We start from the raw sequence: 230,686 nt of genomic DNA on the forward strand, positions 1-230,686 counted from the left end.
ATGGATGCTTGGCCCCGCTGTCTGGAACGTCTCGAAGCCGAATTCCCGCCCGAGGACGTCCACACCTGGTTGAAACCCCTGCAAGCCGAAGACCGCGGCGACAGCATCGTGCTGTATGCGCCGAACGCCTTCATCGTCGACCAGGTCCGCGAGCGCTACCTGCCGCGTATCCGCGAACTGGTGGCGTATTTCGTCGGCAACGGCGAAGTGGCGCTGGCAGTCGGCTCCCGCCCGCGTGCGCCGGAACCGCAGCCGGCACCGATGGCCACGCCCAGCGCACCGGTTGCCGCGCCGATCGTGCCGTTCGCCGGCAATCTGGATTCGCACTACACCTTCGCCAACTTCGTCGAGGGCCGCAGCAACCAGCTCGGTCTGGCCGCCGCGATCCAGGCCGCGCAGAAGCCGGGCGACCGCGCCCACAACCCGCTGCTGCTGTACGGCAGCACCGGCCTGGGCAAGACCCACCTGATGTTTGCCGCCGGCAACGCGCTGCGCCAGGCCAATCCGGCCGCCAAGGTGATGTATCTGCGCTCGGAACAGTTCTTCAGCGCGATGATCCGGGCGCTGCAGGACAAGGCGATGGACCAGTTCAAGCGCCAGTTCCAGCAGATCGATGCGCTGCTGATCGACGACATCCAGTTCTTCGCCGGCAAGGACCGCACGCAGGAGGAGTTCTTCCACACCTTCAACGCGCTGTTCGATGGCCGCCAGCAGATCATCCTGACCTGCGACCGCTATCCGCGTGAGGTCGAAGGCCTGGAGCCGCGGCTGAAGTCGCGCCTGGCCTGGGGCCTGTCGGTGGCGATCGACCCGCCCGATTTCGAGACCCGCGCGGCGATCGTGCTGGCCAAGGCGCGCGAGCGCGGCGCCGAGATTCCGGACGACGTGGCGTTTTTGATCGCCAAGAAGATGCGCTCCAACGTGCGCGACCTGGAAGGTGCGCTCAACACGCTGGTGGCACGCGCCAACTTCACTGGCCGCTCGATCACGGTGGAATTTGCCCAGGAGACGCTGCGCGACCTGTTGCGCGCCCAGCAGCAGGCGATCGGCATCCCCAACATCCAGAAGACCGTGGCGGACTACTACGGCCTGCAGATGAAGGACCTGCTCTCCAAGCGACGCACCCGCTCGCTGGCGCGTCCGCGCCAGGTGGCGATGGCGCTGGCCAAGGAACTCACAGAACACAGCCTGCCCGAGATCGGCGACGCCTTCGCCGGCCGCGACCACACTACCGTGCTGCATGCCTGCCGGCAGATCCGCACGCTGATGGAGGCCGACGGCAAGCTGCGCGAGGACTGGGAAAAGCTGATTCGCAAGCTCAGCGAGTAAGCCGGCAACGGTCTTGACCGCCCGCTTGGAGAAAAGCGTGGAAACGTTGGGGTCAAATGCGGGAGAATCTGTGGATAACGTTGCCTCGCAGGTCGGGCGGAAAACTATCCACAGGTTTTACCGCCAGACCAGGGGCACTAGTCCAACGACTTTCAGGCGCTAATTTGTCTTTGGAAACAAACAGTTATGGTGGTTATCCGCTGAAAACGGCCCTACCATCACCACCAAGCTTTTGATTTATTCCATTATCTTTTAAAGCATAGGGGCACGGAACCACATGCGTTTTACACTGCAGCGCGAAGCCTTCCTCAAACCATTGGCCCAAGTGGTCAATGTGGTCGAACGCCGTCAAACCCTGCCGGTTCTGGCCAATCTGCTGGTGCAGGTCAAGGACGGGCAGGTCTCCTTGACCGGTACCGATCTGGAAGTGGAAATGATCTCGCGCACGATGGTGGAAGACGCGCAGGACGGCGAAACCACGATTCCGGCGCGCAAGTTGTTCGACATCCTGCGTGCCCTGCCCGACGGCAGCCGCGTCACCATCTCGCAAACCAGCGACAAGGTCACGGTGCAGGCCGGGCGTAGCCGCTTCACCCTGGCAACGCTGCCTGCCAACGATTTCCCGTCGGTGGACGAAGTCGAAGCCACCGAGCGCGTTGCTGTACCAGAGGCGGCGTTGAAGGAGTTGATCGAGCGCACTGCGTTCGCCATGGCCCAGCAGGACGTGCGTTATTACCTCAACGGCTTGCTGTTCGACCTGCGCGAGGGCTTGCTGCGGTGCGTGGCCACTGACGGCCACCGTCTGGCGCTGTGCGAGACCGAGCTGGAAAAATCCGGCGGTGCCAAGCGCCAGATCATCGTGCCGCGCAAGGGCGTAACCGAGTTGCTGCGTTTGCTGGAAGCCGCGGACCGCGAAGTGGAGCTGGAAGTCGGTCGTAGCCATATCCGCGTCAAGCGTGGCGATGTGACCTTCACCTCCAAGCTGATCGACGGCCGCTTCCCGGATTACGAGGCGGTGATTCCGATCGGCGCCGATCGCGAGGTCAAGGTGGACCGAGAGGCACTGCGTGCATCGCTGCAGCGTGCGGCAATCCTGTCGAACGAGAAATACCGTGGCGTGCGTGTGGAAGTGTCGCCGGGTCAGCTGAAGATCAGCGCACACAACCCCGAGCAGGAAGAAGCGCAGGAAGAAATCGAGGCGGACACCAAGGTCGACGATCTGGCCATCGGCTTCAACGTCAACTATCTGCTCGACGCGCTGTCTGCATTGCGCGATGAGCACGTGGTTATCCAGCTGCGCGATGCAAATTCGTCGGCACTGGTGCGCGAGGCCAGCAGCGAGAAGTCCCGCCATGTGGTGATGCCGCTGCGTCTCTGACGTCGCGTTCCACGTGGAACACGAAGAGCCCGGCGAAAAAGCCGGGCTTTTTCGTCTTGGAGGTCAAGATCGCTACGTTCGTTGCGGTGCAAGGCTTTGGGAGGCTTGAGCGTCCGTGGGCATCCGCTCTGCGCTGGTATTGGGTGCCCAGATGCGTCGGTGCCTTACCCGGAGCTACTTTGCCTTCTGGCATGAGCCTCAGAGCATCAATGCCGCACGTTTACCAAGCCAAGAACGGTTCGATAGACGCCACTCACGGATAGTCAAACTTCGAGGGCCGCACAAGGGCACTGGTTCGTTTGCTTGGATTGACGGGTGTGAGTTGGAACACGAGCGATATCAAAAAACTGGCATCAGCCCGGTGCGCTGCTGTCGTCAGCACGGATACTTTGCCCATCTGTGTTTCAGACATGCCCAAGGATCAGTGAGCTGTCTTGCCTAGGGAACGCGCCGCGTGAGATCGCTGTGCTCTGAGCAAGCAGGCAAACCCAACCGCGACCTGTCGAGTTACGAAGGCGTTGTTGGCAGGTCCACGGGATACACGTGGAACAACGTGCTTTCTCCTCGTGCCGCTCACCGCATTGGGGGAAGCTGGATTTGTCGCAGCTCCCGTGAGATTAGTTGGTCATGCACGTTGCGGTTTGTCGTCCAGCGAAGTCGCACTGACTGGAGCCAGCCTGAATCAGTTCATAAAAGACAACGTGGTCCGCTCCGACCGAGTACGTACAGCTGCGTCTGGCGTGAGCGTCCTTGAGCCGGTTTTTAAGTTATGCACATCGCGCTTTGCTTTTAAATCTATAAATAATTTAAGAGCTTGGTGGTGATGGTAGGGCCAGATTTCGCCGGAAACTACCCTATGTGTTTGTTTTTAAATAACTTTTAGACCTCGAAACCCTGTGTCTAGACCCGTGTAGAGAGGTCGGCAACCTGTGGATAAGCGGGAGCAGCTGCTCGGGCCTGGTTTTTATCCACAGGTTGTCCCCTGCCTGTCCCTCGGGTCGCCTCACGTCTGCACGGGCAGGATCCGCATCGATCACGTATCCTCCGCTCCGACCGGGATGCCGGATCACAGCGCAGAGCAGATCGATCGATGCACGTAGTGCGGTTGTCCATCCATCGACTTCGTCGTTTCGAGACCGTCGACCTTCACCCCGCCAGTTCCTTGAACCTGCTCACCGGCGATAACGGCGCGGGCAAGACCAGCGTGCTGGAAGCGTTGCATCTGATGGCCTACGGCCGCAGCTTTCGTGGCCGTGTACGCGACGGGCTGATCCAGCAAGGCGCCAGCGATCTGGAAGTCTTCGTGGAGTGGCGCGAGGGAACCGCCGCGGCCGGGGAACGCACGCGGCGGGCGGGGCTGCGCCATAGCGGCCAGGAATGGACGGGGCGGCTGGATGGCGAAGATGTCGCCCAGCTGGGCGCGTTATGTGCCGCGCTGGCTGTCGTGACCTTCGAGCCCGGCAGCCACGTGTTGATCAGTGGCGGCGGCGAGCCGCGGCGGCGCTTCCTGGACTGGGGGCTGTTCCACGTGGAACCTGACTTCCTGGCGCTGTGGCGGCGCTATGCGCGAGCGCTCAAACAGCGCAATGCCTTGCTCAAGCAGGGCGCGCAGCCGCGCATGCTCGATGCCTGGGACCACGAGCTCGCCGAATCTGGCGAAACGCTGACATCGCGTCGCCTTCGCTATCTGGAGCGCCTGCAGGAGCGATTGATTCCGGTCGCAACCGCGATCGCCCCGTCGCTCGGGCTGTCCGTGCTGAAGTTCGCACCGGGCTGGAAGCGCCATGAGGTGTCGTTGGCCGACGCGCTGCTATTGGCACGCGAGCGTGATCGCCAGAACGGCTACACCTCGCAAGGGCCGCACCGGGCCGATTGGGCGCCTGCCTTCGATGCATTGCCGGGCAAGGATGCGCTCTCCCGCGGCCAGGCAAAGCTCACCGCCCTCGCCTGCCTGCTGGCACAGGCCGAAGATTTCGCCCACGAGCGCGGCGAATGGCCGGTGATCGCCCTGGACGACCTGGGCTCGGAACTGGACCGCCACCACCAGGCGCGCGTGTTGCAGCGCCTGGCGTCCGCACCGGCGCAGGTACTGATCACCGCAACCGAAATGCCGCCCGGCCTGGCCGAATCCGGCAAGCTGCTGCATCGGTTCCACGTGGAACACGGCGAAGTGGCCGTGCTGACGCCCTCCGCGTAACCGTCGGCGGCGCAGGTGGGCCGACTGGTATAATTTCCGGGCTATCCCCCTTTTCCCACGGTGCGATGCGGCTCCTGCCGCCTGCGCCCGTGTTGTGGAGCTAACGGCACACGCATGACCGACGAACAAAACACCTCGCCCACCCCCAACGGCACCTACGACTCCAGCAAGATCACCGTGCTGCGTGGCCTGGAAGCCGTCCGCAAGCGCCCCGGCATGTACATCGGCGATGTCCATGACGGCACCGGCCTGCATCACATGGTGTTCGAGGTGGTCGACAACTCGGTCGACGAAGCCCTGGCCGGGCATGCCGACGACATCGTGGTCAAGATCCTGGTCGATGGATCGGTTGCGGTGTCCGACAACGGCCGTGGCGTGCCGGTCGACATTCACAAGGAAGAAGGCGTCTCCGCGGCGGAGGTGATCCTCACCGTGCTGCATGCCGGCGGCAAGTTCGACGACAACAGCTACAAGGTATCCGGCGGCCTTCACGGCGTGGGCGTGTCGGTGGTCAATGCGCTGTCCGAGCACCTGTGGCTGGACATCTGGCGCGACGGCTTCCACTACCAGCAGGAATACGCGCTGGGCGAGCCGCAGTACCCGCTCAAGCAGCTGGAAGCCTCGACCAAGCGCGGTACCACGCTGCGCTTCAAGCCGTCCGTGGCGATCTTCAGCGACGTGGAGTTCCATTACGACATCCTGGCGCGCCGCCTGCGCGAGCTGTCGTTCCTCAATTCGGGCGTCAAGATCACCCTGATCGACGAGCGCGGCGACGGCCGCCGCGACGATTTCCACTACGAGGGCGGCATCCGCAGCTTCGTCGAGCATCTGGCGCAGCTCAAGTCGCCGCTGCACCCGAACGTGATCTCGGTGACCGGCGAGCACAATGGCATCGTGGTGGACGTGGCCCTGCAATGGACCGACGCCTACCAGGAAACCATGTACTGCTTCACCAACAACATCCCGCAGAAGGATGGCGGCACCCACCTGGCCGGCTTCCGCGCCGCGCTGACGCGTGTGCTGAGCACCTACATCGAGCAGAACGGCATCGCCAAGCAGGCCAAGGTCGCGCTGACCGGCGACGACATGCGCGAAGGCATGATCGCGGTGCTCTCGGTCAAGGTGCCCGACCCCAGCTTCTCCTCGCAGACCAAGGAAAAGCTGGTCAGCTCGGATGTGCGTCCGGCGGTGGAAAACGCCTTCGGTGCGCGCCTGCAGGAGTTCCTGCAGGAGAATCCGAACGAAGCCAAGGCCATCACCGGCAAGATCGTCGACGCCGCCCGTGCGCGCGAAGCCGCCCGCAAGGCGCGCGACCTGACCCGCCGCAAGGGCGCGCTGGACATCGCCGGCCTGCCCGGCAAGCTGGCCGACTGCCAGGAAAAAGACCCGGCGCTGTCCGAGCTGTTCATCGTCGAGGGTGACTCGGCAGGCGGCTCGGCAAAGCAAGGCCGCAACCGCAAGAATCAGGCGGTGCTGCCGCTGCGCGGCAAGATCCTCAACGTCGAACGCGCGCGTTTCGACCGCATGCTGGCCTCCGACCAGGTCGGCACTCTGATCACCGCGCTGGGCACCGGTATCGGCCGCGACGAGTACAACCCGGACAAGTTGCGTTACCACCGCATCATCCTGATGACCGACGCCGACGTCGACGGCTCGCACATCCGGACCCTGCTGCTGACCTTCTTCTACCGGCAGATGCCGGAGCTGATCGAGCGCGGCTACATCTACATTGGCCTGCCGCCGCTGTACAAGCTCAAGCAGGGCAAGAGCGAGCTGTATCTGAAGGACGACGCGGCGCTCAATGCCTACCTGGCCAGCAACGCGGTCGAAGGCGCGGCGCTGATCCCCGCCACCGACGAGCCGCCGATCACCGGTGAGGCGCTGGAAAAGCTGTTGATGCTGTTCACCAGCGCCAACGAGGCGATCGCGCGCAACGCACACCGCTACGACCCGGCGCTGCTCACCGCGCTGATCGACCTGCCGCCGCTGGATGTGGACAAGCTGCAGGCCGAAGGCGAGGTGCATCCCACCCTGGATGCGCTGCAGGCGGTGCTCAACCGCGGCACCCTCGGCACGGCGCGCTACCAGCTGCGTTTCGACCCGGCTACCGATGGCGCCTCGGCGTCGCTGGTGGCGGTGCGCAGGCACATGGGCGAGGAATTCACCCAGGTGCTGCCGATGGGCGCGTTCGAAAGCGGCGAGCTGCGTCCGCTGCGCGAGGTCTCGCTTGCCCTGCACGACCTGGTGCGCGAAGGCGCGCAGATCGTGCGCGGCAACAAGACCCACCCGATCACCAGCTTCGCCCAGGCGCATGCCTGGCTGCTGGAAGAGGCCAAGCGCGGCCGCCAGGTACAGCGCTTCAAGGGCCTGGGCGAAATGAACGCCGAACAGCTGTGGGAAACCACGGTCAATCCGGACACGCGTCGCCTGTTGCAGGTGCGTATCGAAGATGCCGTGGCCGCCGATCAGATCTTCAGCACCTTGATGGGCGATGTGGTCGAGCCACGCCGCGACTTCATCGAGGACAACGCGCTGAAGGTGTCCAACCTGGACATCTGAGCCACCGTTGCCCGTCGGCGCACCGCTCAGGCGCTGCGCCGACGCCTGCGGTTTTTTCAGGACGACGATGAGCGCAGATCCTTCTTCGCGGCCGGTAACGACGCCGGCCGCCGGCACCGCCCCGCTGCTGCCGCCATTGCTCGGCTTCGGTATCGATGTGCTGATCGCCACCGGCCTGCTGCTGTCGCTGAGCGTGGCCGGGTTTGCGCTCTGGGGCGTGTTCCGCGGCGTCAGTGCCGTGCAGGCCGCCAAGGCGCAGGGCCTGACGCTGTCCTCGAGCGAGATCATGGCCACCATCGGCCAACCCGGCGTGCTGGTGCAATTGCTCACCGCGTTGGTCAGCACCGCCTCGCCGGCGCTGCTGCTGTATTACTGGCGCCGCCGTGCGACGGCAGACGAACACCGGGCCTCGCGCGCCGCTGCAAGGCGTGCCTCCACCTGGGGCTGGACCGCGCTGATCGCGGTCGGCGTGTTCCTGCTCAGCAATCTGGTCAGCGTCGCGGCATCCGCGTTGGGCATCAAACCGGTGCCGACCAACCTGCCGCTGATGGAAGAAGCCATCAGGCAATGGCCGCTGGCGCTGGTGGTGTTTGCCGTGGCGATCGCCCCGGCGTATGAAGAATTGCTGTTCCGACGCGTCTTGTTCGGCCGCCTGCTCGCCGCTGGCCGGCCCTGGCTGGGCATCGCGCTGAGCAGCGCGATCTTTGCGCTGGTGCACGAAGTGCCCGGCGTCAGCGGCAACGGACCGGCTGCCATCGTGCAGCTGTGGCTGGTGTACGGCGGCATGGGGGCGGCGTTCGCATGGCTGTACTGGCGCACCGGCACGCTATGGGCACCGATCGTGGCGCATGGCGTCAACAACGCCACCGCCCTGGCGGCACTGTACTTTTTTGGCATCGGCTGAGCCGTTTGACGAAAAGTTAAGACGAGCCTGCCAAAATGCCCCCAGGGTTCAAGGGGGATTGAATGAAAGCCAGGCTGTTGATCGTTGTCGCCGTCTTTGCACTGACGGCATGTGCCACCACAACCTCGCCGACCGGCCGCCGACAGGTGGTGGGAGGCGTCACGCAGGACCAGCTCGACAAGCTTGGCGCCGAATCGTTCGCGCAGACCAAGGCCAAGGAAAAAGTCAGCACCGACGGCAAGCAGAACGCCTACGTGCAGTGCGTGGTCAATGCGCTGGTGGCGCAGCTGCCGCCGCAGTGGCGCGAAACCCGCTGGGAAACCGCGCTGTTCGTGGATAACGAAGCCAACGCCTTTGCGCTGCCCGGTGGCAAGGTCGGCGTGAATACCGGCATATTCACTGTCGCCAAGACGCAGGATCAGCTGGCTGCCGTGCTCGGGCACGAAATCGGGCATGTGATCTCCCGCCATCACGAAGAGCGCATCACCCGCCAGCTCGGCGCGCAGACCGGCCTGGGCATCATTGGCGCGCTAGCCGGCGCGGCCTACGGCGACGGCGCCGCCAGTGCCGTCAACCAGGTCGGCGGGATGACTGCCCAGACCGTATTCCTGCTGCCCGGCTCGCGTACCCAGGAGAGCGAGGCCGATGTGGTGGGCCAGCGGCTGATGGCCCAGGCCGGCTTCGACCCTGCCCAGGCCGTGACGCTATGGCAGAACATGATGGCCGCCAGCGGCAATCGCCAGCCGCAGTGGCTGTCCACCCACCCCGACCCCGCCAATCGCATCCGCGAACTGCAGGCAGACGTCAATCAACTCGAACCGGTTTACCAGCAGGCGCGACAGGACGGGCGCGTGCCGCGTTGCGGCTGATTTCGCAGCGCTCACGTACCGAATGTCGCAACACAGCATGGAAACCGTTTTCGGGAACTGAGACTTTCTGCTAAGTTTGCCGGCTCAGATTTTTCGTACAGCGTTTATTCCGCTTTTCGTACCGCCCGACGGCGGCTCGTCCGAGGTGAAACATGAAACTGCTCAACCGCAAGCAAGCCCTGTTGTCCCTGTTCATCGCCGCGTCTCTGGGCGGGGCTGTCGTCACCGACGCGGTTGCGCAGTCGGATCGGTCGTCCGAGCGCGCCAGTCGCAAGTCCAAGAACAGCGGCAAGGCCGAAGAGTTGTATCCGCAGTCCACCCGCGCCGCGCCGACGATCAAGCCCTCCTCCAAGATGGGCAGCAAGCTGCAGAAGCTGATCGAAACCTTCAACAAGGGCGAAGACTTCCCGGCCGTGCGCACCCAGGCCGACGAGATCCTCGCCAATGGCTCGGCCAATGAAGCTGACAAGGCGCTGGCCTCGCAGCTGGCCGCCCAGGCGGCGTACAACATGGACGACACTGCCGCTGCCAAGAAGTACCTGCAGCAGGCGATCGGCCTGAATGCGCTGGACAACAACGGCCAGTTCCAGTCGATGCTGATGCTGGCGCAGTTGCAGATGCAGGACGACCAGCAGGCCGAAGGCCTGGCCACGCTGGACAAGTATCTGGAAGAGAGCAAGTCGCAGCGCCCGGAAGACCTGATCCTCAAGGGCCAGGCGCTGTACCAGGCCGAGCGCTACAAGGAAGCCATTCCGGTGCTGAAGCAGGCCATCGCCGCCTCGCCCGAGCCGAAGGACACCTGGAACCAGTTGCTGATGGCGTCCTACGCCGAAGCCGGCCAGACCGGTGAAGCGGTGGCCGCTGCCGAAGCGCTCGCCGCCAAGACCCCGAACGACAAGAAGGCCCAGCTCAACCTGGCCAGCATGTATATGCAGGCCGACCAGATGGACAAGGCCGCCGCAGTGATGGACAAGCTGCGCGCTGCCGGGCAGTTGACCGAAGAAAAGGAGTACAAGCAGTTGTATTCCATCTACGCCAACACCGAGAACAAGGAAAAGGACGTCATCGCGGTCATCAATGAAGGTATGCAAAAAGGCATCCTTAAACCCGATTATCAGACATACCTTGCGCTGGCACAGTCGTATTACTACAGCGACGACGTGCCCAAGGCGATCGAGAATTGGCAAAAGGCCGCACCGCTTTCCAAGGACGGCGAGACCTATCTGAATCTGGCCAAGGTGCTGCATTCGGAAGGTCGCATCCCGGAGGCCAAGCAGGCCGCGCAGCAGGCAATCGCCAAGGGTGTCAAAAAACCTGATGACGCCAAGAAGATCATCAATCTGAAGTAAAAAAGAAAATAAACCCCCGAAATCCCTGTGTTTTTAGTGGTTACAGGACTCGGGATTGGTATAAGCTTGGGGGTTCCTGCGGTGTCAAAGCCGTCCGAAAACCTGGGGATCATCACAGTGATCCGGGGCCCCCACTGAAAGAGCCATTGGCGCATGACGGAACAACTCGTTATCCACAGGCATGACTATGATGCCGGGAACCAGGGTCTGAGCTGGGCCCGCATTATCGGCATTGCTTTCGTAATTGCCTTGCACCTCACTGCACTGATGATGTTGCTGATCCCTGCAGTGGCGCCGAAGGCTCCGGCAGAGAAGGAGCGCACCACCATGGTTACCTTGGTGGATGCACCGCCTCCTCCCCCGCCGCCGCCGCCGCCGCCGCCGCCGGAAGACAAGCCGCCACCGCCGGTCAAGAATCTGTCGCCGCCGAAGCCGTCACCGGTTCCGCCGCCGCCGGAAGCTCCGGTTGTCGATGTTCCCGAACCGCGTCCCAGCGATATCGTCACGCCGCCGAGCCCGCCGGCTCCGCCGCAACCGCCGAGTGACATCGGCGCCAGTGTCGATATCTCGTCCAAGAACATGAACCCGCCGAAGTACCCGCCGGCTGCATTCCGTGCCGGTGTCCAAGGTGAGGTCATCCTGATCGTGGATGTGGATGCCAACGGCAACGTGACCAATGTGTCGGTCGAAAAGTCCAGCCGCAACCGCGACCTTGACCGTGCCGCGATGGACGCAGCACGCAAGTGGAAGTTCAACGCCTCCACTGTCAACGGGCAGAAAGCCGCCGGACGTGTCCGCGTCCCGGTCAACTTTGCTCTGAACTGATCCCACGGGCCGGCCACGGTCGGCCCAGGATCCTGTCTTCCTTTCGCTCCACCCTTCATCACCACACACAACAAAGGTAAGCGTCATGCTGCAGGAATTCTTTATCGCCGCCGCTGCAGGGGGCTCCAATCCGTCGGCCGCCCTGTCGCAGATGGGCTTCGAGCACTTGATCACTGAAATGACGTCCAGCCCCGGCGATTTCGCCGTGTCCTGGGTCGTTCTGATCACCCTGATCGCCATGTCCGCTGCCTCCTGGTACTGGACTGTCATCAACATCTTCCGTGCCACCCGTCTGAAGAGCGCGGCTGACCGCGTCACCACCGCGTTCTGGGATGCCCCGAATGCACAGGACGCCATCCGCGCCATGGAAGAGCAGCCGGCTTCCGAGCCGTTCTCCAAGATCGCACTGGACGCAGCGCAGGCTGCTGCTCACCACCAGCGCGCCGAAGGCAGCACCGGTGGCCTGGGCGAGAGCCTGAGCCGTTCGGAATTCGTCGATCGCGCCCTGCGTCAGGCCGTGACCCGCGAAAGCACCAAGCTGCAGTCGGGCATGACCCTGCTGGCCACCGTTGGTGCGACCGCGCCGTTCGTCGGTCTGCTCGGTACGGTGTGGGGCATCTACGGCGCGCTGATCAAGATCGGTGCAACCGGTTCGGCCTCCATCGACGCCGTTGCCGGCCCGGTGGGTGAAGCGCTGATCATGACCGCGATCGGTCTGTTCGTCGCCATCCCGGCCGTGTTCGCGTTCAACTTCTTCTCCAAGGTCAACAGCTCGGTGATCGCCAAGTTCGACACCTTTGCCCACGACCTGCACGACTTCTTCGCCACTGGTTCGCGCGTTCGCTAATCCGTAGTAAAGAACGACTTCGCAACGATTTAGACGGAGCCCGTTATGGCCTTCAGTAGTGGAAACAGCGGTGGCCCGATGGCCGACATCAACGTGACGCCCCTCGTGGACGTGATGTTGGTGCTGCTGATCATCTTCATCATTACGGCACCGCTGATGTCCCATAAGGTCAAGGTGGAGCTGCCAGAGGCCAACCTGATCCAGAAGGAAGATGCGGAGAAACGCGCCGCGCCGATCACCCTGGCCGTCAAGGAAGACGGGTCGCTGTACTGGAACGACGAGCCGATTTCCAAGGAAGCCTTGGAATCGCGCCTGTCCACCGCCGCACAGCAGACACCGCAGCCGCCGCTCAATTTGCGTGGCGACCGCACGACCAAGATGCGTACGATCAACGAGATCACCAAGATCGCGCAGGGTCAGGGCATGTTGGACGTCGGCTTCGTCGCAACCAAAGAGAAGGGGCAGTAAGCCATGGCATTCAGTACCGGTGGAAACCGCGGCCCAATGGCCGACATCAATGTCACGCCCCTGGTGGACGTGATGTTGGTGCTGCTGATCATCTTCATCGTGACCGCGCCGATCATGACTTACCCGATCGCCGTGGATCTGCCGCAGCGGGTGCTCAACCCGCCACCGCAGACGACCGAACCGCCGCCGCCGATCGAGTTGCGGATCGACGCCAGCAACCAGGTGTTCTGGAACAACAGCCCGACCCCGGTCGCGCAGTTGCAGCAGAAGATGGAAGAAGTGGTGCAGGCCGATCCGACCAATCAGCCGGAACTGCGCATCGACGCCAATGAAGATGCGGAGTACGAAGTGATGGCCAAGGTCCTCGCTGCGGCGAAGAACTCGCAGATGAAGAAAATCGGCTTTATGCAGTAAGACATCGCAAGACCGCAACACAACAGTCATGACGCGACTGCAACGCCACCGGAAACGGTGGCGTTTTTTTATGCTCGATCAATCGGGTGGTTGCTGCCGCTATGTTCGACGCGCATGCATGCGGCCGGCTGTTTGCCAGGACGTGATATCCGTTTCCCGGGCACCGGGCGAGTGATGCATGCAGTGATCCTCAGGTCGTCCGCGCAAGCAAACCGCCGGAGCTGCAGCGGCAAGTCGCAACGGCACGCTTCGGGGCTCGGCCCGCCAGAGGCGTCTGCCCTGCCCTTCCCTGACTGCCGACCAGGTGTATGCTCGAGCGCGCAGCACCCACGCTCATAGCACAGGAGGCAGTCATGGCTTTCAGTACGGCAGGCAATCGGGGACCGCTGGCGGAGATCAATGTCACGCCGCTGGTGGATGTCATGTTGGTGTTGTTGATCATCTTCATCGTCACCGCTCCGATGCTGGCGCGGCCAATCACGGTGGACCTGCCACAGCGCAGCGAGCAGGCCCAGTCACGCATGGACCCGCCTGCACCGATCGGGTTGCGTGTGGACGCCAGCGGGCAAGTGTTCTGGAATGCCAGCCCGATAACGCTGCAGCAATTGCAGCCCAGGTTGATCGAACAAATGCGCCAGGCAGCCGGCAATCAGCCAGAGCTGCGCATCGCCGCCAGTGCGGATGCCGAATACGCGGTGATGGCCAAGGTGCTGGCTGCAGCCAAGAATGCGCAGGTGGATCGCATCAGTTTTGTGCAATAAATGGGTGATTAACCAGCATGGTAAATCAGCCGTAAGTCATCGATAACGATTGCATCGGGGCAGAAACCCTGCCCCGATTCAATATTGGGTAACCAAGCAACGCATCCATATAATCGACTTGATTATCTCAAGCGCTGATCGATGCGCCGCGCAGTATCTCCAGATACGCGCGCACGGTCGCATCCAGGCCTTGATACAAGGCTTCGCTGATCAATGCATGGCCGATCGAGACTTCGAGTACGCCCGGGACAGCGCTCAGAAAGTCGCCGAGATTGGCCTGCGACAAATCGTGGCCGGCATTGATGCCCAGACCTGCGGCCGCGGCGCGCTGCGCTGCGTGGGAAAACAGCTTGAATGCAGCATCCGGCTGGCCGCTCAGATGCGCGTGCGCATATGGGCCGGTGTACAACTCGATGCGGTCTGCACCGAGTGCTGCCGCCTGCGCGATAGCGGGATTTTCGGCATCGACAAACAGACTGACGCGAGCACCGATGGCCTTGAACGAGGCGATCAGCGTGGCCAGTTGTGCGGTGTCCTGGGCAAAATCGAAACCGTGGTCGGACGTCAGTTGTCCATCGCCATCCGGCACCAGGGTGACCTGTTCGGGGCGCGTGGCACGACATAAGTCCAGCAGGCCCGGATAACCGTCGCGCGGCGGTGCGAACGGGTTGCCTTCGATATTGAACTCGACGCCGTGCTCGCGTGTCAGCGCGCTCAGCGCCAGCACATCGTCGGCGCGGATATGCCGCTGGTCCGGGCGCGGGTGCACGGTGATGCCGTGCGCACCGGCGGCAATGCAGGTGCGTGCGGCCTGCACCACATCCGGATCGTGGCCGCCGCGCGAATTGCGCAACACCGCGATCTTGTTGACGTTGACGCTGAGCTGGGTGGTCACTGCGTCGGTCTCAGGCCTGCGGCTCGCCGTCGCGCGTGGCGTTGAGGGCGGCCGCCTTGCGGGCTTCGGCGATCTCGCGCAGGCGGCGCAGCTCGGCCGGGTCGATCAGGCTACTGGTGTCGCGCTGGGTATCGCCCATGCGCGAGGCGAACCAGCCGCGCGTCCACAGCAACAGCAACAGCAGTGCCACCAGCAGCGAGGCCACCAGCAACCACACGTGCGGCGTGCTGAAAGCCAGCACCAGCGCACCCAATGCCATAAGCAGAAACAGCCAGTGCATGACGAGCTCCCCGATCAGTGGCGGCAGTGTAGCGCCGCGCCCGGCATGGTTCCACGTGGGCGCGGCGATGCGGCTCAGAGCAGCGGTGACAGCAGCCGTGCGCAGGCTTCGGGCAGCCGCGAGCGCCACAACGGCCGGTGGCGGGCGAAGCGCACTTCCTGCGCCTGCTGCAGGTCGGCGTCGATCAAACCGGCCAGCTCGGCGGCCACCGCCTGGTCGCGGAACAGCATCGACAGCTCGAAATTCAGGCGAAAGCTGCGGCTGTCGAAATTGGCGCTGCCGACGATGCAGACCTCGTCGTCGGCCAGCAACGCCTTGGTGTGCAGCATGCGCGGGCCGTATTCGTAGATGCGCACGCCGGCCTCGAGCAGCTCGTCGAAATACGAACGCGCCGCGTAGGTGACCAGGCGCGAGTCGCTGACGCGCGGCACCAGCAGGCGCACGTCCAGTCCGCCCAGTGCGGCCGAGGTCAGCGCCATGCGCGCGGCCTCGCCGGGCACGAAATACGGCGTGACCAGCCAGACCCGATGCCGGGCTTCGTGAATCGCAGCGACCATCAGCCGGTGGATGGACTCCCAGGACGAATCCGGGCCGGAGACCAGCACCTGCGCGTCGACATCGCCCTGCGCACGGCTCGGCACGTCCTCGGGCCATAGCTGCTGGCCGTGGAAGGCAGCGCGGCCCTGCCCGGTGGCGTACAGCCAGTCTTCCAGGAACACCAGCTGCAGGCTGCGCACCACGTGGCCCTGCAGGCGCATGTGCAGGTCGCGGTAGGCATCGCTGCGGACCTGCTCGTTCTCTTCGTCGGTGACGTTGATGCCGCCAGTGAAGCCGATCCTGCCGTCGACCACGACCACTTTGCGGTGGGTGCGCAGGTTCAACCACGGCCGCTTGAACGGCTTGAGCAGCTGGGATGGATGGAACCAGGCGGTCTCCACCCCGGCCGCGCGCAGCGTGCGCAAGCTGCGCCGGGTCATCGCCGACGAACCCACTGCGTCCATCAGCAGACGCACCTTGACCCCGGCGCGTGCGCGCTCCATCAGCGCATCGCAGATCGCGGTGCCGCTGTGGTCGGGCTGGAAGATGTAGTACTGCAGATGGATATGGTCGCGCGCACCGCGGATGGCCTCGATGATGGCCGCATAGGTGGCCGCGCCATCGACCAGCCAGTGCACCTCGGTGGCGCTGCTGGGGGCCAGCCCGGTGGTGGACTGGGCGATCTTGGCCAGCTCGGTGCAGTCCGCATCCGGCGGGCAGACGCTGCTATAGCTCTCCATGCCCGAGCGCGAACGGCCGCGCCGTAGCCGTTGGCGTTTGACCTTCTGCGGGCCGAGCCAGTAATAGATCAACAGGCCCAGATACGGCAGCGCCGCCAGCGACAGCACCCAGCTGAGCGTGGCCACCGGCTCGCGCTTCTGCAGCACGATCCAGCTGGCGATCCACAGCAGGTACAGCACGTAGGCGGCGAGGAGAAGCGCTTCGAGGTGGGGAATGGTGGCCAGCCACTCCCACGCGCCCTGTACGGATGCGAGCATGCGCGGATTCTACGGGGCGCACGCTCCGCTGCGGTGAGCGTGGGGACGATGCGATCGCCGCGCCGGGTCTGAAAGCTTCATCGTGGCGCGCCCCTGGTCGCATCGATTGAGACCCGCCGGCCGTACGATGTGGCGATGGCAACAGCGATCAAGGGCCGTGGTGCGACCGGCCATCTGCCCGGACGCTTCGAAACCACCACCCAACAACCGGTGGACGATGGCTGGTACGCCGACGACGGCGAGGAGTTCGCCGCGCCGGCATTGCGCACCCAGGTCACCGAGGAAACCGCGCGCAGCATCATCAGCCGCAATCAATCGCCGGACATCGGCTTTTCGCAATCGGTCAATCCGTATCGTGGGTGCGAGCATGGTATGGTGTTTTGGTAGATTGTTCACAACGTAGGGCTGCGTTGAACGTTGGTTAGCAGCGCTTTCGTTGAGATGGAACACTGAACGAACTAAGCTAGGTCCCGAAGCCTTGGTCGACAGTGTTCAACTTGGCCCGATGTTGGCCGCTCGCTAGATTGCATGATCCCCAAGGCCGTGATTTCTTCGTTCCGGCCCCCGGGAGAAGCAGTCTTGGATATCTACCAGCCTCAGATCGCCCAAACGGTTGCCTTGACTGCCCGTGGGCAGGCGCGTCACTTGCTGGGGTCTACCGCCGCGCTTCCCGCGGGCTTCTACTTCGTTGTCGATAGACGTACGTCGGTCCCTATCCCCGACGTCTATGACTTCTTGATTTCGGAGAACGTTAGCCTGCTGGGTAGGCCAAAACTTCGCCACCAGTCCAATACAAGTAAGGCTAACGCTGAAGACTTGGTGGACCTCCTTCTCTTCGCCAACGAAATCAGCACAACTCTTGCAGAGTTTTCGGAAGAACTGCTCCAGCAGTATGCAGATAGCATGTTGTACGTAGTGAGTCCGCAGACATCTCTGAATTACGCAGATCGGACGGTCATCAAGCGGGTCTCGACTGCAAAGCGGCTCTTCCATTATCTGCAGAATAACGGGCGTTTGAAGAATCGCTTCAAGATCGCAAAGATCCTGCAAAGAGGAATCGAAAAGCGTGTCATAGCGCCGGACGTTCAAGTGCCAAAGACGCCTGCAACGGATGCGCTGGTGAAACATATTGCTACGGACCTTGTAGAGGCAATTAGCAAAAACCTTGGCCAGATGCCCAGTGAAAAAACGCAAGTCCTGACTCGGGATCGCCTCTTGCTTGCCTTCTTGCTGAATACCGGTGCCCGGATCTCAGAGGCGCTATCAATCAAGATTAGCGATCTGCCATTTCAAAAAGTCGGTAAGGAGAATTCCCTTGCAGCTTGCCACATACAAGTAATGGGAAAAGGAGGAGCGCATCGAAAACTCATTGTACCTATTTGGCTATTGGCAGAACTAAGCATCTATGTTTCTACCGAGCGTGCCGACGCCGTACACGCTTCGAAAGGAAAGGCACAGCATAACCAAGTCTTCGTCAATCATGCGGTTGCTCGTTATTCTCGTGGTCAACCGCTAACAGCAAATAACTTCAGGAAGATAATGAGGCGCGCCGCAATACGTGCAGTTGGAGAAACCGTAAACAACAGTATCCCGTCCCCGCACGCTTGTAGACATTCTTTTGCTTTGTGGCACTTCATCCTGGAAGCGCGTGCGGGAAATCCCGACCCGGCAAAGAAAGTTCAGGCGCTTCTTGGACATGCAAACAGATCTACCACAGAACAAATATACCTAAACGCGAGCCTGCTACTAGAAGAAGAGCTGTCCGAGAAGGATCAACGCCATCTAATGAATGCACTGGATGGGTACGCAACATGAAACGTACGCGATTTCGCACGGAGTCCGGCCAAAATTCATTCGGTCCTACTCAAGTGCGCTTCTCTCGATTTGAGAAAAAAGGACTACTGCACTTTCAGTGCGAAGGGCCACTCGATGAAGATATCAAACTTTACGATTTTTCCGGATGGGCAGGTCTCTCTCAAATCGCCGAAGATCTCATTGATGCAACACTTGCCATCCTTGCATCAGAAAGAGCAACAACTCGAAACGGAACGCACCGATCGCTTCGCTACGGCATTATTCAATACTTGAACGAAACCTCTCCTAACGCCGAGCTGCGTAGCCTTAATCGAGCAACTTTTCAAGACTTTACACAATGGCTGAGCAGAGGAAGAGATGGAAAAAAAAGCGTTTGGGGCTATTCCGATAGAATGCACAAGCTGAGTGCGCTTCGCAAGATGATTGCACGGCTTTCTCCGAAGCTGTCAAAGCTGGGCGTCCAGCATGATGTTCCGATAAATCCGTGGCCTGGAGACAATCCGCGCAGAAACGAAGGCAACGACAAGGAGGCGATATCACAAGACCATTTTTTGGGATTGATGAGAGCCGCGATCAAGGCACATGAGCAAATTCTCAGAGAATTGGATGTCTCGCTTACACAGATAGATCACAATATTTCTCTCATCAAAATTAATTCAGGACTCCAAAACACTCTTGAGGGACTATGCGCTCAAGCGATAGTCAAGTATGGAGGCATACTTCCGGAGCGCAAATGGCTAAAGCAACACGAACCTGATTTTTTTAATCGCGTGGAAGAGGTGGGTTACCTGCGTGTCGCAAAGCTGATCAGCCCAAGCATCAATGACCTGTTGCCTGCCTTCATCATTCTTCAGTGCTTTACTCATTGGAACGAACAACCACTGTGCTGCTTGCGTATCTCAAACATCGACAGGTGTTCCGGATTATTCTCAAACAAGTATAAGCTATCGAGTATAAAGATTCGTGGAAAAGGCATGGTCCATCGCTCGTTCTTTAAAGGCGACGAGTTGTTCAATCCCTGCAACGTTATAGACTTCGTTGAGCGATGGACCAAACACCTTCGAGCGCACGCCCCCCAACGAATACGTGACGACCTATTTCTGTACGCGTGCAAGTTCAAGACCAGAAAGATCGGAGCAATCCGCTCGCTGGGACAACCGCTCCGTGGGACCTACAATCTTTCAGCCGAAAGGAAGTCCAGGTTCTTCAAAGAGCGAGGCCTCAGAGCCGCAGGCTCAAGTGCCATTCGGTTAGCGGGGGCTGAATACCTCAATGAGATACTTGGAGATACGGAGAAGGTCCGTGTTCTCCTTGGACACAGCACGGTCTCGGTCACACACAACAACTACCGTTCTAAAGTAACTCGCAGAAATGACGAGGAAGCGTTAGCTGGAGCCATGGCTTTACAGTTTCGCTACCATGATAGCAATGCGAAAGTCGACTCACGCAGTCACTTCGGCGATCGATCTGCGGCGTCACCCGGCTACCAGTGTCTGGATCCATTTCAAAGCCCAATGCCGGGTCAAATTAACGGGCGCATGTGCACTGGCTATGGATTATGTCCGGCGTGTCCTCTTGCCGTCGAAATGAATGACGATGTTTCCATCGGGCGCAGAATTCAGATTTTCGAGAGGTACGGTGAAGCGCTCCGCACTCTTGGCACGCAGCGTTTCAGAGAGCGGTATGGAAATGCATACGACCGCCTTGGCTCAGTTCTCGCATCCACGCTTAAGAAGTCAAATGTGAAGCGACTGGAACAATTAGTTCTCAACCCCATACCGCCGTTGGAATAGAATATGCCAACACGTGAAAGAAAAAAGCTGAGCCGACTTACTTTCGCAGGTGCAGATTTTAACGCTCGCGTCTGGATGCTTCCCAATGAAACCCCTGGTCAAGTAAAAAAGAACGCGGTGATGAGATGGGACAGGCTTCTTATAAATGGGGAGTCGCTTTTCGCGCCTGAACATCAGGATCTTCTCTTCTCTCTTAAATGCTTCGTATGGACGCTGGTTTACATGCCGCAAGGATCTGCAGCTACAACTGCGGGCGGCCTACAAAGGGTCCTTATTGGAGTAAGAGACCTCGCGAGCTTCATGATTGATGAGGGCATAAAGGATCTCGACGAGTTGGACACAGGAGACTCATGGGCCTTTGCTGAGTACGCAGTTATAGTGCACGAAGCAGGAACAAGGGATGCAGAACATTGGGGCGCCTCACGAAGGCCTACCCACGCTGGCGTTATCCCATCTGTCAATGTTCTAACTCTGATCTATAGGCAGCGCTTAGCAATGTCCAGCCTAGGTGCCAGGACTCTCAAAATTGCGCCTTACGATGACAAGTCGCCCTACGAAGTAGTGAACAAAGAATTAGGACTCAAACGAGGAAGTAAAACCATACCTGCGATTCCTGATGAGGTTGCGATACCGATACTAAATGCGGCGTCACGCGTTATGGACCGCTCAGTGGAAGCACTACGCGTTGCAGTAGGAAAGATTCTTACCATCAGGGGTTTTAAAAAGGATTGGGACGAGATTAGCGCTGCTGATCGTCTAGAGTTGTACGCTCAGGTCAACGCGTTCGCAAAGGAGATGCAGATACCGATGCCTAATGGCGAGGAATCACTGTTACTTGGTGAAAAGGCTACCAGGCGGAACTCCGAAGGCGATCATTTTGTTCTTGACAAGCCGCTTCTCGTACTTCGTTATTTAATTGTCACGTGTGTTGCAGCCTGCTCAATCGTGCTGCAAGCGGGAACAGGTATGAGAGCCCATGAGCTACTCAGCTTACGCGCAAAAGCCAGTCGAACTAATGGTTGGCCGGCGTGTTTGCATAGCTCGGTTACTCCCGATGGATTGTTAGAGATGTTTTATGTGGAAGCCACGACTGCCAAGCGTGGTAGGCCTAGACAGGCAGATTGGCTAATTGGCGCAAGACCGGTTGGTGCTGACTACATGCCTCCTACAGTGCGCGCTGTTTTGGCGCTCAACGAGCTTCTTAAAGAGTTTCGCGACCTCGGTGGTCAATCCGAGCTCCTTATCACTCTAAGAGCGAAAGGTGGGCTTCCCACGACCGCCGCTTCAGTCACGTCCATGAATGGTGGTTACCTCGCAAGATTGCAGCGGGAGTTTCTTCTGAACTGGGTAGACTTTAGCATGCTCGCTGGGCAGGAGCATGCGGCCTACAAGAAAGGGCGAATTAGGCCGCATCAATGGCGACCAACTTTTGCGACATTCGTTTTTCGGACTAATCCCAATATGCTCAAACCGCTCAGCGAGCATTATAAACATGTAAACGATGCGATCACGTGCCGATATTACATAGGAAATGACCCAACGCTCGTTTCAGCGTGTTCGGATGCTCAGGCGATGTCAGCGGTACACGTTCTTCGCTCAATAACCTTCTCATCTGCCCCAATGGCCGGCGGGTTCTCTAAGGTTGTAAGTGCGGTACGTAAGGCACTGAGCCTGGAGCTGACTAGCGAAAGCTTGTCGGACGACGAAACCGCTGCCCGCTACGTCAACGAGAATGAGGTGTCATTGTGGAACACACCTTATGGCCGCTGCTGGGCGTCGCAGCTTCCGTCAAAGAGTTTGTGCAATCAGCGTGCGGGCACGTCTACATTCGCAGCGACCAAGCCCAATCTCAAAGTTGCCCATCTGGAGTTATGTCTAGGTTGTAGTTGTCTTGCCATTAGTCCTGAACACGAGGACTTCTGGCGTAATCGACGCGACGAGAACCAAGTGCTGATCAAGCGGGCACATGCGTCTGGAGACAAGGCGAGCCTGGCAATCGCCACACGGCGTAGGAAGCAATGCGATGCGATCCTTGCTGCCCTCACTGTTTAGTGCGCTTGTTTCTGAAGTTCCTTTGCATGCTGCGCACAGTGGGATCGGCGCCGAGCTCGATCAGCGCTTTCTGAGCTCGATCTAGCTCAGCACGCTGGGAGGCGATCACCGTAACCAATTCCGCTTTAAGTTTCTTTAGCTCTGCGATTTCCTGACGCAACGCCTTGATGGTGGATGAACTTGGAGCTGCCTTTTTCGCCTTCAGAACTGCCATTCGGATCGCAGGGTACTGACAGCCGTCGTAACCAATAAGGGTGCGACTCACTCCCGCTTCTAGGGCGACATTGGCGATAGAGACTAAGTTGTAGGTTTTACCGGCACCAAGCTTCGAATCGAGACTTGCTCGAAGCTTTGGGTGAGCCGGTTCACCATCGCGTAGTCTCTTCAGAGCATCTTCCAACTGCTGTTGAGTTGAATCTTTCATTGACCACTCCGTTTTCCAGAGACGCGCTCCCAAGGTGATCTTAGTCGCAGTTTTTCAGATGTCAGAGATTCCCTAAACACAGTTACACTGTGACGTTTTGACTAGCGCAAGCTCAGCCTGCAGCCTACGAAAAATCCAAGCAGTAGAACCGTAGTCAGTATGGATGCCACAAGTGCTCGCCGGGGGCTGCCGTAGAGCGTTCGGCGGTAGCGCTCCCTGTTTCTCTGATGAAGGCGTCGCCCAATTACCCAGACGCAGGCTGGAATCACCATCAGCGGAGAACTCGCGATCACCTGGATCCAGGGCTCGGCGAAGCTTCGATGATTCATAGTCCAGGCAACCGCTTGCGTTGGGAGGCCAAGGTAGAGAGCCATTGAGGCCACCTGGGTAAGGTGGAATCGAAAGCCGACCCTTGGCTTGGCGCGCCAATCCAAGTGTGTAATGACTACCTGAAGCCGGTACACCAAAGCGCAGATCAGCGATATCGCGACGATTCCCAGGTAGGCCACCGCTGGGAACACATACGTGCTGATCTCCAGCCATGTCGACATATTCTCAAAGGCTATCTGACCGAGCTCGGCTACGATCCTGTCCTCCGTCGTGTCGAAGAACATGGAGCGGTACTGGTCATAGGCGATCGCCCAAGGCGCAACCGCCATGGTTACCAATGGCCAGCTTCCTTTGAAGGCGTCCCGGATCGCATCTCTCAGGCGAGCCTTTGGCGGTATCGGAAACGACTTGGGATCGCCCCAGATGGGGAAGGCAGCCAACAGTGCATACGGATGGGCCTGAGACCAGCGCTTTGCCCGACGCTCCCATCTGTATCCGACAGCCTTCATCGTTCGAGCCGCTTGAAGTACAAGGAGCTCAAGATGCGTCAAGAGCACCAGGCATCGGTAGGCTCCTAGGTGTAGCAGCCCACGTTTAGCTGCCAGCCTCCGTGCTCGTTTTGTGGCGTGTGCGGGCGGGCTTGGGATTCTATTCACGTGAACCACTTTATGCGGGCATTGCCTCTTCAACTACGGAGTCTCCGAGCTGCAGGGTTCCATTGGCAGGCCTAAAGATTGGAGCTTTCTTGCCGAGTCCAGGCGTTCTGATGCGATGCCGCAACGCATAGCCATCCATGCAGGCGATACGCACGGGTCTATCGGAACGAAAAAAGGGCCCGCAGCAATGCGGGCCCTTTTTTATTCTTACTTTTTCTTGGTGGGAGGCGGCGACGGACGGTTGTGTTCTTTCTGAGTGGTCCGCGGGTGGATCTCCGCGAAGCGCTCGGTCACAAACCGACCAGTCTCCGAGCTGCGGAAGTCCGCAGGGCCCTTCTTACTGGACATATTTGATCCTTCTTGCGAGATCTCTCTAGAAGACGCTCTGCTCCAAGTCCAGGCCCCGGACCCAGTGGGCCGGGGCCTTCCTATTAGCCCTTAGCGGCGCGGATAGGAGCGGTAATGACGGATGACGTGTTCCACACGGCCGAAACGACGGCGGGTGTAGGCACGTACCGGCACATTCTTGGTATGCATAGCTACTCTCCTTCGGAGAAGGTGAGAGGAGCACGGTCTCGCCAAGAGAGCTCCAGGGTTGCCCGTGCGTGTTGTTGACACGCTTCGGTGAACCATGGAACCATTGTCTGGTCGAACGCAAACGACAAGACGGCACTTGGCAGTCTGACAGGTGAGTCCCCTCCGGCACTCGCTCCTGTCCCCGGCCTTGTTACCCAGGAATCGCGCGCCAACGCGACCCTCGGTGACGTCTACATTGTTAAAGAACTGACCCTCGCCCTAAACGGCGGGGGTTTTTTCGTGGCCTTCACGACCAAGTAACTGTACGGTAACCTGCCTGCGCCATTCAGTCAAGCCATTTCAGGAAAGTCTTACTCAAGCATCGACGCTAGCGGCCCTGCCCGGGCCCTGGGGCCGTTTGCAGGGTGTCCAGCTTACCCACGTAGCATTTGCCTGTGAATGGCCCCCAGTGCGTTGCAGGGGGCTTTTAGAGGCCTATTACTTTCGATCTAGTCCGTAGCAAATATCGTTTAAGTTCGCCAAAAATCGGCAAAAATCGTTCAAAAGTATTTAAAAAGTCGCATCTTGACGGAATCGTCAGCGAAAATGTGCAGATGCGGTAAACATGAGGGTTCATTAGTGCCAGCACGCCTGAGGCAGGCCCCCCCAAGGGGCGTTGGGGAACCGAGTGACGGGTGCCGCTGTTGCTTCTGTGGCCCAAGAGACGGAACCAATCTGTCTATGACCGGTGATATGTCGGCAGCAGTCGTATGGACACACCTTATATATGTGTTCTAGCTGCGGGCCGGATGCCTGTCGCCGGTTCGCTTGGGGAGCTGAGGTTTTTGGCGGACGACCGCGTCGGAATAGGCTTTCAAAGCCAGAGCCAGTGCGGGGGGAAGGAGTGGATGGGTGACCACGCGACTGGCAAGATGGTCATGGGGCTGTAGGCGAACTGCTCGTCTGAGCCCTCTGCTTCAGTACGGCGTTCAAGCTGCTGCGCCAGTCAAGGACCTGGGAATGACCTGATGGCCGTGAAGGCGGAAGCGTTCCGGGGACTGTCCTGCTAGGGCCAACCACGTCATGAGCCTGAGCCAGCAGATGGGTGAAGAAAAGGCCACGACGGTCGCTTTAGTGCGCGCATGACCGATGATGGGTCCTTCGCACAGCTGCTGCAGACGCGTTTTTGTGTGGTAGCTGAGGCCAACTGTGGTCGCAGCCATTGCTGCCCGCAGGCCCTGGTACGGTCATGCCGTTGTTGGCCTCCACTACTTCTCCAAGTCTAAGAAGAAATGCGATTGCCGGCCACATGCTGGAAGGATATCAAGAGCTATCGCCTGTAGGGTTCATCCCGACATACTGCGGTACTTGCGGTGTTCTACCCTAGGGAAAACTCACGGACGGGCTTTGCATGAAAGCGTTCCAGACTGCCATTCTAGAATTGCTACAAGAGCTAAGAGTATTTGCGAAGCAAAATTTTCCAGAGGAAGTCAGGGATCTTCTCGCGCAACTGATCGAACGACTTGAGCTCGTTCTCGAATCTACCCCCGACGATCCAGACCCTGAGATCGACGAGCTGAAAGAGGAGCTACTTGCTGCAGCTAAGGCCCTGATCGAAGCTATCGCTACCTATTTAGCTTCACTGACAGCGTCTCCTGAGCAACGGGGAAGTGCCCTTGGCCATCTGATCAGTTGCTTGTGGCGCCTTGATCGCGCCCTGACCGCAATCGAAAACGCATTGCGGCCCAGACGCAGATTTGGACCGTAATGACGGCGGCCGTACCCTGCTAGTTATCTACTGTTGATGGCGAGCCCGACTGGAATCTCAGTACAAGTAGCGCTTTGCACCTAAATCAGCGGTTGAGCTTTGCCTCAAAGGAATGCTGCAGAATGACCAAGAAGGTCTTCCTCGCCCACAACGCATGCTTGAACGCAGGCTATGACCTCAATGTGCTTCGCTCTGGCATTCAAGGTTCCGGAAGCAGCATTGTAGGCACGCCAGAGGAGGCAGACGAGATTGTCTTCTCCGGGTGCTCGGTGCGCGAACACTGGGTAGATGATGCAATCAGCCAGTTAACCGAGGCCAGTAGCCGAGCACCCAACGCTCGTATCGTCGTGACAGGTTGCATCGCCAACACCAGAGCAGACAAAGTTCGCGCGAGCGTCAATAGTGACCAATTAGACATTCTTCCCTTGGACGAAGTTCTCCGGGAGAGCACTAACACTCCGTTTGAGGAGGTCGATCGCATGTTCTCGCAGAGCGCCGAGAACAGCTTTGAATCGACCTCAGCCGGCGGACTCCACAATCTTCGTACACGCGTCGGCTCAGCAAAGTCGAGGGTGCTGGCCGAGTTGGAAGAGGAAGACCGAAGACACGGCACGAGCCTGGTTCGGGCCTATCGGCAGACGACAAAGGGCTTTGTCTTCTACGATGAGAATGATCCGTGCGAGATGATCACAGTCACTCGAAGCTGTCTCTATCAGTGTAGCTTTTGCAATATCCCCCAAGGCAGGGGCGAGTACACGTCCGTACCGCTCTCAGACATCCTTGGAAAAGCCCGTGCGGCCATTGCGATGGGAAAGAATCACCTGGTGTTGATTGGCGATGAAGTTGGTAACTACGGCAAGGGCGGCAGCGGCCCGGGCTTCAAGGAATTGGTTCAGGCACTTCTGGACCTGTCGACGGCTGTACGGCTGTCCATCCGGTATATCGAGCCAAAACCATTCCTGCGCAACTTCCCGGACATCCTGGCTTGGGCGAAGGCCGGCAGGCTTCAGTTGTTATACCTATCGTTGCAAAGTGGATCTCCTCGGATTTTAAAGCTTATGCGGAGAGGCTATGACATCGACAAGGTTGCGCAATTGCTCAGTGAGTTCCGTGGCAGCACCACTACCGTTCTATACGGCAACTGGCTGATCGGGTTCCCAGGCGAGTCAGATGAGGACTTCGCGAGAACTCAGGAGGTCGTACGCTCTTTGAATTTCCACATCAACGTCGCCATTCCCTTCTCGGCACGTCCTGATACACCCGCATATAGCATGGAACAACTGGACAGTTCAGTCGTCAGTACACGCATCCAGGCGTTGACGGAAACGGCAGCCGATCTCAAGTGCGAGCTGATGCGCCCGATGATGGAAGACCTAGACGACGAACGCCGGACCTCGCTTCTTGAGCTGATCCGCAAGGGCGAGCAGGACCAGTACGCTACCCCGACAATTACCCCGCGACGCTCCATCCCTCTGATCGTGCAAACCTTATGAACAACCTCCATTGGAGCGAGTGCCCCCTAGTTATTGTCGACGTAGAGGGCAATGGACAAGAACCGCACGATTTGATCGAGATCGCTACAGTCCAGATCGTAAATAGACAAGCCCAGGCACCAAGATCCTGGGGCGTGCGACCCCCACGCCCCATCACGGATCGGGTCACTCAGATCCACGGGATCACAAATGCCATGGCTGAGAGGTTTGAGCCATGGGCTGCCAATGCGACAGAGATTTTGGGCCAACTGGAAGGCCGCGTAGTGGTCGGCCACAACGTCAGTGTTGATGCGCGCGTAATCACTCACACTCAACCGGACTGGAAGCCGCTGTCACTTATCGACACCAGGGCGTTAGCCAAGCACGTGCTACCCGGCAGAGGTGACTACTCTCTCAGGTCCTTGGTGGCGGATGTTCTTCCCGACGCGGAAGCGTGGACGCATCATAGGGCTGCAGACGATGCCCTTGTAACCGCCAAGCTATTCCTTCACCTGGCTTCTGTCCTGGAGAAGACGATTGATCTCAACTTCCTGGCACTCGCTCAGATAGCGTGCGCCAGTGAAGACAGCTACGTTAAATCACAGCAAGGAAGCCTGTTCTAATGGCCAAGCACATCGCAATTACTGGAACCCATTCCACCGGCAAGTCCACGTTCGTTGAGTTCATCTCAGAGATAGCACGTGCCAGGGGCCTGCGCGTCGGAACGGTAAAGGACAACGCATCCGAGTGCGCCCGGTTGGGCTTCGGCATTCTCAAGAATCACACCTTCGAAAGCACACTGTGGATTATGGCGACTGTGATCCGCGAAGAGCAGTTTGAGAGCTTAGGTGCGGACTTGGTGATTGTGGACAGACCGGTCTCAGACGCCATTGGGTATCTGGAGGCGGCCTTGTCGGCTAACGAAAGGAGCATTCCGACTGACGAGATGGAGTACCTATACGCACTTGCCAAGCTCCACTCACCGCGCTACGACTTGATTTTCAAGAGTGTTTTGAATGAACAGATTGAATTAGGGGAAGGCCGTGACCCAGACCTACTGTTCCGCAAGGACGTGGACCAGCGGATCAGCGAAGTGCTTGCCACACTTGGCATCACCCCACTTGATCCGTCTGACGACAACGCACTGGCTGAGGTACTGAAGCTGGTCGACGAACTGGCCATAAAGCTGGAAGCTGCATCGTATTCATGAAGAACCTCGGCGAGGTTCATTTAATCTTCAGATGCCAAGTGAGCTCGAACCAAACGCAGCGCGAATACACTGGGAAGCGAAAAAACCCTAGCCCTGTGTACTGACGGAGAGAGGGGGGCATCGCCTGGGTAACACCGCTAAAACGGCAAACCACAAAGTGTTCGAGCACCGCCAACGTAGCCGGTATGGCTTGTCGCATCCTCCTACCGCATTGATCAGATCATCTCTAGCCTCCGATATGTGGACCATGCTTATACCCACGAGTCCAGTCAGGATCGACCGCGGTGCTCAGATAGTTTCGTACAAGCCTCGACCCCGTAAGTTGCAGCAGATGCGCTTCATTCGCCGCAATTGCTTCAACGTCCGATACTGAAGGAAAGTGACGCAGAAGTCGGTATGCCTCCGTTCGGACCGCTTTGGGCACGGCCGTATTAGCGGAAAGTTCTTTAAGAAACGCCCCAGCCTGGATAAGGTTGCGCGTGCGCTCGACTGGCATCGTCATTTTTTTCTCTCTCAGGTACGCTGCTGCCATCTCGCGGGTGTGCGCGCCTACGGTAAATTTTTGACTCCACATCCGAACCTCGATCAGGGCAGTGTCTGGTTTGCGGTGGACGGAGGCCCATTGTTGGGCTGTGGCACATCTGACCAGTACGACGTTCCTTCTGGCAGCAACATGCTCAGGAAGACATCCAGAAGGACAGGCCGCTTCCAATTCGGATCCGGTACAAAGCGGTACTCATCGCGTGCCAGTGTATTGCTGGTCGATCGCGAAGTTAGCCAACGCGCTCGCCGGCGCATCTCATCTAACATCGCGTTACGTGCAGCTTCTTGATTCATGCCCGTTCGCAAGAACGCAGCGGCCGCCCCCCTGGCCCCGTACCATGCCAAGTAGCGCTTGCGCGCCAAGCTGAGCTTGGCCCACTCATTTGTCATCAAATGCATGATCATGGATGCGCCGGCCGGCTCGAGCGTTTGGCGACGTAACAAATGGGTGAGATAGGTTTCAATCTCGGCATCGGCCAACGCGCCCCATAGCTCTACCTTGGCGTCCCTTGTATCGGGGCGCGCCGCCAGCTCCACCAGAATGGCGTGAAGTCTGGCATGGAGATCCTGCGGACTGCCCCAAGCGGTGGGATAGAACCACGCCAGCGGCTCGTACAGTGCGCGCCGAATGCCGGGTTCCTGGCTCTGGGAGACCCGTATCACTCCTGCATTCTCCAAGCGCTCTAGCAACGAGTGGCTCAGCGCCGTCCCGGTGCTGAAGGGCGCATGGGTCGAGGTAGACAGTTCAAGCGCATACCAAGACGCAAGACGTATCAAGCCCAGCGACTGTGCATAGGGCACCAAGTCGCAGGCGGCGGGCGGCAGAGTCGGTTGAGTGGTTGCACATACCATCGCACCTCTCGCGAGTAAGCCGAGGATGCTACCAGTGACTGCCCGCTTTATCTACACGTTTTTCATGTAACCGGTAGGTGGGTCATAGATTGCTCAGTCGTCCAAGCCCGGTGACGACTGTGGCGTCAAAAACCATTTATCGTGATGACTATCGAAATCTGGTCGAACGGCTACGTGACCGCCGTGAGACGCTAGGGCTGTCGCAGAGTGACGTGGCCCGCGCACTGGGCTGGCCACAGCAGCGCGTCTCTGCGGTTGAGGCCGGCGCTCGTCGGCTGGATGTCATCGAGTTCTTTCAGCTGACCTCGACCCTGGGCCTCACCGCGTCGCAAGCCGTCAAACTTGTTTTTCCGCCCGCCTGAGGCTATTGCCGGCAGGCCCTTGGCTTATCGAGAGTAGGGCAGCACTCCACAACCTAGGGACCTTTTGAACAACAACGCGATCCAATGTTGCGTCGAGAATAATACTGCCGCATCGAATCAGAAAAACCAATTCATATTCGTCTCATGAATTTAGGGTAGTGACATATGGTTAATTTCAAGAAGCACCTCGCTGGCAAGGTAGCAACCAAGCCGATTGATCCTGTGGCGCTTTACGCAACGCTCGATCGTACGCATGATAAGGGTCCTTTGAGACCAGCTCAGGAAGCGATTCTCGCGGCTTGGCATCAGAAGCAGGCCACGATTCGCGATGTCATCGTCAAGCTCCACACCGGACAGGGTAAGACTCTGGTCGGCCTGCTCATGCTCCAGTCCCGTCTGAACGCAGGAAAATCTCCGGTTATCTATCTCTGTCCGGATAATTTTCTAATCAACCAAACCTGTGAGCAGGCCGAACAGTTCGGCATACGGACCTGTATAAGTGACGGCGATCTGCCCGAAGAATTTATCAATGGTGACCGAATCCTAGTCACCTCCGCCAGCAAGCTTTTCAATGGCATGACAAAATTCGGTTTGAATCGTCAGTCAATCGCACTTGACACCGTACTCATGGATGATGCGCATGCTTGCGCCGACCGAATTCGAGAACAATGTCGCGTTCGCATCCCAAGAGAGGAGCCTGCCTATGCGGCGCTTCTGGCACTATTTGGTAGAGAGCTTGAGCAACAGGGAAGCGGTACATTTGCCGAGATCGAAAATGAAAAGAGGGATGCTTTCCTTCCGGTACCCTATTGGAGCTGGCTATCGCACGAAAGCGAAATCGCCGGGATCCTTGCCAAAAATGCTGACCGTAAATCTATCAAGTTCGCTTGGCCCTTACTGAAGGACATGCTTAAGCATTGCCAATGCGTAGTCTCAGGCGCAGCGATCGAAATTGAGCCCTATGTTGCGCCACTCGAAGCCTTCGGCTCCTACGCCAATGCTGCACACCGCATCTTTATGTCAGCAACAGTGACAGATGATGCTTTCTTAGTGAAGGGTCTCCAACTTTCACCGACGACCATTTCGAGTCCCCTCACCTACGCTAAGGAAACATGGTCCGGCGAGAAGATGATTCTTCTGCCGTCAGTTATTGATGAAGTTCTGGATCGCGAGAGTTTGGTTAAGTTGATTGCAACTCCGAACGAGAAAAGAAAATTTGGTCGGGTCGGCTTGGTCCCAAGTACAGCGCGCTCGAAAGACTGGAAAGCTTATGGTGCGATCATCACTGACAAAGAAAATGTCGACAAAGTCATTGATGGACTAAGGAAGGGAAATTACGAGAAAACTGTGGCACTGGTTAACCGTTATGACGGAATTGACTTGCCCGACGCGAGCTGCCGTATTTTGACATTCGACTCTAAGCCGTTTTCGGAAAGCCTGATCGATCTCTATGCTGAACGGGTAAGGCCCAACTCCAAGGCTACACTTACAAAGACGATGCGCACGATCGAACAGGGCATGGGGCGCAGCGTCCGCGGCGAGAAAGACTACTCCGTCATCATTGTCGTAGGATCGGAGCTTGTGCGCACACTTCGCGATGCAACCTCGCGCCGGTATCTCTCGCCTCAGTTCGCTAAGCAGATTGAGATAGGGATCGAGCTTGGAAAAATGGCGAAGCAAGAAATTGCCGACGGCGAGGCCCCGTTCGACGCATTCCAAGGACTAATCAACCAGTGCCTAAAACGCGACGATGAGTGGAAAGCCTACTACGTAGAGCAGATGGATGGTGTGGCGCCAGCTGGTGCCAACAAGGCCATCCTCGATATCTACGCTGCTGAACTTAAGGCCGAGAACGCCTATATAGCGGGCGACTATGTCCAGGCTGCTACAACCCTGCAGGACCTTCTCGACAGTGGCGACATAGATGCCGATGACAAAGGTTGGTATCTGCAGGAGAGAGCGCGATACTTCTACGTCTCGGCGCGAAATGATTCAAATGAACAGCAGAAGGCAGCCCATAAATCCAACAAGCTGCTCCTTAAGCCGGCAACCGGCGTGACGGTCACCAAGCTGACGGTGCGTAGCCAAGGGCGAGTTAAGTCTGTCCAGAATTGGATCCGAAAATTCGACAATTATGGGGATCTTGATGTCGCGGTCTCAGACATTTTGAGTCGGCTAGTTTTCGGCATGAACGCCGACAAATTTGAGCACGCGCTCAACGAACTAAGCTCCGCGCTGGGATTCAGGGGCGAGCGTCCTGATGCGGAATGGAAGGAGGGCCCTGACAATCTATGGGCTCTCGATGATAGGAATTATCTCCTCATCGAATGCAAAAGCGAAGTCGACATCATGCGTGCCGAAGTCAACAAGCGCGAAACCGAGCAGATGAATCGGTCTAGTGCTTGGTTTGAGAAGCACTATCCAGGGTTTGAAGCCAAGCGGATCATCATCCATCCGGCGGGCAAGATTCAGAGTGCTGCGGCGTTTACTCATGACGTTGAGGGAATGCGTGAGCGAGATTTGAAAAAATTTGTTCAATCGTGCCGCGCTTTCTTTAAGGCCTTTGAGGTTTTGAATTTCAAGGATCTTTTAGATGAACATACCCAGAAGTTGATAGACCTGCACAACTTATCCGTTTCTAAGATATTGTCCTCTTACTCGCAAAAGCTCAAAGATCTGAAATAGGATTTCTAAACGGCATCCTATCGACTGCGGCGATTGCCGCAATCGATAGGATGTTGCGGCGATTTTGATGCCGCAACGCGTGATCGTCTTACAGAACGGGCGTATGTAATGGCTCCTCTCAATCAGCCTGATTGGCGGCTCTTTACCATGAAAGGCCGTTTGGTAAACTTTTTCCCTGCGGGCTCGGGTTGGGCTTATGTGATTACGGACGAGGTGAACCCGGGACCCTGCTCGGGCTATTGATGCATGTCACCTCCCGCGCTGCTTCAACTATTAGCCGCTTCTGCCGTCTTTGTCCGCTTGTGCCGACCAGTTTTCTGGAGCGAGACATGTGGGATTGTGGCAATTGGTCGCCAAGAACCGCGCTATCGCCCTCACTGCCAAGCTACGATAGCTCATGTATGGACACTGCCGCCACCGGAAGCTCAAGGTAAAAGACATGCATATTTCCAAACTCACCCTGGTCAATTACCGAAACTTCAAGAACACCATTTTGAAGTTCCAGCGTGGTGTCAACACCATCATTGGAGAGAACGGCGCGGGCAAGTCCAACATCCTCCGTGCTATTCGTCTGCTCTTGGACGACAACATGGTCCGCGCAGCTTATCGATTGGATGAGTCCGATTTCAGCCGCACGCTGGATCAGTGGAAGGGGCATTGGATAATTATTAGCATAGAGTTCGAGGACCTCAGCCCTGACGAGGCAGTCCAGGCGCTGTTCTTACACGGCGTAGCTGGGATCCACGCCGGACCGATTTCCAAGGCAACGTACAGCCTAATTTTTCGACCCAAGAAGGAAATTCGGCTCAAGCTGGCGTCCCTCGAAGAACTAGACTTTGCGGCGTTGAAGGCGATCCGGGGTGAGATCACCATCGACGATTACGAGACCATCTTCACCGGCCGAAGCAGCGCTGATTTTAGCGATCCGGCAACTTACCAAAGGATCGTCGGAAACTTCGATGTATGTTGCTTCGACGAAGAAACCGAGTTCCCCGAACTTGGGGCGAAGGTGCCCGGCTTCCTTTCGGTCACCAAGGAAGTGTCACTCACGTTCATCCAAGCGCTTCGAGACGTCGTGGCTGAGTTCCACAACAACCGCACTAATCCACTGCTCAATCTTTTAAAGAGCAGGAGCGGTGAGATCAACGCGGAGGCTCTCGTTCCCATCGTGGGCCAAGTGCGCAATCTCAATGGCGCCATCGAAGGGCTTGAGGACGTGCAGTACGTGCGCAAGCACATCCGCGAGACCATCAAGGACACGGCCGGCGAAACCTACTCCCCGACGTCGCTGTCGATCCGATCGGACCTGCCCGAGGATGCGGAGCAGCTGTTTCAGTCACTACGTCTATTCGTCGGAGAGTCTGAAGACGGGTACGAAGGGACTATCAACGAGCTAAGCCTCGGCGGCGCCAACCTGATCTACCTGACGCTCAAGCTGCTGGAGTTCAAATATCAGCGCGAGAAGATGGCTATCGCAAATTTCCTGCTCATCGAAGAGCCCGAAGCGCATATCCATACCCATATCCAGAAGACGCTGTTTGACCGCATTGCCTACGAGGATGCCCAGGTCATCTACACGACCCACTCCACGCAGATCTCAGAAGTGAGCAATGTAAGCAACGTCAACATTCTTGGCCGATGCGGCGCGTTCTGTGAAGCCTACCAGCCAACTACCGGGCTTGATCCTACCCAGGTGACCAGCATCCAGCGATACCTGGACGCGGTTCGGAGTAACTTGCTGTTCGCCAAGAGCGTGATCTTGGTAGAGGGAGACGCGGAAGAGATCCTAATACCTGCGCTTGTCAAGCAGGCCCTGGGCCTAAGCGTGGACGAATTGGGGCTCAGCATCATCAACATCCGCAGCACTGGGTTTAAGAACGTCGCGATCCTGTTCAACGATATCCGGATTCGTAAGCGATGCGCCATCGTCACGGACCTGGACGCGATTTTCTTCGACACCACGCTGAATTCTGCGGACGATCAGGCCTGGGCTGCCAGGAAGCGCAAGGCGATTGGCTCGCACACGGCCGGAATTCGGCGAAAGGCTGATCTGGACGCGTTTGGGGCTGGGAACGTTTGGCTGCGAAGCTTCTACGCTACGCATACCTTTGAGGTGGATTTTGTCGCGGCAGGCAACCATGAAGCGATCGTGCGTAGCGTCGATAAGGTCTACAAGGCACCAGCGATGATCGCGCAAGCAACGACCGACCTTCGTTCGGGCTTCCTTCACCAGAGTGGCTTCCGCACCTTGACGATGGCCGAGCAGGAAGGGAAGGGATGGTTCGCGGTCTTGCTTGCCCAAACTCTGGATCACCAAGTCGTGGTGCCACCCTACATCCGAGAAGCGGTGCTGTTCGCGCATGGAGCATTCTCGCGCCCGCTTATCATTCGAATCCTCCAGTACCGACTGAACTGCCTGTCGCGCATTGATGTCGCCTCACACATGCGTCTCAAAGCGTTTGCCTCGGAACTTGAACGGTTTCATGATCAGAAAATCGATTTGCCCGCACTTCGCGCTGCGGCTGCAACAGCATTGCCGGGCGACGTGGTCCATGCGTTTTTGTCCGGTATGTCCTGATGTTTGTCTGGGATGCTACCGAACTCAACCCCGAGCAAGCGACTGCCGTCGAAGAACCGTCGAGCGTCTTTTTGGTCGCCTGCCCGGGCAGCGGAAAAACGCGCACGCTGACCTACAAGATTGCTTATGAGTTATCCCGGCGCACGGACAAACGCATCATCGTGGCCATTACCTATACCCACCGCGCCGCTGACGAGATTCAGGAGCGAATCGAAGCCCTTGGCGTCGATACCACCGCCCTGTGGATCGGGACCATCCATTCGTTCTGTCTCGAATGGATCATCAAGCCCTATGGGATCTATGTTCCGGAGCTGGCGCGTGGGTACACGATTTTGGATCGACACGACCGGGAGAAGATGCTTGAGCGGCTCTGCGCACCGTATACGGGCGTGACTTTGTGGGACTGCGACTATTATTTCGAAGGGGATGAGTGCCGGCTAGGGTGCGCTGACACATGGAAGCATGACGCGATCCGTCAGGTGCTATCGGCTTACTTTGAAGAGCTGGCGGCCACAAGACGAATCGATTTTGAGTTGATCCTCTGGTACTCCCAGGTGCTGATCCGAAATCAACCACATATCGCGGCGCTTCTATCCAAGGTCTTTTCTTATGTCCTCGTCGATGAGTACCAGGATACGAAGCGGATCCAATATAACTTGATAGGGGCCATCCTGCGGGCAGGAGCCGGCGGCACCCGGACGTTCATCGTGGGAGATCCCAATCAAGCGATTTACGGCTCGCTTGGTGGTTATGCCATCTCGGTTGCGGACTTTCGCGCGATCACCGGGATCCCCATCCGAGAGATGGCGCTGCGATTGAACTACCGGTCAAGCGCCAGGATCATCGGACACTTTTCCAAATTCAATGTGCATGCCACCGAAATAGAGGGTGCAGGGAAGATGATTGGCTATCCTAGCCAGATCTCTTACAACCAAATTATCGCGCACGAAGACCTTAGCAATGAGTTGGGAAGGCTCATTCAAAAAAGCTTGGCAGAAGGGCATGCCCCCGAAGAGATTTGCGTGCTGGCGCCGTGGTGGGCCTTGCTGGCGTCGACCACTCGAAAACTTGTGGCGCTGCTGCCCGAGCAGCAGTTCGACGGCCCGGGATTAGTGCCTTTCAGCAATGATCCCGACAACTTTTGGTTCAAGCTCTCTAAGATATTGCTGACGGAGTCGTCGCCACAGATGCTGGTAAGACGCATGCGATGGGCCAGGGACGTTATCGCCGACCTGAGAGATCTCGGTGTCGACACGTCGGGCATCACCCGAAGGTCGCTGCTGCGAGAGTCCAACTCTCTGAATATCACAGAAGCAGAGGGCCTCGCATATTTGAACAAGGCGTTCGACTCTTTGCTTAATCGCCTGAAAATCGACCTGAACTCGTTTCCCGGGCTGGTTGAGCACCGCGAGGCATTTTTTGCGAGTTCACAGGCGCGGCTAGAGCGGCTAGGAAAATCAGGTGCGGCCTACATTACTGACTTGTCTTTTTTTAAGAAAGTGTTCCGCGAGCGAAGCGGGATTACTGTGTCGACGATCCACGGAGTCAAGGGTGGAGAGTTCGACGTCGTAATTGCATTTGGGCTTCTTCAGGGTATGGTGCCTCACTTCAGCGATGCCGACGGTGATGTCGCGGCGAGCAAGCTGCTATATGTCTTGGCTTCACGCGCTCGCAAAAACTTGCACCTGATCTCGGAGACGGGTCGATCACGTGGTAGACGCGGAGATTACGAGCCCACCGAGGCCTTACTCCGCTGTCGGTTCGATTACAGCGAATACTAAAAGCGGCGCACCACGGTGTATCTGGTCCCGGCGAGTCCCGCTTTAGTTCAGAGTCCGGCTTCGCTGGGCGGCTCTCCTCGAGGTCACCCATAGCAGGGAAGGCGGCTCAGTGAACCCGAGACGCAGTTTTTAGCGCGGCCTTGGAAACCAGCTAGTAGAGGGCATACACTAGCCTTGGCACCCGCCTTGCTTGCACACGAGCAAAAACAGGCTGTTTCCCTGATCGACTCTTCTTTCTGGCCCGCTGCCGGGGAGTTAAACGTGTGCGCCTGACCCGGATCTGCGTGGCCGTCGAGGACGAGTCATGACCATCAAGCAATATGCTTTTCGTGCCCACGCGTACCTTAGGACGCAGGGCTTCGCGTCGCTTACCCGCAGCCAAGTCCATGAGCTGCTGGCTGCTGCCGCCGGGTTTGCCACCCATGCCGCGTTCCATCACCAAGCTGCATGGTGCGATGTAGCCTGGCGCGATACTGGCCTCACTCCGGTTAGTGATAGGGTCGTCCACCGGTGTCTGCACTTTGGGATGCCACCCGCGGTGGCTGAGCGCGTAGCCCAAGCCTTGGTCAGCTTCCTCGACTCATCCGGCTACGCGCCGGTGCGCTTTGAGGAGCTGATTGCCGCACTCGCAAGCGATGAAGACGCGTGGGCGGACACAGATGAAGCGGGGTCGGATGTCGGTGCCGAGTGGGTTTCGGCCGAACTGATCAGCCGCATTCAGCAGGGGGTTGATGCGCTGCTCGGCGAGCTCCCCTTGCTGCTCGAAGGATTAGAGGCGGCTGCGGCGCGCGGCATATCCGCTGCACACCTTGCTACTGCCTACATGCTTGAGCCATATGTGGATCTGCCAGACGAGGATGACCGCCGCTTCGGTCGGGAACTACGCCGGCGTGGTCAGTGGTCAACTGAGCCAGTGGGCTTCGCGACGATTGCCGCAGACACACTCAGTTCGTTCGCTCAGTTGGTTGCCAAACATCGGTATCACCTCCTTGCTGCGGCACGGAGCGGGGATAGGCGCGCGATGCTGCTCACCGCGAAACGCTACGGTGATCCTGGGGCGCTTGAGCTTGAGCCGTCGGACGAAATGGATCCGTACGACATGGCTGACTTGGCCGATATGCATGGTCGACCCGAGCTGACCTACCGATGGCTGACAGTGCTCGCACGCGAGGGGGATGTATCCGCCATGCGGGAGCTCATCGAAGGCCGGGGCGAGACCCCGTTCCGCGCTTGGGTCTGGATGTACCTCTCGCGGATGCTGGGTGGGGACCTGAGCCAAGACCGGCATGAAGCGGTCAGCGAGAATGGGGCTCCGTATGACGACGATGTCGGCGGGCCAGCGTATGTCGGGGGAGACGACGGAATCGAATTGGCACCACTCGCGGCCGAGGAAAACAGCCGCGCCCAAGAAGACGCCGCTCAACTATTCGCGGCAATCAATGAGCGCTACAAACTGACCTGATCGAGTGTGGTCACGGGCGGGACGCTGCTAGGAGCACCCGCCCGCATTTCTGCGTAGACCTGGCAATGCGCGCCGTCGGAGATATCCTCCCCGCCTTAGGCTCTCCCAGAACTGAAAAATTCGACCTTGGATGAGAAGCAAATTTGACGGCGAACTCCATCGGTATGACATCGCTTACTGAGAAGTGCGTTCGCGACGTTCAATCACTTAACCGGCAAGTGACGGCGTAGGCGCTGCTACATCGTGCGCTGTTGCGGGAGCTGCATGTGCTGCTTTTCAGCAGGCAAGAGAGAGCGTAGGAAATCGTGCCATTGGATGTGCTCGGCCTCACAGCGCGCCTCAACCTGCTCAACAATCCAATGCGAGTAGACCAGCACTGGGGCATTGCCGTCTGCAATGTCATCGACTGCTACGCCGACGAGCCAGCCAAGTGCAGCTATTTCGTCATCAGTGCCGGCGACAGGATCACCGCCCACTAAGACTGTCCAAGAATCTGTATCGTCACCTTCAACGTAGGCAAGAACAGCTCCATCTTCCCCAATGAGTTCAACAATGACGTTGCGCTCCGCATCAGAGATGGCCATCCAACCTTCAACCTTACTTATGCCTATGAGTGGTCGCGCCTGCGCTGCTTCAGCTCTCTTGCGACGCTCCTTGAGCTTCGCTTTTCGTGCCGCATCCGATTTCTTTGCCATTGTTGCTCCTAGCGTAAGGCGTGGTACAGATGCCTGCCCATTAGATGCGGTCTGTTGTTGTCAAAGTCTAACTTTCGATCCAATCAACTACCTATCCCAGTCACGACATTCTCGGCCCCATCCTGCTCGGGTCATTCTGGGTCTGGTCACGTGCTTGAGCTAGCTCCTGCAATCGAGTCTGTTCCTGCGTATCGCGGGTCTGACTCGCAGCTAGGTATTGCTGTTCCGGAGCTGCCGCTAGCGCCTCGCTAGTCGGCATATGTGCCCGGTTGGCGAAAGGATCCGGGGAGGCGCCTGGGCCTGAGCGCATCACGAACATCGTCACGCCGCCTGGAAGCTTGTCGGTCTGTACGTTCAGTGCAACGTCGACCTTGTCGCCGGGCTTGAATCCTGCCTCCACAGCCATTTTGTAGGCACTCGCAACCATGCGATCGCTGCGCTCATCCCAAGGTTTGTTGGCGCTCTCATCGAGTCTTGCGATGGAAGAGCGTAGTTGCTCCACCAGCGCAGCGTCTTGCGGTCTTGGGCCAACGGCGCTTTGACGATTCACAGATGGCTGCTCGTCTTCACGAGGATCGTGCGATGGATTAGAGCGCGCACCCATCTGCATTGCCGGTGCGGCGACCTGTGCCGTGGTCCTGCTCGTGGCCGCTGCACGCTGTTGCACGTGATCGTCATTCAGCGCCGACGAATGTGCCGGCGTTGTCTGCGACGACGGCGCGCTGGGTAATGGGGTTTGCGTGGGCGGCGCTGCAGGCTGCTGTGTTTGCGGCGACTGCGTGGAGGGATCGGGTTGGGGGACATTGGCGGGCATAGCCTGCTGCCGTTCTGCCTGCAATATCTCTGCTGCCGTCGTGGTAGCCCTGATTTCCATGCGGTCGTCGTTCTGGCCAACCACCGTGGCGATTGAGCCATCTTTCTGCAGCTGCAGGAAGAAGGGCATCTGCTTGCCCGTATCGCGTGCATGGTCTTGTGCAACTGCCGCCGTGGCGGCATCAATCTGCGCGTCAGTGCGTGTAATACCAGCGCGGGCGTACAGCCCGGTCACCTGGCTGTGCAAGTCGCTCTGCGTCGGCGTGGGATGGGTGCGCGCTATTTCCGCCATCGAAGCCATGTCTTGAAGGCCGGCCTGCTGGCTCTGCCACGTGCGGTTCAATTCCTCGCGTGTGTTGCCGGTGGCCGCATTGGTGCCATAGAACGTGCCGGGCGTGGTCCATTCGCCGCCGGCGTCGCGGGTGTAGGAGTTACCGTCAGAAGCCTGTAAGGGCTGCGGTTGCGTGCGCGCATTCGTGATGGCCTGGGGCACCGGTTCGCGATTGGCGAACTCATTCCAGCCGAATTGGTTGTAGGCAATCTGGTAGCGGGCCGCTGTTGCTTCCGGCGTGTTGGCGGCGTTCTGCGCAATGATCGTCTGCGACTGGCTCTCCAGCGCTGTCGCACGCTCGGCACTGATCGGGGCGTTGCGTGTGACTGGTATCTTGCCGTCGATATTCTCTCTGATTTCGAGCTGCCACTGCCCGGTCTGCGCATCGCGCACATAGTCACGGCCCGTTTCAAACGGTTCGCGCGGCGGGTGCGTTTCGGCCTTGGCATCTAAGCGATATGGATCCTGCGGCTTTGGTGGATTTGCCAGACCGAGCGAATACGAGTCGTTCGCCGCGCGGTAATTCAGTTCATCGGCAAGGCGGCCAGCGGCAACCAGGCGGGTCTCCTGATAGCCGCCGCTTGGCAACGGAGCGCTGACCGTACGCGTCCAGGTGCCTTGTGGATCTTCTGGGCTGCGTGTCCACTCGTTGCCACTGCGATCTGGCTGTGTGTAGATCCGGTTGATGTCTTGCTTCTCGGCCCAACGTTCGCCAAGGTAGGCGCCCGCCACGCCGCCTACCAGGCCAGTCGCCAGAGCGCCAGGCCCCGTCCACGACCCTGTGACGGCTCCGTAACCTGCACCAAGCAGGAAGCCGCCGGCGATGCCGCCCGCATTGCGCCCAACGAAATGCGTGGCTGCCGACTCGGCGCCAGTGTCGTTGCCCTGCGTGCTTAGCTGGACAACGCGATGGCCGGTCACAGCGAAGTCGTAGGCCATGAGCGCTACGCCGGCCGCACCCGCGACACGAGCACCAGAAAGCCCGCGCGCTCCGGCAGCTTCCGCTGCAAGCCCTTCGCCCGCCACGACGCTGCCTTCGCCTGGGGTGCCCGGGAGCCGGGGCCCAGCCGGTGGCCGTGCGAGAACTGGGGGCATCTCCTGTGCAAAGGAGAGGCGAAGACGGGCTTCAATCGGTTCGGTGATTGATAGGCGCCCGGCCTGGTTCGCTTCAGCAACTGCGGTGCCCAGCGACTTGTGGCCACCCCACTTGTCGCTGAGGGTAGATGATCCCGGCTGATTGATCGCATCCAATGCTAGCCTGACGTTACGCTCTGACTGAGTGACGCCAGCCCATTTCGCCTCTGCATCTGCCATCTTTCCCAATTCGGAAATCTGGGCTGCGTGGCCCTGTTTGTACGCAGCGAGATCCCCATGAAACGCTCGGATCTTCGCGTTCGCTTGCTCCTGCGTCATGCCCTGAGGCGTGTTAGTGACAAGATCTCCATTTACTAAGCCCACCTTAAGAGTGTCGGTTAAGGCGTTGACCCTAGCTGCGATTCGCTGAGCTGCTCCCGGATCCGTTGCTTTATCCCCGAGCAGGGTTTGTTGGCCGTCGGGAGATATCTCTAGCCGATCAAGAGCAGTCTTAAGCTCGTCGGTGTATGCGCCGAGGGGACCACCTGGATGAGGCGACAATCCCATCTCTGCCGCCAATGCCTGGTCTGCGGGCAGATTGAGAATATTGCGTGGGCCATGTAGTTCAAACAAACCGCGTTCCGATAGCGCCTGTAGTAATTCACTGCGGGCATACGCAACTTGCTCAATTACGTGATGTCCCTGGAAAACAGGTGTGTCGGCCATGCTGGTGCTCCTGCGCAAAAATCCATGAATGCGTCGGCGGAATCAAATTTCCGCAGCGTCTCGTATCCGAACACCGTCGAGGTTCGCAGCCATCAGTGCATCCGCTAGAACACGGTCGCAGATAGCATCTATCGCTAGTCGCGGTTGCCGGAAAACGTGCGCGTCACCAACGATCTCTTCCTTGAAACCGAGACTTGCACCGCCGGCCACGCTGTAGAACTTGAGATCTTCTCCGGTCTGGTGATCGCGCTCATACTCGATCTTCACCCGTGAATTTTCCTCATCGAGCGCATCGAGCGAACGCACCACACCACACAAGTAGTACTGGGGACCTGCAGAACCATCGGCGAGGGTAAAATCACACGCACAAAAAGCGAACCCGTGCGGATCAATAGACTCGAAGATGTGTTTCAGAGATTCGGAAACAATCCACTTACCTGCCAACTTTTCAAAATCTCTCGGCATCCCGCCTTGGTCGGGTACATGGATCAGGTGGGGTTTTTCTGGGTACTGATTTGGATCGCCATTTGGATTTTCAATCATGAAAGTCCCAGGGAGCCGTAGCTGCTTCTTGTTAGCAATCTCTAAGCCCGGCTGTCTGCCATTTCCCCAGAAGCTGGGCTCAAGAACAAAGAACTTCCCCTTCTGAGATGCGCTCATAACAGTGACCGGAATCGCACTTTCTTCGTTCATTTGGGCTTCCATCGGGGATGCGAGTGCGCTGCACATTGAAGTTGAATCCTCCTGCCGTCGCTATTGCTAGAGTAGCAGATGAGGTTGCCATCTATTGATGAGGTCTTACATGATTGTTGTAGAAAAAATTTCTAGCGTGGCTAAGTTATTGTCTGAGGCTGCCCAGTCGAGAAGCACTGTTGGATTTAAGAAGCTTCACGAAATTTTCGATGAGGGTACTCGAAGTAATGACGTGTACGATACTTTGGAAGCCGCTAGCCGAGCGCTTTCCGACACACGCACAGCTATCTACAGTGCAGTGCTGGCAAAAAATTCCGATGGTTGCCCTGGAAGTGGTTTTTACGACATATTTAATAATATTCGAAGGAAGGATTTTTTCGGAATCGCTGGACATAATGATATCCATAAATTAACGGATGGAGATCGGGTGTCAATGGCAGGAGTCGAGCGTGAACGGGTCTACCAGCACGCTGAGGAAGCTTGAGCACCTTGTTCTACTTCGAGAACTGAGAGTAAATAACTGACCCTATTGCCTGTAGGGCGTCTTCGATGTATCCACTGGCACAGACCACTCAACATCCCCGCCATCGCTGCGATAGGCACTCTCAACTGAGCCGAGAAACATTTTCATGGATAGCGAAGCCAGGTGCTGATCCCGAATGGGGCCAACACGAACACTAACTATCGCTTCTGCGGGGATCTCGATCTCAACGTAAGGAATCAGCATCCCATTCCTGGGTCTGTACTTGATGTCGTGCTGATCTGGGCGCGCGATCATGCGGACTTCGCTTTCCTCCTCGAAACCCGCATCTTTGAAGGTAGCTGCCAACTCGATCAGTTCGATCTGCTTGTCGATCGAATCAACGCTAATACAGCCGTTAATCTTAGCCATGGACCGCGAAATGCTGGTGCCAGCATTGGTCAACTGCTGTGAAGCTTGGTCCGCCTTTGACTTACTATCGTAGATGCAGTCCCTCAGCTTTAGTCCGAATTCTTTTAGGCGCTCGCTATCAAAGACGACGACGTAGTTGCCGTATCCACGCCATTGACTGAGCAGATCATCCTTTCGGCTGAAAGACATGGCAAACACAGGATCCTCAGTCCACGAAGCGTCTTCATATTCGTTCAATGAATTAGACAAATATGACATGGCTTTCTCAGCATAATCCCAGTTGTAGAACAGCCCATGCGGCTGGTGCTCCATCGCCTTCTTCAGGATCTCGACGCCATGCGAAAGTTCGGTCGAGTCATTCATAAAACGTAAGTCAGTCAACCAAAGCTTCCGGTTGACCAGTATTGATTGCACAGCTTGCGCATCGGTGTAGTGGTACAGGTTCATAGCTTTCTCGGATTGCACTGGTGGATGCGCGGCAATAGCGCGTAGGTAGAGATGGGCCAGGGAGGGGAAGCGACTGGGATCAAACGGTGTATCGAAAGATAAGTTTGCGGAAGTGATGATAGTCCGCCGGGCTAAGACTTAGCTCATAGGAAAACGGGCGATCAACGGCCTAGTCGCTCATCTTGCCGCACTGCCAAAAACTGGTTTCAGGTCGTCTACCACTCATGGTCAAGGCGGTCAGCTCAAGCGGGGCGTGAAAGCTACCCCAACCCCCCTTACGGGTGGCGCTGGCGGCCAGTAGCCTTGGATGCAACCAAGCCGATCTTGCGCACTTTGCCCAAATGCTCCCCCCAAATATCGTCGTTGAGCCTCCAAAGCAACTGAACAGAAAAGCGAAGTCTCCATACAATGCTGCTGCAGCTACTGCTTTGCGCGGCCTTCGCATGCCTATCTCAATCTGTCGCCCGGGCTGGATTTCGAGACCAAGCTGTTCGCCAAGACCAACGCGCCGGAGCTGTTGCGCCGAGAATTGTCGCGCCCGGGCTATGTGCCCAGCCCGATCGCACTGGGCATCAACACCGATGCCTACCAGCCGATCGAGCGCAAACGCGCACTGACGCGGCGCCTGATCGAGGTGCTGTGGGAGACCCGGCACCCGTTCACGCTGATCACCAAGAATGCGTTGGTCACGCGCGATCTGGACCTGCTCGCACCGCTGGCACGCGAGGGCCTGGTCAACGTGCATTTTTCGGTGACCACGCTGGACCCGCATCTGTCGGCCAGGCTGGAACCGCGCGCGTCCGCACCGCATGCCCGCCTGCGCGCGATGCGGGCACTGCACGAGGCCGGCGTGCCGGTCGGGGTGATGGCCGCCCCGGTGATCCCGTGGATCAACGACCATGAGCTGGAAGCGATCCTGCAGGCCGCGTCCGCCGCCGGCGCGCACAGTGCCGGCTATGTGTTGTTGCGGCTGCCGCACGAAGTGGCGCCGCTGTTCCGCGACTGGTTGCAGACCCATCACCCGCAACGCGCCGGGCACGTAATGAGCACGATCCAGCAACTGCGCGGCGGCAAGGATTACGACAGCGCCTTCGGCACACGCCTGCGCGGCCAGGGCGTCTACGCGGAGTTGCTGGCACGCCGCTTCGCCCTGGCCCACCGCCGCAGCGGTTTCGACGCACGCGACATGCCGGCATTGGACACGACCAAGTTCCGCCGCCCCGCTCCGCCGGCCAAGCCGGTGCCGCAGTCGCCGCAAGGCAGTCTGTTCTAGGGGCGGGGAATCGGGATTGGGGAATCGAGAATCGTAACGGCGACAGCGATTCGCAACAGCGCCGCTCTGCTGTTGCGATTCTCCATTCCCGATTCCCTATTCCCCGCCGTACAAGGCACTCGCCGACTGGAACAGGATCCAGCTGGTGGCGATGAACTTGTCGCCGCCGACCGGGCGGTTGCCGCGGTGGGTGTGGGTGAAGGCGGTGGGGGCGATCAGCAGGCTGCCGGTGCGCGGGCGGGCCTTGCGCTGCTGGAACAGGAATTCGGTCTCGCCCTGTTCGAACTCGTCGTTGAGGTACAGCGTCCACAGCAGATGCCGGTGCAATGTGTCGGCGCTGGCATCGCGTGGATACAGCTCGCAATGCCAGTAGGGATAGCCGCCCTGGTCGGCGGTGTACCACTGCAGGTTGATCGCGCCCGGACGCAGGCAGGTACGGGCCAGGTCGCCCAGCGCCTGGTCGCTCATCTGCGCGATGTCCTCGGCCACCAGCCGGTGCGGGCTACCGTCGGCGGTGGTGACCTGCAGCATCAGCGGTGAGATCAGGGCTTGTGGATAATGCCGCAGATAGGTCAGCACGCCTTCGAACACCGCTTGCTGCAGGCGGTTCTCCACCGCCGCCCACTCGGCTACGCCGCTGATGCGCAGGTCGCGGCTGTGTTTGAGTTCGGGAAACACGCCGCCACCGATACGGCCGGGATGCAGCTGCTGGCTGTCGCGCATGCGTTGCACGATGGCGGCGCAATCCTCGCGCGAGACGGCGTTGTCGGTGATCTGGATGAAGTCGGGTTGGCTCATGCGCACGACCATAGCAACCTGCGCTACCGCCTGCACAGCGCGCCCGGCGGCGCGCGCAAGGCAGCAAAGAAAAACCCCGCCGAAGCGGGGTTTTTCGTTACACGCGTGGTGCTTCGACGATCAGAACTTGTAGTTGACCGAAGCGGCCAGCACGTCGCCCTTCACCTTGTAGCTGCCCGCCAGGCGGTCGCCGGTGGCACTGCGGGTGTCGCTGGTCGGGTCGCTGGTGAACAGGTGGGTGTAACCGAAGTTGTATTCGGCCTGCTGCGACGGACGCCAGCTCAGACCCAGCGAGACCCACTTGCGGCTCGCATCCGGCACGCGCACGTCGCGGTGCTCGGCGGTGGTCGGGGTCTGGTCGTACGCCAGGCCGCCACGCAGGGTCAGCGTCTCGCTCATGCGGTAGTCGGCACCGATCGAGGCGAAGGTGGTGTCGCGGTAGGAGAAGTCCAGCACGCTGTCGGGCTGGTTGGAGGCGAAGTCCACGGTCACCTGGTCGAACTTGCTCCAGGCGGTGCGGGTGACGTCGGCCATGATCGACCACTGCTCGTTCACGTTGTGGGTGAAGCTGGCGGTGGCGCTGGCCGGCAGCTTGACGGTGGCGCGGCCCTTGGTGTCGACGAAGGTGCCCGGCGCGGCAACGCCCAGGACTGCCGCAGCCGGACCCGGCACGGTGAAGTCGGCATCGCCGTCGGTGATCTTGTGCTCCACTTCCGAGCGGTAGCTGAAGCCGATGTGGGTGTTTTCGTCGATGCTGAACAAGCCGCCGAGGGTGAAGCCCACTTCGGTGCTGTCGCCCTTGATGCGCGAGTAGCCATCGGCATTGCCCGGCGCGAAGCCCGGCACGCGGCGCGCGGCCAGCACGCTGCCGAAGTCGACCGCATTGGCCAGGTCGATATCCAGACGCTCGGCGAACACCGAGGCACCGAAGGACACGTACGGGTTCACGTCGTAGGAGAACGCGACATTGAAGTCGATCGCCTGCAGCTCGGTCTTGGTGCCGTGGTAGCGGCCGACCCAGTCGCGGTCGTATTCGGTCTTGAAGCCGAACGGCACGGTCAGCGAGGTACCCAGGTGCATGTTGTCGTTCTCGCCGAACGGCACGTGGAAGTACATCGCCGGGACCGGCGCGATCATGCCGGCGTCGCCGCCATTGCCGCCGGAGACCGGGGCGCCGTTGGCGTAGGTGGCGGTGTCGGGCTGGAACTTGGCCGAGAAGCTGATGGCGCTGACGTCGGCCTGGAACAGGCGACCGTCCAGCTGGCGCATGCCGGCCGGGTTGTTGGCGATGATCGAGGCATCGTCCGGGGCGCTGCCCGAACCGGCGAAGGCACGGCCAAGACCCTTGGCGCTGTTTTCCTTCAGCTGGAAGGCGGCGCCGTGGGCCTGGCCAACGGCGAGTACGCCGGCAATACCGACGGCCAACAGGGTGGCGCGGCTGAGAGTGGAAGCGGTAGACATAAGGTGGTGCTCTCCGGATAAAGACTGCAGTGGTCGGTACAGCGCCCGCGCCCAGCGCCAAGTGGCTGCTGGAGCGCGCCGGAGACCCCCCCCCGACATACGACGCCGTACGCAGTATACCCACCACAATTAACCGAACAATAACGAAGTACGTTTTGATCGTCTGGACAGGTTAGGGATGGGTTCAGGAGCGTGAACCCGCTAGAGTGCCACTCCGATGTTCGTCTCTCTCCCTTCCCGCAAGAAACCCACCCCGCGCTGGGCAGTGCCGTTGCTGTTCGCAGCCGTCTGGCTGGCCTACCTGTGGTCGATCAGCCGGCCCGGCGAGGCACGCAATACGCTGTGGCTGGACTGGGGCGCGCTGTCCAGCGGCGTGTCCAACCTGGGCGACTGGTGGGCGACGCTGCGCGACGGCAGCGTGCTGCGGCTGTTCACCGCGTTGTTCCTGCATGCCGATTGGTCGCACCTGCTCGGCAACCTGGTGTTCCTGCTGATCTTCGGGCTGCCGGCCGAGCGCATCCTCGGGCCGTGGCGCCTGCTGTTGCTGTTCCTGGTCGGCGGCGCGGCCTCCAATCTGGCGGCGATCTTCGCGATCGGCACGCCGGACCGGGTGATCATCGGCGCCTCGGGCGCGGTGTCGGCGTTGATCGGCACCTATCTGGCACTGTTTCCCGGCGCCAAGCTGGGCGTGGTGCTGCCGCTGGGGCTGTTTCTGGAATTCATCCGGGTACCGGCGCCGTTGCTGATCGGCGCCTGGGCGCTGCTGCAGGTGGTGTTCGCCTATATCGGCCCGGCCTTCGGCATGGTGGCGTGGTCGGCGCATATCGCCGGGTTCGTGTTCGGCATCGTGTACGGGCTGTATGTGCGCGCGGCGATCGCGCGGCGGCTGCGCAAGCGCCACGGGTTCTAGCGCGGCGGCAATCGTGCAGGGGGCACCGGGGCGCCGTGTTGCGCCGGCTGCGCGCTGCGTCGCTGCGCGGTGGCGCGCCTATAATCGCCGCATGTCCAAGCCTCTGTACAAAGTCACCTTCCTCAATCACGGCAAGGTCTACGAGCTTTACGCCCGCCAGGTCACCGGCAGCCATCTGTGGGGCTTCAACCAGATCGGCGAGCTGGTGTTCGACGTGCACGACGGGCTGGTGGTCGACCCCACCGAAGAGCGCCTGCGCGAAGAGTTCGGCAACACCAAGACGCTGCATCTGCCGATGCAGAGCATCGTGCGCATCGAGGAAGTCGAGAAGAAGGGCCAGTCGGTGATCCGCGATGCCACCACCGGCGACAAGGTGGTCACGCCGTTCCCGTTGCCGACCAAGCCGCGCTGATGCGCATCCTGGTGCCCGACGACTACCAGGGCGCCGTGCGTCACCTGCCCTGCCTGCAGCGCCTGCACGGCCACGATGTGCAGGTGCTGGGCGCGCTGGCCACCGACCCCAACGAATGGGCCGAGCGGCTGGTCGAAGCCGATGCGCTGGTACTGATCCGCGAACGCACCCGCGTGGACGCCACGCTGTTGCGGCGACTGCCGCGACTCAAGTTGATTAGCCAGACCGGCCGGATCGGCGCGCATGTGGATGTGGCCGCGTGCACCGAGTTCGGGGTGGCGGTGGCCGAAGGCGTCGGCTCGCCGGTGGCGCCGGCCGAACTGACCTGGGCCTTGATCCTGTCGGCCAGCCGGCGCCTGGGCGAGTACCAGCGCGCGCTGCACCAGGGCCGCTGGCAGGCGCTGGGCGATCCCGGTCTGGGGCGCGCGTTGCATGGGCGCACGTTGGGCATCTGGAGTTACGGGCGGATTGGCCAGCGCGTGGCCGGCTTCGGGCGTGCATTCGGCATGCAGGTGCTGGTGTGGGGCGGCGAGGCCTCGTGCGCACAGGCCGCGCGCGATGGCTTCGACATCGCCGCCAGCCGGCAGGACCTGTTCGAACGCAGCGACGTGCTGTCGCTGCATCGGCGCCTGACCGCGCAGACCCGCCACCAGATCAACACGCAGGATCTGGCCTGGATGCGTCCGGATGCGTTGCTGGTCAACACCAGCCGCGCCGAGCTGATCGCGCCCGGCGCCTTGCTGGCCGCGCTGGATGCGGGCCGGCCGGCACAGGCGGCGGTGGATGTGTTCGAGCGCGAGCCGGTGCTGGATCCGCGCGACCCGCTGCTGCAGCATCCGCGCGTGCTGGCGACGCCGCATCTGGGCTACGTGGAAAGCGACAGCTATGCGCTGTACTTCGAAGCAGCGTTCGACAATGTGCTGGCATTTGCCGCCGGTGCGCCGCGCAACCTGGTCAACCCCGAGGCATTGGCGATTACGCGATAGCGCGTGGTTGACGCGGTGATCGTGCGCTTGGGGAGGCTTGTCGCGACCGGGGTCGCTCCTACAAGCGCCTTGGGATCCAAACCCGCCGGCGCTGTGGCGGCCGGGTGATCCAGGGATGCGTGCAGGTGGCGTGGCAGTGCCGATGCGTAGCGATCGGGCCTGGCGCGCAGCGGGTGATTCACCCGCTGCGCTGTGGCCGGATTACTTGACCGGTTCGGCCGGCGCAGGCGCAGGCGCGGCAGGTTCCACCGGCGGCGCGGGCTTGGCCTTGTCGGCCGGTTCGCTTGGCTTGTCGGCAGGCTTGGGCTTGTCGGCTGCTGCCGGGCGCGCGGCGGCCGGCCTGGGCTCGGCCGCGGTCTTGGCGGCCTTGGCCTTCTGCGCTGCCTGTGCCTTGGCCTTGAGCGCGGCTTGCGCCTTGGCCGCCGAGCCGGGCTGCTTAAGCTCGGCCAGCGCGGAAGCGATCGGGCCATCGCCCGGCAGCACGTCGCCGGCTGTGTAGCCCTCCTCGCCTTCGGCATCGCCACGCAGATGGCCCGGCAGCGTGGCTTCGCTGAAGTCGGCCAGGCTGGCCGGCACGTCGGCATCGCCGGGCTGCGGTTCGGGGGTGAGCAGCACTTCCGGCACGATGCCGCTGGCCTGGATCGACTTGCCACTGGGGGTGTAATAGCGCGCGGTGGTCAGCTTGACCGAGTCGCCGTTGTCCAGCGGCAGCACGGTCTGTACCGAGCCCTTGCCGAAGGTGCGGCTGCCGATGATGCGCGCGCGCTGGTTGTCGCGCAGCGCGCCGGCCAGCACTTCCGAGGCACTGGCCGAGCCGGCGTCCACCAGCACCACCACCGGCGCGCCGCCGAGCAGATCGCCCGGGGTGGCGTCGAACTTGGCATCGCTGATGGAGATGCGCCCGCGCGTGCTGACGATGTTGCCCTTATCGAGCAGGTCGTCGGCCACCTGCACCGCCGAGGTCAGCAGACCGCCCGGGTTGCTGCGCAGGTCCAGCACCAGGCCGCGCAACTTGCCGCCGGCCTGCAGCTGCTTGAGGTTCTTCTGGAAGTCGGCACCGGTGTCGGCCTGGAAGGTGCTGATGCGGATATAGCCATAGCCCGGCTCCAGCAGCTTGCTGCGCACGCTGGCCACGCGGATGGTCTGCCGCTGCAGGGTCACGTCGAACGGCTTGGGCGCCTTGTCGCGCACGATGGTCAGCACGACCTTGCTGCCGGATTCGCCGCGCAGCGGCTCCATCGCCTTGCTGGCGTCGATCGGCTTGCCGTCGATGGCCACGATGACGTCGCCGGCGCGGATGCCGGCACGTGCGGCCGGGGTGTCGTCGATCGGCGCGATCACCTTGAGCGTGTTGTCCTGCTGCTGCAGCAATTCCACGCCGATGCCGTCGTAGGCGCCGGTGGCCTGCTCGTCGAAGGCTTCGGCATCTTCCTTGTCGAAATAGGTGCTGTGCGGGTCCAGGTCCGAGAGCAGGCCGCGCACCGCGGCGTGCATCAGCTTCTTGTCCTCGACCGGGTCGACGTAGGCCTGTTTGACCGCGTTGTACACCGCCACGAAGCGGCGGATCTCGTCCAGCGGCACCTTGGAGACGGCGGCTTCGTTGGCTTCCGGATCGTCCGCAGTGGCCTGGGCGGCGGCGGGACTGGCTTTCTGCGCCCAACCGGGTGAGGCGAACAACGCCAGCGACAGGGCAACGGACAGGACGGCTACGCGCATGAAGCACTCCGACAAAGAGATAAGACGCCCCGCAACGGAGCAGCCTGGATTATGCGCGAAGCCGCGGTAAATCCGCGTTGACTTGGCGGGGCCAGGTATGGCGGCGGTCATGCACCGGCACGCGCGCGGCGTGCGCGCCACTCAGCGGCGCTGCAACCAGCTCGACGGATCCACCGGCTGCCCGTTGCGACGCAGTTCGAAGTACAGCGCCGGCACGCCCTGCCCGCCCGAGCTGCCGACCTTGGCCACCGCTTCGCCGCGCTTGATCGACGCGCCGGCATCGCGCAACAGCGTGTCGTTGTGCGCGTACAGGCTCATGTAGCCGTTGCCGTGGTCCACGATCAGGATCATGCCGTAGCCGGTCATCCAGTCGGAGAAAACCACCGTGCCATCGGCCACCGCGGTGACGGTGCTGCCCTTGGGCGCGCCGATCAGCACGCCCTTGCTGGTATGGCCATCGGGCAAGGTGGCATTGAAGCGCGCCAGCAGGTTGCCCGACACCGGCCAGCTCAGGCCGCCGACCTTGGGTGCCGGCGCACTGGCGATGACCTTGGGCGGGGTCTTGCCGGGACGCTCGGGGCGCTCGGTCTTGCTGCGTTTGGCCTGCGCGGCGGCTTCGGCGGCAGCGCGTCTGGCGGCGGCACGCCGTTCGGCCTCGGCCTTGGCAGCGGCCGCGCGCAGGTTGGCGAGCAGCTGCTCCAGCGACCTGGCGTCTTGGCCCAGGGCTTTTTCGCGTTCGGCGCGCTGTTTGTAGCGGTCGTCCAGCTGCGCGACCGTCGCCGCCTGCTGCGAGCGATCCTTCTGCAGCAATGCGGCCTGCGCCTTTTGCTGCGCACGCGCCGTATCCAGTGCCTGGCGACGGTTGGCGATGTCCTGCTCCACCTTGGTCAGCGCATCCAGCTGCGTGGTCAGTGCCTGGATGCGCTGTGCACGCGCGTTCTGCACGTAGCGATGATCGGCCAGCATGCGCGTGGCATCGCCCACGGTGTCCTGCGACAACAACACCTTCAACGGCGCGTTGCGGCCGACCTGGTCGGCGGCGCGCAATAGCGCAGCCAGCTGCACGCGCTGGTTCTGCAGGCCGCGCTGCAGCTGCGCACGCTCCTGCTGCAGCTTGCCCAGATGCTGTTCCTGCTCGCGCATCGCCGTTTCGGTCTCGCTCAACGCGCGCGAGGTCCTGGCCACCTTCTCATCGGCCTGGCGCAGTTGCTGGGCGGCAGTGCCGCGCTTGCCTTCCAGCTCGCGGCGGTCGGCGCTGATGGTCTTGAGTTCGTCGCGCAGCTGCTGCAGTTTGCGCTCGGTCTCGCGCTGGCTTTGCGCACCGGCCGCGGTGCTGCCCAACAGCGTGCAGGCCAGTACGGTCGCCGTCAGCCACGCGCAGGGGCGGCCGGTGGCGGGGGCGGACGGCAGGCGCGAGCGCGGGGCGGGCGACAGGGGCAACGAAAGGTCCAGTGACTTCAGGCAGGTGCGCGATTGTAGCCAAGCATGGTGTGATCACCGCCACGCCCAAGACAGCCGCCGCCGCGCAAGGTTCAGCATGAAGCCCCAGCATCTTCTTCTGGCATTGTCCCTGGTCTGCGCAAGCGCCTGGGCCGACGAGGACATCAGCAAGGTCAACGGCCGCATCAGCGCCGAGGCCGGCAAGGTCTATGGCGGGCTGGACACCGTCAATGGCTCCATCGAGGTCGGCGCCGGCGCGCAGACCCGGAGCGTGGAAACGGTCAACGGCAGTATCCAGATCGGCGACAACGCCCGCACCGGCGATGTCTCCACGGTCAATGGCGCGATCACGCTGGGGCAGAAGGTGGTGGTGTCCGGCGGGCTGGAGACGGTCAACGGCAGCGTGCTGGTGGAGCGCGGCAGCCGCATCAGCGGCGGTGTGGAAACCGTCAACGGCAGTATCGGCCTGGTGGAAACCGAGCTCGGCAAGGGCATCGAGACCGTCAACGGCGACATTACCGTCGGGGTGCGCTCGCATGTGCATGGCGGGATCGAGGTCACCAAGCCGAACTTCAGCTTCTCGTTCAAGCCTGCGCGCAAGCCGCGCGTGGTGATCGGCCCGGATGCGGTGGTCGATGGCCCGCTGGAGTTCGAGCGCGAGGTCAGCCTGTACGTGCACCGCACTGCGAAGATCGGTGCCGTCACCGGCGCCACCGCGCGCAGCTTCGACAGCGACGTGGCACCCAAGGACTGACGCGCTCACCACGGGGCCAGCGCCTAGAATCGGGGGACCTTCGCCGCACGAGGAGTCCCGATGCCCCGCAAGATCCTGTTGTGCCTGGCCGCGACGCTGGCCCTGGCCGGCTGCAAGCGCGAATCCGCCGACGCACCAAGCGCGCCCGCCGCACAGGCGCCGGTGGACACGGCGGCCAGCGCACCGGTCAGCCGCCACACCTTTTCGCCGGAGCTGACCGGCGACGACTTTGCCGAGCTGGTCAAGACGCTGGCCTCGGACGAATTCGAAGGACGCGGCCCCGGCACGCCGGGCGAAGAGAAGACCGTCACCTATATCCGCGATCAGATGCAGCGCATCGGCCTGCAGCCGGGCAACGGCGACAGCTGGTTCCAGGACGTGCCGATGGTGGAAACCACCGCCGATGCGGCCACCGCACCCAGCCTGCGCAGCGGCGAGCAGACCCGCACCCTGGCCTTCGGCACCGACATCGTGGTCGGCACCCGCACCGGCCAGGCCGAGGTCAAGCTGGACAACAGCGAGCTTGTGTTCGTCGGCTACGGCGTGGATGCGCCCGAACAGCAGTGGAACGATTACGCCGGACAGGACTGGAAGGGCAAGACGGTGGTGATGTTCGTCAACGATCCCGGCTTCCATACCGGCGATGCCAAGCTGTTCGACGGCAAGCGCATGACTTACTACGGCCGCTGGACCTACAAATTCGAGGAAGCCGCCCGCAAGGGCGCGGCCGCCGCGCTGATCGTGCACGACACCCCGGGCGCCAGCTATGGCTGGGACGTGGTCAAAAATTCCTGGGCCGGCCCGCAATACGACCTGCCGGCCAAGGACGATCCCGATCCGCGCCTGCCGGTACAGGGCTGGATCAGCGCCGAGACCGCCAAGCAGCTGTTCGCCAATGCCGGGCTGGATCTGGCGCAGGCCTACAAGGACGCCAGCAAGCGTGGCTTCAAGCCGGTGCCGTTGAAGGCGAGCTGGTCGGTGGACCTGAAGAGCACGATCGCGGAGAAATCCTCGCGCAACGTGGTCGGCGTGCTGCCCGGGACCACGCATGCCGACGAAGCGGTGCTGTACATGGCGCACTGGGATCACCTGGGCAAACACCCGGGCGAGAGCGGCGACAACATCTACAACGGCGCGGTGGACAACGCCACCGGCGTGGCCGGCATTCTCGAGATTGCCGACGCGTTTGCGCATCAGGATCCCAAGCCGGCGCGGTCGGTGGTGTTCGTTGCGGTGACGCTGGAAGAATCCGGCCTGCTCGGTTCCAAGTACTACGTGGCCAACCCGAGCTTTCCGCTGGACAAGATCGCGGCGGTGATCAACCTGGATGCGATGTCGGTGGCCGGGCGCGCACGCGATGTCACCGTGGTGGGCATGGGCAGTTCGGAGCTGGAAGACATCCTCAAGCCGATCGCCGCGATGCAGGGCCGCACCCTGCATGCCGAAGCCACGCCGCAAAGCGGCTCGTATTTCCGCTCGGATCATTTCAACTTCGCCAAGGCCGGTGTGCCGGCGCTGTATGCCGATGGCGGCGAAGACCTGCGCGAGGGCGGTACTGCGGCCGGGCGCGCGGCCGCCGAAGACTATGGGCGCAATCGCTATCACGCCCCGGGCGACGAATACGATGCGGCCAGCTGGAAGCTCGATGGCACCATCGAAGACCTGCAGGCGGTGTATGGCGTGGGCAAGGAGGTGGCCGCCGGCCAGCGCTGGCCCAACTGGTATGCCGGCAACCCGTTCAAGGCTGCGCGCGATCGCATGATGGCCGGCAAGCCCGCTGCGGGCGCCGCGGTAGCCGCGCCTGACGCCGAAAGTGACGCAGCTGCCGAGGGCAAGAAGGCAGCGCCGGCGCGTTGACCGACGCCAGCACCGCATGCGATGTCATGCAGCTACTGCATGGCGTCGTGATGCGGCCTGCAAGGTGCGCGGCAGCGGCGAGCCCGCGTATCGCGATCAACGTAAAGGGCCTCCTGTTGGAGGCCCTTTGTGTTGGTTCGTCCTGGTCGTGACGGTTGCGGACGAGCTCACGATCCGTGTCGATGCATCGATGCGTCAGATCACGTGCCGCCTCCCACTGAAGTATGTCTGTTCGTCGGTGCTCTTCTGAGAGAGGATGCCACTGGCCTGGGAGAGGCCTTCAATCGTGCTGCCGACAACGCGTTGCCATCAACACGGCCGTACTGTCGGCACGCCGGCGCCCCCGAGATGCGATGGTCAATCGTTATCCACGCTCACCACGTGCCCGTCTTCCGGGTCGACATGCAGATCTACCTTCTGCCCACCGCGTTGCTCGGCATCGGCCTTCCACAAGCCGTCTTCGAACTTGAGATCGTGCACATTGGAATAGCCGCCGGTCGACAGCGCGGCGCGGATATCGGCCTCGCTCAGTTTGGAGGTGGTCTGGTCGCCGTACACGCGGCCGGTCACCGGATCGATACGCACATCCACATCCTTGCCGTCGCCGCTGCGTGCGTCGGCGGTCCACACGCCATGTTCGAACTTGACGTCGTGTACCTTGGTATAGCCCTTGTCGGTCAGCATGCTGGTGACCTCGCGGGCGGTCAGCGCCTTGGCCGGCTTGTCGGCGGCGGCCTGCGCAAACGCGCCCTGCGCTGCCAATGCGAGTGCGCCGATCAGCGCGGTCTTCATCAGTCGATGTGCCATGTGATGCTCCTGCAGTGAAGTGCGCCCATGCTGGACGCGGTCTTATCGCTGTCAGGTGAATGGCCGTTAGAAGCCGCAGCAAGAGTTCAGTGAGCTCAAGCTTCGGTGATGATGCGCCCGGGGTACGTCCGATGACGCACGCACGTTCGCACGTTCATCAGCCAGTGGTTTGCGGCATTGCGGCGCAATGGGCGCGTAATGTGCTGGGAGCGACGTAAACGGTGTCACATCGAAACCGTCCTGCCCGGCCTGTCATCCAATAGATAGCCAGTACGAAGATGCAAAAGAAGCGAGCCGCCTTGCGGCGGCTCGCGTGACTCAACCCATCTGCCTCAGATTACGGAATGGCACGTGTGGCGCGCACCGCCTGCGGCGAGAGGATGGACATCTGCGGCTTGTCGGTGCCGTCCTTGTTGGGATGCACGCTGTACTGATAACTGACGTTCCACCACGAACCGGCGGCCCACCAGGTCCAGCCCGACCAGACATCTGCATTGGCATCGATATAGCGGAGCATGCCGCGTAGTGCTTCATTGCAGACGGGGTCGTTGGCGGTGCCGAATTCGCCAAGAAACCCGCGCCTGTGGTTGGTGCGCAGCCACTCGGTGAAACTACGCAGGCGCTCGACACCGACGGTGGCACTGACGCAGACATTGGTGGTGCCGCTGGAATCGGCATCCAGGTATTGATGCACTTCGAACGCGTAGCGATCGAGCGGATCGTAGATGGAAACCAATGCGGTTGCGTTGGAATAGCCGTCGTTGGTGGGCGAATACCAGCTGTGTGCACCGGTCCATAATGCGCCCGGCACCAGGATCAGGTTGTTCGCACCGGTGGCACGAATCGCATTGATGCCTGCCTGTGCAGTGGCAGCCCAGGCGCTGGCCGAGACGCCATTGGGCTCATTCATCAGCCCGAAGATCACCGCGTTGTCGCTAGGAAATGCCAGCGCAAGGCGGCGCCACAAATCGGCGAATGTGGCGATCGGCACCTCGTCGCCACCGATCTTGTAACCGTAGTATTTGCCGTAATTGTGGATGTCCAGCACCAGATACATGCCCGATGCCTTGGCGCGTGCCACGGCTTGCTGCACCAGGGCCAGTTGGGTCGGATCCAGTTCACCGCGTGCACTGGGCTGCAGACGTTCCCACAGCACCGGCAGGCGGATCGTGTTCATGCCGACGCCGGCGAAATAGGTGTAATCGCTGGCCGAGGCATACATATAGTCCTTATTGAGGACGCCGGGTTTTTTGGACGATGCGAATTCGGCACCGGATAAATTGACGCCGGCATACGTCAGTGCGCGTGTTTGTGCGTAGACGGGTGCGAATGTGCCGAACAGAATGCAGAGCAGGGCGCAGCGGAAAACGGTGCGCAGCGTTTGAGAGACAGCAGACATGAAACAACTCCTTCGACGACGGGGATGGTGTGTCGCAGCGGTTTGCGTGCGATCTGCGCGAGGTGCGCCACACCTGTCGTAACCAATGCATCTGCCGTGCCTAAACGCCCACCACATCGAATGTGAATTAAATGTGTAGGCTGGGTCGCAGTCACTTACCGCAAGGGTCACGTTCTGGAACAGCACGCTGTGACGCGCCGCTCTGAAAAGCGGTCGCGCACGCTTGTCGACACCGCCATCGCATGCATGGCGCTGTCGAAAAATCGGCGGATGGATGCGCTCGCCGTCAACGGTGCGACGTCGGATCACCGACGCTGCACTGCTGTAGCGCACGCACACGCAGCGAGCGCTAGAGCGCGTGCTGAGTGCTGGCGTTTTGCTGCGTGACGACTGTGCTCACCGCGGCTGGGCACGGCTGCTGCCTGGCATCGGCATGTACCGGGCGTACATGCGTGAGCTGGGTGTTTGCTGCGCAGCGTGCGACGGTTACCCATCGCACGCTGCTTGCTCCGACTACTGGGTGATGCGTTTTGCGCGCGCGCTCAGGATCGACATCTGCGGCTTGTCGCGGCCCTGCGCATCGGGCTGCACGTTGAAGGGGTAGCTGCGGTTCCACCACGCGCCGGCGGCCCACCAGGTCCAGCCCACCCATACGTCGCGGTTGGTTTCCAGATAGCCCAGCATGCCGTTGAGTGCGCTATTGCAGGTGGCGTTGTTGCCGGTGCCGAACTCGCCGAGAAAGCCCTGCTTGTGATTCAGACGCAGCCATTGGGTGAAACTGCGCAGGCGTTCGGCACCGGCGGTGCTGCTGACGCAGCCGGCACTGGTGCCGCTGGAGTCCGTGTCCAGGTACTGATGCACTTCGATCGCGTAGCGATTGAGCGGGTCGCGAATGGAGGCCAGCGCCACTGCGTTGGACTGGCCGGCAACGGTGGAATACCAGCTGTGCGCGCCACTCCATAGCGCGCCGGGCACCAGGATCAGATTGTTGGCACCGGTCTTGCGGATGGTGTCGATCGATGCCTGCGCGGCGTTGGCCCAGGATTGCGGATTGATGTCGTAAGGCTCGTTCATCAGCCCGAAGATCACGCTGTTGTCGTTCTTGAAGGCGATCGCCAGGCGTCGCCACAGATCGTTGAAGGTGCTGATCGGCACGCGCGCGCTGCCGATCTTGTTGCCGTAATACCGGGCGTAGTTGTGGATATCCAGGATCAGGTACACCTTGGCCGCCTTCGCGTTGGCCACGGCCTGGCGGATCAGTGCCAGCTGCGCCGCATCCAGCTCGCCACCGGCCTTGGGTTGCAGGCGCTCCCACAGGATGGGCAGCCGGACGATGTTCATGTGTTTGCCGGCGAAGTAGCGGTAATCGCTGGCAGCCGGATACAGATAGTCGACGTTGAGCACCCCGGGCTTTTGCGAGGATTTGATTTCGGCACCGGAAAGATTGACGCCTGCGTACTTCAGGCGGTTCTGTGCCTGTGCGAACGGCACACCTGCAAGCAGCACGATGACAAGCAGCAGCAATGACAACGCACGGCTGGACAGCCGGCGCGTCGGCGTGGGGGAGGGCAACATGGGTGACTCCTGAAACATTCGCGGGGGAGATGCATTGCCCTGGCGTGGACCTGCCACGTGCATGACGACACTGCATCGCGTTTCACCCTAAGCGCATCGAGACATTCAAACTACGAATGCGAGCTATCACTTAATTGGAGCTGTGAGCGACTTCGCGTTTATTGCCAAACATGCGCACGCTTTGTTGTGGTAAGGCGACACCGGGCGGTCCCACGCATTGCATGCCGATTGCAATCTGCGCCGAATGGCTGCGGAAATACGCCGCCTCCCGCATCGCTGGACGGCCATGGTGCGATCGCAACGCTGCAGGTCGATGGCGCCGTGCGCCTGGCAGTGGTGCGCATCGCAATTGCGACGTACGCCGCATTGCGCGGGGAATTATCAGAACGCAACGCGCAACGCGCGGCGCAGCACCTGCAATCGCCACCGCGCTGCTGTGCGATCAATGCGCACGCACATGCAAAAGTCACCTGGTGCGGTCGCGCAACCTCGGCACTTGCCATGTGCAACGCGCAATTGGTGTGGGCGGCGTCATGCTTTCGGCAGCGGGCAACCAGTGCACCTGGTGCAATAAGAAGATCGGATTGCGGCTGCGATGGATGCAGCGCGCGGTCTGCAATCGTTAGTGGATGTCATCGGACATGGCGGATGGCAAAAAAAAACGGTGGCCGCAGCAATAGCTGCGACCACCGCGATCGACCTTCCCGCGCGGCTTACTTGGTCGCGCGGCGGGCGTACTTGCTCAGAATCGACATCTGCGGCTTGTCGCTGCCGTCCTTGCCCGGCTGCACGGTGAAGAAATACTCCGGCTTCCACCAGGCGCCAGCGGCCCACCAGGTCCAGCCCAGCCACACGTCGCTGTTCTTTTCCATGTAGGTCAGCATGCCTTCCAGCGCCTGGTCGCAGACCGGATTGTTGGCGGTGCCGAACTCGCCCAGAAAGCCCTTCTGCTTGTTCTCGCGCAGCCATGCGGTAAAGCCGCGCAGCTTTTCCTCGCCGACCGTGGCGCTGGTGCACACCGGCTTGGTGCCGCTGTAGTCGTTGTCCAGATATTGGTGCGCTTCGAAGGCCAGGTTATTGCCCGGGTCCTTGAGGATTTCCAGCGCCTTGGCATTGGAGACGCCATAGTTGGAGCTGCGCCAGCTGTGCGCGCCGCTGTAGGCGGTACCCGGCACCAGGATCAGGTTCCTGGCGCCGGTCTTGCGGATCGCGTTGATCGCACCTTGCGCCGCACTCGCCCAATCGGTGGCGGAAATGCCGTTGGGCTCATTCATCAGCCCGAAGATCACCGACTTGTCGTCCTTGAATTCGAGCGCCAGCCGGCGCCACAGATCCGCCACCGCGGCGGTGGGCACCTCGCTGCTGCCGATGCGCTTGCCGTTGTACTTGGCGTAGTTGTGCACATCCAGGATCAGGTACTGCTTGTTGGCCTTGGCCGCATCCACCGATTTCTTCAGCAGCGCCAGTTGCGCCGGATCCAGATCGCCGTTGAGCTGTGGTTGCAGGCGTTCCCACAGGAACGGCAGGCGAATCGTGTTCATGCCCTTGCCTGCGAAATAACTGAAATCCGACGCGGCCGGGTAGGTGTAGTCCTTGAACAACGTGCCGGGTTTCTTGCGTGAGTTGAACTCGGCGCCGGACAGATTGACGCCGACATACTTCAGGCCGCTGGATTCCTTTCCGGGGCGCGCAGGCTCCTTGGCGTGCGCCAGCGGCAGTGCGGCCAGCAAGGTAAGTGCGAGTGCGGCACTGCGCAAGGATGGGAGGTTGGGGGGAGAGCGGAACATGGAAGCCTCCTTCGGCATCGACGTAGGCGGCCGCAGGGGGAGGGCACGGCCAGCAGGGATGGTGCAGCGCAGGATGGTGGTTGGTCAGCGTAGAAGCTCCGGCGTTAGCGCGCCATTCACGCCGGCGAACGCCGATTTGATCGCGCGCAAACACCTGCAGGGCGCACCATGCCGCTGCGGTCGCGTCCGCAACCCGGCAGGCAAGACGCACTGTCGCAGGAGTGCGACAGGCGCCTGTCTTAAGCTAGCGCCACCCTTTTTTAGTCTCCCGCACTGTCGCGGGGGACGTCACATCTGGAGTCTCCCCCATGAGCCAAGCTCACGCGTACGCCGCCCACACTGCCGATCAGCCGCTCGCACCGTTCGTGTTCGAACGGCGCGCGCCAGGCCCCAACGATGTGCAGATCGATATCGCCTACTGCGGCGTGTGTCACTCGGACCTGCACACCGCACGCAACGAATGGCACAACACGCGCTACCCGTCGGTGCCCGGCCACGAGATTGTCGGCCGCGTCACCGCAGTCGGCGATGCGGTCACCGGCTTCAAGGTTGGCGATCTGGCCGGCGTCGGCTGCATGGTCGACAGCTGCCGCAGCTGTGCGTCCTGTCAGGAAGGCGAAGAACAGTATTGCGAGCAGGGCTTCACCGGCACCTATAACGGCCCGATGTTTGGTGGCGGCGAGAACACCTACGGTGGTTACTCGGACCACATCGTGGTCGACCAGAAATACGTGCTGCGCATCTCGCACAGCGACAACCTGGCCGCAGTAGCCCCGCTGCTGTGCGCCGGCATCACCACGTATTCGCCGCTGGCGCACTGGAAGGTCGGTCCCGGTCAGAAGGTGGGCGTGGTCGGTCTGGGCGGCCTGGGCCACATGGCGGTGAAGATCGCCAAGGCGATGGGCGCCACCGTGGTGCTGTTCACCACCTCCGAGAGCAAGCGCGCCGATGCGCTGCGCCTGGGCGCCAGCGAAGTTGTGGTGTCCAAGGACGAGGCGCAGATGGCCGCGCAGGCCAACACGCTGGATTTCATCCTCAACACCGTGGCCGCGCCGCACAACCTGGACCCGTTCCTCAATGCGCTCAAGCGCGACGGCGCGATGGTGCTGGTGGGCGTGCCCGAGGAATCGCATCCTTCGCCGAGCGTGTTCAATCTGGTGATGAAGCGCCGCACCCTGGCCGGTTCGTTGATCGGCGGCATCCGCCAGACCCAGGAAATGCTGGATTTCTGCGCCAAGCACAACATCGTTTCGGACATCGAAACCATCCGCGCCGACCAGATCAACGAGGCCTACGAGCGCATGCTCAAGAGCGACGTCAAGTACCGCTTCGTGATCGACATGGCCACGCTGGACAAGGCGGCCTGATCGCCTGGCCTGCAGCCCTGCCACAGGGCTGCAGGTCGGTTGCCTGCGCTACGGTCGGCCCAGGTGATGCGGCATGGAATGCATCACCTGGGGCTTTGAACGGCATTGCGCGGTCGTATGACCGCACGACATCAGCCGTATCAGCCGGATCGGCAGCGCCGCTGGGCGGCACTGCCGGCAAGGACTGCGGCTATGCGGACACCGGCGAGGCGTGCAGCTTGCCGGCGACAGGCAAGCTGCGTGGGCGACGCACCGGCAGCGGCGCGGAGAACAGCAGGTTCAGCGCGGGCAGGCGGCCCGGTGCGCGCAGCAGGCACAGTACCGCCGGCCCCAGCACGCCGACACTCAACAAGGCGAAAAACAGCACCGTCCCCTCGTCGATCCAGCGCGGCAGCAGGTAGGCCAGCACGATGAACGGCGGAAAGTGGCTCAGGTAGAACACCACCGAGTTGCGGCCCACATAACGGATTGCCTGCGCGGCCGGTTGCCGGTTCGCCCACATCGCCGCGGTGATCAGCAGCGGCAGCGCGACCAGCACCAGCGGCAGGTAGCCGATCCAGATGCTGTGCAGCGCGGTGAGATTGGCGATCAGCACGATGGCGCACAGGCTCAGGCACGACAGCGGCCAGATCCAGCGCGGTGCCTGCCGCAGCAGTGCCGGCACCCGGCCGGCCAGCAGCGTGCCGATGTAGAAGAACGCAAAGTAATAGAACGGATCGGCACCCTGACGCAGCAGCGGACCCAGGCAAACCGAGCCCAGCACGGTCGCGGCCAGGACCAACGGCGCCGGCAGCCGGCGCAGCAAGGGCATGAGCACCAGAAACACGAACAGGTAGAACAGGAACCAGGTCAGTGCCACGTTGCCGACCGCGATCTTGCCCAGGTCCACCCAGGCGATGGGTTCGGCCTTGGCCAGCACCGAGCCGGCCTCGCGCAGGGCGAAGATCAGCACCGACCAGAGCAGGTAGGGATACAGCACGTGCCGCAGCTTGCCGCCGAGGTAGGGCGCGATGCCCTTGTCCAGCCCACGCGCCACGAACAGGCCCGAGAGCAGGAACATCAGCTGCATACGCAGCGGCGCCAGCGAGCGGTTGAGGCGCTCGATCGACAGCATCAGTGCGCTGCTTTCTTCAGCAGCGCCGCCGCGCAGTTCCGGGTAGGCATCGAAGGCAAAGCCGTAGGCGTGCAGCACGATCACCATCAACACGCTGGCACCGCGGAGCCAGTCCACCCAGTCGTCGCGTCCGTGTTGGCCGGTAGTGAGTTGCTGTGTCATGAGGTTGCTTCCTTGGTGGGGCCCACGGCTTCGCCGCCGCGGGGCGCGGCGACAGATGAATGAGGTCTGGAGTCCGCGGCGGCGGTATCGCGCACCGGGATGGGACCGACTGCCGTCATCGCCGAGGACATCCGGCTCAACGCAGGGCGTGCTGCGCGTCGCTGGTGAGTCGGCAGCATCGCGTTGGACGGCGACAGCAGATATGTGACTTAAATCACACTTCTATAGTGGGTGCAATCGTCGAGGCTGCAGATCGATGCGGGCCCGGGCGCATGTCGATGGCAGGCTCAAGCGTGTGTGCGAAAGGCTGCATGGCGGCTGGGCGCTTGCGTTTGCTGGCACTCCCGTCCGGTGCGCCGTGTGTCAGCTAGATGCCGATCGCGGAGGAGGCGTGCGTGTGGCCTCGCGCGCTGCGGGTCGGACAAGCCACGACCTTGCGGATGCGATATCGGCGTTGCGCCACGAGGCGTGTGGCCTGCGTGGCAAGCAGGTGGAACCCTGGGGCATGAGTCAGGCGAGAGTCTGGTCGCCTACAGGAGCGTCTTCCGCACGGTGGGTCGCGGTGGATGCGCTGCATCGAGCAGCGTCATGCGGCCTGGCCGCCAACGCAGCGTGCGGGCTGCCCGCACGCGAGCCGGTAACCAGCGGTGGGCGCCGAGCCCACGCACTGGTCGGCACTCAGGCGGCGGCCGGTTCCTTGACCTGCGCCTTGACGCCCAGCAGCTGCACGATGCTGCCGGCCGCATCGCGGCCTTCGGCCACCGCGGTGACCACCAGGTCGGCGCCGCGCACGCAGTCGCCGCCGGCGAACAGGCGCGGGTTGCTGGTCTGGTAGGGCAGGCGGCCGTTGTCGTCGGCCGGTGCGACGATGCGGCCGTTGCTGCCGGCTTCCACGCCCTGCGCTGCCAGCCAGTCGGGCAGGGTCGGCGAGAAGCCGAAGGCGATGATCACCACGTCCGCTTCCAGCAGCGATTCGCTGCCTTCCACCGGCACCGCGTTGCGCCGCCCGCTGGCATCGGGTTCGCCGAGGCGGGTTTCCACCACGGTCACGCCGATCGCCTCGTCGTCGGCGCCGGATTCGATCGACAGCGGCTGACGGTTGAACAAAAAGCGCACGCCTTCCTCGCGCGCGTTGGCGACCTCGCGTGCGGAGCCGGGCATGCTGGCCTCGTCGCGGCGGTAGGCGCAGGTGACCTTGGCCGCACCCAGGCGGATGGCGCTGCGCACGCAGTCCATGCCGGTGTCGCCGCCGCCCAGCACCACCACGCGCTTGCCGTTGAGATCGGGCAGCGCCATCTGGTCTTCCCAGCCGGCGATCGGCCGGCCGTGCGGGTCGTTGCCGCTGACGATGCGGCTGTTCTGCACCAGGAACGGCAATGCCGGCAGCACGTTCTTCAGGTCCTGCCCGGGCAGCCCACCATCGGTGTAGCGGTAGGCACCGGTACCCAGGAACACCGCATCGAACTCGCCCAGCAACTGCTCGATGCTGACGTCGCGGCCCACTTCCACGCCCAGGCGGAACTGCACCCCCATGCCTTCGAGGATCTCGCGGCGCTTGCCGATCACCGACTTGTCCAGCTTGAAGCTGGGAATGCCGAACTGCAGCAGGCCGCCGATCTGCTCGTAGCGGTCGTAGACCACCGCCTCGATGCCGGCACGCACCAGACGGTCCGCGCAGGACAGGCCGGCCGGGCCGGCGCCGATCACCGCCACCCGCCAGCCGCTCGGCTGCACGTTGCCCAGGTCCGGGCGCCAGCCCATCTTGAAGGCGGTATCGACAATGTATTTTTCCACCGCGCCGATGGTGACCGCGCCGAACTCCTCCAGCGTGCAGCTGCCTTCGCACAGGCGGTCCTGCGGGCACACCCGCCCGCACACTTCCGGCAGCGGATTGGTGGAGTGGCACAGCGCGGCGGCTTCTTCGATGCGGTTTTCCTGCACCAGCTGCAGCCACTGCGGGATCGCGTTGTGCACCGGGCATTTCCAGCTGCAGTACGGGTTGCCGCAGTCCAGGCAACGGCCGGACTGGTACTGCGCGTCGGCCTTGTCGAACTTGCCGTACAGCTCGCCCCAGTCACCGGACGTACGCAGCTCCACCGGAATGCGCGTGGGCATGGTCCGGGGCAGGTCGAGGAATTGGAAGGCTTGCTTGCGGCTCATAGGGCTGGAATCGGGAATGGGGAATGGGGAATCGCAAAGGCGGTTCTGCGAGACGGGAGTGGAGCCGACGAACCGGGCTTTTCACCATTCCCGATTCCCGACTCACCATTCCCGTCACTCAGGCGGCACGCCTGAGCGACTCTGTCAGCGACTCGATGCTGGCGGCCTTGGGTTTGACCAGCCAGAACTTGCCGATGTAGTCGCGGAACTCGTCCAGGATCTGCTGCGCCCAGATGCTGCCGGTCAGCTCGCGGTGGCGGCTGATCAGGGTGTGCAGGTGCTGGCGATGGTTCTCGAAGCCCTCGGCGGAGACGCGGTGGATGTCGATCAGCTCGTGGTTGTAGCGGTCCACGAAGTCGCGTTCGATATCCAGCACGTAGGCCAGCCCGCCGGTGAAGCCGGCGCCGAAGTTCAGGCCCACCTTGCCCAGCACCAGTACCACGCCATCGGTCATGTACTCGCAGCAGTGGTCGCCGGCGCCTTCCACCACCGCCAGCGCGCCGGAGTTGCGCACCGCAAAGCGCTCGCCCGCGCGGCCGGCTGCGAACAGCTCGCCGCCGGTGGCGCCGTACAGGCAGGTGTTGCCCACGATCGGCGTGCTGCGCGCCTCGAAGCGCGCCCCGCGCGGCGGGCGCACCACCAGCCGGCCGCCGGCCATGCCCTTGCCGACGTAGTCGTTGGCCTCGCCTTCCAGCTCCAGCTGCAGGCCACCGGCGTTGAACGCGCCGAAGCTCTGCCCGGCGGTGCCGCGGAAGCGCAGATTCAACGGCGCATCGCTCATGCCGTGGTTGCCGTGTACGCGCGCGATGGCGCCGGACAGGCGCGCGCCGATCGAGCGGTCGGTGTTGTGGATCAGGAAACGGTGGTCGCCGCCACGCTTGTTGGCGATCGCATCGGCGAGCAGGCCGTCCATCTGCGTGGCCAGGCTGTCGGGCGATTCGTACAGGCGCTGGGCGGCGCAATGGCTGCCGTCGTAGCGGGCATGCGTCAGCAGGCGCGACAGGTCGACCTTGACCCCGGCACGCGGCGAGACCTCCAGCTGTTCGAGCAGGTCGGTGCGGCCGACGATGTCGTCCAGCGAGCGCACGCCCAGGTAGGACAGCCACTGGCGCACCTCTTCGGCCAGCAGGCGGAAGAAATGCTCCACGCGCTCCGGCAGCCCGGTGAAGTAGTTCGCGCGCAGGCGCTCGTCCTGGGTGGCTACGCCGGTGGCGCAGTTGTTGAGGTGGCAGATGCGCAGGTATTTGCAGCCCAGCACGATCATCGGCGCGGTGCCGAAGCCGAAGCTGTCAGCGCCCAGCAACGCGGCCTTGACCACGTCCAGGCCGGTCTTCAGGCCGCCGTCGGTCTGCAGGATGGTGCGCTCGCGCAGGTCGTTGGCCACCAGCGCCTGGTGCGACTCGGCCACGCCCAGTTCCCACGGCACGCCGGCATAGCGGATCGAGCTGACTGGGCTGGCGCCGGTGCCGCCGTCGTGGCCGGACACGGTGATCAGGTCGGCGCCCGCCTTGACCACGCCGGCGGCAATGGTGCCGACGCCGGCATGGGCCACCAGCTTCACCGACACCAGCGCAGTTGGATTGACCTGCTTGAGGTCATAGATCAGCTGGGCCAGGTCTTCGATCGAATAGATGTCGTGGTGCGGCGGCGGGCTGATCAGGCCGATGCCGGGCTTGGCGTAGCGCAGCCGCGCGATCAGCTCGTTGACCTTGTGGCCGGGCAGCTGGCCGCCTTCGCCGGGCTTGGCGCCCTGGGCAACCTTGATCTGCAGCACCTCGGCGTTGACCAGGTATTCCGGGGTCACGCCGAAGCGGCCGGAGGCCACCTGCTTGATCTTGGAGCGCTTCTCGGTGCCATAGCGCGCCGGGTCTTCGCCGCCTTCGCCCGAATTGCTGCGCCCGCCCAGGCGGTTCATCGCGATGGCCAGCGCCTCATGCGCTTCGGGCGACAACGCGCCCAGGCTGATCGCGGCGGTGTCGAAGCGACGCAACACATCTTCGGCCGGGGCCACCTCGTCCAGCGGGGTCGGGGTGTCGGCGCGCTTGAGCTGGACCAGATCGCGCAGCGTGGAGGCCGGGCGCGCATGCACCGCATCGACGTACTTCTGCCAGTCGCCGGCATCGCCGGTGCGGGTGGCGCGCTGCAGCGTCATGACCACGTCGGGGTTGTACATGTGGTACTCGCCGCCGTGCACGTACTTGAGCAGGCCGCCCACTTCCGGCTTGAGCTGGTCGTTCCAGGCGCGTGCGGTGAGCTCGCGCGCCTCGGTATCCAGCCGTGACAGACCCACGCCGCCGATGCGCGCGGGCGTCTCGGCAAAGCACAGCTCCACCACGTCCGGGTCCAGCCCGACGATCTCGAACAACTGCGCGCCGCGGTAGCTGGCGATGGTGCAGATGCCCATCTTGGAGATGATCTTGGACAGGCCTTTGTAGATGCCCTTGCGGTAGCGGCGGCCGATCTGCGACTGCTCGCCGCCCTTGCTCAGCTGCAGGATGCCGCGCCGGCCCAGGTCGAACAGCGTCTGGTAGGCCAGGTACGGATACACCGCGGTGGCGCCGAAGCCGAGCAGGCAGGCCATGTGGTGCGCATCGCGCGCGGTGCCGGTTTCGATGATCAGGTTGACGTCGCAGCGCAGGCCCACCTTGCACAGGTGGTGGTGCACCGCGCCGGTGGCCAGCAGCGCATGCGCCATCGGCCGGTCCGGGACCGGGTAGCGGTCGGACAGCAACAGCATGACGGCGCCGGCGCGTGCGGCCGCTTCCACTTCCTGGCAGATGCGTTCCAGGCCGGCCTTGAGGCCTTCCTCCACGCTGTAGGACAGGTCGATCAGGCGGTTGCGCTCGACGTACTGCTCCATCTTCAGCAGCTGGCGCAGCTTGCGCTGGCTGAGCACCGGCGAGTTGAGGATGACGTGGTTCACCGTCTCCGCGCCGGCGTGGAAGATGTTGGTCTCCTTGCCGAGCTGGGTGGTGAGCGACATCGCGATGCCTTCGCGCAGCGGGTCGATCGGCGGGTTGGTGACCTGCGCGAAGGCCTGGCGGAAGTAGTCGTACAGCGGCCGGGTCTGGCGGCTGAGCACCGCCATCGGGGTGTCGTCGCCCATCGAGCCGGTGGCTTCCTGCTCGGTCTCGGCCAGCGGGCGCAGGATCTGCTCCACTTCCTCGGTGCTGAGCTGGAACAGCTTGTGGTAGCTGCGCAGGGTCTGCTCGCTGAAGGGTTCTTCCACCAGCGAAGGGTCGATCAGTTCGGTCTGCAGATAGGTCACGCCCTGCTGCAGCCATTGCTTGTACGGCGCGCGCGCGCGGTTGATGCGGTCGATGGCGTCCGAGTCCAGCAGATCGCCGCGCTTGAGGTCGATCGCCATCATCTCGCCCGGGCCCAGCTTGCCCTTGCGGGTGATGCGCTCAGCGGGCAGCTCCCACACGCCGGCCTCGGAAGCGACCAGGAAATGGCGGTCGGAGGTCAGCATCCAGCGCGCCGGGCGCAGGCCGTTGCGGTCGAGCATGCAGGCGGCATAGCGGCCGTCGCAGGCGACGATGCCGGCCGGGCCATCCCACGGCTCGGTGTTGAGGCCGTAGAACTCGTAGAACGCGGCCAGGTCGGCGTCCTTGAACTCCAGCGACTGGGTCGCCGGCGGCACCAGGATGCGCAGCGCCTGCAGCAGGTCCATGCCACCGGCGATCAGCAGCTCGAGCATGTTGTCCAGGCTCTGCGAGTCCGAGCCGTGCATGGAGATCACCGGGTCGAACTCGGCGATGTCGAAACGCGGGGTCTGCCACACCTTGCTGCGCGCCTGCGCCCAGCGGCGGTTGCCTTCGATGGTGTTGATCTCGCCGTTGTGGGCGAGCAGGCGGAACGGATGCGCCAGCGGCCAGCGCGGCAGCGTGTTGGTGGAAAAGCGCTGGTGGAAGACGATCGCGCTGGAGGACAGGTCGCTGCGCTGCAGGTCCGGGTAGAACGTGCTCAGCTTGTCCGGCAGCACCATGCCCTTGTAGCTGATGCCGTTGGGCGAGAGCGTGGTGACGTAGAAGTTTTCCACCTCGCGCAGCGCCTGCTCGGCGCGGCGGCGCGCCAAAAACAGCGCCAGGGTGAAGCCGTCTTCGCTCTGCTCGGCGCCGGCATCGACGAATACCTGTTCGATGCGCGGCAAGGTGTCGCGTGCCAGCTGGCCGCAGACGCTGTCGTCGGTGGGCACCACGCGCCAGCCGCGGAACTGCACGCCGGCGCTGTGCAACTGGGTTTCCAGTTCGGTGCGACAGCGTGCGGCATCGGCTTCGTCCAGCGGCAGGAACACCACACCGGCCGCGTAGCGCGTGCCCAGGGCGATACCGGCATCGCGCGCCAGCCCGCGCAGGAACGCATCGGGCTTGCGGATCAGCAGGCCGCAGCCATCGCCGGTGAGCCCGTCGGCCGCCACGCCGCCGCGGTGGGTCATGCGCGAGAGCGCCGCAATTGCGGTGTCCACCAGCGAGCGGGAAGGTTGGTCGTCCAACTGGGCGACCATGCCAAAACCACAGGCGTCGCGCTCATCGCGCGCGCTGTTGTAGAGACCGTGGTCGTTGAGCCCTTGGCGAGTGCGGGGGGCCATGTCTGCCTCTTTGCGATCTGGGAGAGCGGCGACGACGTTGCAGCGCTCGATCCGTGGAGCGTTTCGAAGAGGTCACCGGATGATCGACTAGACCACAGTTGATGCGGTGCCGCAATACACCGTTACAGCTGCAACGAGAGCGGCCGCAAGGCCTTGTGCCAGCTGGCTTGGCGCCTGTTCGTCAACAGGCGCCAACCGGTACTTAGCCGCAACGCACCGAGGCGATCACGTTCTTGGCATCCACTTCCAGATTGAGCCGTTCGCCGTTGAACTCCATCGTGGTCATCTGGCCGGGTTTGAGCACGCGCACCGACTTGGCGCCGGCGTCGGTGCGGGCCTGGTCGCTCACCGCATCGGTCAGCGCCTGGCCCACCAGCGATTGCACCTGGGTGGCATCGCAGCTGCCGATCGGCGGCGCTTCGGGCGCGGCCGCCGGTGCCGGTGCGGCGGCCTGTTCGGCGGCTTGCTGCGCCTTGGCGGAGACGGCTTCCTGCTCGTCCGGTTGCGGCGAACCGCAGGCAGTCAATGCCGCCAGCACGACCAGGGTACAGGCCAGACGGGCGGTAGGCAGGACAGCGCGCATCGATGACTCCAGCACAGTAGGGGAGGCCCAAGCATAAGCAGAAAACCCGCTCGCGGGCATCGCTTGCCCACATGGCGTTGTCGCAGCGTTGACGCGGCCTAGTCCTGACCGGCTCAACAATCGGCGCCTGTCCTTCGATCCGTGCGCAATGAAAGCCAAACGTGTTCTTCGCAATGCCGCCGCCACCGCCAGCGCGGCCGGCAAGCTGGCCACCGTTGCCGCCGGCGCGGTAGCCGCCACCGCCGCGGTGGCGAGCGTGGCCGCGGTTGCACAGGCCAAGGCCACCGCGCGCGCGGCCGGGCTCACCTACGTCAACGATCAGCAGCCCGGCATCAGCCGCCGCAAGGCCGGCAAGAGCTTCAGTTACCGCAGCGCGGATGGACAACGCGTAGCCGATGCCGACACCTTGCAGCGCATCCGCGCGCTGGCGATTCCGCCGGCATATACCGAGGTGTGGATCTGCGCCAAGCCCAACGGCCATCTGCAGGCCACCGGCCGCGATGCGCGCCGGCGCAAGCAGTACCGCTACCACGCCGATTGGGCGCAGGTGCGCGGCGAAGGCAAGTTCGAACGGGTGATCGCCTTCGGCCAGGCGCTGCCCAAGCTGCGCCGACGGCTGCGCCGCGATCTGGTCTTGCCGGGATTTCCGCGCGAGAAGGTGCTGGCGATCGTGGTGGCGTTGCTGGCCGACACGCTGGTGCGCGTGGGCAACGCCGAATATGCGCGCAGCAACCGGTCCTACGGGCTGACCACGTTGCGCAACCGGCACATGGAATTCCTGCGCGGCGGACGTGCGCGGCTGAAGTTCCGCGGCAAGAGCGGCCAGGATCACGATATCGAGGTGGACGACAAGCAACTGGTCAAACTGATCCGCGAATGCCAGCAATTGCCGGGGCAATCGCTGTTCCAGTACCGCGATGACGACGGCCAGCTGCAGCCGGTGGACTCGGGCGAGGTCAACGATTACCTGCGCGAGGCGATGGGCGAGGATTTCACCGCCAAGGATTTCCGTACCTGGGGCGGCACGCTGGCGGCATTGCAACGTCTGGCACGTTTGCCGCTGCCCGAGCGCATGAGCGAGCGCGCGCTGACCCAGGTGCAGAATGATGTCATCCGCGAAGTGGCCGATGCGCTGGGCAATACACCCTCGGTGTGTCGCAAGGCCTACATCGACCCGTGCGTATTCGAAGGCTGGCGCGCCGGTCAGTTGCAGGCCATGGCCACCGGCGTGCGCGGCGAGCGCCAATGGGAGGCGGCCACGCTGAAGTTCTTGAGCGCTTCACGTAACAAGCCCAAGGAACGGGCAAGGCCTGCATCAAAGCGGAAGTCCGCTTGAAAACGGCGACAAAAACGACTGCGCTGACCCCCAGGCGGGCGCGGCAGGTGCCACAAGTACAGTGCGGTTGCTGCTCGCCGTCCACGCTTACGTGAAGCCGACGCGCTAGATTTTGTCAGCCACTCCAAGTGGAGGACCGGGAGCCGGATAGCAACAGTGCCTTACCGAATCCCGAATCTCCAATCCCGAATCCCAAACGACTCAGCCGCAGTAGATCGCGGTGATGTTGTTGTTCGGGCCGGTCTCGACGGTGAGGTGATCGCCGCCGCTTTCGCTGGCGCCCTGGGCCGGGTCGGCCAGCCCGCTGGCAGTGGTGCCGCCGGTGGCGCGCTCGCCGCGGCGCACGCTGACCTGCAGGCTGTCGCTGTCCACGCGCGCGCGTTCGATGGTCTGTGCCGCCGCGGCCAGGCCGACTGCGCCGCGCACCTTGTCGATATGGCACTGCCCGGAAATGGCCCCGTCGATGGGCTGCACCTGCACGACCTGGTTGGAGGCACAGGCCGAGAGCAACAACACGGCAGCGAGCGGAGCAAGGGTGCGGATCATCGGAGATCTCCAGCGGAAGAATGGCGCAAGCGTGAAGAAAGCGTTGTTGGCGTGGCATGAAGACTGCCCGCAGCCCGTGCACACGCCGGCTGACGCTGTCGGGCGTGGCGCCCCAATCGGCGCGCGGCCCCGGCAAAACCGGCGCTGCGTACCATCTGCACGTACAGCGCAATGTCACCGAGATCGACCACCAGCGGCCTTGGCGCGTGCGGAGACTGCCTGCGTGCTTACTGCGTCCGCGTCAGTCCGTGACGGCGCAGCAGCTGCCGCAGGCGACATTGCACCCGTTGCAGATCGGCTGCAGCCGCCTCATCCAGAATGCCTTTGGCCAAGGCATCGAATTGCGGCCAGAACTGGCTGGGGTCGCGCACCCGCTGCGGCCATACCGACAACATTCTGCCCAGATCGGAAAGCTGGTGATTGGTGTGGGTGCGTATGCGTGTGCTCATGTCGCGTCTCCCGGCCAGTCCAGGGCGACAGCGTGGACCGCACCGTCGTCGACCAGAGTGAAAGCAAGCTCGGCTTGCGCTATGCCGTCGATTTCCAGCCGTGGCTCGACACCGGGGCGCTGGGTGACGTCGATGACGTAGGTGCTGGTGCCGAAGCGATAGCGCAGCTGGTACTGGGGCCAGCTGGCCGGGATGCACGGCACGAGGTGCAGGCGCTCGCCATGGCGTTGCAGGCCGAGCAGCGATTCGGTCAGCAAGCGGTACATCCAGCCGGCTGCGCCGGTGTACCAGCTCCAGCCGCCGCGGCCGGCGTGCGGCGCCACCGCGTAGACATCGGCCGCCAGCACATAGGGTTCGGCCTTGTAGCGCTGCACGCCCGCCGCGTCGCGGGCGTGGTGGATCGGGTTGATCAGGCCGGCCAGTTGCCAGGCCCGCGCGCTGTCGCCCAGATGCGCGAAGGCCATCGTCGCCCACACCGCCGCATGCGTGTATTGGCCGCCGTTTTCGCGCACGCCGGGGAGGTAACCGCGGATATAGCCGGGGTCGTGTTCGGTACGGTCGAACGGCGGCACCAGCAGCTTGACGACGCCGGCGTCGGGATCCACCAGCTGCTGGTGCATCGCGTCCATCGCCTGTGCACCGCGCGCCGGGTCCATCGCACCGGACAGCACCGCCCAACTCTGCGACAGCGAATCGATGCGGCATTCGTCCGAATCGCTCGAACCCAGCGGCGTGCCGTCGTCGAACCAGGCCCGCCGGTACCACCGCCCATCCCAGGCATGCTGCTCCAGCGCGGTGCGCAAGGCCTGCGCATGCGTGCGGCAGGTCGCCGCGAATGTCGCATCGTCGCGCTGCAAGGCCACCTCTGCGAACCTTAGCAGCGTGTCGTAGAGGAAGAACCCCAGCCACACGCTCTCGCCCTTGCCGTCCTTGCCGACCCGGTTCATGCCGTCGTTCCAGTCGCCGCTGCCGATCAGCGGCAGGCCGCGTTCGCCCAGCCGTGCCATGCCGCGTTGCAGGGCGAGCACGCCGTGCGCGTACAGCGACTGCATGTTGGCGGCGATCTGTGGCAGGTCGTAATACGATTCCTCGTCGGGCTTGAGGGCGCGCCCGTCGATAAAGCTCACCCGCTCGTCCAGCACACTGGCGTCGTTGGTGACATCCAGATAGCGGCATAGGGCCTGCGGCAACCACAGAAAATCGTCCGAGCACTGCGTGCGCACGCCGCGGTCCTGTGGCGGGTGCCACCAATGCTGCACATCGCCCTGCACGAACTGATGCGCGGCGCAGCGCAGCAGATGCGCGCGTGCCAGCGCTGGCTGCGCGTGCACCATCGCCATGCTGTCCTGCAACTGGTCCCGGAAGCCGTACGCGCCACCGGACTGGTAGTAGCCGCTGCGTGCCAGGAACCGGCAGGCGATGGTCTGGTAGAGCAGCCAGCCGTTGGCCAGCAGATCCACCGCTGGATCGGGCGTGGTCACCTGCACGCTGCCCAGCACCTGCTGCCAATGCGCGCGCACCGCCAGCAAGGCGGCCTGCGCGGCAGCCACGCCACGGCTCTGGCGGGCCAGTGTCAGTGCGGTGTCGCGATCCACCGCCGCGCCCAGGCGGAATACCGTTTCGAAGCTCTGTTCGGCCGCCAGCGTGACCAGGATCTGGATCGCCGCGCACGGGTCCAGGCCGGCACCCACGCGCCCGGACAAACGCTGCCGCGTGAGCGCGGCCGGTGCGGCCAGGCTGCCATTGCGCCCGATGAATTCGCTGCGGTCGGCAGTGATGCTGCGGCTGGGTGCATCGGCATCGAAGAACGCCACGCGCCCGTCGAACTCGGTGTTGTACGGGTTGCGCGCGGTCAGCACGCTGCTGCCCAGGTCCACCTCGCTGACCACGTGCAACTGCGAGCGGGCGCGGATATCGCCCAGCACCCATTCCACGTACCCGGTGACGCTGAGCCGGCGTGGGCGGCCGGAAAGATTCTTCAACCGCAGATGGCTGAACTTGATCGGGCGCTCCACATCCACGAACACCCACAGCTCGCTGCCGATGCCGTGTTCGATATGGCTGTAGACGCTGTAACCGAAGCCGTGGCGCACCGTGTAGCGACCGCTGCCGCGGCATGGCAGCGCCATCGGCGACCACACCTGGCCGGTGTCTTCGTCACGCAGGTAGAACGCTTCGCTGGAGGCATCGCCGACCGGGTCGTTTTTGTGCCACGGCGTGAGGCGGAATTCGTGCGCGTTCTCGGCCCAGCTGTAGCCGGGGCTGCTGTCGCTGACCACGCTGCCGAACTGCGCGTTGGCCATCACGTTGCACCACGGCGCCGGTGTGGCGGTGCCTTCGTCCAGGGTGATGCGGTATTCGCGGCCGTCGGCGGCGAACGCGCCCAGGCCGTTGTCGAACAACACCGGTTCTTCGGCGGCGGCCTGCAGGGTTCGGTCCAGGTAGGCGGCGTGGGTGCTGCTGAGGTAATCGGCGCTGTCCAGTTGCTTGATGGGCTCCAGCAACGGCGGATGCGCACGCGCGCTGGGGTGGCGCTGCAATTGCGCGTCCAGGCTGCCGTTGGCATCGCTGAGGATCGCGCGCGCCACGGTCTGCAGCAGCACGCGGTCTTCCTGCGAGATGTGTTCGATGGCGCGCACGAAGATGCCGCCGGGGCGGTCGAGCACATTGGCCTCGGGGTCTGCGGCGATCAGGCCCAGGATGGCGTCCTGCAGCGATTGCCGATAGCCGGCCTGGCTTTCGTTCCAGATCACCAGATCCGCGCGCAAGCCTTTCAGGCGCCAGTACGCGTGTGCCTGCACCAGCTGGCGCACCAGCTCCAGATTGTCCGGGTCGGCGATGCGCAACAGCACGATCGGCAGATCGCCGGAGATGGCGTGACTCCACAGCGCCGACTGGCCGCGATGGTTGTGCAGCAGCACCTCGCTGTCGGCGCGCAATTGCGGGTCGACGAACAGCACGCGTGCGGCCAGCCGTTCGTAGAGCATCGCGTCTTCCAGCGAGGCGTTGATCTGCCGGCGGATGACCTGGCTCTGGGTCAGCGCCAGGTCGAACACGCGGTCGGCCAGACGGCGGTCGCGGTACTTGTCGATTAACGCGGTGCAGGCCGCGCGCTGGGTGCCGACGCCGTAGACCATGTCCACCTGCGCCTGTTGATCCGGCGCCAGCGAAATACGGCAGCGGATCGCCACGATCGGATCCAGCACCGAGCCGGCCGCGCCGGACAGGCTGGCCTGATCGCGCAGGGCCAGCGGATTGCGGGTGCTGCGCCCGCGCCCGACAAATGCAGCGCGGTCGGTCTCGTAGGAGATCGACGCCACGTCGGCATCGTGCACTGCCACCAGATGCAGCATCCATGGCTGCGCCTCGTCGTGTCCGCGCGGGCGACGCGTGCACAGCAACGCCTGTTTGTCGGCCAGGATCTCGGTTTGCACGAACAGGTTGCTGAAGGCCGGATGCGCCTCGTCGGCCTGCGCCGGTGCCAGCACCACTTCGGCGTAGGTGGTGATTTCGATCACCCGCGTCTGCCGCGAGCGGTTGCGGATGCGCAAGCGGCGCAGCTCCACATCGTCTTCGGCGGAAATGGCGATTTCCAGATGGCTGTCGTAACGCTGGTGGCTGCCTTTGAACTCGGCCTTGGCATCGGAAAAGATCGCCTCGTACCGCTCCACCGGCACGCAGGTGGGCTGATGCGCGGCCGACCACACCGCGCCGCTGTCCACATCGCGCAGATAGCAGAACGTGCCCCAGTGATCGCGGGTGCCGTCTTCGCGCCAACGCGTCACCGCCATGTCGCGCGCGCGGCTGTAGCCGCCACCGGCCGAGGTCAGCATGCCGTGGTAACGCCCGTTGGAGAGCAATTGCAGCGCCGGCTGCGGCAGATTGGGGTCGCGATGGATGCGCAAGGCCATGCCGGCTTCGGTGGCCACCGGGCGCTCGGCGGCGTCGGCCAGGCCTTTGACATACACGCCAGCGCGCGGTGCACGCTCCTGCAACAGCAACAGCGTGGCCTGGAATTGCGGGTCGGCGACAAAGCGCTTCTGCATCGGCGCATCGCGCAACACGTGGTCCAGCGCCAGCAGCGCCATGCCCTGGTGATGCGACATGAACGAGCGCACCAGCGCATGCTGTTCGCCACGCGGCACGCGCGAGGGGGTGTAGTCGATCGCCTCGTACAAGCCGAAACGCCCGCCAAATCCCAGCGCCTGCAGTTGCTGCAGATTGCGGCAGGCCGCATCCGGCTCGACCATCAGCGCCATCGCGCTGGCGTAGGGGGCGATCACCAGATCCTGGCCCAGGCCGCGCTTGAGCCCCAGGCCGGGCACACCGAACGCGCGGTATTGATAATTGCGCCGCGTATCGACGGTGTTGTAGCCCGATTCGGACACGCCCCACGGCACATCGCGTGCGGCGCCATAGCGGATCTGCGCCTGCACCGCACCGCGCATCGAACGGCTCAGCAAGGTCTGCGGGTAGCTGGGCATGACCAGATCGGGCATCAGGTACTCGAACATCGAGCCGCTCCACGACAGCAGCGTGGGCTCGGCGCCGGTGTCGGTCAGCGTGCGGCCGAGTGCGAACCAGCTCTCCTGCGGCAACTTGCCCTGGGCGATCGCCGCGAAGATGCCCAGGCGCGCTTCGGAGGCGAGCAGATCGTAATGGCCGCTATCCAGGCGATGGTCGTCGACGTTGTAGCCGATCGAGAGCAACTGCTGGGCGGGGTTGTAGAGGAACTCGTAGTCCAGCTGCGCCAGCTGCCCGGCGATATGCGCCAGCCGTTGCAGCTCCTGCACGCGTTTGGCGGCCCAGGTCTGCACGCCGGGTGCGTGGTCGCTGAGGGCGAGTTGCCGCAGCGTGGCGACCGTGGCGCCAGGGGGCGGCGTCGCGTGCGCATCGGTACCGGCAAGCGTGGTTGCGCAATGGCCCACTTCTGCCAGGGCCGCCTCGCAGCTGTCGATCAAGCGTTGCGGCCACGGCTCGCCGTCGTCGCTGTCCGGCATCAGCGCCAGGATCGTGTGGCTCTGCGCCAGCAGCAGGCGCAGCGCTTGGTCGGCCTGGTGCAGGCTCGGCGCGGGCTGGCTGCGGATGCTCTGCAAGCTCTGCGACATTGCGTCCAGCGCATTGGCGGCGCCGTCGCTGCGTGTCTGCGCTCGCGATGCCAGCACGCCCAGGGTGTCGGCCAGCCCATCGAACACCGCCAACGACACCGCCGGCGCATCCACCAGTGCCAGCAGGCCTTGCCGCAGCGTCAGCAGATGCCCGACCAGGTTGCCGCTGTCCACGGTGGAGACGTAGCGCGGCAACAGCGGCACCAGCGTTTCGGTGTCGTACCAGTTGTAGAAGTGGCCGCGATAACGCGGCAGCGTTTCCAGCGTGGTCAAGGTATCGGCCACGCGGGTCATCACGCCGGCCACCGTCAGGTAGCCCAGATCGTAGGCGGCCAGATTGGCCAGCAGGCCCAGCCCGATATTGGTCGGCGAGGTACGGTTGGCCACCACCGTGACCGGATACTCCTGCACGTTGTCCGGCGGCAACCAGTGGTGCTGCGCAGTGCAATGGCTTTCGAAGAACGCCCAGGTGCGCCGCGACAATCCACCGAGGAAAGCGCGTTGTTCCTGCGACAACTGCGCCACCGGTGCGGCGGGTTGTTCGCCCAGCCAGGCCATCAGCCAGGGCGCGGCCATCCATGCCAGCCCCAGTGGCAACGCCGTCCACAGCGCTAACGGCGCCCACCATGCCACCGCGGCGATCGCCAATGCCGCGCTGCACGCGGCGCCGGCCATCAGCTGTTGCTCGGCATTGCCGCTGCGCGCGCTGCGTTCCACTTCGCTGGATGGCGCCCACTGCAGCAGATGGCGCCGGGTGATCGACATCCGCACCAGCGTGCGGGCGATGGCGGCTAGCTGCATCCCTGCTTCGAACGGCAGGCAGGCCAGCACCACGCCGGTGCGCAGCAGATGCTGACGCAGCCCCACACCGACCTGGCGCGCATGATGACGCAGCCCCAGACCCTCGGGCGGATGCGCCAGCGCATACAGCGCCGAACACAGCCCCGGCAGCAGCCATAGCACCAGCAGCCACAGCGTCCAGCGCAATGGCGTGGGTGAGCAGAACCAGCCGATCAGCAACAGACTCAGCGCGGCCGGGGCCACCAGGCTGCGGCGCAGGTTGTCCAGCAGCTTGCCGCGCGACAGCCACGACAAGGGATTGCGCGCACGCCGGCCACCCCGGTCGGGCACCCACGGCAGCAACCACGGCAGCAACTGCCAGTCGCCACGCGCCCAGCGCGCGCGGCGCTTGGCATCGGTGGCATAGCGTTGCGGGTGGCGCTCGTACAGACGCACGTCGCTGAGCAAACCGGCGCGCACATAGCAGCCTTCCAGCAGGTCATGGCTGAGCACGCGATTATCGGGGAAGCGGCCGGCCAGCACCTGCTCGAAGGTGGCCACCGCATAGATGCCCTTGCCGATGAAGGAGCCTTCGCCGAACAGATCCTGATACACGTCCGAGACCACACGCGTGTACGGGTCGATGCCCGGCTCGATGCCGAACATGCGCGCAAACCGCGACTCGCCGCCCTCGCTCATGCCGGTGCCCAGGCCCGGCTGCAGAATGCCGTAACCGGCTTCGACGATCTGCCCGGCCGCATCCATGCGCGGCACATTCAACGGATGCGACATCGCCCCGACCAGCGCGCGTGCCGCATCGCGCGGCAGGTGGGTGTCGCTATCGAGCGTGATCACATAGCGCACCTGCACCAGCGCGGCGACATCGCCTTGCACCTGCAGGAATTCGCTGGCCGCCTGCAGCCGCGCGTCGTCGGCGCAGAGCAGGCGGTTGAGCGCCTCGAGCTTGCCGCGCTTGCGCTCTGCACCCATCCAGCAGCCTTCGCCGGCGTTCCACTGGCGTGCGCGATGCAGCAGGAAGAAGCGATCGCCGTGGGCATCGGCATAGGCCGCGTTGAGCCGGTCGATATGCTGCGCCGCATGTGCCACCAATGCCATGTCGCCAGGCAACAGCGCTTGCGTGGCATCGAGAAAATCGGTGAGCAGCGCGAAGTACAACTGTGCGTCGCGGTTGGCCAAATAATGCACCTCCAGCGCGCCGACCAGCTCGTCGATGGCCTCGTGACTGGCCAGCATGCTCGGCATTACCACCAGCGTGCGGCAGTCGGGCGTGATGCCGGCACGCAGGTCCATGCGCGGCAACGGACGTGGGCGCACCCACAGCGTTGCCGCCCAGTTGACCAGCGCAATGCCCAGCTCGCTGGCGGCCAGCAGCGCGATGCCAGCGGTGATCCACCACAGCGCCGGCGGCAGTGCGCTCACGCCCTGCAGCAGCACGCCGGTCCACAGCAACGCGATGGCTGCGATCGGCAACAGGTAGAGCGGCAGCGCAACGCGATGCGCGCGCGGGCGAGCGGGGGGCGGCGTATCTGCCGCAGCTGGGTCGCGAAGCGCGGCACGCAGCCGCGGCAATCCCGCATCCACCAGGTAATAGCCCACGTGGCCGGCCACCGGCATCGCGGCATCTGCGTGCGCCGCCAGCTGCAGCACGGCCTCAGCCACGTCCGGCTCGTCGCGGTCCAGGCGCTGCGCCAGCTGTTCCACCACATGCCGGTAGCTATCGCGGGTGTGGAAATCCATGCGTGCGTAGACGTCGGCCGGATCCTTGCGCAAGGTCTGCTCGACCACGCTCATGGCCTCGACGAAATCGCGCCAATCCATGTCGTCCAGGAACCGCAGGCTGCCGATGCTGTTGCTGATCGAGACCTGCTCGGCTGCCTGGCGCTGGCTTTCGGCGTGCACCAGCGCTTCCACACTGTGGCCCTCGCTTGCCAGCCATTGCTCCACCCAGGCGCTGGCCATCGACAACACCGGCCCACGGCCCTGGATGCCGCGCGTCAGCTCGGCCACGAATGCACCGGTCGCTGGCGGCTGCGACCGCGCCAGGTCGGCCACCACCACCACCACATCCTTGGGTTGGGTGGCGGCAGTGGCGTTGAGCAATGCCGCCCACTGCGCTGCCAGGCTACTGTCGCGTCCATCGTGCATGATGTCGTCGGCAACGCGGCGCAGGTTGTCGATCAGCGCCAGCCGCAACATGATCGGAATCGCCCACAACTCGCCGAGCTTGAGCGGTGCCACCTGTTGGTAGGCCGCGATGAAACGGCTCAGCGTGATGACATCCACGCGCCCGTCGCCATGCGCCACCACCTGCAAGCCCAGCTCGTAGACGCGCGGCAGGCCCACCGACGTTGGCGTGCGCAGACGCGGTAATTGCCGGCTATACCCGGGCGGAAGATGCTGACGCGCCAGGCGCATCTGCTCTTCCACCAGATAATAGTTGTCCAATAACCACTCACCGGCCGGATGCAGGCGCAAGCCATCGGCAGACATTTCGGCCAATCGCGCTGCGGCCGTGCCGAGCGAGCGCTCGTTGAATTTGAGTTGCGACAGCAGCAGCTCGCGGGTAGGCCCGGTATAGAGCACATGCGCCTGCGCCAGGCTGTGCCCCAGCGCCTCCATCTGCTCGTCGCCAAGCAAGGCCGCGCCTTCAGGCACGGCATCGCGCACCGACGGATGCTGCAGGGTTGCTGCTGGCTGGGTAATCGACTGCCACCAGAGAGAAAATGCAGAAGCCTTCCGCTGTGGCGGCATCGAGACATGACCTGTGCAGCATAAGAGCCGCTAGAACCACGATCATGCGCGCCGGCATGGTGGCGCACGTGAAGGCCGCCTGCTTCATCGCGATGGTTTCTCCCTGGCACGCGCTAGTGGCAGCGGCGCTGGCTAGTTCTCTGCACAGGAGGCTCCATCTGCCGCACACATCACGTCATCGATCCAGGTGACATATCGCGAGATGCGGACGTTATAGACCATTTGCCCATAGAAACCAGCCTCTAGCGCGTGTTCCGGAACTGCCGTGATCCAAGATCCCAGTCCAATGACTTGCCAGGTGCCCTGACTTTGCACCACGAGCGGGCCGCCGCTGTCACCGCTTCCCAACACACCTTCGAGGGGTAGCCCCTGTGCAGGGGGATCGAATCGATACCAGAGATAGCGGTCGTTCGCTCCAGTAATGGCGTTGTAAGCCCGCCTCAGCGCGCCACGATGTGGAGAGCCAGGAATCTGGCCCTCCGTGCCATTGCCGGTTGCCCCCTTTCCTACAAACATGGCGACTTTTGTGACCTCATCGCCACCTCGATAAAGAGCGACCGGTACAACCTGCTCAACAGGTGCATCCAACTCGATCAAAGCAATGTCATCCGAACCTGCCAGAAAGGCATGAATTCTGGACGGATCGCCCGACTTCAACGCTTCTTGGCCCAGTGCGTCGGGCATGCGCTTGTAGCCAGGGTGGACGAAGACCCGAGCAACTTTGTAGGCATTCCCGCTGATGACCACCTCCGCGTCCATGCCTTCCATGGGAGCCGCGTGTGCGGCGGTGAGGACCCACTTCCGCGCGATGAGGACGCCGTGCCCTTCGCCTGGCATGTCCGCCAGAGCTGGAAACGCGGATTGATCGATTCGATAATTTGAGTCGTCAACATCGGCACGAATGACAACGCCGTTCGCCCCGAATGAAAGGGTGAGCAAAGCAACAAACAGCCAGCGTTTCATGTGTCCGCACGTCCTTGTAGGTATTGATCTGAGCCCCATCTGCAATGTGCTTGCAGATCCCGGCGCAACATAGCTGAGCAGGCTCAAGATAGGGCACGCAATCTGACGAAACGCGCTGGTGAGCGACGAAGTCCAGGAAACGATGCCTGAAGCCGGTAGCAGCCGTTGACTCCATCGCCAACCTTGAGATGCATGCATGCGCGGCAGCGAGTTCGAGTCGGCTGTCCGCTGAGGAGCGATAACTGACGCAGCCTCGATTCCCCGGTTGGCTCCGTCAGGTTGGTAAATCTTGCAGCGGGGAACGGTCTGTCGGAGGCGCCAATCTTGGCGAACCTCTTCTTCACGGCTTTCCGTCTGATTCTTCATCCGTACCGCCCCCCTGCCATCCGACCTATTGACTACAGTTGTCGTCACGCTTACGGTAGCGACAACTGTAGTCATGGAGAGCGGCATGCGTGGCAAGACCATCGGGGACCAGGAGCTGGCCCTGCTGCAACACATCGAAGAACAACGGCAGGCCAGTGTCGGCGAAGTGGCGGCCGCGTTCGGTGAGCCGCGTGGGCTGGCGCGCTCGACCGTGCTGACCATGATGGAGCGCTTGCGCGCCAAGGGCTTTCTGCGCCGCGAGCAGGTGGACGGCATGTACCGCTACAGCGCCACCAGCGGGCAGGACGCGGTGGTGCGCTCGGCGGTGGGGCAGTTCGTGGAAAAGACCTTGCAGGGCTCGGTGTCGCCGTTCGTGGCGTGGATGTCGCAGCGCGCCGAGGTCAGCGACAGCGAGCTGGCCGAGCTCGAAGCCCTGGTCGCCAAGCTGCAGTCGCAGCGCAAGGAGGATTGAGCATGTCGCCGATGATCGAAGCCTTGCTCTGGAAATTGGGCGCCACCAGCATGCAGACCGCCGTGCTGGCGTTGGCGGTGTGGGCGCTTTGCCGCAGCGTGCGGCGGCTGCCGGCCACCACGCAGACCTGGTTGTGGTGGCTGGTGGGAGTGCAGGCGGTGGTCGGCCTGCTGTGGAACGCGCCGCTGCAGTTGCCGGTGTTGCCCGCAGCCACGCCCACGCCTGCCTTGATTGCCGGCGACAGCCTGGCGCCGATGGTGATGGCCAATGCCAGCGCATCCGGCGCCAGCGCGGTCGCCAGTGCGGGCGCGGCAGACGTGCTGCAGGGTGCAAGCGGTCCGTCCTGGGCGCTGTGGCTGGCCGCATTCTGGGTTGCCGGCGTTGCAGTGATGGCGCTCGGCACAGTGCGCGCATACCGACGCAGCCGCGCCCTGGTACGCGCTGCCGCACCGTGCACCGATCGCGCCCTGGTCGCCGCACTGCGCATGGCCGCAGAAGCGCATGGCCTGTCGCAGCCGCCGGAAATACGTCTGTCGCAGCAGATCGCCTCGCCGCAGTTGATCGGGCCCTGGCGCCCGGTCTTGCTGCTGCCCGCCGCACGCCTGCCGCACATGGCCGACGACGATCTGGATATGGCGCTGACCCATGAACTGATCCATCTGCGCAGGCGCGATCTGTGGTGGGGCTTGCTGCCGTCGCTGGCCCAGCACCTGTTCTTCTTCCACCCGCTGGTGCATCTGGCCGCGCGCGAATACGCCACCGCCCGCGAAGCCGCCTGCGATGCCGCGGTGGTCGCAGGCCACCGTCATTGCCGCCACGACTATGGCCGGCTGTTGCTGCAACTGGGCGTGGCACCGCGCCCGCACGGCGGCGTGGCCAGCGCCTCGCCGTCCTTCCTCAGCCTCAAACGGAGATTGCTCATGTTGCAGAACCCGACCTCGTTCCCGCGGTTTGGCGCGGCCCTGATCCTGGGCGCGGTGGCCATCACCGGCGTGCTGCCGCTACGCCTGGTGGCGATGCCCGCCGCGCCGGCTGTTGCTGCCGCATCAGCGGCCGCACCGGCCAAACCAGCTGCCGGGGTGTCCAGCACAGCGGCACCGGCCGCCGCCGCCGCTGCAGCCGCACCGGCAACTGCGGCAGCGAACGCCGCACCGGCAAACGCCGCCGCACCGGCTGCAGCGGCGTCATCCACCAGCCAGACCTTCACCACCACCTCCACGCACGGCCAGATCAACCTGTCGCATGACCCCGACCGCGATGCCTACGTGCTGCTGCAGGGCAACGACAGCGTCATGAATGGCTCGGTGGACGATCTCAAGCATGTGCGTCGCCTGGCCGGCAAGGATGGTCAGCTGATGTGGTTCCGCAAGGATGGCAAGCAGTACGTCGTGCGCGATCCCGACACCTTCAAGCGCCTGAATGCGGTGTATGCGCCAGTCACCAAACTGGGCCAGGCGCAGGGCGCGCTGGGCGAGCGCCAGGGCAAGCTCGGCGAACAGCAGGGCGAGTTGGGTGCGCAGATGGGTGAGCTGGGTGCACGTGCTGCCGACGCGGCCGCAAAGCAGGTCAATGCATCCTTGCTCGACACCGACGCGCGCACACAGCAGGCCGCCGAGCGTGCGGCGCGGGAAGCAGAACGCGCAGTACGCCAGGCCGAACAGGCCATGCAGCGCAGCGGCGCCGACCAGCGGATGCAGGCGCTGGCCAGGCAGCAGGCGGCGCTTGCCACCGAGCAGGCAGACCTGTCTAGCCAGCAGGCCGCCGCCAGCGTGCGCGCCGACAAGGAAGCCCAGCGCATCATGCGCGAGGCGATCGCACAGGGGCTGGCCACACAGATCGAGGGCTGATCGCCGCAGGCCGCTGCTCGCCGGGACTGTGCAGCACGCGCAGACGGCGAGCAGCTGGCGCCCTCTCGGCCGGAGGCAGTGACGGGCGTCAAACCGGCTCGGCGCCGCACGCGCCGTGCAGGCACGCGCGGCGGGCGACACACAGCGCTGGTGACTCGGTGACGCCGCGACTCGCCGATACTGCGCAACAGGCGCAGACGGCGAGCAGACAATGACGTACCGGGTGGTGGTGTTGGGGGGCTTCGGGCATTTCGGCGCGCGCATCGTGCGGGCGCTGGCGGCAACGGCGCAACTGCAGGTGATCGCGGCCGGGCGGCATCCCGGCGATGTGGCGGCCAGGTGGCCGGATGTGGCACCCGGTCGCATCGCGTGCTGTCGCCTGGATATCGACGCAAGCGATTTTGCCGCGCAACTGGCGGCCACTGCCGCCGATGCGGTGGTGCACACCGCAGGCCCGTTCCAGGGCCAGGATTACGCCGTGGCGCACACCTGCCTGCAGGCCGGCATGCACTACATCGACCTGGCCGACGGCCGCGCGTTCGTCCGCGATTTCCCCGCGGTAGTGGATGCAGCGGCAAGGCAAGCGCAGCGTGTGGCCATCAGCGGCGCCAGCACCTTACCCGCGCTGTCGAGCGCGGTCATCGATGCCTTGCTGCCGCGTTTTTCCGCCTTGCATGGCATCCGCATGGTCATCGCACCCGCGCAAGGCACACCGCTTGGCCTGGCCACCGTGCGTGCGGTGTTGTCGTACTGCGGCACGCCGTTCACATGGCTGCATGAGGGCCGCTGGCAAACGGTGGTGGGCTGGGCCAGACCCACGCGCGTGCAGTTCGCCCAGCTCGCGCCCCGGCTTGCATCGCCATGCGATGTGCCTGATCACGATCTGCTGCCCCGGCGCTATCCAGGCGTACAGAGCGTGCAGTTTCGCGCCGCGTTGGAGGTGCCGTTCCTGCAGCGCTGCCTGGCCGGTGTCGCCTGGCTGCGTCAGCACGGCGTGCCGTTGCCGATGGCGCGCCTGGCCGAGGTGTTTGCACGTGCGGCACGCTGGTTTGACCGCTTCGGCACCGACCTCGGTGGCATGCGCGTGGAGCTGCGAGGCATGAGCCATCCCCAGGCTGGCGATCCCCGGCCGCTGCGACTGCAGTGGGACCTCACCGCTGCGATGCTGCACGGCCCGGAGATTCCCTGCTTCGCCGCAATCCTGCTGGTGCGCAAGCTTGCCGCAGGGCAGGCATTACCGATCGGCGCGCATGCCTGCATGGGCTTGTTGACCCTGGCCGAATTCGAGCAGGAGTTCGCGGCGTGGCAGATGGTAACCGAGCTGTTGGAAGTGCCTGTGTGAGTGCGCTGGCGCCACGGCCGATGACGGCCTGTTGTCAGGGCGTCTCCAGCATCGGAATCACGTCACGGTCCTGCGCTTCCACTGCCACCAGGCGCTGCATCAGCAGCGACAAGGTCACCACGTCCTGGTGATTGTGCTCGGCCACGCGACGCAGGTTGCGCGCGCTGCCGCCGCGCAGGTAGCTCAGCCAGGCGGCCGGCGCTTCGGAGCCGGGCAGGTCGTCTTCGCGCACCACGCGCAGTAGCTGCCGTTCGATGGTGGCCAGCTTGCAGTTCTCCCAGGTGCCGCGATAACGGCGCCGGGTGGGGAACAGCAGGTCCACATGATCCAGTGCAGAGATCGGGTCGCCGCGCCGCGCCAACCGGTAGCGCGTCTTCAACAACGGCGCGTCGTAGCAGCGGCCGTTGTAGCTGGACAGCACCGTCTGCGGCGACAGCCAGCTGCGGAACAAGTCCAGCATCGCGCTTTCGGCCGCCATCGTGGACATCATCAACTGGCGCACGCGCAGCCCGCTGCCCTGCGTAGCGTCGGTATACCAATCGGCCACGCCGATCATGAAGGCGCGCGTGCCGGTGCCGCCGGCCAGGCCGGTGGTTTCGGTGTCGAAAAACAATAGATCCATCGGGTCCACCGCGTCCTCGCGCTTGGCGAAGGCCAGCGACAGCGCCTGGCACGGGATCGCCTGCGGCAGGAACGCTTCGATCAGGTGCAGGCCGGGCGCGATCTCGTTGCCGGGCAGATGCCGGTCGGTGGACGCCGCGCGTACCGGCGCGTGTGCCGAGACCGCGCGCTCGCGCAGGCCGATCATCTTGCGCAGGCCGGCGATATCGGTACGTCGCTGCGGTGGCGGGTTGGATATGGGCGCAGCCGGTGTCGCGCGCACAGCCGGCACGCGCGCTGCCGCATTGGCCGCGGCACCCGCCGGCTTGTGGCGCACATCGTGGTCCACCCAGGCAAACGCCGAGCTATCGCGCGCAGGCGCTGCAGCAACCGGTGCCTGCAGGGCGCGGCGCGTCATGGCCGGTGCGCTGGGCTGGGCACGCGGTGCACCGGCCGCCTCTACGTTGCCGGGCTGCGCGCTTCGCACAGCCGCATCGCGCGGCAAAGCGCGTGACGCAGACGCAGCAGCACCCGGCGCAGGCTGGCGTTGCGCGCGCGTGGGCATCACCGCATCGTTTTTGCGCGCCGTGGGTGTCAGCCCGCCGACCTGGCGGCGCAGCAGGCGCAAGCGTTCTGCGCTCACCCCAGGATCGCTGCCAGGCACCGGCGCTGCCGGCGTACGCAGCGGCTGGGCCGCCGCAGGCATGTCACCTGCGGCACGCGTGTGCGCATCGCCCGGCACTGCATCCGCACCGACTGCATCACCCGAGGTGCGCGCCACCGCTGCCGCGCGCAGCCGGTGGGCATCGGCCTGCGCATCGACCGCAGCGGAAACATCCGCACCATCCACTGCAGCGCCATCTGCAAGCGCCACCGGCGCCGGCACATCGGCATGCCCGGCCTGACGCCGCAACAAGCGCAACCGGTCCGCACTCACGCTCATGCAAGCACGTCCAGCGCCAGGTCGTCGTCCACCTGGGTGGCATGCCGCAACGGCGCATCCGCATCGAACAACAGCGCCAGCACGGTCAAGGCCAGCGACTTGGGCGATTCGCCCTTGCCTTCTTCATGCGCGGCCAGCACCGGGCCCACACAGGCCGGGCAGCCGGCGCTGCAGTCGCAACGCCGCACCAGCTCGTCGGCGCGCTGCAACAGCTCGGCCTGGCGCAGCCACAGCGGCTCGCTCAGGCCCACCCCGCCAGGGAAGTTGTCGTACAGATACACCGTGGGCACGAAGGCCTGCTGCAATTCCACCGCGCCTTCTTCGCCCTCGTCCACGCCGCGCAGCTGCCCGCGCCCGGTCTGGTCGGCCACCGCAAACCACGCGCCGTCGCCATTGCCCACCGCCTTTTGCAGGTCGCGCGCATCGGCCATCACTGCCACCGTGGCCACCACGTGCAGCGCATAGGCCGCACCCAGGAAACCATCCAGCGCATCCTGCTTGGACGCGAACGCCTTGCCCAGCGTGGCCTGCGGCAGTTGCCACCACACCGCGGTGGTGTGCAGTTCCTGGTCGGGTAGATTGACTGGCCCGTAGCCGATGTTCTCGTGCGTGTAATAGCGGATCTTCTTGTAGCCGGACACGCGCCGCACCACATGCACCTCGCCATGGTGCGAATCGCCGCGCCCGGCCACGCCGCCGTCGAAGCGGTCCAGCACCTTCAGCTTGGTGTAGTCGATGCTGTCGGTGTAGTAGTCCACATGGGTGCGCGTGACATAGGCCTTGCGGCCTTCCCAGTCCAGCCGCTCCACCTGGTACGGCGTGCTCTGCACCATGTGGATGGCGCCTTCGTACAAGGTCAGCGCGGCGGCCGAATAATCCACCTCGGCGATGATCTGCTGCTTGCCGTCGCTCTTGTCCACCACCACGAAGTTGCCGTCGGCCACCGAGCGCAGGCTCACCGCATTGGCCGGGTAGCTGTCGGCGATCCACTCCCAGCGGTCGCCTTCCTGATGGATCACGTCGCTCTCGGCCAGCGCTTCCAGGAACACCAGCGGGTCGATCGGCCCGAACGGTTCGCTGGCAATGAACGGCAGCTCGAACGCCGCGCAGCGGATGTGGTCGAACAGGATCAGCGGCTGGTCCGGCGCAATGCGCGCATGTTCGGGCGAGGCATCGGCAAAGAAATCCGGGTGCCGCACCACGTACTGGTCCAGCGGCTGCGAGCTGGCCACCAGCACGCCCAGCGCCGGTTGCTGGCGGCGCCCGGCGCGGCCGAAGCGCTGCCAGGTCGCCGCCACGCTGCCGGGGTAGCCGTTGAGGATCACCACATCCAGCGCGCCGATATCCACGCCCAGCTCCAGCGCCGAGGTAGAGACGATGCCGTCGATATTGCCGGCGCGCATCGCGCGCTCCACCTCGCGCCGCTCGGTGGGCAGGTAGCCGCCGCGGTACGCACGGATGCGTGGCGGCTTGCGCGGGTCGTGGTCGAAGATGTCTTTCAGGTACTTGGTCAGCACCTCCACCATCAGGCGCGTCTGCGCGAACACCAGCGTCTTCAGGCCGCTCTTGATCGCGATGCGCGCAATGCGGTTGCTCTGCGAGCGTGCCGATGCGCGCAGCCCCAGGTCGGCGTTGACCACCGGCGGGTTCCACAGCAGCACGTGCTTGTCGCCGGTGGGCGCGCCGGATTCGGTGATCGCATGCACCTGCTCTTCGATCAGGGCCTGCGCGTGCGCGTGCGGGTTGCCGATGGTGGCCGAGCACAGGATGAACTGCGGGTTGGCGCCATAGAACGCGCAGATGCGCTTGAGCCGGCGCAACACATTGGTGACGTGGCTGCCGAATACGCCGCGGTAGGTATGGATCTCGTCGATCACCACATAGCGCAAGTTCTCGAAGAACTGCGCCCACTTGGTGTGATGCGGCAGGATCGCCTGGTGCAGCATGTCCGGGTTGCTCACCACGATGTCGCCATGCAGGCGGATCGCCTGGCGCGCATCGCCGGGCGTATCGCCGTCGAAGGTGAAGGCCTTCACCCCCAGCTCGCCGGCGCGGTTCAACTCCAGCAGCTCGGCCACCTGGTCCTGCGCCAGCGCCTTGGTCGGAAACAGGTACAGCGCCTTGGCCCCGGAGCGCATCGCCGCGCTCACCACCGGCAACGTGTAGCACAGCGATTTGCCCGATGCGGTGGGCGTCACGATCGCCACATGTTCGCCGCGTTGGGTGGCCGCCCAGGCATCGGCCTGGTGGCTGTAGAGCTGGCTGATGCCACGCGCGCGCAAGGCATCAGCCAGCGCGGCCGGCACGTCGGCGGGAATCGGCGCATAACGGCCGTCGCGTCCGGGCAGGGTAAAGCTGCCGGTGATGCGGTCGTGGTAACGCCGTTCCAGGCGTTCGGTGAGCAGTGCGCCATCGCGGCTGGGCCGGCCATCGGTGGTGGCCAGCGCGCGTTCGGCGGTTTCGGTGCGGGGAGCGAGGGCAAACGGAGGCATACGGCGGCTCCCAAAGAGGGGCATGAGACAGGGGAGGTGTCTCAGGGTATGAGACCAGCGCCGAACCGGCGAGCCTGTGTCACTGAGCGGATTCAGCAAGCCGGGTATTCTGTTGCCCCCACCGCGTCACCGTTGCCTTGCACGCTGTGGCTCCCCCATTTCGAAGAACCGCCGTGCCCGTTTCCCCCAGCCTCACCGCGCCGCACTACAAGACCCGTTCCGCCCGCCGTGCCGATGTGATCGTGCATGCCGCCGGCCTGTTCCTGGCCATCGTCGGCGGCGCCTGGATGGTCTGGCGCGCGCATGCCAACCAGACCATGCTGCTGGCCACCTGCGTCTACGCGCTGGGGTTGCTGGTGATGTTCGGCTGCTCGGCTGCGTACAACTTCGCCCCGCCGCAACGCCAGCCGATGCTGCGCAAGTTCGACCACGCCGGCATTTTCGTGATGATTGCCGGCTCCTACACCCCGTTCCTGCTGGTCGCCCTCGACGGCACCTGGCGCTGGGCGATGATCCTGGGCGTGTGGGGCGTGGCCTTGTTCGGCGTATTCGCCAAGCTGTTCCTGCCCGGCATCGCCAAGGGCTTCTGGGTGGTGATCTACCTGCTGCTGGGCTGGGCCGGGATCGTGGTGATCAAGCCGCTGCTCGCCGGCCTGGACAGCACCGTGCTGTGGCTGATCGCCGCCGGCGGCGCGTTCTACACCGTGGGTGTCACCTTCTACGTGCGCAAGTCGCTGGTCTACAACCGCGCCATCTGGCACGCCCACGTGCTGGGTGGCGCGCTCTCGCACTGGTGCGCGATCTGGTTGTGCCTGCAGCCCTTGGGTGGGGTGTAGCCTCGCCCGGCACAGCCGACTTGCCCCACCCGCAGTGATACTTTAGTGTCACTGCATGCGCACAGAACTTGTCACCACGCTCAAGCGGCAGGCCACCGAGCTCCTCGCAGATGTCGAGCGCGACAAGGAGCCGATCCTGATCACCCAGCATGGCCTGCCCAGCGCATACCTGGTGGACGTCGCCAGCTATGAACGCATGCAACAGCGCATGGCGATCCTCGAAGGAATTGCCCGTGGTGAAATGGCGGTAGCCGAAGGCCGCAGCCTGAGCCACGAGCAAGCCAAACAACGCCTGGCGCGATGGCTGAAATAGTCTGGTCTGAGCCGGCAGTGGCCGACCTGGACGCGATTGCCGACTACATTGCGCTTGAGGACGCTGCCGCGGCAGCAGCACTGGTGAGACGGGTGTTTGCGCATGTCGAGCAATTGGCCGAACACCCGGAGAGTGGAAGCCGGCCGCAGGAGCTCAAACGCTCCCGCTACCGTCAAATTGTCGAGCCACCTTGCCGCGTGTTCTACCGTGTGGACGGGCAACGCGTTGTCGTGGTCCACGTGATGCGCTCGGAGCGGTTACTTCGGAAGAATCGTCTTTCGCGCTGACAGGCGCGTCCATCTTCCAACTGCATCGCATTGCACACGCGTTGCGGCGCATGCGCCCACACCGCGCGCAGGCACGGCTTACAGCGCCACCCGCGCAATCAAGAAGCGGCTCACGCCCTACAGCTTGGTCTTCATCACCGCCTCGAACGCCGCATCCGGCGCGATGCTGTCGGAGAGCACGACCACCGAATGCAGCGTGCCCTTTGCCTGCACGTTGTATTCAAAGCCCACCGGCTTGCCGCCGCGGCTGAACACCTCGATCTCGCTGTACTCGCCGAGCCGGCCTTCATAACTCTCGCGCTCCAGCCCGTGCTCCCTGGCAAAGGTGCCGGCGGCGCTGCGTGCGCCCTCCCATACCGCGTCCTCGTAGCTCATCGGCTGCAGCAGGCTGATCATGTGGGTGGCGCAGGCGGTGGTGCTGGTCACGCCATAGCCATCGACCTCGCCCAGCAACGGGATCTTGCGGACATCGCGTTTGGGCGTGGCGGTGACGGTGCAGCCAAGCTGCTGCAGCTCGGCAAGGGTGAAGTGCTCGGACTCCGGGCGCGGCGCGCTGGGGGTGGCCGTGCCGCCATTGCAGGCAGACAGCAGGCCCAGACAGGCGAGCGGCAGGAAGCGGCGTAGGGAAACGTGCGACAACGGTGACGTCCTTGTAGTGAATGGAAGAGCGGCGCGGCTGGCCTCGAGATCGGCGCCCAACATGACGCCAATGCGTCACGCAGTCGCCCAGGTCGAGGCTGCCAGGGCGCGCGAGGGTAGCGCGCCAGGCGTCAACGCATGCTGAGAGCCATCAACCACGCTGCCGCGCTTACTCCGGCATCACCATGCGGATCGCGCGTGTGCCGATCTCTGCACCGGTGACTGCGTCGATGGCAACCGGCTGCAGCTCGGTGCCGGTTTCCGCATCCAGAAAACGCAGCAGCTTGCCTTCGCCACGGTGTTTGCTGCCCCACGCGCCGATCATGAACAGCACCGGCAGGTAATCGCGCCCTGCCTGGGTCAGCACGTACTCCTCGCGCGGCGGGCGGGTGGAATACAGGCGCTTTTCCAGCAGCCGCTCCTCGGTCAGTGTCGCCAGCCGCTTGGTCAGCATGGTCGGGGCAATCCCCAGGCTCTGCCGGAACTGATCGAAGCGGGTCAGCCCGGAATTGGCGTCACGCAGGATCAGCATCGTCCACGCATCGCCCAGGAAGGTCAGGCTGCGCGCGATCGGGCACAGGCTGTCCGACGACGTTTTTGAGTTCATATCATTTCCGTATTGACTCACTATCAAATCGATACTAGCATGCGGCGCATGGGCAGTCCAACCGCGCGTTTCAGGCAGGTGACGGGCGCCCAGGCCGCGGCGGCAACCGCGGCGGCAGTCCGCATCAACGCACACCGCAATGCAGGTCAGCGTCAGGCACCGCGCAGCTGCACGCCGATGGCTGGCGATGTTTCTCCATCGTCCCTAAACCGCATTCCTTCAGAGACACCACAATGAAAAAGACAGTGCTGATCACCGGCGCATCCTCAGGGTTTGGCCTGTTGCTGGCCACCAACCTGCACAAGCAGGGCTTCAACGTCATCGGCACCAGCCGCGAGCCGGAAAAGCACCAGGCCAAGCTGCCGTTCAAGCTGCTGCGCCTGGATATCGACGATGACGCCTCGATCCAGTCGTTTGCCACAACGCTGTTTCAATCGGTCGACCGCCTGGACGTGCTGGTCAACAACGCCGGTTACATGGTCACCGGTATCGCCGAAGAAACCGCCATCGACGTGGGCCGCCAGCAGTTCGAAACCAACTTCTGGGGCACGGTCAAAACCACCAATGCGCTGCTGCCGTACCTCCGCAAGCAGCGGAGTGGGCAGATCATCACCGTCAGTTCCATCGTGGGGCTGATCGGGCCACCGAACCTGTCGTACTACGCGGCCTCCAAGCATGCGGTGCAGGGGTATTTCAAATCGCTGCGGTTCGAACTTGCCCAGTTCAATATCAAGGTCAATATGGTGGAGCCGGTCTGGTTCAAGACCAATCTGGGCCATAACGCAGTGCCTGCCGCCGGCAACACCATTGCCGACTACAACGCTTACCGCAGGCAGGCCAACGCGGCGACCCAGAAGGGAATCGACACCGCAGAAGCACCGGATGCCGTGGTGGACACCATCCAGAAGCTGATCCAGGCCAAGGACCCCAAGTTCAGCAACCCGGTCGGAAAGATGACCGGCATGATCCTGTTCCTGCAGAGTTACCTGCCAAAGATGTTTGAAGGCGCGATTTTCAAAAGCATCAAAACAGCCTGAGTGCTGTGCGTTACATGCAGCGCCAATCCAGCTGCTGATTCCATCAAGTAAACCGCGCAAAACCCCGTGTTATCACCCATCAACGGCTTTGCTAAAGCCGTGACGCATCCCCTTTGCCACGAGTACACGAGAATGAAAGCGTATTTCTGCAAATTCATCCCGCCGCGCGCGGACTTTCTGGCCACCATGTCGGATCAGGAAAAAGCCCTGATGCAGCAGCATGCTGCGTTTCTGGACCAGCGCCTGGCCGAGGGAATCCTGCTGGCGCATGGCCCGGTCATCGATGAAACCGGCGGCTTTGGTCTGTCGCTGTATCAGATTGCCGACGACCAGGACATTGCCGCCATCACCGCACAGGACCCGATCATCAAACACGGGGTCGGGCAGTATGCGCATTACCCCATGCTGCATTTGAAGGCGCGCGGATAAAACGCCGCGCTGCATATGGCACGCTCAAATCGTCATCGCAGCCGCACGTTGCGGTGGCGAGAGCGCGCCGCGCATGCAGCAAGCCATGGCGGCCGCAGGCGTGCTGCGCTCAGGCCACGCTGTCAGTTGTCGGCCGCCCGAACGGGGCGGGCGAACGCTCTCACCGCACCGGCACCCGCGCGCTGGCGCCCAAACCCTGCGTGGGAAACGCCGCCTCCACCGGCGCACGCCGCTGCACCCACATGTCGCCCATCATCCGGTCCAGCCCGCGGTCCAGGCCGGTGACCAGCCCCGCACCCGGGGTAAAGGTCAGCTCGCCGAAATAGACCTGCCCGTGCTGGATGTACCAGTCCACCCGCACGTAATCGAAGTCACTTGCCAGCACCTTGCTCAGCTCCAACGCCTGTTCCAGCAGCGCCGGCGCGCAGGGCGGTGCGCGCCCGTCGTCGCGGATGCGGTGAAAGGCCTCGTGCAGGTTGCCCACAAAGAAGGTCATGCCCAACTTCGGCGTGTCGAAGCGCCCGTAGATCACCTGCAGCACGTACTGAAAGCTGCCGTCCACCTGCCGGAACATGTGGAACTTGTAGTCCACCGGCACCTGCTGCGCATCGCCGATGTACTGCTCCACCAAAATGCGCGGCGGAATATCGCGGTAATGGATCTCGCGCACCTTGTCGGAGAAGTCGGTCTGCAGCCACTGGCCGCAGCGCTCGATGATGCGGCGCTTCTGCTGCGCATCGGGCTCATCGCGCACCACCTCCACCATCGCCGCGCCATGGTTGGCCTTGATCACGGTCTGCCGCCACTGCGGCAGGCGCAGCAGCTCCTGCGGGTCGGTGCTGTCCAGCAGCAGCGGGATCAGGTGCGCCTCGCCGATCCTGGCCGCCACATACGGGCGCACCGCAAACTTGTCCGCCAGCCGCCGGTACAGTGGGTAATCGCCGTGCACGCACTTGCGGTAGAGGATCTTCTCGTTGAAGCACTTGGGCGCGTACAGATCCGGCAGCCGGCCGAAGGTGTGCAGGTAGTACAGCCGGTCCTGGTGCCGCCAGGGCAGGGTGCGCAGCAGGCCGCGCGCACCCTTGCGCAGCAGGCGCTTGAGGCCGGCCGCGTCGGTGCCTGTGGGCGTGGTGCGGCCGTCGCCCGGAGACGTCGTCAACGCCGGCAGTAGCGCAGCCCACGGCTGACCTGCCCCACCGTGCGCGCCCAGCGGCTGCGCCTGAAGCCCCATCCCGTTGTCGGCCATCGCCAGATCCCTCGTCCGTAGTGAAGTGAGACTTGCATCACATTTGAGTGTGATGTGTGTCACGGTATACGGAAAGACGCAGACCAGGGTTGCGAATCGTCTCAAGCGACCCGATTGCGCAAAGATCGCGTCGCTTTGGGCATAAAGGCCGGCGCCCGGGCCCGCGCTAGCGCCCGCTTTTGTGCGCCGCGCAAACCTGCGCAGGCCAGGGCCTGCGACCGGCCGCCTGGCGCGTGCGGCACAAGCAACCGGCACAACGCCGCGCCGGGTGCGCCCGCCCGGGCTGCGGGGCAGGCGCGCAATGGCGCACGCATGCGCCGCCACCTGGGCGACAGTGCGTGGGAGCAAATGCCGGCGCGGCCGGCAAGGGGAGGCAGTCGCATCGCAGGCCGGCATCGCGCAACATCACGCACCGGCACTGCAGCCCGCAACGGATGGCCCATGCACGTCACCAAACTCACGCCCCTGGCAGCGCTGTGCCTTGCGCTTGCCGCCTGCGGCAAAACAGACCAAGCCGCGCAAACCGATAAGGCGCCCACATCGGCGCAGGCAGCAGCCAGCCCCGCCACCGCAGATGGCAACGTCGCCGCACTGCCGCCCGCCCAGGCGGCCAATAGCAGGCCGCCTTCGGTCAGCCAGCAGGCAAGGCGCTATCTCTGCCCGCAGGGCCCCAATGCCTGCCCGGCCGGTGGGCCGTTGATCGCCAACTCCGATGCAGAGGCGCAGTGGCTGCTGCGCCACGGCTACCCGACGGAACACGAACTGGCCCGCTTGGAAACCCTGACGCTGGATCAGCTCAAGGCCGAGTCGCAGGCAGGCAACCAGCCCGCAACGGTGATCTACGGCAAAAAAACCGCACTGGCGGGCCGTTTTTATCAGGGCATCGACATCCTGCGGCGGGCCGCGGTGGCGGGGAACCTGTATGCGTACTACGGGTTGTCGGACGTGTACGTCAGCGACACCGCAAACAAGAACCTGGTCGACAGCCTGGCCTACCTGCGCCTGGCCTATCTGCTGGGCGATGCAAAAGCCTCGGCCGTCATCGCATCGCGTGGCCTGAGCAGTGTTGAAAACGTCGTTGCCGACGAGCGCGCCGCGTCACTGCACAAGACGTTTTCCAAGTATCAGCGCCCCTCGCCACGGCCGCTGGAATAACGCCGGGCGATCAGCCCCCCACATTCAGTTGCGGAATCTTGGCAAACGCCTCGGCAATAAAATCCATGAACACGATCGCCCGCTTCGGCACCAGCCGGTTGGCCGCATAGAGGATGTGCATGGGCACCGCAGGTGCGGAGAATGCGCCGAGCACGATCTGCAGCTGCCCGGCCTTGAGCCCCTGCTCGAACAACCACTCCGGCCCCTGCCCGATGCCCAGGCCCGCACTCACCGACTCGCGCGCGGCCTCCGGCGAATTGACCCGGATCCGGCCGGACACCGGCACCTCCACATCCTTGAAACGCCACATCGCCCCGGAGGCCAGCAGGGTGTACAGCACGCAATCGTGCTGGCGCAGGTCCTCGGGCACGCGGGGCACGCCGCGCTCGGCAAGATAAGCATTGCTTGCCACGCACACGCGCTTGAACGTGCCGATCCGCCGTGCGCGCAGCGCGCTGTTTTCCAGGTGGCCAATGCGGATGGCAAGCTCCGCGCCCTCGTCGAGCAGATTGACGAAGCGGTCGTTGATCTGCAGATCCAGCTCCAGGCCCGGAAAGCGCCGTAAAAACTCCGGCACCAGCGGCATCACATAGTGGTGCGACAAGGCCGTGGGGCAGGCCACCCGCAGCAAGCCGGACGGTTGCACGTTGTCGTGCAGCGCCATCTCCGACTCGCCCACCGCATCCAGGATGCGGCGCACCTCCGCGTAGTAGCGCTCGCCCTCCGGCGTCAGCACCAGCTTGCGGGTGGAGCGGTTGAGCAGCCGCGTGTGCAGGTGCTCTTCCAGCGCCGCCACGTGGCGGCTGACATTGGGCTGGCCCAGGCCCAGGTCGCGCCCGGCCGCAGAAAAGCTGCCGGTTTCCACCGCACGCGCAAAGCAGGTCATCAGCAGAAACCGGTCCATTACCCACCCCCATTCATGCGCATATCGCATGAATGGTATGTGCCGGCGCGGTCTTCCGCCACATTGGGCATGGGCCCAAGCTGTACCCCATCGAAGGCCAGCAACATGCGGCGGGCCTGCCAACTCCCAGGAGCACCCCATGTCCCGTCTAGCAGGCAAACGCACCCTCATCACCGGCGGCACCAGCGGTATCGGCCTGGAGACCGCCCGCCAGTTCCTGGCCGAAGGCGCCCGCGTCATCGTCACCGGCAACAACCCCGAGTCCATCGCCAATGCCAAGGCTGCGCTGGGCGCCGAGGTGCTGGTGCTGCGCGCCGATTCGGCCAGTGTCGCCGCGCAGCAGCAGCTGGCGCAGGCGGTGCAGGCGCATTACGGCCAGCTCGACATCGCCTTCCTCAATGCGGGCGTGTCGGTGTGGGCACCGATCGAAGACTGGACCGAACAGGCCTTTGACGCCTCCTTCGCCATCAACGTCAAAGGCCCGTACTTCCTCATGCAGGCGCTGCTGCCGGTGTTCGCCAACCCCGCCGCGGTGGTGCTCAACACCTCCATCAATGCGCATGTGGGCGCGGCCCGCTCATCGGTGTATGCGGCCACCAAGGCGGCGTTCCTGAGCATGGCCAAGACCCTGTCCAGCGAACTGCTGGCGCGCGGCATCCGCCTCAACGCGGTCAGCCCCGGCCCGGTAGAAACCCCGCTGTACGACAAGCTCGGCATCCCCGACGCGTACCGCGACCAGGTCAACCAGGACATCGCCGCCACCATCCCGCTCGGCCGCTTCGGCACCCCGGACGAAGTAGCCAAGGCCGTGCTGTACCTGGCCTCGGACGAATCCCGCTGGACGGTGGGCTCGGAACTCATCGTCGACGGCGGCCGCACGCTCAACGGCTGAGCGTTTCGAAGGCAGTGGCTTTACCTGCGACGATCGCCGCCAGTAAGGCTGCATCGACTACATGCTAGCCAGACGTTCCCAAGCAATATCGTTGGAGCAGAGGTGGATACAGCCTGCTGCCGTCATGTCAGGTTGACGTGTCTGCCGGTCGTACCTAACGTGCGCTTCAACAACTAACCCTCATTGCTACGGGCTTGCACCTTAGGAGTCAGGGAGAAAAAGCCGGCCTTGAGCCGGTTTTTTCATTTCAGGAAAGCGGAGATGGCAACGCCAAGGCCGCGGGTCTATATAGACGGCTGATCCGGATTACGTGGATCTGAGTAGGACACCGGCAAACGGTTGGATCTGATGGTGTTGCAGTATCTGCCGCATCGCGCGCTGCAGCCTTGTGCGGCCAACTTAATCGGCCTAGCGTCGCATCGCCACCATCCGGGTGGCAAGGAGGTCACACGCATGGCGACCAACGAGAAAACCGGCCTCAAAGCGGCAAAGGCGGCTAGCAAGGTCCTGAAAAGCGGCAGCACCGGCAAGGACTCAAAAACAGCGGCCGCGTCCGCTTTAAGCCAGGCGCCGGACAAGAAAAAGAAGAAGTAATTAAGCGAACACTGCAGTAAATAAGCGAGCGCTGCAGTAAATCGGAAAGAGGCGCTCGACCAAGCACGAGCGCTTCTTACCCAAGTGATTCAATGCGTGCAATTACAGCCGGCGACACCACTGGTACAAAATGTCGGGTACCCCGCTGACAAAACTGCTACACAACGTTAGTGTGCAGTCTGGAACGGGGGTTTCATGCATGGGAAGCAGACGGGGAAGTAACGGGCTTGCTGCCGGGCGATCACTCCGGTGGCCGCCTGGGTTCGCTACGGGTATTGGCACTTTTTCGCCATGCGTCATGGCGTGCCATGGCTGCTGTGACACTAAAGCGGCCCAATTTCAATCAAGGCATCAATACTTCGCTTGCACCCAGCGCTCTGGTGGTGTTTGCCATCTGTTTCCTAGCCGCCTTCGTTTAGTTCGTCGGCACCTACAATCGCCGCAAACTCTTGGACACCTGCACCACACTAGAAAGCTTGGCCGACAATGGCTGGCACCAGTTCGAAATGCTAGTGGGCGAAGCTTTCCTCCACGAAAGCTATGCCGTGGAAGAAACCCGTTTGGGTGGCACCGACGGTGGCACGACCTAACCCTGCGCAAAGACGGCCGCCACTTGCTGGTGCGCTTTACGCAATGGAAGTGCCCGGTGGGCATCAGTGTTATGCGTGATATTTACGGCCTTTTCGCGCGTCGCAAAGTTGATTTGGTGCAGATCTTTTGCAGCGGTGCCTGTACAAAAGAGGCAGAGCACTTTGTGCATGGAAAACCGCTTGCGCTGATGAGTAGAACAGAGCTGCTCGAGACAATTCGTACGGTGCAGCTGCTGGACATTGCCCAAGCTAGGTCTGAAGTACGAGTTGAACAAAGTTCTTCGCAACGCTTAAGCGCCGCATTGGAGACACCGTGCTGCAGTCCCCTGTTGAGCGGACGAATCGGCGAACAGGTTAGGTGTTTGGCGGGTGTGCCTGTTTCCCGAACTGTCGAGGTAGAGCATAAGCGGGTTTATACCTGTTTTTAATAGCATTTCCGATTATTTTGAGGGGGAGGGATCTTGGTAGACGGAACTCGCAAAGAAAAACTGTCAATTTATCTTATTAAGAGCGGACTTCAAACGCCGGAACTATCTATAAAACAAGAAATGGTGCTTTCAGCGCATGATTTTACTCTTGAGAATAGTGAGGCAAGACTTTTTATAAAGCGCGATTCAGGCATAAAGTCTCCTCCTTGGACAAAGATTTTCACGGAACATCCTGATGGATCAGATATAGTTTTTGGTTCGAGCAAAAATGTTGGTGCTGTTTTGTTGGTCTCGACGGGTGATAGGAGTTTTCTGCTTTCATTTGGGACCGGGTTTCATCTCATCAGAGGTGAAATGATAGAGCGTGATTTTGGGTTGCGAGTTACATTAAATGCAGTAGAACCTGATAAGCTCCGAAGCCTCGACAAAGCCAGTTACGACGACAATCCATTAAGTTCACGGACCCAGAGTACCTTAAATTCAGATATTTTCGATCTTCAGGTTGATTCTGAGTCTGATCTTGTATACGCAGTGACAGGGGCATGCAAGTATCCGTTATTGGGAAACCAGATAACGGGGCGTGATTCGCTAACTTTAATGGTTGAAACAAGTTTGACTGGGATAGTAAATATTTTAAAAAAATCGTTCGAGCTGTTTCAGCAAAAGCTTCCAGTTGCTTATGCATGGATCGACAACGTTGCAAGAGTAAGGGATGAGGAAACTATTCTAATATTGGATATGTTATTAGATGATTTGATTCAAGAAGGAAGCTCGGAGAGGGTCTGGTTAGGAGAACCTGAAATAGTAGATTGGGAGACGAATGCGGGGTACTCATTCGACATGTATAAAAGTTCTCCTCGGCACCAAACATTGGACATTAAAGATTTGGGTGAATATATAGCCAAGAAAGAACTTCCCCTCAACATGGAATCGTTAAAAAAAATCAATATACACATAAATAATTCGAACTATGTTTCTATCAAAAGCTGGTCGGCTTATAGGTGCTTATATGCTGAGGTCGTGGATAAAAATGAAAGATATATACTTCGTAATGGCTCTTGGTTCAAAGTTGAGTCGAATTTCATTGAGCAGATTGATTCACACCTGAGTAAAATAGAGTTGATTGAAAATCTCTTGCCGCCTTACTCTTTCGCTAACGAGGGTGAATACAATAAAAATATCTGCGACAGCGATTTCAATCTTCATTTGATGGATAAGAATAATGTAAAGACGGGAGGCCCTCACGACAAAATTGAATTTTGCGACGTTATTATTGGTAGTACAATTTTCGTTCACGTAAAATACTACAGATCTTCAGCTACCCTCAGTCACTTGTTTTCTCAAGGAACCGTGGCTGCAGAGACCTTCGCAAAAGACGAGGAGTTCAGAAATAAGCTAAACGAGAAGCTGCCCAAGCATATTGCACTTTTAGACACTTCATTGAGGCCTGATACAGGTGAATACAAGGTGGTCTATGCAATAGCCACTGAGAAGAATTTACCGCTGGAGCTTCCATTTTTCTCGAAAGTAACGTTAAAGAACGCGTTCTTACAGCTGAGTGCACTTGGCTATCGTGTCGCGATATCAAGAATCCCCATATCTCCGCTACTGTCGCAAACAAAAAAGTTTAAGCCAAAGCCTGTCAATTAAGATCGTTATCTCATGACGCCCCGCAAGGCCTTGATCTTATTCATGTGGCCTCTTGGGGACGGTTTGAATAGCCTGCAAGAAATTTATAAATTAAATTGGCACCGCCAAGATGGCTTGGAGTTTTGGCTTTTGAGCTGTATACACACCGCTTCTGGCGGCTTATCCCACTGCCAAGCAGCATCACCGACCGGCCGGCAGCAATTGCCGGCGGACGATTCTCAGATTGGATCACGTAAACGACTTCAGCACTTGAGCTTTGTCTTCGCAAGACCGCGATAGCTGACCTTTGTGTCCGTAAAGCATGCTGAGAGCTTCCTTAGCTGCCATCCAAGCACAATTTTCCTTGCGCTGATCTGCGCCACAATTCACTCAGTGGCTTTTGCCGCTTTGTCCTGCGCCCAGTGAGTTGTGCCTTCAATCTCGCCTCCGCCGTCACCACCAAGCATCAACGACTGCTTTGGATAGACGGATAGCAAACCTGGTAGACGGGCAAACTCCTGCACCGTTTCCGCCCACTGGAAATTCTTCTCACGGGGATAATAATTCACAGAATGTACCAATACTCCCATGACCGTTGACTGAGAGGCATCATAGTTGGAAATATTATGGATATTTTTTTCACGACGCATTTCTTCAACGGCGATACCGTCACGAGTTTCATACCAGACATGCACAATACCAGGTCGATCTGGGGGGATTTGGCTCACTCCGTCATTAATCAAGCTTTTGAAGTGTTTTGAACGTGCGGAAATCGAAGAAGCATGGTCGCAGCGCCATTGCGCACCAACGCAATGGGCGATATCTTTGATATAAAAGTTTAGAACGTCGCTTATGGCGCCGCACTTTACTACTTGGCGAGCTATAGTCGCCGTGCTGCGCTTTTCATTACTATCAATATCGCCGAATATCAATAGTTCCTGTTGAGCGCTATTCGGGCTGACAAGGTACTTTTTGTAGTGACGCTTCAGCGCCATTTTATCAATTGCTCGTAGCTTCCCACTGATCGACTCTGTAGTTACCAATTCGCCGTTAGCCTTGATAATCAGTTCCGCTGCTCTGATAACGTCTTCTGATGGAACATTAGTAACTTGATCATGGAAAGTAAGGTCGATAACTTTCCACGGTGCAAACTTAAGCATTCGTTCGCTTAGCTTGGTCCAAATCATATCCCATGCATCTTGCTCAATCCTGGAGTACTTTGTCTGTTTGTCTGATCGCTTGCATTCAACATAAAATTCACTTTTTCCTGATTTGACGAGAAGGTCTGGAGATTTTCGATTTCCGTCTGGCCATAAAACGCTATTTTCTGGAATGAATGAAACGTCATAATCATTTTTAAGATAGAAGGCAGCTGTTAATAACTCAAAAATCTGGGTTTCCGGGTTATTGTTGTTTGCAAGCATTTTGTCGAGAACAGAATTTACATTAGGCACTCTGCGAAGCTTCTCAGCAACGGACCCAATGGCCATGGCATACGTTAAAATTCGCCTGCCGCTAAAAGCGATGTCACTGTAAGGGAAGTCATAAGCTAGATAAGACGCCAAGATGTACCAATTGATGTCATCATCTGACGGAGTAAATATCTGATTTTCGATAGGGAGATTGATGTTGAAATGGGATTCTTTATCTCTAATACACTTCATGTAGGCTGATTTTCGCTCAGTCCAAGCATCAACCCCGAGCCTTTCAACAAGAAGTTCGTAAAATTCTTTAGCTCTAGTTCGTTCAAGAATACCGAAGGTGCTCATCGCGTTATCTCACTATTAAGAAAAATTTTACGCAGGGATTTAAAACGGCTGCGCGGTAGCTGGCGACGCTACAGGCCTAAAAAATTTACTTTTTAAGAATTGAGAATTTAACCAACCTTAATTCTTTACCGTAGATCGCACCTTTAACAGCCTGATAACGGAGTGAAGTTCACCTAGCCGCCTTGACACCGTTGCCATCCACCCGCAGCAGCCGACATCTGCTCCCATCCATTTCGAAGCCGCTTCATCGCCTGCCCAGCCACGCATGCATAGCCCAGCCGTTTGGCCTCCTCCGTGCCCAGCCCCGGTAGCGCAATGATGGAATTCGATGAGGCAGGGCGGCCTTGGCTGCGCGCTTCATTACGCAGGGTCATGTTCTCAATGCCTTGGCAATGAAGCACTATGCCCGGGTGCGGGTGCGCGCGGTATTGCTCGCAATTGAAGGGCGTGGTGTCGCGCGCCATGGAGTTGTACGGCTGCCGCGTTGGCGGGATGTACTTGCTGTTCGCCTTACCTGCGGCTAAGCGCATGCTCTGCGCCGCCACGCCTTGTCCGTACGCAAGCAAGCACAGCGTTGTTAGTGCCAACACGACACGGTGCGCGTTGATGACCCTGTCCATGGTGTTCCCCCCCCCCTTGACGCACCGATCCTAGCCTACGTTGTTGAGAAGTGGGTGGTTCAGTCCGCTTAGTATTCGGGGCGCTGTCTTTGGTGCGTTTTTTTCCCAATGCACACAAGGATGGTGCCGCTACTTCGCGCTGCCTAGATCACTGAGCACATCGTCTACCTGCTCGGCCAGGTGCTGCAGGCAATGGGCCCATTGCTGTAGCGGAATCGTTGGCGACCCCAGCGTGGCTTCGTCGCGAGTGCGTGGTGTGGCCAGGGTAGCGAGCAGGCGCAGTTGGTCGCGTATGCGCAGCAGGTGGTATTGCGCGCCTTCGGACATCCAGTAACCGGGTTCGTCGTGCATGCCGCTCTCCTTGCCGTGAGGCAGCTCCCGCTGCACAACGCAGCGGGATGCCGGGAGGCTAGAAACCGCACACAGCCGGCGGGCTTATTCCCCTTGCGGGTGTTGTATTCGCCGCCCTCCCGGCGTAGGAACGCCGAGCAGTGCCAAGCCAGATGGCCGAGCACAAAAAACCCACCAAAACTCGGAGGTGGGTACCGCTGTGTGGGGAGTTTCTAGGCTCCGGCTGGAAGTGTGCGGGTGGCGCAGGGCAGGGTCAAGCTGAGGTGACTGGCCGGGTGCGGAGAAGCCGCCTACATAAAAGAATTTTTTGGCTAAGCGCAGCACTGCAATGAGTCGCTGCAACCAGTTGACACACCACCAAACGCGCAGCAATCTCGCTGCAAGGAGCCTAGAAACTCCTCACACAGCGGTACCCACCTCCGTCAAACCGGTGGGTTTTTTGTGCCTGCAGTTTCTTGCATGCGTAATCGGCGTGACACTTGCGTCGGAAAGCGGCTAATGCGAATCCCTTTGGGAAAACGCCTGCCGTCTGTGTGCGGTTTCTAGCCTCCCGACATCCCGTCGCGTCGTGCAACGGGGCTTGTTCGTCAAGGAGGGCTTTACCATGCGTCGGTCCACGTCCAGTCCCAAGCCATCGCGCAAGCGCGCCACGGTGCCGCCGCCTACCGAAGTCGTCTGGCGCTCGCTGGATCCCTCGATCCAGCCGCGTCCGTACCTTGAGCGCACGCCCATCCCCGAACCTCGCGCCGAACCCCGCACACCGCGGCGGCCCGGCCGCCCACGTGCGCCGCAGCAGTGCACCGTCGGCTATGGGTACTATCCCGACAGTCACCAGCGCATTCCCACCCTGCGCCTGCGCGGCCGCTGGCTGGAACAATTGGGCTTTGCCATCGGCAGCAAGCTGCACATCCGCCAGCGCGATGGCGAGCTGGTCATCAGCCTTGTAGACCCACGCTGATCACGCCGCAGCGCATGTGCGCACCACATGTGCCCGGCCCGTTGCTGGAGACGTCGCATGATGAGTGAGGGCATGACCGGCGCGTCGCATGCAGACCGCCACGTTGTCATCGGCCAGGCGGTCGCGGCACGCGCATACGCCGCAAGCCGGGTGACGGTTGATCAATACGGCATCCGCCCCTGGCGCCACCGCAGCGCCTACGCCGTGCGCGAGCTGCCGGCCCGCGCGCCCATGGCGGGCATCTACGCGCTTGGCCGCTTCACCACGCGCTGGCAGGTGCGCGAGGAGCGCGCGCCTGCCAGGGAGCGCTTCGACCAGGCCGTGGTGCAGCTGCAGGCGGAGCTGCTCACCTACATGCGGCGGCGCCTGCGCGACCCGCACACCGCCGCCGACCTCGCCCAGGAAGCGCTGCTGCGCCTGCTGGCCTACCGCGACACGCCAGACATCCACAGCTACAAGCTGCTGCTGTACCGCATCGCCCACAACGTGGTGCTGGAGCATTGGCGCACGCGCCACCGCAGGCACGCTTCCCGCCACGTGCCGTTGGAGGGCAGCGAACCGCTTGCCGCCGCCGGCACGGCGGTGGACCAGCTGGTGGACGCCCGCCGCACCCTGCAGCACCTGCACACCCACACGCTGCCCGCGCTGCCGCCCAAATGCCGCCAGGCCTTCATGCTCAACCGCTTCGACGGCCTCACCTACCCGGAAGTCGCCGCCGTCATGGGCATCTCGGTCAAGATGGTGGAAAAGCACATCAGCCGCGCCCTGGCGGCCTGCCGCGCGGCAGTGGGCGAGTAACGTCAGGGCAATGCACTGCCCGGGTTGGCAATCACGGCCAGCATGGGCCATTGACCACAAGGAGCTAGAGTCTTTCCTGGGCCACTCAGGAATCCAACTCTCCGGACTTTATGGAAAATCTCTGCAAATCTCTTATTGCTGCTTTTGTCTTCCTGGAGTTTTCCGGCAATGACGTCGTTGATCCGGACTCGGCGGTTGCAGTGATGGAGGCGATGACAGCAGAGCTGCAATCTTCACCGGCAGAAGAAAAGGAAGCCCTCATTCGGACATGCGCGCAATAGGCAGCTGCGTTTCGCTCGGCCTCTCACGATGCGCGTATCGCACAGTTCATTGCAGACCTTCCGCAAACCACAGGCTTGATCGGATACGATGGCTGATAGTTCAATTATTGACGCTAGTCCACCGTCCGGCGAGGATAGTACGACGCCGTATTCCGACGGTAGACCAGTAGTTGGGCACAATGAAGAGCTCTGTCACTCGCTTGCATGAGGTGTTAAAGCGCATCGCTTGGTGCTGCGCGCTTCTCACCGCCGCATTCGCGGCTACCGCCATTGAGTGGCAAGTATTCGCCGATAAAGGCCCTTGGTGGGCTGCATTCATTACATTTGGGGTCACGGCATTGATTGGAGCAGCACCCTATGCCATCTATACCGCATTTATACCAGCATCTAAGGCTGGTCCGATGCTGAAGTCAATCGTGCTGTGTGTCCTAGTCGCACTGTCAGTCGTGCCGAACGCGTGGTGGTTTGCGACAGACGCTTCCACGAACGGCTGGAACTTCTTCATCGTTCCTGCGTTTCAGGTGTTCTATCTCCTCGTTGTCGTGCCTTTCATCATCGTGCTGATGCATGCGCTTAGTCGGAGATGTGTGCGTGCGCCTGATGCCTAACGGTTTGCGAGCGCGTGTCATTGGACCTATAAACTATGCAGCTGTTCCTAGATTTCGGGCTCGTTTTCATCGGGCGCATTCGCTTAGCAAAAATGACGAAGACAGAGGTGCGAAAGATTGGGGATAGTCCATGACTGGTCGAGGATCGTGCGATGCCGCATTTCGCGGTCCAACACTAGCCAAATCGCAAACCATGCCATTGTCTGACGGCACTAAAAATCCGCTAGTCATGTTCGTACCCGTAATGCTAGCGCTTTGCGGCCTAACATTTTATCTGTACTGACGCGCTTCGCTCCTCGTTAAAAATCTAGGTATCTCATGAAACAAAGTGTGGTGTTTGTAGATGTTGATGACACATTGGTTCGCACCTTCGGCACCAAACGCATTCCTATGCCTCCTGTCATCGCCCGCGTGCGGGAGTTGCACCAGCAAGGAGTAGCGCTTTACCTCTGGAGTTCCGGCGGAGCGGAGTATGCCCGCGACTCGGCAGTGGAGCTGGGCATCGAAGAGTGCTTTGAAGGCTTCTTGCCCAAGCCAGATGTTTACTTGGACGACCAGCCCGTTCATGAGTGGCGCTACTGCCAGCACGTGCTCCCAGGCAATGCGAGCGACGCATAACGAGGCATCAAACTAGCTGCTCGGACAGGTGCTACAGGCACTGTGCCCATTGCTGCAGCTGAATCGCAGTTGCATCTAGTGTGCTGGCTTTTGGTGCGGTACAGCCGCCCAGCTGGCAGCGTCCACCCTGTGTCGCGTTACTGCAGCGTTGTGTGGATGGCCGCTGCAGTTGGTGCATAGGGCGAGGGCGGCTGGCGCGCGGCGTTTTGCGTACCGAATGAAGCGAGCAGGAAGAGCAGCCCCAACGCGGCCGGTACCGCGCCCTTGGGCTTGCGCACACCCAGGTGCGCCATGCCCGACAACAGCAGGTGGTAGAACATGCCGGCGTAGGCCAGATCGCTCAACGCGGTGTTGAAGCGCCACACAATCGCTACCGGGCCCAGGATCTTGATGACGATCATCCAGGGCACCAGCAACGGTGCCGAATACCCCAGCTCGGCCTGCGCCTTGCGCACGAACTCGCCCTTGGCCAGATACATGCCGGCAGAAGCCAGGTACAACAGGCACAGTAGCGCGGTACTGATCCAGTAAATAGAAATGCTCATGGTGTTTGCCAGCCACTATGTCAATGCAACCGGCCATCAGAATGTCGCCTAAGATATCGATTGAAAAGTAGGATGAATCACCGGGGCTTAGTATGAAAAAGCAGACCATTGAGGACGGCGAGCGCAACATGCACGAACAGATGCGTCGCGCATTTGCGTTGCTGTCCGGCAAATGGAAGCTGGAAATCATGTGGCTGCTCAATCAGCGCGTGTATCGCTTCGGCGAGCTGCGCAAGGCCATCCCCGGCGTTACCCAGCACATGCTCACGGCGCAATTGCGCGAGCTGGAAGCAGATGGCCTGATCACGCGCACCGTGTTTGCGCAGGTGCCGCCGCGCGTGGAATACGCCATCACGCCAAAGGCGCGCGGACTGGGCCCAACGATGGAAGCGCTGACCGCGTGGTGGCAGCAACATGGCGACAGCGTTGCGAAGCGTCCCGCTGCGCGCGGCCGCAAGGCCGGCGTTTAGGACGCAGTCCAGGGAGCGCGTTGTGCGCGTGCACATGGTTTGATCACCGTTGCGGCGACGTGCAAACACTCCTGGCCGTCAGCCCGGTAACTCAAAAACGATTTACAAACCCCAAAACGCCAACGCCCCGATCATGTCGGGGCGTTGGTGCGATCTCTCGCCGAAGTGGAATCCACCGTCTACGTCGTCGTGCGTGGCGCCTGACGGCCAATCCACTGCTTCAGCGCGGCGGGCGTAATGCCTGCCTATAGTGTTGACTTGCCAGCGTTACTTGGCGGCGTCGCGCACTTTGTCGGCGACCTGGCCAGCCTTGTTCTGCACCTTGCCGACATTCTTTTCGGCAGCGCCTTCCAGCTCGGTGCTCTTGTCGCCGGTGACACGGCCAACGGTTTCCTTGATGGAACCCTTGACCTGCTTGGCGGTACCTTCGATACGGTTCTTGTCCACGGGGTGCCTCATACGGTTGGGGATGTTGCAGCCCAGTCTGTACCCGCAGGACGTGAGTGCGACGTGGGCATGCCGTCATCCCCGCGTCAGCACGCCCAACTGGCGCGTGCAGCGCCACCGCGGGGCACGCGCGCGTCTGCACGGCTTGCTGAGGTCGCTGCGTGCCACAATGCGCGCACTTTCCGCCAGGCAATGCCGTCACGTGAGCACACAGCGCCCCGCCACCGAGTCCGCCGGCCTGGAGTTTCTTGCGGGGGGCGGCGAGATGGGCGCGTTGATGCGCACACACGACTGGGCCGCCACGCCGCTGGGGACGCCGGAGACCTGGCCGCAGTCGCTGCGTTCGTCGTTGTCGGTGGTGCTCAACTCCACCCTGCTCGGTGCGGTGCTGTGGGGGCCGGAGCTGCGCATGTTCTACAACGACGTGTACGTGCAATCGATGGGCGACCGTCATCCGCAGGCGCTGGGTCAGCCGGTGACCGAGGTATGGAAGGAAACCTACGCGCCCATCGCACAGGACTTCGCCCGGGTGATGCAAACCGGTGAGGGCTTCGGCCAGGGGGTCATCGCCTTGCCGATGCTGCGCAACGGCGTCAACGAGATGACCTACTGGAATGCCACCGCCTCGCCGATCCGCGGCGAAGACGGCAGCATCGTGGGGCTGATGAATATCGCGATCGAAACCACCGCGCAGGTGGCGGCCGACCGCAACCGCGACATCCAGCACGCGATGTTGAGCAACGAGAACACCCACCTGGTGCACGAGGTGGTCAACCGCACCAGCGAGCGCGATCGCGCGCTGGAGGCCGAAACCGTGGCGCGCCGCAATGCCGAGCGCGTGCAGCTGGCGCTGGCGGCCGGGGCGATCATCGGCACCTGGATCTGGGACCTGCCCACTGACGCGTTTTCGGTGGACGAGGCGTTTGCGCAGAACTTCGGCTTTGATCCGTCCACCAGCCGCACCGGCCTGTCGCTGGAGCAGGTGATCCAGACCGTGCACCCGGACGACCGCGAGGGGCTGCGCGCGGCCATTGGCGAAGCGCTCGCCCGTGGCGGTGCCTACGCGCACCAGTACCGGGTCAAGCGGCGCGACGGAAAGTACTACTGGCTGGAGGCCAATGGCCGGGTCGAAAAGGGCGCCGATGGCACGCCGCTGCGCTTTCCCGGTGTGCTGCTGGACATCGAGGCGCGCCACGCGCTGTCGGAAGAGCGTGACCGCGCGCTGGCGGCACTGCGCGAGCTGAGCGACACGCTGGAGCAGCGGGTCACCGAGCGCACGCGCGAGCTGATGACGGTGGAAGAGGCGCTGCGCCAATCGCAGAAGATGGAAGCGGTGGGTCAGCTCACCGGCGGGCTGGCGCACGACTTCAACAATCTATTGGCGGGCATTTCCGGCGCGCTGGAGCTGATGAGCCTGCGCATCGAACAAGGCCGCTTCCGCGACCTGGAGCGCTACGTGGCCACCGCGCAGGGCGCCACCACGCGCGCGGCTGCGCTGACCCACCGGCTGCTGGCATTTGCGCGGCGGCAGACGCTGTTGCCCAAGCCGACCAACGTCAACCGGCTGGTGGTGGACATGCTGGAGCTGATCCAGCGCACGGTGGGCCCGGGGATCTGCGTGGAAAACCTTGCCGCGGCCGAGCTGTGGCTGGCCCTGGTGGATGCGCCGCAGCTGGAGAACGCGCTGCTCAACCTGTGCATCAATGCGCGCGATGCGATGCCCGACGGCGGGCGCCTGTGCGTGCAGACCAGCAACCGCCGGATCGACCGCGAGATGGGCCAGCAGCTGGGCATGCCGGAAGGCCACTACCTGTCGCTGTGCGTGAGCGATACCGGCACCGGCATGCCGCCGGATGTGGTGGCGCGCGCGTTCGATCCGTTCTTCACCACCAAGCCGATCGGCGAGGGCACCGGCCTGGGCCTGTCGATGATCTACGGGTTTGCCAAGCAATCCGGCGGGCAGGTGCGCATCCATTCGGAAGTGGGCAAGGGTTCGACGGTGTGCATCTACCTGCCGCGGCATGCCGGTGCCGACGACAGCAGCGACGGCGGTGCCGCCACGCTGGAACTGGCGCCCTCGCTGGCCGGCGAAACCGTGTTGATCGTCGATGACGAACCGTCCATCCGCCTGCTGTTCACCGAGGTGCTGGAAGAGCTGGGCTACACCGTGCTGGAAGCCGGCGACAGCGCCACCGGGCTGGGTATCCTGCAGTCGCCGGCGCGCATCGATCTGCTGATCAGCGACGTGGGCCTGCCCGGCGGCATGAATGGCCGGCAGATGGCCGATGCCGCGCGCGTGGGCCGGCCCAGGCTCAAGGTGCTGTTCATCACCGGCTTTGCCGAGCACGCGCAGTTGAACGACCGCCACCTGGAACCGGGTATGGCGGTGCTGGCCAAGCCGTTCAGCGTCAGCCTGCTGGCGGCGCGGGTCAAGGAAATGATTGCGAGCGAGTGCTGAGTAATTGGGCGCTGCGCATGTGCCGGTCAGGGCAGGTGCGTTCCGGCAACCGGGCCGGCCTCACTCCACGCTGGCGGCGACCAGCCGTTGCCAGAGCGCGGCGTTGGCCGCGTGGTCCGGCTCCAGCGTGGACAGCACACTGAGCGCATGCTCCTCCTGCTCGGCGCCGTGGCGGGCGAGCATGGCCAGTGCCGCAGCCAACCGGCCGTAACGCAATGCCATGCCGAGCGAGCTGGTGAGCAGGGTGGTGTCGTGCTCGGGGCGTTGCTCGTCCAGCGCGGTGCCCAGCGCGGCGGGCAGGTCCCAGGTGGTGGCAATGGTCTTGGCGACGGCGGCGGTGTGACGCTCGACCAGCGTGGCGGCCACTTCCAGGCTGTAGGGCAGGCTCGGGCGCTCGGCATAGGCATCGCGCAGCACGCGCAGGATCACCACCGCGCCCAGGCCTTGCAGCAGGCCGGCCAGCTGCGCCGACAAGGTGTCGCCACCGCGCTCGCGCATGTAGGCGGCCGCAGCGGCGGCGGTCCGCAGGGCGTAGTCCCACACCGCTGCCGGCAGGCGTGCGTACAGGCCGCCCTCCAGGCTCAGCACCGGCTGCATCACGGCGGCGGCAACGATCTGGCGCACGCCCTCGGTGCCGATATGCACCACGGCCCGCTCAAGGCTTTCCAGCGGGCCGCCCTGCGGGCGATACAGCGCACTGTTGGCGATGCGCAGCAGGTTGGCGGCCAGCGCCGGGTCCTGCGCGATGATCGCGGCGATGCCGCGGCCGGAAGCATCCGGGTCGTTGACCGCGCGCATCAGCTGCGGCAACAACTGCGGGCGACGCGGCAACAGCTGTGGGCGCAGGTCCACGTGGTCGAGCGCAGCGCCGACCGCCGCCAGCACCGCGGCCTGGGCCGGGTCGGTCGGCAGGTGGCCGTCGGCCAGCGCCGGGGTGGACATCACCGCGGCATACATGCGGCGCAGCAGCGGCTTCATCGGAGGCGGCCCGGACGGCAGGGGCTGTGCTGCAGCGGCGGCATGCGCCTGGGCCTGCAGCGGCGCCGGCACTTGCTCAGCCGCCGGCTGCGGCACGTGCGGCTCCGCTGCGGCATGCGTGACGGTGGCAGACGCGGCAGATGCAGCCGTGGTGCGCGCGCGCTGGCGCAGCAGCAGCCAGGCGACGACGCCGGCGAGTCCCAGGCCGGCGAGCAGTCCGGCAGCAAGCAGCAACACAATCACAAAGGTCCAGGAGTCGTCCGATCGGTGCAGCGACTATCCGCGAAGCCGGTGTTGACGGCAATGCAGGCGTGCGGCGGCGTGCGATGCCAATGGCGCCCGCCACGCGCGCGCGCCGGACCCGGACACCGGCAATGACCTGCTGCACTGCAGCGATGAGTAGGGTGTCTTCAAGTTGACTGCTGCGCTGCACGTGGCGCTAACGCCGCAGGCCGCACTATGCGTCACCAGCTGTGCAGCCCTAGAGCATCTAGGCAGCTTAAAGGGTGCAGGCATCCGCAGTTGGACCATTTTCGATACGAAGACACCGCGCACTGCGCGGTGTCTTCGTTTGTGGATGGCGATGGGCGCGCGCGGCATCGCTTGCGGCGGCATCGCGGCACAGGCGCGCTACAGCGTGCCCTGTTTCCACAGCCGCACGATCGCAGCCGGTGCATGTTCTTCGGGGATGCGCAGTGGTTCGCTGGCACCGTCCCAGGCAATGCTGAAATAACGGCGGTCGCCGCCACCGGCCTGCGGGCGCGGCAGCGCATGCACCAGGCACTGGTCCAGCAAGGTGCGCAGCTGCAGGCGCTGCGCCTCGTCCAGGTCATCCATCACCAGCTGGCGTTCGCGCCGCATGGCGGGGAAGGCGGCCACCCCGCCCTCGCGTGCCAGCCGCAAGGTCACGCCTGCATCCACCGGTGGACGCTGCGGACTCATGCCAGCACGCCCACGTCGCGCCAGGCCTGTTGCACCGCGGTTGCCTCGGCACTGCCGGCGCCATAGTCCGCACCGGCAATGCTGACGGTGAGCGCGGCAAAGGTGGCGAAGTCCGCACCGGCGGCCAGGTTGCCGCCGCTGAGCGCGCGGTACCATATGCGGCCGGTCTTCTCCCAGGCGTGGCCACCGATGGCCACGGCTGCGCGATAGAACGCGTGATTGGGAATGCCGGAGTTGTAGTGCACGCCGCCATCGTCCTCTTGTGTGTCGACGTAGCCGGCCATGCTGGCCGGTTGCGGATCCTTGCCCAGGGCCGGGTCATCGTACGCCGTGCCGGGCGCCTGCATCGAGCGCAGGCCCACGCCGTTGATGCCGGGCATCAACAAGCCGGCGCCGATGATCCAGTCCGCCTCGCTTGCCTGCTGCTGCAAGGTGTACTGCTTGATCAATACGCCGAACACATCCGACAGCGACTCGTTCAGGGCACCGGACTGGCCCTGGTAGATCAGGTTGGCGGTGCGCTCGGTCACGCCGTGGGTCAGCTCGTGGCCCACCACGTCGATGGCGATGGTGAAGCGGTTGAAGACCTCGCCATCGCCATCGCCGAACACCATCTGCTCGCCGTTCCAGAAGGCGTTGTCGTAGCCACGCTCGTAATGCACGGTGCCGATCAACGGCATGCCGTCGCCGTCGATGGAATTGCGCCCGTACACCGTCTGGAAGAAGTCGTGCGTGGCGCCGAGATAATCGTAGGCCTCGGTCACCGCCACATCGTCGGTGGCGGCAGCGCCCTCGGCACGCACCAGGGTGCCGGGCAGCGCGGTGCCTTGTTGGGCGTCGTAGATCTGCCGCTGCACGGCCTGCGCGGCGGGCGTGCTGGCAGCATCGGCGGCCAGCGCCTGGGCCCGTGCGAGCAGGCCGAGCGCGCGCTGCTGGCGCAGCTGCGCGGTGATCTGCCGCGACAGCAGCGCGCACTGGCGCGCATGCTCGGGCGCGGCCTGGGCCACATGGTCCAGCAGGTACGGCGGCATGATGCCGGCACGGCGTGGCGTGACGAATGCAGACATAAGCGACCTCCACAATGGGCTGCGCCCGCGACTATGCCGAGGCCGGCTTTAGGAATTCGTTAGGCCGGTGCACGGTGCACCGCGCGCAGACATCGCGATAGGCCTGGCGTTCATTCCAGCTGCGACAAGGCCTGCTGGATCGGCGTCTGCCCGTCGATGAAGCCCACCGTCTTGCCGATGGTGGCCGGCATGGCCAATGCCGCGGCAATGACCTGCGCCACGTTGGCGCGCGACACGCCGCCATCGGCATCGCTGCCCGGATCGCGGGTGATGCGGCCGCTTGGCGGCTCCTGCGTGAGCCGCCCCGGCCCCAGCACGGTCCAGTCCAGCGGGGTGGTGCGCAGCTGCGCATCGGCGGCGGCCTTGGCCTGCGCGTAGGCGAAGAAGCCATCGTCCGGGCCGATGCCGTGTTCCAGCCCGGCACCGAGATAGGACACCATCACGTAGCGGCGCACGCGTGCCTGCGCGGCGGCATGCATCGACCGGATCGCCGCATCGCGGTCCACCGCGTAGGTGCGCGCCGCATCGCCGCCACCGGCGCCGGCCGACCACACCACCGCATCGTGGCCGGCCAGTTGCGCGGCGATCGCATCGGTGTCGGCCTGTTCGATATCGAACACCTGCGGGGTGGCGCCGTCGGCAATCACATCGTCTGCGTGTGCAGGATTGCGAAACAGTGCGGTGACCGAGTGCCCACCGCGCACCAGCAACGGCGTCAGCAGACGCGCGACCTTGCCATGGCCACCGATCACGACGATACGCGACATTCCAACCTCCAAGACGGTGCGCCATTGCGGCGCGGGCTGCACGCATCCTCGCCAACCTGGCGCTAAGGCAGCGTGGATGGGCGTGGAGAGGCGCTCCGTATGCGCATGCACTTGCAGGTGCGTGGATTCGATCCAGCGGGTGCTTGCGTAGTGCGGCGCCATGGCGATTGCCCTGCGCATCACGCGAGCAGGCGCGTGCGATGCACCGCATCGACTTGCGGCATCGCGCAGCCTTGCCGGCATCCTCGCCACCGGCATGCAAGACGCAGATGCACCACCTGCCTGCCGCACATCTGGGACACTAACGCGCCACACCGTCCGGAATGCCTATGTCCAACTCAATCGATACCGACCTACGTCCACGCGTTGGCTGCGGCGCGTTCATCCGCCGCGCCGATGGCCGCCTGCTGCTGGTGCAGCGCGGGCGTGCGCCCGAGCAAGGCCATTGGGGCCTGCCCGGCGGCAAGGTGGACTGGATGGAAACGGTGGAACACGCGGTGGTGCGCGAAGTGCTGGAAGAAACCGGCCTGCACGTGCAACTGCAAGGCGTGCTGTGCATCGTCAGCTACTTCGAGCCGGACCTGACGCCGCCGCAGCATTGGGTTGCGCCGGTGTATCTGGCCGCGATCCAGGGCAGCGAGCACGCCGAGCGCCGCGAGCCCGAGGCGATCGCCGACATCGGCTGGTTCGCACTGGACGCACTGCCGTCGCCACTGACCACCTCCACGCTGCAGGCGTTGCAGCATCTGCCACCGACTGCAGCGTCGACACCTGCCGCCTGAGCGCATGACTTCAGTGCTTGCGTCGATGCACCGGCACGCGCCGTGGCGGTGCCGGTGACCGCGATATCGATGTTCGCCGGATGCAAGCAAACGCATCCACCTGCCTGCGATAGCGAACGCTCGCGCACGCTTGATGCGATGGTCCGATTGCACGCTGTGGTGTGCGTAGTTGCAGCATTTGCGTTACATCGCGTCGTTACATGCAGCGCCATTATCTGCACGCGATGCAAGCCGGCCGCTGACGGTATCCTTGGCGGTTCGACTTGCCTGGGAGGGCACTGCATGACACGTCATTGGTTGAACAAGACGCTGGCACTCACGTTGATCTGTACCGCGTGCAGCGTGCACGCAACCGCCGCCGAGCCGGCACCACCGGCGACCGCATCGGCCCCCGATGGCATCCGGCATGTGCCCGCGTTCGACCTGCCGGTGTCGGAGTATCTGAGCCCGGCCGCGCGTGCGCATATGGCCGCCGGGGTGGCCCGCGCCGACCCGTTGGACAAGGCCGACAACGCCACCTTGCTCAAGCAATTGCCGAGCATCCGCGCCGACACCGAGCGTTGGGCCAAAGGCGTGATTGCGCAGCTGCGCACGCGCTACGCGGTGGAGATCACGCCCGAAACCTGGAACGGCGTGCCGGTGCTGCGGGTGGAGCCGCGCACGCGCACACCCGAGCAGGCCAAGCGTATGTTGATCGAACTGCATGGCGGTAGCTTCGTGATGGGCAGCGCGGCATCGTTCGGCTTGATGGAAGCCATTCCGCTGGCGGCGATGACCGGCATGACCGTGGTCGCGGTGGATTACCGCATGGGGCCCGAGCACCATTTCCCGGCTGCCAGCGAGGATGTGGCGGCGGTGTATCGCGCCGCGCTCAAGACCTATGCGCCAGAGCGCATCGGCCTGTTCGGTTGTTCGGCCGGCGGCGTGCTCACCGGTGAATCGCTGGCGTGGTTTGCCAAGGAAAAGTTACCGATGCCGGCGGCGGCCGGGCTGTTCTGCGCCGCAGGCGATGCGCGCTACCGCGGCGATTCGCGCATTGTGGTGGCGGCAGTCAACGATGCCTTGCTGCCGGACAAGGCCGGTGCGTTGCCGATCTGGGAAGACCTGTACTACGGCGACAACGTGGACTTCCACGATCCGCTGGTGTCGCCGGTATTTTCCGATGCGGTGCTGCAGCAGTTCCCGCCGACGCTGTTTCTGACCGCCACGCGTGCTGCCGAGCTGAGCAATGCCGCCTACACGCATGCGCGCCTGGTGGATCTGGGCCGCGAATCGGACCTGCATGTGTGGGATGGCCTGGGGCACGCCTTCCACCTCACCAATGCACTGCCGGAGAGCCAGCAGGCGCTGCGGGTGGCCGCGCGTTTCTTCAGCAAGCACCTGGGCCTGCCGCCTCCGTCGCTGGCCGCACCACGCTAACGCCACGCTGACACCGGCTAGGCGCGGCGCTTACATCCTCTCACCTAGGTTGAGGCCGACTGGCGTTGCACATGCAGCGCCGTTCTATCAGGAGAATCGAATGAGTCTGCAAATTCCTCAGGGTGCGTTGGTGGTGGTGGCCGATGGCGGCGAAGCGCGCTGGTTCACCAACACCGGGAACGAAGCCAAGGTGGTGCTGCGCCAGCACGCGCGCACCGATGTGCAGAACGTCGACGACGATGGCCCGGCCGGCAAGGCGCCGCAGGATCTCAGCGAGGCGGACATGGATGAAATGACCTTCGCCAAGCAGCTGTCGCACGCCTTGAACGATGGCGCGCTGAAGCACGAGTACACGCATCTGGTGCTGGTCGCCGACCCGACCACGCTGGGCCGCGTGCGCCCGCTGCTGCACAAGGAAACCCAGCAGCGCCTGGTCGGCGACCTGGCCAAGGACCTGACCAACCTGCCGCTGGAAGAGATCCAGCGCGCACTGTCGTAAGCACACCGGAGCGACTAGACGATGGGGTTTGTTCGCGACTACGCCACCCAGGCGCCCGAACGCAGCGAGGTGGATGCACAGGCCGGTCTGCAGGTGCTGGAGTTCGGTACCGACTGGTGTGGCCACTGCATTGCCGCGCAACCGCTGCTGCAGAAACTGCTGGGTGGCGTGGCGGCGCTCGACTACCGCAAGATCGAAGATGGAAAAGGGCGGCCCCTGGGCCGCTCGTTCCGCGTCAGGTTATGGCCGACCATCATCCTGCTGCGCGACGGTGTGGAAGTGGCGCGCGCGGTGCGCCCGCAGACGCGCGAGGATCTGCAACCGCTGCTGTCGCAGCTGGGTGAGGCGCTGGTGTAAGCATGCACAGCGCCTGATCGACGGCATGCACTGAGCAGGACATGCGCAGTGCACCGAGGGCGCAAAGTACTCGCCCAACACGCCAACTGCCTTGAAACAAGCAGTTTTCCGCGCTGCTGCCGTCGCGCGGCTGCAGCGATCTGCGCGCTGTAGTACCATAACGGGCTGATCAAGCCCTTGGGCATTGCCCATCCCTTGGTCGTCTGTCCCGCAGCGTCGCTGAGTCCACGCGGCCGTCCGGGAATGCCTCCGGCGTCATCTTGTGCATGTGCCATTGCCATGCCTGCGTGATGCGCCGTGTCCTGTGCGTTGCCAGGGCGAGCGGGCAGCGATGGCCGCACATGGAGACACAACACATGCACGACACGCGCGCGATTGCCTCGCACTTCGGTTGGTTCAAGCGCCGCCGCCAACTGCAACTGGACGAAGTCACCGTGGTGGACCGCGGCATGCTGCGCAAGGCAGTAGGCGCCGCCGCGCTGGGCAATGCGATGGAGTGGTTCGACTTCGGCGTGTACGGCTATCTGGCGGTGACGTTGGGGCAGGTGTTCTTTCCGGCCAGCAATCCCACCGCGCAGTTGATCGCCACCTTTGCCACCTTCACTGTCGCCTTCCTGGTGCGGCCGATCGGCGGGCTGGTGTTCGGCCCGCTCGGTGACCGCTACGGGCGGCAGAAGGTATTGGCCGCGACCATGATCCTGATGGCCCTGGGCACCTTCAGCATCGGCCTGATTCCGTCCTACGCCAAGATCGGTCTGTGGGCACCGGCGCTGCTGTTGCTGGCGCGGCTGTTGCAGGGGTTTTCCACCGGTGGCGAATACGGCGGCGCGGCGACCTTCATCGCCGAATACGCCACCGACCGCAATCGCGGATTGATGGGCAGCTGGCTGGAATTCGGCACCCTGGGCGGCTACATCGCCGGCGCCGCCACGGTGACGGTGTTGCACATGACCGTAACCCAGGCCCAGATGCTCGACTGGGGCTGGCGCGTGCCGTTCCTGATTGCCGGCCCGCTGGGCCTGCTGGGCCTGTACATGCGTATGAAACTGGAAGAAACCCCGGCATTTCGCGCCTATACCGAGCAATCCGAACAACGCGAGCGCGAAACCGCCGCGCAGGGCCTGCTGACGATGCTGCGCCTGCACTGGCCGCAATTGCTCAAGTGCGTGGGGCTGGTGCTGGTGTTCAACGTCACCGACTACATGCTGCTGACCTATATGCCCAGCTATCTCAGCGTGACCATGGGCTACGCCGAGAGCAAGGGCCTGTTGCTGATCATTCTGGTGATGCTGGTGATGATGCCGCTCAACATCGTCGGCGGCCTGTTCAGCGACAGGCTGGGCCGCCGGCCGATGATCATCGGCGCCTGCGTCGCGTTGTTCGCGCTGGCCATCCCCTGCCTGCTGCTGATCGGCAGTGGCCATGACGGCTTGATCTTCGCCGGCCTGATGCTGCTCGGCCTGGCGCTGGTGTGCTTCACCAGTTCGATGCCGTCCACGCTGCCGGCGCTGTTCTACACCCCGGTGCGCTACAGCGCGTTGTCGATCGCCTTCAACGTGTCGGTGTCGTTGTTCGGCGGCACCACACCGCTGGTGACCGCCTGGCTGGTGGAGCGCAGCGGCGACCCGTTGGTGCCGGCGTACTACCTGATGGGCGCGGCGGCGATCGGCCTGGTGACCATGCTGTTAGTGCGCGAAACCGCCGGCCTGCCGCTGCGCGGCTCGCCGCCGGCGGTGGCCACCGATGCCGAGGCGCGCGCATTGCTGCGCAGCGACAGCCCGGTGACGGTGGATGCGCAGCTGCCCGGCAGCACGGCGCCTGCCATGGGCCAGCCGCATACGGCGTAAGCGGACCCGGCGTGAGCGAGCCGCCATGAGGTCGCCAACGCGGTTGGCACACAAGGCCGGTTGGATGCACACAGAGGCGGGCGGGCGAGCGTGCGCGCCGCGATGCCAATGAATCCCTGCAGTTGCCGCCGCTAGCGCGGTACGCGACCGCCGCTGTCGGGCAGCTCGGGGCTGTGCATGTCGACCGACGGCATGCCTTCGCCGGTTTCCACGTAGCGCTTGAGACTGCTGCCCAGGAAGAAGCGCCAGCCACGTGCGCAGGCCTCTTTGCAGGGCGAGTCGCGATAGCCGGAGTGTTCGAACTCCACCTGCGTGCCCTGGCTGGTGGAATGCAGGTCAAAGCGCATCACCGTGCCCTTCCAGGCGTCGGTGTCGAGCATGTTGGAGGCGTGGCAGCGCCAGCGCACCAGGCGGTAGTTGGCGCCGTCGTCGATGCTCAGCTCCACCCGCCAGCCCTGCCGGCTCCAGTCCAGCCGCACCCGGTTCTCGACCAGGCTGACCTCGCGTGTCCACCAGCGCGCCAGCTGCATGGGCTCTGACAAAGCGGCGCAGACCACTTCCGGCGCGGCCGCAATGACGATGCTGTGGCGGATCTCACGATTCATGTGATCGGCATTGGCTGCTTGAACCCCGATGATGGCGCATTTTGCCAGCCAATTGCAGGATGGTGTTTTTCGCTTGCCGAGTTCGCTCGTTCGGCGCTCACATGGCGCTGGGTACCATCGGCGCAAGCCCCCAACGACGAAGAGCAGGCATGACGACGCTTCCGATCCCGGTGATGGACGTTGCCGCGCAACGCGATCTGGCCACCGCGCACGCGCTGTTGGAAAACCCCGGCGTGGCTGCCCGACTGGCCAATGCAATGGGCGCGCCGATCGAGAGCCTGATCACCCGACGGCTGCCGAAACTGGTCACCCGCAGCATCGACGGCGTGACCCGCCGCGCGCTGCAGGTGGCGATGAAATCGGCATTACTGAGCCTGCGCGGCAAGACCGATCTGCAGCAGCCTGCGTCCACCGCACGCCACACCATGGCGGTGGCTGTCGCCGGTGGTGCCGGCGGATTCTTCGGCCTGCCCGGGCTGTTGGTGGAGCTGCCGGTGACCACTACGGTGATGTTGCGCTCCATCGCCGATATCGCCCGTTCCGAAGGCGAATCGCTGCAGGATCCGGACACCGCGCTGGCCTGCCTGGAAGTGCTGGCGCATGGCGGGCGCAGTGTCGGCGACGATGGCGCCGAATCGGGCTACTTCGCGGTACGCGCGGCGATGGCGCAACAACTCAGCGCTGCGGCGCAATACGTTGCCGCACACGGGTTTGCCAGCAAGGGCGCGCCGGTGCTGGTGTCGCTGGTGTCGCGCGTTGCGGCCAAGTTCTCGGTCAATGTCGGCGAAAAACTCGCCGTGCAGGCAGTGCCGCTGGTCGGTGCGGTGAGCGGCGCAACCCTCAATACGGTGTTCATGCGCCACTTCCAGGCGATGGCGCGCGGGCACTTCATCGTGCGCCGGCTGGAGCGGCGCTATGGCGAGGACGCGGTGCGACGTGCGTATGAGAAATTGACCAGCTAAACGGTGATAAGGCACCGGATCGCAAGGATGGGGACAGATCCTTGCGATCCGGTGCCACTTTCAGCTGATCAACAAACGCTGTTCCTGCCTGAGTTCAGAGCGGTTGCGGTGTACAGAGTGCGCGCGCACTCGCCGAGCCGATGAACTGATTGTTGGCGTCGCTCACCATTACATTGGCGGTGATGAACGTACTGCTGCGTGGGCAATAGAAGTTGCAATCTTCGCTGTTGGTGCAATTTCTGGGGAAGATGGCGCCAGCAGTATTGTTGAAGGTCCATGCATATTTGAATGGCGTTGGTGATCCCGGGCTATCTACGCCAGCCCAGCAATAATCACTGCCTGTGCAGTCGAGTATTACAGTGGAAGCTTGTGCATTTGCAGTGGGTGCGGCAGCAAAACTCGCAGCAATCGCTAGGAAACTCGTGGTCAAAAAAGCAACGGCCTTGTTCATGCAGATCTCCTCCGGAGTATGTCCCCGCGTCATCATGCACAAACGATAGCGAGGTATTTGGGATGGGGATCGCTAAATCGATGGGCATGCGCCTGTGTGAAAACTACCGATGAGCGCATGAGCTCGCTGGATGTTTTGCATCCATAATGCAGAGATGTCCTGACGTTTCTCTCGATGCTCCCATGACCAAGCCGTTCTCACCAGCCTCTGCACGCAACCGCGACCCGATCCTGGAGGTGTTGCAACGGCACTTTGCCGACCGCCGCAATGTGCTGGAAATCGGTGCCGGGACCGGGCAGCACGCGGTGCATTTTGCGGCGGCGATGCCGTGGTTGCGCTGGCAGGCCAGCGATCATGCCGACCATCTGCCCGGCATGACGCAGTGGCTGGACGAGGCGGCATTACCGAATACGCCGCCACCGATTGCATTGCAGGCGGTGCTGACGCCGACACCGGGCCTGGCGCCCACGCCACCCTTGCCGCCTGCGCAGGCGGGCGAGCCTGCCGGCTACGACGCGGTCTACAGCGCCAACACCTTGCACATCATGGGCTGGCCGCAGGTACAGGCGTTGTTTGCTGGGCTGCCGGCGGTGATGGCGCCGGATGCGTTGCTGGTGGTGTACGGGCCGTTCAACCGCGATGGCCAATTCACCAGCGAGAGCAATCGCGCGTTCGATGCGATGTTGCGCGAACGCGATCCCGCATCGGGCATTCGCGATGCCGAAGCGGTGGATGCACTGGCGGCGTCGGTGGGCTTGCAGTTGATCGACGATGTGGCGTTGCCGGCGAACAACTGTTGCCGGGTGTGGTCGCGTCAGTCGCGTTGAGTTTGTCGCCGATGGTCTGCCGATGTTGCAGCATCGCTGTTTCCCGACTCAATGCATTTCAAGTGCGACTGTCTGAAAGCAGCACCGCACGCGAGCCTGCGCTGACGAGGTGACCTCGCGCTGCGGCAGTCAGCGCCTGCGTCGTTCCAGCCACCACAGTGCTGCGGCCAGCGTGAGCCAGGCCAACAGCCATGGCCAGCGGGTGCCGGGTTGTGCTGTTGGCGCGCCGACGCTTGCGGGCGTGTCGATGGCGGCCATCGCAACGGTGGCGTCGCGGGTTTGCTGGGTGTGCAGCGCGGGGGCATCGCCGGGCGCGCGGACATAGAGCCAGCGCTGTTCGGTACCGGTCTGCAGACGATGCCAGCCTGCGGTGGCCGGCCAATAGGCGGCACAGGCCCGGGTGCCGCTGGCGGGATCGATCAGCAGCGCCTGGGGCGTACCCGTAGGGCCGACGACGGCTGCGTCCGCGGCGATACCGCACAGCGTCATGCGGTGCTGCGACCAGCCTGTCTGTACCGCAGCCGGCGCACTGCCGCCTGCGCGGGCGACAGCGCTCACCAGCTGCGCCCACAGCGCGGCATGCAGGTCGCTGCGGCCGGCCAGGACCAGGGCGAAGCTGTCTTCGATCAGGCCGATGCCGATGCGGCCGCGGCCTTGCGGACGCCACCAGCCCAACGCGCTGCCGTCGTCTGCGCGTGCGGCGATCACGGCATCGGCCTGTTGCGGCTGCAGGGTGCGGCGTTGCAGGGGCGGCAGTGGCGCGGCGTCGGCCGGCGTTGCGGCTGGGTCGATGGCGCCGGGCGATGCCAGCGAGCGCGGCGCGGGGACCGCTGCGCTGGTGCTGCCGCCTGTCACGGCCAGGCCCAGCTCGCCGAGCGCGGCGCGGGCGGCAGCATCCAGGGGGCCGTCGGTGCGCACCAACACGCCCAGGCCGCGGCCGATCGCGGCGCGCACGCCCTGGCGCTGCGCGTTGCCCAGGGCGACCAGGCGGCGCTGGTCGATGACCAGCAGGTCCAGCGCATCCAGGCTGGCCGCATCCAGCGCAGCGCCGTCGCCCAGTTGCACGCCGGGGCCGACGGCGATCTGGCTGCGCACCTGCATGCCGGCATCGCTGGCCCAGCGGCGCAGATATTTCAGTTCCGGCTGCGGCGCGCCGGCCAGCAACAGCACGCGTGCGGACGGCACTGCGGCGATCAGCACCGGCAGCGGCACGCGGCTGCGTTCGGCGCCTGCGCCATCGCGCAGGCGCAGTGCGAACAGCACCTGCCCCGGTGCGCGCGCCAGGCCACGCAGCTGCACCTGGCCGGCCGCATCGGCGGTGGCGGTGTCGACCACCTGCCCGGCCGGATCCAGCAACTCCACCCGCGCGCCCGGCAGGCCCTGCACGCGCGCGCTGATGGCGATGCGTTCGCCGGGTGCGACCGGCGGCGGCGTGGAGACGGCGACCAGACCGGTCGGCGCCGGAGCCAGCGCCAGCCGCACAGGGATGCGCAGGCCGTCGCGGTCGCGTGCGGGCAGGCCGCTGCCATGCACGACCAGCGCGGTGGTGCCGGGCGCGCGCCGCAACGCGGTGGCCAGGTCCGGTACGCGTGGCACGCCGGGCAAGGCGGGCGCCTCGGGCAGGGCGACCCACGGCGCAGCAGTCGGGCGAACCTGGTCTGCCGGGGTGCCTGCGGTGGCGACATGCAGTTCGCTCGTACTGCCGGCGCGCGGCGGCGGCAGCAGCACCGGGTAGAGCAGGCCGGCCAGGAGCGGTTGGGCGGCAAGCAACAGCCACAGCCGCGCGCGTGGTTGCCGGGCGTGTGCGCGCAGCAGCCGGAACCAGCTCAGCATCACCAGCAGCAGCAAGGCACTGCCGACCAGCCAGGGCAGCGCGAGCGTCATGCCTGCGGCTCCGCTTGCGTGCATCCAGCCAGCCGTGGCCCCAGGCGCCGGGTCGCCGCGCGCGCGTGCAGCCGGCGGAACTTGCCGCGTGCGGTCAACCGGGGTGGTGGCAGCATCATGGTTGCGGCTCCTGGCGCAGGGCATCCAGATAGCGCTGGCCGCGCGCGTCGGCAGGGGCGCGTCGGTGCAGCGGGGCCGGCGGGGCGACGAGGGTGCGCCAGACCTGGGCGCGCAGCTGGGCGCGGCAGCTGGCGCAGTCGGGTTCGGCGCGCAGGGTTTCCACCGCCGCGGCCAGGCCCAGCGGATCCTGCAGGCGCTCCTGCTGGGTCTGCAGCCACTGCGCGTAGCGGGCCAGGGTGGCGTCGGGTACCGGGGCCTGCTCGCCGAGGGCGTCCCACAACTGCAGCGCCGACGGGTCCGGATCCGGGCGGCTGTCCAGGCCGGCGGCACGGTCGCCCAGGCCGGCGCGGTCGCCGCTCAGGCGGCGGCCGGGGTCGATCGGCGGCAACTGCGTGCCGACCCGCGCCAGGTAGATGCGTTCGGCCTGCTGCACCTGCTTGATGAAGCCCAGCGCCTTGTTGGCAAACGGCAACGCACGCTCCGGGTGGCCCTGGCGCAGCTCACCCTCGGACTGCCACATCTGGTCCAGCGCGGCGCGCAGCAGCGCGCGGGTCTGCGGGTCGAGCAGGGTGGCGGCTTCGGCGTGGTCGTGGGTGTGCCCGAACTCGGACAGCACGTCCTGCGCCTGGCCGAAGCCGCCGCGCTCCGGCGCCCCGTCGCCATGCCCATGGTTGTGGTCGTCCAGCGCGGCAGCGCCGGCCTCGGCGGCATGGTCGTGCGCATCGTGCCCGTGTTCGTCCCGGGCGGGCGCGGGCGCCGCAGGCGTTGCCGGCGCATCCGCGGTGGGCATGTCGGCGGTGGGCAGATCGTCGGCCGGGGCGTCGCTGGTTGGCGCTTCGTCGGCGGTCGGCGGGCCCTTGGGCGCGCCTTCGCTCTCTTCGCCCAGAAACTGGCCGTAGCGCAGCCGCAGCAGGCGCTGGTCCACGCCGATGGCGTCGGCGCGCTTGAGGTAGGTGGCCGGGTCCAGGCGCGGCTTTTCCTTCAGCAGCGCCTCGGCGTCGATGATGATCTGGCGCTGGCTGCGGAAGTAGGCCGGCAAGGTCTGCTTGACGCTGGCCTCCAGGCCGGCGGCCATGGTCTGCTCCGGCGGTGGCCAGCGCAGGATCACGCTGGCGCTGCGGCCTTCCTGCGGGCCGGGCTGGCGGGTGTCGTGCACGATGAGCTGGGCGATCAGGTCGTCGCCGGCGGCCATGCCCAGCGCCTGCGGCTGCAGCGTGGTGGAAAAGCCGCGCAGCCGGGCCGGGCCGCTGCCGCTGAGGGTGCGGCGCTGGGTCTTGAAGGTGATGTTCTCGCCGCTGCCCTGTGCCAGGGTCAGGCGCAGCTCGGCGCTGGCGGCGACCGCGTAGTCGTCGCTGGCTTCGAAGCGCAGCGCCCAGCCTCGATTGCCGGTCTGGGACGGCGTCCACAGCACCAGGCTCTGTTCGGGCGCCAGCACGCGCACCTGTGGCGGGCGATCGGGCAGCACGTCGAGGCGGTGCAGCTGGCGGTCGGCCGGCGCGCCGTCGATGAGGATGCGGTACAGGCTGGCGCGCTCGGAGACCCACTGGCCCTGCCATTGATCGGTGCTGCCTTGCCGTGACAGCGCGATGCTGCGGCCGTCACTGAGCCGCAGCGCCACGCTGTGCGGGGCCGGGTTGACCTGCAGCTGCCAGTGCAGCCGGGTGCCGGTGGGCACACGCGCATCCAGGCCGGGCAGGCGTGCGGGCGGCAGGCCGGTGTAGGCGGGCGGGGTGCTGTGCAGCCGCGCCTGACCCAGGGTGGGGGCGCCGGTGCCGGCGCGGGCGGCGGCGATCCGGTCGTTGCCTGCGGTGGGCCGGTGAGCGGGGTGCGGCCACAGCAGCACCGCGGCGCAGGCGAGCAGGCCGGGCATGCCCCAAGCCCAGGCGCGCCGCCAGGGCCAGGCCGGGCGCAGATCGCGCGGGGTGCTGCGCAGGCGTTGTTCCAGGCGCTGGCGCTGCAGGGCCTGCAACGGGCCCAGCTGCCCGTCCGGGGCGAACAGCAGGTCGCTGCTGTCTTCCAGATCCGCGTCGCGATCCAGCCGGCGGATCAGCCAGGTCTGGTCCAGCCGGCGTGCCGCCAGCAGCGCCACGCCGATCAGCGCCAGCAGGCCCAGGAGCAGCAACGGCAGGATCGCCGGCTGCGTACCGGTGCGCCACGCCAGCAGCGCCGGCAGCACGGCCAGCGGCAGCCCGCACAGCAGCACGCCTGCGGCCTGCCGTCGCCGCGCGGCCTGCCAGGCGTGGTGCAGGGCCGGCGTGCTCATGCCGCGCTGCTCCGGCGGGGCGCGGTGGCCAGCCAGCGTTCGATCGCAAACAGCAGCAGTACCAGGCCGATCAGCCATGGCGCCAGCGGCCAGGGGGCATTGACCAGGCGGATGGCGGGGCCGCGTTGCGGCTGCTGGGTCTGCGCCAGCGCGCGCTGTGGTGCGGGTGTCGACTGCAGGGCGTCGTGCAGGCGGGTGGGGAAGTCGGCATCCAGCAGCGCCGGCAGCCGCTGCGGCTGCAATGGCGCGGCCCAGCGCAGCAGGCGGCCGCGGCCAACCGTTGCGGCATCGATCAGCGCGGCGCCGTGTGCGTCCTGCAGCAGCGCTTGCCGCGGGCCCGCCAGTGCGGGCGGGGCCGGCGTCTGCGCATCGAGCAGCAACTGCCCGCCGGCCGCGACCCAGGCGATGACCGGCGCCGGCGGTGGGCGCTGCGACAGCCACGCCACCACCGTGCCGGCTGGCCAGCGCGCCGGCTCGGCCGCGCCGGGGGCGCTCACCGGCAATGCGCCGGGCAGTGCCCAGGCGGCATGCACGGCGCGCAGATAGCGCAGGGCCGGCTCGGTGGGGGCATCGGCGATTGCCTGCAGCCGCAACGGTGGGACGGGCGCCACGGCGGCCGCCGGCGACTGGCCGGGCAGCACCTGCCAGCGCACCTCGCGCGACAGCTGTAGGCGTTGCGCATCCAGCGGCCCCCACTGGCTGGGCACGATCACGCGCAGCGCGGTCTCCGGCGGCAGGCTGGCATCGAGTTCGCGCAGCAGGCTGCCGACCGGCGGCGCTGTGCCGGCGGGCGTGGCGGGTGGGTGTGTCGCATCGGCAGCGATCGGCGGGAAGCCTGGGGCCAGCCATACCCACTGCGCGTTGGCCGCGTGGCCGAGCGTCCGGGCGGCGGCCAGATCCACGCCGGGGCTGACCGCAATGCGCGGGCGCGCTTGCTGGTGGTCGCGCAAGGCCGGCTCGGCCAGCAGCAGCGCCACTGCGGCAAGCAGCAGCAGGCGCACCAGCAGCAGCGGCCATTCGTCGAAACGCAGCCGATGCCGGGGCCGCGGCTGCGCGCGCAGCCAGCGCAATGCGGCAAAGTCGGTGGGCCGGTGTTCGCTGCGTCGGGCCAGATGGATCAGCAACGGCAGCAGCAGTGCGGCCAACGCGGCCAGGCCAGAGGGGAACAGCAGGAGCAGGTTCACTGCTGCGCTCCCTCAGCTGCGGCGCTGGCGCCGGCGCGCTGGCTCATCGCCGCGCACCGTGTGCAAATAGCTCGCGCAATGCCGCATCCGGTGGCGCATCCAGATAGTGCACCGCGTGCGCAATGCCGGCCGCCTGCCAGCGTGCCTGCAGCGCGCGCTGGGCAGCGCCGAAGCGTTGCAGATACGCAGCGCACATCGCTGCGCCGTCGCCGAGCAGTTCTTCGCCGGTTTCCGGGTCGCGGAAGCGGTGCCCGCCGCTGAAGGGAAAATCGCGTTCGTCGCAGGTCAGCACCTGCAGCTGCATCACCTCGCGGCGTGCGGCGGCGAGTTTTTCCAGCGCGCCGAGCAGGTCCTGGTCGAAGCCATCGCCGATCGACAGCACCAGCGCATGGGCGGCGATGCGTTCCCATAGCGGACGCAATGCGTCGATGCCCGGCCAGCGCCCACCGGCGCGCAGCCCGTGCAGGGCCAGCCAGAGCCGGTCGCGCTGGCGCGGCCCGCCACCGGCCGGCACGGCTACCAGGCCATCGCCATGCACCGCGAACAGGCCGACCTGGTCGCCTTGCCGCAGCGCGACCTCGGCAGCGCACGCGGCCAGGGTCGCCATCGCCTGCAGGCGCGTGACCTGCGGGCGCGCCTGGTCGGTCTGGCCGGCGGAGGCGGTGGCGTCGAGCAACACCCACAGCGTCAGCGGGCTTTCGCGCTCGGCCTCGCGCACGAAGAACCGGTCTGAGCGGGCGTAGAGCTTCCAATCGATCTGGCGCAAGGCATCGCCGGGCTCGTAGGCGCGGTATTGCGAGAATTCCAGCCCGGCGCCGCGGCTGCGGCTGGCGTGCTGGCCGATCCCCTGCGTGCCCTGCGCCTGCCGCGCACGCAGCTGCAGGCCGCGCAGGCGGCTGCGCAGCTCGGCAGGCATCAGTGCCGGCACGTCCATGCTCACGCCGCAACGCGCCTCACGCCGGGAACGGCACGGCGCGCAGCAGCGTGGCGACCACATCGTCGGCGCTGCGTTGTTCGGCCTCGGCGGCGAACGACAGCAATAGGCGGTGGCGCATCACCGGCGCGGCCAGCGCGACGACATCCTCGCGGGTGGCGGCAAGGCGGCCATGCAGCAGCGCACGCGCCTTGGCCGCCAGCACCAGCGATTGCCCGGCGCGTGGGCCGGCGCCCCATTTGATCCACTGGCGCACGTCCTCGCTGGCCTGCGGGCCGGGGCGGCTGGCGCGTACCAAGCGATTGATCCAGGTCAGCAGATCCGCGCCCACATGCACGTGCCGCACCTGTTGCTGCAGCGCCAGCACGCTGTCGGCATCCATCACCCTGGGCACCTGCGCGCTGCTGGTGCCAGTGGTCTGGCTGAGGATGTCGCGCTCTTCCTGCTCGCTGGGATAGTCCACCCGCACATGCAACAGGAAGCGGTCCAGCTGCGCTTCCGGCAACGGATAGGTGCCGGCCTGCTCGATCGGGTTCTGCGTGGCCAGCACGAAGAACGGCGCCGGCAACGCATAGGTGGTGCCGGCGTAACTCACCGTGCGCTCGCTCATCGCCTCCAGCAGCGCGGCCTGGGTCTTGGGCGGGGTGCGATTGAGCTCGTCGGCCAGCAGCAGGTTGGTGAAGATCGGCCCCTGCTGGAACCGGAACTGGCGATGTCCGGTGCCGTGATCCTCTTCCAGCAGCTCGGTGCCGAGAATGTCGCTGGGCATCAGGTCCGGGGTGAACTGCACGCGGCGGAACTGCAGCTCCAGCGCCTGCCCCAGCGAGCGCACCAGCAGCGTCTTGCCCAGGCCGGGCGCACCTTCCAGCAGGCAGTGGCCGCCGGCGAGCAGGCCGATCAGCAGTTGCTCCACCACCGCGTCCTGGCCCACCACCGCCTGCGCCAGGGCCGCACGCAACGCGCCGAGTTGGGAGAGCTGCCGGGTGAGGGTGTCGTCGTTGGGGGAAGTCATGGGAAACGTCTCGTTGTGGGACTGCTGGCGTAGGAGCGTGCGATGCGGCGTTAGCGCTAAGGCATCGCGCGCCAGCGCGCTCCTACAAAAGCGTGCGGGGCTCGCGGGTGCGATGGCGGCTGGTTGGCGGTGGATGCCGTGCCAGTGCCTGCAAAACATCTCACGCGATCTGTGTAGGAGCGCGCTGGCGCGCGAGGCGGTGTTACCGGTACGGCATAGGGCGCCAGCGCGCTCCTACGGATCGATTTCAGTTGGTCAATGCATACATCACGATGTTCACTGCGAACTTGGTGTTGTCTTCGGCCAGGAAGCGTTTGTTGCGCCAGTCGTAGTCCCATTCGCAGCCATAATCCTTGTTGCTGTACAACACGCCGAGCCGGCCGTCGATGCTGATACCCCTGAGATAATCGTGCACCAGGTCGTCGCCCCAGCCATTGAGTTCGAAACTGGTGGCCGGCGGGCCGTCGGGGAATTTGAAGAATGCGCTGTAGAGACGGTGGTTTTTGGGCAATTTCTGCAGCGCGGCCTTGCCGAAGATGGAGGCCATCTGCGCTTCGAACGAGGTGGCGAACAGCCCGTCGATATCGTGGTTGCAATCGTCCACGAACACGAAGCCGCCATTGCGCACATAGCGCTCGAAGTTGCGCCGCTCGGCGGGATTGAACTCCACCAGCTTGTGCCCGGACAGATAGCAGAACGGCGCCTGCAGGATGCGCGGATCGGCCAGGTCCAGCACATGTTCCTGCGGGTCCACGCGCAGCTGGGTGTAGTCGATCAACGAGGTGATCAGGTTGGACGGCATGCGCGCATCCACATCCCAATCGCCCGAGTCATACCGCAGCCGGGTAAACCAGAAATCGTAATTGCCCGCCGCCCGCGCCTGCCGCGGTAACGCCAACGCAGCGACGCTACCGAGCAGCAGTCCAAGGAAATGACGGCGCGTCGCGGGCGCCGCCAGGGCGTGTAGACCGGGAACGGGATGTGCAGGAAAACCATCGGGCCGCGAAGAGCTTGCTCCGCTCTCCCATTCCCGATTCCCCACTCCCGATTCCCGGCTCTCAGTCACACCGCGTCCGACAACGAGGTAAACGTAAAGTCGCGCAACCGCATCGGCGGGATCATCATCACGTAGCTGGATTCATCGCCGGCCACGCGCACCGGCCTGCCCAGCTCGTCGATGTTGTTGAGCATGATGATCGGCGATTCGTTGAAGCGGAAATTCTTCACCGGGTACTTGATCTGCCCGTTCTCGATGTAGAAGGTGCCATCGCGGGTCAGCCCGGTCAGCAGCACGGTCTGCGGGTCGACCATGCGGATGTACCAGGTGCGCGTGACCAGGATGCCCTTCTCGGTGCCGCGCACCAGCTCGGCGATGTTCTTGTCGCCACCGGCCATCAGCAGGTTGCCCGGCTCGCCGACCGCGCGCTTGCCGTTCTTCTGCGCCCAGAACCGCGAATACTGCAGGTTGGCGATCTTGCCGTTCTCCACGATCGGCATCTTCTCGCGCGGCAGGCCTTCCTCGTCCCACGGCAGCACGGCGGCACGCGCATCCCACGGGTCGGCGGTGATGTTCACGCGCGGGTCGTAGACCTGCTCGCCCAGCTTGTTGCCGCCGCCCTTCTTGGACAGGAAGCTGCGGCCCTCGTCGGCCATGCGCGCATCGAAGTAGCGCATCATGAAAGAAATCAGGCCTGCCGCCGCTGCCGGCTCCAGGATCACCGTGTACTTGCCCGGTTCCAGCGCCTTGGCTTCGGACGAGTCGCTGGCCTTGCGCATGGCGATGCGGATGTCCTGCTCGGCCTTGAAGTCGGCGGCATCCTTGAGGTTGCGGCCGACCCACCCCGAGCCGCGGCCGTCTTCGGTGCGCACGGTGCAGGTGTAGTCGAAACGCGCGCCACGCTGGTAGCCGAAGTTGCCCTTGCTGTTGGCGAAGGCGGTAAAGCTCTGGCCATCTTCCAGGAAGCCGGCCGCGATCAATCCCTTGCCCTTGCACGGGGCGATCGAATCGGCGGCCACCTGCGCACGGAATGCCGGGTCGATGGCGGCGGTGGATTCGCTGAAGGTGGGGCTGGGTTTGTAGGTCTGCTTGTCCACCGCCGGCATGAATTCCGGGTTTTCCGGCGCCAGCCGCGCCAGGTCTTCGGCACGCCGCACCACGCGCTCCAGCGCGGCGTCGTCGAACTCGTTGATGGTGGCGATGCCCACCCGCTTGCCGAACGCCACCTGCACCTGCAGGTCGGTGTTGTCGACGATGCCGCTGGTGGACACGTTGTTGAGTGCGAAACGGATATTGCCGTCGATCGAGCCGCTGAGCGTGGCGGTGCACTCGTCGGCCTTGGACAGCTTGATGACCTTGTCCAGGATGGCCTTGGCCTGCGCTTCGGTAAGGATGCTCATGTGGGTTTCTCCTGTCAGCCGAGCGAGCGGGCGGTGTTGATGACGTTGATGCCGTCGAAACGGGCGGTGGACGAGCCATGCGAGACCGCCGAGGACTGGCTCGGCTGGCCCTTGCCGTCGAAGAACGAGCCGCCCAGGCGGTAGTCGCGTTGATCGGCCACCGCGCTGCAGGCGTTCCAGAATTCCGGCGTGCGGATCTGGTAGGCCACGTCCTCGAGCATGCGGGTGATCGCGCCGTTCTTGATCTCGTAGAACAGCTGGCCGCCGAACTGCGCGTTGTAGCGCTGCTGGTCGATGGAGAACGAACCGTCGCCGATGATGTAGATGCCGTTTTCCACGTTCTTGATCAGATCGCTCACGCTCAACGGTGTCTTGCCGGCGGCCAGCGACACATTGGCCATGCGCTGGAACTGCACGCTCGACCACGAGTCGGCGTAGCAGCACCCGTCGGAGGCGGTCTTGCCGAGGATATGCGCCTGGTCGCGGATGGCTTGATAGTCCACCAGCTTGCCGTCGCGGATCAGGTCCCACTGCTTGGTCTTGACGCCTTCATCGTCGTAGCCCACCGCGCCCAGGCTGCCGGGCTGGGTCTTGTCGGCCAGGATATGCACCTTGTCGCTGCCGTACTGGAAGCCGGCCTTGAGCTTGTCCAGCGTGGCGAAACTGGTACCGGCGAAATTGGCCTCGTAACCGAGCACGCGATCCAGTTCCAGCGGGTGGCCGACCGACTCGTGGATGGTGAGCCAGGTGTGCGAGGGGTCCAGCACCAGATCGTACTTGCCCGGCTTCACCGACGGCGCCTTGAGCTTTTCCTGCGCCTGCTTGGCCGCGGCGATCGCGTCCTCCTTCATGTCGTAGGACAGGCCGTAATTCACCACGCCATTGGGCGAGACGAACTTGCCCGAGGCGGCGCCATCCAGATATTCGTAGCCCAGGCCCATCGGCGCGGACAAGCCGTCGCGGGTGCGGAACTTGCCGCTGGCCTTGTCGATGGCGGTCACGCTCAGCGGCGCCCAGATGCGGTGCACGTCCTGGTCGATATACGAGCCGTCGGTGCTGGCAAAGTACTTTTGCTCGTTGACCACGAACAGCATCGAATTGACGAAGTTGGCGCCGGCAGCGGTGGCGGCAGCGTTGACGCCCAGCAGCAGGTCCACCTTGTCCTTGATCGGCACTTCCATCGCGTTCTTCTTGATCGGCGTCTTCCAGCTGACCTCGCCCACGCCCGGCGTGGGCGCCAGCTGCACCGGCGTGCCCTGCACCTTGGCATTGGCCTTGGCGATCGCGGCGGCCTGCGAGGCGGCCTTGGCCACACCCTGTTCGGTGAGCTCGTTGGTGGCGGCAAATCCCCAGGCGCCCGCCACCAGGACGCGCACGCCCGCACCGATGGATTCGGTGTTGACCACGTTCTGCACCTTGTCCTCGCGAGTGATGACGAACTGGCGAAGATAACGGCCGATGCGCACATCGCAATAACTCGCACCGGCCTGGCGCGCGGCGTTGAGGCCGGCATCGGCCAGGCGCTTCTTGCGGCCCACATCCATCTGCGTCACCAACTGCTCGGCGGCGATCGCCTTGCCGAAGTAGGCGGGCACGATCAGCCCGCCCATGGTCAGCCCGGTCAGGGCCAGGAAATCACGTCGCTGCACGGCAACTCCCCAATGATCCCGCGCGGCGCGCAGGTAGTGTGGTGACGCACAGATCGCTATCTGCGCGGTATCGCCGATTCTTGCCGGGCGATGAACGCTGCGTCAAATGACTTTCGGCAGGGGTCGGCGGGCAAACGCTATACCTGCATGAAGCGATTGGCACGCCAGGCCTGCGCGTGTGGCGAGCGCTGCTGACCGGCTGCGATGGATGTGGCTACGCGTTAAGGGCTCTGGATGTCAGGCATGCGTGGTTTGTCTGCGATCGTGCATGTGCGATCAGCGGGTCATCGGGTGCGGTGTTTGCTTCAGGGGGGGCTGGCTGCAAAGCGTTTGATCTGCGGCTTGGTTGCATGGCCCTTGCCCGCCCACCATCGCAGGACACGCCGCAAGTACGTCCTTGTAGGCGCTTACGCGGCATCCATGCCGCGTAAGGTCCCGCGACGGTGAGCGGGCAAGGACCTGTCGAGATGGTCGGCGCGCATGGTTTTCGATAAGGCAACCGACGGACTTTCTGGTGCGGTGTCCTCGCCGCGTTCTTGACGCTGTGGGTTTGTTGCATGGCCCTTGCCCGCCCACCATCGCAGGACACGCCGCAAGTACGTCCTTGTAGGCTCTTACGCGGCATCCATGCCGCGTAAGGTCCCGCGACGGTGGGCGGGCAAGGACCTGTCGAGATGGTCGGTGTGCGTGGTTTTAAACAAGACAACCAATCAACTGTTTGGTGAGGGCATCGCGCCCGCGACCGACCAGTTTCTCTCAACCCAAGGCGCGCGCGGTGTTGATCACGTTGATGCCATCGAAGCGCGCCGTGGACGACCCGTGCGAGACCGCTGATACCTGGCTGGGTTGGCCCTTGCCATCGAAGAACGAGCCGCCCAGGCGGAAATCGCGTTGATCGCAGACCGCGCTGCAGGCATTCCAGAATTCCGGCGTGCGGATCTGGTAGGCGCCGTCTTCCACCAGACGCGTGACCTGGCCGTTCTCGATTTCGTAGAACAACTGCCCGCCGAACTGCGCGTTGTAGCGCTGCTGATCGATCGAATACGAGCCGCGCCCGTGGATGTACAAGCCGCGCTCGACGTTCTTGATCATGTCGGCAACAGCCAGCGGCGCCTTGCCTGCCGCCAGCGAGACATTGGGCATGCGCTGGAACTGCACGCTGGACCACGAGTCGGCATAGCTGCAGCCATCGGACGCGGTCTTGCCGAGCAGATGCGCCTGATCGCGCGTGCATTGGTAATCGACCAGGATGCCGTCCTTCACCAGCTCCCATTGCTTGCTCTTGACGCCCTCATCGTCGTAACCCACTGCGCCCAGGCTGCCGGGCTGGGTGCGGTCGGCGACGAAGGTCACCGCATCGCTGCCCCAGCGGAAACCGGCATCGCGCTTGTCCAGCGTGGCAAAACTGGTGCCGGCGTAATTGGCCTCGTAACCGAGCACGCGATCGAGCTCGAGCGGGTGGCCCACCGACTCGTGGATGGTGAGGAACAGGTTGCTCGGGTCGATCACCAGATCGTATTTGCCCGCCTTCACCGACGGTGCGGTGAGTTTGGCGCGTGCCTGTTTGGCGGCGGCAATCGCATCTTCGCGCGCGTCGTAACTGTGGCCGTAGCCGATGAGTCCGCCAGGCAACCGGTGCTTCTGGCTGGCATCGCCATCCAGGTATTCGTAGCCCATGCCCATCGGCGAGGACAGCCCGTCGCGGGTGCGGAACTTGCCGCTGGCCTTGTCTACCGCGGTGACGGTGAACGGCAACCACAACCGGTGCACATCCTGATCGATATAGGAGCCGTCGCTGCTGGCGAAGTACTTCTGCTCGTTGATCGCAAACAGGCGCGAAGCCACGAACGTGGCGCCGGCATTGAGCGCAGCCGCGTTGACGTCCATCAGCAGCGCCACCTTGTCCTGCAGCGGCACTTCCATTGCGTTCTTCCTGATCGGCGTCTTCCAGCTGACCTGTCCGGCCGGCGTCACTGGCGCCAGCTGCACCGGCGAGCCGCCCAGCCGCGCGTTGGCCTTGGCGATCGCCACCGCCTGGCGCGTGGCAGTGGCGACGCCATCGCTGGTGAGCGTGTTGGTGGCCGCAAACCCCCACGCGCCATCGGCCAGCACGCGCACACCCACGCCGCTGGATTCGGCGTTGACCACGTTCTCCACCTGCGCCTCGCGGGTGATCACGAACTGGCGCAGATAACGGCCCACGCGCACATCGCAATAACTGGCACCAGCCGCCTTGGCGGTGCTGAGCGCGGTATCGGACAAGCGACGGCTGCGCGCGGCATCGTTGGGTGTGAGCAACTGCTCGGCCGCGATCAGGCGCGTGTTCGGCAGCAGCAGTCCGGCAGCACCGATGCCTGACAGGGTGAGGAAGGTACGACGGTCCACGGCGGTTCTCCGTTGAAGGCCAGCGGCACGACTCCCCGCCGCGCCAGCCCCCGAGACTGGCCCGTGCAGGCGACGGCGGTCAAGGGGGCAGTGCCGGCGTGGCGTCAGGCAGCTCCAACTGCAAAGCGGAGACATCGGCAGCGTCGGCAGGGCCGTGGCGCGAAGGCAATGCGGGCATGCCAGGCTCGGCCGCCGTCACCGCAGAGACCGAAAGGTCGTTCGCAGATGATCGACAAACACCGGCGGATTCTCCATTGCCGCAAAATGTCCGCCCCGCTCCGCTTCGCCGAAAAAGCGGAGGTCGGCAAAGCGTCGCTCTGCCCAGCGCCGGGAAATGCGCACCTGCTCGCCGGGAAACATGCTGATGCCGGTGGGTGTGGGCATTGGATGCGAAGGCATCTCCGCCATCGCCTCATGCGCGGCTTCCCAATACAGGCGTGCAGAGCTGGGCCCTGCGTTCGGGAGCCAGTACAGCATGATGTCATCGATGAGGTGGTCCAGGGCGAACACGTTCTCCGGCTCGCCATTGCTTTGTGAGACGTCCTGAAAGAGTGCATAGATCCATGCAGCCAGGCCCACCGGGGAGTCAGCCAAACTGAAGCCCACCGACTGCGGCCGTGTGCTTTGCAGCTTCATGTAGCCGGAAAATTCCGTGTAGTAGCGCTGGGCGTCTTCCAGCATCTTCTGCTCGGCCGGTGTGGCTTCGGCGATGTCCTGCGTGCTGGGTTCGAACATCACCATGTTCAGATGGAGACCCCGCAAGCCGGGTGGCTGCATGAATCCAAGCGCGGTGCTGATCGCACTGCCCCAATCGCCGCCCTGCGCGGCCCAACGCTCGCCATAACCCAGACGGCGCATCAGTTCGACCCATGCGGCAGCCGTGCGCCCGACGCCCCAGCCACGGGCGGTGGGCTTTGCAGAGAAACCAAAGCCAGGCAGGGATGGGATGATGAGATGAAACGCGTCCGACGCCTGCCCGCCATGGGCCACCGGGTCGCTCAAGGGGCCGATCACCTCGCGGAATTCGAGCACCGATCCCGGCCACCCGTGCGTCAGCAGCAACGGAAGCGCGTCTGGCTCCGGCGAGCGGACATGCAGGAACTGGATCTCCAGTCCATCGATCGTGGTGCGACTGCTGTTCCAGCCGTTCAATAACCGCTCGGTCGCACGCCAGTCGTAGCCAGACTGCCAGCGGTCCACCAGGCGCCGGATGCGCTCGCTCTGCGGGCCCTGGCTGTGGTCCTCCACGGTTTCCTTGCTCGGCCACCGCGTTTGCCTAAGCCGGTGTGCGAGGTCATCCAGCTCCGCCTGTGCAACCTGGATGTGGAACGCTGCAATGCCATCGCGCATCTCAAGACTCCCGTACGTACGTATTGGCCAGTGTCTGGCGGGCTGTTTGCCAGGCGCGCGCACCGTAGCGATCGTTATCCAGTGGGACCAGTTTGCCGCGCCCGCTCATCATGTCGCGCAGATATTGCATGCCCTGCCAGGGAGGGAAGGGGTCATCGCTTGCGGGCGTGAGTGCACGCACCGCACTGATGATTGCCGACATCGTCCCGAGCCCACCTGGCCTGAGCGTGCGATAGCGCTGCCCGGTGAGTTGGGTGAGCAGTTGCGCGATGTCGTTGGGCGAAATGCTGTTGCCGGCAATGCGCAGGTCCCGTGGGGCCGTGGAATCCAGTGCGGCCGCCGCCGTGTAGCTGGCAACGTCGTCTTTGGCGGTGAAATCGAGCTGCTGGTTGGCGTCGCCAAAATGCATCACACGACGGCCTGGGACCACGAGGCGCGCACTGCCCTCAAGAAGCTCCAGAAAACCGCCGCACAGAACCGAGGTGGCCGCGATCGGCGCGGCATCGAGTTGGTCTCTGAACCGGCGCCGCAAATCCAGGTTTCGATTGTCGCCCGGCCGTGTCTTCGTATAGTCCAGCGAGAAATCAGACGGGATGAAGCGATGCACGCCAGCGCTGACCGCTGCATGCAGCAGTTTTCCCTGTTGACCCAGCATGACGTCTTCCAGGCCGTTGAGCGCGGAAACGACGCATGCCGCATTCCCGACCGCTTCACGCAACGAGTTGGTGTCTTCCATCTCGACGTAGCGGATCGTGATGTTCCTGCGTTGCAAGGCCGCAATACGCTCCTTGCCTGCGCCTTGCCGAACAAGCGCAACCACCGCGGCGCCCTGGTCCTGCAGGGCAAAGGCGATGCGGCAACCCAGGTCGCCGGTGGCGCCTGCAACAACGATTGGGGATCTCGGCGTCACGACTTACCTCTCGCTTGGGTCTTTTGCGCCAACGACGGCAACGGGAACTGCAACAGAAGATGCAGGCTGTCTGTCACGCGGCACCCAGGCCATTCGCTGGCTTGGCAGACCACGTAGCGAATAACTGAACGATAACGTTCAGTTGATGGCAATGCAAGCGGCGTGTAAGTTTTCGTGCATGAAAGCGGTCAAGCAAAAATCAAAAGGCGGACGGCCGCCACTCGATAAGGCGGGCGATGTCGAACGGCGCTTACTCGATGCGGCACTGCAACTCTTCCTGGAACGCGGGTTCGAGCACACCTCGTGCGAGGACATCGCGCGGCTGGCAGGCGCGGGCAAGGCAAGCCTTTACGCGCGCTATGCCAACAAAGACGCCATCTTCGAGGCGGTGGTCCGTCGCGATGTCGACACCCAGCCGCTGCCTGCCGCAGCCAGCGTCCCCATGGATCTGGAGGGGCGCCTGAGACAGGCAGGACAAGGGATACTTGCGCATGCATTACAGCCCCAGACGGTGGCCATGATGCGCCTGGTCGTCGGCACCTCCATTCGCGCGCCAGCGCTTGCCGCTGAAGTCAACCGCATTGGTTGGGAGGGCGGGCTGCGGCGGGTGCAGATGACGATCCTGGACGGCCCGGATCAACCGGCCAATCCGTCTGCGTTGGCAAGCCACTTCGTCGACCTCGTCTTTGCCCCGCACCAACTGCGCGCGCTGCTGGGCGAGCACCCGGACGACCTGATCGCCACTGCATCGGCGCGTGTGGAGTGGGCGCTTGCACTTCTCAAGGATGCTGGCCAGCTGGAGACCGGAAGTCCTCAGTAACACCCTGGAATTGCAGGAATCCTTGAACAACGCAGCGAAACGCCGCGACAGTCCCCACGCACGGCGATGGGGCTCCATGGAACCGGCATCCGGAATCAGGTCTCGGATGCCGCGCCCGTAGGGCCGCTAAAAAGACCTGAAATCTCAGCCTTGTGCGTTATCAAACTCAAGGTGATAGCGCGTGGCCTCGTTCACTTCGTTCTTCGACCCCAAGAACACCGGCACGCGCTGATGAAGCTGCGTCGGCTGGAGGTCAAGGATGCGCTCGCGCCCGGTGGTGGCTGCGCCGCCGGCCTGTTCCACCAGCATGCTCATCGGGTTGGCTTCGTACATCAGGCGCAGCTTGCCCGGCTTGGACGCGTCCTTCTTGTCCCAGGGGTAGATGAAGATGCCGCCGCGGGTGAGGATGCGGTGCACGTCGGCGACCATGCTGGCGATCCAGCGCATGTTGAAGTCCTTGCCGCGGGTGCCGTCCTTGCCGGCCAGCAGGTCGCTGACATAGGACTGCATGGCCGGCTCCCAGTGGCGCTGGTTGGACATGTTGATGGCGTATTCGGCGGTGTCTTCGGGCACGCGCATGTTGGCCTGGGTCAGCAGGAAGCTGCCTTCCTCGCGCTCCAGGGTGAAGGCGTGGGTCCCGTGGCCGAGCGTGAGCACCAGCATCGTGCTGGGGCCGTAGATGCAGTAGCCGGCGGCAACCTGCTGGGTGCCCGGCTGCAGGAAGTGCTCGTCGCCGGGCTTTTCGGTGCCCTTGGGCGCGCGCAGCACCGAGAAGATGGTGCCCACCGAGACGTTGACGTCGATGTTGGAGCTGCCGTCCAGCGGATCGAACAGCAGCAGGAAATCGCCGCTGGGGTATTGGTCGGGCACCGGCTGGCTGTGATCCATTTCTTCCGACGCGCACGCGGCCAGGTGGCCGCCCCAGGCATTGGCTTCGAGCAGGATGTCGTTGCTGAGCACGTCGAGCTTCTTCTGCGCCTCGCCCTGCACGTTGCCGGTGCCGGCATCGCCAAGCACGCCACCCAGGGCGCCCTTGCTCACGGCGATGGAAATGCGCTTGCAGGCGCGCGAGACGATGGTGATCAGCTGGCGCAATTCCGGGTCGATACGGCCGGCGTGTTGCTCTTCGATCAGGAAGCGGGTCAGCGAGGGACGCGACATGGGAGCGGGCAGCCTGTGTAGGAAGTGGTCCGCCATTGTCGCCATTGCGCCGTTAGATTTCGATCACTGGATGCGCGTTTTGCAGCAAACCTGATCGAACATGCGCGAATGTGGTGCCCAAGACTGGGGTTGCCGACATGTACCACGCGGTCTTGGCGCAGCTCTGCACACGCGCAGGAGCTGCGAACACGCATAAAAAAACCGGGAGGCTGGCGCGCTCCCGGTTTGCAGGCGTCGGCCGCGGTGGCCGATCGCGATGCGCTCGCTTACATCCGGCTGACGGTCGCCACGGCCTGTGCCACGTAGTCCAGGTTGCGCTGGCTCAACGCGGCCACGCAGATACGGCCGGTGCCGACGGCGTAGATCGCGAATTCCTCGCGCAGGCGGTCCACCTGGGTCCTGGTCAGGCCCGAGTACGAGAACATGCCGGCCTGGCGCTGGATGAAGTCGAACTCCGGCGCGCCCAGCGTGGCCAGCTTGGCCACCAGGCCCGCGCGCAGGGCGTGGATGCGCTCGCGCATCTCGGTGAGCTCCTGCTCCCACAGATCGCGCAGCTCCGGGCTGGTCAGCACGCCGGCCACCAGGGCGGCGCCGTGCGTGGACGGGCTGGAGTAGATCGTGCGGATGATGCGCTTGACCTGCGACTGCACGGCCTTGGCTTCGGCCGCGGTGGCCGAGACCACCGACAGCGCGCCCACGCGCTCGCCATACAGCGAGAACGACTTGGAGTACGAGCTGGCGACCACGTAGCTGTCGATGCCTTCGGCGGCGAGCAGACGCACCGCGTAGGCATCGGCCTCGATGCCCTTGTCGAAGCCCTGGTAGGCGATGTCGACGAACGGGAACAGGTTGCGTTCCTTCAACAGCCCGGCAACCTGCTTCCACTGCTCCTTGCTCAGGTCCGCGCCGGTCGGGTTGTGGCAGCAGGCGTGCAGCAGCACCACCGTGCCCGGTTCGAGCTTTGCCAGGTCGGCGAGCATGCCGTCGAAGTTCAGCCCATGGCTGGCGGCGTCGAAATAGGTGTAGTCCACGACCTCGAAGCCGGCCGCGCCGAACACTGCGCGATGGTTTTCCCAGCTCGGGTTGCTGATGGCGATGGTGGAGGTGGGCAGCAGTTTCTTGAGCAGGTCCGCGCCCACGCGCAGGGCGCCGCTGCCGCCGACGGTCTGCGAGGTCGCCACGCGGCCGGAGGCCACCAGCGCCGACTCGGCGCCGAACAGCAGCTCCTGGGTGGCCTTGTCGTAGGCGGCCAGGCCGTCGATGGGCAGGTAGCCGCGCGGTTTGGCGTCCAGCGCGAGCTGCTGCTCGATCTTGTGCACGGCGCGCAACAGCGGGATGCGCCCGTTTTCGTCGTAATAGATGCCCACGCCCAGGTTGACCTTGTTGGGGCGGCTGTCGGCGTTGTAGGCCTCGGTCAGGCCCAGGATGGGGTCGCCTGGAACCTGTTCCACGTTTGCAAAGAAGGACACGGCATGACTCGCTGAAGGACGAAAGAGTGAGGGACTTCCGGGATGCTCGGCCGCGGCTGGGCCAAACCACTTCATCGTAGCAGCCCATGGCCGGCGTAGCATGCTTCGTTCCGTACGCAACGATGCGGCCACAGTACGGATGAGGGACACTACGCCCATGCCCAGACTTACCTTGTTGGCCGCCGCCTGCGGCCTGTTCGCCACGAGCGCCGCGCCGCCCGTCCTGGCCGCCGATCCGGCGCCGCCCGCCTCCACGCCGATCCAGCGATTGCCCACCGTGCAGGTGGACGCCGCACGCGTGCGCGGGGTGGACGACTTCGACCTGCCGGCCTCCTTCACCGTGGTGGCGGCCGATGCCGACAACCGCCGCGGCGCGCAGGTCTCCGAACTGCTGGACGGCATCCCCGGCCTGGTGGCGCGCGATCGCCAGAACTACGCGCAGGACACCCAGCTGTCGATCCGCGGCTTCGGCGCGCGTTCCACCTTCGGCGTGCGCGGCGTGCGCCTGCTGGTCGACGGCATCCCGGCCAGCATGCCCGATGGCCAAGGCCAGCTCTCGCACTTCAACGTGCTGGGCGCCGAGCGGGTGGAAGTGCTGCGCGGGCCGTTTTCGGCGCTGTACGGCAACTCCTCCGGCGGCGTGCTGCAGCTGTGGAGTGCCGACGGCGCGCCGGGCGACCCGTGGCGGCTGCGCGCCACCTACGGCAGCAATGCCACCGTCAACACGGGTGCGCAATTGCTCGGCCAGCAGGGCGCGGTGCACTACAACCTGGCCGCCAATCATTTCGAAACCGACGGCTTCCGCGCCCATAGCCGCGCAAAGCGCGATTCGGTCAACGCCAAGCTCGGCTTCGATCTGGCCGAGGGGCGCCGGCTGGACCTGGTGCTCAACTATCTGGACGCACCCGACGCGCAGGACCCGCTCGGCCTGACCCGCGCGCAGTTCAATGCCGACCCGGCGCAGGCCACGGCGGTGGCCACCCAGTTCAACACCCGCAAATCGGTGCGCCAGTCGCAGGCCGGCGCCATCTTCACCCAGCAGTTCGACAGCCAGACGCTGCGGCTGATGGCCTACGGCGGGCAGCGCAGCGTGGAGCAATTCCTGGCGATCCCGGTGGCAGTGCAGCGCAACCCGCTGCATTCGGGCGGGGTGATCGATCTGGACAGCAATTACGAAGGCGCCGATGCGCGCTGGGCCTGGCAGGGCGAGGCGCTGGGCCGGCCGTTGCAGCTGACCGTGGGCGCGAACGTCGATCGCCAGCGTCAGCACCGCACCGGTTACGAAAACTTTGTTGGCGATACGCTGGGCGTCAAGGGCGCGCTGCGCCGCAACCAGCGCGACCAGGTCGAGAACGTGGACCAGTTTGCGCAGGCGTGGTGGCAGTGGAGCGACCGCTGGTCCGCCTTGTTGGGCGTGCGCCATAGCCAGGTGCGCTTCGACTCGGACGACCACTACATCCTCGGGCGCAACCCCGACGACAGCGGCCAGCGCGATTATTCGGCAACCACGCCGGTGGCCGGCATCGTGTTCCGTGCCGCCGAAGACCTGCGTTTCTACGCCTCGGTCGGGCGCGGCTTCGAAACGCCCACCTTCAACGAGCTGGGTTATCGCAGCGATGGCGGCGCCGGCCTGGCGCTGGATCTGGGCGCGGCGACCAGCCGCAATTATGAGATCGGCAGCAAGTGGCGGGCGCAGAGCGGCGCAGCGGTGGAAGTGGCGCTGTTCCGCGCCGACACCGACGACGAACTGGCCGTGGCCAGCAACACCAACGGGCGCAGCACCTATCGCAACATCGGTGCCACCCGCCGCCAGGGCGCGGAGCTGAGCTGGAATCAACCGGTGGGCACCACCCAGCAGCTGCAGCTGGCCTACACCTTCGTCGATGCCACCGTGCGCGATGGCTACCTCACCTGCGCCAGCAGTGGCTGCGCCACGCCCACCGCACCGGTGGCCAGCGGCGCGCGCCTGCCGGGCGTGCCGCGCCAGCAGCTGTTCGCGCGCTGGCAGTGGCAGCCGCTGCAATGGCAGTTCGCCGCCGAAACGGTGGCCTCCGACGCCACCGTGGTCAACGACCTGGCCACAGAGCGTGCGCCCGGCTACGCGCTGGTCAACCTGGAAGCCTCCCGGCGCTGGACCACCACGCTGGGTGGGCTGCGCACCTTCGCCCGCATCGACAATGCGCTGGACCGGCACTGCATCGGCTCGGTGATCGTCAACGACGGCAACGGGCGCTATTACGAACCTGGTCCGGACCGCACCTACACGGTCGGCCTGCAGTGGGATTTCGGCGGCTGAGCCGTCAATGGGCGGTGCGTGCACACCACCGCCCACACCGCCCGTAGGAGCGCACCCGGGCGCGACAAAGCCGTCTTGCCAACGCACGGTCTGCCATCGCACGCCACACCTATGACCACCACACCAGGCCCCACCATGATCGTCATCGATCACGCCCCCGCAGACTGGTTTCTGCTGCGTGCGGACAATCGCTACTGGCTGGACATCAACTGCACGATTTCGGCCACCGGCTTCTCGCTTCTGCTGGCGTTGAACGCAAAAGAGCAGGCCGACGTGCTGGCAGACGGGCATGCCGCCTGCGCACGGCTGGCCGCACAGGTGCAATGGCGGCCGCACGATTTTGCCGCGCGTGATGCCAGCGCCAGTCACGGTGCGCAGGTCATCGCAGCGGTGCGGGCGTGGCGCGCGGCAGAGGCCCGCACCGCGCGCGCATGAACCCATCGCGCCGGGCAAACCGCTTGCGCTGTTCGCCACGCGCGGCTGCAATGCGCCGCATTGATGCAGCGGTGACTGCCGGTGATGCGATGCACTAAGCTTGCAAGCGCACTCCCCGCACAAGGATGTTTCCGTTGAACACGCGCTACGCCCCGATCGATTTCAGCGACAAGCTCGCCCTGCTGTCGCAGCACTGGTCCCCGCGTGTCGTCGCGGAAATGAACGACTACCAGTTCAAACTGGTCAAGCTGCAAGGTGCGTTCGTGTGGCATCAGCATGCGGACACGGACGAGGTGTTCATCGTGCTGGACGGCAACATGACCATCGAGTTTCGCGACGGCGTGGTGGCGCTGTCGGCCGGGCAGATGCACGTGGTGCCCAAGGGGGTCGAACACCGTCCGGCGGCGGAGCACGAATGCAGCGTGCTGCTGGTCGAGCCGCGCGGTGTGGTCAATACCGGCGATGCGGGCGGCGCATACACCGCAGACAACGACGTCTGGATTTGATGGTTGTGCAATGCCTGCTGGTGCACGGCGGCCGATCCGGCGCCTGGTTGCGGAGCCCTTGCCGCGTGCACGCGGATGATGCGCTGCAGCGCAACGTCCACCACGGCGCGGGAAAACACGGCTGCGCTGCAATGACGCAGCGCAACAGCGCATGACATGACATTGCGCTAGCGCTCGCGCGGGTATACACGTGCGCATCGGACCACCTCCGCAGGAGACCATGATGAACGCGCTTGCCTCTGCAAAACCGCTCAACACCGACCCGCAGTCCATCTTCAAACCGCGCTATGACAACTTCATCGGCGGCAAGTGGGTGGCGCCACAGAGCGGCCAGTACTTCGACAACACCACGCCGATCAACGGCAAGGTGTTCACCTCGATCGCGCGCTCCAACGCACAGGACATCGAAGCCGCACTGGATGCGGCGCATGCGGCCAAGGACGCCTGGGGCAAGACTTCCACCACCGAGCGCTCCAATGTGCTGCTCAGGATCGCCGACCGCATCGAACAGAATCTGGAGCTGCTCGCCTATGCCGAGACCTGGGACAACGGCAAGCCGGTGCGCGAGACGCTCAATGCCGATGTGCCGCTGTGCGTGGATCACTTCCGCTATTTCGCCGGCGCCATCCGCGCGCAGGAAGGTGGTATCTCCGAGATCGACAGCGACACCATCGCCTATCACTTCCACGAACCGCTCGGCGTGGTCGGGCAGATCATTCCGTGGAACTTCCCGCTGCTGATGGCGTGCTGGAAGCTGGCACCGGCGCTGGCCGCCGGCAACTGCGTGGTGATGAAGCCGGCCGAGCAGACCCCGGCCTCGATCCTGGTGTTGATGGAGGTGATCGGCGACCTGTTGCCGCCGGGCGTGCTCAACGTGGTCAACGGCTTCGGGCTTGAGGCCGGCAAGCCGCTGGCCAGCAACCCGCGTATCGCCAAGATCGCCTTCACCGGCGAAACCACCACCGGCCGGCTGATCATGCAATACGCCAGCCAGAACCTGATCCCGGTGACGCTGGAGCTGGGCGGCAAGTCGCCGAACATCTTCTTTGCCGATGTCATGGCCGAAGACGACGATTTTCTCGACAAGGCGGTGGAAGGCTTCGTGCTGTTCGCCTTCAACCAGGGCGAGGTGTGCACCTGCCCCTCGCGCGCGCTGATCCAGGAATCGATCTACGACAGGTTCATGGAAAAGGCGCTGGCACGCGTGGCCGCGATCAAGCAGGGCAACCCGCTCGATCCCAACACCATGGTCGGCGCGCAGGCCTCCAGCGAGCAGCTGGAAAAGATCCTGTCCTATATCGACATCGGCAAGCAGGAGGGCGCGCAGGTGTTGATCGGCGGCGAGCGCAATACGCTCGATGGCGAGCTGGCCGAGGGCTTCTACGTCAAGCCGACGGTGTTCAAGGGCCACAACAAGATGCGCGTGTTCCAGGAAGAAATCTTCGGGCCGGTGGTGTCGGTGACCACCTTCAAGGACGAGGCCGAGGCGCTGGCGATCGCCAACGACACGCTGTACGGCCTGGGTGCCGGTGTGTGGAGCCGCGATGCGTCGCGCCTGTACCGGATGGGCCGCGCGATCCAGGCCGGGCGCGTGTGGACCAACTGCTACCACGCCTACCCGGCGCATGCCGCGTTCGGCGGCTACAAGCAGTCGGGCATCGGCCGCGAGAATCACAAGATGATGCTCGACCATTACCAGCAGACCAAGAACCTGCTGGTGAGCTATTCGCCGAAGGCGCTAGGGTTTTTCTGATGCGTAGGCCTGCTACTGCTCGACTGCAATGCGTGATGGATCGGGCACAGGAACGCCGGGCCGCTGCACCGGCTGTTCATGAACCGCGCACGCGCGAATTGACCTCGATCAAGGCACGGCGTCCTCAAGGCGCCTAGGGTGGGCCGCACTATCAGTGCGGAGTGCAGCATGGACACGACAATGAAAGCCGCAGTGGTGCGCCAGTTCGGCGCACCACTGGTGATCGAGGAAGTGCAGGTGCCGCGGCCCCAGGCCGGCGATCTGCTGGTCAAAATCCAGGCCTGCGGGGTCTGCCACACCGATCTGCACGCCGCGCAGGGGGACTGGCCGGTCAAGCCGAACCCTCCGTTCATCCCCGGCCATGAAGGCGTGGGCTATGTGGTGGCGGTGGGTGCGGGCGTGCGTCACATCAAGGAAGGCGACCGGGTGGGTATTCCCTGGCTGTACTCGGCCTGCGGGCATTGCGAGCACTGCCTGGGCGGCTGGGAAACCCTGTGCGAGGCGCAGCAGAACAGCGGCTACTCGGTCAACGGCGGCTTTGCGCAGTACGCGCTGGCCAATGCCGATTACGTCGGGCATCTGCCCGCCACCCTGGGGTTTGTCGAGGTCGCGCCGATCCTGTGCGCAGGCGTCACCGTCTACAAGGGATTGAAGGTCACCGATACCAAGCCGGGCCAGTGGGTGGTGATTTCCGGCATCGGCGGGCTCGGCCACATGGCAGTGCAATATGCCAAGGCGATGGGACTGAACGTGGCCGCCGTGGATGTGGACGACGCCAAGCTGGCACTGGCCAGGCGCCTGGGCGCCACGGTGACGGTCAATGCGCGCACCACCGATCCGGTGGCCTACCTCAAGAAGGAAATCGGCGGCGCACACGGCGCGTTGGTCACCGCGGTATCGCCCAAGGCGTTCGAGCAGGCGATCGGCATGGTGCGGCGTGGCGGCACGGTGTCGCTCAACGGCCTGCCACCTGGCCAGTTCCCGCTGGACATCTTCGGCATGGTGCTCAATGGCGTGACCGTGCGCGGCTCGATCGTCGGCACCCGGCTGGACCTGCAGGAGTCGCTGGCCTTCGCCGAGCAGGGCAAGGTCGCGGCGACCGTGGCCACCGACACCCTGGACAACATCAACGAGGTGTTCGCGCGCATGCACGCCGGAACGATCGAGGGGCGTATCGTGCTCGACATGGCGGCCTGACCGCGCCGCAGGAGGCAGACGATGCAGGGCACCACTACGCAGACAGACCCACCCTTGCAGGTGATGGCCACGCTGGCGGCGTTGCAGCTGATCGATACGCTGCGCGCACGCCACGGCGATGTGCTGTTCCATCAATCCGGCGGCTGCTGCGATGGCTCCTCGCCGATGTGTTTCCCGGTGGGCGACTTCATCGTCGGCGACCGCGACGTGCTGCTGGGCGAGATCGGCGGCGCGCCGTTCTACATCAGCCCCTCGCAGTTCGAATACTGGAAGCACACCCAGCTGATCATCGATGTGGTGCCGGGGCGCGGTGGCATGTTCTCGCTGGAAAACGGCGAGGGCGTGCGCTTCCTGGTGCGCTCGCGCCTGTTTGCCGATGAGGAATTTGCCCAGCTGCAGCGGGCAGGCCGGGCGTAACCCTCGCCCGCCTGGCGGTGCTGCCGGGCGGGGAATCAGCCGGCTGGTTTCAGCGGTCTGCCACGGTCGACGGCGCGGTGCCCGGCGTCTTGGCCGGGGTGTCGCCATCGGCAGGAACCAGCGTGTCGGGCGCATCGCCGGCACCGCGGTCTTCATAGTGTTCGGCATCGCGCTTGCCGTGCTGTTCGCCCGGCTGGGTCGGTTGGTCGCGCAGTGGGTCGCGGGACATGCGGTGCTCCTGGTCATGGGGATGGATGCGCAGTTCACCGCGCGCCTAGTGAAGGGGACGCAGTGGCTGCTGCAGACGCACGGCTCACGCATGGATCACGGTGGCCGCGCTACAGCTATGGGTCAACTCACACAACACCCGGAGTCACACGCCGATGGCACGACCGATCTGGACCGGAACGCTCTCGTTCGGCTTGCTCAATGTGCCGGTGTCGTTGATGTCGGGCGAGCGCAAGGTGGATCTGCATTTCCGCATGCTCGATTCGCGCGACAAGAAGCCGATCCGCTTCGAGCGCGTCAACGCCGACACCGGCGATGAGGTGCCGTGGAAGGAGATCGTCAAGGCGTTCGAGTACGACAAGGGCAGCTATGTCATCGTCGAAGAGCAGGACATCCGCTCGGCCTCGCCGGAAAGCCACGAAACCGTGGAGGTGGAAACCTTTGTCGACGCCGCCGATATCGACCCGCGCTATTTCGAAAAGCCTTACATCCTGGTGCCGGGCAAGAAGGCCGAAAAAGGCTATGTGCTGCTGCGCGAGACCCTGCGCGACACCGGCAAGGTGGGCATTGCCAAGGTGGTCATCCGCACGCGCGAATACCTGGCCGCGGTGATGCCGCAGGGCGATGCATTGATCCTGCTGCTGCTGCGCTACCAGCAGGAAGTGGTGGACCCGCAGGACTTCAAGCTGCCGGCCGGCGCGGTGGGCGAGTACCGCATCACGCCCAAGGAACAGGAGATGGCCAAGCAGCTGATCGAGTCGATGTCAGGCACCTGGCAGCCGGAGGATTACCACGACGAGTTCCGCGGCAAGCTCGAGCAGATCCTGCGCAAGCGCATCCAGGCCAAGGGCGGCACCACCACCGTGGATGTCGAGCCGCCGCAGCACGAAGACGCCAGCACCAACGTGGTCGACTTCATGTCGCTGCTGCAGAAGAGCCTGCAGGCCAATACGCGCACGCCGGCCAAGAAGAGCAGCGCGCCGGCAACCGGGTCGGCCAAAAAGACCGCCACCAAGAAAGTGGCCAAGAAGGCCACCAAGAAGACCGCGGCGAAGGCCACCAAGGCCACCAAGACCACCGCCAGCAAGGCGGCGCCGCGCCGCAAGGCCGGCTAGGCCCCGCCCATGTCATTGCACGATTACAACGCCAAGCGCCGCTTCGACCAGACCCCGGAGCCGGCCGGCGACACGCCGGCGCGCGCCAGCAAGCAGCCGATCTTTGTCGTGCAGTTGCACCACGCCAGCTCGCGCCATTACGACTTCCGTCTGGAAGCCGACGGCGTGCTCAAGAGTTGGGCCGTGCCGAAGGGCCCATCGTTGCGCGTGGGCGAAAAGCGCCTGGCGGTTCAGGTGGAGGACCACCCGCTGTCGTACGCCAGCTTCCAGGGTGATATTCCGCAGGGCCATTACGGCGCCGGGCATGTGGACGTGTTCGACCACGGGCATTGGCAGTGCGAAGGCGATGCGTTGGCGGCACTGGAAGCCGGCAAGCTGGAGTTCGAACTACAGGGCAAGTTGCTGCGCGGCGGTTTTGCATTGGTGCGCACGCAGATGCGCGGCGGCAAACCGCAATGGCTGCTGTTCAAGCGCAGCGATGCGTACGCCGCAGATCTGGATGCCGATGCGCTGGTGGCGCAGCAGGCCGCTGGCGCATCGGCTGCAGTGGCGCCGGCAACCCGTGCCAAGGCTAGCCGGGCGCGGCGTGCGCCGGCAGCAACGGCGAGCGCCGAGACAACTGCAGCCGGCAAACGCGCGCGCCCGGCGCGTGCGGACGCCCGGCAATGGCGTACCCGCGCCCTGGCGCTGGACGGCGCGCGCGATGCGCCATGCCCAACCGAGCTGCGCGCGCAACTGACCTTGCTGCGCGAGCAGGCGCCGGATGGCGAGCGCTGGTTGCACGAGATCAAGTGGGACGGCTACCGCCTGCTGGCCGACATGGTCGATGGCCAGGTGCAGCTGCGCTCGCGCAACGACCAGGCCTGGACACAGCGCTTCCCGGACGTGGTGCGCGCAGTACAGGCCCTGCCGGTGCGCGATGCGCGCCTGGATGGCGAGCTGGTGGTGCTGGATGCGCAGGGGCGCAGCGATTTCTCGGCATTGCAACGCGCGCTCGATGGCAGCGTCACGCAGCCGCTGCGCTACATCGTGTTCGACCTGCTCGGCGTGGCCGGAGTGGATCTGCGCGACACCCCGCTGCTGCAACGCAAGCAGTTGCTGCACGACGTGCTGGGCGATGTGCCGGGCACGCTGGCGTTTAGCGACCATGTGATCGGCCACGGCCCGGAGGTCTTTGCGGCCAGCGCCGGCACCGGCTGGGAAGGCATCGTCAGCAAGCTCGCCGATGCGCGGTATCGCGAAGGGCGCAGTGCCGATTGGGTCAAGACCAAGCACGAAGACAGCGACGAGTTCGTGGTGGTGGGCTACACCGACCCCAAGGGCGCGCGCAGCGGCTTCGGCGCCTTGCTGATGGCGCAACGCGAGGGCAAGACGCTGCGTTATGTCGGGCGTGTGGGCACCGGCTTCGACGATGCCTTGCTCGGCAAGATCACCGCGCTGTTGCAGGCGCTGCACAGCGACACTGCCACGCTGGAATTGCCGACGCACATTCCCGGGCGGCCACGCGATGTGCATTGGGTACGGCCGGTCTTGATCGCCGAGGTCGCCTTCCGCGGCTGGGCGAAGGAAGGCCTGCTGCGGCAGGCCGCATTCAAGCGTCTGCGCGAGGACAAACCCATGAGCGAGTTGGGCGGCGACCGCGCCGCGCCGGGCAAGGCGCGTGCTGCAGGTAAAGGCAGTGCTGCGACAGCGACCGCCGCGCCTGCGCGCAAGGTGGCAACGAAGAAAACCTCCAAAACGACGGTCGACGCCTCCACCAGCACCGCCAGCAAGCGCGTGCGGTCGACGGCATCGAAGACGACTGCGACGACATCCAAAAAGGCTGCAGCGTCCACGTCCACGGTCTCCAAATCCACAACATCTAAATCCACGTCCACGTCGACGGACGGCATCACCATCACCCATCCCGAGCGGGTAGTGTTTCCTGCAGCGGGCATCAGCAAAGGCGATGTGGCCGACTATTACCGCGCAGTGGCGCCGCTGGTGCTGGCAGAGATCGCGCGCCGCCCCTTGTCGCTGCTGCGCTGCCCCGATGGTGCCGGCGGCGACTGCTTCTTCCAGAAGCACGAAGGCCGCCACCTGGGCACGCATATCAAGGCGATCCCGCTGCAGCAGAAGAGCGGCACCGAGGACTACATCTACGTCGAGGATGCCGCCGGCCTGCTCGAGCTGGTGCAGATGAACACGCTGGAACTGCATCCCTGGGGCGCGCAGGTCGACGATGCGGAGCATCCGGACCGGCTGGTGTTCGACCTGGACCCCGGCGACGGGGTGTCCTGGGCCGACGTGGTGGCGGCTGCGCGCGACATCCGCGCCAAGCTGCGCAGTGCCGGCCTGGAGAGCGCGGTGCGCCTGTCCGGCGGCAAGGGCCTGCACGTGGTGGTGCCGATCGTGCCGGAAGCGGACTGGGAACAGGCGCGTGATTTCTGCGAGGCCTTCGCCCAGGCACTGGCCACGCACGCCCCGGACCGTTACGTGGCCACCATGAGCAAGGCCAAGCGCCACGGCGTGATCTTCGTCGACTGGCTGCGCAACGGGCGCGGCAATACCAGCGTGTGTTCGTGGTCGCTGCGTGCGCGCGAAAAGGCCACCGTCGCCGTGCCGCTACGCTGGGAAGAACTCGGCAAGATCAGCGGCCCGGACGCCTTCCCGATGGACAAGGCACTGCAACGGGCCAGGCGTCAGCGTGCAGATCCCTGGGAATCGGTGCTGGCGTTGCAGCAATACTTGCCCACCGGCGACGACAACCACTAAGAGCAGCCCACAAGACGACTGCGCCGCCACCAGGCGGGCGCGGTCGATGCTCGGAGCCGGCATGTAACGCGTACATCGCGGGTCCTGCGCGCAGCCCGCACCGACCCGACGACTGCTCGCTTATGCGATCAGATACGCATCACGCACACAGCCTGACCAAGCACACCGACCATCTCGACAGGTCCTTGCCCGCCCACCGTCGCGGGACCTTACGCGGCATGGATGCCGCGTAAGCGCCTACATGGACGTCCTTGCGGCGTGTCCTGCGAGGGTGGGCGGGCAAGGGCCCTGCAGCCAAGTCGCAGATCACCCGCTCTCAGCTACCAACGCATCCCAAATCCCGAATCCCGAATCCCGAATCCCATCAAGGCGAGACCGCGTTCTCCTGCGTCACCCGGCTCAACGCATCGCTGCTGATCTCGGCAATCGAATGGGTGCCGGTCAGGGTCATCGCCACGCGCATCTCGCGCTCGATCAGGGTCAGCAGATTCTCCACGCCGGCCTGGCCGCCGGCCGCCAGCGCATAGACGAACGCGCGGCCCAGCAGCACCGCGTCGGCGCCCAGCGCCAGCATGCGCACCACGTCCAGGCCGCTGCGGATGCCCGAGTCGGCCAGGATCTTCAGCTGCCCCTTCACCGCATCGGCAATGGCCGGCAATGCGCGCGCGCTGGACAGCACGCCGTCGAGCTGGCGGCCGCCATGGTTGGACACCACGATGCCGTCGGCGCCGAAGCGCACCGCATCGCGCGCATCGTCCGGGTCCAGGATGCCCTTGATCACCATCGGCCCGGTCCAGAATTCGCGGATCCATTCCAGGTCTTTCCAGGCGATGGACGGGTCGAAGTTGGCGCCCAGCCAGCCGATGTAGTCCTGCAGGCCGGTCGGGCTGCCGCGGTAGGTCGAGATATTGCCCAGATCGTGCGGGCGGCCCAGCAGGCCCACGTCCCAGGCCCAGCGCGGATGCGTCACCGCCTGCAGCATGCGCCGCAGCGACGCGTTGGGCCCGCTCATGCCCGAGTGCGCATCGCGGTAACGCGCGCCCGGCGTGGGCATGTCCACGGTGAACACCAGGGTGGTCACCCCGGCCGCCTTGGCGCGCTCCAGTGCGTTGCGCATGAAGCCGCGGTCCTTGAGCACGTAAAGCTGGAACCACATTGGCCGCGTGATCGCCGGCGCCACTTCCTCGATCGGGCACACCGACACCGTGGACAACGTAAACGGGATCCCGCGTGCGGCCGCCGCGCGCGCGGCCTGCACTTCGCCACGGCGCGCGTACATGCCGGTCAGCCCGACCGGCGCCAATGCCACCGGCATCGCCAGCGTCTCGCCGAACAGCTCGGTGCCCAGGCTCAGGTCCGACATGTTGCGCAGCACCCGCTGGCGCAGCGCGATATCGGCCAGATCCGCGACATTGCGCCGCAAGGTGTGCTCGGCGTACGCCCCGCCATCGATGTAGTGGAACAGGAACGGCGGCAGGCGCGCCTGCGCGGCGGCACGGTAGTCGGAAGCGGCGGAAATGATCATCGAAGACGAACGGCAGCGGCGGGGTAGCCACTGAGTGTAAGACCATCGGTGTGGCCGGTGGACCGCTGCGCGATCTGCAGGACGCAAGCCCGGCGAGGCCCAGCGCAGTGGTGCTGCGCCGCAGCCTTATCAACTCTCACCACACTAGCGGCAGCAGGCGCCGGCTCTGCGCTGCATAAGCCGGGTAAGCCAGCGGAAAGGCACGCTGCAATGCGGCCTCTTCGACACGGATGCGGTGCAGGAAGACCCAGGTCACCGGCACCACGATCGCCGCCACCGACAACCCATTGCCCATGCCCAGCGCCAGCCCGTAGAACGCCATCAGCGCACCGGTATAGGACGGGTGACGCAGCCAGCGATACGGGCCGCTGCGCACCAGTTGGTGGTCTGACTGGATGGTCACATCCACCGTGAACCAGCGTGCCAGTACCTGGATGGCCCATACGCGCAGCGCCAGCCCGCTGCCGATCAAGGCGCAGCCGGCCCACTGCAGCGGTGCGTACCAGCCCTGCGGCCAGTGGGCCAGGCCGCTGTAGGCCAGTGCCACCGCAACGGCCACCGCCGCAGACAACACGCGCCACAGGTGTTGCAGGGTGCCTTGATCGTGCGCGCCACCGTCGCCGGCACGGCGGCGGCGACTGAGCAGCAGCTCGTAGCCGCCCCATAACAGATTGAGCGCAAGAAACAGACTGGAAGCGGACATGGCGTGACTCCGTGGCGATGGGTGGGCTGGTGATGCCAGCGTGCGCACGCGCCGCATGGATCGCAGGGGCCGCAGGTCATCGATCGCACCTGCCGGAAGTCACTTTCTGCACGCGCACCATTGCCGAGTGGCCGCGCGGCCGTCAGCATCGCCGCATGCATTCTTCCCTGAGTCATCTCTCGCATCCGCTGCGGCTGGCCGGCGCGTTCACCATTGCGGCGGTGGCGTTGTCGTTCATGCCCGATGCGTCACCGCAGGGCGCCTGGCGCTGGGGCGTGCTGGCCGGCTTCACCGCCTTGTTCCTGCTGCACACCGTGTTGCCGTCGCTGCACGCATTGCGCACTGCTGCCACGCTGCTGCAGGCGGTCCTGGCCTTGCTGCTGGTGTGGATGGAGCCGCGTGCCGGCACCGCCCCGGTGCTGCTGGTCATGCTGGTGGCGCAGGCGGGCATGACCTGGCCGCCGGTGCGCGTGCTGTTGCTGGCGCTGGCATTGAACGCGGGCATGTATGCGCTGCTGGTGCAGGCCGGGTTCGAGCGCCCGTGGTTGATCGTCGGCATCTACGCCGGTTTCCAGGCCTTCGCCGCGCTGACCGCGCATTACGCGCGCAGCGCCGAGCGTGCGCGCGATGCGCTGGCCTACGTCAACGCCGATCTGCTGGCCACCCGCGCGCTGCTGGCCGACAGCGCGCGCGATGCCGAGCGCCTGCGCCTGGCGCGCGAGCTGCACGACGTGGCCGGGCACAAGCTCACCGCCATGCGCATCAACCTGCGCCTGCTCGGTGCCGACCCGGTGCTGGCGCGGCGCGACGAGGTCGCGGTGGTGGAGCAGCTGTCGGCCGAGCTGCTGTCGGACATCCGCAACGTGGTGCAGTCGCTGCGCGACGATCAGGGCCTGGACCTGCAGACCGCCTTGCGCGCGCTGGCCGCACCGTTCCCGCGCCCGGCGCTGCGCCTGCAGATCGACCCGGCCGTGCGCATCACCGATGCCCGTGTGGCCGAGCTGCTGTTGCGGCTGGTGCAGGAGGCGCTGACCAACGCGGTGCGGCATGCCGACGCCAACGAGGTCGCGGTGCACCTGCAGTGCGCGGGCGCGCAGCTGCAGGTGGACATCTGCGACGATGGCCGCCGCGCCGAGCGCATCCGCGAAGGCAACGGCATCACCGGCATGCGCGAACGCCTGGCCGCCCTGCACGGGCAGCTTGAGCTTGGCCGCACGCCCACTGGCGGCATGCACCTGATGGCGAGGCTACCGGCATGAGTGCCCATCGCATCGCGCTGGCCGACGACCAGATCCTGGTCCGCGCCGGCCTGCGCGCGCTGTTGCAGCAACAGGGCGTGGAGGTGGTCTGCGAGGCCGACGACGGCCAGGGCCTGCTGGACGCGCTGGTCAGCACCACCGTGGACGTGGTGCTCAGCGACATCCGCATGCCCGGCGTGGACGGCATCCAGGCGCTGCAGCAACTGCGCGCCCGTGGCGACCGCACCCCGGTGCTGCTGCTGACCACCTTCGACGACAGCGACCTGCTGCTGCGCGCCACCGAGGCCGGCGCGCAGGGCTTCCTGCTCAAGGACGCCGCCCCGGAAGACCTGCGCGAGGCGATCGAGCGGGTTGCCCACGGCGAGACCCTGCTGCAGCCGGTCAGCACCGACCCGGTACGGGCGCGCTACCAGTTCCGCGACCAGCAGCCCCCGCGCGAGACCTTCAGCGAGCGGGAGGTGGCGATCCTGCGCCTGCTGGCCGGCGGCTATTCCAACAAGGAGATCGCCCGCACCCTGTTCCTGGCCGAAGGCACGGTGAAGAACTACGTCTCCACCATTCTGGAAAAGCTCGGCACCCGCGACCGCACAAGGGCGGTGTTGAAGGCGATCACGTTGCGGGTGATTTGAGGGCGGGGATTGGGGAGTCGGGAGTGGGGATTGGTCAGAGCGGAATCGGGAATTGGGAATCGGGCACGATCTCGCCAGGTTGCATGGCATTGTTTCATAAGGGATTTCCCGGATTCGGAAGGATTGGGTAGCAACCGTAAGGTTGCCGTCAGGTCGTGTGGGCGGCCAGGCGGGAAGGTCGTCCGGCGGCCACCGAGGTCGCTCGGGGACGCGCCGCGCTCCGGTCCGCTGCGGAGTCCGTCATGCGTCTGGTCCGGTATCTGTTCGTGTTGATCGTGGTGCTGTCCACCAGCGCCTGGGCGGCACCCACCCAGGCCGACTTGCCGATCGCCTGGGTCCAGGCCGCACTGCACACCCAGTCGCCAACCGAGCGCGACCTGCGCGTCGGCGTGGCGCTCTGCGACCTGACCGCGCAGGGCGCAGTGGCCCGGACCTGCGACAGCTTGTCCGCCCGAACCGATCAGGGGGGGTGCGGCCCGGTGTGTCGGCCATGGGCAGGGCGCGGCGTTGGCAGCACCCATCGCATCGGCACCGGCATACCCGGCGCGTGGTCTAGCCGCGGCCAGTTCAAGGTGGCTTTCAGCAATGGCTCCGAGCGCGATGACCGGCTGCACCCGGTGGCGCCGCACTGCACTACCGGCCTGGCGGCCGCGCCGGCCGGCATCCAGCCGCGCGCGCAGGACTGCAGGGGATAAGAAACGTCGCCAAGCGACGTTGGCGACACCACGGCAGGCCTGCCTGCCGCCATCTATGGTTGGCCGGAGCGCCCGGCAACGCGTACGCCAGCCAGCTCGCAGCGAGATATATCGCGACCGCCAGGAGTCTCCTCCGTGGCAACTGGTCCAGTGTGCAGGTCGACCGTAGGTACCTGCGGCAGTGGCTTGGCCATCGCTGGCCCAAGTCCCGTGCATGCGCACGCTATGCCGCGCCAACGCACTGCATCAACACACCGCAACAACACACCGCAACAACACACCGCAACAACACACCGCAACAACACACCGCAACAACACACCGTCTGGCGGCGAGCCGCCAGACGGTGGTCGACGCAGGGCTTACGGCCGGGGCGGGGTTTCCTGCGGGTTGATCTGCGGATCGTTGCCCACCTGGGGGTCACAGCTGAACCAGGTCTTCTTGTCCTTCCGGCTTTCGTCCTCGACGATGATGGTCAGGAAGATCAGGGTCGGGACGCTATTGGCGTTGGTGACCTGCACGCTGCGGCCGTCGGGGCTGATCGTGGGTTGCCCGATCTGTTTCAAGGCATCGGAACTCAGCAGGCTCCTGATCTTGAAATGCCGGGGGACGACGTCTTCATCGAAGTAATAGTGCAGCGTCGATGCCTTGTCGTGCTTGTCCACAATCAGCAGGTCCGGGGCGAAGCTGTAGAAATACTCGCCGGCACCGGTGTTGCCGCCAAATCCCACCCGCGCCACCGTGAGCTTGATCTTGAAGTCCGTCATGAGCTGTCCTGTTCCTTGAAAAGCGGGGCATAGAGGGAGACGAATCCCGGGTGGCGGTAGCCCGCGTGATACAGCCATCCGAGCTGTTGCGTAACGGCGCTGCGCTGGCCCAGATGCACCTGTGCGCGAATCCACGGGTCCAGCAGGTTCTTGTCGCGGCTGTTGCCGATGTCCTTGCCCAACACCGCCACCGCGCGCTGCCACGCCGCGCGTGCGCCGGCTGCGTCGCCGGCGGCGGCCTGTTGTTCGCCCTGCCAGACCAGCGCCTGGGCCAGCGCGGCCAGGCCGAGCAGATCGTCGGGCCTGGCGCGGTGCAGGGCATCCAGTTGCGCAACGATCGGCGCCAGGCCATCGGCGTGGTTGCCCGCGCGCGCGCGCTGCACGCGCTCAAGGCGCAGCGCGATGATGGCGTCCAGCCACTGCCACTCCGGCAGCGGTTGCGCCTGTGTCAGCAACCCGGCCATGGTCTGGCGGGCGCGCTCGAGGTGCCGCACCGCCAGTTCGGGCTGCCCGTCCAGCGCGGCCATCCAGCCAACCTGGGCGTCGGCATGCGCCAGATCGCGGCGCCAGGCGACATTGTCCGGCTGCAAGGCCACCAATGCTTGCAGCATGCGCAGGCTGTCCTGCGCATCGGTCTGCGCCTGGTGCAGCTGGCCGCGCGCCAGTGCCAGGTTGGAGACGCGGATCAGTGAGCCGGCCAGACGCCTGCGCCAGGCATGCGCGTCGGGATCGTGGTCGACCAGCACACGCAGCATGGCGATCTGCTCGCGGTAGCCCTGCTCGGCGGGGGCCAGCGAGCCCTGCATTTCCTGCGTCAGGCTCAGCCAGGACAGGCTGTCCACCAGCTCGTAGCGCAGCGCCGCGTTGTCCGGTGTGCGCGCCAGCAACTGGCGCTTGAGGGCGATCGAGCGTGCAAACAAGCCGATCGCCGCACCTGTCCGGCCTTGCTCCTTGGCCAGTGTGCCGAGGTTGTTGAGGGCGTAGGACAGTTCCAGTTGCCAGTGCGGATCCTGCGGCGCGGCGCGCACCAGGTGTTCGCAGGCGGCCAGGTATTGCGACCAGTAGCGTTGTGCCACGGGCAACTGCTTGCTCCGGTAGGCAAGATCGCCCAGCCAATACGCGGTCTGCCCGGTTTCGGCGTGCGCCTCCAGCGACGCCGGCGCACGCGCACGCGCCTGCTCGGCAGTGGCGGCGGCACGCGTGAATGCCGCCTGCGCCTCGTCCAGCTTGCCCTGGTTCATCAGCACCTCGCCGGTGGTGCGCAACGCACGGGCGTGGTTGATCAGATCGCCTGTCTGCATGCTCGCGCTGGGCAGGTCTTCCAGATAGCGCAGCGCGCGGCTGCCCACGCTGTCGAGCAGCTTGAGGTTGCCCACCGTGCGCAACTGCTCGGCCAGGTCGCCCAGCATGTAGCTCACCAGTTGCTGGGCCTGGTCGCGCCGTTGTTCGGCCACCTGCTGCGCTTGCCGCGCCTGCCAGCCCAGCAGCATCGAGGCGCTCGCCAACACCACCAGCAAGGTCGCCGCCGCTGCATACAGGCCGCGGCGGCGCCGTTGCGAGCGCTCGCAGGCATGCAGGAACGCGTGGTCCAGCGCATCCAGATCCTGCGGCATGCGCCGCGCCGCCTCGCGCGCTTCGCTCAACGGGCGGCCGCTGTTGAGCAGATGATCGCTGCGCCGGCCTTCGGCTGCCCAGCGCTGTGCGGCCAGCTGCAGCCGCTTGCGTGCCTGCAGCAGACGGCGGTTTTCGTGGATCCACTCGGCCGCGCGCGGCCATTGCCGCAGCAAGGCTTCATGCGCGACCGCAAACCCCGGCTCGCCGGCCACCAGCTCGCTGACGAACAGGCGCGCCTGCACGAAGGCATCCACCAGCACGCGCGCTGCGCCATGCGCCGGCAGCGCCGACCACAGCGCACGCCGCGCGGTCACCGCATCGCTGTCGGGGTGGATCACGCTCAGCAAGCTCAGCACCTGGCCCAGCGCCGCCTGTGCGGCAGCCGGCAGGGCACGGAAGGTGTGTTCGGCATGGTGCGCCAAGGCGCCTTCCAGCCCGCCCAATGCGCGGTAGGCGGCAAAGGTCAGCAGCCCGTCGTCGCTGCGTTGCGCGTGCAAGGCATGCAGCAGATGCTGCAGCAACGGCAGGGCATCGGGCTGGCGCGCGGTGGCATCGCGCAGCACATCGTCCAGCCGGCTGGCGCTGTCGCGGTCCTCTTCGAAGCGCAGCCCGGCCATGGCCGCCGGCACGCGGATGATCTGGCCGATCTCGCCATCGCGCGGCGCCAGCAGATCCACGTGGCCGTCGCCGCGTTTGAGTTCGACGATCTGCGGCAAGGCGTCGATCAGGCGCGGGTAGAAATCGCTGCGGGTGAGCATCAGCATCGCCACCTGCGCGCTGCTGCACAGCGCCTGCAAGGCCGCGGCCAGTGCGGCGCGGTCGGCATCGGTGATCCCGGGCGTGGCCACCAGCGCTTCTGCGTGGTCGATCACCAGCAGCAGATGGCGCTGGGTCTGTGCGCTGTCGCGCGCTGGTGGGCGTTGACGCATCGCCTCGCCAATGGCCGCATGCAGCGGGGCAGGGCGCTGCAGCCACTCGGGCAACGCCGCCATCTGCGCCGGCGAAAACACCGCGCGCCCACCCGCTTCCCAGTCACCGAGTGCGCGCGCCAGTGTGTCGAGCACATCGCCGCCACGGCATTGCGCCAGGTTGCAGTACGCCACCGCAATGGCTTCCAGCCCATCCAGCCCGCCGGGCTGTGCCAGCAACGGCACCACGCCGGCGCGCAGCAACGAGGTCTTGCCGCAGCCGCTGGCACCGCTCACCAGCACCAGCCCGCGCTGGCTGTGCAATTGCGCGCGCATCGCGCCCAGCACCTGCGCAATCGCATGGCTGCGGCCGAAGAAGACCTCGGCGTGTGCGGGATCGAACGCCTGCAGCCCCACATACGGGCTGCCGTGTCCCCACACCTGCGTGCCCATCACCGCACCGCGATAATCGTCGGGAAACACCACCTTGGGCAGCAGCCGGTATCCGCGCTTGCGGATGGTTTCGATGTAGCGCGGTTGGCGGCTGTCGTCGCCCAGCTTGCGGCGCAGTTGGGCGATGGTCTTGTGCACCGGGTTGTCGCCGTAGAAGCTGCCGTGCCACACCTCGATCAGCAACTGCTCGGCGCTGACCACCTCGCCGGCACGTTCGGCCAGCGCGATCAGCACTTCCATCATGCGCGGTTCCAGCGCGATGGTCTGGCCGTCGTCGATCAGCGCAAGCCGTTCCGGCTCGACCAGCAAGGGCCCAAGCCGAAACCGCGGGACGGAGCCCAGCTGCGTGACGCGCTCGCTTCGAAGAGACATCGCTCGGATACCGGTCGCACGGTGGGAGGAGCCTCGACGATCGCCATCAGGCGCGGCCAGGCACGGCACGGCACGGCAGGCGCAAAAGTAGCACAGGCGCTGACGCAGGAAATCGATGGTGATCGCCGTTCGTTCGCGTCCGTGCGCGGAAGATACATGCCCGGTCGTGCGGCATGCCAGGCGCTGTAGGCGGGCTTCATGCAACGCCATACAGCGGCGTGTGGTGCGCCTCAGGCTGTTTCGCCAGCAGGCCAGCGATTAAGATGCCGCCAGCATCTTGCTGACCAGGAGTCCACGTTGATCATCCATCCCAAAGTGCGCGGCTTCATCTGCACCACCACGCATCCGCTTGGCTGCGAGCGCAATGTGCTCGAGCAGATCGCGGCCACGCGCGCGCGCGGCGTCCGCAACGACGGCCCGAAGAAGGTGCTGGTGATCGGCGCATCCAGCGGCTACGGCCTGGCCTCGCGCATCACCGCCGCGTTCGGCTTCGGTGCCGACACGCTCGGCGTGTTCTTCGAAAAACCCGGCAGCCCCAGCAAGGCCGGCACCGCCGGCTGGTACAACTCCGCCGCGTTCGACAAGCACGCCAAGGCCGCGGGCCTGTACAGCAAGTCGATCAACGGCGATGCGTTTTCCGATGCCGCGCGTGAGAAGGTCATCGAGCTGATCAAGACCGAGATGGGCGGCCAGGTCGACCTGGTGGTGTATTCGCTGGCCTCGCCGGTGCGCAAGCTGCCGGGCACGGGTGAAGTGAAGCGCTCGGCGCTCAAGCCGATCGGCAACACCTACACCGCCACCGCCATCGACACCAACAAGGACACCATCATCCAGGCCTCGATCGAGCCGGCCAGCGCGCAGGAGATCGAAGACACCGTCACCGTGATGGGCGGGCAGGATTGGGAGCTGTGGATCGACGCGCTGGAAGGCGCCGGTGTGCTCGCCGACGGCGCGCGCAGCGTGGCCTTCAGCTATATCGGTACCGAGATCACCTGGCCGATCTACTGGCACGGCGCGCTGGGCAAGGCCAAGGTCGACCTGGACCACACCGCGCAGCGGTTGAACGCGCGCCTGGCCAAGCGCGGCGGCAGCGCCAACGTGGCGGTGCTCAAGTCGGTGGTCACCCAGGCCAGCGCGGCCATCCCGGTGATGCCGCTGTACATCTCCATGGTCTACAAGATCATGAAGGAAAAGGGCCTGCACGAAGGCACCATCGAGCAGCTCGACCGCCTGTTCCGCGAGCGCCTGTACCGCGAAGACGGCCAGCCCGCCGAGGTGGACGCCGAAAACCGCCTGCGCCTGGACGACTGGGAACTGCGCGACGACGTGCAGGACGCCTGCAAGGCGCTGTGGCCGCAGGTCACCACCGAGAACCTGTTCCAGCTCACCGACTACGCCGGCTACAAGCACGAGTTCCTCAAGCTGTTCGGCTTCGAGCGCGACGATGTGGATTACGACGCCGATGTGGAGACGGACGTGACCTTCGATTGCATCGAGCTGAGCTGAGAGCAGGGATTCGGGAATCGGGATTTGGGATTCGCAAGCGCGGTGGGTGGCTGCATCGTTGATCTTCGGCGGATCCAAATGCGTTGCGGCAAGGACAATCGGCAATCGATGCCGGTTGCCCTCGCTGTTACGAATCCCCACTCCCCAATCCCAAATCCCCGCCCCCAATGGACAAACTGATCGCCTTTCTGGTGCTGGCCGTTGTGGTCAGCGTGGCCTGTGCCGTGTTGCTGCGCCTCGTCAGGTTGCACTGGTCATTGCAGGCGATCGCCAATCTGTTGATCACCACGGCCGTCGTCTGCGCCGTGGTGATGCAGGACGGCTCTGCACCGCCCTGGAACCACGCCTTGCTGATCACGCTGTTCTTCAGCGTCCCGGCGTCGCTGTGTGTAGTGCTGCTGAGCGCAGGCTTCAAATGGATCACCAACAAACGCCGCAGCCGTGCGCCCGCCTGAAACGCGTGAGCGCAGCGAACAACACCTAGCAAGCACCTGCCCGCTGCCCACGGGCGCATCAGCCCTCAGCGCACCACGCTCCGTTAGCAACAAGCCTGGACAGAGCGCCGAAAGCCAGCGCTCTTAAGCTCTTACGATTCCCCAATCCCGATTCCCGATTCCCGTCACGTCAGCGCCGCACATCAAACCGCGCATCCCCCACGCAGGCCTGCACATCGGCTACCGAGAGCGGATTGAAATCGCCGGGAATCGAGTGCTTCAGGCAGCCGGCCGCCAGGCCGAAGCGCACCGTGTCGTCCAGCGACCAGCCTTCGATCAGGCCGTGCAGCACGCCGGCGGCAAACGCGTCGCCGCCGCCGATGCGGTCGATGATCGGGCTCAGTTCCTCGCTGGGCGCGCGCGCCACCGCACCACTGCGCGGCACCAGCAGTGCGCCCAGGCTGTGGTGATCCACGTTGTGCGCCACGCGCTGCGTGCAGGCCATCAACTGCAGCTGCGGGAATGCGGCAAAGGCCTGCTGCGCGGCCGCTTCCACACGCGCTTCCAACGTGTCCTGCGGGAACTCGCCGCCCAGCACCACGCCGATGTCGCGGTAGTCGGCAAACACCACGTCCGCACAGGCGAACAGCTGGTGCAGGATGCCGCGCGCATCGCCCTGCCAGCGTTGCCAGAGCTTGGGCCGGTAATTGCCGTCGAACGAGACCTTGACTCCGGCCGCGCGCGCCGCGCGTGCCGCCGCCAGCGTGGCCTGCGCCACGTCCGCACCCAGGGCCGGGCTGACCCCGGACAGATGCAGCCACTGCACCCCGTCCAGCAGGGCCGGCCAGTCGTAGGCGTCGGCCGGGGCCAGCGCAAACGCCGAGTCGGCGCGGTCGTAGACCACTTCGCTGGGGCGGTGGATCGCGCCGGTGGTCAGGAAGTACAGCCCCATGCGCCCGTCCACCCGCCGCACATGCCGCGTGTCCACGTCATGGCGGCGCAACTCGCCCAGCACCGCCGCGCCCAGCGGGTTGTCCGCCACCGTGCTGACCATGGCCACGTCATGGCCGAAATGCGCCAGCGACACGCCGACATTGGCCTCGGCCCCGCCGTAGTGCACGTCCAGCCGCGGTTGCTGCAGCAGCAGCTCGTGACCAGGCGCCCCCAGGCGCAGCAACAACTCTCCAAAGCACAGGATACGGGCACGACTCATGCGGCAATTACCTCGGCTGTGTGGTGCGTCACGGTGTGGGGGAACCGCTGCGCGTCAGGATGACCATCGGTGTCATTCTAGCCGGCGCCAAACGCGCCGGGCGAGGCCCATGATGCGACGCGCAGTGACCGCTTGCACCCCTTTTGGGCAAATTTGGTGACGTTTTCTGCTGCGCTGCAAGATGTTACGGGAGGATTCAGCTGGTAACGTCGTTTTGACCAGCGGTGTCATTGCCGCTCACAACCAGACTTTCATGTTGTTCATGGACCCTTGGGAGGGGAGGACATGCAATTTCGGACCACCAGCCGGAAGACACCGGTTACCTTGCTGGCGTTGTCGATCGGCCTTGCGCTGAGCGGCCACCTGGCAGCACAAGAAACCACCCAAGCGCCCGCAGAACCGGCCGTCGACCTGGACACCGTCACGGTGACCGGCTATCGCGCCTCGGTGGAAAAGGCCCTGGACATCAAGCGCGGCGAAGCCGGCGTGGTCGATGCGATTGTCGCCGAGGACATCGGCAAGTTCCCCGACCTCAACCTGGCCGAGTCGCTGCAGCGCATCCCCGGCGTGGTGATCACCCGTGAGGCCGGCGAGGGCCGCGCCATCTCGGTGCGTGGCCTGGGCCCGGAGTTCACCCGCGTGCGCATCAACGGCATGGAAGCGCTCACCACTGTGGGCGCCGGCGACCAGAGCGGCGGCACCAACCGTGGCCGCGGCTTCGACTTCAACGTGTTCGCCTCGGACCTGTTCTCGCAGCTGATCGCGCGCAAGACCGCCTCGGCCGATGTGGAAGAAGGCTCGCTCGGCGCAACCGTCGACCTGCGCACCGCGCGTCCGTTCGACTACAACGGCTTCACCTTCGCCGCCAGCGGCCAGGCCGCCTACAACGCCATGGCCGAGAAGGCCAACCCGCGCGTGGCCGCGCTGATCGCCAATACCTGGGCCGACAACACCTTCGGTGCCCTGCTGTCGGTGGCCTACACCGAGCGCGAGGTGCTGGAAGAAGGCGCCAACACCGGCCGCTGGGCCAACGGCCCCAGCAACGGCAACTTCAGTCCCGCCTCGCCGTACGCCGCGGCGCGCTCGGCCGATGTCTACCACCCGCGCTTCCCGCGCTACACCCAGCAGATCCACGACCAGGAACGCCTGGGCGTCACCGGCTCGCTGCAGTGGAAGCCCACCGACCGCACCACGCTGTCGCTGGACGCGCTGTATTCCAAGATCGACGCCAAGCGCGACGAGCACTACATCGAAGCGATCTCCTTCAGCCGCAACCGCGACGGGCTCACCCCGCGCCGGCCGGAGCGCGACGGCAAGCCGGGCACCATCGTGCGCAACGGCGAGATCCGCAACAACGCGCTGGTCTATGGCGAGTTCGACAATGTCGATATCCGCTCGGAAAACCGCCACGACGAGTGGAACACCAAGTTCACCCAGGTCAGCCTGGACCTGGAGCATCGCTTCAACGACGACTTCAGCATCAACGCCCGGGTCGGCACCTCGCGCTCGGCGCACGAGAACCCGGTGCAGACCACCATCATCATGGACAAGTACGACGTCGACGGGTACAGCTACGACTACCGTGGCAACAGCCGCGCGCCGGTGCTGAACTACGGCATCGACCCGACCAACCCCGCCGGTTGGGAGCTGGCCGAAATCCGCCTGCGTCCGCAGTCGGTGGACAACGACTTCGACACCGGCCAGATCGACTTCAACTGGAACATCAGCCCCGGCTTCCGCCTCAAGGGCGGCGTGCTGGCCAAGAACTACAGCTTCAGCACCGTCGAGCTGCGCCGCGCCAACGAACTGTCCGTGCCCACCTTCGCCAACGGCAGCACCATCGTGCCGGCCGACCTGACCGAACAGGCCGGACTCAAGGGCATCAACGGCAGCCCGTCCAGCTGGGTGGTGCCCAACCTGGATGCGGTGGCCGACCTGTTCGGCATCTACAGCAACAGCGGCACCTTCGCCGTGGCGCCCCGCGTGAATAACAGCCGCAGCGTCGAGGAAAAGGATCGCGGCGTGTGGTTGATGGGCGAGTTCTCCACCGACCTGGGTTCCATCCCGCTGTCGGGTAACTTCGGCGTGCGCTATGTGCGCACCGAGCAGGAGTCCACCGGCTATGCGCTGATCAACAACGCGCCGGCGCTGACCACCGTGGGCCGCAAGTACAACAACACGCTGCCCTCGTTCAACCTGGTCGCCGAGCTGGCTCCGGACCTGCTGCTGCGCCTGGGCGCGGCCAAGGTCATGAGCCGCCCGGGCCTGGGCAGCCTCACCCCCGGCGTGACCGTGGCGGTGGCCGGTGGTGCGCGCACCGTGGCCGGCGGCAACCCGGACCTGGACCCGATCGAAGCCACCAATGTCGACCTTGGCCTGGAGTGGTACTTCAATGAAGGCGCCATGCTCGGTGTCGGCCTGTTCTACAAGGACATCGAGAGCTTCATCCAGACCGCGCGCGAAGTGCGTCCGTACTCCAGCAGCGGCCTGCCGGCCTCGTTGCTGGAGGGCACCGGCGCCACCGTCAACGACGACTTCGCCTTCAGCATCCCGCTCAATACCCCGGGCGGCGAATTGAAGGGCGTGGAAGCCAACTACACCCAGCCCTTCACCTTCCTGCCGGGCAAGTGGGCCAACCTGGGCGTGCAGCTCAACTACACCTGGGTCGATTCGCAGATCCAGTACCTGGCCAGCAGTGGCGCACCGGTGATGAAGAACGACCTGCTCGGGCTGTCGCGCTCGTCGTGGAATGCCACGCTGTTCTACGAAGGCGAATCCTTCGCCGGGCGCGTGTCGGCCACCAACCGCGACGACTACCTCACCCAGGCACCGGGTGCGGAAACCGGCTTCAACGTCGACGGCGTGCACGGCATGACCGGCACCACCATCCTCGACGCCTCGCTGCGCTACAAGATCAGCAAGCAGCTGGAGCTGAGCCTGGAAGGCATCAACCTCACCAACGAAGCCTCCGACGAATGGGTGTCCTCGCCGCGTACCGGCCAGCTGCCGCTGCAGTACGCCGAAACCGGCCGCCAGTACCTGCTGGGCCTGCGCTACAAGTTCTGACCCGCTGTCTGCCCGCTGCGCACACGCGCAGCGGGCCCCGATCCGACGCCTGATCGCTGCGCATGCGTTGCCGTTGCTGCACGCATGCAACGCGGTGGGCGTGATGTTGGAAGCGTCAGGCACCACGCAGCGGACAGTCGCCCGACGACTGCGCAGCGGTGCTGTCGGTCGCTCATGTCGACGCCGGTGGCCCGTGGGGAGGCTGAGCGCGTCATTGCAGCCAGTGCCATTGGAGTGAGTGCATCATGCAAGCCCGTTTGCGTCGTCCCGCCGCCGAGGCAGGCGTCCGCCTGTCCGCCGCACGTTTGTCGGTGGCCATCGTCCTGGCCTTGCACGGTGTGAGCGCTGCCGCGCAAACCGTCGGCCCGCCGGCCACGCCCACCGATGCGGTCGACCTGGACCGCGTGCAGGTCAAGGCCACCTACCGCGAAAGCCTGCAGCAATCGCTGGATGCCAAGCGCTACAGCGTGGAGCAGGTGGATGCCATCTATGCCGAAGACATCGGCAAGTTTCCCGATCTGAACCTGGCCGAATCGATGCAGCGCATCGCCGGCGTCTCCATCGACCGCGAGGGCGGCGAGGGCAAGCAGATCTCCGTGCGCGGGCTGGGTTCGGACTTCACCCGCGTGCGCATCAACGGGCTGGAAGCGCTGGCCACCGCCGGCAGCGGCAGCGATGGCGTCAACCGCAGCCGCGGTTTCGACTTCAATACCTTTGCCTCCGAACTCTTCAGTCGCGTCACCATCAGCAAGACCCAGTCGGCGCAGATGGACGAAGGCTCATTGGGTGCCACGGTCGACCTGCGCGGCTCGCGCCCGTTCGACTTCGACGGCTTCGAAGCGGCCGCGTCCACGCAATACGGCTACAACGATCTCTCGCGCGAAAAGGACCCGCGCTTTTCCGGCCTGATCAGCAACATCTGGGCCGATGGCCGCGTCGGCGCGCTGATGTCGGTGTCCTACAGCGAGCGCCATTTGCGCGAGGAAGGCTACAACCCGGTGCGCTGGGAGCATGGCAACTACCGCAACTCCAACCAGAGCACCGCCACCAACAACGGCACCTACGGTTTCTGTTCGCCGGTGGGCTACAACCCGCAGACCCCGCGCAACCCGCTGGCCAACGAAACCCCTGCCGGGGTCGGCTCGCAGGCCAACCAGGACCGCAACAACGGCTGGGGCAGCTACGGCATCAGCGCCACCAACTGCGGCACCGGCATCGCGCGCCCGGCCAACACGCCGGAGAACATCCAGGCCTACGAAACCGCCACCAACGCCTGGATTCCGCGCTATCCGCGCTACATCCGCACCGATCACGAAATCAAACGCCTCGGCGTCACCGGCGCGCTGCAATTCAAGGTCAGCGACGACACCCTGCTGAACTTCGACATGCTGTATTCCAAGCTGGACAAGGACCAGCGCGAAGATTCGGTCGGCGCCAACCTGCACCGCACCGCCAACTTCGGCGGCAAGACCCAGATCGCGGTGCGCGAGGCGCAGGTGGACGACCAGAACCGCCTCACCTACGGCGTGTTCGACAACGTCGACTTCCGCACCGAATCCAGCAACATCGAAGAATCCACCGAGTTCAAGCAGTTCAGCCTGGACCTGCAGCACCGCTTCAACGACCAGGTGCGCGTCAATGCATTGGTTGGCCACTCGACCTCGGACTACGAACGCCCCGAGTTTTCGATGGTGAGTTTCGACAACACCAACCTGGACGGCTTCGTGCTGGACCGGCGCGGTGGCGGCGACTACCCCAGCATGAGTTTCCCGTTCGATGCGGGTAACCCCGATAACTGGCAGTGGCTGGGCTACGGCGCAGTGCCGGTCAACAGCAACGGCACCGCGCGCGGCACCAACATCAGCGAGGTGCGGCTCAACCCGCAGTCGGTGGGCAACACCTTCGACACCGCCAAGGTGGATCTGGAATTCAACATCAGCCCCACCTTCACCTTCCGCACCGGGCTGGCCTACAAGAACTACGACATGGACACGTCGGAGTCGCGCAACATCTCCTACGGGCGACTGGCGCAGGCATTGCCGGCCGGTGTGGGCGTGGGTGACCTGAGCACCAACCTGGACGGCTTCGGCCGCAGCTTGAACGGCAGCTTCCCCACCACCTGGGTGATTCCGGATTTCCAGAAGGTCGCCGACCTGCTCAACATCAATTGCGACTGCGACACCGGCGTGCCCGGCGGCGACTACCGGCTGGCCGATGTCGGCCACTTCGGCTCGTCCAACAACAATTTCGCCGTCAACGAAAAGAGTCTGGGCACCTACCTGCAGCTGGACTTCAACACCGACCTGTGGGGCCGCGCGCTGCGCGGCAACCTGGGCGTGCGCTACGTGCAGACGCAGATCGCCGCCAGCGGTTATGCGCCTTGCACGGCCACCGCGGCCGGTGCGATTTCGCCCAACTGCCAGTCGTTCTTCGGCGTGGCCAGCGCCACTGCCGCAGCCGGCGAGCGCCTGCTGGTGCCCACCACCGTCAACCACAACTACCGCGACATCCTGCCCTCGTTGAACCTGTCCTGGGATGTCAGCGACGAGGTGGTGCTGCGCTTCGGCGCGGCCAAGACCATGGCGCGCCCCACGCTGGCGTACCTGTCGCCCAGCGTTAGCGGCGGCCCCACCCAGTATTTCGACGACGGGCGCTTTTTCTCGATCAACCTGGGCAACCCCAAGCTCGACCCGTTCCGCTCCACCAACTACGACCTCAGCGCCGAGTGGTACTTCCGCGAAGGCTCGCTGCTGTCGGCGGCGGTGTTCTACAAGGACATCGACAGCTACGTGCAGCGCACCCGCGTGCTCAGCACCTGGGAAGCGATGGGCTACTCGCTGGACCTGCTGCCGGCCGGCTTCACGCCGGACACCATCTTCAACGTGCAGAGCTACTTCAACACGCCCGGCGGCCCGCTCAAGGGCTTCGAGCTGACCTACCAGCAGGCCTTCGACTTCTTGCCCGGCTTCTGGCGCAACTTCGGCGTGCAGCTCAACTACACCCAGGTCGATTCCAAGATCAATTATCTGTTCAGTACCGCAGGCAGCAGCAACACCAGCATCACCACCACCGCCACCGAGCGCGACCTGCTCAATCTCTCGCCACAGTCCTACAACGCCACCGTCTACTACGACGACGGCCGCTTCAGTGCGCGCGTGTCCACCAGTTATCGCGATGGCTATATCAACAACATCCTCGCCCAGGAAGACGTCTACGACCTGGATGGCAAGCGCCTGGCCACGGCCGACGTGACCGGCAAATACAGCGTGGAAAACGTGGATTTCAACATGTCCTACAAGCTCAACGACCAGCTGTCGCTGACCTTCGAGGCCATCAACCTGCTCGACACCCCCGACCGCCGCTACGTCGATTCCACGCTGGAACTGCCCGACAAGTACACCGTCACCGGGCGCCAGTACTACATCGGCGCGCGCTACAAGTTCTGACAGGAGCAACGCATGCAACCGCATCGCAGGATCGTGTTACGTACTCTCGCTGCCACCGCCTTGCTGGCGGGGCTGTCGCTCGGCAGCACCGCCGCCATCGCCGCAGATCCGGTCTACACCGTCGCCAAGCAGGGCAGCGCCGGCTACCGCACCGTGCAGGCCGCCATCGATGCCGCCGTGCAGGGCGGCAAGCGCGCGCAGATCAACATCGGCGCCGGCACCTACCAGGAACTGATCGTGGTGCCGTCCAACGCACCGGCGCTCAAGCTCACCGGCGCCGGCGCCACCCAGACCGTCATCACCTACGACAACTACGCCTCACGCATCAATCCGGCCACCGGCACCGAGTACGGCACCTCCGGCTCGTCCAGCGTCATCATCGCCGGCAACGACTTCACTGCCGAGCAACTGAGCTTTGGCAATCACGCCGGCCCGGTCGGGCAGGCGGTGGCGGTGCGTGTGGATGGCGATCGCGCCGCGTTCCGCAACGTGCGTTTCCTCGGCTACCAGGACACGCTGTACCTGCGCGGCGCCAAGCTGTCGTATTTCCTCGACTGCTATGTCGAAGGCACCGTGGACTTCGTGTTCGGCGCCGGCACCGCGCTGTTCGAGAACGTGCAACTGCACTCGCTGGGCGACGGCTACCTCACGGCCGCCTCCACGCCGCAGGAGAGCGCACGCGGCTTCGTGTTCCGCAATGCGCGCGTCACCGCTGCCAGCGGCGTGACCCGCGTGTTCCTGGGCCGGCCGTGGCGGCCGTATGCCAGCGTCAGCTTCATCGGCAGCCAGCTCGGCGCGCACATCGTGCCCGAGGGCTGGAACAACTGGGGCAACACCGCCAACGAGGCCACCGCCCGCTACAGCGAATACCAGAGCAGCGGCGCCGGCGCCAACCCCTCGCGCCGCGTGAAGTGGTCGCGCCAGCTCACTGCTGCGCAAGCCGCTGCGCTGGACCGCAACACCATCCTCGGCAGCTGGAGGCCATTCTGATGCGCAAGCTCACCACCTTCGCCCTCGCCACTGCGCTACTGCTGGCACCGCTGTCCGCACTGGCCGACAAGATCGCCGACAACATGCTGTTGCTGCAGACCGCCTCCGGCGGTTGGTCCAAGCAATACAAGGGCGTCGCCGTCGACTACAACCGCACCTTCACCGCTGCGGAAATCGCCGAGCTGCAGCAACCCGGGCGCAAGGACGACGCCACCATCGACAACAAGGCCACCACCTACGAGATCGGCTACCTCTCCACGCTCTACAAGACCGAGAAGAACGCCAAGTACGTGGCCGCCGCCAAGCGCGGCGTGGACTATCTGCTCACCGCGCAATACGCCAACGGCGGCTGGCCGCAGTTCTACCCGGACCTGTCGTCCTACCATCACCAGATCACCTACAACGACGATGCAATGGTGCGCGTGCTCAACCTGCTGCAGGACATCAGCGAGGGCAAGGGCGACACTGGCGCGCTGCTGCGTGCCAGCCATGGTGCACGCGCCCGCCAGGCGGTGACCAAGGGACTGGAATGCGTGCTCGCCACCCAGGTCAAGATCGGCGGCACGCTCACCATCTGGGGCGCCCAGTACGACGAGGTCACGCTCAAGCCGGCCAAGGCACGCGCGTATGAGCTGGCCTCGCTGGCCTCCAGCGAGTCGGTCAGCATCGTGCGCTTTCTGATGCGCCAGCCCACCCCGTCCGCACAGATCAAGAGCGCGGTCGAGGCCGCTGCACGCTGGTTCGACACCCACCGCATGCGCGACCTGGCCACCAAGAAGATCGACGACCCCACCCAGGAGACCGGCCAGGACGTGATCCTCGTCGCGCAACCGGGTGCGTCACTATGGGCACGCTTCTACGACCTGCAGAATCAACGCCCGCTCTATGCCAACCGCGACGGCAAGGCATTGACCGAGTACATGCAGGTGCCCAACGAGCGCCGCGTCGGTTATGCCTGGCACGGCACCTGGCCGGACAAGCTGTTGAAGGACGACATTCCCAAGTGGCGTACCGCCAACGGTCTGTAAGTGCGTCGTCGCCACCGCGTGCAAGCGCGGTGGCTGTTTTACGTTTTGGAATTGACGAGGTGAGCGTGTCGAAGTTCTTGTTGGGAATGCTGTGCCTGATCGCGCTGCCGGTGAGCGCGGCCACCACCACCGCGCCGGAGCTGTTGTTCCGGGTGTCGGCCGACCGCGACCTGCAGGCCGATGTGGCCCGCGGCGACGGCGTGCCCAACTTTCGCGACAAGATCACCCTGGTGCCCACCGGCAAGCGTGGCAATGCCATCGAATGGGCCGACGACGGTGTGCTGTCGTGGAATGCGCCCGGCAACCTCTACACCCAGCGCGGCACGCTTGGCTTCTTCTGGCGCTCACGTTATCCCGTGGGCGAAGCGCCGTTCGTGATCTTCCGCGTCGGCTACGCCGACCACACCAGCTGGGACATGGCCTGGCTGCGCATCGACTGGAACGGCCACGGCTTCGATGCCTTCGTCACCGACGCCAACCTCGCGCGCACCCGCGTCTCCTTCAAGCTCGACAAGGCCCCGGCTGCCAGCGACTGGACCCACATTGCGTTTGCCTGGGACGAAACCCGCGGCGTGCGCCTGTACGTGGACGGCAAGGAAGCCGCACGCGTGGACTGCGGTGCGCCCTGCGCCAACGGCGGCGCGCTCGACTTCGACGCCGCGCTCGACCAGTTCGGCCTGGCCGGCCGCGTGATGTCGCCGCACCAGGTGCAGAGCCGCTACAACTTCCTGCGCGGCAGCGACTTCGACGAGATCCGCATCTACGACCGCATGCTCGACGCCAGCGGCGCCGCCGCGCTCGCACGCCTGCAGGAGCCCGCCACCGCCGAGTCGGCCACATCTGCATCGCAACACGCCGCCTTCCTGCACCGTTACGGCTGGGACAACGGCCACGCACCGCCACTGCTGGATGCACCGGTCACCCGCATCCGCAAGGTGGAGTTCACCGACGCGCGCGACCTCAAGCAATGGATGTGGAAGGCCACCGACGGCATTGCCGAAACCACCTGGCCCGGCGTCTACAACCGCTCGCGCCTGCCCGGGCGCGACGACTACTTCCAGCTGCCGGACTGGAACACCTATGTCGAAGGCGGCAAGGCGCTGGACCTCACCCTGCCGGACGAGGCCTTCAACCGCATCGAGCTGCGCGGCGCCGCCTACGGCCAGGCCACTTACGCCGCGCCCAACGCACAGGCGCAGCCACTGTTCGCACGCAGCCAGGGCGTGGTGCGCAGCGTGGACCAGTTCCCTGAGCGCCGCGGCGGCACCCTGCGCTTTGCCAACACCGCGCAGGAAACCCCCATCCAGGAAATCTGGGCCTACAACGTGCAGCCGGGCGAGGTGCCCAAGGGCAGCGCGCAACTCAGCTACACCGTGCGCAGCGACATCCAGCCCGACTACGACAACCTCGCTCCTCTGCGCGATGTCATCGCCGGCCGCTACCCGCCAGGCGAGCGCCAGACCGTCATCGCGCTGCCCACCAAGGCACCGGCGCGCAAGCGCCCCAGCGACAAGGCCGCAGCAGGCGCGCAGCAACCCATCGTGCACATCCTGGTGCCATCCAGCCTGGGCGACCCGCCGCCGGATCAGGCGCTGATGCGCAGCTGGTCCTACGGCTGGGAGAACATGCACGACGGCCTGGACGGCATCGCCATCACCCTGCCGGCGCTCAACCTGCCGGCCACCCACAACGGCAGCATCCCGCTCAACATCCGCATCAAGGACCCCATCTGGCCCGCGCGCGACATGATCGATGTCTCGGTCGCGGTCACTCCCGGCCAGGCCCGCACGCTGTGGCTGGACCTGCGCGACCGCATCCTCAGCAACGACAGCCTGATGCTCAGCATCGCCGCCGCCGCGCCCGGCTTCAACGCCAACGCACTCGACGGCACCCAGCTGCAGCTGGTGTTCAAGCCGCGCGCCGAGGCCATCAAAGAGCACGTCGCCGACCGCTTCAACCAGGTCAAGGACAACTGGGGCTTTCTGGTGGAAGAGCACACCACCTCCAAGCGCCAGCTGCTCTACAAGCGCCTGGACGCGGACATCACCGACCTGCTGCGCGTCGACCCGGACCACGCCCTCGGCCGCCAGTACTGGAACGACATCAGCTACGCCAACCAGGGCGCGTTGCCTGTCGAACTGCCCAGCGTGCCCAAGGGCGTGCCCGCCTGGGCGTTCTGGCAGCTGCAGGACCTCAGCGCCACCCGCCGCTATATCCGCTGGTGGATCGAGCAGCGCCAGGTGGCCTACGGCGATTTCGGCGGCGGCATCTCCGACGACTCGGACCTGGTGCAGCAATGGCCCGGCGTCGCGCTGATGGGCGTGGACCCGGACATGCTCAACGCCTCCATGCTGGCACTGTCCGATGCCAACTACCGCAACGGCATGTTCACCAACGGCCTGTCCACCATCGAAACCGACGAGCTGCATTCCTACGAGGAGGGCATCAACCTCAACAGCGCCCTGCTGTACCTCAACTGGGGCGACCCGCGCACCGTCGAGCGCCTGATGCAGACGGTCAAGGCCTTCGACACCATCATCCAGGTCAACCCGCAAGGCCACCTGCTGTTTGCCAGCAACTGGTTCGGCGGCCGCAAGGTCTACCGCGAGCCCAACTGGCAATGGCAAAAACCGTACTCCTTCCCCATCGTGCACCCGGCCATCCTGCTGGGCGGCTATAACGCCGACCCCAACAGCCGCCGCATCGTCACCGGCCTGGCCGACGGCTATCTCGCCCACGCCTACACCAACGCCAAGGGCAACTGGGCCCTGCCCAACGAGATCAACTGGCAAACCGGCAAAACCCGCGGCGGCGAACTGTTCGAAGGCAGCGGCGGCGCCGACACCTTGCACACCTTCTGGGCCGCCTACCGCTTCACTGGCGAGCAGCGCTATCTCAAACCCATTAACTACCGCGTCGCCAACAGCGGCCCCAACGGCCTCTCCCTGCTCAACGAGAACTTTCTCGATGTCATGGGCAAGCGCAACGACTGGAGCGGCAAGCTCATCGATGCCGCAAATAAAGACGACGGCAGCGCCCCGGACTTCCCGCACCATGTGGCCTGGGAGCAGACTGGCAATCTCGAGTATCTCGCCGCCATTTACCAAAGCGAGGCAAGAGAGAAACTGCAGAACTTCTACATGAACACCGAAGGCCACTGGTGGAGCGACCGCGTTGAATCCCCCACGGTCAACCTCCAACGCGCACGCCTGGGCGGCGTGGCCCTCAAGCGCAATCAAACTTACCCCGGCCACACCGTCAGCTGGCGCTTCAATGACCCGGAGGCCGCCACCCAAGTGGCCATCGCCATCCCCGCACCCCAGCAAGACCGCTTCACCGTCATCGCCTACAACACCTCCAGTAAACCTCAGCGCGCCAGCATGACCGGCTGGAACGTCGCCCCAGGCCAATGGCGCATCACCCAGGGCGTGAGCAAAGGCAACGACGGCAAGCTCGACAGCAACGCCAAGACGCAAGAGCGCGCTTTCGAAAAAAGCGCGGTCATCGACATCGACTTCCCCGCAGGCCGCACCACCGTCCTGCAGCTCGAACGCATTGCAGCCACCACCCCGGTCGAACTACGCCCGGATCTGGGTATTGGTCATGGCGATGTGCGGGTGACCGCAGACGCCATTGAAGTGACCGTGCACAGCCTTGGCCATGCCGATGCGCCGGCCGGGTTTGTGGTGTTGGAGGATGCGCGTGGGAAGGAGTTAGCAAGAGCTCCGTTCCCGGCACTCGCGGCACCACGCGATCTGCAGCCAATCACCGCGCAGGTACGCTTGCCGCTAGCCAACGCCGCAAACCTAAAAGCCACGCAACTGCGCGTCATCACCGATAACAACGTCGCAGAGATTACCGACCTCAACAATAAACTGCCGCTACCAATCCCAACCCCCGCGCCAACAACAAAAAACAGCCCATAACCAAACGCACCGATCCCTTCTCCCGCACGCGGGAGAAGCTGCCCGAAGGGCGGATGAGGGCAAAGCCGATAAAGCCAGCGATCAATCGCGCAACCGCATTGACGCAATCCAAAAACTCGGCGAGGATCGAGGTGCGCAGTACTTAATGCAGCCGCAAAGCCACACATTTCTTCAGGGGGAAGAAACAATGTTGAGCAAGGCATGGAGCATCGTGGTACTGATTGTGACCATAATGGGGATGCGGCATGACACCTGGCGTCAGAGGGACATAGCTGAAAAGCGGTGAGCTTCAAGCGCTCGTGGCGATTTACCACGGTCAGCGAGGACCGTGTTACGCAGTGCTCAGGCGGTCCAATAATAGTTAGGCCTCTCTAGACGGAGTCGCGCTGTGGCGAGGAAGAGCAATCCGCTTGGCGGCAGCTTCCTAAATCGGCTGTCCTTTTTCCGGTCCAAGCCAATCAATAGTGACGTTAGACGATTAATTGAGCCATTGGATCCGCTTAGAAGGAAGAAGGCCAAGCCTGAGGTAAAAAAGGCTCGGAGGACTTCACTTCAGCGCAGCAGTAAGCAGGCTGCGCTTACACGCCCACGTAAGCAAGTATTCAAGAAAGATGGCACTGTTGTTTTGGTCTCTGACGCTACATAGGCAGAGGCCTAACAATCCGTCCAAGCCGACGCCGCTTCGCGGTGCGACTTGACTCAGGCGTTAAGTTGACATGGGAGCATCATGCTGAATTCAAGTACGTACAATTTTTCTGTCGGTTCAATCACTTCAGCCGGAACCGCTCTTTCGCCGGATGAATCGCTTTACTTGAAGGCGCTCGAAGTCAGGAACTTTGAAATCTCTCAACTGGTGCAACGAAATAATTTTTTCATGATATTTCAAGGAGTATTGCTCGCGGGAGTTCTTCAGTCTGAGGGCAAAGTGGCGGCCGTCAGTTCCGCGATCTGCCTCGCGGGCATGCTGATTGCAGTTGCGCAGTACCGGGTAGCCGCAGGAGCTAAGTATTGGCAACAAAAGTGGGAAAGCGAGCTGCTGGCAATTGAGGCGAGGCTACGAAATTCTCTAAGCGTGGCAGATTTTAGGAGCTTGTTCATTCCAACCGAATGCATTAGCCCCGCTCGTGCAGACTGCGTCTGTGACGCCTGCACTGTTGAGCGGGATCTTACAAAAAAAACAATAACGGATCGATTGGTAAATAAGCTTATTCGCAGCAAGCCCTCCGTAAGTCGTATTCCAATCTACGTTGGAGTCGTCTTAACACTCACGTGGTCATTTTGTTCCATGTGGTTCTTGCGGTTGGCGTTGTCAGTATAACAATTCATTCGCGCCAACGCTGTTTCGCGGCGCGGCTCAATTCAGGCATTAGGCGTCACACAATCTCCGATCCTCAAATTCAGTTGTGGCTCCCGTTTTTTATGCGCCCACTCTTTGCGGACGCGATCTAATCAACCCAAATCTTTGACTAATGATCATTGAAATACCAACTGCCGCTGATTTCGAAACCACAGCAATCTCGCTCCTTAATCTAGCCTGGGATGCAGTCTCGGCTCTTATTCTACATGTCGAGCGATCTGAACTGGCTCAGTGGGATGAGGACGGGCAGGTCACCGACGAATTCTGGAAGGCCGCCCAGCAGCCATTGGGAAATGCACAGGCCCTATTGCAGCAGGGTGTCGAGTTTCTATTGAAAGCTCGAATAGCTGAGGTCAGCCCATTCCTTCTGCTCGACCGCGCTGTCCGAGAGTGGCCGCGGGAGTTCGCGAGCCGCGATGCTAGGTATGCGGAGTTCAGAACGATCGACGCCCAAGACTTGATTCGATTGTTCAACACCACTCGCCCCAGACGACTTGATCAGGCTTTTTCCCAGAGAATTGAGGAGCAGAGAAAGGCGCGAAACGCTTTCATTCACTCTGTCGACAATTCACAAAGACATAATCCACAGGCGATCTGGATGGCGATCTTGGATGTTTCACATCACCTTATCGGTCCACGACAGTGGTTTAGCTTGCGTCGCAAATATCTCGATTCAACTCCAGCGGCCATCGCCTTCAGCTTTAGCAACGATGAGACTCCCGCCGAATTGGCGTGGGAGGCCATGAAACTACTGGATCTACTGAAGCCTTCGGAACGAGATCACTACCTTGGAATGACACCAAAAGCTCGCCGTTACATCTGTTATCAGTGTGCGTTGGAGTGTCGTGATGCGGGCTTTCGCCCGGAGACGGCACAATTGCACCCGAATGAGCCGCGTTCCAAAAGTATTTACTGTTTTGTCTGCGAGCAAAATCAAACCGTGAAACGTAAGAATTGCAAATCAAGAAGCTGCAAGGGTAATGTGATTGAGTCTCACGATCTTGTATGCCTTACATGCTTTTCTGATCAATAGCGCATTGATCTTCAGCGCGAGAGCGATGCCTAACGAAGAACGTGGTCTGCGAAGAACTGGGTGAAGAACTGGGTCAGGTTGAGTTTCTGGTGGAGGCGAAAGCCCCCCAATTTTCAGTAGCGGAAACGGGGTCCGGAAACGGGGCAGGTTCACTTAAGAAGCTGACCTGACCTCGTTCCCTTGGCAGATAGCAGAGGTTGAGGGATTCTTAGTGATTGACGGAGATCAAAGGCTCGGCCAACATCGTGTTGTGGAAGAACGGGATCAGGTTTCGCTTAAGAAGTAACCTGACCCCGTTCCCTTGACGGTCCAAAAGTAGATAGCCGCCACGAAGTTTCACCGCATGCCACGCAAGGACTGAGGAGATGATCGAATCAACCTATTGGCGGAAAGAACTGCGTGCAGAGTTGGCGTGGCTCAAGAAACATCGTATGTACCGTAGATGGTCGGAGAAGCAACTTGTGCTATATGAGCGGCGTCTGATGCTGGTAGCGTTCCAAATACGCTCTCTACTCGAGCGGCCTAAGGTGAATGATCTCGCTCGCAGCGCAAGCATGCCGGTAGTTCGATGCAAGAAGGTCGGGAGCAAGCCGTTCACTTTTGTGGGAGCAGGCTTCCCGGACGACCGATTCGATATGGAAAGTCCTGAGAAATCAGAACTTGGTGTCATGGATGTCTGCAATCAACTCATTCACTGCTACTGGATGCAGACATGGTCGAAAGGCACCGCATTTAACGGAATGCTTGTCTTCTCGGATTTCATGCGTCACAAGTGGGCTTATGAGCTGCTGATTGAGGATCTGATAAGCCTCTTCAATATCTTTGCTAATGACACCTCGGCAGTCACCGAACTGTGCATGGCCTGGAACGAGAAGAGGAATGACTATGTGGCTCAGTACGCGCGCTAGGAAGCTAACTGTTAAAATTCGTCCGAGCCGATGCCGCTTGGCGGCGTGACTTAACTCAGGTTTTAAGCCGTAGTGCTAATCATTCCCGCCACCGAGTACGTTCGATCAGAGTCTGAGTCCTTTGGAGACGTCGAAGCTCTTTTGGAGGGCTGCGTCTTTCATGTTACGAGGCGCGAATACTGGCCAGCTATCCAGCGCACCGGTGCGATTCTCCCCAACATCGACGGATCGCTCGCAACTACCTTTGGGTCTTCGAAAAATTCTTTCTTCCGTAATCGCGGGTGTGTGTCTGTGTTTGACTACCGCGAGCCACCAGACGAGGAAATAATTGATTGCCGCAGGCGGTGCTATCCATTCCAGCCGGCCGCACCAGGCGGTAAGGGTATTACGCTGTTAGTACTCAACTCCTCGCTTCATGAGCATCTTCAACCTTGGACACTATGGCAAGACGAGAAGGCCTACGAAGAGATGATCGTACCCCGCGTAGAATTAGGACACATTGGTCCAATTTCATTGAATCTTGTGGACCACATCATGCACCTGCGTCGGATAGAAGATCCGAACTCGTTCGCTGCTATGCTCAGGGCAGCTCATGAACAGGTAACTGCTGGCTAAAAATTCATTCAACCCCACGCCGCTTCGCGGCGCGGCTTAATTCCAGCGTTGGGCCTAAAGAAAGATGAACTCTTACGTGATCACATTACTGCAAGGGTCAACGCCCATAGCTGCATGGGGGGGAAAACGGGGTCAGGTTCACTTCTTGAGGTAAGAGTGCCATATAAAAGAGAAAAAATAGGCCATGAGAAATTACTAAGTCAACCTGAACCTGTTCCTCGATCCAACGTTGTCACGAATCCTTTTGCAGTTCGTCATTTTTGTTCGTCGATTAATTACTAGGAGTTTTAATCATGAGCACTGCTCTCGTCATCATTGCAATCCTTGCTGTCGCAATAGGCGTTCTGTCGCTTAGTCAGGCGACACTGGGCGTGGGGGTCATTGCTATAGGTTGCTTCATAGGAATTCTTGCAAGGATTGCGCAAGCCTCCGAGCATAATAGGGCTGCAATCTTACGCGGCAACTCCTAACAATTCGTTCAAGCCAACGCCGCTTCCCAGGGCGGCTTGATTGGGACGTTAGACGTTACATTGAGGACGGGGTCAGATTCATTTAGGCATCAGCCCCCGTTCCTTGTCGAGAGCGAGGGGCTGCCAACCGTTTGATGATAGGTGCGTCGCGTCATCGCCTCAAAGCGACGGAACGGGACCCCGCTGTTGTTGCTCCTGCGAGCGCTGCTGTTCCACTACCAGCTCTTGCGCGCGCTCCTGCGCTAGTAGCTGGTTGACAGATTCCAGTTGGGTATAGCTCTCTTGAACAGGCCGAGCCGCAGCGTCGGCCGTTGGCATATGGGCGCGCAGCATGGCCGGATCCTTTGGATCGCCTTGCACTACAAACAGGGTCTGCGCAGTGGGCGAGTCTTTGGTCCTTTCGCTGAGTAGCACGTGGTCCACCCGGGTTAGTCCGTTGCCTTTTGCTAACGTCAGTAGACTCGCTGTCATCCGTTCACTGGTAGCGTCGAACGTGCGGCCGTTGGCGGCGTCCAGCTGCTCCACTTTGCTTCGGATCTGCTGATGCATGGCATGGTCCGGGTGCCCCGCTTCTGCAGGGGTCAATGTGCGGCTTGGCTCATTCGGTGTCGCCAGATTGGGAGAGCTAACGCCGTGTGCGCCAGTGTCCTTGAGCTGGACCATGCCATAGCCGTCCTTGCCAAGGTCAATGATGTTGAAGGTCTTTGCAGATCCTAGCTCCAGCCCGTTGCGCTCCAGCTGTCTTGGATCCAGGCCCAGCGATTTAAGATCGATGCGAACTTCCGGAGGCTGGCGGTCATGCGCAAGATGCGCGTAGTTCTGCGCGATGTGACTGATCGGATTCACGCCATAGTAGTTCCGGTAGTTGGAGTCGCCATGCGGGCCTAGCGTGCCACTGCTGTCGTAAAAGCAGTGCTCAACAGATTTGGTCAGCGCATCGTTGCGGGAAAAGGGCTGCTTGGTGAGTGCATCGTAGGTCAGCCCATCCGCAAATTGCGGAGCGCCGTTCGGTTGTCGCACGACACACCGATTACTCGACCGGTCGAGCAACTCCTTCTCAACCACACTGTCGGGCATCTCAGGGTTCAGATGTTTGATTCGATCATGCAGGGCACGCATTCCCGAGATTTCCGACAGTGCTTCGTCTGCGCGAGTCGAATCCAGGTAAACACGGGTAGGGCCAGTCAGGTCGACCTGATGCTCGCGATCGTCGTAGGCTTCCTGCATCCGGTTACTCATACTCTTGCCGAACTCGGCAAGGGCGTTGGCACGATGCTGGGCCAATACGCCGTGCATCGTTTCATGGCCCATGACCTCGGTCAGATAGTCGATGCGCTCTGATCCTGCGAAGTCTTTGAACGCTGCTTCACTGATGTTGAGTGTGCCCGCCTTGCCGTCCTTACCATCCTGGAAGTGGCCGCCGTTGTTCTGTCCATGCGAAACAGCAATCGCGCCAATTCGACCTTTCTCAATGGCATCACCTAGCAGGTTCGACAGATAAGGTGATTCGGCGATTGTCTGGCGAATGCTGTCCTCTGCACCAGCAGGAAGTGCAGGGTCTTTTGCCATCTGGGCAAGTAGAGGCTCGATACGTGAGTCAACCCGGTTCATGGCTTGCCTCCATCGATCTTGACGCTATAAACGCACTCTTCTGGCTTGCCTTGTTCATTGGTTCGATAGAGAAGCAATGAGACCGAAAAAATCTGACTTCCTCCGTTGATCGCGCGCCAATGCTGGCGTAGCCATCCACCCTGAAAAGGCCGCTGCCCGCCGCGCGTGTATCCCATCCCTTCGAGCGCTTTGGAAAGTGCTTCTGCTTGCCAGATGCAGGTGGGCGTAGGCACGCGCGTGGGGTCGCTATGGTCAGGTAGAGTCACTGCAACCTCTATCCGCGAGAATCCATCTTTCGTTGGGCGATGCGTCGCGTAGAGCTCATAGCCATCGACCAGAGGAACTTCCTTTACTTCACGCCACGGGTATGCCGGATCAGACGGTGGTCCAAGCTTGATGCCAAGTGCTGACTCCATCTGGGGATAGTCCAGATCCGCTGGCACTGTCAGTCCATCAATGAAGCGCAGCAGCCGGCGCTGCAATTCTTGCAAAGTAGTAGTCGCAGAGACGATGTCGGCACCGTTGTCGATACCTCTGCCCTTCTCTTGAGGGGGCGGCGTCGCTGTCGCAGCAGATGACGTACCTGCATCCCGCTTTGCTTCATGGGGTGTGCGAGCACATGCACTTGGCAGCGCTAGTGAAAGCAGCAGCAAGGGAAACAGGTTTCGGAAGCTAACTTTTATCATTGGGATCCTGCGACTCACGCGGCATCGCGCTGCTGGTCAATTGTCACTCGTGCCGTCTGTGTCATGAACTACCGCGCCCGAATCTGAGTGGCGCGATGGTGATGGATGGCGAGGGAACGTAAAGCTATTTGCGGGAGGGTGGGGATGCGCTTGGAGTAGCAATCTCTCTAGGTTCAATCCAACTCTGACCCTGGTGCTTCAAACGTTGACGCAAGGATCTTCCATCAACGCTTTCCAGATTGCCAGCATCAGCCAGTTGACATGTCACGCAGCGCGTAGCAGTCTTCTGGTCACGGAGCGTAGAAACTCCTAAGACAGCGGTACCCACCTCCGAAATCCCGGTGGGTTTTTTGTGCCTGCAGCTTCCTACTGGCGCAGCCGACGCGTTGCCTGCGTCGGGAGGGCGGCTAATACAACACCCTTCGGGGAAATACGCCCGCCGTCTGTCTTCGGTTTCTAACCTCCCGACATCCCGTCGCCACCCGGCGGCGGGGCCTGTTCGTCAAGGAGGGCTTTGCCATGCGTCGATCCACGTCCAGTCCCAAGCCAGCGCGCAAGCGCGCCACGGTGCCACCGCCCACCGAAATCGGCTGGCACTCGCTCGATCCCTCGATCCCGCCGCGGCCCTACCTCGAGCGCACCCCCATCCCCGAGCCCCGCCCCGATCCCAACAAGCCGCGCCGCCAAGGCCACCCGCGTGCCCCGCAACGCTGCACCGTCGGCTACGGCTACTACCCCGACAGCCACCAACGCATCCCCACGCTGCGTCTGCGCGGCCGCTGGCTGGAGCAACTCGGCTTCACCATCGGCAGCAAACTCAACATAAGCATGCGCAACGGCGAGCTGGTCGTCACCGTCGCACCTGCAGAGTGACCAACCCGCCGCACCCCACGCTCCGCGCGTGCACCCCGCAGTTGGAGAACTCGCATGGTGAATGACACCCTGGCCGGCACCTTTGGTACATTCCCGCACTTCGGCAGCAGATGGATGCCGTTGCCGGTCGAACGTGCGACCAACATCTGCACCGCCTGGCATCGACGCAGCGCCTCAGGCACGACCGCCACTACAAGCACGCCGTACGTCGTACATCCGTGCGCCGCATCTATGGGCGGCTACACCCGCATACGCCACACCACGCGTTGGCGCGTACGCGAAGAGCCGGCAGCGGGCAGAGCGCGTTTCGACCAGGCCATTGGCCTGTTGCATGCCGACCTGCTCGCCTACATGCGCCGGCGCCTGCGTGACCCCGACACCGCCAATGACCTCACTCAGGAAACGCTGCTCCGCCTGCTGGCCTATCGCGACGCGCCCGACATCGGCGACTACGCACTGCTGATGTACCGCATTGCCCACAATGTTGTGCTGGAGCATTGGCGCACGCGCCACCGCCGCCACGCCAACGCCCACGTCGCACTGGACCTGATCGCACAACTGGCCGCAGACGGCGCCCACGTCGACCAGATCGCCGACGCCCGCCGCATCCTGCAACACCTGCACACCCACACGCTGCCCGCACTGCCGCCCAGATGCCGCCAGGCCTTTATCCTCAACCGCATCGACGGCCTCACCTACCCGCAAGTGGCCGCAGCCATGGGCATCTCGATCAAGATGGTGGAAAAGCACATCAGCCGCGCACTGGCTGCGTGCAGGAATGCTTTGTAGTTGAAGCCGATCAATAAGGCTTGACGAAGACAATTTCTGCGCGAGATGATAACGACGATTTTTAGCTGCGGCATCTTGATGTCGTCTGCAGCTTCGCCAGCTGCCAAAATTTGAAGGAATAGGACATGGAAGTTCTGAAGCCCCTGCGGCTGCGTAGTTACGCTTGCGCATTGTTGCTAAGCACCGTTTGCGGAGTCTGCGCGCAGGAGGTCAAGCAAGAATGGACGGTTGTTGCCAAGCACCCAGAAATTCCAACCACAACCGTTGGCGTTTTCGACAATCAACATCGTGCAATTGAGGCCATGGCGCAAATCGCTGGTCCCAGCGATGCACAGTATGCGTATGGTTTAGCTACGCATGTGAAAGAAACAAAAACAAACGAAGACCAGACAGTTACGCTCACGTACTGGCTTGGTAACGATCAACCTTCCGATCCCGAATGGACTTACTCTGCACTAGGTAGCTCTTACGCAACTGAGGCCGAGATGGTTGCACGTATTGAGTCCTTCTACACTGAATTTAACGAATGTGGCAAGGTTTCGCTGAAGCCAGCAACCGAGTGGACGCCATATTCGGCGGAATTCGAGGGTCGTTTTGATTCAAAAAGTTTTGATGTTGTATCGAACGTAATTTATGACGATGGAACGTGCTTGCCCGTAAAGCACACCGGGTTCGGTAATCGCCAGCGCAGGCTATTTTGTCCTTTATATACGACCTGGAACGATGACTATCAAGCCTGTGTAAATCTGGAAATATTTGCTTACTTGACCGGGCCTTCTTTAGAGGATACGTGTTCGGTTGGTAACCCGTGCGATGTAAAGACCGGGGAAAAATCACAACCTGAACAGGATTTCGATCTTGGATGGATACGTCTCGTTCGAACGTTTCGGTCCTCGCAGGTTGGACGGCGATCCAACCTTGGGGCGGGCTGGTTCAACTCACATGAAGTCAGCGTTTCTGCAAGTGGCTCTTACGCAATACTTGCTGAAGGAAACGGGCTTCAACGCAATTTCAAATCGGTCGGAAATTCTTTTATTGCTTCTGATGGTTCTGGAGATCGGCTTGAGAAAATAGCTAATGGATGGCGACTTTTTAGGTCGGATACGGTTTCGGAATTTAATGCTACAGGCGCGTTGAGCTTGGTGTCGAAGGACGACGGTACTTATCTTCGATATGCGTACGATCGGTCATCGAGGTTGGAGTCGATCACGCACTCGACCGGCCGCAAGTTGGTTTTTAACTACGCTGATGGTTCCCGTTATGCCCAGCTTATTCAAGTTGCGCTGGACGGGGTTGCGTTGGCTACTTACGCTTACTCTGACACTTTCCCGGACAGCGCGGTGCTGGAGAGCGTGACCTATGCGGACGGGCGGGTCAGGTCATATCTGTATGAAGACGAGGATTTTTACCGCTTCCTGACCGGCGTGGTCGCGGAGGATGGAATGCGCTACAGCACATTCACCTACAACGCTACGGGGCGTGTTGTGTCAAGCCAACATCACGATGGCGCAGACGGCGTGACGCTTGATTACACCGATGGCGCCACCGTTGTAACCGACGCGTTGGGGAAACAGACGACATATACGCTGAGCCAGCGTTCCGCAGGTCCTAGAAAAATAGATGACATCACCGACAGCGCAGGCACGCTCAGCAGCGATTATTTGGACGCAAGTGTCGATTTTCGTCGGCGCTTGAGAGCTTCTACCGATCGTGCCGGGGTTGTCACGCAACACGCCTATGCCGAACTTGCGGATGCTGGCGTGCCAGTCAATGTGCATACGGTCACCGAGGCGGCTGGTTTACCCAGCCAGCGAATCACAAGTACGCGCACCACTGTCGACAGCAATCGATTGATGTCAGTTCAATCAAGTGACAAGAAAATAGGCTATGTCCGAAATGCGCGGCTGCAGCCGCAGCAAGTCATCACGACCGACGTCGCAAGTGGTCAGACCAGAGTTCTCAGTATGAACTACTGCGAGGCAGCCGATGTCGCTGCTGGTGGAGACTGCCCCGTGCTTGGCCTACTGAAGTCCATCGATGGCCCGCGCACGGATATCGACGACCGTACGACCTACAACTATTACCCCATCGATGCTGCCGGGTGCGATACCGGCACCGGACCGTGCCCGTATCGCAAGGGCGACCTCAAGCAAACCATCAACGCCCGCGGCCAGATCCGCGAGAATCTGAGTTATGACGCGGCAGGCCGCGTTCTTTCTGCCGTTGACGAAAACGGGGTGCTGACCGATTACAGCTACCACCCGCGTGGTTGGTTGGCATCGACCACGGTGCATGGCGCTACTTCCGGGCAGAATCGCGTCACCACGTTGGAGTATTGGCCCACCGGCTTGGTCAAGCGCATCACCCAGCCCGACGGCAGCTACGCCACGTTTGTCTACGACCAGGCCCAACGCCTCACCGATGTCACCGATACGCTGGGCAACACCCTCCATTACGTGCTTGATGATGCCGGCAATCGTCTGGAGGAGCAGACCAAGGATGCGCAAGGTACGCTCAAGCGTAGCTTGAGCCGTATTTACAACCAATTGGGCCAACTGAAAACGCAGGCGGACGCAGCCGCAAATCCCATCGACTACGCCTATGATGCAAACGGCAACCTGCGCTTGATCACCGACGCATTTGGCCGTAGCACCCTGCAAGAGCACGATCCGCTCGGTCGGCTTGCGCGCACCTTGCAGGACGTCGATGGCATCAAGGCCGAAATCAATGTGGGTTACGACACGCAGGATCGCCCGTTGCAGGTCAAGGATCCCAAACGTCTGGACACGCGCTACACGTACAACGGCTTCGGCGATACCCTGAAGCTGACCAGCCCGGACACCGGCGTCACTAGCTATACCTACGACAGCGGCGGCAACCGCGCCACGCAGACCGATGCACGCGGCATCACGTCCACCTATGGCTACGACGCGCTCAACCGTGTCCTGAGCATCAGCTACCCAACCACCGCCTTCAATATCAGCTACACCTATGACGTCACGCAGAGCGTGTGCGCCAGCGGTGAGACCTTCACTGTCGGGCGGCTGGCTAAGCTCCAGGATGGCAGCGGTACCACCCAATACTGCTACAACCGCTTCGGCGAGGTGGTACGCAAGGTGCAGACGGTCAACGGCAAGGTGTTGGTGTTGCGCTACGACTACACGTCTGGCGGCCGTCTGCGGTCGATGGTCTACCCTGATGGCACCACGGTCGATTATGTCCGCAACGCGCAGGGCCAGGCGACCGAGGTTGGGGTGACGGCACAAGGCGGCAGCCGCCAACGTCTGCTGAGCGGAGCGACCTACTATCCGTTTGGCCCATCTGCCGGCTGGACCTACGGCAACGGTCGCACGTTGGCACGCATGTACGATCAGGATTACCGCCCACAGAGCATTCAGGACAGCCGCACAGGCGGCCTGGAGATTGGCTTCGGCTTCGACCCTGTTGGCGACCTCACTGACCTGACCCCGGCCGGTAACCCGACGCCAGAGCTTCAGCTGACCTACGACGCGCTTGGTCGGCTGACCGCACTAAAGGACGGCAGTACAGGTACCGTGATCGACGGCTATAGCTACGATGGCACGGGTAACCGCATGAGCGCCAAAGTCGGCGGCGCCACGCAGGCCTACACCTATCCAACGACCAACCACCGCTTGAGCGCAGTCGCAGGCGTGGCACGCACCTACGACAAAATGGGCAACACCCTCACCATCGGCGGCAAGGCACGCGAGTACCTGTACGACACCACCGGGCGCATGACCCAGGTCAAGCGCGCAGGTGTCGCGGTCATGAACTACCGCTACAACGGCCGAGGCGAGCAGGTACGTCGCTACCTGGGCACCACCAACACCTATACGCTCTACGACGAGGCCGGCCATTGGCTCGGCGACTACGACACCAACGGTGCACCCAAGCAACAAGCGATCTGGCTGGATGACCTGCCGGTGGGCCTGTTGGCCAACGGTGGTCAACTGCACTATATCGAACCCGACCACCTAGGCAGCCCGCGTGTGGTCGTGGATGCCGCCCGCGACGTTGCCGTGTGGAACTGGAGCCTGAAGGGCGAAGCCTTCGGCAATACGGCACCCAACCAGGATCCGGATGGAGACGGCACCGCGATGGTGTTCGACATGCGCTTCCCAGGCCAGCGGTTTGATACAGCGAGCGGGTTCAATCAGAACTACTTTCGTGACTACGACGCGGCGGCAGGCCGGTATGGGCAGAGTGATCCGATTGGATTGAGTGGAGGCATAAATACCTACTCTTACGTCAGTGGGAGGCCGGTTACATCACTTGATTTCTTAGGTCTTGAATCGCCAGGATCTTTTAATAACGGTGGACATCGAATGTCCTGGGAAAACGGTGCCAAGCGCCTGCCGGATTATTTTAAGGTTCAAGCGGAATTGTATGTATTTAGCGGCTCATTAACACTTTCCAGAAGTGGAAGGGTTTTTGTTGCCGGTGGGTTCGCTAGAAACTATCCTAGGATGAATCTAAAAAGACCTGGCACTTCAGCGTCAGTTGGCTTTCTAAATCAATGTGAAGAGCCAACGTCCCAGCGCGTTGACGACTTTATTGGTGGATTTGGTATGAGTGGAGCCGGCGGATATCGCGTGGTTGGTGGGGCAGCCGTTTGGTCGCCGGGACAAGGATCGGCCACAGAAATAGGCTTCGGCGTAGGAGCAGGATTTTCGCCTGGAGAATTGAGTACAGAAGCCTGGAAGATTGGCGATGGCTGGTAGAATGGCTAGCCGCTTAGTGTCGGGGGTGGTATTAATAATAATTATATTTGCTTTCATAAAAATTATTATAAATTATGATGGATCGAATAAAGTTGCAATGTCTGATCTAAGACTTGCCGCTCGTAATGCCGCGCCTCGCGATTGGGAAATAATTTCGGAGAGGAGAATCAATAAGTTTCTGTTTACAGGATACTCGTATGAAAGGCTGGTGAAGGGAGATGTTTATGAGAGTTTAGAATCCATTAGAGGGCGGCTTCTCCGTGAAGGTTTTCGCCCAAAAGAAGAAAGTAAGTCCTTGGCTCGCTATCGAGGTATTTTTTGTAGAGGTAGCGCGGCTATTGATGTGGAGATAAGTTCGTCCGGTGTTGGGCGCAGTAAAGTTGCGACAGGCGCGTACTGGAGTTCCCAGCAAGGAAGTTCTCGATATTGTAGATAGGGTTCTAACTTGTTGACGTGGCTTCTGGAAAATTTTTGGAGAAGTGGGGTCAAATTAACTGAAAGTCAGCCTGAGCTTGTTCTGATGAATCCCAAGAGCGGGAGCAATGACGGAAAGTAGCGCTTCGACAACTACCGTTCGATTCAATTCCTCTGGAGCTGCAATGCCGCCCGAAGTACAAGAACTGCAAGACGCCATTGCGTCCATTCCCGGCATTACCGATGCAGCGGTGGACAAGGTGGATCTTTCTGATGTCACGGAAAGCGATTTCAGTCTTCTTCCGTATGCCGACCTGCCGCTCGGCGCGTTGAAGCGCACAAAGGGAGGCTTGGCCAACGAGCTTGTCATCTCCGTCAACTTTGGTATCACGCGCGATCCGAAAGGCCTCAAGGCACTCGAGTTCCTTTCCTGGTGGGTACGCGATTCGGCGCGAGCGGGCGAGCCGATGCAGATCAGGAGCGTTGCGCTTCCACCCATCGGCGATCAGTTTGGCACGTCACTTCGCTTTTGCATCGATTATTTCTACGCTGATCCAGAGCAGGATATCGGCAAACTACTGTCCAAGGTAGGGAAGTTGGCCGTTGAGCTCAACAGCGCAAAGGGCTTATATCCTCAGGTCGTTGCGTCCTGATAATGCAGTCAGGCCAAACCTGCCACCGCGGATGTCCTCGCGCAGCTGCCGACGCAGCGGGCAATTGGGATTGCCGAGTGCCACCGCACAGTCAGGGCTGCCTGTTACTGGCCTTGGCCTGATCTCAAGCTAGGCTGAAGACGCTCGCTTCTCCATCCCTCGTGTCGTACGCCACTAATGCCTCCTGGAAGGCGTCAGCGCTGCCAACGAGGTCACCGTCACTGCTCCAGATGGCAGACCGACCCGCTCCTATGAAGGTGTCGGCGGGGCCTACACAGTTCGCCATCAAGACAGTCATGGAATGCATTTTTGCAATCGTCGGATAATGACTGTAGGCCGATGTCACGCCTCTTTCCGACTTGGCCACGCTTGCCAGGTACACGCCAGCACCTGACGCTGCAGCTTGTTCTGCATGGCTTGCCTGCAGTGACTCATAGCAAATGGCAGGCGCCAACAGCTGATCTGCGTGTCTGAGCACAAGCTGCTCGGTACCGGCGGTGAAGAACGGTAACTCGTCGAGATGCAGCTGCTGTTTGGAGTAGCTTGTGCGCTCCAGCCCCGGTTGGAAGCAGAGCATGCTGATTTCGATACCTTTTGCCCCCTTCGTGGGCGCGCCAACGGCGATGAGCATGCCGTACCGGTCACTTGCCACCTGAAACGGATCAAAGCGCTGATCAGCCGGCTGCACCGCCAGCGCCTGCGCCAACCCGGGTTCGTAACCGGTGAGGGACAGCTCGGGAAAGACCAGCACATCCGCACCCCTGCTCGCCGCCAGGCGAATGACATCGAGGTGCTTACCGATGTTCTCTTCGATTTGGCCAGGCGTCGAAAGGATTTGCGCAGCTGTCAGCTTCATTGCCTGTCTCGTGTCCACGTGTTGGGGTTTGAGCGTAGCGGATTCCGAAAGGCGGGTGACCCGAGCGCGCTTGAAAGCCCGGATATACTGCTCGAACGCCTACACTTTCGAAAGCGAGACGTCTTGCCTCGATGCCTATCTTCAGCGCCGGTCAGGAGGATAGGTTGACCGGATGGTTACCGGTCGTCTCCAGCGTGCTTGGTTATAGATCAGGGTGCGCCGCACTGAAGCAGGGACTCATTTATTGAGCACCTTGGTTGTCCACACCTGGTCGTAGTCGGCATTGTGTGCCTTGGTGAATCCGTTGGCATCGCTGCGTCCATCGTCGACTTTCTGGCCATCCTTGTAGATCACGTAATGGCGCCCGCCGGCAGCCTGGTCGCCGTGGTAATGCAGCTGCATCCGGTACACCAGCCTGCTCTCTTCTACTGCTGGCGTCGCCTGCTGCCGTATAACGCTGCTGGCCATTTGCTGTATCTGCAATAGCGGTGTCGTCTGCTGCGGATGGGCCACGACCCAGCGCCTGAAATTGGCCTGGTCCTGCGCTGACGCTTGCCCGGACGCTGGCCAGATGTAGAGAAACGTTGCTGGCATATTGGGTACTGTACTGACGGCCGGCATATGCCACTCGTAGACCTGTTGCTTGCCGTCGGCTGTCGTCATCTCGAGCAGGCGGGCACTGCCTTCCGATGGGTTGCCGGCGGCACCCGACAGTTCACTGATCGGCGCCAGGCCGGAGCCCGGTACGGCGCCCGCCAGTGCCACTAGCAGGTCGCGCTGGTTTGTCACTTCCTGTTCGTTCAACGACAGCGAGCGCAGGTAGCGCGAACGCAGACTGAAACGGTAGCGCGTTTCCTGCAGGATGAATTCCCCTTCGACCCTGGAGGCTTCGTGCCAGTCGTGTCCGGGTGCCAGATTGACGGTGCCGTGCATGATGCAAAACCCCTGCTGGGACTGTGCCGCTGGCGGAAAGGGCGATGCGCTGCTGGTGATCGAGGCCAGGATTTCCTTGGTGCGCCGTTCGGTGATGTCCTGCAGGCGGCTGATGGCGGTCTTCTGGAAACGAAAGGTGGTGCCATCGCGACGGGCGAAACCGGTGACCTGTACGACATTCGGGTCGAGCGGCAACGTGTCTTCCGCGTGTGCGACGATGACCCTGCCATCATCCTGTGCCAGTGTTTCCACCGGCTTGATCAGTTGGCGCACCTTGCCATCGCTGGCCGATGCTTGTGCGCTCAGCAGGCGCTGCTCGTAGCTGGCGGCGTCTTCGCGGTAGGTATCGATGTCGCCCCAATAAAACTGCGCGGAACTCCCCAGAAAGTGCAGGGGCACATCGGTCGTCACGGCAAGACGCCCGATGCAGTAACTGGTCTTGACGGGATTGTCTGCCGACGGCAGCAACGATTTGTTGGTGGTGTTGGTTGTGCTGCAAGCGACAAGCAACGCCATGGCAGCAAGCAACGGTGCGCGCATCAAACGCGTGGTGGAACGTCTCAACGCAATTCCTTCAAAACAGCAATCGGCAATGATAGATGACGCCGGTCTACGTGGTGCGTCACCCCTGACAAGGTCTTCTGGCACGTCCTGCTGCTATCACCATCCATTGGACTGATTGCGGGATCGAGCGAGCCGAATTCGTTGTGGTCGTTGCGGGCCACCGTAAACCGCAACGCGCTGCCTCGCATCGACTTTTATGTCGCGTGGTGGTCGATGGCGTGCCTGCCTCCGTTGCGCCTGCCACTGCAAGTGTGCGGCGCACCGGAGTGGCTAGGCTTGCGATTACTTCTTTCGGTACACCCCGCCGAAGGACACGTTCATTCCTCCGCATTCCAGGTTGTCGTCGGCCAGCAGCATGTCGCCCAGCAATTGCAGGCGCACCTTGCAAGTGTCTTCGTTGACCTCGACGCGGTTGCCTTCTGGATAGCCGCGCGCGGTGACCGAGCCCGTGTGCGGACCGCCCGGCGTCTGTTCCGGGTCGGGAAAGGCGCTGGGCCAGTACGCATCGCCGTTGACGGTGATGCTGCCGTCTGGGTTGGTGGTCAGTTGCAGCGTGTTGTCGCCGTCGTGCCAGTGGCCGTTCCACGCCTGCGCTGTGGGCGTGGCCGCGCTTGGCTGCATCTGCAGGCTCGACTGTGCGACCCAACCAGCATTGCCGCCTCCCTTGTTGGGATAGAGCACGCAGACGTAGGCATTGCGGCGCTGCGCCGTCAGGACGATATCGTTCTTGACCACGTAGGCGCGTCCCTGGCATGCGGCCCCGCCCGTGTCCGGGCAGCCATCGGTGTCCTTGAGCAGGTACAGGCGCGGCGGGATGACCTTGCCGAGTGAGAACGCCACCGGTGCACTGGTGAACAACCCATTGCGGCAGGTGGCATCGTCGGCGGCAGGCGCGGCGTGGACCAGTGGCGAAACGCCCAACAGGGCAAGCATCCAGGCCTTGTGCATGGCAATCACTCCAAATGTGGCGCGGTAGTGTGCGGCAAACCCGGCCGTCTTTCAGCAGGAAAGTGCCACCACACGCCACGCACGCCATAGCCGCGCTGACCACGTCCTGTTCCACGCCCGACGCAAGCGCGGGCCGCCGATTGCGGCGTGGTGCGGCGTTGTGCATTCGCCTGCGGGAGATGCGTACGTCTGAATCACGCAGTGGACGTGTATGAGCCTTCTTCACCTGGGCAGGCAGATGCTGCTGTCTCCAATCGAGAGGGAGTGGAGCATGAAACAGTCACTGTTGGTCCTGTCCATCGTCGCGGCGCTGGCGCTCGCTGGCTGCAAGCCGAATGCCGACAAGGAGGCCGCAGCGCCTGCCGCGTCCACCGAGCCGACGGCGACCGGTGGCGCGGCGACCCCGACCACGCCGCCTGTCGGCGAAGCCAGCCCGGCGCCTGAAGGCGCGGCGCGCGCGAGTTCCGGCGACGACATCGCCCTTGGCTTGCTCGGGGCGGTGGACAACCACGAGATCGCCGCAGCGAAGCAGGCGCAGGACAAGAAGGTCACCGGCGCGGTGCTGGAGTACGCGAAGATGATGGAGAAAGAGCACACCGAGAACCTGGACAAGACCAAGGCGCTGGGAACGCTGGCCGAAACCCCGGACGTCAAGAAGCTGGAGAGCAAGGGCGAGCAAGACCTGTCTGCGCTGGGGCAGAAGTCCGGCAAGGACTACGCGGCGGCCTACATCGATGCAATGATCGCCGGGCACAAGGACGCGCTGCAGCTGATCGAGACGCAGATGATGACGGTGGCGTCGACCGAGCCGGTCAAGCAGCACCTGACCGAGACCAAGACGCACGTCGAGCAGCACCTGGCGAAGGCGGAAGCCATCAAGAAGGCGATGTGAGCGTGCGCGTGGCAGATCGCCGGTCTGCCACGCCTGGTCTGCAAGCGGCGAGTGAGCGCGACGTCGCCATCTTGAGCTCTAGGGACCTGCGCGGACGTCGATCAAACGTGCTCTGGCAATGCGGTCGAGCCCACGTCGCGTTGCCGTAAACGCGATGGCAAGCGACCTTCTGCTCAGCGGCAACGATCGAAGGTTCTGACACCCGAGCAATACGAAAAACTCAGATAGACGATCTCATCGACTCCATCCTTGTCCAGGTCGACGACCTGGACGAAGCCGGCGTAGTCCTCCTTGACGATGTCGTCGTTGACGCTGACGTCTTGCCAAAGCCCTACGATCTCTCCGGCACGACCCGGGCTCAGCCTCTGATCCTTTGCCGTTGCAATTGTGGCGATGGCCAGCAGCGCCGCCATGACGTAGCTCCGCATCCTTGCTCTCCCTGCAGGTTGAGGCCATAGCCTACAACCCTTGGGAGTTGGCCAGCGCTGCCTGAGCCCTCACCACTGCCGCGCTTGTTTGATTTTCGTCAATTCCACCGACACATGAAATTCGCAGTGGGGGTGCTTGACTGCATGGGTCAAGAATCGTTGCGGAGTTGCGCATGAGTGCAGTCACGGTAGAAAGGGTCGGCCAGGCCTTGAGTAGGCAGGGGTCGATCCGGACGGGAGTTGGACTGGTGCGTCGTGACCGAGCGCCGGTGGATCTGCGGGGTGGGTCGGCCCGCGTCGTCTCCTTTGTCACGGTGCGTGCGCGCGCCGTGGTCTGCTGAGGGGGCGCTATGCGGATCTGTGTTCTCAATGAGGCAGCCGGCGAGCAGGCCGGGCTGGAGCAGCGCTGCAAGTCGGCGCGCGAGGCCGGCTTTGACCATGTGGTGCTCGCGCCGCCATTTGCACGCGACGCCGAAGGCCGGCTGAGCGAGGTCGCCACCACCAGCGAGGAAGACGCGCAGCGTCTGCGCGAGGTGGTGCAGGCCGCGCACCGGGCCGGCGTGAAGCTGCTGCTCGATGTGCGGCTGGATGAAGTGGGCGGTGCCAGCGCCGTGGTGCGCGACAACCCGCAGTGGTTCCGCGCACGCAGCACGGCGGTGCCGGACCCGCGCCAGCCGCGCGCCACGCCCGAAGTGGCCGAGGCGCGCTTTACCTATGCGCAGGAAGGTGCGGCGCTGGTGGAGTGGTGGAGCGCGCGCTTGCTGGACTGGGCCTCGCAGGGCGTGGCCGGCTTCCGCCTGTTGCAGCCGCAGCAGGTGCCGGCGCAGCGCTGGCGCGAGCTGATCGCCCGCGTGCATGCGCAGGCACCGGAGGTGGTGTTTGCGGCGTGGACGCCGGGCCTGGGCATCGAAGCCTTGCAGCAGCTGGCCGGTGCCGGGTTCGATGCGGCGTTCTCCTCGCTCGCATGGTGGGACGGCCGCGGCAGCTGGTTCTTCGACGAAGACACGGCACTGCGCGCGTTGGCGTCGCAGGTTGTTGCAGTGGTGGGCACGCCCGATGGCAAACGTACGGCCACTGCCGGGCAGCACTGGCAACTGGCCCAGGCACTGGGCGGTGCGTGGCTGCTGGACGAGACGCAGCTGGAGACGTTGCCCTTGTCGATCAGGGCCCGCGATGGCGTGCCGCCGAGCAATGCCGGCCTGCGGTTGCGTCCGCTGCTGCGCGAGGGCACCGGCCTGACGGCGGTGGCGATCGAGCCGCTGGGCGGCTTGCCGTCGCTGCTGTTGATCAATGGCGATGCCGATCATGTGGTGCCGGTCCCGGCGCCGGATCTGCTGCGCCTGCTCGGCGATGCCGAAGCACTGGTGGGCGAGGATGGCAGCACGCTCTCCGGCGCGACGCTGGAAGCATTGGAGCCGGGCGAGGTGCGGGTCTATCGCAGCGTGCCGGCACGGCACGTGCTGGCGGTGCCGCGCATGCGCCCGCGCCCGCAGACCGCGGCCGCCTGGCCGCGCGTGTGCATCGAGTCGGTGACGCCCTCGGTCGATAACGGCCGCTTCCCGGTCAAGCGCACCGTGGGCGATCGCATCTGCGTAGAAGCCGATGCGTTCTGCGATGGGCACGACCGCATCGCGGTGGCGGTGCTGTGGCGCCCGGCCGATGCCAAGACCTGGGCCAGCGCGCCGATGCGCGCGTTGGGCAACGATCGCTGGCGTGCGGAGTTTCCGCTGGAGCGCATCGGCACCTATGAGTTCCGGGTGGAAGGCTGGCGCGATGTGTTCGCCACCTTGCATGCGGATCTGGAAAAGAAGCGTGCCGCCAACACGGTGCTGCCGGTGGACGTGCAGGAAGCGGTGGCCGTGGTGCAGGCCGCGCATGCACGTAGCAGCGGTGCCTTGGCCGAGCGCCTGCAGGCCGTCCTCACCCGCATCGGTGCGCAGAGCGAGCCGCTGCAGCAGCTGGCGATCGTGCTGGAGCCGGACACCGCGCAGGCGATGGCAGCAGCCGACGACAAGCCGTTCCGTTCCGAGACGCCGGTGACCTTCCGGGTGGAGTCCGAGCGGCGCGCGGCGCATTTCGCCAGCTGGTACGAATTGTTCCCGCGCTCGCAAAGCGGCGATCCGCAGCAACACGGCACCTTCGACGATGTGATCAAGCGCCTGGCGCATATCCGCGCGATGAACTTCGATGTGCTGTACATGCCGCCGATCCACCCGATCGGCGCGAAGAATCGCAAGGGCCGCAACAACTCGGTCACCGCGGTCGACGGCGAGCCGGGCAGCCCGTATGCGATCGGCGCGGCCGATGGCGGCCACACCGAGGTGCATGCCGAGCTCGGCGGGCTTGAGGGCTTCCGCCGCTTGATCCAGGCCGCACGTGCGCATGGGCTGGAAGTGGCGCTGGACTTCGCCATCCAGTGCGCGCCGGATCACCCGTGGTTGAAGGACCACAAGGACTGGTTCACCTGGCGCGCGGATGGCTCGATTCCGTATGCGGAGAACCCGCCGAAGAAATACCAGGACATCGTCAACGTCGACTTTTACGCCAGCGGCGCGGTGCCGGACCTGTGGAACACGTTGCGCGATGCGGTGCTGTTCTGGGTCAACGAGGGCGTGACGCTGTTCCGCGTCGACAACCCGCATACCAAGCCGTTCCCGTTCTGGGAGTGGCTGATTGCCGATATCCGCGGGCGCCGGCCGGATGTGGTGTTCCTGTCGGAGGCCTTCACCCGGCCGAAGATGATGTACCGTCTGGCCAAGTGCGGTTTCTCGCAGTCCTATACCTACTTCACCTGGCGCAACCACAAGCACGAGTTGCAGGAGTACGTGGAAGAGTTGAACCAGGGCGTGCCGCGCGAATGCTTCCGCCCGCACTTCTTCGTCAACACGCCGGACATCAATCCGCTGTTCCTGCAGATCAGTGGGCGCAACGGGCATCTGATCCGCGCCGCGCTGGCGACCACGCTGTCGGGGCTATGGGGCATGTACCAGGGCTTCGAGCTGTGCGAGGCCACGCCATTGGCGCCGGGCAAGGAAGAGTATCTGGACTCGGAGAAGTTCCAGCTGCGCGCCTGGCCCGAGCGTGCGCCTGGCGACATCGTCGATGAGATCACCCGCTTCAACCAGCTGCGCCGCATGCACCCGGAGCTGCAGTCGCACCTGGGCACCCGCTTCTACCAGGCGCACAACGACCAGGTGCTGTACTTCGGCAAGTTCCTGGATGCCGGCTACCTGTCGCGCAGCCGCAGCATGGTGTTGGTGGCGATCAACCTGGACCCCAACGCTGCGCAGGATGCCGCAATCGAAGTGCCATTGTGGGAGTTGGGCCTGCCCGATCACGCCAGCGTGGCGGTGGACGACCTGTGGGACGGCCATCGCTTCACTTGGCAGGGCAAACAGCAACACATCCGTTTAGAGGCGACGCGGCCGTTCGCGTTATGGCGCATCCGCGCAGGAGAGGTCGCATGAATGCAGTCCCATCGTTACAAGCCGACGCGGAGCAGTCCGCGGTGGTTGCAGACCAGCTTTGGTACAAGGACGCGATCATCTATCAGGTGCACGTCAAGTCGTTCTTCGACTCCAACGACGATGGCATCGGCGATTTCCCGGGGCTGATTTCCAAGCTGGATTACATCGCCGAACTCGGCGTGGACACCATCTGGCTGCTGCCGTTCTACCCCAGCCCGCGCCGCGATGACGGCTACGACATCGCCGAATACATGGCGGTGCATCCGGACTACGGCAGCATCGAAGACTTCGAGCAGCTGGTGGCGCAGGCGCATGCACGCGGCATCCGCATCGTCACCGAGCTGGTGATCAACCACACCTCCGATCAGCACCCGTGGTTCCAGCGCGCACGCAACGCGCCGGCCGGCTCGCCGGAGCGCGACTTCTACGTGTGGTCGGACACCGACCAGGAATACGAAGGCACGCGGATCATTTTCTGCGATACCGAAAAATCCAACTGGACCTGGGATCCGGTGGCCGGGCAGTACTTCTGGCACCGGTTCTACTCGCACCAGCCGGACCTGAACTTCGACAACCCCGCAGTGCTGGAAGCGGTGCTGGAAGTGATGCGCTTCTGGCTGGACCGCGGCGTGGACGGCCTGCGTCTGGATGCGGTGCCGTACCTGATCGAGCGTTCCGGCACCTCCAACGAGAACCTGCCGGAAACCCACGCGATCCTGCGCAAGATCCGCGCCACGCTGGATGCCGAGTACCCGGACCGCATGCTGCTGGCCGAGGCCAACATGTGGCCGGAAGACACCCAGCAGTATTTCGGCCAGAACGCCGACGAATGCCATATGGCGTTCCACTTCCCGCTGATGCCGCGCATGTACATGGCGATCGCGCGCGAAGACCGCTTCCCGATCACCGACATCATGCGCCAGACCCCCGAGATTCCGGAGAGCTGCCAGTGGGCGATCTTCCTGCGCAACCACGATGAGTTGACGCTGGAAATGGTCACCGATTCGGAGCGCGATTACCTGTGGCAGACCTATGCGGCCGACCGTCGCGCGCGCATCAATCTGGGCATCCGGCGCCGGTTGGCGCCGCTGCTGGAGCGCGACCGCCGCCGCATCGAGCTGATGACCTCCCTGTTGCTGACCATGCCCGGCACGCCGGTGCTGTATTACGGCGACGAGATCGGCATGGGCGACAACATCCATCTGGGCGACCGCGATGGCGTGCGCACGCCGATGCAGTGGTCGATCGACCGCAATGGCGGCTTCTCGCGCGCCGACCCGGCGCAGCTGGTGCTGCCGCCGGTGATGGACCCGCTGTACGGCTTCCAGGCGGTGAATGTGGAAGCGCAGATCCGCGACCAGCACTCGCTGCTGACCTGGACCCGCCGCGTGCTCAGCGTGCGCAAGCGCTACCAGGCCTTCGGCCGTGGCAGCCTGCGCTTTCTGTATCCGGGCAACCGCCGCATGCTGGCCTACCTGCGGTGCTACCAGGACGAGACGGTGCTGTGCGTGGCCAACCTGTCGCACACGCTGCAGGCGGTGGAGCTGGACCTGTCCGAGTTCGAGGGCCGCGTGCCGGTGGACATCATCGGCGGCGGCAGTTTCCCGCCGGTCGGGCGGCTGACCTATCTGCTCACCGTGCCGCCGTTCGGCTTCTACGCATTCCAGCTGGTCAGCGAAGGCACCTTGCCGGACTGGCATGTGCCCAGCCCGGTGCCGTTGCCGGACTACCGCACGCTGGTGTTGCGCAGCGACACCGACGAGAGCAATGCGCTGCTGCCGCATCTGCCCACGCTGGAAGCGGAAATCCTGCCGGCCTGGTTGTCGGCACGGCGCTGGTTCTCTGCCAAGGATCAGGCACTCAAGCACGTGCGCATCTCGCGCCGTACGCCGCTGCCGGGCGCCGAGCCAATGAGTCTGCTGGAGCTGGAAGTGGAGCTGGAAGACGGCCACCACGAGAGCTACATGCTGCCGGTCGGCATCGTGTGGGAGCGTGACCAGCCCAGCACCCTGGCCGAGCAGCTTGCGCTGGCACGGGTGCGCCAGGGCCGCGAGGTGGGTTACCTCACCGATGCCTTCGCGCTCAAGCCGATGGTGCGCGGGGTGATCGACGCATTGCGCGACAACGCCGCCCTGGAGTTCTGGGATGGCGACGATGCCTCGCAGCAGGGACAGGTGCGCTTCGAGGCAACACCGGCGTTGGCCACGCTGGAAATACCGCAGGATCCGGAGATCCGCTGGCTGTCGGCCGAGCAGAGCAACAGTTCGCTGGTGGTGGCCGACAAGGCGGTGTTCAAGCTGCTGCGGCACGTGGCCAACGGTGCCAACCCGGAAATCGAGATCGGCCGTCGCCTGACCGAGATGGGCTACGCCAACGCCGCGCCCTTGCTGGGCAGCGTCAGCCGCATCGATGCGCAGGGCACCATCACCACGATCGCGCTGCTGCAGGGCTTCATCCGCAACCAGGGCGATGCCTGGCGCTGGACGCTGGACCATCTGGCACGCAGCTTCGACGAGTACGCCACCGCGCAGACCGACGAATCGCGTGCCGAGGCCATCGCCGGCTACGACGCCTTCGCCGCAGTGGTCGGCAAGCGCCTGGCCGAGTTGCACGAGGCCTTGTCGCGCGACACCGACGATGCCGACTTCGCCCCGCAGCGCATCGACCTGCCCACCGCCAACGATGTGGTGGCCGGCGTCGCACGCCAGGTCGAAGAGATGTGGGACACCGTCAATGCCCGCCTGGCCGGCAGCGATGACGCGACCGAACGCGAAGCGCTGCAGGCGGTGCTGGCCGAGCGCCCGCAGCTGGATGCCTTGCTCGCCCAGGCACCGAGCGTGCTGGCCGATTCCTTGCTGACCCGCGTGCACGGCGACTTCCACCTGGGCCAGATCCTGGTGGCCTTCGACGATGTGGTGCTGATCGACTTCGAAGGCGAGCCGGCCAAGCCGCTATCCGAGCGGCGCGCCAAGGCCAGCCCGCTGCGCGATGTGGCCGGCTTCCTGCGCTCGCTCGATTACGCCAGCGAAGTGTCGGCACGTGGCGAGGAAGGCACCGCCGCCCGTGCGGGCGTGGGCGTGGACACGCATCTGGACGAGTTCCTGGTGCAGTTCCGTCGCCGCTCCACACAGGCGTTTCTGGACGCGTACCATGCCGTGCTCGACGCCAGTACGCACCCGTGGATCGCACCGGCAGCGTTCAACGCAGCCACCTTGCTGTTCCTGGTGGAGAAGGCCTGTTACGAGGTGCGTTACGAGGCTGCCAACCGCCCCGGCTGGCTGATGGTGCCGATCGAGGGCTTGCGACGCATCCTGCACCGCGCGCGCGCTGGTGCGGGAGACACATGATGAGTGGAGTGACGACAGCAGTGACCAATCGATGGGATCCCGGCGCAACCCGCGCCCTGGCCGAGGCACGCCATGGCGACGCATTCGCCATTCTGGGCGCGCACCCGACCGATAGCGGTCGGCTGCTGCGCACCTATCAACCGGGTGCCAACTACGTCAATGCCGTGCTCGACGATGGGCAGGTCATCGCGCTGGAGGCAGGCCCGGAGCCGGGCCTGTTCGCCGGCGCATTGCCGGCGCAGGGCGGCTACCGCCTGCGCATCGGCTGGCCCGGCGGCGAGCAGGACACCGCCGACCCGTATGCGTTCGGCCCGCAACTCAGCGACTTCGACCTGCACCTGATCAGCGAAGGCCACCACCTGCAGTTGGCCGACGCGCTCGGCGCCAACGCGATCGAAGTCGATGGCGTACGCGGCACGCGCTTTGCGGTGTGGGCGCCCAACGCCACGCGCGTGGCGGTGGTGGGCGATTTCAACAGTTGGGACGCGCGCCGGCATCCGATGCGGCTGCGGCACCAGTCCGGCGTGTGGGAGCTGTTCGTGCCCGACGTCGGCCCGGGCGCGCATTACAAGTACCAGCTACGCGGCCCGCATGGGAACGAGTTGCCGGCCAAGGCCGACCCAGTGGCGCGGCGTGCCGAGCTGGCGCCGGGCACCGCCTCGATCGTGGCCGACCCCACCCCGCACCAGTGGAGCGATGACGGCTGGATGGCCACGCGCGCGCGCCGCCAAGCGCACGACGCACCGATGAGCATCTATGAGATCCACGCCGGTTCCTGGTTGCGCGAGGAAGGCGTGGACCTGGACTGGGATGGCCTGGCCGACCGCTTGATTCCGTACGTGGCCGATATGGGCTTCACCCATGTCGAGCTGATGCCGGTGACCGAGCATCCGTTCGGCGGCTCGTGGGGCTACCAGCCGCTGGGCCTGTTCGCGCCGACCGCGCGCTTCGGCTCGCCGGATGGCTTTGCCCGCTTCGTCGATCGCTGCCACCGCGAAGGCATCGGCGTGATCGTCGACTGGGTGCCGGCGCATTTCCCCACCGACGCCCACGGCCTGGCGCATTTCGACGGCACCGCGCTGTACGAGCATGCCGACCCGCGCGAAGGCTTCCACCGCGACTGGAATACGCTGATCTACAACCACGGGCGGCGCGAGGTGTCCGGGTTCCTGATCGCCAGTGCGCTGGAGTTCCTGCAGCGCTTCCACGTCGACGGCCTGCGCGTGGATGCGGTGGCCTCGATGCTGTACCGCGACTACAGCCGCAATGCCGGCGAGTGGGTGCCCAACATCCACGGCGGGCGCGAGAACTACGAGACCATCGCCTTCCTGCGCCGGCTCAACGAGGTGGTGCGCGAACACACCCCGGGTGCGGTGATGATTGCCGAGGAGTCCACCGCGTTCCCCGGCGTCACTGCCGATGTGGCGCACGGCGGCCTGGGCTTCCACTACAAGTGGAACATGGGCTGGATGCACGACACCCTGCATTACGCCGCGCTGGATCCGATCTACCGCCGTTACCACCATGGCGAGCTGACCTTCAGCATGGTCTATGCGTATTCGGAGCGCTTCGTGCTGCCGATCTCGCACGACGAAGTGGTGCACGGCAAGGGCTCGTTGCTGGGCCGCATGCCGGGCGACGATTGGCAGCGCTTTGCCAACCTGCGCGCCTACCTGGGTTACATGTTCACCCACCCGGGGCGCAAGTTGTTGTTCATGGGCTGCGAATTCGGCCAGCCCACCGAGTGGAACCACGACGGCGGCATTCCCTGGCATCTGCTCGACGACCCGCGCCATCGTGGCGTGCAGACCCTGGTGCGCGATCTGAATCGGCTGTATGTCGAATACCCCGCGCTGCACGCGCAGGACGACGACTCGGCCGGGTTTGCCTGGGTGGCCGGCGATGACGCGGCCAACAGCGTGGTCGCATTCCTGCGCAAGGCAAAGCGCGGCGATGCGCCGGTGCTGGTGGTAATCAACTTCACCCCGATCGTGCAGCATGGCTACCGCATCGGCGTGCCGCAAGGCGGCCAGTGGCGCGAAGTGTTCAATAGCGATGCCGGCATCTACGGCGGCGCGAACCTGGGCAATGGCGGTGTGGTGAGCGCCGAGCAGCAGTCGATGCATGGCCATGCGCAATCCCTGCCGCTGTTGTTGCCGCCGCTGGGCGTCATCGTGCTGACGCCGCAGGGCTGATGCAGCACACACAGCGCCGGACCGCTGGTCCGGCGCTGTGGCACCTGTTAGATTGCGCGCCGTAGAGCGGCCAACACCTTGCTGCGCGCCCACCGGGTGGTGCAGCCGGGGTGACACCCGCTACTTAGGCGGCCCGGGGAGGGCTGCCGGGCACAGCCGCCGCCATGCCTTCCGTCGACCGTGTGTACGGGAGTGTTGTGCGTGGGCGTTTTGATGGCTGTGGTTTCTTCGACGGTTGAGCCGTTTATCCATGACGTGCGCATCGCTGGATGCGCGCATGCACTGGTGCGGCCTGCACGTTCTCCGTGTGTCGGCGCGCAAGGTGGCGGCATGTGGCCAGCGCAGCTCGGTGTGTTGCCGTTCTCCGCTTCGGCGCAGGCGCAGGCATGAGCGGTTGGATGACCTGGTGTTATCTGCTCGGCGCTGCGGCGTCGGCGCTGGCCTTCTACCTGGCAACACGGCATCAACGCCTGTGGCCGCAGCGCCGGCTGTCCGCACGCGCGCTACGCATCGGCGCCAGCGCATTGCTGCTGCTATCGCTGGGCTGCGCCATGCAGGCCTTGGGCACCTGGGCCGGCATCTTCGCCGCAGTGACGGCGCTGATGCTGGTGGCGGTGGCGCTGCCGTATCTGGATGCCTGGCAGCAGGCGCGTACGCAACGCAGGCAGGTGCGCCATGTGGGCTAGGTGGCTGGCCGCAGTGGTGCTGGGTCTGCCGCTGGCGGTCGGCGTGGTGGGCCTGTGCGCCTTGTTGCTACCGGGGCCGCAGCAGAGCTACACGCTGGCATGGTTGCTGCTGATGTTTCCGGCCTGGGTGGGTGCGATGGCGCTGCCGTTCGTGTTCCGTCGCGCATCGCGCGCCTGGGCCGTGCTCGGCGGGTTGACGCTGCTGTGCTACCTCGCGCTTGCAGGCATCAAGGCATTGGGCTGGACGGAGCTGGGCGCATGAAAGCATCGACCTTGCGCGCGTTTCTGTCGGTCCACAGCTGGATGGGTCTGTTGGCGGGCATGGCCTTGTTCATCGCCTTCTACGCCGGCGCCATCACCGTGTTCACGCATGAATTGAGCGGCTGGCAGGCCACGCCGCCTGTCACACAGCGTGCGCCGGCAGATCCTGTCGCCGCCGCGCAGACCTTGCTGGATACGGTGATCGCCCGGCATCCGCAGGTGGCCGAATCCTTCCTGGTGCTGCTGCCCGGCGAGCACGGGCCGACTCCGCGGCTGTACTGGTATGGGCCGCAGGCCGAGGCCAGTGGCGGCATGCGGCAGTATCAACAGGCCGCCGATGGCCGCCTGCTGGAATTGCCGCAGCGCGTGGGCTTTGCCGATTTCCTCTACGACCTGCACTTCACCGCCGGCCTGCCACGCGTGTTCGGCACCTATCTGTTCGGTGTGGTGAGCGTGCTGTACGGGCTGGCGTTGCTCAGCGGGGTGGTGTTGTACGCGCCGGTGTTCTTCAAGGACCTGTTCGCGCTGCGGCCGGGCCATAACCTCAAGCGTCTGTGGCAGGACGCGCACAACGTGGTCGGCATGTTGTCGCTGCCGTTCCATGTGATCTTCGCCTGGTCCGGCGCGGTGTTGTGCCTGGGCGTGCTGCTGCTGGCGCCGTTCCAGTTCCTGGTGTTCGACGGCAAATTGATGCAGATCCTGGCACCGGAGTTCGAACTCACCCCGCATGTGCAACCGGCCAGGCGTGCGGCGCCGGTGTTGCCGGTTGCGGTGCTGCTGGACAAGGCGCGCGCAGCCAGCCCGGGCTTGGTACCGGAGAGCATCGGGTTCCATGATGCAGGCGATGCCAATGCACGCGCGGAAGTGTATGGTCACAACGATCAGCGCCGCCTCAACACACTCGGTGGCGTGGCCTTGGACGCGGCAACCGGCCAGGTCCTGCGCGTGCTCGAACCAAGGGCGATGTCGACAGGCACCGCCGCCTTGCGCGGGCTGCAAGGGCTGCACTTCGGCAACTTCGGGCGTGCACCGGTGCAGTGGCTGTATTTCCTGCTCGGGTTGGGCGGTGCGTTCCTGTTCTACAGCGGCAACCTGCTGTGGATCGAAACACGCCGTAAGCGTCGGCTGGTGGATCAACCGCGCCGCACCCACGCGATGGCACGCCTCACCATCGGCGTGTGCCTGGGCAGCGTCGCCGGCATCTCGGCCTTGTTCATCGCCGCACGTTTGCTTGCGCAAGGACAGGAGCGTTATGTCTATTACGCGGTCTTTGCGGCCGTGCTGGTGTGGGCGCTGGTCCGCCCCACCGCACGTGGTGCGTACGAGGTGTTGCTGGCCTGCGCTGTCCTCACGGCGCTGATTCCGCTGGCCAGCTGTGTTTCCGCGCGTGGCATGGTGCTGCCGTGGCAGGACGCGACGGTGCTGGTCGTGGATCTGATCGCCCTGGTGTTGGCATGGGCGTACTGGCAACTGGCGCGTGCGAGCAGGCGGCGCGGGCTGCAGGGCGATCCCAACAGCGTCTGGGCGTGGAAGCGCGCGCAGCGCGCTGAGTCGACGCACTGACGTGATTGATGCCCGGCACGCCACGGTGTGCCAGGCATCAGCTGCAGCGGAGCGCTTGGTCGCTGACCATGCGGCTGGCCCCGAGACCTGGCCCGTTGACGCGACGGCCTCGCCGGGCAGTGCATCCTGATCGCCCGCCACCTTTACCCACACCCGATGACGGCTGCCGTCTTACGCATTGGCCTGATCTCCGACACGCACGGCGTGCTGCGGCCCGAGGCCGTGGCTGCGTTGCAGGGCTGCGCGGCGATAATCCATGCCGGCGATGTGGGCAAGCCGGAGATCCTCGCCGCGCTGCAGGCGCTGGCACCGTTGCATGCGATCGCCGGCAATATCGACAACAAGCCCTGGGCAGCGCAGCTTCCGCAAACGCTGGATCTGCTGATCGCAGGCGTGCGCATCCATGTGTTGCACGATCTGAAAACGCTGGCAGCGGATGTTGCTGCCGATGTGATCATCAGCGGGCATTCGCACAAGCCGTCGATACACACGCACGACGGTGTGCTGTACATCAATCCGGGCAGCGCCGGTCCGCGTCGCTTCAGCTTGCCGATCAGTGTGGGCACGCTGTGGCTGGGCGATGGCCCGCCGCGTGCGCAGCTGCAGCTGCTGGAAATACGCTGACGGAAGTTGGATCCGTGCAACAGAGACGTGTGCAGGGATCTGGAGCGGCCAGCAAAAAACGACTGCACAGCCGTCATGCGTGCGCGGCCGATGCTCGGAAGCGGCATGTGCCATGCGTGCACTGCGCTTCTGAGCGCGCGCCGTTCGAACACATCTGACCACCGATCGCGACGCTGTGTTGGCCGCTCTTAGGCAATGCCATGCGATGAAGTACATCGGCCCCGCACACCAGCCACTTCCGCATGCCCTGAGCATGCAGCGCATGCGATGACCGCCAGCAGCGACCGCTGACAACCTGTGCTGACGTGCCTGCTTGTTCAAACCCGCACGCGAGTCGTTCGTTGCCTGCATGTGTAGGCCCGCGGTCCCTGCGCTGACCTTGTCTGCACGCAGACGGGACCATCCTTGCGTATCGAGTCGCTGCAAGGATTTTCCCCATGAATACCCGTCGCCAGTTCCTTTCCGCCGCCGCTGCCGGCACCGCCGCATTGGCCGCCGCCCCGTTGTTGGCACAGACTTCCGCACCGGGTAGCGTGATGCCCACGCGCGGCAAGGCCGCCGCATCGGCGTTGCCGACCAATCCCGCAAGCAAGGGCGCACGCTATCGGCCCTCGAGTCGACTGGGCTTCGGTGGCGTGGCGATCGGCAATGGCTTTGCGCCGAGCAGCGATGCGCAAAGCGAAGCGACCCTGGCTGCGGCGTGGGAATCGGGCGTGCGGTATTTCGATACCTCGCCATGGTACGGCCTGGGCCTGTCCGAGCGCCGTACCGGTCACCACCTGCACAATCACGCTGCAGACGACTATGTGCTGTCGACCAAGGTCGGGCGCCTGCTGACTGCTACCGACAAACCGCCGAAGACGATGTGGCAGCAGCCATCGCCCTTCGACTATCGCTACGACTACAGCGCCTCCGGCGTGCGTCGCTCGATCGAAGACAGCCTGCAGCGCCTGGGCGTGTCGCAGATCGATATCGCCTACATCCACGACCTGTCACCGGAGAACGAGAAAGACCTGGGGATGCCGTGGGAACAGCGCTTTGCCGAAGCGGTGAAAGGCGCGATGCCCGAGCTGACCAAGATGCGCAAGGAGGGCCTGATCAAGGCCTGGGGCTTTGGCGTCAATCGCCCCGAGCCGGCCCTGCGTGCGATCGAAGAGGCCGACCCGGATATCTTCCTGCTGGCCTGTCAGTACTCGTTGCTCGACCACGCGCAGGCGCTGCACGACACCTTCCCGAAGATCGCAAAGCATGGCGCGTCGGTGGTGGTCGGTGCGCCGCTGCTGGCGGGCTATCTGGCCGGGCGCGAGCGTTATCTCTACGACGGCACCGTGCCGGAATGGGCACCGGCCAAGCGCCAGAAAGCACTCGCCATCTGCGAGCGCCACGGCGTGGATCTGCGCACGGTCTCGCTGCAGTTTGCCGCCGCACCCAAGGTGGTGTCCGCGGTGATTCCGGGTGCGCGCACGGCCGAGCAGGCGCTTGCGAATGCGGCCTCGATGCGCGTGGCGATTCCGGCAGCGGTATGGGAAGAGCTCAAGCGCGAGCAGGTGATCGAAGCGGATGCACCGGTGCCTGTGCTGGGCTGAGCCTTACGCGTGGTGAGAGTGCCATCGCAAACGCATGTGCTTGCGATGCATCACGTCACACTGCAGGCATCACCTCATCCATCACGGAATCAACAGCGGCCGCAACGCAGGCACTTGCCTGGCCAGTTCGTCGGCGACAATCGCCGCGAACAGGTCGGCGCCGTCCGCACCCAGATGGGTGTAATCGAATGCCAGCTTGGCCTGGCCCATCGGCTCGGCACTGGCGTTGTCCCGTGCACGCGCAGCGGCGACAGCGGGCGCGGCTGGCGTCGATGCGGTTTGCGCCGGGGTCTTGCCGATGGTGGTGCCCGATTGCGCGGCTAGCACCTGCTCCGGATCGGCCGGCCGCTGCGCCAGGCGCATTGCCAGCACCGGGCCCATGCCTTGCACCAGGGCGCGGCTGCGCGCGTGCAGGTCGATCAACGGCACCTGCAATTCCTGCGCGAGCGTGCGCGTGGCCTCGGCCCAGGGCGCCAGATCGTCCAGCAGCTGACCGCGCGCGAACTGCCGCCGCGTCAATGGCGTGACCAGCACCGGAATCGCACCGGCAGCACGCGCTTCGGCCACATAGCGGCGCAGGTTGGCGGGGAATTCGGTCGCCAGGTCGGTGGAACGCCCCGGCTTGCCCGGTTGATCGTTGTGGCCGAACTGGATCAGCACATACACCTGGCGATACCCGCCGCTGCGTAGCTCGTGCAGCGCGATGTCCCACGAACCTTCGGCACGGTAGTTGGACGTGCTGCGGCCGCCGCGTGCCAGATTGAGGCAGCTCAGAAACGAGCTCACATGCTGCGCGCAAAAGCTCGGTCCCCAGCCACCCTGCACGGCGGTGGTGGAGTCGCCGACCAGCACGATCTTGCTGGCCGCAAGCGCGGGCACAGCGGCGGTGGTGGTCGATGCCCTGGATGCGAGTGGCGTATCGCCCGGCGCGGCAGCGGCCGCATCGGCAAACATCAGGCAGGCAGCGGCCAGCCCTGTCAGCAGCATTGGTGCAACAACAGAGTACTTACGCATGCATCACCTCGAAAACGACTGAACCACGGCTGCGCGCTCGCCGGAATAGGGGGCGGCCAGCGCTGCGGAATCGGCGTGTCCTGTGCAGACCTCCCGGTCTGCGGACGTTCGTACACGGGTGGCGACCGCGCACCACATGCTGATCGCCCCGCCGGAACGAAAGCGCTCAGAACGTACCGCGCTGGATGAAGGGCGCCTGCTGGTAGAGCCGCCGTTCGCCACCGCGCGGGTCGTTGTCCATCCGGCTCGGCACATCGAACAGCAACGTGTCGCGGTGCTGCAACGAGTACTGGCGCCAGCGTGGCAGGCCGCGATGATTCGGGTCGCCATGGCGTGCGAAGGCGAGCAGCGCCTCGCTCATCTGCTCGGCCATGCGCTGCGCAGCGGCGCCGTCGCCGGTGCGCGAGCCGGGCTGCGCAATGGTGTCGAAGACCAGCGGAATATCCAGCGTGTGGAAGGCGCCGAACTTGCCGCCGTCCAACGGCGAGCCCCAGTCCAGCTGATACACCCAGGTCGGTGCGCCCTGGCGTGCACGCGCCTCGGCCTCCTCGACCGCGCCGCGCCACGAGCGGCCCGCCGTGGTCGCGGCAAAGAACACGTCCGAGGGCGAGTACTGCGGATACAGCCGGCGATATTCGGCAATCACCACCTGCGGCAGCAGGTCGACGTACTGCTGGCTTTCCAGCCTGGCCGGCAGCTCGTCCCAGCTCAACGCAAAGTTCTTCGCGTCGTTGCCGAGAAACGCGCGCGTCTCGTCGCGGGTATTGCCGATCACCAGCGGAATCCTGGCCGATTGCAGTGGTGCGGTCGGCCAGAACGGATGCACCGGCACATTGCGTGCATCCAGCACCGGGCCGAAGTACAGCGCGCTGTGTTCCACCCGCGAGGGGTCGCGCAGTTGCGCGGCAGCCAGCAGCTGCGCAACCGGCAGCGTGCGGATGCGCGCAAGCTCGCCGGGCGCGAGTTTCAAGGCATCCAGCAGCAACTGCGCACGCTGCGTGGCCGCACGCGGGCCGGCCACGGTGACCTGCTGCCCGCTCATGGTCCAGGCGCGGTGGAACAGGCCGCGCGCGGCCGGCATCGCCATCAGGGTGGCGATCTTGGCGCCGCCACCGGACTGGCCGAACACGGTGACATTGCCGGCATCGCCGCCGAATTCGCCCGCGTGCTGGCGCACCCACTGCAGTGCCTGGATCAGGTCCAGCTGCCCGGCATTGCCGGAGTCGGCAAAGCCGGCATCGCCCAGCTGCGCCAGCGACAGGTAGCCGAACAGGTTGAGCCGGTGATTGACGGTGATCACCACTACATCGCCGCGTTTGCACAGGCGCACGCCGTCGTACAACGGGTCGCTGCCGGAGCCGGTGGTATAGCCGCCGCCGTGGATATAGAACAGGATCGGACGCTTGCCGCCATCGCGCAGGCCCGGCGTCCATACGTTGAGGAACAGGCAGTCCTCGCTGGTGGGTTCGCTGGCCTTGAGCTGCGGCGCCGCCGCCGCGTAGGCGCTGGCATCGCGCACGTCCTGCCATGGGCTTTCCGGCAGCGCTGCCTGGAAGCGCCGCGCGGCGGTGTCGCCGCCGTACGGGATGCCCTTGAACACGCAGATGCCCTGGTCGCGATGACCGCGCAAGGCGCCGCCACGCACGCGTGCCAGCGGCGCGCTGGCCTCGCGCGGCGGCGGCGGGACGGCGGTGCCAGCAAAGCCGGGGAGCGCTGCGGCGGCAGTGGCGAGTAGGCCGCCACGCAGCAGCGTGCGTCGGCGCGTGTCGGGCGCGGACGGCGCTGTCATCGCGCCACGTCCTGCGCCGGTCCCGATGCAGCTGCCGGCGGCTGCGTCTTGGCGACATGCGCGATCCAGGCCTGTGCCAGCTGCGGCCAGGCGGCCACGGTCAGGCCGCTGCCGCTGGCGGTGCCGAAGCCATGGCCGCCCTGCGGAAAGACGTGCAGCTCGCTCGGCACACCGGCGCGCAGCAGCGCGTCGTGCATCAGCAGGCTGTTGCGCACCGACACCACGGTGTCGTCCTGCGCATGCAGCAGAAAGCTGGGCGGGGTGCGTGCATCCACATGCAGTTGCGGCGAATACGCGCGCACCTGCGCATCGCCTGGACTGCTGCCGAGCAGGCGCTCGCGCGAGCCGGGGTGCGCGTTGGCGCTGTCCATGTCGATGACCGGGTAGATCAGCAGCGCAAAATCCGGCCGCGCGCTCAGTGCATCGGCCGCATCCACCTTGGGGTAGACCGGCGCGGCGTAGCGGGTGGCCAGGCTGGCGGCGACATGGCCGCCGGCCGAGAAACCCATCACCCCGACCCGCTGGGGGTCGATGCCGTAACGGGCGGCATTGGCGCGGATCAGCCGCAGCGCACGCTGTGCATCGGCCAGCGGCACGTCGGCGCCGTTCGGGTGGCCTTCGCCGGGCAGGCGGTAGCGCAGCACGAACAGGGTGATGCCGGCCTGGTCGACGAAGCTGGGCACCAGTGCGCTGCCCTCGTTGTCGAGCACGATGCGCTGGTAGCCGCCGCCGGGGGTGACCAGCAGGGCGGTGCCGTTCGGCCGCTTGGGCCGGTAGACCACCAGGTACGGCGTGCTGATCTGCTGGATGTAGCGATCGGGCAGGGCCGGGTCGCTGCTGCGTTGGACGATGCGCTGTGGCTGCGGCAGCGGCTTGTCCCCCGGTGCCATCCTCTTGGGCCACAGCAGGATCCGGCTGGCCTGCTCGGCTGCGGTATCGGCGCCGGGCACCTCGGCCGCCAGCACTGGCCCGGCCAGCAGCGCTCCTGCCATCACCACCACCGTCATGCACCGGCGCATGACGCTCGAAAACGCGGCAAACACGCGCGTTTGGCTTGTCTGTTCCATCCACCCCTCCCAGGGTTGCTTCGTTGCTGCGGCCAGTTTTGCCGCACTGCACATTGCCAATGACACCGGTTTACCATATACAGCACACCGTGCCACTGTCGATTGGCAGTGCAACAAAAACACCTATCAGGGAGACACCCTTGAGCAACGACGCCGCCACCCCACCATCCTCCACATCCTCGCTGTCGCAGATCGCCCAGCGCTTTGTGGAGGCACGCCGTGCAGGGGCATCGCTGCCGGACTTTCCAGGGCAGATCCCCGACGATCTGCTCACCGCCTACCAGGTGCAGGATATCGCCATCAGCCAGTGGGACGACCAGGTGGTCGGCTGGAAGGTGGGCTATATCGCCGCTGAGCGCCGCGATGCATCGGGCGACGAACGCCTGCTGGGCCCGATCTTTTCGCACAAGCTCTGGAATGCTACCGGTGGAACAACCGAATTCCCGATCTACGAAGGCGGCTTCGGTGCGGTGGAGGCCGAGTACGTGCTGCGCCTGGACGCGGACGCGCCGGCCGAGCAGACCCACTTCACTCCTGACCAGGCGGCGCAGCTGCCGGCCACGCTGTTCATCGGCGTGGAAATCGCCAGCAGCCCGCTGGCCACGATCAACAAGCTGGGCCCGCGCGTGGTGATCTCCGACTTCGGCAACAACAACGGCCTGATCCTGGGGCCGGAAGTGACCGATTGGCTGGCGCGCGACGAATCTGCGCTGACCGCCGAAACCCTGATCGACGACCAGCTGGTCGGCACCGGCGGGGCCACCACGCTGCCGGGCGGCTTGCGCGCGGCCTACGCATTTGCGCTCAGTCGTTCGGCCCGGCGCGGGCGTCCGCTCAAGCGCGGTGATCTCATCGCCACGGGCAATGCCACCGGTATCCATGACATCGAAGTGGGACAGCATGCCCTGATTCGCTTCGCCGGCATCGGCGACATTTCCTGTACGGCTGTGTCCGCCAAGTAACGCCGGACCCAGTGACCAGACGCTTGGGAGGGCGCCAATGATCACACGCAGACATTTCCTCGGTGCCGGGCTCGGTGCCGCCGCGGCCGGCCCCTGGCTGGGCGCGGGTGCCACCACGCCGATCCCCGGCGGGCAGCTGCTGACCGCCACCGACGTGCATGTCGGCGACTACCCCACCGTGGAGGCGGTGCGGTGGTTCGGCAAGCAGCTGGAGCAACGCAGCAACGGCCGGCTCAAGCTGCGCCAGTACCACTCCGGCCAGCTGGGCCGCGAGTCGGAGGCGATCGACATGGCGCGCTTTGGCGCCATCGACATCACCCGGGTGTATTCGGGCGCGTTGAACAACGCCTTTCCGCTGACCCAGGCGCTGTGCCTGCCGTACGTGTTTGACTCGGTGCCGCATCTGCGCCGCGCCATCGACGGCCATGTCGGCGACAGCGTGCTGCGCAGCTTCGAGCAGCGCGACCTGGTGGGCCTGGCGATCTACGATTCCGGTGCGCGTTGCTTCTACAACACCAAGCACCCGCTGCACCGCCCGGAAGATCTCAAGGGCCTGAAACTGCGCGTGGCCTCGTCGGACATCTTCCTCAAGCTGATGCGCATGCTGGGTGCCAACCCCACCCCGATGTCGCTGGGCGAGACGTTCTCGGCGATGGAAACGCACATGATCGACGGTGCGGAAAACAACATGCGCAGCTTCCAGTCCAGCCGGCATTTCGAAGCCGCGCATTACTGGTCGCAGAGCGAGCATTCCTATGCGCCGGACATCCTGGTGATGTCGCGGCAGAGTTTCGAATCGCTGCGCCCGGACGATCGCGCCCTGGTGGTGGAACTGGCACGCGCCTCGGTACCAGTGATGCGCAATCTGTGGGATGCCTCGGAGACCGTCGCGCGCAAGCAGGTGATCGATTACGGCGTCAAGCTCAATCAGGTCGACATGCCGGCGTTCCGCGCCGCCGCCGCGCCGCTGCTGGCCGAATACCGCAAGCAGCCGGAGATCGAAGCGCTGTACCGCCGCATCCGCGATTTTGCATAGAGGTGACCCGATGACCGAACCCGAGACCGTCGCCGTCCCGGTCGCGCCGTTGCAGCGCGCGCTGGACCGCGTTTCCGATACCGCCGTTGGCGTGGCATCCATCGCGCTGCTGGGCCTGGTGGTCGTGCAGGGCTGGCAGGTGTTCACCCGCTACGTGCTCAACGACTCGCCCAGCTGGACCGAGCCGGTGACGCTGCTGTTGCTCAGCACCGCCTTGAGCCTGGGCGCGGCCGCCGGCGTGCATACCAACCGCCACTTCGGCTTCTACCTGCTGGGCGAACACGTGCCGCCGCTGGTGCGCAGGGTGTTCGACCTGATCCGCCCGTTGATGATCATGTCCATCGGTGCGGTGCTGGCGTGGTGGAGCGCGGCGCTGCTGCTCGATGGCCTGGATATCAAGATGGCCGGCGCGCAGATGCCGCAGAGCATCAACTACCTGCCGCTGTCGATCGGCGGTGCGCTGATGGTGATCTTTGCCTTGTACAAGCTGTGGCGTGTGCTGCGCCCGATCCAGGCCGGAGGAGTGCGCTGATGGGCATTGCGATGTTGTTGGGAACCTTCGTGGTGCTGCTGCTGATCGGCGTGCCGGTGGCGTATGCGCTGGGCGCGGCCGCACTGGCCACGCTGCTGTATCTGGACCTGCCCACGGTGGTGCTGGTGCAGCAGATTTCCGCCGGCAGCGGCTCGGCCTCGTTGATCGCCATCCCGTTGTTTATCTTCGCCGGCGAGCTGATGCTGCGCGGCGGTATCTCCGAACGCCTGATCGCGCTGGCCTCCTCGCTGGTGGGGCGCGTGCGTGGCGGCCTGGGCCAGGTCAGCGTGCTGTCGTCGCTGTTCTTCGGCGGCGTGTCCGGTTCGGCGATCGCCGACGTCTCGGCGGTCGGCGGCACCATGATCCCGCAGATGATCAAGCGCGGTTACGACCGCGACTACGCGGTCAATGTGAGCATGACCGCCGCGCTGGTGGCGTTGCTGGTGCCGCCTTCGCACAACCTGATCCTGTTCTCTGCCGCGGCCGGTGGCGGGCTGTCGATCGCGGACCTGTTCGCGGCCGGTATCTTCCCGGCGCTGCTGATGACCGCGGCGATGATGGTCACCGGTTATGCGGTGGCGCGCCATCGCGGCTACGGCACCGAGCCGTTCCCCGGCTGGCGTGCAGTGGCGCTGCGCCTGATCGGCGCGTTGCCGGGCCTGGGCCTGGTGGCGTTGATCTTCATCGGTATCCGTGCCGGCATCTTCACCGCGGTGGAGAGCGCGGCGATCGCGGTGGTGTACGCCTTGATCGTCACCGCGCTGCTGTATCGGCAGCTGCGCTGGGCCGAGTTCTTCGCCGCGGTGACGCATGCGGCGCGCACCACCGGCGTGATCCTGTTCGTGATCGCCACTGCGGCGGTGTTCGGCTGGCTGCTGGCCTACCTGCAGGTGCCGGCGGCGGCGGTGAAGTTCCTGCAGGCCATCGCCGACAGCAAGAACACGGTGCTGTTGATGATCGTGGTGATGCTGTTGCTGCTGGGCATGTTCATGGACCTGGCGCCGAAGATCCTGATCTGCACGCCGATCTTCCTGCCGGTGGTCAAGGCCTACGGCATCGACCCGATCCACTTCGGTCTGGTGATGGTGCTGGCCGGCGGCATCGGCCTGATCACCCCGCCGATCGGCTCGGTGCTGTTCATCGGCACCTCGATCGGGCAGATCACCATCGCCCAGAGCATGCGCACCATCTGGCCGTTCTGGCTGGCGGCCCTGGGTGTGCTGCTGATCGTGGCGTTCTTCCCCGAACTGTCGCTGTGGTTGCCACGCGCGCTGCGCGCGTAAGTGCCCGCGATCCCGACTGCGTCCGTCAGGTGGGCGTGGTCGATGCGTGGCAGCGGCCTGCACGGCGCGTGCACTTGCGATGTCCGCACGCCGCGCCTTGCCCGACAAACGCCTGGCGACGTTACCGGCGCGCTGCCCGGCGTCGTTGCTGGCAGGTAGTTCCGCCTTCATCCAGGCGGCCGACGCTCCAGGCGCTGGCCGCCGTATCGCCCCGCCGTGCGGGGACTAGGAGCAAGCATGCGTGTGCGTATCGCTTCAACCCGTTTGCGTTGGCTGCTGGCCGGCGGCCTGCTGCTGTGTGCCGGGCTCGCTGCCGCGGCCGACTGGAAGCGCGGCATCGAACACCAGCGCATCGCCGACCAGGGCGACGGCACCTTCCTCAACCCGGTGCTGGCCGGCGATCACCCCGACCCGTCGGTGCTCAAGGACGGACAGGACTACTACCTCACGCTGTCCTCGTTCGACGCCTACCCGGGCCTGCCGATCTGGCACTCGCGCGATCTGGTCAACTGGCAGCCGCTGGGCCACGCCATCACCCAGAACGTCGGCGCGATCTGGGCGCCTGACCTGATCAAGCACGGCAAGCGCTACTACATCTACTTCCCGGCGCGCCGTGGCGACCAGGGCGAGCGCAGCAACTTCGTGGTCTGGGCCGACGACATCAAGGGTCCGTGGAGCGCGCCGATCGACATCGGCCTGGGCAAGTACATCGACCCCGGCCACGCGGTGGGCGAGGACGGCAAGCGCTATCTGTTCCTGAGCGGCGGCGATTACGTGCAACTGTCAGACGACGGCCTGAAAGTGGTCGGCACGCCCAAGCACGTCTACGACGGCTGGAAATACCCGGAAAGCTGGGACGTGGAAGGCTACGCCCAGGAAGGCCCCAAGATCACCCGCCACAATGGCTGGTACTACATGACCACCGCCGTCGGCGGCACCGCCGGCCCGCCGACCGGGCACATGGTGATCACCGCGCGTTCGCGCTCGATCCACGGCCCCTGGCAGAACGCGCCCAACAACCCGATCACCCGCACCAGGAGCGCTGACGAGCCGTGGTGGTCGCGCGGCCACGCCACGCTGGTGGAAGGCACCGACCAGCGCTGGTGGATGCTCTACCACGGCTACGAACACGGCTACTGGACGCTGGGCCGGCAGGCCTTGCTGGACCCGATCGAGTGGACCCCGGACGGCTGGTTCGTCGCCAAGGGCGGCGACCTGGGCACGCCGCTGAAAAAGCCCAGCGGGCAGGCCTTGCCGCACGGGCTGGCGCTGTCGGACGACTTCCGCGCCAGCACGCTGGGCCCGCAGTGGGCGTTCTTCAACCCGGCCGCCGACGAGGCCAAGCGGCTGCAGGTCGGCGATGGCGTGTTGCGCCTGCAGGGCAAGGGCAGCGCCCCGCGCAACGCCTCGCCGCTGACGGTGATCGCCACCGACCAGGCCTACCAGTTCGAGGTGCAGATGACCGTGGCGCCGGGCGGGCAGGGCGGGGCGCTGCTGTTCTACAGCGACAAGCTCTATGCCGGCGTGGGCAGCAATGGCGAGAACTTCGTCATGCACCGCTACGGCGAGGAACGCCCCGGCACGCTGGCCCCCAGTGCGACCGGTGGCACCTTGTGGCTGCGGGTCACCAACAACCGCCACATCGTCACCATCCACAGCAGCACCGACGGCACCACCTGGACCAAGTACCCGGTGCAGATGGAAGTGTCCGGCTACCACCACAACGTGGCCGGCAAGTTCCTGGCCTTGAAGCCGGCGCTGTATGCCGCCGGGCAGGGCCAGGTGGAGTTCCGCAACTTCCGCTACCGCGCCCTGGACTGACCGTTCTGCATCGCCGGGCATGCCGCGGCACTGCCGGCTGCGGCGTGTCCTGCACGGCGGGTCCGGGGTGGCGGCAGGCTTCGCTCAGGTCTGCCGGCCGTCTGGCCGGTAGAATCCAATCAACTTCACTGGTTGACCGCTATGCCCGCCCGCAAGATGCCTGAAGAGGGAATGCCCGGCCTGCCGAAGGGCAAGGTAGCCACGATCAACGACATCGCGCGGATGTCGGGCGTGTCCAAGAAGACCGTGTCGCGGATCATCAACAACTCGCCGCTGGTGCGGCAGGACACCCGCGAGAAGGTCGAGGCGCTGATGCGCGAGGTCGGCTACGCGCCCGACCCGCTGGCGCGCGGGCTGGCGTTCCGGCGCTCGTTCCTGATCGGCATGGTCTACGACAACCCCACCGCGCAGTACATCGTGGACATGCAGTACGGCGCGCTGGACGCGCTGCGCGGCTCCAGCTTCGAGCTGGTGGTGCACCCCTGCGACAGCCGCAGCCCCGGCTACATCGAAGGCGTGCGCCGCTTCGCCCAGGCGCAGAAGCTGCATGGCGTGATCCTGGTGCCGCGCGCCTCCGAGGACCAGGCGCTGGCCGACATGCTGGCCGAGATCGGCTGCCGCTACACCCGCATCGCCTCGGTGGCGCTGGACACCACCTCGCAGACGGTGATCACCCACGACCGCGACGGCGCCGCCGAGGCCGCCGATTACCTGCTCTCGCTCGGCCACCGCGACATCGCCCTGGTCACCGGCCCCAGCGCCTACCGTTCCTCGATCGAGCGCACCTCCGGCTTTGCCGACGCGCTGACCCGGCGCGGCATCGAACTGCCGCCCGAGCGCATCGTCGAAGCCGGCTATACCTTCGAATCGGGCGTGGCCGCGGCCGAAAAGCTGCTGCTGGGCAAGAAGCGCCCCACCGCCATCTTCACCGGTAACGACGAAATGGCCGCCGGTATCTACAAGGTCGCGCTGCGCGCCGGCATCAGCATCCCGCGCCAGCTGTCGGTGATCGGCTACGACGACAGCTCGCTGGCCTCGCGCCTGTGGCCACCGCTGACCTCGGTGCGCCGCCACACCCGCGACACCGGCCGCACCGCCGCAGCCATGCTGATCCAGCCCGACAACGCCCCGCAACTGCCCACCGCCAGCGTGCGCCCGCACCTGATCGTGCGCGACTCCTGCCAACCGCCGGAAGATTGAGCGCGTCAAGCCCCTCCCACTAGCGGGCGCGCGCAGCCTCGCCCCCCTCATCCGGCGCTGCGCGTCACGTTCTCCCGAAGGGAGAAGAAATTCCCACGCCGCCATGCGGCTATCGTGCACTGCGCAATGACACCGGTTAACCAGAGCCGCTAGAATGGCCTGGTGCAAGCCAATCCCCCCGCGCTTGGCACCGGAGATCGCGCATGTCCCTGTACTGCAAGACCCACTACGCCACCCATCCCGACGCCATCAAGGGCGCCAGCAACGACGACCTGCGCGAGCTCTATCTGCTCGATGGCCTGTTCGTCGACGATGCGGTCACGCTCAAATACACCCACTACGAGCGCTTCGTGCTCGGTGGCGCAGCACCGCTCGGCACCACGCTGGAACTGCCCAGGCAGACCGAACCGGCGTCTGCCGCCGGCCATCCGTTCCTGGAGCGCCGCGAGCTGGGCATCCTCAATGTCGGCGCCGGCACCGGCAGCGTGACCGTGGACGGCACCGTCTACACGCTCGGGCCGAAGGACGGCCTGTACGTGGCGATGGGCAGCACCGATGTCAGCTTCGCTTCTGACGATGCCGCCAACCCGGCCAGGTTCTATCTGGCCTCGACACCGGCGCATGCGCGTTTCGAGACCAAGCAACTGTCGATCAAGGATGCCGTGGCGCTGGAGCGCGGCGCGCTGGAAACCAGCAACGAGCGCACCATCTACCAGTACATCGTGCCGAGCACCTGCCAGTCCTCGCAGCTGTTGCTGGGCCTGACCGTGCTCAAGCCGGGCAGCGTCTGGAACACCATGCCGCCGCATCTGCACGACCGCCGCAGCGAGGTGTATTTCTACTTCGATCTCGGCGCCAACGACCGCGTCTATCACTTCATGGGCGAGCCGGACGCGCAGCGCCACATCGTGATCCAGAACAACGAAGCGGTGGTGTCGCCGCCGTGGTCCATCCACATGGGCGCCGGTACCAGCAATTACGCCTTCATCTGGGCGATGGGCGGCGAAAACCTGGATTACACCGACATGCACGTGCTGGACATCTGCCAGCTCAAGTAAGGCCATGCGTGCCGGGCAGCACTGCACTCACCGCGTCGATGCGCTAGCGCCATCAACGCGCCAGTTCCACCCCATGCCAGCGGCCGCGCATCGCGCGGACGCACGCACTCATCCAACGTGGCACACCCAGCAGGAGCGATAAGGTAATGAGCAATCCGTTCAGTCTCGAAGGCAAGGTCGCACTGGTCACCGGTGCCAACACGGGCTTGGGCCAGGGCATCGCGCTGGCACTGGCGCAGGCCGGCGCCGACATCGCCGCCGCCGGCATCCAGGCGCCGACCGAGACCGAGGAACTGGTCAAGGGACTGGGCCGCCGCTTCGTCGCCATCCAGGCCAACCTGATCAGCGTCGAACCGGTCGAGCGCATCCTCAAGGAAACGCTGGACGGCCTGGGTCGCCTGGACATCCTGGTCAACAACGCCGGCCTGATCCGCCGCACCGACGCGGTGGATTTCAGCGAGCAGGATTGGGACGACGTGATGAACGTCAATCTGAAATCGGCCTTCTTCATGGCGCAGGCCGCCGGCCGCCACTTCATCGCCCAGGGCAGCGGCAAGATCATCAACATCGCCTCGATGCTGTCGTTCCAGGGCGGCATCCGCGTGCCGTCCTACACCGCCAGCAAGTCCGGCATCGCCGGCATCACCCGCCTGCTGGCCAACGAGTGGGCCAGCAAGGGCGTGACCACCAATGCCATCGCGCCCGGCTACATGGCCACCGACAACACTGCCCAGCTGCGTGCCGACCAGGACCGCAACAAGGCCATCCTGGACCGCATCCCGGCCGCGCGCTGGGGCGTGCCGGCCGACCTCGGCGGCACCGCGGTGTTCCTGGCCAGCAGCGCCTCGGACTACGTCAACGGCGCCATCATCCCGGTCGACGGCGGCTGGCTGGCACGCTGAGTCAAACCCCACCCGTTCCCTTCTCCCTCCGGGAGGAGGGGCCCGAAGGGCGGATGAGGGTCGGGGTGCACGTACACGACCAGACGCGTACCGCAGCTCCGACAAGTTCTTCAGAACCTGATCGCTCACCGACAAGGCACCTGAAAGCGAAGCAAGACCGCATCCAGGCGCGCACACCAACCAACTCCACAGTCGACACAACCTCCCCAAACCAATCGGAGCATCCCCATGAAAATCGCACTCATGAATGAGTTCAGTCAGGCCGGCAAGAACCCGGTGATCCTGCAGCAGCTCAACGACGTGGCCGGCGAGCAGGGCCACAGCGTCTTCAACGTCGGCATGGACGGCGACAACGACCACCGCCTGACCTACATCCACCTGGGCATCGTCGCCAGCCTGCTGCTGAACTCCAAGGCCGTGGACTTCGTCGTCGCCGGCTGCGGCACCGGCCAGGGCGCGATGATGTCGCTCAATGCGCATCCGGGCGTGTTCTGCGGCTATTGCATCGAGCCGACCGACGCCTACCTGTTCGCCCAGGTCAACAACGGCAACGCGCTGTCGCTGGCATTTGCCAAGGGCTACGGCTGGGGCGCGGAAATCAACGTGCGCTACATCTTTGAAAAGGCCTTCAGCGGCGAGCGCGGCATGGGCTACCCGGCCGAGCGTCGCGAATCGCAGGCCGCCAATGCCGGCATCCTGACCCAGGTCAAGCAGGCCACTGCCAAGTCCTACCTCGACGGCCTGCGCGCCATCGACCCGGAGCTGATCAAGCAGGCCGTGGGCGGCGAGCGTTTCCAGCAGTGCTTCTTCGATAACGCGCAGGACGCCGAGATCCGCAACTTCGTCGCCGGCGTGCTGGGCAAGCCCGAAGCCGCCGCCGCAGCAGCATAACGGCCTAAAGCCCTCCTCCCGCGGGGTGAGAGGGCACTGTTCGCGCGCCACTGGCGCGCGTGCCTTGGAGCCCGCGCTGCCGGCGCGGGCCGGGGCGCGGAGCGGGGGAGTGAGGCCGCGGCGGAAGACAGCTGCCCTGAAAGGGGAGGCTTGAAAGGCTTGAGACGACAGTACGGCCGTCCAACGTTTCCTGTGCCGCCGCACCCTCATCCGCCCTTCGGGCACCTTCTCCCGATGGGAGAAGGAACAGCGTCGCGTCCTTGGCATTGTTCCCGGAGCCCACCATGCGTCTGCTGCTGTTCGCATTGCTGCTGCTCTGCGCAAATATCGCCCGTGCCGATCCACACCGCATCTTCATCGCCGGCGATTCCACCGCCGCCGAATACGGTGCCGAGCGTGCGCCGCAGGCCGGCTGGGGCCAGATGCTGCAGGAGTGGTTCGACCCGGCGCAATGGCAGGTGTGCAATCACGCCAAGGGCGGCCGCAGCACCCGTAGTTTCATCGCCGAAGGGCGCCTGGACGCCATTGCCAAGGACCTCCGTGCCGGCGACGTGCTGTTGATCCAGTTCGGCCACAACGACGCCAAACACGAAGATCCAACCCGCTACACCGACCCGCAGGGCGACTATCAGCAGTTCCTGCGCCGCTATATCGCCACCGCGCGCGACAAGGGCGCCACGCCGATCCTGATCACGCCCGCCGCCCGTCTGCTCTACGATTTCGGCGCGCTGCTCGACACCCACGGCCGCTACACCCTGGCCATGCAGCAACTCGCTGCGCAGGAACACGTGGGCCTGATCGATCTCAACGCCAGTTCCAGCGACTGGATCCGCGCCCTCGGCGAACAGGCGGCCAGGCCGTACTTCCTGTTCGTTCCCGAACAAGGCAAAGCCGACGGCACCCACTTCAGCCGCGCCGGCGCCACCGCCGTGGCGTGCCTGGTCGTGCATGGCTGGGTGCAGTTGCAACCCGCTCTCACGCCACAGTTGCGCCGCGATGCCGATTGCGGCGCCGCTCCCGACACCGCCATCCAACGCGCGGCGCAGGCGCATCCCTCGCTGGTGGTGCACGAACGCGATCTCGCACGCCCGCAACCCGGCCCGCACGGCGGCGCCGGGCCGACCACGGCGTATCCGTTCTTCGTCGACGCACCGCAGTTGCCGTTCGTGCTGCGCAAGCGCGTGCTGCACAAGGGCGCCGGCATTGGCCTGCATCTGCACGACAAGGACGAGATCTATTACATCGTCAGCGGGCGCGGGCTGTACGCGCTGGACGGCAAGCAGTACCAGGTCACTGCCGGCGATGCGTTGTTGACGCGCCCGGGCAGCACCCATGCCTTGCAGCAGACCGGCGATGAGCCATTGGTGCTGCTATTGGCCTATCTCGCCAAGCCGGCAGGCTGAGATAGGCCCGGTGCGTCGGTAGCGCGTTGCGGGTGTGGACGATGCGCAATGCCGGCTGTGAGCCATGCGCGTCATTGCACGCGTGCTTACGCCTTGTCGACCCCGTAGTGGATCAGGCCCAGCCGGGCCAGTTCGCCGGAGCGGCGGTAGTAGACCTCTTCCCAGCCATCCACGCGCTGGCGATCGGTCTCGCTCATCGCGTCGAGAATGTCTTCGATGCTGAGCAGGTTGGGGTCTTCTTCCAGGCGTTCGAATACCGTGCCCAGGCCTTCGATCGCCTGGCGCGCCTGCACCGCGCCCATCGCGCCCAGTCCCTGCAATGCGTCACGCCGGGTGGCGGCGTCCCAGCGGTCGAAGTAGCGTGCATAGCCGCTCTCGCTCATGTCCGCATCCAGCCGCGCCAATGCCACCAGCTCGCGCTCGCCCGGCGACAGGGCATCCATGCGTCCGCGCAGCGCGGTCAGTTTGGTTTGCGCGCGTGCGCTGCGTCGGCGCCACAGCAACTCGGGCATGTTGAGCAGCCCCTCATCCGTGGGCGGCGCCACCGCCGGCCAGTTCACCCCGAAGCCGTCGTCGGTGAGCTGCCATTGCGCGCGTTGCGGCGGCGTTGCCTTCAACAACAGCCGCTGCGCCTTGATCGGCTCGTCGATACGGATGCCGTTGGCCAGGGTGAACAGCAGGCGGGTGTCGTCCAGCTCCAAGCGCCGGATGCGAAGCTGCGTCAGGTCCATTGAGCGAAGGCGGTATGGGGAGGTTTGACCATAGTCTGCGTCGGCGATGGTGTCGAGTCGGTGCAGCCTCACACGTCGCCGTCTGTACTCCAGCCCTCGCCGCTGCCGCGCTGGATGACCCGATCCGTGTCCAGCACCTCGCCGGCCGGCACCTGCGCCTGCTGCGCAAGATCGGCATAGATCGGGGTGAAATCCGGCGCGGTGGCGCTCATCAACTGCGCAAAGCTGTCGATGACGAAGTAGGTCTTCTGGAAGCTGTCGATGCGGTAGCGCGTGCGCATGATGCGTTGCAGGTCGAAGCCGATCCGGTTGGGCGCCGGCGATTCCAGCGAGTGCAGCGATTCGCCCTTCGACGACACGATGCCGGCACCAAAGATGCGCAGCCCCTGCGGCGTGGCGATCAGGCCGAATTCCACCGTGTACCAGTACAGGCGGGTGAGGTTCTGCAGCGCGTCCGCGCCGATGCCGTGCGCCTTGACCCCGCCACGGCCATAGGCCTGCATGAAGTCGGCAAACAGCGGATTCATCAGCAGCGGCACGTGCCCGAACAGGTCATGGAACAGGTCCGGTTCGGCGATGTAGTCGATCTGATCGGGGCGGCGGATCCACCACGTCACCGGGAAGCGCTTGTTGGCCAGATGCTCGAAGAAATCCAGCTCCGGCAGCAGGCCCTGCACGCCGACCAGGGTCCAGCCAGTGGCCGCCTGTAGCACCGCATTGAGCGCATCGAAACGCGGAATGTGGGTCTCGCCCATGCCCATCGCATCCTGCGCCTGCAGGAACTCGTCGCAGGCGCGGTCGACCAGCAGCGCGCGCTGGCGGCGATACAGGGTGCCCCAGGTGGCATGGTCGTCGGCACTGTAGCCATCCCACGGCTGCTCGACCACGGCGGTGGTGTAGACCGGCACATAGCCCTTGTCGGTGAGCTGATTCTCGACGCGTTGCGGTGCGATGTTCATGCGGCGGCGGTTCCCGATGATCAGCGCTCACCTTAGCCGGATGGTCGCGCAACGGGATTGCGAATCTTGCGTGTCTGATGCGTCAGGGCGCAAGATTCGTGCGTCATCTTCTGCTGCTGCGCAACATATGGACCAGCCAATCGCCCTGGACCGCACCGATCTGCGCCTGCTCGCCCTGCTGCAGACGCAGGGCCGCAGCAGCAATGCGGAGCTGGCGGTGCAGGTCAATCTGTCGGCCTCGGCCTGCCTGCGCCGCACCCAGCGGCTGGAGGCGGCCGGCATCATCGCCGGCTACGGCGCGCGCCTGGATGCCAAGGCGCTGGGGCTGGGGCTGCAGGCCTTCGTGCGGGTGCAGCTGGAGCAGCACGGCCAGGCCGATATCGAACATTTTGCCGAGGGCGTGCGCGGCTGGGACGAGGTGGTGGCCTGCTGGGCGCTCACCGGCGACATGGATTACCTGCTGCAGGTGCAGGTGCGCGACCTGGAGCATTTCTCGCGCTTCCTGCTCGACCGCCTGCTCAATGCGACCGGCGTGTCCGACGTCAATTCCAGCTTCGTGCTGCGTACCGTGAAAGCGCCGGAAGGCTTGCCGCTCTCGCATCTGGGCTGATCCGGCGGGCTGTGAGGCAGGCACGCGTGCACTGTGACTTGCCTCTCAAACGATAACGATTTACATTTGCGTAACACCCGGCTGCGCCCGGCATGTCTTCTCGTCGATCCGCCAGCCCGGCAGGGCCAGCCAGCTCGTCGCCCGAGTGGGACGCGCCGCGCATGCCTGCGTTTTTTTCCCGGTGACGCCGCGCGTCCCGCACCGATCGACGAGAACCCTCCAATGCCCGCGATTTCCGCCCCCCTGGCCACGTTGTCCGCTGCCTTGCTATGCGCGTTGGCGCTGACGCCCTGCGCTGCCCGTGCCGACAATGCCGCCGCCGATGCAAGCAACGCCAAGACGCTGGACCAGGTCAACGTCAACGGCGCGGTGAGCCGCGCGCAGCCGGCCACCACCACACGCCTGCCGCTGACCCTGCAGGAAACGCCGCAATCGGTGAGCGTGATCGGGCTGCAGCGGCTGGAAGAGCAATCGCTGTTCAGCATCGACGATGTGATGCGCAACGTCACCGGCGTCAACGTGTCGTTCTACGACACCCAGCGCCCGCTGTATTTCGCGCGCGGCTTCCAGATCACCGACTTCCAGGTCGATGGCCTGCCCACCTACAGCGGTGCGACCAACCAGGAATACGACACGGTCTTCTACGACCGCATCGAGGTGATCCGCGGCGCCAACGGCCTGCTCACCGGCGCCGGCATTCCCTCGGCCACGGTCAACCTGCTGCGCAAGCGCCCGGGCAAGGACTTCGATGCCTCGTTCGCAGTCAGTGCCGGCACCTGGGATTTCCGCCGCATGCAGGCCGACGTCAATGCGCCGCTGACCGAAGACGGGCGCTGGCGCAGCCGGGTGGTCGCGGCCTGGCAGGATCGCGATTACTACTACGACCGTTACCACGACAACAAGATGTCGGGCATGGCGGTGCTGGAAGGCGACCTGACCGACAGCACCACGCTCACCGTCGGCTATCAGCGCCAGGACAATAGCCCGATCGGCTCGACCTGGGGCACGGTGCCGTTCTTCGCCGCCGATGGCTCGCCGGCCAACCTGCCGCGCTCGACCAACATGGCGCCCAAATGGAGCCGCTGGCAACGCGAGACCAGCACCGCCTTCGCCAACCTGGAACAACGCTTCGGCGAGGACTGGTTGCTGCGCGTCAACTACGCGCACACCAAGGGCGATGTGCAGAGCCTGCGCGTCTACGGCACCGGTTATCCGGCCGCCGATGGCAGCGGCATCTTTCTGCGCACCGGAGCCGGCGAAACCAGCGACGCGCGCGATGGCGTGGACGTGTACCTGTCCGGCGGTTTCTCGTTGTTCGGCCGCCAGCATGATGTGGTGGTCGGCGGCAGCTGGCAGGATCTGCAGTCGACCTCCTACGGCGTCGCGCAGACCTATC

Annotated in this window: 180 protein-coding genes, 1 other RNA gene and 2 pseudogenes (1 of these 183 cut by a window edge); 109 read left to right on the forward strand and 74 right to left on the reverse strand. The window is 63.9% G+C overall.

Annotation, left to right across the window (positions count from 1 at the left end; all coding sequences use genetic code 11):
- From dnaA to AC06DU_RS00060, 12 genes are all read left to right on the forward strand, one after another.
- A complete protein-coding gene (gene dnaA / locus AC06DU_RS00005; protein WP_024939149.1) occupies positions 1-1,329 on the forward strand; it encodes a chromosomal replication initiator protein DnaA in 1,329 nt (442 codons plus the stop codon).
- 277 nt (positions 1,330-1,606) lie between these two features.
- Positions 1,607-2,707: a DNA polymerase III subunit beta gene (gene dnaN, locus AC06DU_RS00010; protein WP_478203159.1), complete on the forward strand. Its 1,101-nt coding sequence runs from the start codon at positions 1,607-1,609 to the stop codon at positions 2,705-2,707.
- A 1,090-nt stretch (positions 2,708-3,797) separates the two neighbouring features.
- Complete coding sequence (gene recF, locus AC06DU_RS00015; protein ID WP_478203160.1) at positions 3,798-4,904, forward strand: DNA replication/repair protein RecF; 1,107 nt, start codon at positions 3,798-3,800, stop codon at positions 4,902-4,904.
- Positions 4,905-5,018: 114 nt separating this feature from the next.
- On the forward strand, positions 5,019-7,463 hold the full coding sequence (gene gyrB, locus AC06DU_RS00020; protein ID WP_016901840.1) for a DNA topoisomerase (ATP-hydrolyzing) subunit B: 2,445 nt from the start codon (positions 5,019-5,021) through the stop codon (positions 7,461-7,463).
- 67 nt (positions 7,464-7,530) lie between these two features.
- On the forward strand, positions 7,531-8,367 hold the full coding sequence (locus tag AC06DU_RS00025; protein ID WP_126966904.1) for a CPBP family intramembrane glutamic endopeptidase: 837 nt from the start codon (positions 7,531-7,533) through the stop codon (positions 8,365-8,367).
- A gap of 62 nt (positions 8,368-8,429) precedes the next feature.
- Positions 8,430-9,236, forward strand: coding sequence for a M48 family metallopeptidase (locus AC06DU_RS00030; RefSeq protein ID WP_016901838.1), 807 nt, complete (start codon positions 8,430-8,432; stop codon positions 9,234-9,236).
- Between the two features lie 152 nt (positions 9,237-9,388).
- Entirely contained in the window at positions 9,389-10,585 is a 1,197-nt protein-coding gene (locus AC06DU_RS00035; RefSeq protein WP_478203162.1) for a tetratricopeptide repeat protein, read from the forward strand.
- A gap of 153 nt (positions 10,586-10,738) precedes the next feature.
- Positions 10,739-11,410, forward strand: coding sequence for an energy transducer TonB (locus AC06DU_RS00040; protein ID WP_046345197.1), 672 nt, complete (start codon positions 10,739-10,741; stop codon positions 11,408-11,410).
- An 85-nt stretch (positions 11,411-11,495) separates the two neighbouring features.
- The gene (gene exbB / locus AC06DU_RS00045; protein WP_005912445.1) at positions 11,496-12,257 is read left to right on the forward strand and encodes a TonB-system energizer ExbB; all 762 of its coding nucleotides are present in this window, start codon (positions 11,496-11,498) and stop codon (positions 12,255-12,257) included.
- Positions 12,258-12,302: 45 nt separating this feature from the next.
- Positions 12,303-12,725, forward strand: coding sequence for an ExbD/TolR family protein (locus tag AC06DU_RS00050; protein WP_011035268.1), 423 nt, complete (start codon positions 12,303-12,305; stop codon positions 12,723-12,725).
- Between the two features lie 3 nt (positions 12,726-12,728).
- Positions 12,729-13,139, forward strand: coding sequence for an ExbD/TolR family protein (locus AC06DU_RS00055; RefSeq protein ID WP_011035269.1), 411 nt, complete (start codon positions 12,729-12,731; stop codon positions 13,137-13,139).
- Positions 13,140-13,492: 353 nt separating this feature from the next.
- On the forward strand, positions 13,493-13,900 hold the full coding sequence (locus AC06DU_RS00060) for an ExbD/TolR family protein (RefSeq protein WP_102255313.1): 408 nt from the start codon (positions 13,493-13,495) through the stop codon (positions 13,898-13,900).
- 127 nt (positions 13,901-14,027) lie between these two features.
- Here the strand turns inward: AC06DU_RS00060 and AC06DU_RS00065 are convergent, their stop codons facing one another.
- The 3 genes from AC06DU_RS00065 to cls all read right to left on the reverse strand — a co-directional run bounded on the left by AC06DU_RS00065 (position 14,028) and on the right by cls (position 16,610).
- Positions 14,028-14,795 carry a pyridoxine 5'-phosphate synthase gene (locus tag AC06DU_RS00065; protein WP_478203164.1) on the reverse strand — a complete coding sequence of 256 codons (768 nt, stop codon included), beginning with the start codon at positions 14,793-14,795 and terminating at the stop codon, positions 14,028-14,030.
- 10 nt (positions 14,796-14,805) lie between these two features.
- The gene (locus AC06DU_RS00070; protein WP_024939143.1) at positions 14,806-15,075 is read right to left on the reverse strand and encodes a hypothetical protein; all 270 of its coding nucleotides are present in this window, start codon (positions 15,073-15,075) and stop codon (positions 14,806-14,808) included.
- 74 nt (positions 15,076-15,149) lie between these two features.
- Positions 15,150-16,610, reverse strand: coding sequence for a cardiolipin synthase (gene cls, locus AC06DU_RS00075; RefSeq protein ID WP_046345200.1), 1,461 nt, complete (start codon positions 16,608-16,610; stop codon positions 15,150-15,152).
- Between the two features lie 135 nt (positions 16,611-16,745).
- On the opposite strand from cls, the pseudogene AC06DU_RS00080 reads away from it, so the two are divergent.
- From AC06DU_RS00080 to AC06DU_RS00095, 4 genes and pseudogenes are all read left to right on the forward strand, one after another.
- A pseudogene (locus tag AC06DU_RS00080) lies at positions 16,746-16,982 on the forward strand (PA0069 family radical SAM protein); the annotation flags it as partial.
- A gap of 207 nt (positions 16,983-17,189) precedes the next feature.
- Positions 17,190-18,425, forward strand: a complete 1,236-nt coding sequence (locus AC06DU_RS00085; protein WP_181142485.1) for a tyrosine-type recombinase/integrase — start codon at positions 17,190-17,192, stop codon at positions 18,423-18,425.
- On the forward strand, positions 18,422-20,218 hold the full coding sequence (locus AC06DU_RS00090; RefSeq protein ID WP_146095753.1) for a hypothetical protein: 1,797 nt from the start codon (positions 18,422-18,424) through the stop codon (positions 20,216-20,218). Before AC06DU_RS00085 ends, AC06DU_RS00090 begins: the two co-directional genes overlap by 4 nt.
- Before the next feature lie 3 nt (positions 20,219-20,221).
- Positions 20,222-22,270, forward strand: coding sequence for a hypothetical protein (locus AC06DU_RS00095; RefSeq protein ID WP_146095752.1), 2,049 nt, complete (start codon positions 20,222-20,224; stop codon positions 22,268-22,270).
- On the opposite strand, the gene AC06DU_RS00100 is transcribed toward AC06DU_RS00095, so the two are convergent.
- Both AC06DU_RS00100 and AC06DU_RS00105 read right to left on the reverse strand, forming a co-directional pair.
- Positions 22,260-22,694 carry a hypothetical protein gene (locus AC06DU_RS00100; protein ID WP_146095751.1) on the reverse strand — a complete coding sequence of 145 codons (435 nt, stop codon included), beginning with the start codon at positions 22,692-22,694 and terminating at the stop codon, positions 22,260-22,262. The two genes, AC06DU_RS00095 and AC06DU_RS00100, sit on opposite strands and share 11 nt — an antisense overlap.
- A gap of 101 nt (positions 22,695-22,795) precedes the next feature.
- Positions 22,796-23,533: a hypothetical protein gene (locus AC06DU_RS00105; protein ID WP_146095750.1), complete on the reverse strand. Its 738-nt coding sequence runs from the start codon at positions 23,531-23,533 to the stop codon at positions 22,796-22,798.
- A gap of 2,074 nt (positions 23,534-25,607) precedes the next feature.
- Between AC06DU_RS00105 and AC06DU_RS00110 the strand changes: the two genes are divergently transcribed.
- The 4 genes from AC06DU_RS00110 (at position 25,608) to AC06DU_RS00125 (ending at position 28,646) form a co-directional block, all read left to right on the forward strand.
- Positions 25,608-25,964: a hypothetical protein gene (locus AC06DU_RS00110; RefSeq protein WP_146095749.1), complete on the forward strand. Its 357-nt coding sequence runs from the start codon at positions 25,608-25,610 to the stop codon at positions 25,962-25,964.
- Between the two features lie 122 nt (positions 25,965-26,086).
- Complete coding sequence (locus AC06DU_RS00115; RefSeq protein WP_104576989.1) at positions 26,087-27,457, forward strand: radical SAM protein; 1,371 nt, start codon at positions 26,087-26,089, stop codon at positions 27,455-27,457.
- Entirely contained in the window at positions 27,454-28,059 is a 606-nt protein-coding gene (locus tag AC06DU_RS00120) for a 3'-5' exonuclease (protein ID WP_184391049.1), read from the forward strand. Before AC06DU_RS00115 ends, AC06DU_RS00120 begins: the two co-directional genes overlap by 4 nt.
- The gene (locus AC06DU_RS00125) at positions 28,059-28,646 is read left to right on the forward strand and encodes an AAA family ATPase (protein WP_104576987.1); all 588 of its coding nucleotides are present in this window, start codon (positions 28,059-28,061) and stop codon (positions 28,644-28,646) included. The genes AC06DU_RS00120 and AC06DU_RS00125 overlap by 1 nt, the downstream gene beginning before the upstream one ends.
- 226 nt (positions 28,647-28,872) lie before the next feature.
- Here the strand turns inward: AC06DU_RS00125 and AC06DU_RS00130 are convergent, their stop codons facing one another.
- Together AC06DU_RS00130 and AC06DU_RS00135 are read right to left on the reverse strand one after the other, a co-directional pair.
- The gene (locus AC06DU_RS00130; RefSeq protein WP_323526760.1) at positions 28,873-29,220 is read right to left on the reverse strand and encodes a BPSL0761 family protein; all 348 of its coding nucleotides are present in this window, start codon (positions 29,218-29,220) and stop codon (positions 28,873-28,875) included.
- A gap of 11 nt (positions 29,221-29,231) precedes the next feature.
- Positions 29,232-30,041, reverse strand: a complete 810-nt coding sequence (locus AC06DU_RS00135) for a hypothetical protein (RefSeq protein ID WP_104576986.1) — start codon at positions 30,039-30,041, stop codon at positions 29,232-29,234.
- A gap of 119 nt (positions 30,042-30,160) precedes the next feature.
- Here AC06DU_RS00135 and AC06DU_RS00140 point away from each other — a divergent pair, with 119 nt between their 5' ends.
- The 5 genes from AC06DU_RS00140 (at position 30,161) to AC06DU_RS00160 (ending at position 38,909) form a co-directional block, all read left to right on the forward strand.
- Positions 30,161-30,403 carry a helix-turn-helix domain-containing protein gene (locus tag AC06DU_RS00140; RefSeq protein WP_104577004.1) on the forward strand — a complete coding sequence of 81 codons (243 nt, stop codon included), beginning with the start codon at positions 30,161-30,163 and terminating at the stop codon, positions 30,401-30,403.
- A gap of 165 nt (positions 30,404-30,568) precedes the next feature.
- On the forward strand, positions 30,569-33,088 hold the full coding sequence (locus AC06DU_RS00145) for a DEAD/DEAH box helicase (protein WP_478203166.1): 2,520 nt from the start codon (positions 30,569-30,571) through the stop codon (positions 33,086-33,088).
- 439 nt (positions 33,089-33,527) lie between these two features.
- Positions 33,528-35,666, forward strand: coding sequence for an ATP-dependent nuclease (locus AC06DU_RS00150; RefSeq protein ID WP_435815101.1), 2,139 nt, complete (start codon positions 33,528-33,530; stop codon positions 35,664-35,666).
- Positions 35,666-37,447, forward strand: a complete 1,782-nt coding sequence (locus tag AC06DU_RS00155; protein WP_478203167.1) for a UvrD-helicase domain-containing protein — start codon at positions 35,666-35,668, stop codon at positions 37,445-37,447. The genes AC06DU_RS00150 and AC06DU_RS00155 overlap by 1 nt, the downstream gene beginning before the upstream one ends.
- A 304-nt stretch (positions 37,448-37,751) precedes the next feature.
- The gene (locus tag AC06DU_RS00160; RefSeq protein WP_104576983.1) at positions 37,752-38,909 is read left to right on the forward strand and encodes a hypothetical protein; all 1,158 of its coding nucleotides are present in this window, start codon (positions 37,752-37,754) and stop codon (positions 38,907-38,909) included.
- A 236-nt stretch (positions 38,910-39,145) separates the two neighbouring features.
- On the opposite strand, the gene AC06DU_RS00165 is transcribed toward AC06DU_RS00160, so the two are convergent.
- The 3 genes from AC06DU_RS00165 to AC06DU_RS00175 form a co-directional block, all read right to left on the reverse strand.
- Complete coding sequence (locus tag AC06DU_RS00165; protein ID WP_184388308.1) at positions 39,146-39,604, reverse strand: hypothetical protein; 459 nt, start codon at positions 39,602-39,604, stop codon at positions 39,146-39,148.
- A gap of 100 nt (positions 39,605-39,704) precedes the next feature.
- Positions 39,705-42,548 (reverse strand): XVIPCD domain-containing protein, encoded by a 2,844-nt coding sequence (locus AC06DU_RS00170; RefSeq protein ID WP_456360074.1) that lies wholly within the window; start codon positions 42,546-42,548, stop codon positions 39,705-39,707.
- Positions 42,549-42,590: 42 nt separating this feature from the next.
- Positions 42,591-43,253, reverse strand: coding sequence for an imm11 family protein (locus tag AC06DU_RS00175; RefSeq protein ID WP_184388310.1), 663 nt, complete (start codon positions 43,251-43,253; stop codon positions 42,591-42,593).
- Positions 43,254-43,350: 97 nt separating this feature from the next.
- Here AC06DU_RS00175 and AC06DU_RS00180 point away from each other — a divergent pair, with 97 nt between their 5' ends.
- Positions 43,351-43,725 carry a hypothetical protein gene (locus AC06DU_RS00180; protein WP_146095747.1) on the forward strand — a complete coding sequence of 125 codons (375 nt, stop codon included), beginning with the start codon at positions 43,351-43,353 and terminating at the stop codon, positions 43,723-43,725.
- 42 nt (positions 43,726-43,767) lie between these two features.
- On the opposite strand, the gene AC06DU_RS00185 is transcribed toward AC06DU_RS00180, so the two are convergent.
- Positions 43,768-44,580, reverse strand: coding sequence for a DUF2971 domain-containing protein (locus tag AC06DU_RS00185; RefSeq protein ID WP_104576980.1), 813 nt, complete (start codon positions 44,578-44,580; stop codon positions 43,768-43,770).
- 415 nt (positions 44,581-44,995) lie between these two features.
- Here AC06DU_RS00185 and AC06DU_RS00190 point away from each other — a divergent pair.
- A pseudogene (locus tag AC06DU_RS00190) lies at positions 44,996-45,853 on the forward strand (PA0069 family radical SAM protein); the annotation flags it as partial.
- A gap of 96 nt (positions 45,854-45,949) precedes the next feature.
- Here AC06DU_RS00190 and AC06DU_RS00195 read toward each other — a convergent pair.
- Both AC06DU_RS00195 and AC06DU_RS00200 read right to left on the reverse strand, forming a co-directional pair.
- Positions 45,950-46,651 (reverse strand): 2OG-Fe(II) oxygenase, encoded by a 702-nt coding sequence (locus tag AC06DU_RS00195; protein ID WP_039518113.1) that lies wholly within the window; start codon positions 46,649-46,651, stop codon positions 45,950-45,952.
- A 120-nt stretch (positions 46,652-46,771) separates the two neighbouring features.
- A complete protein-coding gene (locus tag AC06DU_RS00200) occupies positions 46,772-48,112 on the reverse strand; it encodes an outer membrane protein transport protein (RefSeq protein WP_024939140.1) in 1,341 nt (446 codons plus the stop codon).
- Positions 48,113-48,329: 217 nt separating this feature from the next.
- On the opposite strand from AC06DU_RS00200, the gene AC06DU_RS00205 reads away from it, so the two are divergent.
- The 3 genes from AC06DU_RS00205 (at position 48,330) to AC06DU_RS00215 (ending at position 50,420) form a co-directional block, all read left to right on the forward strand.
- Positions 48,330-49,022, forward strand: a complete 693-nt coding sequence (locus AC06DU_RS00205; protein WP_024939139.1) for a rhomboid family intramembrane serine protease — start codon at positions 48,330-48,332, stop codon at positions 49,020-49,022.
- 91 nt (positions 49,023-49,113) lie between these two features.
- A complete protein-coding gene (locus AC06DU_RS00210) occupies positions 49,114-49,434 on the forward strand; it encodes a DUF1820 family protein (RefSeq protein ID WP_016901574.1) in 321 nt (106 codons plus the stop codon).
- Positions 49,434-50,420 carry a D-2-hydroxyacid dehydrogenase family protein gene (locus AC06DU_RS00215; protein WP_478203169.1) on the forward strand — a complete coding sequence of 329 codons (987 nt, stop codon included), beginning with the start codon at positions 49,434-49,436 and terminating at the stop codon, positions 50,418-50,420. Before AC06DU_RS00210 ends, AC06DU_RS00215 begins: the two co-directional genes overlap by 1 nt.
- Positions 50,421-50,621: 201 nt before the next feature.
- Here the strand turns inward: AC06DU_RS00215 and AC06DU_RS00220 are convergent, their stop codons facing one another.
- Both AC06DU_RS00220 and AC06DU_RS00225 read right to left on the reverse strand, forming a co-directional pair.
- Positions 50,622-52,136: a S41 family peptidase gene (locus AC06DU_RS00220; protein ID WP_054591743.1), complete on the reverse strand. Its 1,515-nt coding sequence runs from the start codon at positions 52,134-52,136 to the stop codon at positions 50,622-50,624.
- 141 nt (positions 52,137-52,277) lie between these two features.
- Entirely contained in the window at positions 52,278-53,576 is a 1,299-nt protein-coding gene (locus AC06DU_RS00225) for a murein hydrolase activator EnvC family protein (RefSeq protein ID WP_478203171.1), read from the reverse strand.
- Between the two features lie 97 nt (positions 53,577-53,673).
- Here AC06DU_RS00225 and AC06DU_RS00230 point away from each other — a divergent pair, with 97 nt between their 5' ends.
- Positions 53,674-54,330, forward strand: coding sequence for a DUF4097 family beta strand repeat-containing protein (locus AC06DU_RS00230; protein WP_046345204.1), 657 nt, complete (start codon positions 53,674-53,676; stop codon positions 54,328-54,330).
- 60 nt (positions 54,331-54,390) lie between these two features.
- A complete protein-coding gene (locus tag AC06DU_RS00235; protein ID WP_478203173.1) occupies positions 54,391-56,187 on the forward strand; it encodes a M28 family metallopeptidase in 1,797 nt (598 codons plus the stop codon).
- 357 nt (positions 56,188-56,544) lie between these two features.
- Here AC06DU_RS00235 and AC06DU_RS00240 read toward each other — a convergent pair whose 3' ends face one another.
- The 4 genes from AC06DU_RS00240 to AC06DU_RS00255 all read right to left on the reverse strand — a co-directional run bounded on the left by AC06DU_RS00240 (position 56,545) and on the right by AC06DU_RS00255 (position 61,755).
- Complete coding sequence (locus AC06DU_RS00240; protein ID WP_026064113.1) at positions 56,545-56,994, reverse strand: PepSY domain-containing protein; 450 nt, start codon at positions 56,992-56,994, stop codon at positions 56,545-56,547.
- A gap of 337 nt (positions 56,995-57,331) precedes the next feature.
- Entirely contained in the window at positions 57,332-58,393 is a 1,062-nt protein-coding gene (locus AC06DU_RS00245; protein WP_478203174.1) for a glycoside hydrolase family 5 protein, read from the reverse strand.
- 513 nt (positions 58,394-58,906) lie between these two features.
- Positions 58,907-59,896 (reverse strand): glycoside hydrolase family 5 protein, encoded by a 990-nt coding sequence (locus AC06DU_RS00250; protein ID WP_180968551.1) that lies wholly within the window; start codon positions 59,894-59,896, stop codon positions 58,907-58,909.
- A gap of 785 nt (positions 59,897-60,681) precedes the next feature.
- On the reverse strand, positions 60,682-61,755 hold the full coding sequence (locus AC06DU_RS00255) for a glycoside hydrolase family 5 protein (protein ID WP_184432743.1): 1,074 nt from the start codon (positions 61,753-61,755) through the stop codon (positions 60,682-60,684).
- Between the two features lie 308 nt (positions 61,756-62,063).
- Between AC06DU_RS00255 and AC06DU_RS00260 the strand changes: the two genes are divergently transcribed.
- On the forward strand, positions 62,064-63,122 hold the full coding sequence (locus AC06DU_RS00260) for an NAD(P)-dependent alcohol dehydrogenase (protein WP_104569389.1): 1,059 nt from the start codon (positions 62,064-62,066) through the stop codon (positions 63,120-63,122).
- Positions 63,123-63,312: 190 nt separating this feature from the next.
- Here AC06DU_RS00260 and AC06DU_RS00265 read toward each other — a convergent pair whose 3' ends face one another.
- The 4 genes from AC06DU_RS00265 to AC06DU_RS00280 all read right to left on the reverse strand — a co-directional run bounded on the left by AC06DU_RS00265 (position 63,313) and on the right by AC06DU_RS00280 (position 71,732).
- Positions 63,313-64,398, reverse strand: a complete 1,086-nt coding sequence (locus tag AC06DU_RS00265) for an acyltransferase family protein (RefSeq protein ID WP_184432739.1) — start codon at positions 64,396-64,398, stop codon at positions 63,313-63,315.
- A 678-nt stretch (positions 64,399-65,076) separates the two neighbouring features.
- Positions 65,077-66,558, reverse strand: coding sequence for an FAD-dependent oxidoreductase (locus tag AC06DU_RS00270; RefSeq protein WP_016901588.1), 1,482 nt, complete (start codon positions 66,556-66,558; stop codon positions 65,077-65,079).
- A gap of 118 nt (positions 66,559-66,676) precedes the next feature.
- Positions 66,677-71,149 (reverse strand): glutamate synthase large subunit, encoded by a 4,473-nt coding sequence (gene gltB / locus AC06DU_RS00275; RefSeq protein ID WP_065033297.1) that lies wholly within the window; start codon positions 71,147-71,149, stop codon positions 66,677-66,679.
- 202 nt (positions 71,150-71,351) lie between these two features.
- Positions 71,352-71,732 (reverse strand): I78 family peptidase inhibitor, encoded by a 381-nt coding sequence (locus AC06DU_RS00280; RefSeq protein WP_016901590.1) that lies wholly within the window; start codon positions 71,730-71,732, stop codon positions 71,352-71,354.
- A 58-nt stretch (positions 71,733-71,790) separates the two neighbouring features.
- On the opposite strand from AC06DU_RS00280, the gene AC06DU_RS00285 reads away from it, so the two are divergent.
- Positions 71,791-73,068: a DNA topoisomerase IB gene (locus AC06DU_RS00285; protein ID WP_478204473.1), complete on the forward strand. Its 1,278-nt coding sequence runs from the start codon at positions 71,791-71,793 to the stop codon at positions 73,066-73,068.
- 201 nt (positions 73,069-73,269) lie between these two features.
- On the opposite strand, the gene AC06DU_RS00290 is transcribed toward AC06DU_RS00285, so the two are convergent.
- The 4 genes from AC06DU_RS00290 to AC06DU_RS00305 form a co-directional block, all read right to left on the reverse strand.
- The gene (locus AC06DU_RS00290; RefSeq protein ID WP_024940425.1) at positions 73,270-73,614 is read right to left on the reverse strand and encodes a hypothetical protein; all 345 of its coding nucleotides are present in this window, start codon (positions 73,612-73,614) and stop codon (positions 73,270-73,272) included.
- A 227-nt stretch (positions 73,615-73,841) separates the two neighbouring features.
- On the reverse strand, positions 73,842-74,063 hold the full coding sequence (locus AC06DU_RS00295) for a hypothetical protein (RefSeq protein WP_024940426.1): 222 nt from the start codon (positions 74,061-74,063) through the stop codon (positions 73,842-73,844).
- Entirely contained in the window at positions 74,060-82,723 is an 8,664-nt protein-coding gene (locus AC06DU_RS00300) for a glycoside hydrolase family 94 protein (protein WP_478203176.1), read from the reverse strand. Before AC06DU_RS00300 ends, AC06DU_RS00295 begins: the two co-directional genes overlap by 4 nt.
- A 132-nt stretch (positions 82,724-82,855) precedes the next feature.
- A complete protein-coding gene (locus AC06DU_RS00305; protein ID WP_478203178.1) occupies positions 82,856-83,686 on the reverse strand; it encodes a S1 family peptidase in 831 nt (276 codons plus the stop codon).
- Positions 83,687-84,125: 439 nt separating this feature from the next.
- Here AC06DU_RS00305 and AC06DU_RS00310 point away from each other — a divergent pair, with 439 nt between their 5' ends.
- The 3 genes from AC06DU_RS00310 (at position 84,126) to AC06DU_RS00320 (ending at position 87,713) form a co-directional block, all read left to right on the forward strand.
- A complete protein-coding gene (locus AC06DU_RS00310; protein WP_024940429.1) occupies positions 84,126-84,524 on the forward strand; it encodes a BlaI/MecI/CopY family transcriptional regulator in 399 nt (132 codons plus the stop codon).
- 2 nt (positions 84,525-84,526) lie between these two features.
- Positions 84,527-86,371: a M56 family metallopeptidase gene (locus AC06DU_RS00315; RefSeq protein ID WP_478203180.1), complete on the forward strand. Its 1,845-nt coding sequence runs from the start codon at positions 84,527-84,529 to the stop codon at positions 86,369-86,371.
- 211 nt (positions 86,372-86,582) lie between these two features.
- A complete protein-coding gene (locus AC06DU_RS00320) occupies positions 86,583-87,713 on the forward strand; it encodes a saccharopine dehydrogenase family protein (protein WP_478203182.1) in 1,131 nt (376 codons plus the stop codon).
- A gap of 34 nt (positions 87,714-87,747) precedes the next feature.
- On the opposite strand, the gene AC06DU_RS00325 is transcribed toward AC06DU_RS00320, so the two are convergent.
- Positions 87,748-89,256: a ribonuclease H-like domain-containing protein gene (locus tag AC06DU_RS00325; protein ID WP_478203184.1), complete on the reverse strand. Its 1,509-nt coding sequence runs from the start codon at positions 89,254-89,256 to the stop codon at positions 87,748-87,750.
- Positions 89,253-91,748: a DEAD/DEAH box helicase gene (locus tag AC06DU_RS00330; protein WP_160955037.1), complete on the reverse strand. Its 2,496-nt coding sequence runs from the start codon at positions 91,746-91,748 to the stop codon at positions 89,253-89,255. Before AC06DU_RS00330 ends, AC06DU_RS00325 begins: the two co-directional genes overlap by 4 nt.
- A 173-nt stretch (positions 91,749-91,921) precedes the next feature.
- Here AC06DU_RS00330 and trhA point away from each other — a divergent pair, with 173 nt between their 5' ends.
- From trhA to AC06DU_RS00345, 3 genes are read left to right on the forward strand one after another with little or no spacing between them, the layout of a single operon-like run.
- Positions 91,922-92,584 carry a PAQR family membrane homeostasis protein TrhA gene (trhA, locus tag AC06DU_RS00335; protein ID WP_039511099.1) on the forward strand — a complete coding sequence of 221 codons (663 nt, stop codon included), beginning with the start codon at positions 91,922-91,924 and terminating at the stop codon, positions 92,582-92,584.
- Between the two features lie 55 nt (positions 92,585-92,639).
- Positions 92,640-92,897 carry a type II toxin-antitoxin system Phd/YefM family antitoxin gene (locus tag AC06DU_RS00340; RefSeq protein WP_016902922.1) on the forward strand — a complete coding sequence of 86 codons (258 nt, stop codon included), beginning with the start codon at positions 92,640-92,642 and terminating at the stop codon, positions 92,895-92,897.
- Complete coding sequence (locus AC06DU_RS00345) at positions 92,885-93,184, forward strand: type II toxin-antitoxin system RelE/ParE family toxin (RefSeq protein ID WP_016902923.1); 300 nt, start codon at positions 92,885-92,887, stop codon at positions 93,182-93,184. The genes AC06DU_RS00340 and AC06DU_RS00345 overlap by 13 nt, the downstream gene beginning before the upstream one ends.
- Before the next feature lie 117 nt (positions 93,185-93,301).
- Here AC06DU_RS00345 and AC06DU_RS00350 read toward each other — a convergent pair whose 3' ends face one another.
- Together AC06DU_RS00350 and AC06DU_RS00355 are read right to left on the reverse strand one after the other, a co-directional pair.
- Positions 93,302-93,823 carry a hypothetical protein gene (locus tag AC06DU_RS00350; RefSeq protein ID WP_478203185.1) on the reverse strand — a complete coding sequence of 174 codons (522 nt, stop codon included), beginning with the start codon at positions 93,821-93,823 and terminating at the stop codon, positions 93,302-93,304.
- Between the two features lie 169 nt (positions 93,824-93,992).
- Positions 93,993-94,430: a winged helix-turn-helix transcriptional regulator gene (locus tag AC06DU_RS00355; RefSeq protein WP_046345220.1), complete on the reverse strand. Its 438-nt coding sequence runs from the start codon at positions 94,428-94,430 to the stop codon at positions 93,993-93,995.
- A 233-nt stretch (positions 94,431-94,663) separates the two neighbouring features.
- Here AC06DU_RS00355 and AC06DU_RS00360 point away from each other — a divergent pair, with 233 nt between their 5' ends.
- Positions 94,664-95,467: an SDR family NAD(P)-dependent oxidoreductase gene (locus AC06DU_RS00360; protein WP_245104025.1), complete on the forward strand. Its 804-nt coding sequence runs from the start codon at positions 94,664-94,666 to the stop codon at positions 95,465-95,467.
- 66 nt (positions 95,468-95,533) lie between these two features.
- Positions 95,534-95,896, forward strand: a complete 363-nt coding sequence (locus AC06DU_RS00365) for a YciI family protein (RefSeq protein WP_311539975.1) — start codon at positions 95,534-95,536, stop codon at positions 95,894-95,896.
- A gap of 160 nt (positions 95,897-96,056) precedes the next feature.
- On the opposite strand, the gene AC06DU_RS00370 is transcribed toward AC06DU_RS00365, so the two are convergent.
- Positions 96,057-97,127: an ATP-grasp fold amidoligase family protein gene (locus AC06DU_RS00370; protein WP_478204474.1), complete on the reverse strand. Its 1,071-nt coding sequence runs from the start codon at positions 97,125-97,127 to the stop codon at positions 96,057-96,059.
- A gap of 456 nt (positions 97,128-97,583) precedes the next feature.
- On the opposite strand from AC06DU_RS00370, the gene AC06DU_RS00375 reads away from it, so the two are divergent.
- Positions 97,584-98,297, forward strand: coding sequence for a hypothetical protein (locus AC06DU_RS00375; protein WP_478204476.1), 714 nt, complete (start codon positions 97,584-97,586; stop codon positions 98,295-98,297).
- A 10-nt stretch (positions 98,298-98,307) separates the two neighbouring features.
- Here AC06DU_RS00375 and AC06DU_RS00380 read toward each other — a convergent pair whose 3' ends face one another.
- On the reverse strand, positions 98,308-99,201 hold the full coding sequence (locus AC06DU_RS00380; protein ID WP_047126481.1) for a LysR family transcriptional regulator: 894 nt from the start codon (positions 99,199-99,201) through the stop codon (positions 98,308-98,310).
- Between the two features lie 139 nt (positions 99,202-99,340).
- Between AC06DU_RS00380 and AC06DU_RS00385 the strand changes: the two genes are divergently transcribed.
- The 4 genes from AC06DU_RS00385 to AC06DU_RS00400 all read left to right on the forward strand — a co-directional run bounded on the left by AC06DU_RS00385 (position 99,341) and on the right by AC06DU_RS00400 (position 103,355).
- Positions 99,341-100,093, forward strand: a complete 753-nt coding sequence (locus AC06DU_RS00385) for an SDR family oxidoreductase (protein WP_039411623.1) — start codon at positions 99,341-99,343, stop codon at positions 100,091-100,093.
- Positions 100,094-100,444: 351 nt separating this feature from the next.
- Entirely contained in the window at positions 100,445-100,687 is a 243-nt protein-coding gene (locus AC06DU_RS00390) for a hypothetical protein (protein ID WP_153065366.1), read from the forward strand.
- Positions 100,688-100,985: 298 nt separating this feature from the next.
- On the forward strand, positions 100,986-101,705 hold the full coding sequence (locus AC06DU_RS00395; protein WP_478203187.1) for a restriction endonuclease: 720 nt from the start codon (positions 100,986-100,988) through the stop codon (positions 101,703-101,705).
- A gap of 33 nt (positions 101,706-101,738) precedes the next feature.
- Positions 101,739-103,355, forward strand: coding sequence for a TIGR04141 family sporadically distributed protein (locus AC06DU_RS00400; protein ID WP_478203188.1), 1,617 nt, complete (start codon positions 101,739-101,741; stop codon positions 103,353-103,355).
- A 365-nt stretch (positions 103,356-103,720) separates the two neighbouring features.
- On the opposite strand, the gene AC06DU_RS00405 is transcribed toward AC06DU_RS00400, so the two are convergent.
- The 3 genes from AC06DU_RS00405 to AC06DU_RS00415 form a co-directional block, all read right to left on the reverse strand.
- Complete coding sequence (locus AC06DU_RS00405) at positions 103,721-105,103, reverse strand: hypothetical protein (RefSeq protein ID WP_478203190.1); 1,383 nt, start codon at positions 105,101-105,103, stop codon at positions 103,721-103,723.
- A gap of 173 nt (positions 105,104-105,276) precedes the next feature.
- Positions 105,277-105,723 carry a hypothetical protein gene (locus tag AC06DU_RS00410; protein WP_115042890.1) on the reverse strand — a complete coding sequence of 149 codons (447 nt, stop codon included), beginning with the start codon at positions 105,721-105,723 and terminating at the stop codon, positions 105,277-105,279.
- 129 nt (positions 105,724-105,852) lie between these two features.
- Positions 105,853-106,074, reverse strand: a complete 222-nt coding sequence (locus AC06DU_RS00415) for an XAC0095 family protein (RefSeq protein ID WP_478203192.1) — start codon at positions 106,072-106,074, stop codon at positions 105,853-105,855.
- A 604-nt stretch (positions 106,075-106,678) separates the two neighbouring features.
- On the opposite strand from AC06DU_RS00415, the gene AC06DU_RS00420 reads away from it, so the two are divergent.
- The 5 genes from AC06DU_RS00420 (at position 106,679) to AC06DU_RS00440 (ending at position 109,337) form a co-directional block, all read left to right on the forward strand.
- Positions 106,679-107,032 carry a SymE family type I addiction module toxin gene (locus AC06DU_RS00420; RefSeq protein WP_478203194.1) on the forward strand — a complete coding sequence of 118 codons (354 nt, stop codon included), beginning with the start codon at positions 106,679-106,681 and terminating at the stop codon, positions 107,030-107,032.
- 60 nt (positions 107,033-107,092) lie between these two features.
- On the forward strand, positions 107,093-107,830 hold the full coding sequence (locus tag AC06DU_RS00425; RefSeq protein ID WP_478203195.1) for an RNA polymerase sigma factor: 738 nt from the start codon (positions 107,093-107,095) through the stop codon (positions 107,828-107,830).
- A 110-nt stretch (positions 107,831-107,940) separates the two neighbouring features.
- Positions 107,941-108,111 (forward strand): hypothetical protein, encoded by a 171-nt coding sequence (locus AC06DU_RS00430; RefSeq protein WP_478203196.1) that lies wholly within the window; start codon positions 107,941-107,943, stop codon positions 108,109-108,111.
- 179 nt (positions 108,112-108,290) lie between these two features.
- Entirely contained in the window at positions 108,291-108,719 is a 429-nt protein-coding gene (locus AC06DU_RS00435; protein WP_478203198.1) for a hypothetical protein, read from the forward strand.
- A 318-nt stretch (positions 108,720-109,037) separates the two neighbouring features.
- Complete coding sequence (locus AC06DU_RS00440) at positions 109,038-109,337, forward strand: DUF705 domain-containing protein (RefSeq protein WP_478203199.1); 300 nt, start codon at positions 109,038-109,040, stop codon at positions 109,335-109,337.
- 137 nt (positions 109,338-109,474) lie between these two features.
- Here AC06DU_RS00440 and AC06DU_RS00445 read toward each other — a convergent pair whose 3' ends face one another.
- Complete coding sequence (locus AC06DU_RS00445) at positions 109,475-109,882, reverse strand: DoxX family protein (RefSeq protein WP_478203201.1); 408 nt, start codon at positions 109,880-109,882, stop codon at positions 109,475-109,477.
- Between the two features lie 92 nt (positions 109,883-109,974).
- Here AC06DU_RS00445 and AC06DU_RS00450 point away from each other — a divergent pair, with 92 nt between their 5' ends.
- Positions 109,975-110,352, forward strand: coding sequence for a winged helix-turn-helix transcriptional regulator (locus tag AC06DU_RS00450; protein ID WP_104576952.1), 378 nt, complete (start codon positions 109,975-109,977; stop codon positions 110,350-110,352).
- 267 nt (positions 110,353-110,619) lie between these two features.
- Here AC06DU_RS00450 and AC06DU_RS00455 read toward each other — a convergent pair whose 3' ends face one another.
- Positions 110,620-110,799, reverse strand: coding sequence for a CsbD family protein (locus AC06DU_RS00455; protein ID WP_016902944.1), 180 nt, complete (start codon positions 110,797-110,799; stop codon positions 110,620-110,622).
- A 169-nt stretch (positions 110,800-110,968) separates the two neighbouring features.
- On the opposite strand from AC06DU_RS00455, the gene AC06DU_RS00460 reads away from it, so the two are divergent.
- A complete protein-coding gene (locus AC06DU_RS00460; RefSeq protein WP_478203202.1) occupies positions 110,969-113,257 on the forward strand; it encodes an ATP-binding protein in 2,289 nt (762 codons plus the stop codon).
- A 60-nt stretch (positions 113,258-113,317) separates the two neighbouring features.
- On the opposite strand, the gene AC06DU_RS00465 is transcribed toward AC06DU_RS00460, so the two are convergent.
- The 4 genes from AC06DU_RS00465 to AC06DU_RS00480 form a co-directional block, all read right to left on the reverse strand.
- Positions 113,318-114,478 (reverse strand): HDOD domain-containing protein, encoded by a 1,161-nt coding sequence (locus AC06DU_RS00465; protein ID WP_478203203.1) that lies wholly within the window; start codon positions 114,476-114,478, stop codon positions 113,318-113,320.
- Between the two features lie 387 nt (positions 114,479-114,865).
- Entirely contained in the window at positions 114,866-115,177 is a 312-nt protein-coding gene (locus tag AC06DU_RS00470; RefSeq protein ID WP_026064425.1) for a protealysin inhibitor emfourin, read from the reverse strand.
- Positions 115,174-116,244, reverse strand: a complete 1,071-nt coding sequence (locus AC06DU_RS00475) for a M4 family metallopeptidase (RefSeq protein WP_478203205.1) — start codon at positions 116,242-116,244, stop codon at positions 115,174-115,176. Before AC06DU_RS00475 ends, AC06DU_RS00470 begins: the two co-directional genes overlap by 4 nt.
- Positions 116,245-116,354: 110 nt before the next feature.
- Positions 116,355-117,011: an SDR family oxidoreductase gene (locus AC06DU_RS00480; RefSeq protein WP_039529366.1), complete on the reverse strand. Its 657-nt coding sequence runs from the start codon at positions 117,009-117,011 to the stop codon at positions 116,355-116,357.
- Between the two features lie 323 nt (positions 117,012-117,334).
- Here AC06DU_RS00480 and AC06DU_RS00485 point away from each other — a divergent pair, with 323 nt between their 5' ends.
- From AC06DU_RS00485 to proP, 5 genes are all read left to right on the forward strand, one after another.
- Positions 117,335-117,793 (forward strand): NUDIX hydrolase, encoded by a 459-nt coding sequence (locus AC06DU_RS00485; protein ID WP_435003750.1) that lies wholly within the window; start codon positions 117,335-117,337, stop codon positions 117,791-117,793.
- A gap of 282 nt (positions 117,794-118,075) precedes the next feature.
- The gene (locus AC06DU_RS00490; RefSeq protein WP_478203207.1) at positions 118,076-119,212 is read left to right on the forward strand and encodes an alpha/beta hydrolase; all 1,137 of its coding nucleotides are present in this window, start codon (positions 118,076-118,078) and stop codon (positions 119,210-119,212) included.
- A 100-nt stretch (positions 119,213-119,312) separates the two neighbouring features.
- Positions 119,313-119,711 (forward strand): host attachment family protein, encoded by a 399-nt coding sequence (locus AC06DU_RS00495; protein ID WP_016902952.1) that lies wholly within the window; start codon positions 119,313-119,315, stop codon positions 119,709-119,711.
- Between the two features lie 21 nt (positions 119,712-119,732).
- Positions 119,733-120,068 (forward strand): thioredoxin family protein, encoded by a 336-nt coding sequence (locus tag AC06DU_RS00500; RefSeq protein WP_046345236.1) that lies wholly within the window; start codon positions 119,733-119,735, stop codon positions 120,066-120,068.
- Between the two features lie 356 nt (positions 120,069-120,424).
- The gene (gene proP, locus AC06DU_RS00505; RefSeq protein WP_478203208.1) at positions 120,425-121,915 is read left to right on the forward strand and encodes a glycine betaine/L-proline transporter ProP; all 1,491 of its coding nucleotides are present in this window, start codon (positions 120,425-120,427) and stop codon (positions 121,913-121,915) included.
- Positions 121,916-122,046: 131 nt separating this feature from the next.
- Here the strand turns inward: proP and AC06DU_RS00510 are convergent, their stop codons facing one another.
- The gene (locus AC06DU_RS00510; protein ID WP_478203210.1) at positions 122,047-122,520 is read right to left on the reverse strand and encodes an SRPBCC family protein; all 474 of its coding nucleotides are present in this window, start codon (positions 122,518-122,520) and stop codon (positions 122,047-122,049) included.
- Positions 122,521-122,693: 173 nt separating this feature from the next.
- Here AC06DU_RS00510 and AC06DU_RS00515 point away from each other — a divergent pair, with 173 nt between their 5' ends.
- Positions 122,694-123,482, forward strand: a complete 789-nt coding sequence (locus tag AC06DU_RS00515) for an EcsC family protein (RefSeq protein WP_435003845.1) — start codon at positions 122,694-122,696, stop codon at positions 123,480-123,482.
- Between the two features lie 94 nt (positions 123,483-123,576).
- Here the strand turns inward: AC06DU_RS00515 and AC06DU_RS00520 are convergent, their stop codons facing one another.
- Positions 123,577-123,933 (reverse strand): hypothetical protein, encoded by a 357-nt coding sequence (locus AC06DU_RS00520; RefSeq protein ID WP_146090922.1) that lies wholly within the window; start codon positions 123,931-123,933, stop codon positions 123,577-123,579.
- A gap of 182 nt (positions 123,934-124,115) precedes the next feature.
- On the opposite strand from AC06DU_RS00520, the gene AC06DU_RS00525 reads away from it, so the two are divergent.
- Positions 124,116-124,760, forward strand: coding sequence for a DUF938 domain-containing protein (locus AC06DU_RS00525; protein ID WP_047126464.1), 645 nt, complete (start codon positions 124,116-124,118; stop codon positions 124,758-124,760).
- Positions 124,761-124,889: 129 nt separating this feature from the next.
- On the opposite strand, the gene AC06DU_RS00530 is transcribed toward AC06DU_RS00525, so the two are convergent.
- From AC06DU_RS00530 to AC06DU_RS00580, 11 genes are all read right to left on the reverse strand, one after another.
- Positions 124,890-126,644 (reverse strand): carboxypeptidase regulatory-like domain-containing protein, encoded by a 1,755-nt coding sequence (locus AC06DU_RS00530; protein WP_478203212.1) that lies wholly within the window; start codon positions 126,642-126,644, stop codon positions 124,890-124,892.
- A gap of 115 nt (positions 126,645-126,759) precedes the next feature.
- Positions 126,760-129,027: a hypothetical protein gene (locus tag AC06DU_RS00535; protein WP_478203213.1), complete on the reverse strand. Its 2,268-nt coding sequence runs from the start codon at positions 129,025-129,027 to the stop codon at positions 126,760-126,762.
- Positions 129,024-130,211 carry a BatA domain-containing protein gene (locus AC06DU_RS00540; RefSeq protein WP_478203215.1) on the reverse strand — a complete coding sequence of 396 codons (1,188 nt, stop codon included), beginning with the start codon at positions 130,209-130,211 and terminating at the stop codon, positions 129,024-129,026. The genes AC06DU_RS00535 and AC06DU_RS00540 overlap by 4 nt, the downstream gene beginning before the upstream one ends.
- A 43-nt stretch (positions 130,212-130,254) precedes the next feature.
- A complete protein-coding gene (locus AC06DU_RS00545) occupies positions 130,255-131,151 on the reverse strand; it encodes a DUF58 domain-containing protein (protein WP_478203217.1) in 897 nt (298 codons plus the stop codon).
- 13 nt (positions 131,152-131,164) lie between these two features.
- Positions 131,165-132,157, reverse strand: coding sequence for an AAA family ATPase (locus tag AC06DU_RS00550; protein ID WP_478203219.1), 993 nt, complete (start codon positions 132,155-132,157; stop codon positions 131,165-131,167).
- A gap of 247 nt (positions 132,158-132,404) precedes the next feature.
- On the reverse strand, positions 132,405-133,223 hold the full coding sequence (locus tag AC06DU_RS00555) for a DUF4159 domain-containing protein (protein ID WP_478203220.1): 819 nt from the start codon (positions 133,221-133,223) through the stop codon (positions 132,405-132,407).
- Positions 133,220-134,554, reverse strand: a complete 1,335-nt coding sequence (locus AC06DU_RS00560; RefSeq protein ID WP_039517956.1) for a TldD/PmbA family protein — start codon at positions 134,552-134,554, stop codon at positions 133,220-133,222. The genes AC06DU_RS00555 and AC06DU_RS00560 overlap by 4 nt, the downstream gene beginning before the upstream one ends.
- A 14-nt stretch (positions 134,555-134,568) precedes the next feature.
- Positions 134,569-136,203, reverse strand: a complete 1,635-nt coding sequence (locus AC06DU_RS00565) for a TldD/PmbA family protein (protein ID WP_478203222.1) — start codon at positions 136,201-136,203, stop codon at positions 134,569-134,571.
- Between the two features lie 756 nt (positions 136,204-136,959).
- On the reverse strand, positions 136,960-138,588 hold the full coding sequence (locus AC06DU_RS00570) for a TldD/PmbA family protein (protein ID WP_386137396.1): 1,629 nt from the start codon (positions 138,586-138,588) through the stop codon (positions 136,960-136,962).
- A 195-nt stretch (positions 138,589-138,783) separates the two neighbouring features.
- The gene (locus AC06DU_RS00575; protein ID WP_104591386.1) at positions 138,784-139,938 is read right to left on the reverse strand and encodes an epoxide hydrolase family protein; all 1,155 of its coding nucleotides are present in this window, start codon (positions 139,936-139,938) and stop codon (positions 138,784-138,786) included.
- Position 139,939: 1 nt separating this feature from the next.
- Positions 139,940-140,848 carry an NmrA family NAD(P)-binding protein gene (locus AC06DU_RS00580; protein ID WP_104591387.1) on the reverse strand — a complete coding sequence of 303 codons (909 nt, stop codon included), beginning with the start codon at positions 140,846-140,848 and terminating at the stop codon, positions 139,940-139,942.
- A gap of 178 nt (positions 140,849-141,026) precedes the next feature.
- Here AC06DU_RS00580 and AC06DU_RS00585 point away from each other — a divergent pair, with 178 nt between their 5' ends.
- The gene (locus tag AC06DU_RS00585) at positions 141,027-141,668 is read left to right on the forward strand and encodes a TetR/AcrR family transcriptional regulator (RefSeq protein WP_104554711.1); all 642 of its coding nucleotides are present in this window, start codon (positions 141,027-141,029) and stop codon (positions 141,666-141,668) included.
- Between the two features lie 144 nt (positions 141,669-141,812).
- On the opposite strand, the gene AC06DU_RS00590 is transcribed toward AC06DU_RS00585, so the two are convergent.
- Together AC06DU_RS00590 and AC06DU_RS00595 are read right to left on the reverse strand one after the other, a co-directional pair.
- Positions 141,813-142,829 (reverse strand): class 1 fructose-bisphosphatase, encoded by a 1,017-nt coding sequence (locus AC06DU_RS00590; protein ID WP_024940474.1) that lies wholly within the window; start codon positions 142,827-142,829, stop codon positions 141,813-141,815.
- Positions 142,830-143,095: 266 nt separating this feature from the next.
- Complete coding sequence (locus tag AC06DU_RS00595; RefSeq protein ID WP_102250676.1) at positions 143,096-144,298, reverse strand: amino acid aminotransferase; 1,203 nt, start codon at positions 144,296-144,298, stop codon at positions 143,096-143,098.
- A 157-nt stretch (positions 144,299-144,455) separates the two neighbouring features.
- Between AC06DU_RS00595 and AC06DU_RS00600 the strand changes: the two genes are divergently transcribed.
- The 6 genes from AC06DU_RS00600 to AC06DU_RS00625 all read left to right on the forward strand — a co-directional run bounded on the left by AC06DU_RS00600 (position 144,456) and on the right by AC06DU_RS00625 (position 150,902).
- Entirely contained in the window at positions 144,456-146,594 is a 2,139-nt protein-coding gene (locus AC06DU_RS00600; RefSeq protein WP_478203223.1) for a TonB-dependent receptor family protein, read from the forward strand.
- Positions 146,595-146,729: 135 nt separating this feature from the next.
- Entirely contained in the window at positions 146,730-147,029 is a 300-nt protein-coding gene (locus tag AC06DU_RS00605; RefSeq protein WP_065033240.1) for a hypothetical protein, read from the forward strand.
- Between the two features lie 125 nt (positions 147,030-147,154).
- Positions 147,155-147,535, forward strand: coding sequence for a cupin domain-containing protein (locus AC06DU_RS00610; protein ID WP_039517928.1), 381 nt, complete (start codon positions 147,155-147,157; stop codon positions 147,533-147,535).
- A 223-nt stretch (positions 147,536-147,758) separates the two neighbouring features.
- Positions 147,759-149,288 (forward strand): aldehyde dehydrogenase, encoded by a 1,530-nt coding sequence (adh, locus tag AC06DU_RS00615; RefSeq protein ID WP_478203225.1) that lies wholly within the window; start codon positions 147,759-147,761, stop codon positions 149,286-149,288.
- A gap of 168 nt (positions 149,289-149,456) precedes the next feature.
- The gene (gene adhP, locus AC06DU_RS00620) at positions 149,457-150,485 is read left to right on the forward strand and encodes an alcohol dehydrogenase AdhP (protein ID WP_478203227.1); all 1,029 of its coding nucleotides are present in this window, start codon (positions 149,457-149,459) and stop codon (positions 150,483-150,485) included.
- Between the two features lie 21 nt (positions 150,486-150,506).
- Positions 150,507-150,902, forward strand: coding sequence for a DUF779 domain-containing protein (locus AC06DU_RS00625; RefSeq protein WP_016902914.1), 396 nt, complete (start codon positions 150,507-150,509; stop codon positions 150,900-150,902).
- A gap of 49 nt (positions 150,903-150,951) precedes the next feature.
- Here AC06DU_RS00625 and AC06DU_RS00630 read toward each other — a convergent pair whose 3' ends face one another.
- On the reverse strand, positions 150,952-151,131 hold the full coding sequence (locus AC06DU_RS00630; protein ID WP_024940466.1) for a hypothetical protein: 180 nt from the start codon (positions 151,129-151,131) through the stop codon (positions 150,952-150,954).
- A gap of 154 nt (positions 151,132-151,285) precedes the next feature.
- Here AC06DU_RS00630 and ku point away from each other — a divergent pair, with 154 nt between their 5' ends.
- Together ku and ligD are read left to right on the forward strand one after the other, a co-directional pair.
- Complete coding sequence (gene ku, locus AC06DU_RS00635; RefSeq protein ID WP_047129870.1) at positions 151,286-152,245, forward strand: non-homologous end joining protein Ku; 960 nt, start codon at positions 151,286-151,288, stop codon at positions 152,243-152,245.
- Positions 152,246-152,254: 9 nt separating this feature from the next.
- Positions 152,255-154,999, forward strand: a complete 2,745-nt coding sequence (gene ligD, locus AC06DU_RS00640; protein ID WP_478203229.1) for a DNA ligase D — start codon at positions 152,255-152,257, stop codon at positions 154,997-154,999.
- A 364-nt stretch (positions 155,000-155,363) separates the two neighbouring features.
- Here the strand turns inward: ligD and lldD are convergent, their stop codons facing one another.
- Positions 155,364-156,524 carry an FMN-dependent L-lactate dehydrogenase LldD gene (lldD, locus tag AC06DU_RS00645; protein WP_478203231.1) on the reverse strand — a complete coding sequence of 387 codons (1,161 nt, stop codon included), beginning with the start codon at positions 156,522-156,524 and terminating at the stop codon, positions 155,364-155,366.
- Between the two features lie 136 nt (positions 156,525-156,660).
- On the reverse strand, positions 156,661-157,227 hold the full coding sequence (locus tag AC06DU_RS00650; protein WP_478203232.1) for a methyltransferase family protein: 567 nt from the start codon (positions 157,225-157,227) through the stop codon (positions 156,661-156,663).
- 59 nt (positions 157,228-157,286) lie between these two features.
- Between AC06DU_RS00650 and AC06DU_RS00655 the strand changes: the two genes are divergently transcribed.
- The 3 genes from AC06DU_RS00655 to AC06DU_RS00665 all read left to right on the forward strand — a co-directional run bounded on the left by AC06DU_RS00655 (position 157,287) and on the right by AC06DU_RS00665 (position 159,810).
- The gene (locus AC06DU_RS00655; RefSeq protein WP_167763563.1) at positions 157,287-158,486 is read left to right on the forward strand and encodes a sensor histidine kinase; all 1,200 of its coding nucleotides are present in this window, start codon (positions 157,287-157,289) and stop codon (positions 158,484-158,486) included.
- Positions 158,483-159,115 (forward strand): response regulator transcription factor, encoded by a 633-nt coding sequence (locus tag AC06DU_RS00660; RefSeq protein ID WP_024939865.1) that lies wholly within the window; start codon positions 158,483-158,485, stop codon positions 159,113-159,115. Before AC06DU_RS00655 ends, AC06DU_RS00660 begins: the two co-directional genes overlap by 4 nt.
- A gap of 242 nt (positions 159,116-159,357) precedes the next feature.
- On the forward strand, positions 159,358-159,810 hold the full coding sequence (locus tag AC06DU_RS00665) for a hypothetical protein (RefSeq protein WP_478203233.1): 453 nt from the start codon (positions 159,358-159,360) through the stop codon (positions 159,808-159,810).
- Positions 159,811-160,170: 360 nt separating this feature from the next.
- Here the strand turns inward: AC06DU_RS00665 and AC06DU_RS00670 are convergent, their stop codons facing one another.
- Together AC06DU_RS00670 and AC06DU_RS00675 are read right to left on the reverse strand one after the other, a co-directional pair.
- Positions 160,171-160,575, reverse strand: a complete 405-nt coding sequence (locus AC06DU_RS00670) for a hypothetical protein (RefSeq protein ID WP_024939867.1) — start codon at positions 160,573-160,575, stop codon at positions 160,171-160,173.
- Positions 160,572-163,922: an nSTAND1 domain-containing NTPase gene (locus AC06DU_RS00675; RefSeq protein WP_478203235.1), complete on the reverse strand. Its 3,351-nt coding sequence runs from the start codon at positions 163,920-163,922 to the stop codon at positions 160,572-160,574. The genes AC06DU_RS00670 and AC06DU_RS00675 overlap by 4 nt, the downstream gene beginning before the upstream one ends.
- Positions 163,923-164,219: 297 nt before the next feature.
- Here AC06DU_RS00675 and fabV point away from each other — a divergent pair, with 297 nt between their 5' ends.
- A complete protein-coding gene (fabV, locus tag AC06DU_RS00680) occupies positions 164,220-165,428 on the forward strand; it encodes an enoyl-ACP reductase FabV (RefSeq protein WP_102255262.1) in 1,209 nt (402 codons plus the stop codon).
- A 167-nt stretch (positions 165,429-165,595) separates the two neighbouring features.
- Entirely contained in the window at positions 165,596-165,883 is a 288-nt protein-coding gene (locus tag AC06DU_RS00685; protein WP_478203237.1) for a hypothetical protein, read from the forward strand.
- Between the two features lie 169 nt (positions 165,884-166,052).
- On the opposite strand, the gene AC06DU_RS00690 is transcribed toward AC06DU_RS00685, so the two are convergent.
- A complete protein-coding gene (locus AC06DU_RS00690) occupies positions 166,053-167,075 on the reverse strand; it encodes a PfkB family carbohydrate kinase (RefSeq protein ID WP_478203239.1) in 1,023 nt (340 codons plus the stop codon).
- Between the two features lie 285 nt (positions 167,076-167,360).
- On the opposite strand from AC06DU_RS00690, the gene AC06DU_RS00695 reads away from it, so the two are divergent.
- The 8 genes from AC06DU_RS00695 (at position 167,361) to AC06DU_RS00730 (ending at position 182,829) form a co-directional block, all read left to right on the forward strand.
- Positions 167,361-170,141, forward strand: a complete 2,781-nt coding sequence (locus tag AC06DU_RS00695; protein WP_047129883.1) for a TonB-dependent receptor — start codon at positions 167,361-167,363, stop codon at positions 170,139-170,141.
- A 245-nt stretch (positions 170,142-170,386) separates the two neighbouring features.
- On the forward strand, positions 170,387-173,587 hold the full coding sequence (locus tag AC06DU_RS00700; protein ID WP_478203240.1) for a TonB-dependent receptor: 3,201 nt from the start codon (positions 170,387-170,389) through the stop codon (positions 173,585-173,587).
- A 12-nt stretch (positions 173,588-173,599) separates the two neighbouring features.
- Positions 173,600-174,577 carry a pectinesterase family protein gene (locus AC06DU_RS00705; protein ID WP_478203242.1) on the forward strand — a complete coding sequence of 326 codons (978 nt, stop codon included), beginning with the start codon at positions 173,600-173,602 and terminating at the stop codon, positions 174,575-174,577.
- Complete coding sequence (pelA, locus tag AC06DU_RS00710; protein WP_478203244.1) at positions 174,577-175,605, forward strand: pectate lyase; 1,029 nt, start codon at positions 174,577-174,579, stop codon at positions 175,603-175,605. Before AC06DU_RS00705 ends, pelA begins: the two co-directional genes overlap by 1 nt.
- Before the next feature lie 86 nt (positions 175,606-175,691).
- Positions 175,692-179,531 (forward strand): LamG-like jellyroll fold domain-containing protein, encoded by a 3,840-nt coding sequence (locus AC06DU_RS00715; RefSeq protein ID WP_478204478.1) that lies wholly within the window; start codon positions 175,692-175,694, stop codon positions 179,529-179,531.
- Positions 179,532-180,258: 727 nt separating this feature from the next.
- Complete coding sequence (locus AC06DU_RS00720; protein WP_478203245.1) at positions 180,259-180,849, forward strand: RipA family octameric membrane protein; 591 nt, start codon at positions 180,259-180,261, stop codon at positions 180,847-180,849.
- Positions 180,850-181,000: 151 nt separating this feature from the next.
- Positions 181,001-181,921, forward strand: a complete 921-nt coding sequence (locus AC06DU_RS00725) for a hypothetical protein (protein WP_478203246.1) — start codon at positions 181,001-181,003, stop codon at positions 181,919-181,921.
- 365 nt (positions 181,922-182,286) lie between these two features.
- Entirely contained in the window at positions 182,287-182,829 is a 543-nt protein-coding gene (locus tag AC06DU_RS00730; protein WP_478203247.1) for a hypothetical protein, read from the forward strand.
- A gap of 1,244 nt (positions 182,830-184,073) precedes the next feature.
- Here the strand turns inward: AC06DU_RS00730 and AC06DU_RS00735 are convergent.
- A complete protein-coding gene (locus AC06DU_RS00735) occupies positions 184,074-185,525 on the reverse strand; it encodes an XVIPCD domain-containing protein (RefSeq protein WP_478203248.1) in 1,452 nt (483 codons plus the stop codon).
- Positions 185,522-186,211, reverse strand: coding sequence for a hypothetical protein (locus tag AC06DU_RS00740; protein WP_478203249.1), 690 nt, complete (start codon positions 186,209-186,211; stop codon positions 185,522-185,524). The genes AC06DU_RS00735 and AC06DU_RS00740 overlap by 4 nt, the downstream gene beginning before the upstream one ends.
- Positions 186,212-186,730: 519 nt before the next feature.
- Between AC06DU_RS00740 and AC06DU_RS00745 the strand changes: the two genes are divergently transcribed.
- The 4 genes from AC06DU_RS00745 (at position 186,731) to AC06DU_RS00760 (ending at position 193,682) form a co-directional block, all read left to right on the forward strand.
- Positions 186,731-187,084, forward strand: a complete 354-nt coding sequence (locus AC06DU_RS00745) for a SymE family type I addiction module toxin (RefSeq protein ID WP_478203250.1) — start codon at positions 186,731-186,733, stop codon at positions 187,082-187,084.
- A 54-nt stretch (positions 187,085-187,138) separates the two neighbouring features.
- Positions 187,139-187,873 carry an RNA polymerase sigma factor gene (locus tag AC06DU_RS00750; RefSeq protein WP_478203251.1) on the forward strand — a complete coding sequence of 245 codons (735 nt, stop codon included), beginning with the start codon at positions 187,139-187,141 and terminating at the stop codon, positions 187,871-187,873.
- Between the two features lie 125 nt (positions 187,874-187,998).
- Entirely contained in the window at positions 187,999-192,615 is a 4,617-nt protein-coding gene (locus tag AC06DU_RS00755; RefSeq protein ID WP_478203252.1) for an RHS repeat-associated core domain-containing protein, read from the forward strand.
- Between the two features lie 599 nt (positions 192,616-193,214).
- Positions 193,215-193,682 carry a hypothetical protein gene (locus AC06DU_RS00760; protein WP_478203254.1) on the forward strand — a complete coding sequence of 156 codons (468 nt, stop codon included), beginning with the start codon at positions 193,215-193,217 and terminating at the stop codon, positions 193,680-193,682.
- 124 nt (positions 193,683-193,806) lie between these two features.
- Here the strand turns inward: AC06DU_RS00760 and AC06DU_RS00765 are convergent, their stop codons facing one another.
- From AC06DU_RS00765 to AC06DU_RS00775, 3 genes are all read right to left on the reverse strand, one after another.
- A complete protein-coding gene (locus tag AC06DU_RS00765) occupies positions 193,807-194,538 on the reverse strand; it encodes a carbon-nitrogen hydrolase family protein (protein ID WP_181097813.1) in 732 nt (243 codons plus the stop codon).
- A gap of 237 nt (positions 194,539-194,775) precedes the next feature.
- The gene (locus AC06DU_RS00770; RefSeq protein ID WP_478203256.1) at positions 194,776-196,035 is read right to left on the reverse strand and encodes a hypothetical protein; all 1,260 of its coding nucleotides are present in this window, start codon (positions 196,033-196,035) and stop codon (positions 194,776-194,778) included.
- Between the two features lie 282 nt (positions 196,036-196,317).
- A complete protein-coding gene (locus AC06DU_RS00775) occupies positions 196,318-196,983 on the reverse strand; it encodes a hypothetical protein (RefSeq protein ID WP_184380731.1) in 666 nt (221 codons plus the stop codon).
- Positions 196,984-197,254: 271 nt separating this feature from the next.
- Between AC06DU_RS00775 and AC06DU_RS00780 the strand changes: the two genes are divergently transcribed.
- Complete coding sequence (locus AC06DU_RS00780) at positions 197,255-197,875, forward strand: DUF4142 domain-containing protein (RefSeq protein WP_478203258.1); 621 nt, start codon at positions 197,255-197,257, stop codon at positions 197,873-197,875.
- A 173-nt stretch (positions 197,876-198,048) separates the two neighbouring features.
- Here the strand turns inward: AC06DU_RS00780 and AC06DU_RS00785 are convergent, their stop codons facing one another.
- Positions 198,049-198,288 (reverse strand): hypothetical protein, encoded by a 240-nt coding sequence (locus tag AC06DU_RS00785; protein ID WP_478203260.1) that lies wholly within the window; start codon positions 198,286-198,288, stop codon positions 198,049-198,051.
- Between the two features lie 365 nt (positions 198,289-198,653).
- On the opposite strand from AC06DU_RS00785, the gene AC06DU_RS00790 reads away from it, so the two are divergent.
- The 9 genes from AC06DU_RS00790 to AC06DU_RS00830 all read left to right on the forward strand — a co-directional run bounded on the left by AC06DU_RS00790 (position 198,654) and on the right by AC06DU_RS00830 (position 212,032).
- Positions 198,654-201,770 (forward strand): maltotransferase domain-containing protein, encoded by a 3,117-nt coding sequence (locus tag AC06DU_RS00790; RefSeq protein ID WP_478203261.1) that lies wholly within the window; start codon positions 198,654-198,656, stop codon positions 201,768-201,770.
- Positions 201,767-205,117 (forward strand): maltose alpha-D-glucosyltransferase, encoded by a 3,351-nt coding sequence (gene treS / locus AC06DU_RS00795; RefSeq protein WP_478203262.1) that lies wholly within the window; start codon positions 201,767-201,769, stop codon positions 205,115-205,117. Before AC06DU_RS00790 ends, treS begins: the two co-directional genes overlap by 4 nt.
- A gap of 20 nt (positions 205,118-205,137) precedes the next feature.
- Positions 205,138-207,312 carry a 1,4-alpha-glucan branching protein GlgB gene (glgB, locus tag AC06DU_RS00800; RefSeq protein WP_478203263.1) on the forward strand — a complete coding sequence of 725 codons (2,175 nt, stop codon included), beginning with the start codon at positions 205,138-205,140 and terminating at the stop codon, positions 207,310-207,312.
- Between the two features lie 386 nt (positions 207,313-207,698).
- A complete protein-coding gene (locus AC06DU_RS00805) occupies positions 207,699-207,998 on the forward strand; it encodes a hypothetical protein (RefSeq protein ID WP_478203265.1) in 300 nt (99 codons plus the stop codon).
- Positions 207,988-208,260: a hypothetical protein gene (locus AC06DU_RS00810; protein WP_026064062.1), complete on the forward strand. Its 273-nt coding sequence runs from the start codon at positions 207,988-207,990 to the stop codon at positions 208,258-208,260. The genes AC06DU_RS00805 and AC06DU_RS00810 overlap by 11 nt, the downstream gene beginning before the upstream one ends.
- Positions 208,257-209,822: a PepSY-associated TM helix domain-containing protein gene (locus AC06DU_RS00815; protein ID WP_478203266.1), complete on the forward strand. Its 1,566-nt coding sequence runs from the start codon at positions 208,257-208,259 to the stop codon at positions 209,820-209,822. Before AC06DU_RS00810 ends, AC06DU_RS00815 begins: the two co-directional genes overlap by 4 nt.
- Positions 209,823-209,978: 156 nt before the next feature.
- On the forward strand, positions 209,979-210,446 hold the full coding sequence (locus AC06DU_RS00820; RefSeq protein WP_184457722.1) for a metallophosphoesterase family protein: 468 nt from the start codon (positions 209,979-209,981) through the stop codon (positions 210,444-210,446).
- Positions 210,447-210,551: 105 nt separating this feature from the next.
- A non-coding RNA gene (locus AC06DU_RS00825) (sX9 sRNA) lies at positions 210,552-210,630 on the forward strand.
- Positions 210,631-210,883: 253 nt separating this feature from the next.
- The gene (locus tag AC06DU_RS00830; RefSeq protein WP_478203268.1) at positions 210,884-212,032 is read left to right on the forward strand and encodes an aldo/keto reductase; all 1,149 of its coding nucleotides are present in this window, start codon (positions 210,884-210,886) and stop codon (positions 212,030-212,032) included.
- An 81-nt stretch (positions 212,033-212,113) separates the two neighbouring features.
- On the opposite strand, the gene AC06DU_RS00835 is transcribed toward AC06DU_RS00830, so the two are convergent.
- The 3 genes from AC06DU_RS00835 to AC06DU_RS00845 all read right to left on the reverse strand — a co-directional run bounded on the left by AC06DU_RS00835 (position 212,114) and on the right by AC06DU_RS00845 (position 215,902).
- Entirely contained in the window at positions 212,114-213,046 is a 933-nt protein-coding gene (locus AC06DU_RS00835) for a rhamnogalacturonan acetylesterase (protein WP_478203269.1), read from the reverse strand.
- A gap of 166 nt (positions 213,047-213,212) precedes the next feature.
- A complete protein-coding gene (locus tag AC06DU_RS00840) occupies positions 213,213-214,835 on the reverse strand; it encodes a carboxylesterase/lipase family protein (protein WP_478203271.1) in 1,623 nt (540 codons plus the stop codon).
- Positions 214,832-215,902 (reverse strand): alpha/beta hydrolase, encoded by a 1,071-nt coding sequence (locus AC06DU_RS00845; protein WP_478203273.1) that lies wholly within the window; start codon positions 215,900-215,902, stop codon positions 214,832-214,834. The genes AC06DU_RS00840 and AC06DU_RS00845 overlap by 4 nt, the downstream gene beginning before the upstream one ends.
- Before the next feature lie 140 nt (positions 215,903-216,042).
- Between AC06DU_RS00845 and AC06DU_RS00850 the strand changes: the two genes are divergently transcribed.
- The 10 genes from AC06DU_RS00850 to AC06DU_RS00895 all read left to right on the forward strand — a co-directional run bounded on the left by AC06DU_RS00850 (position 216,043) and on the right by AC06DU_RS00895 (position 226,990).
- A complete protein-coding gene (locus AC06DU_RS00850; protein WP_039514172.1) occupies positions 216,043-216,864 on the forward strand; it encodes a 2-keto-4-pentenoate hydratase in 822 nt (273 codons plus the stop codon).
- 37 nt (positions 216,865-216,901) lie between these two features.
- Positions 216,902-217,900 carry a TRAP transporter substrate-binding protein gene (locus tag AC06DU_RS00855; RefSeq protein WP_184631357.1) on the forward strand — a complete coding sequence of 333 codons (999 nt, stop codon included), beginning with the start codon at positions 216,902-216,904 and terminating at the stop codon, positions 217,898-217,900.
- 10 nt (positions 217,901-217,910) lie between these two features.
- Positions 217,911-218,432, forward strand: a complete 522-nt coding sequence (locus tag AC06DU_RS00860; protein WP_016901233.1) for a TRAP transporter small permease — start codon at positions 217,911-217,913, stop codon at positions 218,430-218,432.
- Positions 218,432-219,715 (forward strand): TRAP transporter large permease, encoded by a 1,284-nt coding sequence (locus tag AC06DU_RS00865; RefSeq protein ID WP_016901232.1) that lies wholly within the window; start codon positions 218,432-218,434, stop codon positions 219,713-219,715. The genes AC06DU_RS00860 and AC06DU_RS00865 overlap by 1 nt, the downstream gene beginning before the upstream one ends.
- Before the next feature lie 237 nt (positions 219,716-219,952).
- Positions 219,953-221,536 (forward strand): family 43 glycosylhydrolase, encoded by a 1,584-nt coding sequence (locus AC06DU_RS00870; RefSeq protein WP_053051811.1) that lies wholly within the window; start codon positions 219,953-219,955, stop codon positions 221,534-221,536.
- A 141-nt stretch (positions 221,537-221,677) separates the two neighbouring features.
- Positions 221,678-222,736 carry a LacI family DNA-binding transcriptional regulator gene (locus AC06DU_RS00875; RefSeq protein ID WP_024939515.1) on the forward strand — a complete coding sequence of 353 codons (1,059 nt, stop codon included), beginning with the start codon at positions 221,678-221,680 and terminating at the stop codon, positions 222,734-222,736.
- A gap of 203 nt (positions 222,737-222,939) precedes the next feature.
- Positions 222,940-223,794 (forward strand): 5-dehydro-4-deoxy-D-glucuronate isomerase, encoded by an 855-nt coding sequence (gene kduI / locus AC06DU_RS00880; protein ID WP_102255330.1) that lies wholly within the window; start codon positions 222,940-222,942, stop codon positions 223,792-223,794.
- A gap of 146 nt (positions 223,795-223,940) precedes the next feature.
- Entirely contained in the window at positions 223,941-224,696 is a 756-nt protein-coding gene (gene kduD / locus AC06DU_RS00885) for a 2-dehydro-3-deoxy-D-gluconate 5-dehydrogenase KduD (RefSeq protein WP_016901228.1), read from the forward strand.
- A 228-nt stretch (positions 224,697-224,924) separates the two neighbouring features.
- Positions 224,925-225,587, forward strand: a complete 663-nt coding sequence (locus AC06DU_RS00890) for an RpiB/LacA/LacB family sugar-phosphate isomerase (protein ID WP_054592012.1) — start codon at positions 224,925-224,927, stop codon at positions 225,585-225,587.
- Positions 225,588-225,871: 284 nt separating this feature from the next.
- Entirely contained in the window at positions 225,872-226,990 is a 1,119-nt protein-coding gene (locus AC06DU_RS00895; RefSeq protein ID WP_478203274.1) for a GDSL-type esterase/lipase family protein, read from the forward strand.
- Between the two features lie 86 nt (positions 226,991-227,076).
- On the opposite strand, the gene AC06DU_RS00900 is transcribed toward AC06DU_RS00895, so the two are convergent.
- Positions 227,077-227,721: a DMP19 family protein gene (locus tag AC06DU_RS00900; protein ID WP_104576576.1), complete on the reverse strand. Its 645-nt coding sequence runs from the start codon at positions 227,719-227,721 to the stop codon at positions 227,077-227,079.
- Positions 227,722-227,789: 68 nt separating this feature from the next.
- Complete coding sequence (gene phhA / locus AC06DU_RS00905) at positions 227,790-228,680, reverse strand: phenylalanine 4-monooxygenase (protein WP_024939508.1); 891 nt, start codon at positions 228,678-228,680, stop codon at positions 227,790-227,792.
- Positions 228,681-228,807: 127 nt separating this feature from the next.
- On the opposite strand from phhA, the gene AC06DU_RS00910 reads away from it, so the two are divergent.
- Together AC06DU_RS00910 and AC06DU_RS00915 are read left to right on the forward strand one after the other, a co-directional pair.
- On the forward strand, positions 228,808-229,290 hold the full coding sequence (locus AC06DU_RS00910) for an Lrp/AsnC family transcriptional regulator (protein WP_039814299.1): 483 nt from the start codon (positions 228,808-228,810) through the stop codon (positions 229,288-229,290).
- Positions 229,291-229,512: 222 nt separating this feature from the next.
- Positions 229,513-230,686 carry the 5' portion of a TonB-dependent siderophore receptor gene (locus AC06DU_RS00915; RefSeq protein ID WP_478203276.1) on the forward strand. It continues 1,028 nt past the right edge of the window, so the window shows 1,174 of its 2,202 coding nt (coding positions 1-1,174); it begins with the start codon at positions 229,513-229,515; its stop codon lies off the right edge, out of view.

It is taken from the genome of Xanthomonas sp. NCPPB 3200 (genome assembly GCF_056393585.1).

Bases quoted from the DNA above. Each gene is read 5' to 3' on its own strand.
- dnaA (WP_024939149.1), top strand. From the start codon at position 1: ATGGATGCTTGGCCCCGCTGTCTGGAACGTCTCGAAGCCGAATTCCCG.
- dnaN (WP_478203159.1), top strand. From the start codon at position 1,607: ATGCGTTTTACACTGCAGCGCGAAGCCTTCCTCAAACCATTGGCCCAA.
- recF (WP_478203160.1), top strand. From the start codon at position 3,798: ATGCACGTAGTGCGGTTGTCCATCCATCGACTTCGTCGTTTCGAGACC.
- gyrB (WP_016901840.1), top strand. From the start codon at position 5,019: ATGACCGACGAACAAAACACCTCGCCCACCCCCAACGGCACCTACGAC.
- AC06DU_RS00025 (WP_126966904.1), top strand. From the start codon at position 7,531: ATGAGCGCAGATCCTTCTTCGCGGCCGGTAACGACGCCGGCCGCCGGC.
- AC06DU_RS00030 (WP_016901838.1), top strand. From the start codon at position 8,430: ATGAAAGCCAGGCTGTTGATCGTTGTCGCCGTCTTTGCACTGACGGCA.
- AC06DU_RS00035 (WP_478203162.1), top strand. From the start codon at position 9,389: ATGAAACTGCTCAACCGCAAGCAAGCCCTGTTGTCCCTGTTCATCGCC.
- AC06DU_RS00040 (WP_046345197.1), top strand. From the start codon at position 10,739: ATGACGGAACAACTCGTTATCCACAGGCATGACTATGATGCCGGGAAC.
- exbB (WP_005912445.1), top strand. From the start codon at position 11,496: ATGCTGCAGGAATTCTTTATCGCCGCCGCTGCAGGGGGCTCCAATCCG.
- AC06DU_RS00050 (WP_011035268.1), top strand. From the start codon at position 12,303: ATGGCCTTCAGTAGTGGAAACAGCGGTGGCCCGATGGCCGACATCAAC.
- AC06DU_RS00055 (WP_011035269.1), top strand. From the start codon at position 12,729: ATGGCATTCAGTACCGGTGGAAACCGCGGCCCAATGGCCGACATCAAT.
- AC06DU_RS00060 (WP_102255313.1), top strand. From the start codon at position 13,493: ATGGCTTTCAGTACGGCAGGCAATCGGGGACCGCTGGCGGAGATCAAT.
- AC06DU_RS00070 (WP_024939143.1), bottom strand. From the start codon at position 15,075: ATGCACTGGCTGTTTCTGCTTATGGCATTGGGTGCGCTGGTGCTGGCT.
- cls (WP_046345200.1), bottom strand. From the start codon at position 16,610: ATGCTCGCATCCGTACAGGGCGCGTGGGAGTGGCTGGCCACCATTCCC.
- AC06DU_RS00090 (WP_146095753.1), top strand. From the start codon at position 18,422: ATGAAACGTACGCGATTTCGCACGGAGTCCGGCCAAAATTCATTCGGT.
- AC06DU_RS00095 (WP_146095752.1), top strand. From the start codon at position 20,222: ATGCCAACACGTGAAAGAAAAAAGCTGAGCCGACTTACTTTCGCAGGT.
- AC06DU_RS00100 (WP_146095751.1), bottom strand. From the start codon at position 22,694: ATGAAAGATTCAACTCAACAGCAGTTGGAAGATGCTCTGAAGAGACTA.
- AC06DU_RS00105 (WP_146095750.1), bottom strand. From the start codon at position 23,533: ATGAAGGCTGTCGGATACAGATGGGAGCGTCGGGCAAAGCGCTGGTCT.
- AC06DU_RS00110 (WP_146095749.1), top strand. From the start codon at position 25,608: ATGAAAGCGTTCCAGACTGCCATTCTAGAATTGCTACAAGAGCTAAGA.
- AC06DU_RS00115 (WP_104576989.1), top strand. From the start codon at position 26,087: ATGACCAAGAAGGTCTTCCTCGCCCACAACGCATGCTTGAACGCAGGC.
- AC06DU_RS00120 (WP_184391049.1), top strand. From the start codon at position 27,454: ATGAACAACCTCCATTGGAGCGAGTGCCCCCTAGTTATTGTCGACGTA.
- AC06DU_RS00125 (WP_104576987.1), top strand. From the start codon at position 28,059: ATGGCCAAGCACATCGCAATTACTGGAACCCATTCCACCGGCAAGTCC.
- AC06DU_RS00130 (WP_323526760.1), bottom strand. From the start codon at position 29,220: ATGTGGAGTCAAAAATTTACCGTAGGCGCGCACACCCGCGAGATGGCA.
- AC06DU_RS00135 (WP_104576986.1), bottom strand. From the start codon at position 30,041: ATGGTATGTGCAACCACTCAACCGACTCTGCCGCCCGCCGCCTGCGAC.
- AC06DU_RS00145 (WP_478203166.1), top strand. From the start codon at position 30,569: ATGGTTAATTTCAAGAAGCACCTCGCTGGCAAGGTAGCAACCAAGCCG.
- AC06DU_RS00150 (WP_435815101.1), top strand. From the start codon at position 33,528: ATGCATATTTCCAAACTCACCCTGGTCAATTACCGAAACTTCAAGAAC.
- AC06DU_RS00155 (WP_478203167.1), top strand. From the start codon at position 35,666: ATGTTTGTCTGGGATGCTACCGAACTCAACCCCGAGCAAGCGACTGCC.
- AC06DU_RS00160 (WP_104576983.1), top strand. From the start codon at position 37,752: ATGACCATCAAGCAATATGCTTTTCGTGCCCACGCGTACCTTAGGACG.
- AC06DU_RS00165 (WP_184388308.1), bottom strand. From the start codon at position 39,604: ATGGCAAAGAAATCGGATGCGGCACGAAAAGCGAAGCTCAAGGAGCGT.
- AC06DU_RS00170 (WP_456360074.1), bottom strand. From the start codon at position 42,548: ATGGCCGACACACCTGTTTTCCAGGGACATCACGTAATTGAGCAAGTT.
- AC06DU_RS00175 (WP_184388310.1), bottom strand. From the start codon at position 43,253: ATGGAAGCCCAAATGAACGAAGAAAGTGCGATTCCGGTCACTGTTATG.
- AC06DU_RS00180 (WP_146095747.1), top strand. From the start codon at position 43,351: ATGATTGTTGTAGAAAAAATTTCTAGCGTGGCTAAGTTATTGTCTGAG.
- AC06DU_RS00185 (WP_104576980.1), bottom strand. From the start codon at position 44,580: ATGAACCTGTACCACTACACCGATGCGCAAGCTGTGCAATCAATACTG.
- AC06DU_RS00195 (WP_039518113.1), bottom strand. From the start codon at position 46,651: ATGAGCCAACCCGACTTCATCCAGATCACCGACAACGCCGTCTCGCGC.
- AC06DU_RS00200 (WP_024939140.1), bottom strand. From the start codon at position 48,112: ATGTCTACCGCTTCCACTCTCAGCCGCGCCACCCTGTTGGCCGTCGGT.
- AC06DU_RS00205 (WP_024939139.1), top strand. From the start codon at position 48,330: ATGTTCGTCTCTCTCCCTTCCCGCAAGAAACCCACCCCGCGCTGGGCA.
- AC06DU_RS00210 (WP_016901574.1), top strand. From the start codon at position 49,114: ATGTCCAAGCCTCTGTACAAAGTCACCTTCCTCAATCACGGCAAGGTC.
- AC06DU_RS00215 (WP_478203169.1), top strand. From the start codon at position 49,434: ATGCGCATCCTGGTGCCCGACGACTACCAGGGCGCCGTGCGTCACCTG.
- AC06DU_RS00220 (WP_054591743.1), bottom strand. From the start codon at position 52,136: ATGCGCGTAGCCGTCCTGTCCGTTGCCCTGTCGCTGGCGTTGTTCGCC.
- AC06DU_RS00230 (WP_046345204.1), top strand. From the start codon at position 53,674: ATGAAGCCCCAGCATCTTCTTCTGGCATTGTCCCTGGTCTGCGCAAGC.
- AC06DU_RS00235 (WP_478203173.1), top strand. From the start codon at position 54,391: ATGCCCCGCAAGATCCTGTTGTGCCTGGCCGCGACGCTGGCCCTGGCC.
- AC06DU_RS00240 (WP_026064113.1), bottom strand. From the start codon at position 56,994: ATGGCACATCGACTGATGAAGACCGCGCTGATCGGCGCACTCGCATTG.
- AC06DU_RS00245 (WP_478203174.1), bottom strand. From the start codon at position 58,393: ATGTCTGCTGTCTCTCAAACGCTGCGCACCGTTTTCCGCTGCGCCCTG.
- AC06DU_RS00255 (WP_184432743.1), bottom strand. From the start codon at position 61,755: ATGTTCCGCTCTCCCCCCAACCTCCCATCCTTGCGCAGTGCCGCACTC.
- AC06DU_RS00260 (WP_104569389.1), top strand. From the start codon at position 62,064: ATGAGCCAAGCTCACGCGTACGCCGCCCACACTGCCGATCAGCCGCTC.
- AC06DU_RS00265 (WP_184432739.1), bottom strand. From the start codon at position 64,398: ATGACACAGCAACTCACTACCGGCCAACACGGACGCGACGACTGGGTG.
- AC06DU_RS00270 (WP_016901588.1), bottom strand. From the start codon at position 66,558: ATGAGCCGCAAGCAAGCCTTCCAATTCCTCGACCTGCCCCGGACCATG.
- gltB (WP_065033297.1), bottom strand. From the start codon at position 71,149: ATGGCCCCCCGCACTCGCCAAGGGCTCAACGACCACGGTCTCTACAAC.
- AC06DU_RS00280 (WP_016901590.1), bottom strand. From the start codon at position 71,732: ATGCGCGCTGTCCTGCCTACCGCCCGTCTGGCCTGTACCCTGGTCGTG.
- AC06DU_RS00290 (WP_024940425.1), bottom strand. From the start codon at position 73,614: ATGATCCGCACCCTTGCTCCGCTCGCTGCCGTGTTGTTGCTCTCGGCC.
- AC06DU_RS00295 (WP_024940426.1), bottom strand. From the start codon at position 74,063: ATGAGCACACGCATACGCACCCACACCAATCACCAGCTTTCCGATCTG.
- AC06DU_RS00300 (WP_478203176.1), bottom strand. From the start codon at position 82,723: ATGCCGCCACAGCGGAAGGCTTCTGCATTTTCTCTCTGGTGGCAGTCG.
- AC06DU_RS00305 (WP_478203178.1), bottom strand. From the start codon at position 83,686: ATGAAACGCTGGCTGTTTGTTGCTTTGCTCACCCTTTCATTCGGGGCG.
- AC06DU_RS00310 (WP_024940429.1), top strand. From the start codon at position 84,126: ATGGAGAGCGGCATGCGTGGCAAGACCATCGGGGACCAGGAGCTGGCC.
- AC06DU_RS00315 (WP_478203180.1), top strand. From the start codon at position 84,527: ATGTCGCCGATGATCGAAGCCTTGCTCTGGAAATTGGGCGCCACCAGC.
- AC06DU_RS00320 (WP_478203182.1), top strand. From the start codon at position 86,583: ATGACGTACCGGGTGGTGGTGTTGGGGGGCTTCGGGCATTTCGGCGCG.
- AC06DU_RS00325 (WP_478203184.1), bottom strand. From the start codon at position 89,256: ATGAGCGTGAGTGCGGACCGGTTGCGCTTGTTGCGGCGTCAGGCCGGG.
- AC06DU_RS00330 (WP_160955037.1), bottom strand. From the start codon at position 91,748: ATGCCTCCGTTTGCCCTCGCTCCCCGCACCGAAACCGCCGAACGCGCG.
- AC06DU_RS00340 (WP_016902922.1), top strand. From the start codon at position 92,640: ATGCGCACAGAACTTGTCACCACGCTCAAGCGGCAGGCCACCGAGCTC.
- AC06DU_RS00345 (WP_016902923.1), top strand. From the start codon at position 92,885: ATGGCTGAAATAGTCTGGTCTGAGCCGGCAGTGGCCGACCTGGACGCG.
- AC06DU_RS00355 (WP_046345220.1), bottom strand. From the start codon at position 94,430: ATGAACTCAAAAACGTCGTCGGACAGCCTGTGCCCGATCGCGCGCAGC.
- AC06DU_RS00360 (WP_245104025.1), top strand. From the start codon at position 94,664: ATGAAAAAGACAGTGCTGATCACCGGCGCATCCTCAGGGTTTGGCCTG.
- AC06DU_RS00370 (WP_478204474.1), bottom strand. From the start codon at position 97,127: ATGGGGCTTCAGGCGCAGCCGCTGGGCGCGCACGGTGGGGCAGGTCAG.
- AC06DU_RS00375 (WP_478204476.1), top strand. From the start codon at position 97,584: ATGCACGTCACCAAACTCACGCCCCTGGCAGCGCTGTGCCTTGCGCTT.
- AC06DU_RS00380 (WP_047126481.1), bottom strand. From the start codon at position 99,201: ATGGACCGGTTTCTGCTGATGACCTGCTTTGCGCGTGCGGTGGAAACC.
- AC06DU_RS00385 (WP_039411623.1), top strand. From the start codon at position 99,341: ATGTCCCGTCTAGCAGGCAAACGCACCCTCATCACCGGCGGCACCAGC.
- AC06DU_RS00395 (WP_478203187.1), top strand. From the start codon at position 100,986: ATGGCGTGCCATGGCTGCTGTGACACTAAAGCGGCCCAATTTCAATCA.
- AC06DU_RS00405 (WP_478203190.1), bottom strand. From the start codon at position 105,103: ATGAGCACCTTCGGTATTCTTGAACGAACTAGAGCTAAAGAATTTTAC.
- AC06DU_RS00410 (WP_115042890.1), bottom strand. From the start codon at position 105,723: ATGGACAGGGTCATCAACGCGCACCGTGTCGTGTTGGCACTAACAACG.
- AC06DU_RS00415 (WP_478203192.1), bottom strand. From the start codon at position 106,074: ATGCACGACGAACCCGGTTACTGGATGTCCGAAGGCGCGCAATACCAC.
- AC06DU_RS00420 (WP_478203194.1), top strand. From the start codon at position 106,679: ATGCGTCGGTCCACGTCCAGTCCCAAGCCATCGCGCAAGCGCGCCACG.
- AC06DU_RS00425 (WP_478203195.1), top strand. From the start codon at position 107,093: ATGAGTGAGGGCATGACCGGCGCGTCGCATGCAGACCGCCACGTTGTC.
- AC06DU_RS00430 (WP_478203196.1), top strand. From the start codon at position 107,941: ATGGAAAATCTCTGCAAATCTCTTATTGCTGCTTTTGTCTTCCTGGAG.
- AC06DU_RS00435 (WP_478203198.1), top strand. From the start codon at position 108,291: ATGAAGAGCTCTGTCACTCGCTTGCATGAGGTGTTAAAGCGCATCGCT.
- AC06DU_RS00440 (WP_478203199.1), top strand. From the start codon at position 109,038: ATGAAACAAAGTGTGGTGTTTGTAGATGTTGATGACACATTGGTTCGC.
- AC06DU_RS00445 (WP_478203201.1), bottom strand. From the start codon at position 109,882: ATGAGCATTTCTATTTACTGGATCAGTACCGCGCTACTGTGCCTGTTG.
- AC06DU_RS00450 (WP_104576952.1), top strand. From the start codon at position 109,975: ATGAAAAAGCAGACCATTGAGGACGGCGAGCGCAACATGCACGAACAG.
- AC06DU_RS00460 (WP_478203202.1), top strand. From the start codon at position 110,969: ATGCGCGCACTTTCCGCCAGGCAATGCCGTCACGTGAGCACACAGCGC.
- AC06DU_RS00470 (WP_026064425.1), bottom strand. From the start codon at position 115,177: ATGAGTCCGCAGCGTCCACCGGTGGATGCAGGCGTGACCTTGCGGCTG.
- AC06DU_RS00475 (WP_478203205.1), bottom strand. From the start codon at position 116,244: ATGTCTGCATTCGTCACGCCACGCCGTGCCGGCATCATGCCGCCGTAC.
- AC06DU_RS00480 (WP_039529366.1), bottom strand. From the start codon at position 117,011: ATGTCGCGTATCGTCGTGATCGGTGGCCATGGCAAGGTCGCGCGTCTG.
- AC06DU_RS00485 (WP_435003750.1), top strand. From the start codon at position 117,335: ATGCCTATGTCCAACTCAATCGATACCGACCTACGTCCACGCGTTGGC.
- AC06DU_RS00490 (WP_478203207.1), top strand. From the start codon at position 118,076: ATGACACGTCATTGGTTGAACAAGACGCTGGCACTCACGTTGATCTGT.
- AC06DU_RS00495 (WP_016902952.1), top strand. From the start codon at position 119,313: ATGAGTCTGCAAATTCCTCAGGGTGCGTTGGTGGTGGTGGCCGATGGC.
- AC06DU_RS00500 (WP_046345236.1), top strand. From the start codon at position 119,733: ATGGGGTTTGTTCGCGACTACGCCACCCAGGCGCCCGAACGCAGCGAG.
- proP (WP_478203208.1), top strand. From the start codon at position 120,425: ATGCACGACACGCGCGCGATTGCCTCGCACTTCGGTTGGTTCAAGCGC.
- AC06DU_RS00510 (WP_478203210.1), bottom strand. From the start codon at position 122,520: ATGAATCGTGAGATCCGCCACAGCATCGTCATTGCGGCCGCGCCGGAA.
- AC06DU_RS00515 (WP_435003845.1), top strand. From the start codon at position 122,694: ATGGACGTTGCCGCGCAACGCGATCTGGCCACCGCGCACGCGCTGTTG.
- AC06DU_RS00520 (WP_146090922.1), bottom strand. From the start codon at position 123,933: ATGAACAAGGCCGTTGCTTTTTTGACCACGAGTTTCCTAGCGATTGCT.
- AC06DU_RS00525 (WP_047126464.1), top strand. From the start codon at position 124,116: ATGACCAAGCCGTTCTCACCAGCCTCTGCACGCAACCGCGACCCGATC.
- AC06DU_RS00530 (WP_478203212.1), bottom strand. From the start codon at position 126,644: ATGACGCTCGCGCTGCCCTGGCTGGTCGGCAGTGCCTTGCTGCTGCTG.
- AC06DU_RS00535 (WP_478203213.1), bottom strand. From the start codon at position 129,027: ATGAGCACGCCGGCCCTGCACCACGCCTGGCAGGCCGCGCGGCGACGG.
- AC06DU_RS00550 (WP_478203219.1), bottom strand. From the start codon at position 132,157: ATGACTTCCCCCAACGACGACACCCTCACCCGGCAGCTCTCCCAACTC.
- AC06DU_RS00560 (WP_039517956.1), bottom strand. From the start codon at position 134,554: ATGAGCATCCTTACCGAAGCGCAGGCCAAGGCCATCCTGGACAAGGTC.
- AC06DU_RS00575 (WP_104591386.1), bottom strand. From the start codon at position 139,938: ATGCGCGATGGCATTGCAGCGTTCCACATCCAGGTTGCACAGGCGGAG.
- AC06DU_RS00585 (WP_104554711.1), top strand. From the start codon at position 141,027: ATGAAAGCGGTCAAGCAAAAATCAAAAGGCGGACGGCCGCCACTCGAT.
- AC06DU_RS00590 (WP_024940474.1), bottom strand. From the start codon at position 142,829: ATGTCGCGTCCCTCGCTGACCCGCTTCCTGATCGAAGAGCAACACGCC.
- AC06DU_RS00600 (WP_478203223.1), top strand. From the start codon at position 144,456: ATGCCCAGACTTACCTTGTTGGCCGCCGCCTGCGGCCTGTTCGCCACG.
- AC06DU_RS00605 (WP_065033240.1), top strand. From the start codon at position 146,730: ATGATCGTCATCGATCACGCCCCCGCAGACTGGTTTCTGCTGCGTGCG.
- AC06DU_RS00610 (WP_039517928.1), top strand. From the start codon at position 147,155: ATGTTTCCGTTGAACACGCGCTACGCCCCGATCGATTTCAGCGACAAG.
- adh (WP_478203225.1), top strand. From the start codon at position 147,759: ATGAACGCGCTTGCCTCTGCAAAACCGCTCAACACCGACCCGCAGTCC.
- adhP (WP_478203227.1), top strand. From the start codon at position 149,457: ATGGACACGACAATGAAAGCCGCAGTGGTGCGCCAGTTCGGCGCACCA.
- AC06DU_RS00625 (WP_016902914.1), top strand. From the start codon at position 150,507: ATGCAGGGCACCACTACGCAGACAGACCCACCCTTGCAGGTGATGGCC.
- AC06DU_RS00630 (WP_024940466.1), bottom strand. From the start codon at position 151,131: ATGTCCCGCGACCCACTGCGCGACCAACCGACCCAGCCGGGCGAACAG.
- ku (WP_047129870.1), top strand. From the start codon at position 151,286: ATGGCACGACCGATCTGGACCGGAACGCTCTCGTTCGGCTTGCTCAAT.
- ligD (WP_478203229.1), top strand. From the start codon at position 152,255: ATGTCATTGCACGATTACAACGCCAAGCGCCGCTTCGACCAGACCCCG.
- lldD (WP_478203231.1), bottom strand. From the start codon at position 156,524: ATGATCATTTCCGCCGCTTCCGACTACCGTGCCGCCGCGCAGGCGCGC.
- AC06DU_RS00650 (WP_478203232.1), bottom strand. From the start codon at position 157,227: ATGTCCGCTTCCAGTCTGTTTCTTGCGCTCAATCTGTTATGGGGCGGC.
- AC06DU_RS00660 (WP_024939865.1), top strand. From the start codon at position 158,483: ATGAGTGCCCATCGCATCGCGCTGGCCGACGACCAGATCCTGGTCCGC.
- AC06DU_RS00665 (WP_478203233.1), top strand. From the start codon at position 159,358: ATGCGTCTGGTCCGGTATCTGTTCGTGTTGATCGTGGTGCTGTCCACC.
- AC06DU_RS00670 (WP_024939867.1), bottom strand. From the start codon at position 160,575: ATGACGGACTTCAAGATCAAGCTCACGGTGGCGCGGGTGGGATTTGGC.
- AC06DU_RS00675 (WP_478203235.1), bottom strand. From the start codon at position 163,922: ATGTCTCTTCGAAGCGAGCGCGTCACGCAGCTGGGCTCCGTCCCGCGG.
- AC06DU_RS00685 (WP_478203237.1), top strand. From the start codon at position 165,596: ATGGACAAACTGATCGCCTTTCTGGTGCTGGCCGTTGTGGTCAGCGTG.
- AC06DU_RS00690 (WP_478203239.1), bottom strand. From the start codon at position 167,075: ATGAGTCGTGCCCGTATCCTGTGCTTTGGAGAGTTGTTGCTGCGCCTG.
- AC06DU_RS00695 (WP_047129883.1), top strand. From the start codon at position 167,361: ATGCAATTTCGGACCACCAGCCGGAAGACACCGGTTACCTTGCTGGCG.
- AC06DU_RS00700 (WP_478203240.1), top strand. From the start codon at position 170,387: ATGCAAGCCCGTTTGCGTCGTCCCGCCGCCGAGGCAGGCGTCCGCCTG.
- AC06DU_RS00705 (WP_478203242.1), top strand. From the start codon at position 173,600: ATGCAACCGCATCGCAGGATCGTGTTACGTACTCTCGCTGCCACCGCC.
- pelA (WP_478203244.1), top strand. From the start codon at position 174,577: ATGCGCAAGCTCACCACCTTCGCCCTCGCCACTGCGCTACTGCTGGCA.
- AC06DU_RS00715 (WP_478204478.1), top strand. From the start codon at position 175,692: ATGCTGTGCCTGATCGCGCTGCCGGTGAGCGCGGCCACCACCACCGCG.
- AC06DU_RS00720 (WP_478203245.1), top strand. From the start codon at position 180,259: ATGCTGAATTCAAGTACGTACAATTTTTCTGTCGGTTCAATCACTTCA.
- AC06DU_RS00725 (WP_478203246.1), top strand. From the start codon at position 181,001: ATGATCATTGAAATACCAACTGCCGCTGATTTCGAAACCACAGCAATC.
- AC06DU_RS00730 (WP_478203247.1), top strand. From the start codon at position 182,287: ATGATCGAATCAACCTATTGGCGGAAAGAACTGCGTGCAGAGTTGGCG.
- AC06DU_RS00735 (WP_478203248.1), bottom strand. From the start codon at position 185,525: ATGAACCGGGTTGACTCACGTATCGAGCCTCTACTTGCCCAGATGGCA.
- AC06DU_RS00740 (WP_478203249.1), bottom strand. From the start codon at position 186,211: ATGATAAAAGTTAGCTTCCGAAACCTGTTTCCCTTGCTGCTGCTTTCA.
- AC06DU_RS00745 (WP_478203250.1), top strand. From the start codon at position 186,731: ATGCGTCGATCCACGTCCAGTCCCAAGCCAGCGCGCAAGCGCGCCACG.
- AC06DU_RS00750 (WP_478203251.1), top strand. From the start codon at position 187,139: ATGGTGAATGACACCCTGGCCGGCACCTTTGGTACATTCCCGCACTTC.
- AC06DU_RS00755 (WP_478203252.1), top strand. From the start codon at position 187,999: ATGGAAGTTCTGAAGCCCCTGCGGCTGCGTAGTTACGCTTGCGCATTG.
- AC06DU_RS00760 (WP_478203254.1), top strand. From the start codon at position 193,215: ATGCCGCCCGAAGTACAAGAACTGCAAGACGCCATTGCGTCCATTCCC.
- AC06DU_RS00765 (WP_181097813.1), bottom strand. From the start codon at position 194,538: ATGAAGCTGACAGCTGCGCAAATCCTTTCGACGCCTGGCCAAATCGAA.
- AC06DU_RS00775 (WP_184380731.1), bottom strand. From the start codon at position 196,983: ATGCACAAGGCCTGGATGCTTGCCCTGTTGGGCGTTTCGCCACTGGTC.
- AC06DU_RS00780 (WP_478203258.1), top strand. From the start codon at position 197,255: ATGAAACAGTCACTGTTGGTCCTGTCCATCGTCGCGGCGCTGGCGCTC.
- AC06DU_RS00785 (WP_478203260.1), bottom strand. From the start codon at position 198,288: ATGGCGGCGCTGCTGGCCATCGCCACAATTGCAACGGCAAAGGATCAG.
- AC06DU_RS00790 (WP_478203261.1), top strand. From the start codon at position 198,654: ATGCGGATCTGTGTTCTCAATGAGGCAGCCGGCGAGCAGGCCGGGCTG.
- treS (WP_478203262.1), top strand. From the start codon at position 201,767: ATGAATGCAGTCCCATCGTTACAAGCCGACGCGGAGCAGTCCGCGGTG.
- AC06DU_RS00805 (WP_478203265.1), top strand. From the start codon at position 207,699: ATGAGCGGTTGGATGACCTGGTGTTATCTGCTCGGCGCTGCGGCGTCG.
- AC06DU_RS00810 (WP_026064062.1), top strand. From the start codon at position 207,988: ATGTGGGCTAGGTGGCTGGCCGCAGTGGTGCTGGGTCTGCCGCTGGCG.
- AC06DU_RS00815 (WP_478203266.1), top strand. From the start codon at position 208,257: ATGAAAGCATCGACCTTGCGCGCGTTTCTGTCGGTCCACAGCTGGATG.
- AC06DU_RS00820 (WP_184457722.1), top strand. From the start codon at position 209,979: ATGACGGCTGCCGTCTTACGCATTGGCCTGATCTCCGACACGCACGGC.
- AC06DU_RS00830 (WP_478203268.1), top strand. From the start codon at position 210,884: ATGAATACCCGTCGCCAGTTCCTTTCCGCCGCCGCTGCCGGCACCGCC.
- AC06DU_RS00835 (WP_478203269.1), bottom strand. From the start codon at position 213,046: ATGCGTAAGTACTCTGTTGTTGCACCAATGCTGCTGACAGGGCTGGCC.
- AC06DU_RS00840 (WP_478203271.1), bottom strand. From the start codon at position 214,835: ATGACAGCGCCGTCCGCGCCCGACACGCGCCGACGCACGCTGCTGCGT.
- AC06DU_RS00845 (WP_478203273.1), bottom strand. From the start codon at position 215,902: ATGGAACAGACAAGCCAAACGCGCGTGTTTGCCGCGTTTTCGAGCGTC.
- AC06DU_RS00855 (WP_184631357.1), top strand. From the start codon at position 216,902: ATGATCACACGCAGACATTTCCTCGGTGCCGGGCTCGGTGCCGCCGCG.
- AC06DU_RS00860 (WP_016901233.1), top strand. From the start codon at position 217,911: ATGACCGAACCCGAGACCGTCGCCGTCCCGGTCGCGCCGTTGCAGCGC.
- AC06DU_RS00865 (WP_016901232.1), top strand. From the start codon at position 218,432: ATGGGCATTGCGATGTTGTTGGGAACCTTCGTGGTGCTGCTGCTGATC.
- AC06DU_RS00870 (WP_053051811.1), top strand. From the start codon at position 219,953: ATGCGTGTGCGTATCGCTTCAACCCGTTTGCGTTGGCTGCTGGCCGGC.
- AC06DU_RS00875 (WP_024939515.1), top strand. From the start codon at position 221,678: ATGCCCGCCCGCAAGATGCCTGAAGAGGGAATGCCCGGCCTGCCGAAG.
- kduI (WP_102255330.1), top strand. From the start codon at position 222,940: ATGTCCCTGTACTGCAAGACCCACTACGCCACCCATCCCGACGCCATC.
- kduD (WP_016901228.1), top strand. From the start codon at position 223,941: ATGAGCAATCCGTTCAGTCTCGAAGGCAAGGTCGCACTGGTCACCGGT.
- AC06DU_RS00890 (WP_054592012.1), top strand. From the start codon at position 224,925: ATGAAAATCGCACTCATGAATGAGTTCAGTCAGGCCGGCAAGAACCCG.
- AC06DU_RS00895 (WP_478203274.1), top strand. From the start codon at position 225,872: ATGCGTCTGCTGCTGTTCGCATTGCTGCTGCTCTGCGCAAATATCGCC.
- AC06DU_RS00900 (WP_104576576.1), bottom strand. From the start codon at position 227,721: ATGGACCTGACGCAGCTTCGCATCCGGCGCTTGGAGCTGGACGACACC.
- phhA (WP_024939508.1), bottom strand. From the start codon at position 228,680: ATGAACATCGCACCGCAACGCGTCGAGAATCAGCTCACCGACAAGGGC.
- AC06DU_RS00910 (WP_039814299.1), top strand. From the start codon at position 228,808: ATGGACCAGCCAATCGCCCTGGACCGCACCGATCTGCGCCTGCTCGCC.